Here is a 221461-nt window from a genome sequence, read left to right on the forward strand (position 1 = left end):
TGCGCTCGTTCGAAGCGCTCAACGTGCGGTGGGAGAAGGCCTGAGGCCGCGCCTCACGCCTCCGCGTCGCGCCAGCCGTAGATCCAGTCCAGACCGCCGAGCAGAGCGCCCGTCGGGGCGGCTGCGAGGGCGAGGTTGCGCGCCCGCGCCGCGAGGCCGCCCATGTGGTCGATCGCGATCTGGCGCCGCGAGGCTTCCGGCAGGCGCATCGCGCGCATGATCCGCGCCTTCTCGTAGGCCGCGAGCGGGTCCGGCCCGCCGGCCGCGATCAGGCGGGCGAGCACGACGGCGTCCTCGATGGCGAAGGCCGCGCCCTGTCCGAGCGAGGGCAGGGTGGCGTGGGCGGCGTCGCCGATCAGCGCGACGCGGCCCCGCCGCAGGCGCGGCGCGGGGGCGCGGTCGAACAGCGGCCAGTCGGTCCAGCGGTCCGCCGCCGCGACCAGCGCGCGGGCCGGCTCCGCCCAGCGCGCGACCCGCGCCTCCGGCGCCGCGTCGCCGACCGCGCCGATGAGCACCACGTTGGCCTCCCGCCCCCCGCGCACGGGATAGACCACCATATGCGCGCCCGGACCGAGCCAGACGCTGACATGGCTGACGGGAAAGGCCTCCGGCAGCGCCGCCGCGGGAACGATCGCGCGCGCGGCGACGAGGCCGGTCTCGCGCACGGCCCGTGGCAGCTTCACCGCGTCCCGGACGACCGACCGCAGCCCGTCCGCGCCGACGACGACGGCGCCCTCGCGCCGGTCGGGTCCGCCGTCCCGGTCGAGGACGAGCGCGGCCCCGTCGGCGGTCTCCTCCGCCGCGGTCACGGTCGCGCCGAGCGTCAGCGCTGCGGACGGTTCGGCGAGGACGGCGGCGAGCAGGACCGCCTGAAGGTCGGCGCGGTGGACGACGCGGTAGGGCGCGCCCCAGCGCCGTTCGGCGCGGAGGCCGAGCGGGATCTCCTTCAACCGGCGTCCGCGGGGCGCGTCGACGACGAACACGCCTTCGGGCCGCACGGCGACGGCGTCGAGCGAGGACCCAAGCCCGAGCGCGTCGAGCGCGCGGCTGGCGTTGGGGGCGAGCTGGACGCCGGCCCCGACCTCGTCGAGGACGGCGGCGCGCTCGAAGATTTCCGAAGAGACGCCGCGGCGGGCGAGCGCCAGCGCGAGCGTCAGGCCGCCTATTCCGGCGCCCGCGACGAGGACCGGGCGGGCCATCCGCCGCTCAGGCGGCGGCGGGCGCCCGCCAGAGGCACGCCGCCGGATCCGACTGGTCGGCGTGCAGGTCGGCGCGGAAGCGGTAGAGCGTCGAGCAGTACGGGCAGATGATCTCGACGTCCGAGCCCATGTCGAGGAACACGTGCGGGTGGTCGTAGGGCGGCGTCGCGCCGATGCACTGAAACTCTCGCGCGCCGATGTGGATGACGCTGACGCCGGCGTCGTTGGCGAAGTGCGGCGTTCCGTGGTCGGCCATGGGCGCGGGTCCTCGAGCGGGTCGTGCGGATGGCCCCGGCTTAGGCGGTTTGGCCGTTCGCGACAAGCGCCGCTGGCGTCTTTCGTCGCAGGCCGGCGGCGGATAGGGTCGCCGCCTTAAGACGAAAGACTCGCGACCGGAGCCCGCATGCCGACCTTCCTCTCCGACGGAATCGAACTCGCCTACCGCGACGAGGGCGAGGGCGACCCGATCCTGCTGATCCACGGCTTCGCCTCGAACATCGACGTGAACTGGGTCGGGCCGGGCTGGTTCGACGTGCTGAAAGCCGACGGCCGCCGCGTGATCGCGATCGACAACCGCGGCCACGGCGCGAGCGAGAAGCTCTACGACCCCGCCTTCTACGGCTCCGACCTTATGGCCGAGGACGCGCTCCGGCTGCTCGACCATCTCGACGTCCCCCGCGCCGACGTGATGGGCTACTCCATGGGCGGCCGCGTCACCGCGCTGCTCGCGATCAACGCAGCCCGGCGGCTGCGCAGCGCCATCATCGGCGGCATGGGCGAGGGCCTGCTGCGCGGCGCGCCTTCGGCGGAGGAAATCACGGAGGGCCTGCTCGCCGACAGCGTCGACGACATCGTCAACCCGACCGCCAAGATGTTCCGCCGCTTCGCCGAGGCGACCGGCGCCGACCGCCGCGCGCTCGCGGCCTGCATGCGCATGCAGCGCGCGCTGGTCGGGCCGAAGAAGCTCGGCACGATCACGGTCCCGACTCTGATTGCGGTCGGCACCGAGGACGACGTCGCCGGCGACCCGCACGCGCTGGCGAAGCTCATCCCGGGCTCGGAGGTGCTCGAAATCCCGCGCCGCGACCACAACCGCGCGGTGGGCGACAAGGTCTACAAGGCCGGCGTGCTGGAGTTCCTGTCGCAGCGGCCGTGAGCCAAGCTTCCCGTCGTCCTCCGGCTTGACCGGAGGACCCATCGGCGACGCGGAGCTCGACGTCGAGGATGGATGGTCCGGTCGAGCCGGACCATGACGCGGCGTTTTCGGCGCCCGCTGCAATCTGCGCCGCCCGCCCTACGGCTCCCGGTAGCTCCGCGGCGTATAGACCCACACCCGGCCGTCGGAGCGGGCGAAGGCGCGGGTGCGGGACGAGCCGACGACGATCAGCGTGCGCATGTCGATCATGTCCGGATCGAGCGCGCCGAGCGTCGTCACGGTGACGGCCTCGCCGTCGCGGCCGATGCTGCGGGCGAGCGCGACCACGGTTTCGGGGGCCTTCCGCGCGCGAAGAATCGCGATGGCGTCGACGATCTGCTCGCGGCGGGATTTCGACGCCGGATTGTAGAGCGCGAGCGCGAGGTCGGCCTCGGCCGCGGCGGCGAGCCTGCGGGCGATCGCGTCCCAGGGCTTCAGGTAATCCGACAGCGAGATCACCGCGAAATCGTGGCCGAGCGGGGCGCCGAGCCGCGCCGCCGCCGCCTGCATCGCCGAGATGCCTGGCGTCACCTCAACCGCAACCGAGGGCCAGCGCGCCGGCTCGCCGTCGAGCGCCTCCATCACCGCGGCCGCCATGCCGAACACGCCGGCGTCGCCGGAGGACAGCACCGCCACCTCGAGGCCCTGGGCGGCGAGCGTCAGCGCGGCCTGCGCGCGCTCAAGCTCCACGCGGTTGTCGGAGCCGTGCCGGCGCTGCCCCGGCCGCTCCGGCGCCATGTCGAGATAGGGCTCGTAGCCGACGAGGTCGGTGGCGCGGTCGAGCGCGGCCGCGGCCTCCGGCGACAGCCATCCGCGCGGGCCGGGGCCGAGGCCTATCACCGTGACGCGGCCGGCGGCGCGGCCGGTCTCGTCCGGCGACGCGGGCTCGGCGCGGCGGTGTATGCGGAAGCCCGGCTCGCCATGGACGACGTCATCGTCGGCGAGCCGCTGCTCGACGATGCGGAGCGGGACGCGGCGGCGGTTGAGCGCCTCGGCGAAGCCGTGGTGGATCGGCGCGCCCTCGGGGGCGGTGGCGAAGGCGAGCGCGTCGGGCGCGAGCCCGAGCGCGTCCAGCGCGCGGTCGAAAGCGTCCAGCATCTCGACGTCGGGCCGGTCGAACTCGGCGATCAGGGCGCGCGGGCGGAACAGCAGGCCGTCCGGCGGCGGCGGGCCGGCCTCGACCGAGGCGCGCAGGACCACCGCGCCGTCCGGGCCGAGCGGCAGGTCGGAGGCCGCGAGCCAGGGCGCCTCGCCCTCGAGCCGCGCGCTGTCGCCGGACAGCAGCGCCGAGGTCACGGACTTGGCGTCCTCCGGATTCGCCAGCGCCCAGCCGTCCGGCGGCGATTCCAGCACCACGCCGAAGCGGCGCGCTCCGGCGCCGGTGATCGCGGCGCGTCCGCCGAGCGCGCCCGCGATCGTCCGCGCCAGCACGTCCGCGCCGGCGAGCCCGCCGAGCAGCGGCACGACCGAGGATCCGTCGTCGGAGATGGCGAGCACTGGCGGCTCCGCGTGCTTGTCGCGCAGCAGCGGCGCGATCAGGCGGATCAGGATGCCGGCCGCGCAGACGCCGATCACCGGCCGTCCGGCGCGGAACGCCTCCGCGACCGCGGCCGCGGCGTCGTCGAAGGAGGCGTCGAGCCCGTCGACCCGCCCCGCGAGCCCGGAGGTCTCGCCGCCGATCGCGGCCGCCACCCGCGCCGCGGTTCCGGCGCCGGCGGCGTTGAAGGCGAAGACGACCGGCCGAGTCACGGGATTTCGAGGCCCGGCAGTACGATGATCGAGAAATAGGGCGCGGTGGCCGGGTCGACGTCCGCCGCGCGCAGCGTGCGCTCGCGGTCCTGGCTCGCGCGCTCGACGTACCAGGCGCGGTCAAGCACCCCGGCCGCCTCGAGCGCCGCGCGCACCTTGGCGAAGGTGCGGCCGAGCTTCATCACCACGGCGGCGTCGGCGCCCGCGAGCCGGCGCGTCAGCTCCTCCGCCGGCAGCGTGCCGGGGATGACCGTGACGGTGTCGCGGCGCAGCACCAGCGGCACGCCGAGCGCCGCGGGGCCGGCCATGATCGACGACACGCCCGGCGCCACCGTGGTCTCGTACCGGTCCTTCAGCCGCGCGTGCCAGTAAATGAACGAGCCGTAGAAGAACGGATCGCCCTCGCACAGCACGCAGACGTTGCGGCCGGCGTCGAGCTTCGCGGCGATCTCCTCCGCGGTGGCGTCGTAGAAGTCGCGCATCACCTGCGGGTAGGAGGGCAGGTCGGCCTCGGGGCTCGCGGTCACGGGATAGACCAGCGGCAGCAGCTCCTGATCGGCGCGCAGATGCGGCCGGGCGGCCGACAGCGCGACGCCGTTTCCGGCCCTGGCGGCAGGGTAGGCGACGACGTCCGCCTCCTGGATCAGCCTGAGCGCCTTCAGCGTCAGCAGCTCGGGATCGCCCGGCCCGACGCCGACGCCGGAGAGTTTGCCCACGGTCATTCCTTCGGGTCCGCGATCGCGTTCAGGGCCGCGACCGCCATGGCGCTGCCGCCACGGCGGCCGAGCAGCGTGAGGAAGGGGACGCCGCGCGGGTCGCGCGCAAGCTCGGCCTTCGATTCCGCAGCCCCGATGAAGCCGACGGGAAGCCCGATGATGGCGGCGGGCTTCGGCCAGCCGGCGTCGAGCCGCTCCAGCAGGTGGAACAGCGTGGTCGGCGCGTTGCCGACCGCGACCACCGCGCCCTCGATCCGGTCGCGCCACAGCTCGACCGCGGCGGCCGAGCGCGTGGTGCCGAGGTCGCGGGCGAGCGGCGCCGTGCGCGGGTCGTCGAGCAGGCAGAGCACGGCGTTGTCGGCGGGCAGGCGCGATCGGGTGACGCCGGACGCCACCATCTTGGCGTCGCACAGGATCGGCGCGCCGGCGGCGAGCGCGGCGCGGCCGGCCGCGACCACCGCGGGATCGAAACGGACGTCGGCGGGCAGGTCGGTCATGCCGCAGGCGTGGATCATCCGCACCACCGCTCCCGCGACGTCGTCCGGCAGGCCGGAAAGGTCGGCCTCCGCCCGGATCGTCGCGAACGAGCGGCGGTAGATCTCCGCGCCGTCCTTCTCGTAGTCCATCTGTCCCCCGTCGGCCTCAGCGACAGCCTTGTGACGGCGGGACCGGCGGCTGGCAAGGCGATCTTGGTCGCACGACGCCGGCGTCACCGGATTCCGTCGCGGAGCAGCGCCAGAAGCGCCTCCGGCTCCGCCCGTTCCAGCCGGCCGCGTTCTGGACCCGGCCGGCGCGGCGCGGCGTCGGCGTGGAGGCCGAATCCGGGGCGGTCGGCGGCGCCGAGCAGCAGCAGGTCGGAGGCGGCCGCGCCCGCGCAGCCCTTGGGGCAGGCGGAAATGTGCAGGCTGCGCCGCCGCGGCGGCAGGGCGTCCGGCCGCGCCGTCGCCGCCGCGACCAGCGCGAGCGCGAGCGCCTTCGCGGGCTCCCGCGCCCGGACGCAGGCGGGCGCTCCGGCGCAGGCGACGACCGCGAGCCGTTCCGCCACCGCGACCGGCGGCAGGCCCGCGGCTTCCGCCGCCGCAAACACTTTCGGCGCGTCTTCCTCGGCGACGCCCGGCACGACGACCGCCGACCAGGGCGCGAGCGCCAGCTCGCCGCGCCCGTAGCGCTCGGACAGGTCGGCCACCAGCGACAACGCGGCCGGGGCGAGCCGGCCGACCGCGACCGGAACGACGCAGGCTGCGCGGCCGTTGGCGCTCGCGACGACCCCGAAGACCGGATCGAGCGCGCGCGGCCAGTCCGGGGCAGGGGCGGGCGTCGCAAGGCCACGGCCGACAAGGGCGGCCGACAGCGCCGCGGCGTCGAGGTCGCGCGCCCGCGCGTCGGGGCCGATCGCGGCCGCGGCTTCCGCGATCGACAGCGCCGCCGCGACCGCCGAGCCCGCGGAGAGAGCCAGATCGAGCGGCCGCCCCGCGATGGCGACCGCGAGCGTGTCCGCCCCGAGCGCCAGCAGCGCGACGTCCGAGGCGACCGCCGCGACGCCGGCGCGGCCGCCGCCGTCGAGCGCGAACGCGAATTTCGGCGACAGGCCGCCGATCCAGGGCGCGGCGACGAGACCCTGGTCGAGCGCCTGCGCGAGGTTCGTGAGGTCGGCGCGCTCGGCGGGGTCGCAGCCCGAGAGCGGGTCGAGCAGCACGTTGCGACGGCGGTCGGCGGGGCCGTCGACGAACAGGCTCAGATCGGCGAGCGCCCGGCCGAGCTCCGCGCCCGCGCTCAAGGGCAGGCCGCGGATCTGCAGGTTGGCGCGGTTGGTGAGATCCATCACGCCAGAGCCCAGCCGCGACGCGAGGCGCGCGATCGCGCGGGCCTGCGCCGCGCTCAGCCGTCCGCCGGGCGCGCGCACCCGCGCCAGCCCGCCGTCCGCCATCTCCGCCAAGTGCAGGACGCCCGGACAATCCGCCATCGCGCTGTCGTCGCGCGCGCAGGGCGCGATTGCAAGTCGCGGCGACGGGGCGCGTCGCTCAGGTCGAGGCTTTGGACTAAGGTCGCGGCCTAATCGCATGACATCCGAGGAGCACCCCATGCCGCCGCCCATGCCTCCCACGCCCGAGACCGCGCAGGGCGCGGCGGCGCTCGGCGGACTGACCGTCGACCTCGACCGCGCCGCGCGGATCGCGCGCTCGGTCGGCGGCGTCACGGCGGCGGCGGGCGACTTCCAGGACGGCCTCGAACTCGACGACTCGGTGGTCGGCGCGGTTCTGATCCGGGCCTCCATCGCGGACGGCGCGCGATGAGCGATCCCGCCCTGCTCTCGCTCGGCGAGGCCGCCGCCGCGATCCGCGCCCGCACGCTGTCGTCGCGGGAGGCGACCGAGGCGCTGATCGCGCGCATCCGGCGCTGGCAGCCGATCGTGAACGCCTTCCTGCCGCTCGACGAGGAGCAGGCGCTCGCGCGCGCCGACGCCGCCGACGCCTCGGAGCCGGCCGGCCCGCTCCACGGCGTGCCGCTCGCCCACAAGGACATGTTCTACGAGGCGGGCAAGGTCTCGACCTGCGGCTCGGCGCTGCGCCGGGACTGGGTCGCGCCCGAGACCGCGACCGTGCTGGAGCGTCTGTCGGCCGCGGGCGCCTTCCGCCTCGGCGCGCTGCAGATGGTCGAGTTCGCCTATGGCGTCACCGGCCACAATTCGCATTACGGCCATTGCCGCAACCCGTGGAACCCGGAGCACGTCACCGGCGGCTCGTCGTCGGGCTCGGGCGTCGCGGTGGCGGCCGGGCTGACCTTCGCCGCGCTCGGCTCCGACACCGGCGGCTCGGTGCGGCTGCCGGCGCATTTCTGCGGCGTCACCGGGCTCAAGACCACCTTCGGCCTCGTCAGCCGCGCCGGCTGCATGCCGCTGTCGCACAGCCTCGACACGATCGGGCCGCTGGCGCGCTCGGCCGAGGACCTGCGCCTGCTCATGCCGATCCTCGCGGGCCCCGATCCGCGCGACCCGGAGACCGGAGGACGCTGGACGCCCGACCCGCGCGCCGCCTCCGAGATGACGATCGGCGTGCCGAAGGCGTTCTATGTGGACGGCCTCGAGCCGGACGTCGCCCGCGCGTTCGAGGCCGCGATCGCGGCCTTCCGGTCCGAAGGCGTGCGGATCGTCGAGGTGGACCTGCCGGACCAGGCGCGCATCGCCGGCGCCGCGCTGATCGTGCTGGCCTCCGAGGCCGCCGCGCTCCACCGCAACGGCCTGCGGCGAAGCCCCGAGCTCTACGGCACCCAGACGCGGGCGCGGCTCGAGAACGGTTTCGGCTATTCGGCGGTGCAGTATGTGGACGCGCTGCGCTTCCGCGGCCCCGCGCTCGCGGCGCAGCTCGCCGCCATGGGGGCCTGCGACGCGGTGATCACTCCGACCGCCCGCTTCGCGGCGCCGACGATCGCCGAGACCGACGTCGGCGACCGGGTCGACCCGATCATCGCGGCCGTCTCCACCTTCATGCGCGGCGTGAACTATCTCGGCCTGCCGTCGCTTGCGATCCCGGCCGGATTCTCGGACGCCGGGCTGCCGATCGGCGTCCAGCTCATCGGCCGGCCTTACGGCGACGACGCGCTGCTGACGCTCGGCGCGGCTTTCCAGAGCGGAACCGACCATCACCTGAAGCGGCCGCCGGAGCCAGCCTGACACGAAACTGCGCGATTCGCGGGAACCGGCGCCGCGCCGCAGCGTTGTACGGCGTGAAAGCGGGTTTTCCGCTCGTCGAAACAGTTTCAAGAGGTTTCAGGTCATGGCCGATCGCAGAGTGAGCAACCTCGCCGGGGACGCGGGCGACCAGCTCGCCGCGCTTCGCGACACCATCGCCGATCTCAGCGATCGCGTGTCGACGCTGGCTGCTGAGCGCGCCCGCACCGCCCGCAAGAGCGCCCGCGCGGCCGCCAAGTCGTTCGGGTCCGGTTCGCACACGATCTATGACGACGGCGTCGAGGCGCTGCAGGAGGCGGCCGACACCGCGGTCTACTACGGCCGTCGCGCCGGTCGCGCGGTGCAGAGCAATCCTGGCCTTTCGCTTGCGGGCCTCGCGCTCGGCGTCGGCATCGTGGCTGCCATCGTCTACGCGACCCAGCACGAGGAAGACCGCCGCTGGTACGAGCGCGGCGGCCGTCGCAGCTGGTTCTGATTGACGCCGCACCGCGCGTCTGAAGTGAAAAAGGCGGCGTCTCCGGGCGTCGCCTTTTTGCTTTGCGCGCAAGGGGGCTCGCCGCTCCCACCCGGCCCTTCGGGCCGACCTCTCCCCACCGGGGAGAGGTCGGAGGGCGTCAGCCCTCCGGGTGAGGGGGCTTGCAGTGTCCCGGTAGGCATGCCGGAGACGCCAAACAGTCCGAACCGAACAGCCGTGGGCTAAGCCGGACCGCAACGGCGTGTTCCGGCAGCGGCGGAGAACCTCGCTACCGCCCCTCGCGGCGCATCATGAAGGCGAGGCGTTCGAACAGCTGCACGTCCTGCTCGTTCTTCAGCAGGGCGCCGTGCAGCGGCGGCACGAGCTTGCGCGGGTTCTTCTCGCGCAGCGTCTCGGGCGCGATGTCCTCGACCAGCAGCAGCTTCAGCCAGTCCAGCAGCTCGCTGGTGGACGGCTTCTTGCGGATGCCCGGCGCCTCGCGCACCTCGTAGAACAGCGTCAGCGCCTCGCTCAGCAGCCGCTTCTTGAGGCCGGGGAAGTGGGTCTCGACGATCGCCGCCATGGTCTCTGGATCGGGGAAGCGGATGTAGTGGAAGAAGCAGCGGCGCAGGAACGCGTCCGGCAGCTCCTTCTCGTTGTTCGAGGTGATGATCACCACCGGCCGCTCGCGCGCCTTCACGGTCTCGCCGGTCTCGTGGACGTGGAACTCCATCCGGTCGAGCTCCTGCAGCAAGTCGTTCGGGAACTCGATGTCGGCCTTGTCGATCTCGTCGATCAGCAGCACCGGCCGCGCGTCGGCGGTGAAGGCCCGCCACAGCGGCCCCTTGCGGATGTAGTTCGCGATGTCGGAGACGCGCGGGTCGCCGAGCTGGCCGTCGCGCAGCCGCGCGACCGCGTCGTATTCGTAGAGGCCCTGAACCGCCTTGGTGGTCGATTTCACGTGCCATTCGAGCAGGGGAGCGCCGAGCGCGCGGGCGATTTCCTGCGCGAGCACGGTCTTGCCGGTGCCGGGCTCGCCCTTCACCAGCAGCGGGCGCTCGAGCGTCACCGCGGCGTTGACCGCGATCTTCAGGTCGTCGGTCGCGACATATCCGCTGGTGCCTTCGAAGGTCATCGCCGGACGGTTCTCCTTCAGGGGACGCGCGCTTGGGCGCCGGAGCGATCAGCCATAAGGCGTCCGGCGCGCCGACAGAAGGCCGCCGATCGCCGCGCATGCTTGCGGGCGGCAGGACGGCGCGATCAGATTAGATGAATTCTATATTTCGCACCGTCGCGCCAAATCTGCGCAGGCGGTCGCAAAGGACTTACCAGCGACGGGGCGATTGGTGTAGAGCGGCGCTCGCACGCACCGTCTCATCTCACGAAGAGCGTTCAGTCATGGTTCCGTTCCGCGCCGCCGTCCTTCTCGCCGCCGCCGTGGCCTTCGCCGGCGGCGCGCTCGCCCAGCAGCCGACGGCCGAGGAGATGAAGGCCGCGACCGACCGGCTGCGCCAGAACGACAAGCCGCGCCCGACCGCGCCCGCGGCGAACGGTCCGAGGGCCGAGACGCCGGCGCCCTCCGGCCCCGCCGCGAACCTGCCGAACGGCGCGGCCTCGATCAACGAGGTCTATGGCGACTGTACCGTTGACTGCCGGATTGCGGAGAACCGCAAGACCTGCCTGCTGTCGCAGGCGCAGGGCGACAGCCAGACCGGCCGCCGGACCTTCGCAATCGAGCTGCGCGCGCCGGCGAACGGCGCGTCCGAGGGCGCCGTGCTGATGCCGTTCGGCCTCCGGCTCGACAACGGCGCGGTGCTCACCCTCGACGACAAGGATTTCGGCGCCGGGCTGCGCTTCTCCACCTGCGTGCCCCAGGGCTGCATCCTGCCGGTGTCGTTCCCGACCGCCGCGACCGACGCGCTCAAGAAGGGCACGCGGCTCGTGGTGGCCTCGCTGAACCAGTCCGACGGTCGGGTGACGAGCTTCAACGTGTCGCTGAACGGCTTCGCCGCGGCGCTCGACCGCATGTCGCAGCTCGCGAACTGAACGCCTGACGCTCCGCTTCAGTCGCGAATCGGGATCTCGCGGTCGAGCGTGACGCCTTCGACGGTGACGACGCTCGTCCAGCAATGCGCTTCGACGCCGGCCGCGCGGGCGAGGTCGAAGGCCGCGCCGTAGGCCGGGTCGATGTCGCGTGCGATCGAGAAGGCCGACCCCGGCCCCTGCACGATGAACAGCATCGCCGCGCGGTCGCCGGCGCGGACCTGATCGGCGAGCTCCACGAGGTGCTTCGCGCCGCGGGCCGTCACCGCGTCCGGAAACTCGGCGCGGTCGCCGTCGCGCCAGAGGTGGACGTTCTTGATCTCCACGAACGCGCGCGGGCGGGACGCGTGCTCCAGCAGCAGGTCGATGCGGCTGTTGCGGCCGTACTTCACCTCGCGCCGCACGCTGGCGTAGCCTGCGAAGGCCGGCAGCAGCCCGGCCGCGACCGCTTCGAGCCCGAGCGCGTTCGGCACGCCGGTGTCGACGCCGACGAGCCGGGGGACGCCTGCGATCTCGACCTCGACGACCGCCCAGGACCAAGCGAGCAGCCCGCTGGTCTTCGGCCGCAGCCAGACCCGCGCGCCGGGCGTCGATAGCCCCAGCATGGAGCCGGAATTCGCCACATGCGCCACCACCTCGCGGCCGTCGTCCAGCACGACGTCGGCGAGGAAGCGCTTGTAGCGGCGCACCAGGCGGCCGGGCGTGAGCGGCGCGGAAAACCTCATGGGTCGAGCGTCTCCGGGATGAGGCCGCCGGGCCGGCTTGCCCAGGCGCAGCGGCTCTTCTAAATCGGGCGGAGCCCTGATGTCCCCATCCCTCGCGCTCCCTGGAGTTTCCGCCGTGCCGGAGTCCTCGCCCCCGTCCACCGCCGCCGTGCTCGTGATCGGCGACGAGGTGCTGTCGGGGCGCACCAAGGACACCAACAGCGGCTACATCGCCGACTACCTGACCGAGATCGGGATCGACCTGAAGGAGATCCGCGTCGTCGCCGACGACGGGGACGCGATCGTGAACGCGGTCAATGCGCTGCGCGCCTCCTGGACCTATGTCTTCACCACCGGCGGCATCGGCCCGACCCACGACGACATCACCGCAGACTCGATCGCGAAGGCGTTCGGCGTCGGGATCGACGTCGATCCGCGCGCGGTCGCCATGCTGCGCGAGCGGTTTCCGAACCCCGCGGACCTCAACGAGGGCCGGATGCGGATGACGCGCATCCCGTTCGGCGCCGACCTGATCGCGAACGTGGTCTCCAAAGCGCCCGGCTTCCGGCTCGGCAACGTGTTCGTCATGGCGGGCGTGCCCTCGATCATGCGCGCGATGATGGACGTGGTGGGGCCGCAGCTCGCGCCGGGCGTCCGCATGCTGAGCGAGAGCGTGCGCGCCGACGCCAAGGAAGGCGACATCGCGACGCCGCTCGCCGCCGTCCAGAAGGCGCATCCCGGCGTCGCGATCGGCAGCTACCCGTTCATGGACGACCAGGGCTTCAACACCAATGTGGTGCTGCGCTCGCGCGACGCGGAGGCGCTCGCCGCCGCGAAAGCCGCGGTCGACGAGATGCTCGCCGGCCTGCGCTGACCGCGGCCCGACCGCTTTTTTCCCCGGAGGTTCGAACGATGGCCGACGCCCGCGCCGACAAGGCGTTTCCCGTGTCGTGGGACCAGTTTCACCGCGACGCGCGGGCGCTCGCCTGGCGGCTCGCCGGCGAGGCGCGCGCGACCGGCGGCTTCGACGCCATCGTCGCGATCACCCGCGGCGGGCTGGTGCCGGCCGCGATCGTCGCCCGCGAGCTCGACATCCGCCTGATCGAGACGGTCTGCGTCGCGAGCTACCACGACTACAAGACGCAGGGCGGACTGCAGGTGCTGAAGGGCGTCGAGGAGCGCGTCGCGAAAATCCGCGGCGGAGAGGGCGCCGGCGTGCTGATCGTCGACGACCTGGTCGACACCGGCGGCACCGCCAGGGTCGTGCGCGCCATGCTGCCCAAGGCGCATTTCGCCACCGTCTACGCCAAGCCGATGGGGCGGCCGCTGGTCGACACCTTCGTTACCGAGGTGAGCCAGGACACCTGGATCTACTTCCCCTGGGACATGGGCCTGAGCTTCCAGCCGCCGATTCGCGAGGGCGCGCCGGGCTGAGATCGCGATGGGCGAGCATGTCCTTCAATTGTGAAGGACTGGTTTCGGAGTTATGCGAAAGTCGCATGGCTCCGGCGATCAGATCGCGCATTGTGCAGCGCGGCATCGGGTCTACATTCATCTCGTGAACCCAAGGGGTTCCAAACGAACTGGAGATGAACGTGGCTCGCAATCTGTCCGTCGCGATGGGCCGTCCCCTGCCGGCTCTTCGCTTCCGCAACATCGTCCGCGACGTGGTCGAGACCATCGGTCTCGTGGTCGCCGCCGGACGCGTCGCCTCCGCCATGGAGTCGCGCCGTACCCCGGAGCAGAACGATCTTGAGCGGCTCGGCCTTGGCGACGTCGCCGAAATGAAGTCGCCCTACCGGGCCTGACGACGCCGCAAGGCCTCGCCGACCTGAACGAGACGAGCGCGTCGCTTGTGCGGCGCGCTTTTTTCGTGCCATGCCTCCGGCGCCGCGTGCGGACGTGGCGAAACCGGTAGACGCACGAGACTTAAAATCTTGCGCCGCAAGGCATGCGGGTTCGAGTCCCGCCGTCCGCACCAGCCGTGTTCGATATTTTCAATTACTGTGTCGGGCGCTTGTCATGGGGCCTGGGCGGGCCCAGCCTCTTCCGGCGCCGGGGAGGGCGGACGAATGAGCAGGGATGTCTTGGCCGTCTATGCCCTTGTCGCCGTCATGGCGTTGGTGATCGGCTTCATCGGCTTCATGGCGGTTTCGATGATCCGGCAGTTTCTGGGCACGGGGTCGATGATGCGGGGTCCGATCACCGACCCGGGCGCCGGCGAGCGCGAGGATCCGATCGGAATGCGCGGCTATGACGCCGACGGCGAGGCAGGGCGCCACGACTGAACGGCGCGCACGACGTTCTGTGCGGAAAATCGGCTTCGCCTCCCTATTTTGCCCTCGAGACCGTCGATCACGCTGTCCCGGGCCCGTATGCCTAAATCCCTCATCGCCCTGATTTTCGGCCTTCTCGTCGCGCTGTCCGGCGGCGCCTCGGCGCAGGAGCTGCCGGGCGGCGTGGTGGAGCGCAACCAGACCGCGCCGAGCCCCGCGCTCGGGCGCGACCTCGTCTACAACCTCTACCGCCCGGCCTTTCCGCCCCAGCACGGCGACGCGTGGCCGACGCTCTACCTGCTTGAGGGCCGTCCGAGCGAGTCGGACTGGCTCGACGTGGGCGGGATCGCAGATCTGCTCGACCGCGCCATCGCCGAGGGGCGGATCCCGCCGATGCTCGTGGCGATGCCGGTCGCGCCCTACAGTTGGTACGTCGACAATCCCGACGCCGGCGGGCGGGGCCTGATGAAGACCGCGATCACGCGCGACCTGCGCGCGGCGCTGGAGGCGCGCTTCCCCGTGGCGGCCTGCCGCGAGGCGCGGGTGGTGGCCGGGCTCTCCATGGGCGGCTACGGCGCGCTGCTGTTCGGGCTCGACGAGCCGGACCTGTTCGCCTCCGCCATCAGCCTGTCTGGCGCCATAGCGCCGCCGATCGCCGAAACGGACCGGGCGCGCTTGGCGCGCGCGGACCAGTTCTACGACGGCGCCTTCGGCGCGCCGCTGAAACGCGAGCGCTTCAACGCGCTGAGCGCGTTCGGCCGGCTCGACGCCTTGAAGGACCGGCTCGGGCCGAAGCCCGCGGTCTATCTCGCCATCGGCGACCGCGACCGCGGCGGCCTGCTGCAGAGCACGACGCTGCTGCACAGCCAGCTCCTGCGCGCGGGCGTGGAGAGCACGCTCCGGATCGGCGCCGGCGCGCATGACTGGGAGACCTGGTCGCGCGACATGGACCAGGCGTTGGGGTGGCTCGGGCCCCGGCTCGACCCCAGTTGCGGCGCGGCCGTCGCGGCCCGCGAGGGCGTCTCGACGCGCTGACCGGCGGCGGTTCGCGCCAGCGCGACGCATGCCGGACCTGCGCGTCCGGGCCGCGCCCCGCGCACAGGTTTTGGGCGTGACGCGCAAGGCGGCGCGGGCCTAATCTTTCAGCCGAACGAAGGACGCCGCGCGCGGCGGCGTCGTCCCGGAGCGTCGCCATGGCGTCTTGGCGTGTCCTCTGCCTGCTTGCGGCCGCGGCCTTCGCCTCTCCCGCCGCCGCCTCTCCCGCCGTCGGCGTCGTCGAACGCGACCTGACGGCGCCGAGTCCCGCGCTCGGCAAGCCGATCCGCTACAGCCTCTATCGCCCCGCGACGCCGCCCCAGCGCGGCGAGCGCTGGCCTGTGCTGTATCTGCTCCATGGCGGCGGGCCGGGCGAAGCGGATTGGCTCGACGCCGGCGGGCTCGCGGCGACCATGGACCGCGCCATCGCCGAGGGGCGGATGCCGCCGACCGTGGTTGTGATGCCGTACGCCGGCAACAGCTGGTACGTCGACAATCCCGACGCGCAGGGCGAAGGCGCGATGGAGACCGCGCTGACGCGCGACCTCGTCGCCGCGGTCGACGCGCGGCTGCCGACCGCGAGCTGCCGTCAGGCGCGTGCGGTTGCGGGGCTCTCCATGGGCGGCTACGGCGCGCTGCTGTTCGCTTTCGACAAGCCGACCCGCTACGGCTTCGCCATCAGCCTGTCCGGCTCGATCGCGCAGCCGCTCGGGCCGCAGATGACGACGCGGCTGAAGCGGGCCAAGACTTTCTACGACGGCGCCTTCGGAACGCCGTTCAAGCGCGCGCGGTTCAACGCCTGGAACCTGTTCCCGAAGGCGCAGAAGCTTGCGCTGAGGCGCTACAAGCCCGCGGTCTATCTCAACGCCGGCGACAGAGACCCCGGCGGGATCGTGCAGGGGACGACCGAGATGCATCTTGCGCTGCTGCGCTCGCAGGTGTCGAGCAAGCTGACGATCGTGTCGGGCGAGCACGACTGGGCGCTGTGGCGGCGGGAGCTCGGGCCGGCGCTCGACTGGCTCGGGCCGCAGCTCGATCCGACCTGCGGCGCGGCGGTGGCCGGCGGCCCGTCCGCGCCCGCCCGCCACGCGGCCGTCGACGGCGCCACGGACGTTGGCGCGGATGCGCCTTCGCGCTGACCGCGCATCCCAATGAAAACGCCGGTGAAGCAGAGGCTTCACCGGCGTCGTTCATGCGGAGCATGATGATCGTCCCGCCGCAGCCCCGAAAGCCGCGAGCGGGAGCGAAGTCGGCTTAGCTGTCGAATCAGCCCTGGCGGCGTTCGCCGCCGGGGGCTCCGCCGCCGCGACGGCGGCGGTTCGGACGGCCGCCGGACGGCTTCATGAAGCCGACCGAGGCCATGTCGCCGCTGGAGCCGCTCCCTGAGCCCTGACGGGCGGCGTCCGCGCGGGCGCCGTGATGGCCCTGACCGTGGCCGTGGCTGCGGCGGCCCGGCTCGGAGCGGCCGGCGTCGCCATGGCCGCGGCCCGGCTGCTGGCGCTGGCCGGCGCCCTGCGCGGGACGCTGGCCCTGCGGACGGCCCTGGCGCGGCGGCCGCGCCTTCTGCGACGCGGCGCCGTCGCCCTCGGGCTCGGCCTTGCCGGCCTCGGAGCGACGGTCCTCGGACGGGATCGACTGCTTGATCAGCCGCTCGATGTCGCGCAGGTACATGCGCTCGTCGTTCGCGACCAGGGAGATCGCAAGGCCCGCCGCTCCGGCGCGCGCGGTGCGGCCGATGCGGTGGACGTAGGATTCCGGCACGTTCGGGATGTCGTGGTTCACCACATGCGTGACGCCGTCGACGTCGATGCCGCGGGCGGCGATGTCGGTCGCGATCAGCGTCTTGATGTGGCCGGTCTTGAACGAGCCGAGCGCGCGCTCGCGCTGGGCCTGGCTCTTGTTGCCGTGGATCGCCGCGGACGCGATGCCGGCTTCCTCGAGCTGGCGCACGACCTTGTCCGCGCCGTGCTTGGTGCGGGTGAACACCAGCGCGCGGCCGACGTCGGGGCTGCGCAGCACCTCGGCGAGGATCGCCTTCTTGCCGGCCTGCTCGACGAAGATGACCGTCTGCTCCACCCGGTCGGCGGTCTTGGCGACCGGCGTCACCTGAACCATGGCCGGATCGGTCAGCATGGCGTCGGCCAGATCCTTGATCGTCTTCGGCATGGTGGCCGAGAAGAACATCGTCTGCCGGCGATGCGGCAGCATCGGCAGGATGCGGCGGATCGAGTGGATGAAGCCGAGATCCAGCATCTGGTCGGCTTCGTCGAGCACGAAGAACTCGACCTGGTCGAGCCGCAGCATCTTGCCGTCGATGTGGTCGAGCAGGCGGCCGGGGGTCGCGACCAGAATGTCGACGCCGTTCGAAAGCTTGCGCACCTGCGGGCCGGCGGCGACGCCGCCGAAGACGACGGCGATCGAGAGCTTCAGGTTCTTGGCGTAGGAGCGGAACGAATCCGCGATCTGGCTGGCGAGCTCGCGGGTCGGCGACAGCACCAGCACGCGGCAGCCGCGGCGCGGCGCCATGCGCGGGTTCGCGATCAGCTTCTCGATGATCGGCAGCGCGAAGGCGGCGGTCTTGCCGGTGCCGGTCTGGGCGATGCCCATCAGGTCGCGGCCGGCGAGCAGAGCCGGAATCGCCTGCGCCTGGATGGGGGTGGGGGTGTCGTAGCCGTCGGCCGCGAGCGCCTTGAGGATGGGCTCCGAGAGGCCGAGGTCGGTGAATTTGGTCAAGTCTTTGATCTTCCGTGCAGCCGTGCGACCGCGCAGAGCCTGACGGCGCGCGGCGACGGCGGGTGCGTTTGAGACGCGCCCCGCGTGATCTGGGCTGTCGATGGTGTTCGTGGGCGTCCGGCAGGTTCGGGCGAGGGGCCCGACTCACGCGGCCTGGACGCGAGGGATCGCATCGTGTGCGATGCGCCTTATGTGCATGTGCGAAGAGCGGAAGTCAAGTTTCGAACGAAAGCGCAAGGGAAAGCCGGTCAGCTGCTCCAGTCACGAAGGGTTCATGTCGGTTCGAAAGAAGGCTTCGATGTCGCGATGTCCATGGAGGACGTTCACGACTTCAATCTCCGCGCGATGATAGCGGAAGAAGATGACGTAGCTTTTGAACGTGACGCTTCTCAGGCCAAGGCTGAGGTCATCGCGCGGCCGACCGAGCGTTCCCGGCAAGGACGAGAGTTCGAGACATCGGTCAGCGATGTCTTCCGCTAATCGAAGAGCCGCCGCCACGCTGCCGCTCTCGCGCGCCACGTATTCGATGATCTCGTCGATGTTGCGCAGCGCGGACGAGGTGTAGACGACGAATCGCACGTCAGCCGGCAGCTTTCGCCAACTCCCTGGCCTTGGCGGCTATAGCGGCTCGCACATCAGCGTCGGAATGTCTGCCGCCCTCGGCGATCGAGGCCTCGATCGTCGCTTTCAGATCGGCGAGCTTCGCCTCGCGCTCCTCGACCAGCCGCAGACCCTCGCGCACCACTTCGCTCGCGGAGCCGTAACGGCCCTGCGCCACGACCGAGGCGACGAACTCTTCCCAACGGGCGCCCACGGAGACGTTCATCGGCGATCTCCCACAATTGCAGCGGCAGGAAGAATAACATGAATTGCGCCATTCGTGTTATTCGCAGCCGTCCTCACCCCCGCAGCTTCTGCAGATGGGCCACCAGCCCGCGGGTCGAGGCGTCGAGGCTTTCGGCGCCGGCCTCGCCCTTGACGATCGGGATCAGCCGGTTCGCGAGCTCCTTGCCGAGCTCCACGCCCCACTGGTCGAACGAGTTGATCCCCCAGATCGCGCCTTGAGTGAACACCTTGTGCTCGTAAAGCGCGATCAGGCGTCCGAGCGTGCGCGGGTCGAGGGTGCGGTAGGCGAGCGTGCAGGTGGGACGCCCGCCCGGAAAGGTCTTGTGCGGGCTGAGCGCGGCGATCTCGTCCTCGCTCTTGCCCGCGCTCCGGAGGATGTCGGAGGCCTCCTCGGTGGTGCGGCCGGCCATGAAGGCCTCTCCCTGGGCGAGCCCGTTCGCGAGCAGCATGGCGTGCTGGTCGCCCACATGCTCGTGGGGCACGGCGCCGAGCAGGATGTCGGCCGGAACCACGTTCGTGCCCTGGTGCAGCAGCTGGTAGAAGGCGTGCTGGCCGTTGGTGCCGGGTTCGCCCCACACGATCGGTCCGGTCTTGCGCTTCACCGGCGCTCCGTCGAGCGTCACCGACTTGCCGTTCGACTCCATGTCGAGCTGCTGGAGATAGGCCGGGAAGCGGGCGAGCCGCTGGTCGTAGGGCAGCACGGCGTGGGTGTCGTAGCCGCAGACGTTGCGGTGCCAGATACCGATCAGGCCCATCAGCGCGGGGATGTTTTCCTCGAGCGGGGCGGTCCGGAAATGCTCGTCGATCTCGCGGGCGCCCTCGAGGAAGGCCTCGTAGTTCTTCGGGCCGATCAGGATCATCAGCGACAGGCCGATCGCCGACCAGATCGAGTAGCGGCCGCCGACCCAGTCCCAGAAGCGGAACATGCGCTCCGCGCTCATGCCGAAGGCCTCGACCGCCTGCACATTGGTGGAGATCGCGGCGAAATGGGCGCCTACGGCGGCTTCGCCCAGCCCGCCGACGAGCCAGCGCCGGGCCGCGCCGGCGTTCGCCATGGTCTCCTGGGTGGTGAAGGTCTTTGAGGCGACGAGGAACAGCGTGCGGGTGGGGTCGAGCCCGCGCAGCGTGTCGTTGATGTGCGCGCCGTCGACGTTCGAGACGAAGTGGCCGCGCAGGCCCTTCTGGACGTAGGGCGCGAGCGCGAGCGCCGCCATCGCCGGGCCGAGGTCGGAGCCGCCGATGCCGATGTTCACGACGTCGGTGAAGCGTTCGCCGGTCGCCCCCAGCAGCGCGCCGGAGCGGACGCCATCGGCGAAGCGGGCGGCCTTGGTGCGTTCCGCGCGCACGTCCGGCATCACGTCCTCGCCGTCGACCCGGATGACGGCGTCGGCGCCCGCCCGGAGCGCCGTGTGCAGCACGGCGCGGTCCTCGGTGACGTTGATCTTCTCCCCCGCGAACATGGCGTCGCGCCGGCTCTCGACGTCGGCCGCGCGCGCGAGCGCCGCCAGGAGCTCGATCGTCTCCGGCGTCACATGGGTCTTGGAGTAGTCGAACAGCAGGTCGTCGAGCGTGACGGAGAATCGGGCGAACCGCTGCTGGTCGTTCTCGAACAGCATCCTCAGAGACATGGCCTCGGTCTCGCGCCGGTGCTCGGCGAGGCGTTCGAACAGGACGTCGGTCGAGGTCATCAGGGAAAGATCTCCGGACGCTGCGCTCTGCGCGCAGGAACGCGGGCGGAAGATACCGTTCCGCGGCGGCTTGGCCATCGGGGAAACGCGTAAGCTCTGCGGATCAGATCGCGCTGGCGCCCTTCTCGGCGGGGCCGACCGCGGCGCGGAAGGCGGCGAACAGGTTGCGGCCCATGCCGAACTGGGGCTCGGTCTCCTCGAAGGCGGGCTCGCGGGCCTCGAACTCGGCGGCGTCCACCAGCACCTCGAGCCGGCCGCTCTCGGCGTCGAGCCTCATCAGGTCGCCGTCGCGGATCTTGCCGATCGCGCCGCCATGGGCGGCCTCCGGCGTGACGTGGATCGCCGCCGGGACCTTGCCGGAGGCGCCCGACATCCGCCCGTCGGTCACGAGCGCGACCTTGTGGCCGCGTTTCTGCAGCACGCCGAGCGCGGGCGTGAGCCGGTGCAGCTCCGGCATGCCGTTGGCCTTCGGTCCCTGGAAGCGGACGACCGCGATCACGTCGCGGTCGAGCTCGCCGGCGCGGAAGGCGGCTTCGAGGCCGTCCTGGGTGGAAAATACGCGCGCCGGCGCCTCGATGACCCAGCGATCGCGGTCGACCGCGGAGACCTTGATCACCGCGCGCCCGATGTTGCCGTCGAGCACCCGCAGCCCGCCGTCGGACTGGAACGGGGCGGCGACCGGGCGCAGCACCGAGGCGTCGCCGCTTTCGGCCTCGCCGTCTCGCCACACGATCTCGTCGCCGACGAGCGCCGGCTCCTTCTCATATTCGGAGAGGCCCGGGCCCATCACGGTCAGCACGTCGTCGTGCAGCAGGCCGGCGCGGCGGAGCTCGCGGATCAGGAAGCCCATGCCGCCGGCCGCGTGGAAGTGGTTCACGTCGGCCGAGCCGTTCGGGTAGATGCGGCAGAGCAGGGGGGTCGCGGCCGAGAGCCGGTCGAAATCGTCCCAGGTCAGCGTGATGCCCGCGGCCTTCGCCATCGCGACGAGGTGGATCGCGTGGTTGGTCGAGCCGCCGGTGGCGTTGAGGCCGACGATGCCGTTCACGAACGCCTTTTCGTCGAGGATCTGGCCGATCGGCGCGTAGCCGTTGCCCGAGCGCGTGATCGCGAGCGCTTGGGAGACCGCGGCGCGGGTGAGGGCGTCGCGCAGGGGCGTGTTCGGCTGCACGAAGCTCGCGCCCGGCAGGTGCAGGCCCATGATCTCCATGAGCATCTGGTTCGAGTTGGCGGTGCCGTAGAAGGTGCAGGTGCCGGGCGAGTGGTAGCTCGCGCTCTCGGCCTCCAGCAGCTCGGCGCGGCCGATCTTGCCTTCGGCGTAGAGCCCGCGGATGCGGCCCTTCTCGTCGTTGGTCATGCCGGAAGGCATCGGCCCGGAGGGCACGAACACCGCCGGCAGATGCCCGAACGACAGCGCGCCGATGACGAGGCCCGGCACGATCTTGTCGCAGATGCCGAGATAGAGCGCGGCGTCGAACATGTCGTGGCTGAGCGCGACCGCGGTCGAGAGCGCGATGACGTCGCGCGAGAACAGCGACAGCTCCATGCCGAGCCGGCCTTGGGTGACGCCGTCGCACATGGCCGGAACGCCGCCCGCGACCTGCGCCACCGCGCCGGCCTCGCGCGCCGCAGCGCGGAGAATGTCGGGGAAGCGCTCATAGGGCTGATGCGCCGAAAGCATGTCGTTGTAGGCCGTGACGATGCCGATGTTCGGGACCGTCTGACCCTTAAGCGCCGCCTTGTCGTGGCCACCGCAGCCGGCGAAGCCGTGGGCGAGGTTGCCGCAGGACAGCGCCGCCCGGTAGGGGCCGTCGGCGGCGGCCTTCGCGATGCCGTCGAGGTAGCGGGCGCGGGTCTCGCGCGACCGCTTGACGATCGCTTCGGTCACGTCTGCGATGCGGGCGTCGAGGGTCATGAGGACCTCCTGAAAGTGAGCGCCGCCGGTTTATCGAACCTCCGGGTCAGTCCCGGCTTGAGCCGGAACCCTGAGCCCATCGCGTCTTGATAAGCCGTCGCTATTGTCGAGAAACCCTGTGCGTTTCCGGGCCCCGGCTCAAGGCCCGAAAACGGCGTTCTCGTTCATTTCGCCCAAACGACCTCGAGCGGGCGCGGGCTGTGGGCGATTACGGCGCGGATCGGCATTTCCAGCGCGTCCTCGCCCCGCAGCGCCTTGTCGAGCACGCGCTTCTTGTCGTCGCCCTCGATGTGCAGCACCAGCATGCCCGCTGCGACCAGGGTCGGCAGCGTCAGCGTGATCCGCGGTTCGGGCGCAGCCGGCGCGCGCATTGGCACCACGAGCGCCTTGCCGGTCGGGTCGATCGCGTCCTCGAGCCGATCGCCCTCGGGAAAGAACGAGGCGGTGTGGCCGTCGCTGCCTAAGCCGATGATCGCGACGGTCAGCGGGCCCGAGAGGTCGGCGACCCGCTCCTGCACCTCCGGCAGCCCGCCCTCGGGCGATCCGGCGTCGGTCACCAGCGGCACGAAGGTCGCGGCCGCCGCGTTGTTCTGGAGCAGGTTCTGCTTCACCAGCCGGGCGTTGGAGCGCTCCTCGGTCTCCGGCACCCAGCGCTCGTCCACGAGCGTGATGGTGACGGACTCCCAGTCGAGCTCGGCCTTCGACAGCTCCTGGAAGAACAGCTTCGGCGTCGTGCCGCCGGAGACCGCGAGGGTGGCCGCGCCGCCGTCGGCGATCTCGGAGCGCAGGGCGTCGGCCGTGCGCGCCGCGAGGTCGGCGGCGAGCTCGGCCCGGCTCGGGAACTCCCGGAAGTCGATGTGCCGTTCCGTGGTCATGACGGGTCCTCGTGCCAGGTGCGGCCGTCGCGCTCGATCAGGGCGACCGCGGCGGAGGGGCCCCAGGTGCCCGCGGTGTAGGACGCCGGCGGCTGGCCGAGCCGCGACCACGCCTCGAGGATCGGATCGGCCCACATCCAGGCCGCCTCCACCTCGTCGCGCCGCATGAACAGCGCCTGGCTGCCGCGGATGACGTCCATCAGCAGGCGCTCATAGGCGTCCGGGTTGCGCACCTTGAAGGTGTCGGCGAAGGAGAGGTTCAGCGGCACCTCGCGGAACCTCAACCCGCCGGGGCCGGGGTCCTTGATCATGAGGTAGAGCTTCACGCCCTCGTCCGGCTGCAGGCGGATGACGAGGCGGTTCGGCGCCAGGAAGCCGCCGGCGGCCCCGAAGATCGACAGCGGCACCTCGCGGAACTGGATGACGATCTCGGAGACCTGGCTCGGAAGCCGCTTGCCGGTGCGGAGATAGAACGGCACGCCGGCCCAGCGCCAGGTCTGCACCTCCGCCTTCAGCGCCACGAAGGTCTCGGTGCTGCTCGCGGCGCCGTCGCCGAGCTCCTCGATGTAGCCGGGCACCGACTTGGCGTCGACGGCGCCGCTGCGGTATTGGCCGCGCACCGTCAGCGTCCGCACGCCTGCGTCGCCGATCGGCTTCAGCGCTCGCAGCACCTTCAGCTTCTCGTCGCGCAAGGAATCCGCGCCGAGCTCGCCGGGCGGCTCCATCGCGACGAGGCACAGAAGCTGCAGGATGTGGTTCTGCACCATGTCGCGCAGCGCGCCCGAGGTGTCGTAGTAGCCGCCGCGGGCGCCGACGCCGATCTTCTCCGCCACCGTGATCTGCACGTGGTCCACATGGGCGGAATCCCACACCGGCTCGAACAGAACGTTGGCGAAGCGCAGCGCCAGCAGGTTCTGGACCGTCTCTTTCCCGAGATAATGGTCGATGCGGTAGATCTGGCTCTCGTCCAGCACCTCGCCGACGGCGGCGTTGATCTCCCGGGCCGACTCCAGGTCCTTGCCGAGCGGCTTCTCCAGCACGACGCGGGTCTTCGGCGTGATCAGGCCGTGGTCGCGCAGATTGTGGACGATGGCGTCGAACAGGTCGGGCGAGGTCGCGAGGTAGAACGCCCGCACCCGGTCGAGGCCGTCGGCGAGCTTGCTCTTGAGGTCGCTCCAGCCCGCTTCGCCGGTGGCGTCGAGCGTCACGTAGTCGATCCGCGCGAGGAAGCGGGTCACCGCCGCCTTCTCGAGCTCGTCCGCCGACACGAACGTCTCCAGCGCCTGGCGGACCTCGGCCTTGAACGCCTTCTTGTCCATGTCCTTGCGCGACACGCCGATGATCCGGGTCGGCTCGGTCAGCTGGCCGTCATGGTCGCGACGGAACAGCGCCGGGAACAGCTTGCGGTGCGCGAGGTCGCCCGTCCCGCCGAACACGACGAGGTCGAAGGGATCGACGGCTACGATGCGGCTCGTCATCGGCGATGCGGCTCCTCGGGGCGGGGGCGGGACGCGTTTGTGCGGTTGCGAGATGATGGCGTGTCGGGGGGTGGTGTCAAATGCGCCGCCGTCATGCCGGCGGCGCGTAGGCCGCGAGGGTCGGGCCTCGAAGTCTCCTCACGGCCGCCAGGAGAACAGCGGCGCGCGCTTCTCGAGAAAGGCCGCGGCGCCCTCCTTGAGGTCTTCGCCCGAAAACCCGCCGCGCCACAAAAGGTCGAGCGCGTCGAGGTCGGGATCCGGCGCGGCGAGGGCGTCGATCGCGCGCTTCGCGGCGACGAGCGAATAGCGGGAGTTGGCGGCGAGCGGAGCCGCGAGCGCCGCGACCGATCCGTCAAGCTCCGCCGCGGGCACGACGCGGCCGACGAGGCCGATCGCCAGCGCCTCCTCCGCGCCGATCAGCTTGCCGGTGAAGATCAGCTCCTTGGCGCGCGCAGGCCCGACGGCGGCGACCAGCCGCCGGGTGCTCGCGACGGGGTAGACGATGCCGAGCTTCGCGGGCGTCACGCCGAAGCGCGCGCCTTCCGCCGCGATCCGTATGTCGCAAGCGAGCGCGAGCTGGCAGCCGCCGCCGACGCAGGGGCCCTCGATCGCGGCGATGGTCGGCTGCGGGATCGCCGCCAGCGCCTCCTCGCCGTCGCGCACGGCGTCGGCGTAGGCGCGCCGCCGCGCCTCGTCGGCCGAGGCCAGCGCGACGAACTCCGCGATGTCGGCTCCGGCCGAGAACACGCCGCCCGCGCCTCGCACCACGACGACCGCGACGTCGGGATCGGCGGCGAGCGCGGCCGCCGCGCGCGGCAGCGCGCGCCACGTCGCCTCGTCGATCGCGTTTTTCTTCGCCGGCCGGTTCACCGCGAGCGTCGCCACGGCGCCGGCTTTCGTCACGGTCACGGTCTCGGGCGGCGCGGCGGTCATCGGCGGGGCTCCTCGAAGGCGAGGCCGACGCTTAGCACCGACGCGCGGCGCGCGGGGACCCGGCCGATGGGCGCAGACGGGCGTTTTCGTGCAATCATGCAAGCGGACAGTCGCGCGGCGTGCGCTTGTGCGAACGGCGCGGCGGCCGCACCTTCTGCCGCGACGAACACGGGCGCCGGATGCGCCCCCAACGACAGGAGCGTTCGGTGACCAAGGTTCTCGTTCTCTATTATTCCACCTACGGCCATATCGAGACGATGGCGAACGCCGTCGCCGAGGGCGTGCGCGAGGCCGGCGCAGAGGCGGTGGTGAAGCGCGTGCCGGAGACCGTGCCGGAAGAGATCGCGAAGCAGAGCCACTTCAAGCTCGACCAGGCCGCGCCGGTCGCGACCGTGGACGAGCTTCCCGAGTACGACGCCATCGTCTTCGGCGCGCCAACCCGCTTCGGCACCGTCGCCTCGCAGATGCGCAGCTTCATCGACCAGACCGGCGGCCTGTGGTTCGCCGGCAAGCTGGTCGGCAAGGTCGGTTCGGTCTTCACCTCGTCCGCGACCCAGCACGGCGGGCAGGAGAGCACGATCCTCGGCTTCCTGCCGACGCTGCTCCACCAAGGCATGGTCGTCGTCGGGCTGCCCTACAGCTTCGCCGGCCAGATGAACATGGACGAGATCACCGGCGGATCGCCCTACGGCGCGACGACGCTCGCAAAGAGCGACGGTTCCCGCCAGCCGAGCGAGAACGAACTCGCCGGCGCGCGCTTCCAGGGCAAGCATGTCGCCGAGATCGCGGCCAAGCTCGCGAAATGACCGTTTTGCGCGCAGCGTGAAATTCACAACCTCATAGGTTGTGAATGATCCGGATTCATGCACCCTAGCGAGCATCGTGTCATGATGCGCGCTGGGGTTGCATGGCGTCGGACGGGGCCGTAGAGGCCTTCATCGAGCGGTGGCGGGACCGCGTGGGCGGGCAGGAGCGGGCGAACTACGCCATGTTCCTGAGCGAACTCGCCGACGCCCTCGGCGTGGCGCGGCCGGAGCCGGCCTCCGCCCACGCCGAGACCAACGACTACGTCTTCGAGCGGGTGGTTGAGGAGCGGGGCCGCGCGGGCGAGACCACCCGCCGCCGGATCGACCTCTATCGCCGCGGCTGTTTCGTGCTGGAGGCCAAGCAGTCGCGCTGGAGCGGCGGCGGCAAGGAGCTTTACGGGCGCGCCGACCTGCGCGGGCCGGAGCCTGCGGCGCGCGGCCGTCGCGGCGCCGAGCGCGCCTGGGACGTTCTGATGATGAACGCCCGCCGGCAGGCCGAGGACTACGTCCGGCTGCTGCCGGCGGGCCATGAGCCGCCGCCCTTCGTCATCGTCTGCGACGTCGGACATTGCCTCGAGCTCTACGCCAATTTCCGCGGCGACGGCAAAGCCTACCACCAGTTCCCGGACCGCGCCGGATTCCGCGTCTATCTCGAGGACATCCGCCGCCCCGAAACCCGCGATCTGCTGCGGGCGATCTGGGCCGACCCGCGCGCTCTGGACCCTGCGCGCAAGGCGGCCCGCGTCACCCGCCGGATCGCCGAACGGCTCGCCGCGGTCACGCGCGCCATGGAGCGGGCGGGGCGCGAGCCGGAGGAGGCCGCGCAGTTCCTGATGCGCCTGCTGCTCACCATGTTCGCGCAGAGCGTTGAGCTGCTCCCGCCGGGGTCGTTCAGCCGCCTGCTGGCGGAGTGCGAGAACGACCCCGCAAGCTTCCCGCCGCTCGTCGGGCAATTATGGGAGGTGATGGACACCGGCGGCTTCGCCTTCGGGCTCAAGGCCTCCGTCCGGCGCTTCAACGGCTCGTTCTTCAAGGACCGCAGCGTGTTCGCGCTCGGCCGCGAGGAGATCGGCGAACTGCGCGCCGCGGCCGCCCACGACTGGCGCGACGTCGAGCCTGCGATCTTCGGCGCGCTGCTGGAGCGGGCGCTTGATCCCGACGAGCGCCGCAGGCTCGGCGCGCATTACACCCCGCGCGGCTATGTGGAGCGGCTGGTGACGGCGACCGTGATGGAGCCGCTGCGCGCGGACTGGTCGGCGGCGCTCGCGACCGCCGAGCGCCAGCGCGCCGAGGGCCGGGCGAAGGACGCGCTGAAGACGGTGCGCGGCTTCCACGACCGGCTCTGCGCCGTCCGGGTGCTCGACCCCGCCTGCGGCACCGGCAACTTCCTCTACGTCACGCTCGAACTGATGAAGAGGCTGGAAGGCGACGTGCTTGAGGCGCTCGCCGATCTCGGCGGCCAGGAGGCGCTGTCCGGCCTCGAAGGCCACACGGTGGACCCGCGCCAGCTGATCGGGCTGGAGAAGAACCCGCGCGCGGCGGCGATCGCCGAGCTGGTGCTGTGGATCGGCTACCTGCAATGGCACGCGCGCACCCGCGGCGGCCCGCCGAGCGAGCCGATCCTGCGCGCCTTCCGCAACATCCAGGTGGCCGACGCCGTGTTCGCCGCGGAGACGTCGCTCGCCCGCGACGAGCACGGCCGGCCGCTGGCGGGGCCGGACGGCGGCGAGCGCCTGCGCTACGCCCTTCCGCGCCGGCCGGACTGGCCGGAGGCGGAGTTCATCGTCGGCAACCCGCCTTTCATCGGCGGAAAGGACCTGCGCGAGCGGCTTGGCTCGTCTTACGCCGAGGCGCTGTGGGCCGCGCATCCGCACATGAACGAAAGCGCCGACTTCGTCATGTACTGGTGGGACCACGCCGCGGAGCTGCTGACGCGGGCGGGCTCGCCGCTGCGCCGCTTCGGCCTCGTGACCACCAACTCGATCAGCCAGGTGTTCCAGCGCCGCGCGGTGGAGCGGCGGCTGGCGGGGCGCCCGCCGGTCTCGCTGGTGATGGCGATCCCCGACCATCCCTGGACCAAGGCCGCCCCCGACAGCGCCGCGGTGCGCATCGCCATGACGGTGGTCGAGGCCGGGATGAAGGACGGGCTGCTGCGCGAGGTCGTGCGGGAAGAGGGGCTCGACACCGACGCGCCCACGGTCGAGACGACCGAGCGGCGCGGCCGGATCAACGCCGACCTGACGATCGGAGCCGACGTCACGGCGGCGAAGGCGCTGCGCGCCAATGAGGGATTGGCGTCGCCGGGCATGAAGCTGCATGGCCGGGGGTTCGTCGTGACGCCGTCCGAAGCGGAGGCGCTGGGGCTTGGGCGACGCGAAAGCCTCGACCTTCATGTCCGGCCCTACCGCAACGGCCGCGATCTGACAGGCCGGCCGCGCGGCGTGATGGTGGTCGATCTGTTCGGCTTGGACGACGCCGCGGTCCGCGGACGTTACCCGGAGCTCTATCAGCATCTGCTGCGGACGGTGCGACCGGAGCGTCAGCGCAACAACCGCGAAAGCTATCGACGGAACTGGTGGACGTTCGGCGAACCCCGCGCCGATCTTCGCCCGGCGCTTGAAGGTCTCCCCCGCTACATCGCGACGGTCGAGACGTCGAAGCACCGGGTGTTCCAGTTCCTCGACGCCGACATCCTGCCCGACAACATGCTCGTCGCGATCGCGAGCGACGACGCGTTCCATCTCGGCGTGCTGTCGTCGCGCGTCCATCAGGTTTGGGCGCTGGCCGCCGGAGCGACGTTGGAGGACAGACCGCGCTACTCGAAATCCCGCTGCTTCGATCCGTTTCCCTTCCCCGAAGCGTCCCGCGCGCTTGTCGCCGAGATCGCAGCGGTCGCGGAGGAGCTCGACGTCCACCGCAAGCGGGTGCTGGCGGAGCGCCCGCGGCTGACGCTCACCGGGCTCTACAACGTGCTGGCGCACTTGAGGCAGGGCGTCCGCCCGGATGGACTGGCGCCGTCCGAGCGGCGGATCTTCGACGACGGGCTGGTGCTGATCCTGCAGGAGTTGCACGACCGGCTCGACGTCGCGGTCGCCGCCGCCTACCGCTTCGCGACCGATCTGCCCGCCGAGGAGGTCGTCGCCCGGCTCGCGGCCCTGAACGCCGCCCGCGCCGCGGAGGAGGCGAGGGGCGACGTGCGCTGGCTGCGGCCGGCCTATCAGGCCGCGCGCTTCAGCCGGGGGCCGGACCGGCGGCCGTCGTCTGCGCCCGGGCTGGGGCTCGGCGCCCCGCTCGCGGCGCGCGTCGCCAAGCCGTCCTTTCCCCGCGACGACGTCGCCCAGACGGCGACCGTCCTGCTCGCGCTGCTGGAGGCCCCGGGCCCGATCGACGCGGAGGGGCTCGCGCTTCGGTTCCGCGAGGGCCGCCGCGCCGCGCCGCGCATCGAGGCGACCCTCGCGGCGCTGGCGCGCCTCGGCGCGATCTCCGCTCCGGCGGAGGCAGGGGGCTTCGCGCTCCGCCGCGGCGCGTGAGGCGGGCCACCCGTCTCCGGGCGCCGTGGTAATCAAGTCGTGAACGCGCGCCCGCCTTCCGTCGGCAAATCCGGTCTCAGACGAGTCGCGTGCAGCGCAACACGTCATAAGACGTTTTTTGCGGGAACCTTCACTGGACACATCCGTTGTTGCGGCGAGGGGAATGATGGAGACACACCCGATGCGAAATCATCTCACTGCTCTTGCCGTCATCCTCGGCGCCGCCATGCCCGTCAGCGCCATGGCGCAGGAAGGCACGGTGACGGGCGCTGCCGGCGGCGCCGCGACCGGCGCCGTGATCGGCGGCCCGGTGGGAGCAGCCGTCGGAGGCGTCGCGGGCGCCGTCGTCGGCACCGCGGTCGCGCCTCCCCGTGAGGTTCGGTCTTATGTCGTGAAGGAGGAGCGCCCGTCCATCGCCTATGAGGGCGAGGTCGTGGTCGGCAAGCCTCTCCCGGACACTGTGGAAGTCTACAGCGTGCCGGACAGCGACTACAGCTACACCGTCGTCAACGAGAAGCGGTACATCGTCGACGGCAAGCGCCGCGTGGTCGAAGTGGTCGAGTGATCCTGGACGACGTCGGATAAAGAAGGCCCCGCGGCCAAGCCGCGGGGCTTTTCTTTTGCGCGACGCTCAGGAAACAAAAAAGTCGCCCGGCCGCTCCCCATGCGGCCGGGCGTCCTCGTGCGTGTCGGAGCGGAGAGGGGCGGGAATCCGTTCCGTCGCCGTTTCTCGCGGCGGGGGTCAGCGCCCGAGGGGGCCTGTATCGAGGGAGGACGGACGTTCGCCGCGCGGCCAGCCGCGGTCGACGGGGGCGGCTGTGGCCAGCACCGCCAGGGCGGCTGCGGCGCACAGCACGGCGATGGCGGCGACCATGGCCCGTCCGGCGGTGAAGCCCATCGTCGGTTCGGCGTTCATCACGTCCTCCTCGATGTTTCGAGGCGACCATGGCGCCGGCCGACTGAACGGACTCTGGACCGATCGTTCATCGGGCGTTCACGACCTGCCGCACTTGCGGGCCGGGCTGCGCGCGCGGTAGAGACGGCGGCCGAACGGTTCTGGAGCTCGTCGCCTCAGTCATGGGTGCAGACACCACGTCAAGCGCGAAGGCGCGCGCCGCCTTCTACGCAGGCTCGTTCGATCCCGTCACGAACGGTCATCTCGACGTCGTCCGCCGCGCCTGCGCGCTCGCGGACCGGCTGGTCGTCGGCGTCGGCGTCCATCCCGGCAAGACGCCGCTGTTCTCCGCCGAGGAGCGCATCGCGATGCTGGCCGAGACCTGCGCGCCGATCGCGCAGGCGCGCGGCGTCGCGTTCGAGGTCGTGACCTTCGACAGGCTCGTGGTGACGGCGGCGGCCGGGGCCGGCGCGACCATCCTCGTGCGAGGATTGCGCGACGCGACTGACTTCGACTACGAGATGCAGATGGCCGGCATGAACGGCGCGATGGCGCCCGAGATCGAGACCGTCTTCCTGCCGTCGAGCCCGGGCGTGCGCGCATTGACCGCCACGCTCGTCCGCCAGATCGCCGCCATGGGGGGCGACGTCTCGTCTTTCGTGCCCCCGGCGGTCGTCGAACGGCTCAAGCGCCGTTTCGGCAGCTGAGCCCGGGGCCGCAGCAGCCCAATCCCGTCGCCAAAGGTCGCCCCATGAAGCTCCTGCTCGCGCTCTCCCTCGCTCTCGGCCTCGTGGCGGCGCCCGCGCTCGCGCAGTCCCCCGCCAAGACGCCCGCCGCCGGGCCGACGCTCGCGATCGAGACCACCAAGGGACCGATCACCGTGCGCCTGCGGCCCGACCTCGCGCCGCGCCACGTGGAGCGCATCGTCCGGCTCGCGAACGAGAAGTTCTATGACGGCGTGCCGTTCCACCGCGTGATCGCGGGCTTCATGGCGCAGACCGGCGATCCGACCGGCACCGGAACCGGCGGCTCGAGCTATCCCGACGTCGCCGCCGAGTTCTCGAAAGAGAGCTTCAAGCGCGGCACGCTCGGCATGGCGCGCGCGGCCTCGCCCGACAGCGCCAACAGCCAGTTCTTCATCTGCTTTGGCGCCGCGCCCTGGCTCGACGGCAAATACACCATCGTCGGCGAAGTCACCTCCGGCATGGAGGTCGTCGACAAGCTGGAGAAGGGCGAGCCCGGCAGCGGTATGGTCGCGAGCCCCGACAAGGTCCGGACGGTCCGCGTGGTCGGCGCGAACTGAACGTCGCAATTCGGAAGACGCCCGCGACCGGCGGGCGCATAAGGGACTATCCCGAGGAGAGGAATACAATGAGCGATCCCGAGAACACGCTGGTGCTTGAGACGACCAAGGGGCGCGTCGTCGTCGAGCTGCGCCCGGACCTCGCGCCGGGCCACGTGGCCCGCGTGAAGGAGCTCGTGCGCCAGAAGTTCTACGACGGCGTCGTCTTCCACCGCGTGATCGACGGCTTCATGGCGCAGACGGGCGATCCCGAAGGCACCGGCCGCGGCGGCTCGGGCAAGAAGCTGAAGGCCGAGTTCTCGAAGGAGAAGCACGTCCGCGGAACCGTCTCCGCGGCGCGCGCCATGGATCCGGATTCGGCCGACAGCCAGTTCTTCATCGTGTTCGAGGACGCGCCGTGGCTCGACGGCCAGTACTCGGTGTGGGGCAAAGTCACCGAGGGCATGGAGAACGTCGACAAGATCAAGCGCGGCGAGCCGGTGATCGATCCCGACAAGATCGTCTCGATCAAGGTCGCCGCCGACGCCTGAGCGGCGAACTCCTGAACGTCGCGCCCGCGTCCGCGCGGGCGCGACCGCGAGGCCCCGCGCGGCCGGGCTTCGCGAACGAACGGACCTTTTCAGCCTTGGACGTCTCGCTGTTCGACTTCGACCTGCCGGAAGACCGGATCGCGCTCCGGCCGGCGGTCCCGCGGGACAGCGCGCGTCTGCTGGTCGTGCGGCCGGGCGGGACGCCGGAGCTTGAGGACCGGCTGGTCTCGGACCTGCCCGGGCTGCTCGCGCCCGGCGACGCCATGGTCGTCAACGCGACGCGGGTGATCCCCGCGCGGCTTAAAGGATATCGCCTGCGCGGCGACCAGGCCGCGAAGGTCGAACTGCTGCTGCACCAGCGTCTCGACGGCCGGCGCTGGAAGGCCTTCGCCCGGCCGGCGAAGAAGCTCGGGCTTGGCGAGCGCGTGCGCGTCGGGTCCGGCGGCGACGCAGGCCTCGAGGCGACCGTGGAGGCGCGCGGGGAGGGCGGCGAGGTCACGCTCGCCTTCGATCTCGCCGGTCCCGACCTCGACGCCGCGATCGCATCCGCCGGAGAGCTGCCGCTGCCGCCCTACATCGCGGCCAAGCGCCCGACCGACGCGCGCGACGCCGACGACTACCAGACCTTGTTCGCCCGCGAGCCGGGCGCGGTCGCCGCGCCCACCGCGGGCCTGCATTTCACGCCGGCGCTGCTCGACGCCATCGCCCGCCGCGGCGTCCCCCGCCACGAGACCGTGCTGCATGTGGGCGCCGGCACCTTTCTCCCGGTCAAGGTCGAGGACACCGACGACCATCGCATGCATTTCGAGAGCGGCGTCCTGACCGCGGAGACCGCCGAGGCGCTCAACGCCGCGCGGGCCGGGGGCGGCCGGCTGCTCGCCGTTGGCACCACCTCGGCGCGGCTGCTGGAGAGCGCCGTCGGCGCGGACGGGCGGCTTGGCGCGTTCTCGGGCGAGACTGACATCTTCATCACGCCGGGCTTCCGCTACCGCGCCGTCGACGCGCTGCTGACGAACTTCCATCTGCCGCGCTCGACGCTGATGATGCTGGTGTCGGCCTTCGCCGGCCTCGACGTCGTGCGCCGGGCCTACGCTCACGCCATCGCCGAACGCTACCGCTTCTACTCCTACGGCGACGCCTGCCTGTTCCTGCCGGACGCGAACCGATGAGCACGATCCCCTTCGACATCGCCGCGACGGACGGCGCGGCGCGGACAGGCGCGCTTGTCTTCCCGCGCGGCGAGGTGCGCACGCCGGCCTTCATGCCCGTCGGCACGGCGGCCACCGTCAAGGCGATGTATGCCTCCCAGGTCCGCGAAACCGGGGCGGACGTCGTGCTCGGCAACGTCTACCACCTGATGCTGCGCCCCGGCGCGGAGCGGGTGGCGGAGCTCGGCGGCCTGCATCGCTTCATGGGCTGGCCGCACCCGATCCTGACGGATTCCGGCGGCTTCCAGGTGATGTCGCTCGCGAGCCTCAGGAAGCTCGACAAGGACGGCGTGACCTTCCGCTCCCATGTGGACGGCTCGACCCACCGGCTCACCCCCGAACGCTCGGTCGAGATCCAGCGCCTGCTCGGCTCCGACGTCACCATGCAGCTCGACGAGTGCGTGCGGCTGCCGGCGGAGCGCGCGGAGGTGGAGCGCGCCATGCGGCTCTCGATCGACTGGGCGGAGCGCTGCAAGGTTGCGTTCGGGACGCCGGAGGGGCGGGCGCTGTTCGGCATCGTGCAGGGCGGCGATCAGGCCGATCTCCGACGCGCCTCCGCCCGGGGCCTCGTCGACATCGGATTCGACGGCTACGCCGTCGGCGGGCTCGCCGTCGGCGAGCCGCAGGACGTGATGCTCGCCATGCTGGAGGAGACCATCCCCGAGCTTCCCGCCGGCCGGCCGCGCTACCTCATGGGGGTCGGGTCGCCCGACGACCTGCTGAAGTCGATCGCCCGCGGCGTCGACATGTTCGACTGCGTGATGCCGACCCGCGCCGGCCGCCACGGTCAGGTCTTCACCCGCTTCGGCCGGCTGAACTTGAAGAACGCGCGCCACGCCGACGACCCGCGCCCGATCGACGAGGAGAGCGCGTGCCCCGCGGCTCGCGACTACTCCCGGGCCTACCTGCACCATCTCGTCAAGACCGGCGAGATCCTCGGCATGATGCTGCTGACCTGGGTCAATCTCGACTATTACCAGCGGCTGATGGAGGGCGCGCGCGCGGCGATCCGGGCGGGCACGTTCGAGGCCTACGCGGCCGAGACGACCGCCGGCTGGGCGCAAGGCGGCTGACGGCCGAAGCCCCAAGCCGCGTCGTGATTCTCACGTACTTGTAGAATGCGCTTCCCTGGTCCTATGAGCGTGTGATCAAGTCGCGCGTGGGCGTTGTCGCGCGCCGGGAGATCGGTCGGGGAATGGCGCAGCAGGGGACGTCGGGCGCTGGCGAGGTCGCGCTTGCGCGGGTGCGCAGGGAGATTCGCCCCGCCTTCTGGCTGCTTGCGGTGTTTTCGATCGCGATCAACCTGCTGCTGCTCGTCCCCTCGATCTACATGATGCAGGTCTATGACCGCGTGCTGCGCAGCGCGGTGATCGAGACGCTGGTCTACATCACGCTGATCGCCGCGGCCGCGATCGCGGTCTACGCCGCGCTGGAGGCGATCCGCCTGCGCGCGCTCGCCCGCATCGGCGAGTGGATCGAGGACACGCTGTTCGAGCCGGTGTTCGCCGCCGCCATGGGCGCGGAGCGGGGCCTCGTGCGCCAGAGCGGCGCAAACGAGGGCACGCCGTTCAACGATCTGCGCGCCGTCCGCAGCTTCCTGTCCGGGCCCACGCTGCCGGCGCTGTGCGACACGCCCTGGATGCCGCTGTTCCTGGTCTGCTGCGCGGTGATCCATCCCTATCTCGGCCTGCTCGGGCTGGTGTTCGCCGTGCTCATCGTCGCGCTCGCGCTCCTGAACGATCGGCTGACGCGGCCCGCCGCGGACAAGGTCGCCGTCGGGCATCAGGAGGCGCAGCGTGTGCTGGCGGAGGCCGCGCGCAACGTCGACACCGTCGCCGCCATGGGCCTTGGCCGGCCGCTCGCCGAACGCGCGAGCCGCGCCAATGCGGCGTCGACCGCGGTGCTGGGCGACGCGACCGACAAGGGCGCGGTCATGGTGGGCGCGGGCAAGTTCCTGCGCGTCGTGGCCCAGATTTGCACGCTGGCGCTCGGCGCCGCGCTCTCGCTCGAGGGCCACATCACGCCGGGCGGCATGATCGCGAGCTCCATCCTGCTGTCGCGCGCGCTCGCGCCGCTCGACCAGGCGATCGCGGCCTGGCGCGGCCTGCAGCAGACGCGCGCCTCCTGGCGGCGCATCACGACGCTGCTCGGCGCCTCGGGGGCGATGGTCGAGGACCCGATCGCGCTGCCGGCGCCGGAAGGCCGGATCGCGCTCGAGGGTGTCGTGCTGCTGGCGGCGGGCTCCGACAAGCCGATCCTCGCCGGCGTCTCGCTCGCCGTCGCGCCGGGCGAAAGCCTTGCGCTCATAGGCCCGTCCGGCTCCGGCAAGAGCACGCTCTGCCGGGTGATGGTCGGATCGCGCGCGCCGACCCGCGGCGTCGCCCGCCTTGACGGCGGCGATGTCATGCTGTGGCGGGACGACCAGCGCCGCCGCCATGTCGGCTACCTCGCGCAGGGGACCGAACTGTTCTCGGGCCGCGTGCGCGACGTGATCGCCCGCTTCGACAAACCGGACGACGCCAGGGTCGTCGAGGCGGCGAAGCTCGTGGGCTGCCACGAGATGGTGCTCGGCCTGCCGCAGGGCTACGACACCGAACTCTCGAACGCCGGCGGCTTCCTCTCCGGCGGCCAGCGCCAGCGCATCGCGCTCGCCCGCGCCGTCTATGGCGACGTGCGGGTGGTGGTGATGGACGAGCCCAACGCCAGCCTCGACGGCGAGGGCGAGCGCGCGCTCGTCGGCGCGCTCGCGGCGCTGAAGCGGAAGGGCGTCACGGTTGTGCTGGTGACCCACAAGCCGGCGCTGGCGCAGCTCTGCGACCGGATCGGCGTGATGGCGGCGGGCCAGCTCACCCGGCTCGGGCCCCCGACCGACATCCTGCGCGAGCTCGTCGCGCCGGTCGCCTCCGCCGACGTGCGGACCATGCCGGGAGCGGCCCGGTGACCGCGCCGCGGGACGCCTCGCTCGCGGTGCGGCTGCGCGGCGTCGCGCTGGCGGGCTTCGTGGTGATCTTCGGCTTCATGGGCGGTTTCGCGGTCTGGGCGATGACCGCGCCGCTGGCGGCGGGCGCCGTGGTGCGCGGCGCGGTCGGCCCCGAGGGCAGCCGCAAGCTGGCGCAGCACTTGGAAGGCGGCATCGTGCGCGAGATCTTCGTCAAGGACGGCGATCTTGTCACCCGCGGCCAGCCGCTGGTGACGCTGGAGCGCGCCCAGGCGCAGGCGGCTTACGGCCTTCAGCGCAACACCCTGTCGCGCCGGCTGGCCGAGGCGGCGCGCCTGTCGGCGCAGCTTTCCGGCGCCGAGACCGCCGATTTCGGCCCGGCCGCCGCTGTCGCCAAGGACGACCCGACCTTCCCGGACTTTGCTTCCGGCCAGCGCGCCCTGTTCGAGACCACGCGCCGCGACCAGGACGAGCGCAAGGAGCTGTTCGAGACGCAAATCCGCCGGCTCGGCGCGCAGATCGAGGCCGCGCGCGCCCGCATCGCCGGCTCCGAGGCCCAGCGCGCGCTGGTCGACATCCAGATCGACGACACCCGCGGCCTGATGGAGAAGGGGCTTGCGCGCAAGCCGCTGCTGCTCGACCTGCAGCGCCGCCGCTCGGAGCTCGACACCGACATCGCCGCGATGCAGGCCGACATCCGCCGGGCGGAGATCGAAAGCGTCGAGAAGCGCATCGCGCTGCGCAACGGCGTCACCAGCTACCTCAACGACACCTCCGCCGAGCTCGCGAAGGCCCGCTCGGAGATCGCGGGGCTGGAGGCACGGCTCTCCGCGAGCGAGGACGTGCTGACCCGCACCCAGGTGCTGGCGCCGGAAACCGGCTACGTGCTGAACCTGAAGACCAAGACCATCGGCGGCGTGGTGCGGCCGGGCGACGAGATCCTCGAGATCGTGCCGACCGAAGGCGACCTGATCATCGAGGGCCGTGTCGCCGCCCACGACATCCGCAACATCGCCGCCGGCCAGCGCGCGCGGGTGTCGTTCCTCACCTTCGCGCAGCGCGACATGCCGATGATCGAAGGCCGCGTCATCAACGTCGCCGCCGACATCGTCACCGACCCGCAGACCCGCGAGAGCTTCTACACCGTCAAGGTCGCGGTCGACCGCGCCGACTTCGCGACCTTCGCGACGCCGGCCGACATGAAGCCCGGCACGCCGGTCGAGGCCTATGTCGAGGCCCGCAAGCGCATGGCGATGGACTACCTGCTCGACCCGATCGTGCACTCCTTCCGCAAGAGTTTTCGCGAGGAGTGAGGGCACGCTGACAGCAGGCGCTTCGGAGCTCTGAAGCGGCGGCCGCCGGGCGCCCGCATTTCCGGGAACGATCGCGCGCGCCGAGCGGTTGGTCTGGCAGGACCACCAGCCCCAGGAGGCGCACCATGGCGACCGCCGGCCCGAACGTCCCGAACCCCCCGATGCCCGGCGAGCCGATCCGCCCCCCGGTTCCCGAGGAGGTTCCGGTGCAGGACCCCGACATCGTTCCGAACCCGGATCCGGAGATCGACCCGGCCATCATTGAGCCGGACCCGGTCCCGGACGGTCCGGTGATCGAACCGCCTATGTGATTTGGCGCAGCGCTGCGGCGTTCGCGCCGCGGCGGGCGGCTTGAAAGCGCGGACCGCCCCAACTAGTGTCCGCGCCGCGCCCGCTTCGGCGGCCGCGAGCGCGTAGCTCAGCTGGTAGAGCAACGGACTTTTAATCTGTAGGTCCTGGGTTCGAGTCCCAGCGCGCTCACCATCTTCCTCCCGATCAGTCCGGTCCGGCCGTCGCCACCACGCGCACGACCGCGCCGTCGCGCGTCAGCTCCAGCACGGCGCCGCCGGCCTCGCGCACGGCGTTCGGCAGGTCTAGGCCTGCGAGCGGATCGTCGGCGAGCACCTCGAGTCGGGCGCCGGCCGCGAGCGTCGCCAGCGTCTTGCGCGTCATGAGCGCGGGCAGGGGGCACTTGAGGCCCCGCAGGTCGAGCCGGCGCGACGCCCCGCTCATCGACGACGCGCCATTCGGATCACGAGCCCGCGAGGGCCTGCGCGCTTGCGCGCAGGCAAGCCGCTAACTGCCGGAATGCACGTGGTTTTCGGCGGCCGTTGCATATTGGTCCAGTTTGACATGGCGATGACCCAAATTCTAAGATCGGTCGATCGCATTCGACGATCATGTCGAGATGCGCGCGCGGGCCGGCGGGTCGGCGCGATGGAAGAGGGAGGATGCTTCCCCAATGATCGGCCAAGTTTCGCGGCGCCAGTTCCTTCGGACGGCGGGCGCGGGCGTTGCCGGGACGACGCTTGGAGCGATGGGGTTCGGCGGCGCCGAACAGGCCATGGCGCAAGCGGTGCGGCCGTACAAGCTGGCGCGCACGACCGAAACCCGCAACATCTGCACCTACTGCTCCGTCGCCTGCGGCGTCATCATGTACAGCCTCGGCGACCGCTCGAAGAACACACATTCGGCGCTGATCCACGTCGAGGGCGATCCGGATCATCCGACCAACCGCGGCACGCTGTGCCCGAAGGGCGCCGCGCTGCTGGACTTCGTCCATTCGCAGACGCGCCTCAAGCACCCGATGCACCGTAAGCCCGGCTCCGACAAGTTCGAGCGGGTAAGCTGGGATTTCGCGCTCGACCGCATCGCCCGGCTGATGAAGGACGAGCGCGACGCGAACTTCCAGACGACCAACAAGGACGGCGTGACCGTCAACCGCTGGACGTCGGTGGGCTTCCTCGCGGCCTCGGCCACGACCAACGAGACCGGCGCAATGACCTACAAGGTCATCCGGTCGATGGGACTGCTGCCCTTCGACAACCAGGCGCGCGTCTGACACGGACCGACGGTGGCCAGTCTGGCCCCAACATTCGGTCGCGGCGCCATGACGAACGCATGGGGCGACATCAAGCACACCGACCTCGTCGTCGTCATGGGCGGCAACGCGGCGGAGGCGCACCCCTGCGGCTTCAAATGGGTCACTGAGGCCAAGGCCAACCGCGGCGCGAAGCTGATCGTGGTCGATCCGCGCTTCACGCGCACGGCGTCCGTCGCCGACTTCTATTGCCCGATCCGGCCCGGCACCGACATCGCCTTCCTCGGCGGCGTGATCAACTACCTGCTCTCGAACGACAAGATCCAGCACGACTACGTCAAGGCCTTCACCAACGCGTCCTATCTCGTGAAGCCCGAGTTCGGCTGGTCCGAAGGGCTGTTCACCGGCTACAACGAGGAAAAGCGCGACTACGACAAGTCGTCCTGGGACTACCAGCTCGACGAGCAGGGCTACGCCAAGGTCGACGACACGCTGCAGGACCCGCGCTGCGTCTTCCAGTTGATGAAGCAGCATTTCGCGGTCTACACGCCCGAGATGGTGGAGAAGATCTGCGGCTCCCCGAAGGACAAGTTCCTGAAGGTCGCCCAGATGATCTCCGAGTGCTCGACGCCGACCAAAACCATGACGTCGATGTACGCGCTCGGCTGGACCCAGCATTCGAAGGGCGCGCAGAACATCCGCGGCATGGCGATGATCCAGCTGCTGCTGGGCAACATCGGCGTGCGCGGCGGCGGCATGAACGCGCTCCGCGGCCACTCCAACATCCAGGGCCTGACGGACCTCGGCCTGCTGTCGAACATGCTCCCCGGCTACATGAACCTGCCGGTGGAGAAGGAAGTCGACTTCAACGCCTATATGTCGACCCGCGGGTTCAAGCCGCTGCGGCCGGGGCAGACCAGCTTCTGGCAGAACTACAAGAAGTTCTTCGTCTCGTTCCAGAAGTCGATGTGGGGCGACAAGGCGACGGCCGAAAACAACTGGGCCTTCGACTGGCTGCCGAAGCTCGATGTCACCTACGACATCCTGCGCACGTTCGAGCTCATGAACCAGGGCAAGATCACGGGCTACTTCTGCCAGGGCTTCAACCCGCTGATGACCTTCCCCAACCGGGGCAAGATCACCTCGGGCCTGTCCAAGCTGAAGTTCCTCGTGACCATGGACCCGCTCGACACCGAGACGTCGCGGTTCTGGGAGAACCACGGCGAGTTCAACGACGTGAACTCGGCCGACATCCAAACCGAGGTGTTCCAGCTCCCGACGAGCTGCTTCGCCGAGGACGAGGGCTCGATCGTGAACTCGGGCCGCTGGCTGCAGTGGCACAACGCGGCGGTCTCGCCTCCGGGCGAGGCCAAGTCCGACGTCTGGATCATGGCCGGGCTCCATTTGCGCATTAAGGAGCTTTACCTCAAGGAAGGCGGCGCCTTCCCCGATCCGATCGTCAACCTGCGGTGGCCCTACGCCATCCCGGAAGAGCCGGCGGCGGAAGAGCTTGCGCGCGAGAACAACGGCCAGGCGCTCGCCGACGTCACGGATCCCACGGACCCGACCAAGGTGCTGGTGCAGAAGGGCAAGCTGCTCGACAGCTTCGCCCAGATGAAGGACGACGGCTCGACCGCGGGGTTCTGCTGGATCTACGCCGGCAGCTACACCGAGGCCGGCAACCAGATGGCGCGGCGCGACACCTGGGATCCGGGCGACACCGGGCTCGCGCCGAAATGGGCGTGGGCGTGGCCGGCGAACCGGCGCATCCTCTACAACCGCGCCTCGTCGGACAAGAACGGCAAGCCGTGGGACCCCTCCCGCAAGCTGGTCTACTGGACCGGCGAGCGCTGGGGCGGCTACGACGTGCCGGACTACGGCCCGACGGTGAAGCCCGAGCAGTCGGTCGGGCCCTTCATCATGAACCCCGAAGGGGTGGCGCGGCTGTTCACCCGCGGCATGATGCGCGACGGGCCGTTCCCGTCGCACTACGAGCCGTTCGAGGCGCCGGTGGCGAACGCCATCGCGCCGAAGATCAAGGGCAATCCGGCCGCGCGCATCTTCAAGGCCGACCTCGAGGCGCTGGGGAGCGCGGACAAGTTCCCCTACGTCGCGACCAGCTACCGCCTGACCGAGCACTTCCACCAGTGGACCAAGCACGTCTGGGTCAACGCGGCGCTGCAACCCGAATTCTTCGTCGAGATCTCCGAGGAGCTCGCGAAGGAGAAGGGCATCGTCAAGGGCGGCTGGGTGCGGGTGTGGTCGAACCGCGGCTCCATCAAGGCCAAGGCCGTCGTCACCAAGCGCATCAGGCCGCTGATGGTCGACGGCAAGCCCACCCACGTTGTCGGCATTCCGCAGCACTGGGGCTTCATGGGCCGCGCCAAGAAGGGCCACAACCCGAACTCGCTGACCCCCTTCGTGGGCGACGCGAACATCGAGACGCCGGAATACAAGGCGTTCCTGGTCAACATCGAGCCGACCTCCGGGCCGGCGACGTCTTGAGGGAGGACTGAAACATGGCTTCGTATCAGTCTCTCGACATCAAGCGTCGCTCGGCCTCCACTTCGACGCCGCCGGTCGTCCGGTCGACGGCGCTCGAGGTGGCCAAGCTCATCGACGTGTCGAAGTGCATCGGCTGCAAGGCCTGCCAGGCGGCCTGCCTCGAATGGAACAACCTGAAGGAGGAGATCGGGGTCAACACGGGCGTCTACGACAACCCGCACGACCTCACGCCGAACAGCTGGACGCTGATGCGGTTCACCGAGTGGGACAACCCGGACACCGGCGATTTCGAGTGGCTGATCCGCAAGGACGGCTGCATGCATTGCGCCGATCCGGGCTGCCTGAAGGCGTGCCCCGCGCCGGGCGCGATCGTGCAGTACACCAACGGCATCGTCGACTTCGTGTCGGAGAACTGCATCGGCTGCGCCTATTGCGTGAAGGGCTGCCCCTTCAACATCCCGCGCATCAGCCAGGTCGACCGCAAGGCCTACAAGTGCACGCTGTGCTCCGACCGCGTCGCGGTCGGGCAGGGGCCGGCCTGCGCCAAGGCCTGCCCGACGGCGGCCATCATGTTCGGCACCAAGGACGACATGAAGGAGCAGGCGGACCGCCGCATCACGGACCTCAAGTCCCGCGGCTTCTCCAACGCCGGCCTCTACGATCCGCAGGGCGTCGGCGGCACCCATGTGATGTACGTGCTGCACCACCTCGACAAGCCGGAGATCTACGCCGGCCTGCCGAAGGACCCGCAGATCAGCCCGCTGGTCTCGGCTTGGAAGGGCGGGGCGAAGCTGTTCGCGCTCGGCGCGATCGCCTTCGCGGCGGTGGGCGCGTTCTTCCACCACACCATCGTCGGCCCCAACAAGGTGTCGGAGACGGATGAGGAGAACGCGGCCGATCTGGCGGAGGAGGGCGCGCAGGCGGCTCCCACTCCGGAAACGAGGGCGCTCTGATGGCCGTCGAGATCGAACGCCGCCCATTGATCGTCGAGCGGACGGAGGTCCACCGTTATCCGGCCTCCGCCCGCGTCAATCACTGGATCACGGCCTTCAGCTTCATCCTTCTGACGCTGAGCGGGCTGGCGCTGTTCCATCCCAGCCTGTTCTTCCTGACCGACCTGTTCGGCGGCGGGGCGAACACGCGCGCCTTCCATCCCTGGATCGGGGTGGTGCTCGCGCTCAGCTTCTCGGTGCTGTTCGTCCGGTTCTGGAAACACAATCTCTGGAACCGGGACGACACCCAGTGGACCAAGCAGATCGGCGACGTCGTCGCCGGCCATGAGGAAAAGCTTCCGGAGCTCGGCAAATACAACGCCGGCCAGAAGATGGTGTTCTGGGGCACGGCGCTGCTGATCGTGGTGCTGTTCGCCTCGGGCCTCGTGATCTGGGACGAGTACTTCCACGGCCTCGTCAGCATCGGCACGAACCGGCTGGCCGCGCTGGTGCATTCGCTCGCCGCCATCGCCGCGATCTTGCTGATCATCGTCCACATCTACGCCGGCATCTGGGTCAAGGGCTCCGTGCGCGGCATGACGCAGGGCAACGTGACCGGCGGCTGGGCTTGGCGGCACCATCGCAAGTGGCTGCGGTCAGAAGTGAAGGGCGACGGCGACGGACACTGAACGTCCGTTGTCCTCGGCCGGACATGAAAGCGCCCGCGTCCGGTTTCATCCGGGCGCGGGCGCCGACGTCATGTCATGTCGGAAAACCGCGGCGCGTTGCCCACCGCGGGTTCCGAACGTCCGGATCAGAGACCGAACGGATAGTCCCGGTGCGCGTTGTAAAGCGCGCGGCCCTGCTCCTCGAAGAACGCCTCGAACTCCTGCGCGAAGCGGGCGAAAACGTCGGAGAGGCTGAAGCCGGAGACGGCATGAGCGAGAGCGGCCATAATGTGCACCTTTCGTCGTAATCTGCGGCCCGAAAGCCGCGTCGTTCGATGGATGGTATTTGGCATACCAGCAGCGCTTCTAGAACCTTCGTCTAAGCATGGCTGGCTTGAGTTCGCTGCAATGCAGCATGAAAAAGACGTTAATCGCCGCGACGCAGACGACGGCGGCGCGCTAGGGCGTTAGTCATGCCCGAGGTGACGCGGCGTCTTGGCCGGTTGGGATGGGCCAAGACGCAGCGCTCTCCGCGCGAACCGGGTCCGCCGCTCAAACCGGACGACGCCGAACGGGGTCGCGCCTTCAGATTGCGACGTCGCCGAGCCGCGGCGGTGGTGCGAGCGGTTGGCGTAGGCTTTCGCGCCCGCAAGAATCACACAGGCCGGCGCCCGACGCCCGGCGGAATGGAGCATACGCATGGCCGGCCCCGCCTCGATCGAGCCGACGCCCATCGACATCGGCGCCGTCGCCAAGCCGGACTTCGCCGTGCTTCCCGACGCCGGCCGGATGTTCGCGGACCGTGCGGCGCGCTTCGCCGAACTCGCTCCGGGCCATCCGCTCGAAGCCTATCTGCGCTTTCTCGCGGAGCTGTCCGAGGCGCAGCACGCGGTGCAGGACGACCTCCCGGCCCCGGAGCTCCCAAGCGCGGACGCTCTTGAGCGCGCCTTCGAGTTCGGCATGCCGCCGCTCGACCGCTCGCGCTTCGACATCGGAGAGGTGGCCCATCTCACCTTCGAGCGGCTGCTGGAGCGCGCGCGGGCCATCGCCATGCCGGAACCGGCCGCCGCCGCCCGCGACCGCCTGATCGCGGCCGGACGGGAAGGGCGCGAGACGCTGATGACCGACGCGCTCGAGACCTCGGCCGGGTTCGAGACGCTCGCCGAGCATGTCTTCGCCTCGGCCGCGCTTCAGGTGCATTTCGCGCGCCTCGCAGGCTCGCTCGACGCCTCGCGGCTCGCGAGCGTCGGCGTGGGCGCCTGCCCCTGCTGCGGCGGCCCGCCGGTGTCGAGCCTGGTGGTGAGCTGGTCCAAGGCGCACGGCTCGCGCTACGTCGCCTGCGGCCTGTGTGGGACGCTGTGGCACCACGTGCGGATCAAATGCGTCGCCTGCGATTCGACGGAGAAGATCGCCTATCAGGCGCTGTCCGCCGACGGCGAGACGCTGACCGGGGAGACGGCGCTGGAGGTGCGGCGCGACGAGGCGCCCATCAAGGCCGAAACCTGCGACGCCTGCGGGCTTTATGCGAAGATCCTGCATCAGCACCTTCAGCCGTCGCTCGATCCGGTGGCTGACGATGTCGCCTCGCTCGGGCTCGACCTCAAGGTACGGGAGGCCGGCTGGGCGCGCGCGGCTTTCAATCCCTATCTTCTGGGCTATTGATCCCGGCGACGGGCTTTGCTCCGCTCGGAGCGAGCCCGCGCGAGGAGCCCGGCCGCAAATGACCGACGACCAGCCAGCCCTTCCGCTTCCGTCCGTCGACCGGGTGCTCGCGGCCGACGCCGCGCGGCTGGCGGCCGAGCGCTTCGGGCGGCGGGCCGCGACGCTCAGCGTCCGCGCGCGGCTCGACGAACTGCGTGGGCCCTGGCGCGCCGGCGCGCCGGTCGACGTCTCGACCGACCGGATCGCCGCCGCGGCGCTCGCCGCGCTGGAGGCCGCCGACGTGCCGAGCCAGCGGCGGGTCATCAACCTCACCGGCACGGTGCTGCACACCAATCTCGGCCGCGCGCTGCTGGCGGAAGAGGCGGTCGCCGCCGTCGTCGCCGCCATGCGCAGCCCGACCGCGCTGGAGTTCAACGTCGGCGACGGCCGGCGCGGCGAGCGCGACGACCATGTCCGCGGCCTGCTGCGCGAGCTCACCGGCGCGGAGGACGCCGTCGCGGTCAACAACAACGCCGCCGCGGTGCTGCTGACGCTGAACTCGCTCGCCGAAGGCCGCGAGGCGGTGGTCTCGCGCGGCGAGCTGATCGAGATCGGCGGCGCGTTCCGCATGCCCGCCATCATGGCCCGCGCCGGCTGCCGGCTGGTCGAGGTCGGGACCACCAACCGCACCCATCTCGCGGATTACGCGGAGGCGATCGGCCCCGACACCGCGCTGCTGATGAAGGTGCATCCCTCGAACTACCGCATCGAGGGCTTCGTGAAGGAGGTTTCGGCGAAGGCGCTCGCGCCGCTCGCCCGCGAGCGCGGCGTGGCGCTGGTCGACGATCTCGGCTCCGGCGTGCTGGTCGATCTCTCGGCCTACGGGCTTCAGCGCGAACGCACGGTGCAGGAGGCGGTCTCCGACGGCGCCGACCTCGTCACCTTCTCCGGCGACAAGCTGCTCGGCGGCCCGCAGGCGGGGCTGGTCGTCGGCCGCGCCGAACTCGTGAAGCGGCTCGCCAAGAACCATCTCAAGCGCGCGCTCCGGCTCGATAAGCTGCGGCTCGCGGCGCTCGAAGCCACGCTGAAGCTCTACCGCGATCCCGACCGGCTCGCGGCGCGCCTGCCGACGCTGATGCTGCTGACGCGCCCGGCGCAAGCGCTGAAGGCGCAGGCCGCGCGGCTCCGGGACGCCGTCGCGCGCGCCGCCGGGCCGGACTATGTGGTCGAAGTGGTCGACGCGGCGAGCCAGATCGGCTCCGGCGCGCTGCCGCTCGCCACCATCCCGAGCGGCGGCCTCGGCGTCGCCGCCGTCGATCCGAAGCGCTCCGGCGCCGCGCTGACCGCGCTCGCCGCGATCCTGCGTCAGGCGCCGACGCCGATCATCGGGCGCATCGCCGACGATCGGCTCGTGCTCGACCTGCGGGGCCTCGACGACGAGGCCGAACTCGACGCGAGCCTCGCGGCGCTCGCCCAAACCCACGCGGAGGCCGCGGAATGACGAGCTGGTTCGAACGGCTGGTGTCGCGCTTCGGCCCTCCCGGCAGCCGGGAGCAGGCCGAGGACGACGACGTGGCCGCGCAGATGGAGGACGCCTACGACGCCGCCGAACTGGGCGACCACGCCACCGCGGTCGCGCTGTGGCGTCCGCTGGCGGAGGCCGGCGTCGCCCGCGCGCAGAGCAATCTCGGCGCCTGCTACGCGGAAGGGCTCGGTCTGGAGCGCGACCCAGAGCTCGCGGCCGAATGGCTGATCCGCGCCGCCGAGGCCGGCGACGCCGTCGGCCAGCGCAATCTCGCGGCGCTGCATTTCAAGGGCGAGGGGGTGCCGCAGGACGACGTGGCCGCGCTCGAGCTCTATTCCGCCGCCGCCGAACAGGGCGACGGCGCGGCGCAGGACATGCTGAGCTGGATGCTGCTGGAGGGGCAGGGCGCGCCCGCCGATCCCGTCGCCGCCCGACGCTGGGCGCTCGCCGCCGCCGAGGCCGACGTCGCGTCCAGCATGACCCGGCTCGGACTGATCGCGCACAACGCGCTCGGCATGGAGCGCGACCCGATCGAGGCCGCGCGCTGGTGGTTCGAGGCCGCCCGTCGGGGCGACGCCGACGGCCAGGCCATGCTGGGCGCCGCCCTCCATCTCGGCCAGGGCGTCGAGCATGACGACCGCGCGGCGCTGGTCTGGCTGCTGCGCGCCGACGCCGGCGGCAGCGCGCTGGCGGCGCCGTTCCTCGGCCCGGTGCGGGCCGAGCTCTCCGCCGAAGACGCGGCCCGCGCGGAGGAGGCGGCGGCGCGGCCGATCGCGCCCGAGCCCGCGGCGTGATCGTCGGAACCGCCGGCCACATCGACCACGGCAAGACCGCGCTCGTGCGCGCGCTCACCGGCGTCGAGACCGACCGGCTGAAGGAGGAGAAGGCGCGCGGGATTTCGATCGATCTCGGCTTCGCCTATTCGCCGCGCGCCGACGGCGCCGTGCTGGGCTTCGTCGACGTGCCCGGCCACGAGCGCTTCGTGCGCCACATGCTGGCCGGCGCGAGCGGGATCGACCTCGTGCTGCTGGTGATTGCGGCCGACGACGGCCCCATGCCCCAAACCCGCGAGCATCTGGCGATCGTCGATCTGCTGGGCGTCGCCCGCGGGATCGTGGCGCTGACCAAATGCGATCTCGTCGACGACGAGCGCCGCATGGCCGCGGAGATCGAGGTGGCGGCGCTTCTGTCCGGGACGGGGCTCGAGGGCGCGGAGATCGTGCCGGTGTCCTCGGTCACGGGCGAGGGCGTTGCGGAATTGTCGGCGAAGCTCGACGCGCTGCGCGCCGAAACGCCGGAACGCAAGTCCGAGGGGCGGTTCCGGCTCGCGGTGGATCGCTCCTTCACGCTTCAGGGCGCCGGCGTCGTGGTCACCGGCGCGGTGCGCGACGGGATCGTGCGCGTGGGCGACGCCGTGGTGGTCTCGCCGTCGGGCCTTGAGGCGCGGGTGCGCGCGATCCACGCCCAGAACCGTCCGGCGGAGGACGGCCGCCCCGGCGAACGCTGCGCGCTGAACCTGTCGGGCCCCGGCGTCAGCAAGGACGCCATCGCCCGGGGCGACGTGGTCGCGGCCGCCGAGCTGCACGCGCCGACCGACCGCATCGACGTCGAGCTCCGCTTGCTGCGCGACGAGCCGCGGCCGCTCGCCATGTGGACCCCGGCGAAGCTGCATCACGGCGCGGCCGAGGTCCCGGCTCGGGTGGTCCCGCTCGAAGGCGACGCGCTGGCGCCCGGCGCGACCGGCCTCGTCCAGCTCGTGCTGGAGCGCCCGATCGCGGCGGCCGCGCTCGACCGCTTCGTGCTGCGCGACACCAGCGGCGCCCGCACCATGGCGGGCGGCCGCATGCTCGACCTGCGCGCCCCCGCGCGCCGCCGCCGGTCGCCGGAACGGCTCGCGCAGCTTCGCGAGCTCGGCCGGGAGGACCATACGGAAGCGCTGCGCCGCCTGCTCGCCGCGCCGCCGCACGCGATCGACGCCGACGCCCTGCTGCGCGACCGCAACGTCGCGCCCGAAGAGGCAAGGCGCATCCTCGACGCGCTCGGCGTGACGCTGCTGCCCGCCGGCCGTTCCGGGACGATCGCCGTCGCGCCCGCCGTCTGGTCGGCCTTCGTCGCGGACGTCGAGGCGAAGCTCGGAGCCCACCACGCCGAAAATCCCGATCTGCAGGGCATGGGCGCCGAACGGCTGCGGCTGTCGGTCGAGCCGCGGCTGCCGGGGGCGGCCTTCCTCGCGGCGCTCCGCAACCTCCAGCGCGCCGGGGCGATCGTGGTCGAGGGCGCCTGGGCGCGGCTGCCGGGCCACGAGGCGCGGCTCGCGCCGGTCGACGAGGAGCTGTGGGAGGCGATCGCGCCCAAGCTCGGCGGCGAGGAGCGCTTCCGCCCGCCGCGGGTGCGCGATCTCGCGACCGAACTCGGCGAGGACGAAGCCGACGTGCGCCGGGTGCTGAAGCTGCTCGGGCGCTCAGGCCAGGTCGACGAGGTGGCCCACGATCACTTCTTCCTGCGCGAGACCGTGGCCGAGATCGTCGACGTCGCGGAATCCGTGGCGGCGGCGGAGCCGGCCGGCGTCGTCACCGCCGCGCGTCTGCGCGACAGGCTCGACAACGGCCGCAAGGTCGCCATACAGATCCTCGAGTTCCTCGACCGTCACGGCGTCACAATCCGCCGGGGCGACGAGCGGCGGATCAACAGCCGCCGCCGGGACCTGTTCCGCCGCGCGGCGCTGACGGAGCGGGTCGAGGCATGAACGGTCCAGCAGGACCGCGCGCGGAGGAGAAGCGTCCCCGGTGGGGCGGCCGGCCTTCAAAGCCGGAGGGGGCCGTTCGCCGGCCTTCGGTGGGTTCGACTCCCACTCTCTTCCACCAGCCTTCCCCCTTCGCCGCCGCGCATTCAAAGGACATGATCCGATGACCGGCCTCGCACGCCCCGCCGTCCTCGACGCGCTCCAGAACGCGGCGCTTGCGGCCGACGCCGAGGAGAAGCGGTTCCGCGCCGAGGTCGCCGCCGGGATCGAGGCGCGCGAGGCCGCGCGCCGCCACGCCTTCCGCCGCTACGCCTTCCTGAAGGCGCTGGTCGCGGCCGACGCCGCGGCGCCGGACCGCGAGGCGTCGCGCATGGCGCAAGCGACGGCGGCGGCGGGCGAGTTCGAATGGGAGGAGATCGACGGCGCGCGCCGCACGGTGATCGACGCGCTCCGGCCTCTCGCCGACGCGGTGCACGACGCCCGGCTCAGCGGTCACGGCGCCGAAGCCGGCGAGCGCGTGCTCGCGGCCTTCGCGGCTTTCGAGGCTTGGCACGAGGCCGAGCGCGGCCGGCCCTTCGCCGAGGTCTTCGACCGCTACGTCCAGGAGACGCCGCTTGTCGACTTTTGACGGTCTCGATTTCGACGACTGGGTGAAGGCCGCCTTCGCCGACACCGGCGGCTTCACCGCGCTGGTGGTGCTGGTGGAGATCACCGAACGCGACGCCTCGCCGGCCGCCTCGACCTTTTTCCACGTCATCGGCGACGAGGTCGAATGGAAAGCGGTGCGCCGCCTGTTCGCCTCGGCGCCGGGCTCTTGGGACGGCGCGGCCTTCTTCATCGCCACCTCCTCCGAAGGCGGGCCGATGGAAGAGCCGCTGGCGCGGATCGAGCTCAGGCGCGTCGAGCAGATGATCGACGACGACCGGCTGGCGCTGAACGAGGGCGCGTTCTTCGACCGGCGCGGACGGCGGCTCCGGATCGACGAGGACGAGGGCGCGGCATGAGCCGCGCAGGCGACGCCTTCGATCTCTGCGCGGAGCCCGGCCTCGCCGCGCTCGAGACCGCGCGCGCGACCGCGGCGGCGCTGGCGCCGAGCCCGGTCGGCGTCGAGGAGCTGCCGTTCGCCGCCTTGCGGGGGCGCGTCACGTCCTCCGCCGTCATCAGCCCCGCGCCGCTGCCGCCGTTCGATCATTCGGCCATGGACGGCTATGCGGTGGCCGATCCCGGCCGGCTGCGCCACCGCGTGCGCGGTCGGCTCACAGCGGGCGGGCGAGGCGCGCCCGAGCCGCTCGCCCCCGGCGACGCCGCGCGCATCTTCACCGGCGCGCCCCTGCCGCCGGGCGCCCGCGCCGTGGTGATGCAGGAGCGCGTCCTCCGCGAGGGCGACGACATCGTGCTCACCGCGGCGCTTGAGGACGGCGCCAATGTCCGCCGCCGCGGCGAGGACGTGGCGGCCGGCGACGCGCTGGTTCCCGAGGGCGTCACGCTCGACGCCCGCCACCTCGCGATCCTCGCGGCCTCCGGCGTCGAACGCGCCGTCGTGCGGCGCAAGGTGGTGGTGGGGTTGCTCTCCACCGGCGACGAGCTGCTGGAGCACGGACGTCCGCTCGCGCCCGGCCGGATCCACGACGCCAACCGGCCGATGCTCGCCGCGATCCTCGACCGGCCGGCCTACGAGGTCGTCGACCTCGGCATCGCTCCGGACGATCCCGCGGCGCTCGCCCGCCTGCTCGCGGAGGCCGGCGCGCGCTGCGACGCGCTGGTGACGAGCGGCGCGACCTCGGTCGGCGACGAGGACCATCTCGCCGCCGCGGTGGCCGCGGCCGGCGGATCGCTCGGCCTCGCCAAGGTCGCGCTCAAGCCCGGCAAGCCGATCGTCGTCGGGCGGGTGGGGCGCGCGGTGCTGGTCGGCCTGCCCGGCAATCCGTTCGCGGCGCTGGTCGGGCACATGCTGATCGGGCGCGTCGCGCTGGAGCGGCTCGCGGGGCTGGACGTAAAGCCGCTCGCGCCGCTGACGGCGGTCGCGGCCTTCGAGCAGCGCGGCCCCGGCGGCCGCACCGAGTTCGCGCCGGCCCGGCTCGCGGGCCGCAACCCGTCCGGGCTGCCGCTCGCGGAGAAGCTTGGCCGCGGCGGCTCGGCCCGGCTCGCGCCGCTGATCGCGGCCGACGGGCTCGCCGTGATCCCGGCCGGGCGCGAGGAGGTCCGGCGCGGCGACATCGTCGGCTTCCTGCCGTTCGAGGCCGCGCTCGAGGTGTGAGGCGGCGCCCTAGACCTCGGGCGCAAAAAAGAAACGCCGCCCGGGGCGCGGGCGGCGTTGCAGAGGGGGTTGAGATTGGAAAGTCGCCGTTCAGAGGGGTTTTGCGCCTTCAAAACGGCGTGCGGCCGGATCCGGTTCCTTCGCCGCGCAACTTTTTTCGCTTCAGGCGTCGGCGGTCGCCGTCTGCTGCGGCGCGGCCGGCAGTTTCGCCAGCATGGCCAGCAGCGCCCGGTCGTGCATCACGACGGTGCGCTCCTTGGCGGAGAGCCAGGCGCGGGCGTCGTCGAGCGTCTCGGCTTCCGACAGCTTGGCGGCGGCCATCACCCGGTCCGGCTCGATCTGGCCGCGCGGCCGTCGCTCGAACGCCGGCAGCATGCGCTCGTGCTCGCGCAGGAAGTTCGGGTCGTCGTGGAGCGCGACGAGGCCATCGACCTCGTCCGAGCCCGCCTCGGACAGCCGCCTGCCGTTGGCGCGCGCCGCGGTCGCGATCTCGGGGATGTTGGTCTCCTCCGGGATCAGCAGCAGCCCGAGCCGCTTGAGCGCGAGGCCCGAGCCGAGATGGCCCGAGGCCCAGGACAGCGGGATCGCCATCAGCAGGCCTGCAATCGTGGGCGACATCCAGCCGGCGAGCGAGGGCGCGATCAGCAGCGCGGTGACGAGCGTCACGACGCCGAGGACGGTGTGCCAGCGGTGGCGGCGCACGATGTCGGCGAAGGGGATCGAGCCGTCGTCGCGGCGCTGCGGGTTCCAGCCCGTGGCCTTGCCGGCGAGGATCTGGAACACCGAGCCGGACTGCACCAGCATCATCACCGGCGCGATCAGCGACGACATCACGATCTCGATCGCCGACGAGATCACGATGCGGAAGAAGCCTCCGCCCGCGCGCCGCGAGGGGCCGTGCAGCAGGTGCACGATCAGGCCGAAGATCTTCGGCGCGATCAGGATCGCCATCGTGGCGCCGAAGAGCTGGAGCGCGCGCTCGGCGTCGAACCGCGGCCAGGCCGGGAACAGCGAGAATTCGTCGGTGAAATATTCCGGACGGATGAAGTTCGCCTGCAGTGCCAGCGCGAGGCCGCAGAGAAGCATGAACATCCAGAACGGCGAGGCGAGGTAGGAGAAGATGCCGTTCAGGAAGTGGTGGCGGCTCAAGGGGTGAAGGCCCCTGGTTCCGAGCAGGGCGGCGTGCTGCAGGTTGCCCTGGCACCAGCGCCGGTCGCGCTGGCCGACGTCGATCAGCGAGGGCGGGCTCTCTTCGTAGGAGCCTTCGATCCGCGGCAGCATGTAGACCGCCCAGCCCTTCCGCCGGATCAGCGCCGCCTCGACGAAGTCGTGGCTGAGGATCAACCCGCCGAAGGGCGGCTTGCCCGGCAGGTCCGGCAGGCCGGCGCCTTCGGCGAAGGCCTCCATGCGGATGATGGCGTTGTGGCCCCAGTAGTTGCCGTCGCGGCCGTACCAGACCGCGATGCCAGCTGCGATCACCGGCCCGTAGACGCGGCTCGCGAACTGCTGCAGGCGGGCGAACAGGGTGTTGCGGTTTATGACGAGCGGCAGCGTCTGGATGATGCCGGCGTCCGGGTCGGCCTCCATCGCGGCGGCGAGCGCGATCACCGCATGGCCCGTCATCAGGCTGTCCGCGTCGAAGATCAGCATGTGCTCGTAGGCCCCGCCCCAGCGGGTCACGAAATCCTCGATGTTGCCGGCCTTGCGGCGATGGTTCTTGGCCCGGTGGCGGTAATAGATCCGCGCGTCCGGCCCCATCTGCTCGCGCAGCAGCAGGAACGCCTTCTCCTCGGCGATCCAGACGTCCGGATCGGTGGTGTCGGACAGCAGGAAGTAGTCGAAATGGGCGCTGAAGCCGAGGCGCTCGATGTCCTGGGCCACCGCCTGCACGGCCCCGAACACGCGGCTCGGCTGCTCGTTGTAGATCGGCATCACGACCGCGGTGCGGCTCGCGAGCGTCTCGGGCAGGTCGGGCGTCTGCAACGCGGGGCGGCCGACCAGCGCGACGAAGCCGATGATCGAGCTTGCGAAGGCGAGCGCGATCCAGGCGAAGTTGATCACGAACAGGCCGAGCAGCGCGCCTTTGAGCAGGGTGACGCCGCCGACCTCGACCACGCCGTACATCTGGATCGCGCCGGCCGTGGTCACGAAGACCGCGACCGCGAAGACGATCAGGCGGCTGAGATAGGGCGTGCGCCAGCCGTCGGGGTTCCGCAGCGGCCGGACGTCGGCTTTCGACCACGCCTTGAGCGGCTGGGTCGGCATCGCGATCGGGCTTTCCGGCGGCAGCGCCGCGGGCGTGTTCGCGGCGTTCGGGTCGAAGGCGGGCTCGCGCTCGCTCATGCGGTCCATCGGTAGAGCCAGGTTTCGGAAATCGGCTTGCCGTCGGCTTCGAGCACCATGCGCAGTTCGCACAGGTCCTCGTTGCCGGGGTCGAGGTCGAAGGTGACGCGGTAGCCCTTGATCTCCGGATTGGGGCGGCCGACGACGTCGCGGATCTGCCCGACCGACGTGGCGGTCATGGGGCGGATCGCGCCGGCGCGGTTCGGGTCCGCGACCGCGTCGCCTGCGAAATCAACGACGAAGCGCCGCCGCCGTCCGCCGGCCGAGCCGGTCACGGTCGAAACCGTGACCGCGCCGCTGGGCCGGTCCGGCGGGCTCCAGCACCAGTGCAGCCGGTAGGCGCGCGAGAACTGCTCGCCGGGCTTCAGCGGCGCCTTCGGCCGCCAGTAGGCGACGATGTTCTCGTTGACGTCGGCGTCGGTCGGGATCTCGAGCAGCTGGAACTGGCCCTCGTCCCAATCGCCGATCGGCTCCACCCAGACGCTCGGCATGCGGTCGTACCGGCGGTTGAGGTCGTTGTAGGAGGGGAAGGCGCGCTGGCGCTGCAGCAGGCCGAAGCCGCGCGGGTTGCGGTCGCCGAACACACTGATCTGAAGCTCCGACGGATTGGTCAGCGGACGCCAGACCCATTCGCCCCCGCCGTTCCAGATCTGCAGCCCGTCGGCGCGGTGCGTCTCGCCGCGCACGTCGTCGACGCCGACGCGGTCGTTCGGGCCGAAGAAGTACATCGACGTCATCGGCGCGACGCCGACGTGACGCAGCTCCTCGCGGGGGAACAGCGTGAACTCGACGTCGATCACGGTGATCTCGCCGGGACGCAGCGTGAACCGATAGGAGCCGGTGACCCGGCGGCTGTCGAGCAGCGCGTGGACCACGACGCTGCCGGCGCCGGGGTTCGGCCGCTCGACCCAAAGCGAGCGGAACAGCGGAAACTCCTCGCCGTCCGGCTCGCCGGTGTCGATCGCGAGCCCGCGGGCGGAGGTGCCGAGGATCTGGCCGCGCGCAAGCGCGCGGAAAATCGTGGCGCCCTGGAACAGCGCGAACTCGCGCAACTCCTCAGCGCGGTCGGTCGGCGCCTTGACGCTGACGCCCGAGAACGGGAACGGCTTGTCGGCGGGCGGGGTCGGCGCCCGTCCGAAATCGAACCAGGACGGATCGTTGGCGAGCGGGCGGACCTTGCCGTCCTCGACGAGGCTGACGCGCACGGGCTGGCGGTAGATGAAGCCGCCCGGCAGCAGGTCGAGCGCGAAGCCGCGGTTCTCGCCGCGCCAGAGCGTGCGGTCCTCGCGCATGCGGATCGAGCGGAACACGTCCTGCGGCAGCTCGGCGAAGCCGCTTGGCAAGATGTTGCCCGGCGCCTCGAAGCCGCGGGTCGCGAGCCGGCGCGCGGCGTCGTCCACGGCTTCGCGCGAAAACGGCGCGCCCTCGGCGTAAAGGTCGGGGGGCGGCGGCGGAGGCGCGTCCGGACGCGGCGCGTCCTGCGCGCGCGCGGCCGCTGAGATCAGGGGCGCGATCAGCGCGCCAGTGACGAAGCTGCGGCGGTTCATGAACGGTGCGCAAGGCGGGCGACGCGGCCCGCCGGATGTCCGGAAGTCACAATGTCGAGGGTGGTATAATGCGTCACTCGGATGCGATTTCCAATGCGGCGGGGCTGAATCTTCACGGCGCGTCCAAATCGCGCGGCCGTCACGAGCGGCCGATCGGGTCGCCCGCGTAAGCGGTTGTTTCGCACGGGACGCCGTCGGCCAGCAAATCGGCGCAGGCGCGGGCGGCGTCGGCCTCGCTCGCGAACGGCCCGGCGATCAGCTCGACCGCGCCGGACGAGGAGCCGCGCTTCACCGTGCGCGCGGCGAGCGCGGAGAGGGCGCGCGGGTAGCGGCCGGCCAGCGCGTTCCAGCGGCGCCGCGCGGCCTCGACGGTCGTCTCCGGGCCGAAGGCGATGGCGAAGGCCGCGGGTCGGCCGGACGCCTTCGCGGGCGTGGCCGCGCCGATCGAGCCGGTGGTCTCCGGCGCCGCCGCCATGACGATGCGCATCTCGCCGACGCCGCGCTCAAGCCGCGCCAGCCGCTGGGCGAGTTCGTCGCGCTCCGCGCCGATGCGCTTCACCTCGCGGCCGAGCGCGTCGACCGCCGCGCCGTCGAGCGTCGCGACCAGCCGGGTCTGCGATCCCGCCGGCGCGCGCCAGACCGTCACCGCCGCGCAGACGAGCGCCGCCGCCATGACGAAGCCCCACGCCGTCGCGGGCGCCACACGCCCGAGCGAACGGATGGAGATGTCCTGATCGTCGTAGAGGTCCTGGCGCACGTCGCATCCCGCAGCGGGCCGGCGAAACGGCCGGCTCACGGCGACGATAGCTGAGTCGCGCGGCGCGCCCTCCCGCAAAAGCCGCGGCGGTTGCAGGCTTTGCCGCTTGCGGCCATCGTGTCGCAGCGGTCCGGCGACTCGTCGCTTCGGCCCGCCGCGCATCCCGCCCCGGCGCGCGTCCGCCCGCGCCGCAGCTGACCGAGCCGAACCCATGACCGCTACGCCCGCGCCCCGCCGTTTGCTGACGATCGTGCTCGCGGCCGGCGAGGGCACGCGGATGCGCTCCGATCTGCCCAAGGTCCTGCACAAGGCCGCGGGGCGCTCGCTGGTCGGCCACGTGCTGGCGACGGCGCTCGTCGCCGGCTCCGACGCGCTCGCGGTCGTGGTCGGCCCCGGCCGCGAGGACGTCGCCGCCGAGGTCGCGGCGCTCGCGCCGGAGGCGCGGGTGTTCGTGCAGACCGAGCGTCTCGGCACCGCCCACGCCGTGCTCGCCGCTCGCGAGGCGCTGGCGGGGGGCTTCGACGACGTGCTCGTGGTCTATGGCGACACCCCGCTCGTGCGTCCCGATACGCTGTCCCGGCTGCGCGCGCCGCTCGCCCGCGGGGCGGGCGTCGTCGTGCTGGGCTTCGAGGCGGGCGACCCGACCGGCTACGGGCGGCTGATCTCGCAGGGGACGAGCCTTGTCGCGATCCGCGAGGAGAAGGATGCGAGCGACGAGGAGCGGGCGATCAAGCTCTCCAACGCCGGCCTGATGGCGATCTCCGGCGCCCACGCGATCGCGCTGCTGGAGGGCGTCGGCAACGCCAACGCCAAGGGCGAGTTCTACCTCACCGACGTGGTCGAGCGGGCCGTGCTCGCGGGCCTCGCGGTCGCGGCGGAGGCGGCGCCCGAGGCCGAGGTGCAGGGCGTCAACGACCGGGCGCAGCTCGCCGCCGTCGAGGTCGAGCTGCAGCGTCGGCTGAGGGCCGCGGCGCTGAAGGAGGGCGCGACCCTGATCGCGCCGGAGACGGTGTTCTTCTCCCACGACACGAAGCTCGGGCGCGACGTGACGGTGGAGCCGAACGTGGTGTTCGGTCCGGGCGTCGTGGTCGAGGACGGCGCGGTGATCCACGCCTTCAGCCATCTCGAAGGCGCGCATGTGGGCCGGGGCGTCTCGGTCGGCCCGTTCGCGCGGCTGAGGCCGGGCGCCAAGCTCGGCGCCAAGGCCCGGGTCGGCAACTTCGTCGAGGTGAAGAACGCCGCGGTCGGCGAGGGCGCCAAGCTCAACCACCTCACCTATGTCGGCGACGCCGAGGTCGGGCCGCGCGCCAATCTCGGCGCCGGCACGATCACCTGCAACTACGACGGCGTGTCCAAGTTCCGCACCGCGATCGGCGCCGACGCCTTCGTGGGCTCGAACTCGACGCTCGTCGCCCCCGTCACGATCGGCGAGGGCGCCTATGTCGGCGCCGGCAGCGTGATCGTTCAGGACGTGCCCGCCGACGCCCTCGCGATCGGCCGCGGCCTGCAGGTCACCAAGGAAGGTCGCGCAGCGAAGCTCAGGGCGATGCAGAAGGCGCTCAAAGACCGTCGCGGCTGAGGCGCAGGTCCACCTCACGCTCGACATAGGCCCATTCCGGCGTTCGCCTTAGCCGATCGACGAGACGCTCGAAATCACGCGCATGCTCGGGCGCGTATTCGAACCAGGTCAAGAAATCGAACGGTTCGGCGAGTTCGCGCGAGTGGTGCAGCCGGCGGGCGACGCCCGGCAGATAGTCGAGGCCGATGGCGGTGTGATGCGACTGCTCCTCGAAGATCGCGCGGCGTTCGTCCTGGGCAAGCGCCCACCAAGCCGCAGACTTCCGGATCGGGATCAGCGCCGCGCAGGTCGCTTGAGAGCGGTTGAGCCCTTCCTGACGCGCCCGCAGCGCTTCGACCTCGTCACGCGCCGCGTAGCGCGTGTTGCTCGTCACGCCGCGAAGCGTCCAGGCCTCGCCGATCATCGACGCGCCTTCGACGACCGCGAGCCGGTCAGCCCCGCCGAGCGTTTCGCCGATCACCTCTTCGATCCGGTCGATCCGCCACCTCCCGGACGACCCGGCGGCGAAGATCACCGACAGCGGAAGGCTCATCCTGGAATTCTCCGCAGCAGCCCTGGACCGAGCCTCGCCTATAGCGGCCTCCGCTGTCGCGCGGCGTTTCGCCGCCTGCCCGACACACCGCGAAACCAGCCGTGATTTCCGGATCGCTTCAGCCGTCGCTAACGACCGTCTGATAAGGATGGGGCAGCGGGACGGAACAGGAGCGACGCGCGATCCATGTGCGGCATCGTTGGAATTCTCGGCAGGGCGCCGGTCGCGCCGCAGCTCGTCGACAGCCTCAAGCGGCTCGAATACCGCGGCTACGACAGCGCGGGCGTCGCGACGCTGGACGGCGGGCGCATCGTCCGGCGCCGCGCCGAGGGCAAGCTGCGCAACCTCGAGGCCTCGCTCGACGCCTCTCCGCTCGACGGCGCGGTCGGCATCGGCCACACCCGCTGGGCGACCCACGGCGCGCCGACGGAGGCCAACGCCCATCCGCACGCGACCGACCGGGTGGCGGTGGTCCACAACGGCATCATCGAGAACTTTCGCGAGCTGCGCGCCGAGCTGGAGGCCGAAGGCGCGACGTTCCAGAGCCAGACCGACACCGAGGTCGTCGCCCATCTCGCCTCGCGCGAGCTCGCAGCCGGCGCCTCCCCGCGCGCGGCGGTGCAGGCCACGCTGAAGCGGCTGCGCGGCGCCTTCGCGCTCGCCTTCCTGTTCGCCGGCGAGGACGACCTGATCATCGGCGCCCGCCGTGGCAGCCCGCTCGCCATCGGCCATGGCCAGGGCGAAAACTATCTCGGCTCCGACGCCATCGCGCTCGCGCCCTTCACCGACAGCGTCACCTATCTCGAGGACGGCGACTGGGTCGCGCTGACCCGGAACGCCGTCGAGATCTTCGACGAGAGCGGCGCCACGGTCGTCCGCGCCGGCGTCCGCGCCTCGGCCGCGGCCATCGTGGTCGACAAGGGCAATTACCGGCACTTCATGGCGAAGGAGATCGCCGAGCAGCCGGAGGTGGTGGGCCACACGCTCGCGCGCTTCATCGACATGAGCGCCGGGCGCATCCGCCTGCCGGAGGGCGCCGACGTCGACTTCGCCAAGCTCGACCGGCTGGCGATCTCCGCCTGCGGCACCGCCTTCTACGCCGGCCTCGTGGCGCGCTACTGGTTCGAGAAGTTCGCGCGGCTGCCGGTCGACATCGACATCGCCTCAGAGTTCCGCTACCGCGAGCCGCCGCTGTCGCCGGGCGGGCTCGCGCTCCTCATCTCCCAGTCCGGCGAGACCGCCGACACGCTCGCGACGCTGCGCCATTGCCGGGCGCAGGGCATGCGCATCGGGGCCGTGGTGAACGTGCCGACCTCGACCATCGCGCGCGAGGCGGACCTCGTGTTCCCGACCGTGGCCGGCGTCGAGGTCGGCGTCGCCTCGACCAAGGCCTTCACCTGCCAGCTCGCGGTGCTGGCGGCGCTCGCGATCAAGGCGGGGCGCGACCGCGGCGTGCTGTCGGTCGAGGACGAGACCAAGCTCGTCTCCGCGCTGGTGGAGCTGCCGCGGCTGATGGCCGAGGCGCTGCGGCTGGAGCCGGAGATCGAGAAGCTCGCCACCACCTTCGCCAAGGCGCAGGACGTGCTCTATCTCGGGCGCGGAACCAGCTTCCCGATCGCGCTCGAGGGCGCGCTGAAGCTGAAGGAGATCTCCTACATCCACGCCGAGGGCTACGCCGCCGGCGAACTCAAGCACGGGCCGATCGCGCTGGTGGACGAGAGCGTGCCGGTGGTGGTTCTGGCGCCGTTCGATCCGCTGTTCGAGAAGACCGCGTCGAACATGCAGGAGGTCGCGGCCCGCGGCGGCAAGATCGTGCTGTTCACCGACGCCGAGGGGGCAGCCCACGCCGGCGACGCCTTCGCGGTGCTGACGCTGCCGACGGCCTACGCCTTCGTCAGCCCCATGCTCTACGCGCTGCCGATCCAGCTGCTCGCCTACCACACGGCGACCTTCATGGGCACCGACGTCGACCAGCCGCGCAATCTCGCGAAGTCCGTGACGGTGGAGTGAGGCCTCAGCGCTCGGTCTTCAGCCGCCGCCGCGCGGCCTCGCCGCTTTCGAGCCGCAGGAACGCCTCCTCCGCCGGCGCGGGTCGGCCGAAATAGTAGCCCTGCATCGCGGGGCAGCCGAGCGCCTTCAGCGTGGCGAAATCCTCCGCCCGCTCGATGCCCTCCGCGACGACCTCGAAGCCGAACGCCTCGCCGAGCCGCAGAATCGCCTGCACCAGCATGCGGTTCTCGCTCGACGCGGCGATGCCTTCGACGAAGCAGCGGTCGATCTTCACCCGGTCGACGCGCAGGCGGCGCAGCGCGCCGAGCGACGAGTAGCCGACGCCGAAATCGTCGATCGCGATCCGGACGCCGGCTTCCGAGAGCGCGGTGAGCTTGCCCTGCACCGCCTGGATGTCGAGCGCGGTCTCCTCGGTGATCTCGATCTCGAGCATCGCAGGCGGGGCGCCCCGCCGGCGCAGCTCCTTCAGCACGAGATCGTCGACCGCGATCTGGGACATCTCGCGCGGCGAGACGTTCATCGCCACCCGCACGCCGTCGTGCCCGGCCGACCGAAGCGCGCGGATCATCGCGCAGACCTCGCCGAGAATGAAGCGCATCAGCGGCTCGGCGAGGCCGGCGAGCGAGGCGGTCGCCACCAGTTCCTGCGGCGCGATCCAGCCGTGCTTCCGGTGGCGCCAGCGCACCAGCGCCTCGAAGCCGCCGAAGCGCGATCCGCCGTCCGCCATGACGGGCTGGAACCAGACCTCGACCTCCCTGTCCCCTAGTGCGCGGGCGAGGTCGCGCTCGACGTCGCGGCGCATCTCCAGACGGGCGCTGAGGTCGTCGTCGAACAGGTAGAAGCGGTTCCGCCCCGACAGCTTGGCGGCGTAGAGTGCGGCGTCGGCCGCGCTCAGCGTCGCGTCGATCGAGGGCGCATCGCTGACATGGACGCCGATGCTGACCCCGATGCGGCCGGAATCGAACGCGGCGAAGGGGATCGAGACGGCGGCGATCAGCTGCTGCGCCACGATCGCCGGCGGCGTTCCGATGACCTCCGTCTCGTAGAGCACGGCGAATTCGTCGCCGCCGAGCCGAGCCAGCGTGACGTCGGACGGCAGCGTCATCTGCAGCCGGCGGGCGACCTCGATCAGCACGTTGTCGCCGGCCTTGTGGCCGTAGGTGTCGTTGACGGCCTTGAAGCCGTCGAGGTCGAGCTGCATCAGGCACAGCGGCGACCGCGCGAGAGCCGCCCGACGCTCGGCCTCCTCCAGGAAGCCGCTTCGGTTCAGCAGCCCGGTCAGCCCGTCGTGCGAGGCCCTGCGGCGCATCTCGCCCGCGACGGTCGTGGCCTGGTCGCGCGCGATCTCGAGCGAGCGCGCGAGCGACGTCGCCTCGTTCTTGAGGCGGCTCGACTCCCGCACCTGCTGCTCGCTCTCGCGGCAGGCGCGGATCAGCGCCGCGAGATAGAGCACCACGGTCGCGGCGAGGCAGTTGCGGTCGAAGCCGCCGGCGGCCAGAAGGCAGCCGGCCGTCGAGAGCAGCGGCGGCGTGATGAAGCCGATCGGAATGCGCGCGTAGGCGAAGCCGTGGGTCACCGCGCCCGCGGTGATGCCGCAGACGATCGTGAGGTAGAACAGCGTCTGCGGCGAGGTGAAGCCGTCGCTGAGCGCTGGGATGCAGGCCCAGACGAGGCCCGAGCACAGCGCCAGGATCCAGTGAAGCCGCAGCCGCTGGTCGACGTCGGGCAGGCGCAGCAGCCGGGCGTCTCCGTCGCTTCGTTCCGGCAGGCGGCACAGCGTGATCCGCAGCGCGTTGACGACGCTCGATGCCGCGAACCAGATCAGACCCGCGCCCGCATGGCCGGAACGCCAGGCGACGAGGGCGGCTGTGCCGCCCAACGCGACGTTCACCGGAATCGAGATCAGGACGGTGCGCCGCACCGCGGCCAGCTGGTCGGCGCGGATGAGGCGCGGCATCGGCGGCTCGACGGCGGACGCGGACTCCTGAACGTTACGGTCCCACCGGGGCATGCAGTCGTTCCCACCACGCCGAAGCGCCGTCCACAGCCCGGCGGCGCTCCCGCCGACACAATCCCGACTTTAGGTTAACACCCGACAAATAGCACGCGTCGAGCCCGTAGGATTCCGGATTTCGCGGGTCAAAGATGGTCCCTCGATCACCGGCGCGGCGTCGACGGCCGCGTTCCGACGTAGAGCGCGCCCGCCGCGACCAGCGCCGCCGTCGAGGCGAGCGCGATCGGCGGCGCGCTCGACAAGGCGACGATCACGACCGACAGCGCCATGCCGGCGAAGGCGAGCATCTTGGCCCGGAGTGGGATCACGCCGTCGCGTCGCCAGGCGACGACGGTCGGCCCGAGCCGGGGATGCGTCAGAAGCCAGCGCTCAAGCCGAGGAGAGCCGCGCGCGAAACAGGCGGCCGCGGCGATCAGGAAGACCGTTCCGGGCATCACCGGCAGGACGAGGCCGACGATCCCGAGCCCGACCAGAACGAGGCCCGCCGCGATCCACGCGGCGCGGGCGACGCGGCCGGCGGCTGCGCGGCTTGCGCCCGGCGGCGTGGCTTCACCGTCCGCTCCCTCGTTTCGCCGCATCGCCGCTCCACATGCTATGAGCTGATTTGTGCGCCGCGGCACGGAACCGTTCAAGCCGCCCCGCCGCACGGCACGGAGCTCCGACGCGCATGACGGAACCGCTCGACAAGACGCTCGCCGCGCTGGGCGAGCAAGCGCCCGCGCCGAAGCCGAGCGGCGGGGCGCGCATCCGCACCTATTTCCTCACCGGCCTCGTGGTCGCGGGCCCGGTCGCGATCACGATCTGGATCACGCTCTGGCTCATCGGCCTGATCGACGGCTGGGTGAAGCCGCTGATCCCGCCGGCCTGGAATCCCGACAGCTACCTGCCGGTGGCGGTGCCCGGCTTCGGCGTGCTGGCGGCCTTCATCGGGCTGACCGTGCTGGGCTTCCTAGCCGCGAACCTCGTCGGCCGCACCGTCGTGCACTCCGGCGAGCAGGTGCTCGACCGCATGCCGATCGTGCGTTCGCTCTACAAGGGCGTGAAGCAGATCTTCGAGACGGTGTTCAAGCAGGACGGCACCAGCTTCCGCCGCGTCGGCCTGATCGAATGGCCGGGGCCGGGGCTGTGGTCGCTGTGCTTCATCACCGAGCCGGCGCGCGGCGCGCTCGCCGCGGGCCTGCCAGGCGAAGACCACGTCTGCGTGTTCGTGCCCTGCACGCCGAACCCGACCACCGGCTATCTCGTGATGATGGAGGCCTCGAAGGTGACGGAGATCGACGTCACCACCGACGACGCCTTCAAGCTGATCATGTCGATGGGCATCATCCAGCCTCAGCAGCCCGCGCCGCCTTTGGCCCCGCCGCCGGCGCCCAATCTCGCGGCCGACGCCAAGCCGGAGATCGTCGCGGCGCAGGGCTGACGCCGCGGCGTTGCAGGCGTTCGCGCGGCCGTGGTAGAGCCCGACGCGGTCCGGCGCTTGGGCGCCTGGGCCGCCGCACGTCCCGCTTGGATCAAGGCCGCAATGTCCGTCGACGAAAGCACTGTCCGCCGCGTGGCGAAGCTCGCCCGCATCGCGGTCGAGGATCACGAGGTCCCGAAGCTCAAGACCGAGCTCGACGCCATCCTCGCCTTCGTCGAGGAGCTGTCGGAGCTCGACGTCGACGGCGTCGAACCGATGACGAGCGTGACGCCGATGCGGCTCAGGCTGCGCGAGGATGTCGTCGACGACGGCGAGAACGCCGAACGGGTGCTGGCGAACGCGCCCGCCCGCGAGGGCGATTTCTTCGTTGTGCCGAAGGTCGTCGAGTGACGCCCGCTTCTCGTCCCGCGCCCCGACCCGCCGACTGACGGTTTTATCGATGTCCGATCTCCTCGATTTCACTTTCGCCCAGGCGCGCACGAAGCTGGCGGCCAAGGATTTTTCGGCCGTCGAGCTGACTCGCGCCTATCTCGATGCGATCGAGGCCGCCCGTCCGCTCAACGCCTATGTGCTGGAGACGCCGGAGATCGCGCTCGCCCGCGCGGCGGAGTCCGACGCCCGCATCGCGACGGGCGAAGCCGGCGCGCTCGAGGGCCTGCCGCTCGGCGTCAAGGACCTGTTCTGCACCGAGGGCGTCCGCACCACCGCGTGCTCCCGGATCCTCGGCGATTTCACGCCCCCTTATGAATCCTTCGTCACGCAAAAGATGCGCGACGCCGGCGCCGTGATGCTCGGCAAGCTCAACAACGACGAGTTCGCCATGGGCTCGTCGAACGAGACCTCGGCCTTCGGCGCGCCGGTCAACCCGTGGCGCCGGTCCGGATCGGACGCGCCGCTGGTCGCGGGCGGCTCGTCCGGCGGCTCGTCGGCCGCCGTCGCCGCGCGCATCGCGCTCGGCGCGACCGCGACCGACACCGGCGGCTCCATCCGCCAGCCGGCGGCCTTCACCGGCACGGTCGGGATCAAGCCGACCTACGGGCGCTGCTCCCGCTGGGGCATCGTCGCCTTCGCCTCCTCGCTCGACCAGGCCGGCCCGATCGCGCGCGACGTGCGCGACGCCGCGATCCTGCTCGGCGCCATGGCGGGGCACGACCCGCGCGACTCCACCTCGGCCGATCGCGAGGTGCCGGACTTCGAGGCCGCGGTCGGCCGCTCGGTGAAGGGCCTAAGGATCGGCCTGCCGAAGGAGTACCGCGTCGACGGCATGCCCGCCGAGATCGAGGCGCTGTGGGAGCAGGGCGCGGCCTGGCTGCGCGCGGCCGGAGCCGAGGTCGTCGAGGTGTCGCTGCAGCACACCAAGTACGCGCTGCCGGCCTATTACATCGTGGCGCCGGCGGAGGCCTCGTCGAACCTCGCGCGATACGACGGCGTCCGCTACGGCGCGCGGGTCCCGGGCCGCGACATCACCGAGATGTACGAGAACACCCGCGCGGCCGGCTTCGGCCCCGAGGTGCGGCGCCGGATCATGATCGGCTCCTATGTGCTGTCGGCCGGCTACTACGACGCCTATTACGTCCGGGCGCAGAAGGTCCGCACCCTGATCAAGCGCGACTTCGAGACCGTGTTCGCGGGCGGCGTCGACGCCATCCTGACGCCGGCGACGCCCTCGGCGGCCTTCGGCGTCGGCGAAATGGCGAACGCCTCGCCGGTGGAGATGTACCTCAACGACGTCTTCACGGTGACGGTGAACATGGCCGGCCTGCCGGGCGTCGCCGTGCCCGCGGGCAAGTCCGCCGACGGCCTGCCGCTCGCGCTGCAGCTCATTGGCCGCCCGTTCGACGAAGAGACGCTGTTCTCGACCGCGGCCGTAATCGAGGACGCCGCCGGAGGCGGCTTCACGCCCGAGCGCTGGTGGTAAGCGGCGGCTGACGCCGCCGCGGCTCAGGCGGCGTTCATCGCCTCCGCGACGCCCGCGACCGACAGCAGGCGCGCCGTGGTGGTGGAGCGGAGCGAGGCCTCGTCCGCCCGGATCGCGTCGACGAACCTGCGGCGGTCGACGATCGCGTCGATGACGTCGGACGCCGCCAGCAGGTCGATGACCTGTTCGCGGTTCTGCAGCAGGAAGCGCCGGCGATCCCAGCGGAACCCCTGTTTCTGTACGCGCCATTGCGTCGGCAGCCGGCGGAACGCGTCGAACGATTCGCGCAGCCGCACCTTGTTGAACGCGCCGGAGAACTTGCGGCGGTAGCCGTCCCCGAGGTACGCGGTCAGCCGCACGTCGAGCAGCGGGCTGCGGTTCTCGATCGACGACATCATGGCGTTGCGGTCGTTCTGCCAGAGCCATTCGCCGAGGCGTCCGCGCGAGGCGTCCGCCCGCAGCGCCGCGTCGAAGCCGAGTTTGTTCGACGACAGCGGGTTCGGCGACGGCAGCGCGTCGGCGTCGAAGCGCGCCACGGTCTTCAGGAACGGCCGCACCCGGTCGGTCGAGCGTCCGGCGATCGCCGCCGCCATCTCCTTCAGCCGTCCGGGCTCCGCGCGCGCGACGCCGAACAGCCAGCCGAGGTCGCGGCGCCGCCAGGCCTCGCGGACGGCGAAGGGGAAGTAGCGGTCCCAGTAGCCGCCGAAGACCTCGTCGCCGCCGGTGCCGTCCAGCACGACGGGGATGCCGCGCTCGGCGACCTTCTCGTACATCTCCGCCATCGCCATGGCGTTGCCGATCAGCGGGAACGGCTTCTCCTGATGCCGGCAGATCTTGAGGAACCGCGCGAAGCTCACGTCGCCATAGCCGAGGTCGAGCACCTCCGGCTTCACGCCGAGGGCCTTCGCCGCCTCGAACCCGTACTGGGCGTCTTCCGAGCGTCCGGTGTCGCCGATGAAGCACCGGAACTGGTCCGCGCGGCCGGTGGCGTGCGCGATCGACAGCAGGAGCGAGGAGTCGACGCCGCCCGACAGCAAGAGTCCGACGGGGCGATCGGACACCAGCCGGAGCCGCAGCGCGTCGGCGAGCGCGTCGGTCAGGGACATGGCGGGGTCGAAGCCGCTCGGGGCGTCGAAGGAAAAATGGCGCCGCTCGCTCATGCGCCACGCCGCGAGGTCGAGCGTGAGCGAGCCGGAGGGCGGCGTCTGGCGGATGTCGGCGTGCGCGGTCGTCTGCTCGCCGCCGGGATAGGCGACGCCGTGGACGACGAATGCAGCCAGCGCCGCCGGATCGTGGCGCACCGGACGGCCAAGGTAGCGGTCGATGACGCCGATGGTCGAAGCGGCGCAGAACGCGTCCTCGTCCATGCGCCAGAACAGGGGCTTCTTGCCGTACCGATCGCGCGACAGATGGACGGCGCCGCCGCGCCAGTCGGCGAAGGCCAGCGCCCACATGCCGTTGATGCGGGCGACGAAGTCCGGGCCTTGCCGCTTCAGGCCCTCGAACACCACCTCGGTGTCGCCGCTCGTGTCGAAACGGACGCCATGGAACGGCGCTTCGCCCTTCAGGCGCTCGTAGTCATAGGCTTCGCCGTTGTAAACCAGCAGCGCGCCGTCCCGCTCGAACGGCTGGTTCGAGCGGGGATCGAGATCGAGGATCGAGAGCCGGTGGTGGCCCGCCGCCCACCACAAGGCGCGCGGTCCGTCGGGCGTGTCGATCGTCGTTTCGCCGTAGCGGCACAGCGTGGCGTCGGGTCCGCGGTGAGCCATCGTCGCGAAGGCGCGTTCAAAGCGCTGCGGATCGACCGGCCCGTCCCGCCGCACCACGAAGAAAAGTCCGCACATCGCGTCGCGTCTCCTGTAGAGCGGATGCGCCGACCACTCCCCGTTGGAACGCCGCCAGCGTTGCGCCGCGCGCAACGTCGTGTATGCCTGCCGCCGAACCAAGCCGATTTCTGCAGTTCCGACATGACATCATCGTCAACCGCACGTCCGACCTACGCCTCCATGGACGAGGTCCGCGCGGCGATCGACGCGCTGGATGCGGAGCTGATGCCGCTGATGGCCGCGCGCGCGCACTGCATCGCCGAGGCTGCGCGCATCAAGAACGACCCGGAGGTCGCGCTGGTGCCGTGGCGGGTGGAGGAGGTCGCCCGGAACGCGCGCGCGCTCGGGGAGCGGCACGGGCTCGACCCGGACCTCGCCGAAAAGCTGTGGCGCGCGATGATGGCCGAGTTCATCGCGCACGAACGCACGCTGATGGAGCAGGCGGTCGCCGGAGGCGCAGCGACATGACGACCGATCGGCCGGGTTCGCCCGAGGATGTGGACAGGCTGCTCGCGACGCCCGCTCTCGCAGACGCGCTCGAGTCCGATCAATTCAAACAGTTTCTGGACCATGTCCCGGTCGCGATCCTCGTCGGCGAGGTCGGGGAGAAGGGCGAGCGCGTCGTCTACGTCAATCTTGAGGCCCTGGAGCGGCTGGGCGTCGGCGAGGACGAAGTCGTCCAGAAGCCCTGGGAGGCGCTGAACGCCCGATGGTGGAGCCAGGAGGGGCCCGCCTTCTCCGAAGCCGTGCGCGAAGAGCGCAAGTTCACAGGCTCCTTCGTCGAAGGCGTGGTCATGGAGCTCTACGCCGCGCTGATCGAGGACGACGCAGGCCGGCCGAAGTTTCGCATCGTCGCGCTGGTGGAGCTGTCTGGCGGCGACGTCGAGGCGAAGCTGCGCGAGAAGGACATGCTCCTCCGCGAGATCCAGCACCGCGTGAAGAACAATCTCCAGATGATCACGGCCTTGATCCGGATGGAGACACGCAAGGCGGGCGGGCGCGAGACAGACGCGCGCTTCGATCGGCTGGCCGGCCGCGTGGAGACCCTTGGGCTTCTGTATCAGCAGCTCGCCGAGGGTGAGGACCAGGTCGATCTCGGCTCCTATCTCAGCCAGATCGCGAGTTCGGCGATGAAGTCCCAGGCGGTCGAGGGCGTCCGGCTCAATCATCAGGTCGACGTCATTCCCGCCTCGATCAACATCGCGATGCCGCTCGGCCTGCTCGTGAATGAGCTCGTCACCAACGCCCTGAAATACGCCTTCGCCGGCCGCGACGAGGGCCAGGTGACGCTGCGCTGCGTGCGTGAGAGCGACGGGGACTGCGTCGTCTCCGTGGTCGACGACGGCGTGGGGATGGGCGACGCGGTGTGGCCGAAGCCCGGCAAGCTCGGCTACCTCATCGCCCGTTCGATCAAGGACAACGTCAAGGCCAGGATCCATGCGTCGTCCGAGCCGGGGAAGGGAGTCGCCACGACGGTGCGCTTCCGGCTGCCCGACGGCCGACGTTGAGTCGTTGTCTTCCCCGGCGACTAGGCGCTAGGAAGACCGCTGAAAAACTCCAACTGCGCCGGAAGGCGATCCTGCCGATGAACGCTCCCTCCCGCACGCCCGCGAGCTCGAAACTCATCACCGGCGCGACCGGCGACTGGGAGGTCATCGTCGGCCTCGAGATTCACGCGCAGGTGACGTCCGAGGCGAAGCTGTTCTCGGGCGCCTCGACCGGCTTCGGCGCGCCGCCCAACAGCCATGTCAGCCTGGTCGACGCCGCCATGCCGGGCATGCTGCCGACGCTCAACCGCGAATGCGTGCGGCAGGCGATCCGCTCGGGCCTCGCGATCGAGGCCGAGATCAACCTGACCTCGACCTTCGACCGCAAGAACTACTTCTACCCGGACCTGCCGCAGGGCTACCAGATCTCGCAGTACAAGAGCCCGATCGTGGGCGAGGGCGTGGTCAAGGTCGACATGGGCGACGGCGAGACGATCGCGGTCGGCGTCGAGCGCATCCATCTCGAGCAGGACGCCGGCAAGTCGATCCACGACCTCGATCCGCGCTCGTCCTTTGTCGACCTCAACCGCTCGGGCGTCGCGCTGATGGAGATCGTGTCGAAGCCCGATCTGCGCTCGTCGGAGGAGGCGAAGGCCTACGTCACCAAGCTGCGCACCATCCTGCGCTACATCGGCGCCTGCGACGGCGACATGGACAAGGGCAACCTGCGCGCCGACGTGAACGTCTCCGTCCGCAAGCCCGGCCAGCCCTTCGGCACGCGCTGCGAGATCAAGAACGTCAACTCGATCCGCTTCATCGGACAGGCGATCGAGATCGAGGCCCGCCGGCAGATCGAGATCCTCGAGGACGGCGGCGTCATCGATCAGGAGACGCGACTCTTCGACCCGAACAAGGGCGAGACGCGGTCGATGCGCTCGAAGGAAGAGGCGCACGACTATCGGTACTTCCCCGATCCGGACCTGCTGCCGCTCACCGTGGAGCAGGCGGAGGTCGACGAGTTGAGGGCCGCGCTTCCCGAACTGCCGGACGCCAAGAAGGCGCGCTTCATCGCCGACTACGGCGTGACGCCCTACGACGCCATGGTGCTGACGCTGGAGCGCGAGTCGGCCGACTTCTTCGAGGCGGTGGCGAAGGCCGGCGATCCCAAGCTCGCGGCGAACTGGACGATCAACGAGCTGTTTGGCCGCCTCAACAAGGAGGGCCTCGCGATCGAGGCGAGCCCGGTGTCCGCCGACCAGCTCGGCGGCCTGATAGGCCTGATCTCCGAGAACGTGATCTCGGGGAAGATCGCCAAGGACCTGTTCGAGATCCTCTGGACCGAGGGCGGCGATCCGCGCGAGCTGGTGGAGAGCCGCGGCCTGCGCCAAGTCACCGACACGGGCGCGATCGAGAAGGTCTGCGACGAGGTGATCGCGGCCAACCCCGACAAGGTCGAGCAGGCCAAGGCCAAGCCGACGCTGATCGGCTGGTTCGTCGGTCAGGTCATGAAGGCCTCCGGCGGCAAGGCCAATCCGCAGGCGGTGAACGAGATCCTCAAGCGCAAGCTCGGCATCTGACGGCCACGCTGATGCCGCGCGGCCTCGATCATCTGGTCCACCTCGTCCGCGACCTCGACGCCGCGGCCGCGGCGTGGGAGGCGCTCGGCTTCCGCGTCGGTCCCGAGAACCGCCATCCGTTCGGCACCAAGAACCGCATCGTCCAGCTTCCCGGCTTCTTCGTGGAGCTGCTGGCGGTCGCGGACCCCGCGCTCGTCCCCAGCCACGGCCCGCGGGTCTTCTCCTTCGCGGCGTTCCATCGCGACCGGCTGGCGCGGGCGGGCGAGGGGGCCTCGGGGCTGGCGCTGGAGAGCGTCGACGCCAAGGCCGACGCCGCGCTCTACACCCGGAAGGGCGTCGGCGATTTCGCGCCGTTCTTCTTCGAGCGGCGCGGCTTCCGCCCGGACGGCTCTCCGGTCGAGGTGGCGTTCGAGCTCGCCTTCGCCGTCGAGCCGGCGTCGCCGGACATCTCGTTCTTCGCATGCGAGCAGAAGCGGCCGGAAAACTTTTGGAGCGAGGCCGCGCAGGCGCATCCGAACGGCGCGCGCGCGGTCGCGGGCGTCGTGCTGACGGCGGAGAACCCGTCCGACCACCACGTCTTCCTGCGCGCCTTCACCGGCGTCGACGCCTTTCGCGCCACTTCGTCGGGGCTCGCCTTCGACACCCCGCGCGGGGAGATCGAGGTCATGACCGACGACGCCTACGCCCGCCGCACGGGGCTCGCCGCCGCAGCGGGGCCGGAGCTCCGGCTGTCGGCGCTGCGGCTCAAGGTTCCGGAGGCCGCGGCGACGATCGTGCCGGCCGAGCGGTTGTTCGGTCTGACGCTGGTTCTGGAAGCCTGAGCGCCGGGCTGGTAAGCCGACGTTGATCATATGCTCGCCGTCATGCCTGGGCCCGTCCCAGGCATCCACGATTTCGACGCCGAGCGCTACGTCCCAAGTCGTGGATGCCCGGCCGATCGCCGGGCATGACGGCGCGTCTCGCAAAGAACGGCCATGAACGCACCCGCTGAGCCTCGTCCCGCCGCCGTCGTCGAAGTAGGCTCCGTCCGCTTCGGGAACGATCTGCCGCTCGCGCTGATCGCGGGCCCCTGCCAGATGGAGAGCCGCGCCCACGCGCTCGAGGTCGCGTCCGCGCTGAAGGAGATCACGGAAAAGCTCAGGATCGGGCTGATCTACAAGACCTCGTTCGACAAGGCGAACCGCACCAGCGCCACCGCCCAACGCGGCATGGGGCTCGAGGCCTCGCTCCCCGTGTTCGCCGAGATCAAGGAGAGCCTCGGCCTGCCGACCCTGACCGACGTGCACGACGCCCACCAGTGCGCGGCCGTGGGCGAGGTGGTGGACGTGCTGCAGATCCCGGCCTTCCTGTCGCGCCAGACCGACCTGCTGCTGGCGGCCGCCGCCACCGGCCGGGTGGTCAACGTGAAGAAGGGCCAGTTCCTCGCGCCCTGGGACATGAAGAACGTGGTCGCGAAGCTCGTGGGCGCCGGCAACCCGAACGTGCTGCTGACCGAGCGCGGCGCGTCCTTCGGCTACAACACGCTGGTGTCCGACATGCGCGCGCTGCCGGAGATGGCCAAGACCGGCGCGCCGGTGATCTTCGACGCCACCCACTCCGTGCAGCAGCCGGGCGGGCAGGGAACGTCCTCGGGCGGCCAGCGCGAGTTCGTGCCGGTGCTGGCGCGGGCCGCGGTCGCGGTCGGCGTCGCCGGCGTGTTCATCGAGACCCACCCCGATCCCGACCACGCCCCCTCCGACGGCCCGAACATGGTGCCGCTGAAGGAGATGCCGGCGCTGCTGGAGCGCCTGATGGCGTTCGACCGGCTGGCGAAGGCCTGATCCGCCGTCAGCCATAAAACGCGCCGTCATGGTCCGGCTTGACCGGACCATCCATGTCCGGAGTCGAGCGCTACGTCGCCGCCGTCATCCCGGGCGAGCGCAGCGAGACCCGGGACCGTTTTCAGAGTAGAGCCCTATCCTGACGACGGTCCCAGCTCTGCGCGGCTTCGCCGCTTGGCCGGGATGACGCTCGCCCTCAATCCTGCGCCACGAGCTGGCCGTGCGCGCGGTCGTAGCGGATCAGCGCGGCCGGCGAGACGTGGACGCCGCCGACCCAGTGGTCGGCGCGGTTGAGCACGCGGTGGTCGAGCCGGCCCGACAGCACGCCGCGTCCGGCCGGCGTGAGCTTGAGCCGGGCGCGGGCGTAGTCGGCGTAGCCGAGCTTCGGGCCGGAGCCCAGGCCGCAATAGAGCGGAGAGGGCCCCGGCAGGCCTTCGATCAGCGGCTCGTCGGCGAAGGCCAGCCCGTCGAGCCGGCGGAAGAAGCTGGCGTCGCCGAGAAACTGCGCCTCGTCCTGCTCGGTGACGTGGCGGAACAGCTCGCCGGTGGTTGGCTCGTCGTCCACGAGCCCGGCCAGCGCGCGCTCCTCGGTCAGGGTCAGGCCGCGGATCGGGTCGGGCAGCTCCGCGAGCAGCCGCCGCAGCGCCGGGGCGAGATGCGGCAGGGCGTCCGCGCCGTCGTCCGCGAGCCGCGCCAGCGCATGGGGCGTCGGCGCGGTGAAGGCCTTCCAGGCGCGGCCGGCGAGCGCGAACTGCTCGGCCGTCACCGGCGCGGCGCGGCCGGCCAGGCGGCGCATCGCGTCCGGCCCCTGATGGCCGAGATAGTCGTCCGCCTGCACGAGGTAGAGCCCCTCGGTGCGATCCTCGGCGCGGAAGAAGTCGAGGATCTGGATCAGCTGCAGCTGGTCGTAGAGGTCGTGCTCGAGCCAGATTTCGACGCGGGCGAAACCGGCGTGGCCGCGGACCGCGGCGTCGCGGGAAGCGAACTCGGTCGCGATCTCGCCGGCCGGCAGGCCGAGATCGGCGGAGATGAACGCGGCGCGGATCTCCGAAAGCTGCTCGAGGCTGTCGGTCGCGGGCGCCGGGCCGTCGTGCAGCACGTCCCGCCACGGCAGGATGGCGCCGGCGATCTGCGCCTCCTCCAGACGGGCCACGGCGCTGTCACCGTTGGTGATGATCAGCACGTCGTCGGGACGGGCGGGCGCGTCGGGACTGGGCATGGGCGCGACCTCCGGGAGCTAAGGCTCAGGGCGTTTCGATTCGCCGGAGAAGGTGGGGGGCGCGTGAGGCGTTTCGGAGGCGCGTGACGGCGCGACTCGCAGGCGTTCAGGTTCTCGGCCCAAGCGTCGGGCTGCGACGGTTTCGTGACGAAGCCGCCGCCGCGCCGCGGCCATGATTGGAGCGGTTCGAGGTCAGCCGCGGCCGCGATAGGGCGCGACGCCCTGATCCGGTGCCCAGACGCCCGCGGGCAGCTCGCCGACCTGGAAGAACACGTCGATCGGGATGCCGCCGCGCGGGTACCAGTAGCCGCCGATGCGCAGCCAGCGCGGCTTCAGCTCCGCGACGAGCCGCTTGCCGATGGCGACGGTGCAGTCCTCGTGAAACGCGCCGTGGTTGCGGAACGAGCCGAGATAGAGCTTCAGCGCCTTCGACTCGACCAGCCACTGGTCGGGAACGTAGTCGATGACGAGGTGCGCGAAGTCCGGCTGGCCGGTGACGGGGCAGAGCGAGGTGAACTCGGGCGCGGTGAAGCGGGCGACGTAGTTCACGTCCGGGTGCGGGTTCGGCACGCGGTCGAGCGCCGCGTCCTCGGGGGAGGCGGGCAGGGCGGTCGGTTTTCCAAGCTGCAGGTCGGTCATGATCTCGGTGAACCGTGAGGGGGCGGGAGCGTAACGCTTGCGGACCAGCCTGTGCGGCCTCCGCGGGCGCTTGTCACGCCCGGCGGCGCGATTTCATATCCGCGTCCCGAAAATCGGAGGTCGCCATGCCGTTCCGCCTGCTGTTCGCCGCCGCCCTGCTGATATGCGCGCCCGCGTCGTTCGCGGCGGCGGAAGGCGGCCGGTACCTGCCCGACATCCTCGCCGGCGGGCCGCAGGCGGAGGCCATGAAGACGATGCTGGCGGGCGCTCCGGCGCATGTCGCCTGGGTCAAGGAGCTGAAAGGGCCGAGCGGCCCGAGCCGCATCGTGGAGGTCGCCGGCCAGCGGCGCGAGATCGGCTTCATCTGCAAGCAGAACGCCTGCATGAACAACCAGTTCAAGGTGCTGTTCTCGGCTGACGGCGCCTTCGCGGTCGGGCTGCTGATCACGGCGAGCGGGCCCGAGTTCTTCGGGTCGCCGACGCCTGCCGAGCGCAAGGCGCTGGTCGAGACCCAGCAGCCGTAAGGGCCCCCGCCGCGCATTCTTCGTCGCACGCGCGCCGCGACGGCTTTCCGCGTGGCGCGCCTTGGGCTAGAGGCTGTCAGGAATGTCTGTCCGTCGTCCCGACGGCCTTCCGAACCCGCCGCGCCGAAGCCGGAGCCCTCCTTCTATGACAGCCATCGTCGACATCCTCGCCCGCGAAATCCTGGACAGCCGCGGCAATCCGACCGTCGAGGTCGACGTCGTCCTCGAGGACGGCTCGCTCGGTCGGGCCGCGGTGCCCTCGGGCGCCTCGACCGGCGCCCATGAGGCGGTGGAGCTGCGCGACGGCGACAAGAGCCGCTATCTCGGCAAGGGCGTCACCAAGGCGGTCGACGCGGTCAACGGCGAGATCTTCGACGCGATCGGCGGCTTCGACGCCGAGGATCAGGTCAAGATCGACGAGGCGCTGATCGCGCTCGACGGCACGCCGAACAAGGCCCGCCTCGGCGCCAACGCCATCCTCGGCGTCTCGCTCGCCGTCGCCAAGGCCGCGGCCGAGGCGTCGGGAACGCCGCTTTACCGCTATGTCGGCGGGACCTCGGCCCGCGTGCTGCCGGTGCCGATGATGAACATCGTCAACGGCGGCGCCCACGCCGACAATCCGATCGACTTCCAGGAATTCATGATCATGCCGGTCGGCGCGGACAGCTTCTCGGAAGCGCTGCGCACCGGCGCCGAGATCTTCCACACGCTGAAGAAGCAGCTCAAGGACGCCGGCCACAACACCAACGTGGGCGACGAGGGCGGCTTCGCGCCGAACCTCGCCTCCGCGGAAGTCGCGCTCGACTTCGTCATGAAGGCGATCGACAAGGCCGGCTTCAAGCCGGGCAAGGACGTCTACATCGCGCTCGACTGCGCCGCGACCGAGTTCTTCAAGGACGGAAAATACGTCTACGAGGGCGAAGGCGAGACGCGCGATCCCGAGAAGCAGGCCAAGTACCTCGCCAAGCTCGTAAAAAACTACCCGATCGTCTCGATCGAGGACGGCATGGCCGAAGACGACTGGGAGGGCTGGAAGGCCGTGACCGATCTGGTCGGCGACAAATGCCAGCTCGTCGGCGACGATCTGTTCGTGACCAATGTCGAGCGCCTGTCGAAGGGCATCCGCAAGGGCGTCGCGAACTCGATCCTGGTGAAGGTAAACCAGATCGGCTCGCTCACCGAGACGCTCGCCGCCGTCGACATGGCCCACCGCGCCGGCTACACGGCCGTCATGTCCCACCGCTCCGGCGAGACCGAGGATTCCACGATCGCCGACCTCGCGGTCGCGACCAACTGCGGGCAGATCAAGACCGGCTCGCTCGCCCGTTCCGACCGGATCGCCAAGTACAACCAGCTCCTGCGCATCGAGCAGGAGCTCGGCACGGTCGCGCAGTACGCGGGCCGGGGCGCGCTCAAGGCGCTCGCCTGAGGCGTCCCGCCCTTCTGAGCTGATGTGAGAAACGGCGGCCGCGCGGCCGTCGTTTTGGTTCCCGCCGGGAAGGTGGGGACATGCGCTCGCAGCGCGACCCTCAGGCGTCGACGATCGGCGCGAAGCCGCCATGGATCAGGCGCTTGCCGTCGAACGGCAGCGGTCCGGCCTCCGGCCCCATCCTCGGGTCGGCCATCGCCTTGGCCCAGCCTTCGTCGCGCGCGGCCTTCGACGGCCACTCGATGAAGGAATAGGCGATCGCCTCGCCGTCCTCGGCCTTCACCGCGCCCTTGTAGTCGGTGACCTTGCCGTCCGGCACGTCGTCGCCCCAGGCGTCCATCACCCGGATCGCGCCGTGCTCGGCGAACATGGCGGCGTGCGTGCGGCACAGGGCGAGATAGTCGTCGCGCCGCGCCGCCGGCACCGGCGCGACCATGCCGTCCACATATCCGGTTTCGCCCTCCCGGCCCTCGTCCACGAGCGGGGCGAAGCCGCCGAAGATCATGCGCATGCCGTCGAAGGGCATTTCGGAGCCCATCTCCTTCATGCGTGGATCCTCCATGATCCTTTTCTGCGCGGCGTCGCGGACGGCCCGCGACGGGTACTCGATCCACGAGAACACCACGACCTCGTCGTCCTTGGCCTTCACCGCGCCCTTGAAGTCCGTGAGCTTGCCATCCGGCACGTCGTCGCCCCAGGCCTCCACCAGCCGGGTGGCGCCGAACTCCCGGAACAGCGGCGCGCAGCGCGCGGCGAGGGCGCGATAGGCCTCCTTGTTGGCGGCGGGCACGGCGACGACGAAACCTTCGAGATAGGACGACATGGCGATTTTCCTCGGAGTCGGTTGCGTTTCCTACGTTCCGGCGCGTCCTGCGCCCTTGACTTAATAAGTTGATATCAACATAATTGGCCCATGTCAAAGCGCGAAGACGTCACGTTTCAGACCACGCTGTTCGTCCGCGACCATTGCCTGTGCCTGGCGGCGAACCGGGCCGCGCGCGCGCTGGCGCGGCGGTTCGACGAGGCGCTGCGCCCCACGGGCCTGACGAACGGTCAGTTCTCGCTGCTGACCTCGCTCAACCGCGAGGCGCCGCCGTCGATCGGCTCCGTCGCCCGGCTGCTCGCCATGGATCGCACCACGCTGACGGCCAACCTCAAGCCGCTGGAGCGGCGTGGGCTGGTCGTGACGAGCGTCGATCCGGACGACCGCCGGGGCCGACGGCTGACGCTTACCGAGGCCGGGCGCGAGGCGCTGCGCGCCGCGACTCCGATCTGGCGGGAGCTGCACGCCGAGATCGACCGTTCGCTGGAGGCGTTCGATCCCGGCGCGCTGCGCGCAGGCCTTGGCGCGCTGGCGTGACGCCGGCGGACCGCCGGGCATGAAGAGCGATGTCGTAAGGGAGGTCAGGGCATGACCGGGACGCTGACGATCTGGACATATGACTGGGTTCCGCCGGGACCGCGCGGCTTCGTGCGCGACCTGCGCCTTCGCTGGGCGGCGGAGGAGGCGGGCTTGCCTTACGAGGTGCGCGCAGTACCGTTCGAGGAGCGCGCCACCAACCATCTCGATCGGCAGCCTTTCGGTCAGATCCCGTTCATCGCCGACGGCGACGTCAGGATTTTCGAGAGCGGAGCCTGCCTTCTGCATCTCGCGCGCAAGAACAGGAAACTGACGCCGGAGGACGGGCCGGGCGCCGCCGAAACCGTTCAATGGACGATTGCGGCGCTCAATTCGATCGAGATGGCCACGGTGCCCTGGTGGTTCCTGAAGATTTCCGGCCGGGAGGACGACGGGCTGACGCAGTGGATGGGCGCGCGGCTCGATCAGCTCGAGGCGGTGCTGAGGGCGCGAGAGTGGCTCGTCGCCGACCGCTTCACCGTGGCCGACCTCATCATGGCGGACGTCTTGCGTGTTCCACAGGTTCGGGCGCACGGCGAACGCCCCGCGACCGAAGCCTATGTCGCGCGCCTGACCAGCCGCGCGGCCTTCCAGAAGGCCCATGCCGACCAGATCGCGCATTTCGCGGCCGCGGACGGCGCGCGGCCGCGTGCGGGATGAAGGGCGGGACACGCGCCGCGCTGGCGTGACGCGTCAGTCGCGCTTCCACACCTGCGTCTTGCACACAAGGCCGCCGAGCGCGCAGCCCTGGACTTGTAGGTTCGCGCCCTGCTCTTTCATGTAGGCCTTGTAGGTGCGGCCGTCCTCGGGGTTGTAGATCTGGCCGAGCCACTGGTCGCCGTTCGGCTTCATGCCCGTCAGGATCGAGACGCCCACGATCGTCCGGCTTTGCTTGGCCTTGTCGGGGTTGTTGCGGTCGAGCTTCGGGCGGCCGGCCTCGTCGTTGGGCTCCTTTAGCGCAATCACGGTCGCGCAGAGCGCGCCGCCGCAGTCGCTGATCTTCACGCGCGCCTTTGGCGTGGTCCATTGCCCGGCAGGGTCGGCGCTCGCGGGCGCTGCGCCCGAGATCATGAGCGCGGCGAGAGCGGCGAAGCCGGTCCTCGCGGCGCGCAGGGTCGCGTCAGTCGTCATGGCGGTTCACTCCCGGTCTTGCCCCGCCGTTCGTTCGCGCCGGCGGTGGTCAGCGCGCCTGCGGCTGACGCCGGAGACGCAGCCGGATCATGCGCCGCCTTCGCGCCGTCAGGAAGCCGCCGTTCGGAGGGGCGGGGGAGAGAAGTTTTCGGCCAAGGCCGGGACTCAGTCGGCCCATTTCGGATCGCCGGTGAAGGCGATCGTCAGCCAGCGGTCGCGGCCGGCTCCGCCGATCGCCGCGCCGATCTCCTCGCGCACGGCGTCGAGCTCGACGATCGACCCAATCGCGCGCCCCGCCGGCACGAGCAGGTAGATCTCGATCACCTGCGAGCGGCCGACCTTCGCCACATAGGTGCGCGCGCCCTCGAAGCCGTGGCGCGCGACGGCGGCCTCCGCCGCGGCGCGCACGCGGGCGTCGAGCTCCTGCGGCGCGACGAGCAGCACCTCCTTCACCGCCGCGATCACGGTCGTGAACGGCACGGGGATCAGGCAGGCCGTCAGCACGGCGAGGATCGCGGGGTCGGCGTAGGGCGTCCAGTGCGCGAACCGCGTGCCGTCAAGCGCCCACGCCACCAGGAACGCCGCCAGCAGCGAGGCGCTGATCAGGCAGCTCATCAGCCAGCTCTTGACGTCGAGCGCGAGCAGCGCCGAGCCGATCCGGCGGTTCGCGCCCCGGACGAAGATCAGCATGCCGAGGCAGATCGCGACCGTGATGACGGCGTAGGCGAGCGCCCAGTCGAAGGCAAGGTCGTGGCCCCCGCCGAGCAGCGAGCCGACCGCGTTGACGAAGGCGTAGACGCAGAGCAGCGTCAGCAGCCCGCCGTTGATCGCGAGCACCAGCGGCTCGACGTGCCAGAAGCCCATCTGGAACCGCCGGCTCGCCGCGCCCGCGATCAGCCGCGACACCTGCAGAGCGAGCAGGGTCATCGCCGCGTCGAGGCCGCCGAACACGCCGTCGAACATGATCGACAGCGAGCCCGTCAGCACGCCGAAGGCGACGCCGATCAGCCCGATGCCGACCGTCGCCGCGATCGAGATCTTCAGGACGGTCTGCTCGGTCGGCTTCGGCATGCCCGCATATCCCCGTGGATCGACGGGCCATAGTAGGCGGGCCGCCGAAGCCGTGGCGCGGGCACAGCGTCGCGCTTTCAGGAACGTGACGCCGGCGCCGGTCTTAAGCCGAGAAGCTTTCGAGCACGATCTTGCCCTTGGCCTTCCCGCTCTCGATCAGGGCGTGCGCGCGGCGGAGGTTGTCCGCGGTGATCGCGCCGAAGGACTCCGCCGCCGTGGTGCGGAGCGTGCCTTCGTCCACCAGGCGCGCCGCCTCGTTCAGCAACTCGCCCTGGGCCGCGATGTCGGCGGTTCCGAACATCGAGCGCGTGAACATGAACTCCCAGTGGATCGAGACGCTCTTGCGCTTGAACGGCATGGCGTCGAGCGCCGCGGGGTCGTCGATCAGCGCGAAGCGGCCCTGCGGCGCGATCAGCTGCGCGATCTCCGCGAGATGGTCGCCGGTGTTGGTGGTCGAGAACACGAAGCCCGGCGCGCCGATCCCGAGCGCCGCAACTTCCGCCGCGAGCGGCTTGCTGTGGTCCACAACATGATGCGCGCCGAGGCCGCGAACCCAGTCCTGCGTCTCCGGGCGGGACGCGGTGGCGATCACGGTGAGGCCGGTCAGCGTCCGGGCGAGCTGCGTGGCGATCGAGCCCACGCCGCCCGCACCGCCGATGATGAGGATCGCCGGAGCCGCGCCGGGAACGGGCTTCGCCACGTCGAGCCGATCGAACATCGCCTCCCAGGCGGTGATGGTCGTCAGCGGCAGGGCCGCGGCCTCCGCGAAGGACAGCGACGCCGGCTTCCGGCCCACGATCCGTTCGTCGACCAGATGCCGCTCGGCGTTGGCGCCCTGGCGCTCCAGCGCGCCGGCGTAGAACACCTCGTCGCCCGGACGGAACAGGGTCGCGTCGGGCCCCGTCGCCACCACCACGCCGGCCGCGTCGTAGCCGAGCACGCGCCAGTCGCCGGCCGCGGGCGTGAAAGAGCGGCGGACTTTCGTGTCGACGGGATTGACCGAGATCGCCCGCACCTCGACCAGAAGGTCGCGGCCGGCGGGCGACGGCTCCGGAAGCTCGATGTCGACGAGCGCGGAAGGCTCGGCGATGGGGAGCGGCGACTGGAATCCAATGGCGCGCATGATGCGTTCTCCGGCGATGTGACGTTTGCGTGCCGAGCAGATGCCGCCTATGTGCGTCATACGCAAGAACGCACATGAATCGCCTATAGTGTCGAAAAGGATACCGTGATGGCGCGCGTCCGGCACGACCGCCTCGACTGCTCTCCGGGCTGCGCCGTGGAGGCGACGCTGCAGTTCATCGACGGCAAGTGGAAGGGCGTCATCCTCTATCACCTGCTTTCGAGCACGCTGCGCTTCAACGAGATCCGCCGCCGCCTTCCGAGCGTCACGCCGCGGATGCTCACGACCCAGCTTCGGGAGCTCGAGTCCGACGGCTTCGTCGCCCGAAAGGTGTTTCCCGAGGTGCCGCCGAAGGTGGAGTACAGCCTGACCGAGCGCGGGCGATCGCTGGAGCCGGTGGTCATGGCGCTCAAGGCCTGGGGCGACGCCCATGCCGGCGTCGCGGCGAAGGCCGCGTGACGCGGGGACCGGCCGGCGCCATCCTCCGCCCATGCAATGGACCGACGACGGCCTGATCCTCGGCGTCCGCCGCCACGGCGAGACATCGGTGGTGCTCGAACTCTTCACCCGCGCGCACGGCCGGCATCTCGGCCTGGTGCGGGGCGGGCGTTCGCGGCGGCTGAGGGCGACGCTCCAGCCCGGCAACAGCGTGCGGGCGACCTGGCGGGCCCGGCTCGACGACCATCTCGGCGCCTTCGCGGTCGAGCCGCTGGTGGGCCGCGCCGGCCGGCTGATGGAGCGCGCCGACGCGCTCCACGGCGTCGGCCATCTCGGCCATCTGCTCCGCCTCATGCCCGAACGCGATCCGCACGAGGCGCTCTACGAGATCGCCGAGGTGGTGGCCGACCATCTCGACGACCGGACCGCCGCGCCCGCGCTGATCGTGCGGCTGGAGCTCGCGGTGCTGGCCGAGCTCGGCTTCGGCCTCGACCTGTCGGCCTGCGCCGCGACCGGCGCGACCCACGACCTCGCCTATGTGTCGCCGAAGTCGGGCCGGGCGGTCGGGCGCGAGGCCGGCGCGCCATACGCCGACCGGCTGTTCGCGCTGCCGCCATTCCTCTACGCGACCGGCGCGAACGCCTCGCCGACGTTCGAGGACGTGGCGGCCGGCTTCGCGATCACCGGCCACTTTCTCGAGGAGCGCATATGGGCGCCGCGGGGCCTGAGGCCGCCGGACGCGCGGGCGGCGTATATGGCGGCGCTCAACAAGCGGACCGGGTGACGGCGCCGCGCCGGAACGGTGGGCGGAGCCCAAGCGCGTCTTGCCGCGAATCGGCTTAGCGCCTAACCCTCGGGCATGAGCGACATCGCGACCCCGCCCGAGGACGGCGTCCTCCCCGTCGAGCTGCGTTCGGCGCTCGAGGAGCGCTATCTCGCCTACGCGCTCTCGACCATCACCCAGCGCGCGCTGCCGGACGTGCGCGACGGATTGAAGCCGGTGCACCGGCGCGTGCTGTGGGCGATGCGCGAGCTCAAGCTCGATCCCGGCGCGGCGTTCAAGAAATGCGCCCGCGTCGTCGGCGACGTCATCGGCAAGTACCACCCCCACGGCGACCAGTCCGTCTACGACGCGCTGGTGCGGCTGGCGCAGGATTTCGCCCAGCGCTGGCCGCTGGTGGAGGGGCAGGGCAACTTCGGCAATGTCGACGGCGATAACGCCGCGGCCATGCGCTACACCGAGGCGCGCCTGACCGAGGTCGCACGGCTGCTGCTCGACGGGCTCGACGAGGACGCGGTCGACTACCGCGACACCTATGACGGCTCCGAGAAGGAGCCGGTGGTCCTGCCGGGCGCGTTCCCGAACCTGCTGGCCAACGGCAGCCAGGGCATCGCCGTCGGCATGGCGACCGCGATCCCGCCGCACAACGTCGCCGAGCTCGTGGACGCCGCGCGCGTGCTGCTGGCGAATCCGGAGGCGGGCGTCGAGGAGCTGCTCGCGCATGTGCAGGGCCCCGACTTTCCGACCGGCGGCGTGGTCGTCGACAGCCCCTCCGTCATCGCGGAGAGCTACCGCGCCGGCCGCGGCGCCTTCCGCACCCGCGCGCGCTGGAAGCTCGAGGACCTCGGCCGCGGGACCTGGGTCGTGGTCGTGACCGAGATTCCCTGGCTCGTCCCGAAGAGCCGGCTGGTGGAGCGCATCGCCGAGCTGATCAACGAGCGCAAGCTGCCGCTCGTGACCGACGTGCGCGACGAGTCGACCGAGGACATCCGCCTCGTGCTGGAGCCGCGGGCCCGCAACGTCGATCCCGTCGTGATGATGGAGTCGCTGTTCAAGCTCACCGAGCTCGAGACCCGCATCCCGCTCAACATGAACGTGCTCGTCCGCGGCCAGACCCCCATGGTGCTCGGCCTGAAGGACGCGCTGCGGCAGTGGCTCGACCACCGCCGCGAGGTCATCCAGCGCCGGTCCCAGCACCGCCTCGACGCGATCGTCCGCCGGCTGGAGGTGCTCGAAGGCTTCCTGATCGCCTTCCTTAACCTCGACGAGGTCATCCGGATCGTCCGCCAGGCCGACGATCCGAAGGCCGAGCTGATGGCGGCCTTCGACCTGACCGAGCTGCAGGCCGACGCCATCCTCAACATGCGGCTCCGCTCGCTCGCCAAGCTTGAGGAGATCGAGATCCGGCGCGAGCACGACAAGCTCACCAAGGAGGGCGAGGAGCTGCGGACGCTGCTCGGCTCCGAGGCGCGGCAGTGGAAGCGCGTGGGCAAGGAGCTGGACGGGCTCGCCAAGAGCTTCGGGCCGGACACGGCGCTGGGCAAACGCCGGACGACCTTTGAGGCGCCGCCTTCCGCCGCCGCGGCCGACGTCGCCGACGCCTTCGTCGAGCGCGAGCCGATCACCGTGGTCGTGTCGCAGAAGGGCTGGATCCGGGCGCTCAAGGGCCATGTGGCGGACGTCTCCGGCCTGACCTTCAAGGCCGACGACGCGCTGATGCTGTCGTTCCCGACCGAGACGACCGCGAAGCTGATCGTGGTCACGTCGAACGGCAAGACCTTCACGCTCGACGCCGCCAAGCTGCCGGGCGGACGCGGCGCCGGCGAGCCGATCCGGCTGATGGTGGACTTCGACGACGGGGCCGACATCGTCGACGTGTTCGCGCACAAGGCCGGCCGCAAGCGGCTAATCGTCACCACCGAGGCGCGCGGCTTCGTCACGAGCGAGGACCAGCTGCTGTCCTCAACCCGCAAGGGCCGGCAGGTGGTTAATCTGGACGCGGCGCGGGTGCTGCGTTTCGCCGAGGCCGAGGGCGACACGGTCGCGATCGTCGGCCAGAACCGCAAGCTGCTGCTGTTCCCGCTCAATCAGGTCGCCGAGATGGCGCGCGGCGCGGGCGTGCGCCTGCAGCGCTACAAGGACGGCGGCGTCTCCGACGCCAAGGTGTTCGCGCTCGCCGAGGGCCTGAGCTTCACCACCAACGGCGGCGTGGCGCGGCGCGTGGTGGGCGACGAGCTGCGCGACTGGCTCGGCAACCGCGCCGAGGCCGGCCGGCTGCCGCCGCACGGCTTCCCGAAGTCGAACAGGTTCGGGGGCTGACATGGGCTGTCCGCGAGCCCATTTTAATTTTTGGCAGCGTTGCATGCGTCATGGGAATTCCGCTGCATGACCGAAGATGTCTACGATAATCTTCCTGAAGACAACGAGCAGGCATTCGTTGTACTTGAGGCCCATTTCAGAGAAATTTTGACCCAAGAACTAAGTAACGAGGAAAGTAATTACTCCATTTGGATGCATCGTGCAGACTATGCGAACAGAATAATAGCGGCTGCGAGATCTTTAGATATTCTTTTTATAAAAGACTTCCGACCTCCTCCTTCATCGAATCGGGACGACTCGGACTATTTTATTGAATTGGATAGGGTTGTGAGCAACCTGCTAATTCAAATTAAAATTAATCATGCGAGGCGCAGAAAAACATTCAGTGTCCATCTCGATGCGCCCGAAAAAAAGAAAATACATTTTTACATAACTCAAATCCGAGATTGTGTAGCAAAATCGAATCTCGACAATCCGAAGAAAGAGGCGATATTCGGTAAGTTATCTTCCCTCCAAACGGAGGTCGACCGGGATCGCACTCGGTTTGAGATAATTGCCGACGCGACGCGACGCCTAGCGGGAATGGCCGGAGACTTTGAGAAGGAGGGGCTGCGTCCTTATCTGAAATATATTCTTCTACTCTTCGGCGAAGTAGACGCAGCTAAAGAGGCCGAACAGCGCCAGTTGCCTGCTCCGAATGAGCGAAAGCAGTTGGAGGCTCCGCGGGAGGCTGAGGAGACGAAATCGTCTCGGCACCGGAATGGGCCAGACGACGATATACCGTTCTAGTTCCGAGAATATTGGAGGCTGGTCGTCTAGCTGGCGAAGCCAGAACATACTCACCCGTCCTTCAGCTCCCAGCCCGCCGGGCCGAGATGCTCCTGCGGGCGGAAGCGGCGCTTGTAGTCCATCTTGGCGGAGCCTTCGACCCAGTAGCCGAGGTAGAGGTAGGGCAGGCCGAGCGCCCGCGCGCGCTGCACGTGGTCGAGGATGACGTGCGTGCCGAGGCCGCGGTCGCGGTGCTCGGGCTCGTAGAAGGAATAGACCAGCGACAGTCCGTCGGAGAGGTGGTCGACCAGCGCGACCGCGTAGAGCGGCCCCGCGCCGCGGCCGTTGACGGCGGTGTCGGGCCCGCGCCGGCGGTACTCCACCAGCCGGGTCCGCACATGGCTGTCCTCGACCATGGTGGCGTAGTCGAGCACGGTCATGTCGGCCATGCCGCCGTCGGAGTGCCGGCTGTCGAGATAGGCGCGGAACAGGCTGTACTGCTCCGAGTTCGGCGTCGCGTCGCGGTCGAGGCCGACGAGATCGGCGTTCAGCGCCCGGTTGCGCCGAAAGGCCTTGGTCCATTCGAAAGCGTCGACCCGCACCCGGACCGAGACGCAGGCCCGGCAAGTCTCGCAGGCCGGCCGATAGGCGATCGTCTGGCTGCGGCGGAAGCCGCCATGGGTCAGCAGGTCGTTGAGTTGGGCTGCGTCGTCGCCGACGAGATGGGTGAACACCTTCCGCTCGAACTGTCCCTTGAGGTAGGGGCAGGGCGACGGCGCGGTCAGGTAGAACTGCGGCGTATTGCGCGAGTGGGCGGTCAAGACGAGGTCCCGGAAGGCGGCGCTCGAGCCGCCTCCCGGTCAGGATAGCAAGGCGCTCGTGAACGACAAGCGGTTCAGACGCCGCGCCCCTCCAGCCGTCCCCGGTCGACGAACAGCGTGCTCAGGACGAGGTCGTGAAGCAGCTGCTTGCGCTGGGTGAACAGGCCGACCAGCAGCACGAAGGGCGTTAGGAAGGTGATGGAGACGTAGAGGAAGACCACATGCGCCGCGGCGATCATGAAGCCGGGACGCGTTCCGTCCTGCAGCCGGCAGGTGAGGCCGGTGAGCCGCATGCCCCAGGTCGCGGCGCGGTCGCCGCCGAGGGTCGCGCCGGAATAGAGGATCGCCATCGCCGGGAACACGCCGCCGTAGAGCAGCCAGGCGAGGCCGAGCGTGACGATGCCCAGGAAGAAGATCACCACGCTGGCGGCCGCCGTCAGCGTCAGCACCACGGCGAAGTCGACGCAGAACGCCAGAACGCGCCGGCTCAGCACGCCTTCGTACAGACGGGGGTCGGACAGCGGCTCATAGGCGACAGGGCGCGCGTCGGCTGTCTGAAGCGGAGCGGAAGTCGTCATCGTCGCGATCGGTCCTCGTCAGCGGCGGAAGCGCCGCAGACCAAGACGTGGTGCGGGAAAGGGGGCTCCGCAAGATCGCGCGGGGAGGTCCGCGCGCTCCGTCGGTTCAGCAGCTCGCCTTGCCGCATTTGCGGACGGCGTCGATCTTCGCCTTCAGCGCCGCCTCGCCGACGGCGCCCGGAACGATCGCGTCGCCGACGATGAACACCGGCGTCGACTCGACGCCGAACTGGCTCGCGAGCTCGTAGACCTCCTCTATCGCGGCCTTGGGTTCCGGCCGCTTCACCGCGTCCTGCAGGGCGGCCGCGTCGATCCCGACTTCGCCCGCGGCGCGCATGGCGGCGGCGCCGTCGACCTGTCCGCTCGACGACAGCAGCTTGTCGTGGAAGTCCTTGTACTTGTCCGGCGCGATCAGGTTGACGGCCGCCGACACCTGCGCCGCCTCGGCCGAGCCGCGGCTGAGGATCGGAAACTCCTTCAGCACCACGCGCAGGTTCGGGTCCTTCTCGATCAGCGCGTTGACGTCGCCGAGCGCCCGGCGGCAGTAGCCGCAGTTGTAGTCGAAGAACTCGACCAGCGTGACGTCGCCCTTCGGGTTGCCGAGCACGGCCTGGTGCTGCGAGTTCTCGAGCGTGTCGGGCTTGTCGGCGAGCTTTTCGCGCGCGGCCGCGGCGTCCTTCTCGGTCTGGCGGCGCTGCAGCTCCTTCTGCGCCTCGACCAGGATCTCCGGGTTGTTGACGATGTACTCGCGCACGAACCGGCCGAGCGACTCCCGGTCGGTCCCGACCGGGCCGTCGGCGTTCTGCGCGTAGACGGCGTAGCCGGCGACGGCTGCGACCAGGGCGCCGGCTACGGCGAGAACAGGCAGGCGGGACATGCGTTTCCTCGGGTTCGTTCTTGCGTGCTTACGCCGCCACGTCGCGCGTGGACCGTTCTGCGGCGCGTCCGTGGTGAAATGACGGCGGGTTGCGAGCCGTCCAGCGGGGCCCGGTGGCGGGCGCCGCGCCGGGGTGCGGCCTAGCGCAGCTTCACCGGCTTGTAGCTCGCGATGTCGTCGGCCTTCAGCCAGCCGGGCGTTCCCATCTTGAAGCCGTTCTTGGCGCGCTCGGCGATCTGGCGCGCGGTGCCGTAGTCGCCGGCGGCGAAGGCGGCCTGCGCGGAGGCGAGGTCCGCCTCGGGGATCTTGTTCTTGCGGGCGTAGGCGAGGGCGAGCTGGCGGAAGCCGTCGGCGTTTTTCGAATCGCGCGCGGTGGCGCGCACGAGCTCGGAGATGGCGGCGTCGGTGTCCCGCGGCGATCCGCTGGCGACCAGCGCCTGGCCGAGCATGGTGCGGATCAGCGTGGCGTTGGGCGCGAGCGCGAGCGCCCGGCGCAGCGGCGGGACCGCCTGGGCGGCGCGGCCGTTCTCCAGATAGGCCTGACCCTTCAGCTCCTGGAACCACGGGTTCTGGGGCTGGGAGGCGATCAGCCCGTCGATCTGGGCGATTGCGCCGTCGAGCGACGACGAGCGATAGGCCGAGATGGCGCGGGCGTAGCGCGCCGGCAGGCTCGTGTCGCTCATGGGATAGCGCCGGCCGACGCCCTGCGGGCCTTCGAGGAAGCCGACGAGCTTCGCCCGCATCAGGTCGTGGCGGGCCTGCAGCGCCGGGCTGTCGGTCTTGTTGAAATAGGGGCTCTTCTTCGCGAGGTCCTCGAGGTTCGCGATGCGCTCCTTCGGCATCGGGTGGCTCTGGACGTAAGGATCGATGAAGCGCTGCGAGAAGGCGATCTGGTCCGCGAAGCGCTGGAAGGTGGTCAGCATGCCCTTGGCGGACTGGCCGGTCTTGTTGAGGTAGCTGATCGCCATGCGGTCGGCGGCCTGCTCCTCGGCGCGCTGGTAGGACAGCAGCGACCGCATGATCATTTCCTGCGGCGCCATGGCCGCGCCCATGATCGCGCTGCCCGAATTGCCGCCGTCGAGCCCGCCGCCGGCCGCGGCCCCCGCGACGCCGGCCGCGCCGAGCAGCATGGCGACGATCGCCATGGTCTGCGCGCTGTCGAGCCGCTGGCGCAGCCGCGCCAGATGGCCGCCGGCGATGTGGCCGGTCTCGTGCGCCAAGACGCCGATCACCTCGTTCGGCGTCTTGGAGTCGAGCAGCGTGCCCACGTTGACGAAGATGCGCCGGCCGTCCGCCACGAAGGCGTTGAAGGCCTTCGAGTTGACCAGCACGATCTCGACCGCGCCCGCGTCGACGCCAGCCGCGCGGTAGATCGGCAGCATGTAGTCGCGCAGCAGGCCCTCGATCTCCGCGTCGCGGATCACGGGCGGCCCGCCGGCCTGCGCGGCGGCGGGCGCCGGCATGCCTGCGATCGCGACCGACGCGGCGCAGACCAAGGCCGCGGCGTTTCGGGCGAAGCGGCGGATACGGCCGGTCAGTGACATGCGGGGTTCCATGGCGCGCCGGGCGTTGGTAGCACGTGACCGTCGGGCGGTCGTTCGGCCGGAGACTACGGGCCGGGCCGGCGGCCGGTCAACGCGCCGACCGTCACCGTTCCGCGACGCCGCCCCTACGCACCCGGAAGCACGACCTCGATATGACGCAGCCAAGCCGGCGCTCCGCCGAAGCCCTCATCGCTCCCGACCGTTCCGCTTCCGCGCGTGCGCTCGGCGTGCCGCCCTTCCTCGCGCTCGACGTGATGGCGGAGGCGAAGGCGCGCCGCGCGGCCGGCGAGCAGGTATGTCATCTCGAGGTCGGGCAGCCGAGCGGGCCGGCGCCGCGCGCGGCCTGCGAGGCGACGGCGCGGCTGCTGGCGACGGGGGAGGTCGGCTACACCGAGGCGCTCGGCCGGCCGTCGCTGCGCGCCCGCATCGCGCGCCGCTACGCCGAGGTCTACGGCGTCGCGGTCCCGCCCGAGCGGATCGTCGTGACGACCGGCTCCTCCGGCGGCTTCACGCTCGCCTTCCTCGCGGCCTTCGCGCCTGGCGCGCGAGTGGCGATTCCCTCGCCGGGCTATCCGGCCTACCGCGCCATCCTGCTCGCGCTCGGGCTGGAGCCGGTCGAGCTTGCGACCGGGCCGTCCTCGCGCTGGACCATGACGGCGGAGATGGTGGCCGCGGCCCACGCCGAGACCCCGCTCGCCGGCGCGCTCGCCATGAGCCCGGCCAATCCGACCGGCGTAGTGACGGCGCCGGGCGATCTCGCCGACCTCGCGGCGACCTGCCGCCGGCTCGGGATCTGGCTGGTCTCGGACGAGATCTATCACGGCCTGACCTATGAGGCGCCGGCGGCGACAGCGCTCGCCTTCGACGACGACGCCATCATCGTCAACAGCTTCTCGAAGTATTTCGCCATGACCGGTTGGCGCATCGGCTGGCTGGTGGCGCCGGAGCGGCTCGTCCGGCCGATCGAGCGGCTGGCGCAGAACCTCGTCATCTCGTCCCCGACGCTGTCGCAGGCGGGCGCCGAAGCGGCGCTCGACGATCTGGAGACGCCGGAGGCCTACCGCGCAGCCTACGCCGCCAACCGCGCTCTGCTGCTGGAGGGGCTGCCGCGGCTCGGCTTCGACGAGATCCTGCCGGTCGACGGCGCGTTCTACGCCTACGCCAACGTGGCGCGCTTCACCAACGACAGCTCGGCCTTCGCAAAGGCGCTGCTGGCGGAGGCGGGCGTCGCGATCACGCCGGGAATCGACTTCGACCAGGCGCGCGGCCGCGCTTATGTCCGGCTGTCCTTCGCGGGAAGCGAGGCCGAGGTCGCGGAAGCGCTCGACCGCATGGCGCGCTGGCTTCCGAAGCGGTGACCGCCCCGCGGGGCACCCCCCGCGCGATTGACACCCGAGCCGGCCTTGCGCTTCAACGCGCGCGGGCCGGTTGCCCGCAGTTCTCTTACAAGCGCGTCCGAGGCCGTTCATGCTCGACAAGACCTATTCGCCGGCCGACATCGAACCGCGGATCGCGGCCCGCTGGGACGAGGTCGGGGCGTTCAAGGCGGGCGCGGGCGCGGCGCCGGGGGCCGAGCCCTACTGCATCGTCATCCCGCCGCCGAACGTCACCGGCTCGCTCCACATGGGGCACGCGCTGAACGACACGCTGCAGGACATCCTCGCGCGTTTCGAGCGCATGCGCGGCAAGGACGTGCTGTGGCAGCCCGGCATGGACCACGCCGGCATCGCCACGCAGATGGTCGTCGAGCGCCAGCTCGCCGAGCGCCAGCAGCCCGGCCGCCGCGCCATGGGGCGTGAAAAATTCGTCGAACGCGTCTGGGAGTGGAAGGCCGAGAGCGGCGGCATGATCCTGAAGCAGCTGCAGCGGCTCGGCGCCTCCGCCGACTGGTCGCGCGAGCGCTTCACCATGGACGAGGGCCTGTCGCGCGCCGTCGTCAAGCTGTTCGTCCGCCTGCACAAGGACGGGCTGATCTACCGCGACAAGCGGCTCGTGAACTGGGACCCGAAGCTGCTGACCGCGATCTCGGACATCGAGGTGCAGTCGGTCGAAGTGAAGGGCCATCTCTGGCATCTCCGCTATCCCGTCGAGGGATCGACTGAGTCGATCGTCGTCGCGACCACGCGGCCCGAGACCATGCTCGGCGACAGCGCGGTCGCGGTGCACCCCGACGACGAGCGATACCGGCATCTCGTCGGCAAGCACGTGATCCTGCCGCTGGTCGGCCGGCGCATTCCGATCGTCGCCGACAGCTATTCCGATCCCGAGAAGGGCACCGGCGCGGTCAAGATCACCCCGGCGCACGACTTCAACGATTTCGAGGTCGGCAAACGCCACGACCTGCCGCTGATCAACGTGCTGACGCCGGAGGGCAAGATGCTGCTCGCCGGCAACGAGGCGTTTTTGGCCGGCAGCCAGCCGGAGGCCGACGCCCTCGCGCTCCACGGGCTGGATCGGGCGGAGGCGCGCAAGCAGGTGGTCGCGCTGATGGAGGCGCGCGAGCTGCTGGTCGAGATCGAGCCCAACGTCCATCAGGTCCCGCACGGCGACCGCTCGGGCGTCGTGATCGAGCCCTATCTGACCGACCAGTGGTACGTGGACGCGAAGGCGCTCGCCGTCGACGCGATGGCGGCGGTGCGCGACGGCCGCACGCGGTTCGTGCCCGAGAACTGGTCCAAGACCTACTTCGACTGGATGGAGAACATCCAGCCCTGGTGCGTCTCGCGCCAGCTGTGGTGGGGCCACCAGATCCCGGCGTGGTTCGGGCCGGACGGCGCGATCTTCGTCGAGGAGACCGAGGCGGAGGCGCTTGCCGCTGCCGAGACGCACTACGGCGCGCCGACGCCGCTCACCCGCGACGAGGACGTGCTCGACACCTGGTTCTCCTCCGCGCTGTGGCCGTTCTCGACCATGGGCTGGCCGGACCAGACGCCGGAGCTGGAGAAGTACTACCCCAACGCCGTGCTGGTGACGGGCTTCGACATCATCTTCTTCTGGGTCGCCCGGATGATGATGATGGGCCTCTACGTCATGAAGGAGGCGCCGTTCCGCGACGTCTACATCCACGCCCTCGTCCGCGATGAGAAGGGGGCCAAGATGTCGAAGTCGAAGGGCAACGTCATCGATCCGATCGAGCTGGTCGACGCCTATGGCGCGGACGCGCTGCGCTTCACGCTGGCGGCGATGGCGGCGCAAGGCCGCGACATCAAGCTCGCCCGCGCCCGCGTCGAGGGCTACCGCAACTTCGCGACCAAGCTCTGGAACGCCTCGCGCTTCGCCGAGATGAACGGCTGCCGCCCGGTCGAAGGGTTCGACCCCTCCACCGTGAAGGAGACCGTCAACCGCTGGATCCTCGGCGAGGCCGCCAAGGCGGTCACTGAGACCACCGCGGCGCTCGAGGCCTACCGCTTCAATGAGGCGGCGGGCGCGGCCTACCGCTTCACCTGGAATGTCGTCTGCGACTGGTACCTCGAGCTTGTGAAGCCGGTGCTGCAGGGCGAAGGGCAGGGCGCGGAAGCCGAGGAGACCCGCGCCACCGTCGCCTTCGTGCTCGACGAGGTGGTGAAGCTGCTGCACCCGTTCATGCCCTTCGTCACCGAGGAGCTGTGGGACGCCCGCGCCGGCGACGTCGCCCGCCCGAACATGCTGGCGCTCACGCGCTGGCCGGCGCTCCAGGGCCTCGGCGACGCGGCGTCCGAGTCCGAGATCGGCTGGCTGGTCGAGGTGGTGACGGAGCTGCGCTCGGCGCGCGCCGAGATGGGCGTGCCGGCCTCCGCCACGCTGCCGCTGGTGGTGGTCGGCGGCGACGACGAGACGCGCGCCCGCGCCGAGCGCGCGGCGCCGACGCTCGCGCGGATCGCCCGCGTCTCCGGCGTGTCCTTCGCCGACGAGGCCCCGAAGGCGGCGATCCAGCTCATCGTCCGCGGCTGCGTGGTGGCGGTTCCGCTCGAAGGCGTCGTGGACATCGCCGCCGAGAAGGACCGGCTCGCCAAGGAGCGGGCCAAGACGCAAGGCGAGATCAAGCGCATCGACGGCAAGCTCGGCAACGAGAGCTTCGTCGCCCGCGCGCCGGAAGAGGTGGTCGAGGCCGAGCGCGAGAAGCGCGCGGACTACGTCGCCCGCCTCGGCAAGATCGAAGCGGCGCTCCGCCAGCTCGGCGGCTGACGGACGGCCGGACGTTCACGTGATCGCGGGGAACGTCCGGCCGTCCTTTCGCCATTCCCGGCCCGCCCTATTTTAGGCCGGGGCAGGTTTTGAAAAGGCCAGATCGATCGATGTTCACCCGACGCGACGCGGTCGCGCTGCTTGGCGCCGGCGCGGGAAGCGCCCTTGTGACGACGGCCGCTCAGGCGCAAGGCGCGCCGCCGCCGTCAGACGGACCGGCTAAGACCGTGCCGAGCTTCGACCATGGCCGCGTCATCGAGCGCGCGCGGCAGCTCGCCGGCTCGCCGTTCGAGCCGCCGCGGGCCGAGCTGCCCAAGGCCTTCACCGAGATGAGCTTCGACGCGTTCCGCGACGTGCGCTTCAAGCGCGACCGCGCGTTCTTCGCGAAGAGCCCGAGCGGGTTCGCCATGGAGCTGTTCCACCTCGGCTTCCTCTACAAGGAGCCGGTGGTGGTCAACCTCGTGCGGGAGGGCGTGCCGGCGCCGATCCCCTACGACGCCGGGCTGTTCGACTTCGGCCAGACCAAGCCTCCGGGGCGCCTGCCGATCGACTTCGGCTTCGCCGGCATCCGGCTGCTCTACCCGCTGAACAAGCCGACCGTGCGCGACGAGCTCGCGGTGTTCCTCGGCGCGAGCTATTTCCGCTTCCTGGGCGCAGGGCAGCACTACGGCATCTCGGCCCGAGGTCTCGCCGTCAATTCCGGCGAGCCCGAACCAGAGGAGTTCCCGACCTTCCGCGAGTTCTGGGTCGAGGAGCCGGCCGGCGACGCCGCCGAGATCGTCGTGCATGCGCTGCTCGACGGTCCGTCGGTCGCCGGCGCCTTCCGCATGGTGATCACGCCCGGCGAGGAGACCACCGTCGACGTCGGCTCGACGCTGTTTCCGCGCCAGCCCATCAAGAAGCTCGGCGTCGCGCCGCTGACGTCGATGTTCTACTACGGCGAGAACGATCGCCGCAGCTATCGCGGCTTCCGGCCGGAGGTGCACGATTCGGACGGCCTCTTGATCGAGGCGCCGGACGACGCCTGGACCTGGCGCCCGCTGCGCAACCCCACGCAGGTCGAAATCGCGCGCTTCCCGGCGCCTGCGGTCAAAGGCTTCGGCCTGCTGCAGCGCGACCGGCTGTTCGAGCATTATCAGGATCTCGAGGTTCGCTACGATCTCAGGCCGAGCTACTGGATCGAGCCCGCCGGCGACTGGGGGCCGGGCCGCGTGGAGCTCGTCGAAATCCCGACCGACAACGAGACCCATGACAACATCGTCGCGTTCTGGACGCCGGACAGGCCGGTCGAGCCCGGCGGCGAGCCGCTGCGTCACAGCTACCGCCTGAGCTCGCGCAAGCTGGCCGAGAACGTCACGCCGAAGGCGAGGGCGCTCCACACCTTCGTCACCGAAGCGCGGGCGTCGGGCGATCCGCAGGCCGGCCCGGACCACGTTCGCCGCTTCATCGTCGACTTCGCCGGCGGCGATCTCGGCTACTGGCTCGACGATCCCAAGAAGGTGGTGACCGAGACCAGCGCGAGCTCCGGCAAGATCAACGCCGCCTTCGTGGTGCCGAACCCCGAGATTTCGGGCTTCCGGCTGTTCCTCGACCACGAGATCGAGCAGCCCGGCGGCCGCGCCGAGCTGCGCGCCGTGCTGAGGGCCGGGCAGAAGGTGCTGACCGAGACCTGGGCGTTCCCCTGGGAGCGCCCCGCCGCGCCCGGCTGAACGCCGTTCATCCGCCGTTCATGTAACCTGAAAAGCACAGGGCCGGCTCCGCAGCCATGGCGGGGCCGGGTCGCGTCGTTTTCGCCGCCATTCAGCCACAAAGCGACGTCACGACAGCAACTAACCTGCTGATTAAGCTGCGAATATTGGTTAATGCCGGTCGGGGGGCCGGGGCGTTCCGCAGCAGGCGAGCATGTTCCGCGTTTCGCAGGCGTCGCAGTGGTCGACGTGGCTGGCGCCGAATCCGCTCAGGAACGCCGGCGTCACGCCTCAATGAGGCCGCGTCGCCAAGGCATAAGCGGGACTATGGACGCCAAGGTTTTCGACAAGACGAAGCTTCCGAGCCGGCACGTCACGGAAGGCCCGGCGCGTGCGCCCCATCGGTCGTATCTGTACGCCATGGGGCTCACCAAGGCGCAGATCCATCAGCCGCTGGTCGGCGTGGCGTCGTGCTGGAACGAGGCCGCGCCCTGCAACATCTCGCTGATGCGCCAGGCGCAGGCGGTGAAGAAGGGCGTCGCGGCCGCCAACGGCACCCCGCGCGAGTTCTGCACCATCACCGTCACCGACGGCATCGCCATGGGCCACGAGGGCATGAAGTCCTCGCTCGCCTCCCGCGAGGTGATCGCGGACTCGGTCGAGCTCACCATGCGCGGCCATTGCTACGACGCCCTCGTCGGGCTCGCGGGCTGCGACAAGTCGCTTCCGGGCATGATGATGGCGATGGTCCGCCTCAACGTGCCGTCGATCTTCATCTACGGCGGCTCGATCCTGCCGGGCTCCTTCCGCGGCCAGCCCATCACCATCCAGGACGTGTTCGAGGCGGTCGGCAAGCACTCGGTCAACGCGATGTCCGACGAGGACCTCGACGAGATCGAGCAGGCCGCGTGCCCCTCGGCCGGCGCCTGCGGCGCCCAGTTCACCGCCAACACCATGGCGACCGTTTCCGAGGCGATCGGCCTCGCGCTGCCCTATTCGGCCGGCGCGCCCGCGCCTTACGAGATCCGCGACCGGTTCTGCATGACGGCCGGCGAGATGATCATGGAGCTGGTCGCCCGCAACATTCGCCCGCGCGACATCGTCACCCGGCAGGCGCTCGAGAACGCGGCGACGGTGGTCGCGGCTTCCGGCGGCTCCACAAACGCGGCGTTGCATCTGCCCGCCATCGCCCATGAGGCGGGCATCGAGTTCGACCTGTTCGACGTCGCCGAGATCTTCAAGCGCACGCCTTACGTCGCGGACCTCAAGCCCGGCGGGCGCTACGTCGCCAAGGACCTGTTCGAGGTCGGCGGCGTGCCGCTGCTGATGAAGACGCTGCTCGACCACGGCTTCCTGCACGGCGACTGCCTCACCGTCACCGGCCGCACCATCGCCGAGAACATGGCGTCGGTCCGCTGGAACCCGGACCAGGACGTGATCCTGCCGGCCGACAGGCCGCTGACGAAGACCGGCGGCGTGGTCGGCCTCCGGGGCAACCTCGCCCCCGAAGGCGCGATCGTGAAGGTCGCGGGCATGGTCAACCAGCGCTTCTCCGGCCCCGCGCGCTGTTTCGACAGCGAGGAGGAGTGCTTCGCCGCCGTCTCCTCGAAGAATTTCGAGGAAGGCGAAGTCCTCGTCATCCGCTACGAGGGTCCGCGCGGCGGTCCCGGCATGCGCGAGATGCTGTCGACCACCGCCGCGCTCTACGGCCAGGGCATGGGCGACAAGGTCGCCCTCATCACCGACGGTCGCTTCTCCGGCGCCACCCGCGGCTTCTGCATCGGCCATGTGGGGCCTGAGGCCGCGGTCGGCGGCCCGATCGGCCTGATCCGCGACGGCGACGTCATCACGATCGACGCGGTCGCCGGCACGCTCGAGGTGGCGCTGAGCGACGAGGAGCTCGACGCGCGTCGCCAGGCCTGGACGCCGCGCGAGCACGGCTTCGGCTCCGGCGCGCTCTGGAAATACGCGCAAGGCGTCGGCCCCGCGCGGGGCGGCGCCGTCACCCATCCCGGGGCTAAGTTCGAGCGGCGCGCCTATGCGGACGTGTGAGCATCTCGTAGGCGCGACGCTCGCGGCGCTGGCGCTTGTCTGCGCCGCGCCCGCCGCTTGGGCGTTCGAAGGCGCCGGCTCGAAGAAGGAGCCGTCGCCGTTCGAGCAGTTCCAGACCGGCGCGCGCGCCTACATCGCCGGCGACAAGGCGAGCGCGCTGACCTCGCTGATCGACGCCGCCAAGCGCGGCCACGCCATGGCGCAGTGGAAGCTCGGGCGTATGTACGCCGAAGGCGACGGCGTCGAGCGCAACGACATCAAGGCCTTCGATTACTTCAGCCAGATCGCCAACGCCCACGCCGACGACGCGCCGGACACGGTTCAGGCCCGCTTCGTCGCGAACGCCTTCGTCGCGCTCGGCAACTACTATCTCGACGGCATCCCCGACAGCTCGATCGACGCCGACGCCAACCGCGCGCGGGAGATGTTCTCCTACGCCGCATCCTACTTCGGCGACCCGGACGCCCAGTACAATCTGGCGCGGATGTATCTCGACGGGCAGAGCGTGAAGAAGGACGTGCGGCAGGCGGCGCGCTGGCTCGGCCTCGCCGCCAACAAGGGCCAGCGCGAGGCGCAGGCCGTGCTCGGCCACCTCCTGTTCAACGGCGTCGAGGTGCCGCGCCAGGCCGCGCGCGGCCTGATGTGGCTGACGCTCGCCAAGGAGGCGTCGAGCGCCGCCGACCAGTGGATCGTCGACCTCTACGACCGCGCGATCGCGACGGCGACGCCGGAAGAGCGCGCCTCGGCCGCGAATTTCGTCGCGGCCTGGAGCAGCGACCGCGGCTGAGCGTCAGCCGAACGCGAACTCGGCGACCACCGGCACGTGGTCCGACGGCCGCTCCCACGCCCGCACATGCTTGTCGATGCGGGTGGAGACGAGCCTGTCGGCGGCCTGCGGCGACAGCAGCAGGTGGTCGATCCGGATGCCGTCGTTCTTCTGCCAGGCGCCGGCCTGATAGTCCCAGAAGCTGTAGAGCCCGCTTGAATCGTCGCAGGCGCGCACGGCCTCCGTCAGGCCGAGCGCGAGCAGGCGCCGCCATGCGGCGCGGGTGTCGGGCCGGAACAGCGCGTCCTCCACCCAGGCGTCAGGACGCTTGGCGTCCTGCGCGGCGGGAATGACGTTGTAGTCGCCGGCGATGACGAGCGGCTCCTCCAGCGCCAGCCGGTCGGCGGCGTAGGCCTGCAGGCGCTTCATCCAGGCGAGCTTGTAGTCGTATTTCGGTCCGGGCGCCGGATTGCCGTTCGGCAGGTAGATGCCGGCGACGCGCACCGAGCCCGAGGGCGTCGAGACCACCGCCTCGATGAAGCGGGCGTGGTCGTCGCCGTCGTCGCCCGGCAGCCGCGGCGTGGCGTCCTCGATCGGCGAACGGGAGAGGATCGCGACGCCGTTGTAGGTCTTCTGGCCATGCACGGCGACGTGGTAGCCGGCGTCCTCGATCGCGGCGCGCGGAAACGCCTCGTCGACGCACTTGATCTCCTGCAGGCAGACGACGTCGGGCTTCGCCTCGGCGAGCCAGCGCAGCACGAGATCGAGCCGCGACTTGATCGAGTTCACGTTCCAGGTGGCGATCTGCACGGTCGCGGGGTCCTCCGGCGCGCGGGATGTCTTCCGCGCCATCATGGACGGCGGCGCGCCATGAAAAAAGGGCCGCCTGCGGAGCAAGCGGCCCAAGTCTAGGGAGGAAACGCCCAAAGAGGGCACGGCGCGTGGCGGAGGAGCCCAGCGCCGGTAGCGTTCAAATGAAGCTTCCAGCGACGTTTGCCAAGGGCGAAACGAACGCGGGGGGTGCGCTATTGTTTCGCAGCGAAAACGTGGACCACGCGGCCGTGATCGCGTCCGCCCGCAAAACTCGCGTTTTCCGCGGACGGCGCCGAAGGATCGCCATTTTCATTTGGACGCGGCGCGGGATGCGCCGCGATCAGATTGCGAAGCTGGTGCCGCAGCCGCAGGAGGCGGTGGCGTTCGGGTTCCGGATCTGGAACGAGGCGCCGATCAGGTCGTCGACGAAGTCGATCTCGGAGCCGGCGAGGTAGGGCAGGGACACCGGGTCCACCAGCACGGTCGCGCCGTCGCGGCTGATCATGACGTCGTCTTCCGCGACACGGGTGTCGAAGCCGTAGTCGTAGGAGAAGCCGGAGCAGCCGCCGCCGAGCACGCTGACGCGCAGCATCGTCCCGGCCGGTTCGCCGGCGACGATTTCGAGGATGCGCGCCGCGGCCTTGGGCGTGAGGGAGACGGGCGAGGGGGCTTCAAGAACGTCGGTGGTCATGGGCGGGGCGCCTGGGTGAGTGCGCCAGGCCGGCGGCTGTTCGCCGGCCTGTTGCGCCATCTTCGCTTCAAGAGGTAAGGACGCCTCGCCCGACGGTCAACGCTTGCGCGACGGAGCCATTCCCCAATGCAGGTCGCGAGCTGGATCTTCCGACCGCGGGCGGACTACGCCGCGGATCCAGGCGCCTCGCGCGGACGCCTGATCCCGCAGCCGGCGAGCCCGACCCGCACCGAGTTCCAGCGCGACCGCGACCGGGTGCTGCACTCGACCGCGTTCCGGCGCCTCAAGCACAAGACTCAGGTGTTCGTCTATCACGAGGGCGACCATTACCGGACGCGGCTGACGCACACGCTGGAGGTGGCGCAGATCGCGCGCTCGATCGCCCGGGCGCTCGGCCTCGACGAGGACCTCGCGGAGACCGTCGCGCTGTCCCATGATCTCGGGCACCCGCCCTTCGGCCATGCCGGCGAGCGCGCGCTCGACGCCGCGATGGCCGGCTTCGGCGGCTTCGACCACAACGCCCAGTCGCTGCGTGTCCTGACCAAGCTCGAACGCCGCTATGCGGATTTCGACGGGCTGAACCTCACCTTCGAGTCGCTCGAAGGCGTGGTGAAGCACAACGGTCCGCTGCTCGGGCCCGACGGCGCCCCGACCGGCTCCTACGCCGGCCGCGCCCTGCCGGCGGCGATCCGCGAATACGCGGCGCGCCACGATCTCGGCCTCCACACCTACGCCAGCGCCGAGGCCCAGGCGGCGGCGATCGCCGACGACATCGCCTACGACGCCCACGACATCGACGACGGCCTGCGCGCCGGCCTGTTCAAGCTCGAAGACCTCGCGGAAGCGCCGCTGCTGGCCTCGATCCTCGACGAGGTGCGCGGCCGTCATCCGGGGCTCGACGACGACCGCGCGACCCACGAGGTGGTGCGGCGGGTGATCACGCGCCTCGTCGAGGACGCGATAGCCGAAAGCGGCCGGCGCATCGAGGCGCTTGCGCCCCCCGACGTCGACGCCGTCCGGTCCGCCGGCCGCAGCGCCGTGGGGTTCTCGCCCGCCATGGAGGCGGAGGAGCGGGCGGTGAAGCGGCTGCTGTTCGCGCGCATGTACCGGCACTCTTACGTCATGCGCGTCATGAACGACGCGCGGGACGTCGTGACGGACCTGTTCGCCCGCTATTTCGCCGACAACGGCGCCCTGCCGCCGGAGTGGGCGCGGGACGCCTCCGGGCTCGACGACGCCCGCCGCGCCCGTGCCGTCGCCGACTTCATCGCCGGCATGACCGACCGCTACGCCCTGATCGAGCATCGGCGCCTGTTTGACGCCACCCCCGATTTGCGTTAGCGGCCCGGGGCTCCTCGAAGGCCACGTCCATGAACATTTTCGCCGATTTCGCCGCGCGGCTCAGCGCGATCCTCGAAGCGCTCGCCGCCGAAGGCGCGATCGACCGGGTCCCCGACCTGACGCGCGTCGTCGTGGAGCCGCCGCGCGACCCGAGCCACGGCGACCTCGCGACCAACGCCGCGCTGGTGCTGTCGAAGGAACTCGGGCTGAAGCCGCGCGACCTGGCCGAGCGGATCGTCGCGAAGCTTGAGGCCGACGCCGACGTCGCCTCGGCGAGCGTCGCCGGTCCCGGCTTCGTCAACATCGCGCTGGCGGACGGCTACCTGCGCCAGGTCCTCGCGGCGGCGCTCGCGGGCGGGGCGTCGTTCGGCCGGCCCGACGTCACGGCGGGCGCGAGGGTCAACGTCGAATATGTCTCGGCCAACCCCACCGGGCCCATGCATGTGGGCCACTGCCGCGGCGCGGTGTTCGGGGATTCGCTCGCGAACCTGCTCGCCTACGCCGGCGAGGACGTGACCCGCGAGTACTACATCAACGACGCCGGCGCGCAGGTGGACGTGCTCGCGCGCTCCGCCTTCCTGCGCTACCGCGAGGCGCTCGGCGAGGACATCGGCGCGATTCCCGAGGGGCTCTATCCCGGCGACTATCTCAAGCCGGTCGGCGCCGAACTCGCCGCGCGCGTCGGCCCCGCGCTACGGGACCGGCCGGAAGGGGACTGGCTGCCGCTGGTCCGGGACGCCGCCATCGCCGCCATGATGGACATGATCCGCGACGACCTCGCGGCCCTCAACATCCGCCACGACGTGTTCTTCTCCGAACGCGCCCTGCACGGCGAGGGCGGGGCGATCGACGCGACCGTCGCGACGCTGGAGGAGAAGGGACTGGTCTACGAGGGCCGCCTGCCGCCGCCCAAGGGCGAACTGCCGGACGACTGGGAGGAGCGCGAGCAGACGCTGTTCCGCGCCACCGATTTCGGCGACGACGTCGACCGGCCGCTGAAGAAGTCCGACGGCTCCTACACCTACTTCGCGGCCGACGTCGCCTACTTCCGCTCCAAGTTCGAGCGCGGCTTCCGCGAGATGGTGTTCGTCCTCGGCGCCGACCACGGCGGCTACGTCAAGCGCCTGCAGGCGGTCGGCGACGCGCTCTCGGGCGGAACCGCGCGGGTGACGGTGGAGCTCTGCCAGCTCGTGCGCCTGTTCCGGGCGGGCGAGCCGGTGCGGATGTCGAAGCGGGCGGGCGACTTCGTCACGCTGCGCGACGTGGTCGACGAGGTCGGCCGCGACGCGGTGCGCTTCATGATGCTGTTCCGGTCGAACGACGCGGTGCTCGACTTCGATTTCGCCAAGGTGACGGAGCAGTCGCGCGACAACCCGGTGTTCTACGTCCAGTACGCCCACGCCCGCGCGCAGTCGATCCTGCGCAAGGGCGCCGAGGCGTTTCCGGATCTCGCGGCCGAGCCGGACCTGTCGCTGCTGGTCGACGAGGGCGAGCTCGGGCTGGTGAAGCGCATCGCGCAGTGGCCGCGGGTGGTCGCGCAGGCGGCGCAGGCGCGCCAGCCGCATCGCATCGCGTTCTACCTGCACGATCTCGCGAGCGACTTCCACGCGCACTGGAACCGCGGCTCGGCGCCTGATTTACGCTTCATTATGGAAAACAATCCATTGTTGTCGCATGCCCGTTTGGCGTTGGTCCGGGGGCTGGCCTTGGTGCTGGCGTCCGGCCTTGGTATTTTGGGCGTGGCGGCTCCTGACGAGATGCGCTGAACCCGTCAACCGACGGCGTGCGGCCGGCCCTCGCCGGGCCGCACGTTTGGCTCTCGGAGGCCGGTAAGATGCAAAACCAGGCAATGCGGCGCGGCGTTGCGTATGACGGCCGCGATAACGCCGGGTCGGACGATTACGAGCGCTACGCCAACGATCCGGACCTGTTCGAAGGCGCCGGACGTCAGGACCTCGGCTTGAGGGGCGGGCATCACTACGACGCCCATGGCCGCGCCGATCCGCGCTATGTCGAGATGGGCGAAGGCCAGGAGCCGGTCTACGACCCGCGCGCCTACGCGCCGAACCCGGACGAACCCTACGACTACGACGCCGACGGCAACCCGGTCTTCTACGAGCCGGAGCGCTCCCGCGGCGGCCGCACCGGGCTGATGCTTGTGGCGGCCGTGGTCGGCGTCGCGATGCTCGGCGCCGGCGGCGTGCTGGCCTATCGCTCGATGGGAGCAGGCGGCGCCTTCAGCGGCGAGCCCCCGCTGATCAAGGCCGAGACCGAGCCGGTCAAGACCGTGCCGGACAACCCGGGCGGGGCCGAGGTTCCGCACCAGAACAAGCAGATCTACGACCGCGTCGGCGGCGAGGAGCCCCAGAAGTCCAAGGTGGTCTCGCGCCAGGAGGAGCCGGTCGACCTGCCGGCTTCGAGCGCGCCGGCGCGCAATTCGGATATCGCGCGCGTGATCCTGCCGGGAGGGCCGGCCTCGGTCGAGCCGACGCCCCCCTCGACCATGGGCAGCGAGCCGCGCCGGGTGAAGACCGTCGAGATCACGCCGGACACGAGCTACGACACGCCGACGGCGACCGCGCCGGTCCGCGATCCGATCGCCGAGATGGCGCGGTCGGGCGAGCCGCCCGTGAGCGAGTTCGACAACGGCATCATGAGCGACGCCCCGGCTCGCGCCGAGACGCCCGCGCCGCGGCCGCAAGCGGCGGCTCCGACCCCGACCCCGCGTCCGGCGCCCGCTCCCGCGGCCCGACCGTCGGCGACGCCGGCCCCGGCGCTCGCCCCGCAGCAGCGCGCCGCCCAGCCGGCCCCTGCGCCGCAGGCGCCGCGCGAGCAGCAGGTGGCGGCGGCCGCAGCCCCCCGCGCGGCCACGCCGGCCGCGCCCGCGGCGACGACCGCCCGCGGCGGCTTCGTGGTGCAGGTGACGTCGCAGCGCTCCGACGCCGAGGCGCGCGCGGCCTACGCGGCGCTGCAGCGGAAGTATCCGCAGGTGCTCGGTTCGTATTCGGCCTCGATCCAGACGGCGACCGTCGGCGACCGCGGCACCTATTACCGCGTCCGCGTCGGCCCCTTCGCCGACGGCGCGCAGGCCTCCAGCGTCTGCAGCAACCTGCGCGCGGCGGGCGGCGACTGCGTCGTCTCCCGCAACTGACGCCGCACCTTCCGCGCCCGCCACGGAGCCGTAACGGCTCCGTGGCGGGCGCGCCCATGTCGAGGCGCCGTTCATGACCGCGCGTGCTTTCGTCTCCGGCTGCTCCGGCCTGACGCTCACCCCGGACGAGCGCGCGTTCTTCCGCGACGCCGACCCGTGGGGGCTGATCCTGTTCGGGCGCAACATCGCCTCGCACGATCAGATCGCGGCGCTGACCGCGGATTTCCGCGAGTCGGTGGGCCGCGCCGACGCCGCGGTCCTGATCGACCAGGAGGGCGGCCGGGTGCAGCGGCTGCGGCCGCCGCTCGCCCGCGCCCATCCGCCCGCGGCGCGCTACGGCGCGCTGCACGCGATCGACCCGCAGGCGGCGGTGGCCGCGGCGCGGGCCGGCGCGGAGCTGATCGCGGGCGAGCTCGCGGCGCTCGGCGTCACCGTGGACTGCCTGCCGGTGCTCGACCTGCCGACCGAGGGCATGACCCAGGCGATCGGCGACCGGGCCTACGCCGACACGCCCGAGGGGATAGCCGCGCTCGGCCGGGCGGTGATCGACGGCCTGCTCGCAGGCGGCGTCGCGCCCGTGATGAAGCATATGCCCGGACACGGCCGCGCCACCGTGGACAGCCACCACCACCTGCCGAAGGTGACGGCCGACCGCGCGACGCTGGAGGCGTCGGACTTCGAACCGTTCCGACGGCTGGCCGACTGCCCCATCGGCATGACCGGCCACATCGTGTTCGAGGCGATCGATCCCGACCGGCCGGCGACGCTGTCGCCGGTGGTGCTCGGCGAGATCGTGCGCGGCCACATCGGCTTCGACGGGCTGCTCCTGAGCGACGATCTGTCGATGAAAGCGCTGTCGGGCCCGGTCGGGGAGAGCGCCGCGCGCGCGCTCGCGGCCGGCTGCGACATCGCCTTGCATTGCAACGGCGAGATGGGCGAAATGCTTGAGGTCGCGGCGGCGGCGCCGCGGCTCGCCGGCCGTTCGGCGGCGCGCGCGTCAGACGCCCTCGCGGCGGCCTCGGGCCGTCGATCGGGCGATCTCGTCGCGCTCGCCGAGGAGCGCGACCGCCTGCTCGAACGCGCGAGCGCCTGACGCCGCCGGAGGCCGGGCCCCATGGCCGATCCCGCCATGGACGGACGCGAGACGGACGCCTTCGAGGCCGACGAGCGCTCAGGAACCGGCAGCGACGCCTTCGTCGTCGATCTCGACGGTTTCGAGGGCCCGCTCGACCTGCTGCTCGATCTCGCGCGGCGGCAGAAGGTCGACCTCGTCCGCATATCGATCCTCGAACTCGCCGAGCAGTATCTCGGCTTCGTCGAGCGAGCGCGCGCCGAGCGGCTCGACCTCGCCGCCGACTATCTCGTGATGGCGGCGTGGCTCGCCTATCTAAAATCGCGCCTGCTGGTTCCGAGCCCCCCGCAGGAGGAGGACGAGCCGCCCGCCGCCATGGTGGCCGCCGCGCTCGCGTTCCGGCTGCGCCGGCTCGAGGCGATGCGCGAGGCCGGACGCGCGTTGATGGCGCGGCCGCTGCTCGGGACCGACACGCTCGCGCGCGGCGCGCCCGAGACGCTGGGCGCCGCCGGAACCGAGGGCTGGACCGCGACGCTCTACGATCTTCTGTCGGCCTACGCCCGCCAGCGCGTCCGCGGCCTCAAGACCCAGGTGACGGTGGCGCGGCGGCCGACCTGGTCGCTCTCTGAGGCGCGGGCGGCGCTGGAGCGTCTGGTCGGTCGCTCGGCCGACTGGGCGCGGCTCGACGCGCTGCTGCTCGCCTTCATGACGCCGGAGATGCGCGCCTCCGTGGTGGCGTCGAGCCTCGGCGCGTCGCTGGAGCTCGCCCGCGAAGGCCGGATGGAGCTGCGCCAGGACCGCGCCTTCGGACCGCTGTTCGTGCGGTCCGCCGCCCCGCTTGCGCCGCGCAAGGCCCCGGCGTGAGCGACCGCCTCGCCCAGCCCCGCCTGCCGGTCGAAGGCCTGGACGGGCGGCCGACGCCGGACGAGGCGGCCCGCGTTCCGGCGCTCCACTTGCGCGTCGTCGAGGCGGCGCTGTTCGCCTCCGCGGAGCCGCTCGACGAGGCCGCGCTCGCGAGGCTGCTCCCCGTCGGGGCGGACCTGCCGACCATCCTGCGGCTTCTGGCGCACCACTATGCGGAGCGTGGGGTCAATCTGCGCCGGGTCGGCGACGCCTGGGCGTTCCGCACCGCGCCGGACATCGCGGCGGCGCTCGCCGATCACGCCCCGCCGCCGCGCAAGCTGTCGCGCGCCGCGATCGAGACGCTTGCGATCATCGCCTACCACCAGCCGACGACCCGCGCCGAGATCGAGGAGATCCGCGGCGTCGCCACCTCGCGCGGCACGCTCGAGACGTTGCTGGAGGCGGGCTTCATCCGCCTGCGCGGGCGCCGACGCTCACCGGGACGGCCGGTCACCTTCGGCACCACGCCGGGGTTCCTCGACCATTTCGGCCTGGAGCAGGTGTCGGACCTGCCGGGGCTTGACGAGATGAAGGCGGCGGGGCTTCTCGACGCGCGCCTGCCGCCGGGGCTCGACATGCCGACGCCTTCGGACGACGGGACGCTTGCCCCCGACGAGGAGCCGCTCGGCGACGACGATCCGTTCGCGCCCGGCGAGACCGACGACGCCGGAGACCGTGACGCGTGACCGCCCTCGACGTTTCGCCGCCCGAGCCCGCGCCGCAGCCCGCGTCCGTGCGGCCGATGGCGCTCGCCTTCGAAGGGGTGTCGCACTCCTACGGCCGCGGCTGGGCGGTCGAGGACGTCACCTTCTCCGTCACGCCAGGCTCCGTGGTGGCGCTGCTCGGGGAGAGCGGCTGCGGCAAGTCCACCCTGCTGCGGATCGCGGCGGGCGTCGAGCGGCCGGTCCGCGGCGTGGTCAGCCTAGGGGGGCGCGCGGTCTCCGGCGACGGCGCGTTCCTGCCGCCGGAGAAGCGCGGCGTCGGGCTCATGTTCCAGGACTACGCGCTGTTCCCCCACATGAGCCTGCTCGCGAACGTGACCTTCGGCCTGCGCGGCCGGCCGCGGGCCGACGCGCTCTCGACCGCGCGGGCGCGCCTCGCGCAGGTCGGGCTCTCGACCCACGAACGCAAGCATCCCGGCGAGCTCTCGGGCGGCGAGCAGCAGCGGGCCGCGCTCGCCCGCGCCGTCGCCCCGCAGCCCGGCCTGCTGCTGATGGACGAGCCGTTCTCCGGCCTCGACCGGCGGCTGCGCGACAGCGTGCGCGACGACACGCTCGCGGTGCTGCGCGAGAGCGGCGCGACCGCCGTGATCGTGACGCACGATCCCGAGGAGGCGATGCGCATGGCCGACCGCATCGTGCTGATGCGCCGCGGCCGCGTGGCGCAGCAGGGCGCGCCCGAGGAGCTCTACCGCGCGCCGGCCTCGCTGTTCGCGGCGCGGTTCTTCTCCGAGATCAACGAGATCCCTTGCGTGGTGAAGAACGGGCGCGCGACCTCGGCGCTGGGCGACGTTGCCGCGCCGGGCGTCGAGGACGGTCCCGCGATCCTCGCGATCCGGCCGCATGGGCTGAGGATCGGACCGCGCGGGCAGGGCGCCGCCGGTCGGATCGTCGAGCGTCGCTTCCTCGGCGAGACCGAGCAGGCGACCATCGTCGTCGACGGTCTCGACGCTCCGCTGCGCGCGCGGCGTCCGGCCGGAGAGGCTCCGGTTCCGGGCGCTGACGTCGGCGTTACTTTGTGCGGCGCGGAAACCCTTGTGTTCGCTGCGGACGGCGCCTAGGTTCGCGGTCCGAGGCGGTCGTTCGCGGCGCGCTTGGCACAAGCGCGCGCCGCCGTCGCCGTTCGAAAGGGAAGCGTCATGAGTCTCACGCACTGGTTGGTCGTCGCCGTGCTGGTCCTGCTGCTGTTCGGGCGCGGCAAGATTTCCGAGCTGATGGGCGACATGGCCAAAGGCATCAAGAGCTTCAAGAAGGGGCTCGCGGAGGACGACGACGTCGCCGAGGGCATGTCGCAGCAGCGTCCCGCCCAGCCGATCGAGCACCGCGCCGACGCGCAGGTGCGGCCCGGCGTCGGCAGCGTCGACGGCCACAAGTCCTGACGCCGCGCGCGTCCGCGGGCGCCGCCGTTCGGCGTCGCCCGGCCAGCCTCCGTTGATCGCCCCGCAGCGGGGCTGAGCCCATGTTCGACATCGCGTGGTCCGAGTTTCTGATCGTCGCCGTGGTGGCGCTCGTCGTCGTGGGCCCGCGCGACCTGCCGGCCCTGTTGCGCAACGTCGGCCGCATGGTCGCGACGGTGCGGCGCATGGCGGGCGAGTTCCAGACCCAGTTCAACGACGCGATGCGTGAGGCCGAGCTCGACGAACTGCGTCGCGAGGTCTCCGGCATCAAGGACGTGGCGCGCAAGGCGGCCGGCGGAGATCCGTTCTCCATCGCACGCGACGAGCTGAAGAAGGCGATCGACGGCGACGCCAAGCCGCCCGCGGCGCTTGCCGGCGATCCTCCCGCCCCGGCGCCCGCCGAGGCCGAGCCGGCGCCCTCCGCGCTTGCGCCCTCCGCGCCCGACGCCGCCGCGCCGGAGCAGCAGACCCCGAGCGAGCCGGCGACGCCGTCGCCTTCCGCCTCCAAGCCGGAAGCCTCCAAACCGGAAGCCCCCAAGCCGGAAGCCCTAAAGCCGGACGCCGCCTCGTGAGCCAGGAAGACATCGACGCCACCAAGGCGCCGCTGATCGAGCATCTGATCGAACTCAGATCGCGGCTGATCCGCTCGATCCTCGCCTTCATCGTGGCCTTTGCGATCTGCTTCTCGGTCGCGGGGCACATTTTCAACATCCTGCTCGTGCCCTACGAGCTCGCCGCCGGCTCGGCCGAGGCGATCCGGCTGCAGTACACCGCACCGCAGGAGTATTTCATCACCCAGATCAAGCTCGCCATGTTCGGCGCGGGCTTCATCTCGTTCCCGATCGTGGCGAGCCAGGTCTACATGTTCGTCGCGCCGGGCCTCTACAAGAACGAGCGCGGCGCGTTCCTGCCCTATCTGATCGCGACGCCGATCCTGTTCCTGCTGGGCGCGGCCTTCGTCTATTTCGCCGCGATGCCGCTCGCGATGCGCTTCTTCCTGTCGATGCAGCAGACGGGCGGCTCCGGCAGAGCCTCGATCGAGCTGATCGCGCGCACGAGCGAGTACCTTTCGCTCATCATGACGCTGATCTTCGCCTTCGGGATCTGCTTCCAGACGCCTGTGATCCTGACGCTTCTCGCCCGCGCCGGCTTCATCGACTCGAAGTGGCTCGCGGAGAAGCGGCGCTACGCCATCGTGATCGTGTTCGCGATCGCCGCCGTGCTGACGCCGCCGGACGTCATCAGCCAGGTCGCGCTTGCGGTGCCGACGATCCTTTTGTACGAGGCCTCGATCTTCGTGGTCCGGATGTTGGAGAAGCGGCGGGCCGCGGCGGAAGCCGTCGAGGACGCGCCGAAGTAGACCGCGACCTCTTTCACGGACGAGCCGTCATGCCCGTCTTCGGGCATCCACGGCTTGGACGGCGGGCGTGTTCCGAAGTCGTGGATGCCCGCGCGAAGGCGCGGGCATGACGGCGGGCGATCCGAGCCGAACTGCGTCGAACTCTAAGGTCGCCCTTCATGCACGACATTCGCCTCATCCGGGACGATCCCGAGAGCTTCGACCGGGGGCTCGAGCGCCGCGGCCTTGATCCGCAGAGCGCCCGGCTGATCGAACTCGACGAGCGCCGGCGCGAGGTGATCGGCCGACTGCAGGCGATCCAGGAGCGCCGGAACGCGGCGTCGAAGGAGGTCGGCCAGGCGAAGGCGCAGAAGGACGAGGCGCGCGCCGCGGCTCTGATCGCGGAGGTCGCCAGGCTCAAGCAGGACGCGCCGGCGGCGGAAGCTGAGCAGGCGCGACTGGAAGATGAGCTGAAGGCGGCGCTCGCCGAAATTCCGAACATCCCGCTCGACGAGGCGCCCGACGGGCCGGACGAGACCGCCAACGTCGAGCTGCACCGCGTCGGGACCCCGCGCGAGATCCACGACGCCAAGGCGCACTACGATCTCGGCGAGGCGCTCGGCCTGATCGACTTCGAGGCCGCGAGCCGCATGTCCGGCGCGCGCTTCGCGGTGCTGAAGGGGCAGGTCGCGCGGCTCGAACGCGCGCTGATGTCGTTCATGCTCGACCTGCACACCACCGAGCACGGCTACACCGAAGTGGCTCCGCCGCTGCTGGTGCGCGACGAGGCCATGTTCGGCACCGCGCAACTGCCGAAGTTCCGGGATGATCAGTTTTCCGCCGTTAGACAGCTTAGCGATAGTGAGATTTCGCAGGAAATTTTGGCGTTAAAGGCTGAGTTTTCTCAGGGCGGTCTGCCGAAGAGCGATCATCTTGACGATCAAAGCGCAGCTTCACTTTTAGCGTCGGATGTCGGTATCCGGACGCTAATGGAACGCCTGTGGCAACAACGGCTTTGGCTCATCCCGACCGCAGAAGTCTCGCTGACGAACCTCGTGCGAGAGCAGATTCTGGGCGAGGACGAACTGCCCCTCCGCGTCACCGCCGGTACGCCCTGCTTCCGTGCGGAAGCCGGCGCCGCGGGCCGCGACACGCGCGGGCTGATCCGCCAGCACCAGTTCACCAAGGTGGAGCTTGTCTCCGTCACCACGCCGGAGAAGAGCCTCGAGGAGCACGAGCGCATGCTCGCCTGCGCCGAAGAGGTGCTGAAGCGGCTGGATCTGCCGTTCCGCACCGTCACGCTCTGCACGGGCGACATGGGCTTTTCGTCCCGCAAGACCTACGACATCGAGGTCTGGCTGCCGGCGCAGAAGACCTATCGCGAGATCTCGTCCTGCTCGGTCTGCGGCGACTTCCAGGCGCGGCGCATGAACGCGCGCTACCGCCCGGCCGAGGGCAAGGGTCCGCGCTTCGTCCATACGCTGAACGGCTCCGGGGTCGCGGTCGGCCGCGCGCTGGTCGCGGTGCTGGAGAACTACCAGCAGGAAGACGGTTCGATCGCCATCCCCGCCGCGCTGCAGCCCTATATGGGCGGGCTGACGACGATCGGTCGGGCGTCGTGATGGGAGCGCGGTCTTGTCCCGGCCTTGAGCCGGGACCCAGAGCCTCAAGGCTTGCGGAAGAGGGCGCAGCGACCGTCACGGCTTTGTCTGACGCGCTGGCGCGTCTGGGTCCCGGCTCGAAGCCGGGACAAGAAATCGCGGCGCGCTGCGAAGGAGGAGCGAACCCATGAGAATCCTCCTGACCAACGACGACGGCATCCATGCCGAGGGGCTCGAGGCGCTGGAGCAGATCGCGCTGGAGCTGACCGATGACGTCTGGGTGGTGGCGCCCGAGACCGACCAGTCCGGCGCGTCGCATTCGATTTCGCTGAGCGACCCGTTGCGCCTGCGCCAGATCGGCGAGAAGCGCTACGCGGTGCGCGGCACGCCGAGCGACTGCGTGATCATGGGCGTACGCCACGTGCTCTACGACGCGCGGCCGGACCTGATCCTGTCCGGCGTCAACCGCGGCCAGAACGTCGCCGAGGACGTCACCTATTCCGGCACGATCGCCGGCGCCATTGAGGGCACGCTGCTTGGCGTGCCGTCGATCGCGCTGTCGCAGAACTACGACCGGACCCGCGACCTCGACGACATGTACGAATCGGCCCGCGCCCACGGCGCGGACGTCGTGCGCCGCATCATCAAGGCCGGGTTCGCGGCCGACCGTCTGGTCAACGTCAACTTCCCCGGCTGCCCCGCCGGCGAGGTGGAGGGCGTCGCGGTCACCAGCCAGGGCAAGCGCAATCAGGAGCTGCTCAGGGTGGAGCGGCGCGAGGACGGCCGTGGCAATCCCTATTTCTGGATCGCCTTCGGCCGCGCCCAGGTCGAGGCCGGGGAGGGCACCGACCTCGCCGCGATCCGCGACCGGCTGATCTCGGTGACGCCGCTCAAGATCGACCTGACCGACCGCGACACCTTCGACGGCCTGCGCGCCGCCTTCGCAGACGCCTGAGCGACGCCGCCATGACCGACCCGCGCGACGAGGCCGAACGCATTCGCCGCGCCGAGCTCGTGCTCAAGCTGCGCTCGCGCGGCGTGCGCGACATGCGCCTGCTGCGCGCGATCGAGACCATCCCGCGCTCGCTGTTCGTTCGGCGGGAGCATCTCGCCGTCGCCTACGCCGATCGCGCGCTGCCGATCGACTGCGGCCAGACGATCGAATCGCCGTCGCACATCGCGACCGTCACCGAGGCGCTCGGGGCCGAGGAGGGCCATGTCGTGCTGGAGGTCGGCTGCGGGGCCGGCTACCAGACCGCGCTGCTGTCGCGGCTCGCGGCCCGCGTGATCGCGCTCGACCGCTTCCGCGGCCTGCTGAAGGCCGCCGAAGCCCGGCTCCAGCGTCTCGGCGGCGCCGAAAACGTGACCTTCGTCCTCGCCGACGGCCTGCAGGGCCATGCGGCCGGCGCGCCGTTCGACCGCATCCTGATTTCGGGCGCGGTCGGCGCGCCGCCGTCGGCGCTGCTGAACCAGCTCAAGCCGGGCGGCGTGATGATCGCAGCCGTAGGGCAGGGGCGGTCGCGCCGGCTGACGCGCTTCGTGAAGGGCGCCGACGGCGCGCTCGACGAAACCATGCTCGGATTCGTCGCCGTCTCGCCGATGACCCCCGGCGTCGCCGCCGCGCTCTGACGGGTTAACCCCTCGCGCGACAACACTTGCGGCGTCTTCGTGGCTTTTTCGCCCCGAAGATAACCCTCCGTTTACCTCAACGGCTCATTACTACGGTCATGACGGTCGAGTTCGTTGCGAGTGTCCAACATGCGTAAAGTCGTTCCGTGCCTTCGCGCCAAGCTGCTTGCGCGGGCCGCTCTGGTCGCTCTCGCAGCCGGCGGGACCGCCGCCTGCAGCGGGGACTCCAGCCGCTTCGGCGAAAGCCCCTTCTCCAACCCGTTCTCGTCGGCCTCGTCCTCGGAGCCGACCTACCGCGCTCCGGCCGAGCCGCGCTACACCGGCACGGTCCGCGCCGCCCCGTCGAGCCGGGTCGAGCGCGCGCCGCTCGGCTCTCTGCCGCCCTCCCAGTCCGCGCCGATGCGCGGCTTCGACGGCCAGCAGCAGAGCTCCAACGAGCCGCGCTCCCGCTCCTACGATCCGCCGACCACGGGCTCGATCCCGTCGGCGAGCCGGACCGCCATCGCCCGCCCCGCGCCGTCGGTCGCGTCGGCCTCCTCCAACTGGTCGGCGGAGGGCGGCTCCACCGTCACGCTCGGCCAGGGCGACACCATCCACACCCTGTCGCAGCGCTACGGCGTGCCGGCGAGCGCGATCCTGCAGGCGAACGGCCTCCAGAGCGCGAGCAATGTCGGCCCCGGCTCGCAGGTCGTCATCCCCGTCTATACGGCCGGTCGCGGCCGCGCCGTCGCGGCCGCCGAGCCCCGCATGACCGCGCCTGCGCCTGTCGCCGCCGCGCCGGTTGCGACGCCCTCCCGCGTCGCTTCCTCGTCCGCCGGCCGCTCGCATGTGGTCGAGCCCGGTCAGACGCTCTCCGCCGTCTCGCGCCAGTATGGCGTCAGCCGGAACGCGATCGCGGACGCCAACGGCATCTCGCCCGACACCATGGTGCGGGTCGGCCAGAGGCTTCAGATCCCCGGCGGCGGGTCGGCGCAGGTCGCCCGCGTCGCCCCGGCTCCCACGCCCGCCGCCGGCGAGCCGCGCATGCAGTTCGTGCAGGGTCCGCAGGCGAAGGGCGCCGAGGCCGCCAAGATCGAGGCTGCGAAGCCGCTCCCGCAGAAGGTCGCCGCCGTCCAGCCAACGCTGAAGCCGAGCGTTTCGGGGTCGCCCGCCGCGCAGGCTCCCGCCTTCGCCGGAGCGCAATCCAAGGCCTCCGACGCGCCGGACCCGTCGGACAACGTGAAGACGGCCTCGGTGAAGGTCGACCCCGCTCCGGCGGCGGCCCCCTCGGGCCCGAACTTCCGCTGGCCGGTGCGCGGACGCGTCATCTCGGGCTACGGCTCGAAGGCGAACGGCACGACGAACGACGGCATCAATCTGGCGGTGCCCGAGGGCACCGAGGTCAAGGCGTCCGACGACGGCGTCGTGGCCTACGCCGGCAGCGAACTGAAGGGCTTCGGCAACCTGGTGCTGGTGCGCCACTCGAACGGCTGGGTCACGGCCTACGCCCACAACAGCGCGCTGAACGTGAAACGCGGCGACCCGGTGCGTCGCGGCCAGATCATCGCCAAGTCGGGCTCGACCGGCAACGTGAGCACGCCGCAGCTTCACTTCGAAGTCCGCAAGGGCGCGACCGCGGTCGACCCGATGGATCACCTCGCGGGCATCTGACCGCCCGAGCGCTGGATCGACGAGAAAGAACCCCGGCGCCGAAAGGTCGCCGGGGTTCTCTTGTTATGGGGCCGAAGCTTTGCGTTAGCCCACGCGCCCTGCGAGGTCCTGCACGAACTGCCAGGCGACGCGGCCGGAGCGCGAGCCGCGGGTCGTCGCCCATTCCAGCGCTTCGCGGCGGAGCTGGTCGGAGGCGACGTCCAGCCCGAGATCCGCGACGTAGCCGTTCACCATGGCGAGATACTCGTCCTGGCTGCAGCGGTGGAAGCCCAGCCACAGGCCAAAGCGGTCCGACAGCGAGACCTTCTCCTCCACGGCCTCGCCCGGATTGATCGCGGTCGAACGCTCGTTCTCGATCATCTCGCGGGCGAGCAGGTGCCGGCGGTTCGAGGTGGCGTAGAGCAGCACGTTGGCCGGCCGTCCCTCGACGCCGCCGTCGAGCACGGCCTTCAGCGACTTGTACGACGTGTCCTCCGCGTCGAACGAGAGGTCGTCGCAGAACAGCAGGAACGGGTTGGGCGCCGGGCGCAGCAGGCCCATCAGCACGGGCAGGCTCTCGATGTCCTCACGGTGGATCTCCACGAGCTTCAGCGGCGGCTTGCCCTCCGCGACGAGGGAGGCTGCGACCGTGGCGTGGGCGGCCTTCACCAGCGAGCTCTTGCCCATGCCGCGCGCGCCCCAGAGCAGGGCGTTGTTGGCGGGGCGGCCGCGGGCGAAGCGAAAGGTGTTGTCGAGCAACTGGTCGCGGACGCGGTCGATTCCCTTCAGCAGCGCCATGTCGACGCGCGACACCTCGGCGACGGGCGCGAGTCGCTTCTCCGCGGCGTTCCAGACGAAGGCCTCGGCGCTGGCGAAGTCCGGCGCTTCGGCGCGGGGCGGCGCCATTCGCTCCAGCGCGTCCGCGATGCGGGCGAGCAGCGCGTCACGGGTGTCCGTCGCTGGCATGGAATAGAACGGATCGGACATGGAAACGCCTCGAACGCCGGGGTGCGGGAGAGGCCGGACATGAGGCCGGCGACCGTCGTTAGCCCGCTCTGGGCGGGGCGTCCAGAACGCCGCCCGCATGCCCGGCGTCGGCGCGACGCCGGTTCGACGAAAGCCTGGGGGCCCGCTCATCCGAGCCGTGATTTGATTTCGCAAGGGCCGTGGATATAGTCCGCCGCGTTTTCGCCGGGGCGGACCGTCCCGGCTTTTCGCGTGATCGAGGCCGGGTCCTTCCCGATCGCGGCGCGACCCCGCCATCGGAGCCTTAGATGTTCGTCACGTCCGCTTTCGCCCAAGGCGCCGCCCCGGCCGCCGGCGGCGCCGACTTCCTGATCCAGCTTCTGCCGTTCCTGCTGATCTTCGTGATCATGTACTTCCTGATTCTACGGCCGCAGCAGCGTCGGGTGAAGGCGCATCAGGAGATGATCAAGAACGTGCGCCGCGGCGACACGGTCGTCACTTCCGGCGGCCTGATCGCGAAGGTGACGAAGGTCGTCGACGACGGCGAGGTCCAGATCGAGATCGCCGAGAACGTGCGGGTGCGCCTGTCGCGGGGCATGATCGCCGAGGTCCGCGCCAAGGGCGAGCCGGTAAAGACCGACGCCGCCTGAGGCGCGAGGCGCGCTGTGACGCGCGCCTGTCCATGCGAGGCCTTGAGGGCTCATGCTGCATTTCTCTCCCTGGAAGACCGCCGCGGTGCTCGCGCTCTGCGCGCTCGGCGTCCTGTTCGCGCTGCCGAACGTGCTGCCGAAGTCCGTGCTCGATTCCTATCCGAGCTGGTTTCCGCCGCGGACGATCGTTCTCGGCCTTGATCTGCAGGGCGGCTCGCAGCTCCTGCTGGAGGTCGACGGGGAGGCGCTCGCCCGCGCCCGCGGCGTGGCGCTGCAGGAGGACGCGCGCCGTCTGATGCGCGAAGCCCGGATCGGGACCAGCGAGATCAGGCTCGACGGCAAGACGGTGTCCGTCACGCTCAGGGACCCGAACGACCTCGCCAAGGCGCAGGAGCGCCTGCGCACCATCGCGCAGCCGATCACCAACACGGTGTTTGGCGCCACCGGCGAGGTGGACCTGCAGGTCGGGCAGCGCGGCTCCAACGTCGCGACCGCCACGCTCACGGATCAGGGCCTTCAGGCGCGCGTGCGTCAGGCGGTCGACCAGTCGTTGGAGGTGGTCCGCCGCCGCGTCGACCAGCTCGGCACTGTCGAGCCCTCGATCCAGCGGCAAGGCGCCGACCGCATCCTCGTCCAGGTGCCGGGTCTCGAGAACCCGCAACGCCTCAAGGATATCCTCGGTCAGACCGCGAAGCTCGAGTTCCGCCTCGTGGACCCGAACTTCCCCGTCGGGCAGCCGCCGAGCGGCGCGATCCCCTCGGGGTCGGAGCTGCTCTACGAGGAGGGCGGCGGCCAGAACATTCCCGTCGTGGTCGAGCGGCGCGTGATCGTCTCCGGCGAAGACCTGCAGGACGCGCAGCCGAGCTTCGAGCAGAACACCCGCGAGCCGGTCGTCTCGTTCCGCTTCAACAACCGCGGGGCGCAGGCCTTCGCCCAGGTGACGCGCGAGAACGTCGGTCGGCCCTTCGCCATCGTGCTCGACAACAAGGTGATCTCGGCGCCGGTGATCCGCGAGCCGATCACCGGCGGACAGGGGCAGATCTCCGGCAGCTTTACGGTCGAGAGCGCGAACGACCTGTCCGTGCTGCTGCGCGCCGGCGCTCTGCCCGCCCCGCTCAACGTGATCGAGGAGCGCACCGTCGGCCCCGGCCTCGGGCAGGACTCGATCGACGCCGGCACCCGCGCCACCTGGTACGCCGCCGCCTTCGTCGTGGTCTTCATGTTCGCGACCTACGGCGTGTTCGGCTTCTTCGCCAACATCGCGCTCGTCGTCCACGTCATCTTCATCTTCGCGCTCATGTCGCTGCTCGGCGCGACGCTGACCCTGCCCGGCATCGCCGGCATCGTGCTTACGATCGGCACGGCGGTGGATTCGAACGTCCTGATCTACGAGCGCATCCGCGAGGAGTTCAGGGCGGGCCGCAGCATGGTCTCCGCCATCGAAGCGGGCTTCAAGCACGCTTTCGCCGTCATCATCGACTCGAACTCGACGATGGCGATCGCGGCCCTCATCCTCTTCCTGCTCGGCTCCGGCCCGGTTCGCGGGTTCGCCGTCGTGTTCCTTCTCGGCATCCTGACGACCGTCATCACCGCCGTCACGATGACCCGCATGATGATCGCCTTGTGGTATCGGCGCACCCGCCCGACCACGATGCCGTTCTGACTCAAGGCCCGGCCGATGCGTCTGATTCGCCTCTTTCCCGATGACAGCAAGTTCCGGTTCGTGCGTTGGCGCGTGCTGAGCTTCCCGTTCTCGGCCGCCATTTCGGTCATCACGGTCGTCCTGTTCCTTACGATCGGTCTGAACTTCGGCATCGACTTCACCGGCGGCACGCTGATGGAGCTGCAGTCGAAATCCGGCGTGGCCGACGTCGGCAAGGTGCGCGAGACTGCGCACGGCTTCGAGGCGGGCGAAGTCGAGGTGCAGGAGTTCGGAAGCGACGGCCAGGTGTCGATCCGGTTTCGGACCCAGCCCGGCGGCGACGCCGCGCAGAGCGCGCTCGTCAGCAAGGCGCGCGCCGCCTTCGAGGGCGAGTACGAGGTCCGACGCGTCGAAACCGTCGGCCCCCGCGTCTCGGGGGAACTGGTGCAGGCCGGCACGCTCGGCGTCGTCCTGTCGATCGTCTCGGTGCTCATCTACCTGTGGTTCCGTTTCGAGCTGACGCTCGCGATCGGAGCCGTCATCGGCACCCTGCACGACATCGTTCTGACCGTGGGATTCTTCATCATCACGCGTGAAGAGTTCAACATGACGTCGATCGCCGCGATTCTGACGATCGTCGGCTACTCGCTCAACGAGACGGTGGTCGTGTTCGACCGGACGCGCGAGCTTCTCCGTCGCTACAAGAACATCCCGACGGAAGAACTGCTCGACCTGTCCATCAATCACACCATGTCGCGCACGGTGATGACGGCGACGACGACGGCGCTGTCGCTGCTCGCGCTGGTGCTGTTCGGCGGACAGGCGATCCAGGGCTTCGCGAACGTCATGCTGTTCGGCGTCGTGATCTGCACCTATTCCGCCATCTTCGTGTCGTCGCCGATGCTGATCTATCTCGGCCTCAAGACCGCCGCGCGCGCCGCGGCCGACGAGAAAGCCGAGGCGGACGCGAAGGCGGCGCAGGTCCGGGCCTGAGGGCGGCGTGGGGCCCGACGGCCGTCACCTGCCGGGCGCCCATCTGATCGACGCTTACGGCGGCGGCGGCTTTCGTTTCGCCGATTTGTCGCACCGCGGCTCGCTGCTGGCGCTGCCGTCCGGCATGTGGGCGTGGCCGTTCGCCCATCCGGCCGAGTTGAACGAAGCCGCCTTCCAGCGCGTTTTCGACGAGGCCGACGCGATCGACACCCTGCTCGTCGGTACGGGCGCGCAGCCTGCGGGTCTTCCGCCGGCGGTGCGCGCGGCGCTCAGAGACCGCGGCATCGTCGTCGAGACCATGGCGACCGGCGCCGCGGCGCGCACGTGGAACATTCTCACCGGCGAGAAGCGGCGGGTCGCCGCCGCCCTGCTCGCCATAGCCTGAAGCCGCGCCCGGGGGCGGAACCGCCGTGACCGACGACGCAGCGGGCGATCTCGTCGCCTCCCTCGTCCGCTCCACTGATTTCGACCGATACGCCGCGACTCTGTTCGCGCCCGCCGAGGCGCGGCCCCATCTGCTCGCGCTTTACGCCTTCGACGCCGAACTCGCCCGTGTCCGCGATCTCGTCAGCGAACCGATGCCGGGGGAGTTGCGGCTGCAGTGGTGGCGCGACGCCCTCGCGGACCCCGAGCGCGCGGACGCCGCTTCCCACCCGGTCATGCGGGCGCTCGAGGCCGCGATCCGGTACGGCGGCCTGCCGAGGCCGGCGCTCGAAGGCCTGATCGACGCCCACAACGACGGCCTCTACGACGATCCCGTCGCGTCCGTGGAGGAGATGGAGGCGCGGTTCGGGGCGACCCGGTCGGCGGTGCTGCGGCTGGCGTCGATCCTGCTGGCGAAGGGCCGGGAGCCGGGCGGCGCCGACGCGGCCGGTTATGGCGGGGTGGCGCTCGGGGTAGCGCGCCTGATCGCCGACATCCACCTGCGGCCGGAGCGGCTCCGGGGGCTGGTTCCGGCCGACCGTATGGCGGCCCGTGGCGTGTCGCTCGCCGATCTCGGCGAGCGGAGGGGCGGCGCGCGCGTCTCCGGGCTGGTCGCCGAACTCGCGGCGGTCGCAACGCGGCGGCTCACCGAGGCGAGGTCAGCCTTCGCCTCGGTCGACCCTGTGGCCGGCGCGGCCTTCCTGCCGCTGGCGCCGGTCGCTCGGGATCTCGCGCGCTACGCCAGACAGGCCCCGCCGGAGGGCGAAAGCCCGCGCTGGCTGCGCATGGCCCGCCTCTGGCGAGCGAGCCGTCGCTTCCCGCCGTTCTGAGGACGTCAGAGCTGCTGAAGCGCAGCTTCGTCGGGCGAGGGCTCGGTCTCGACCAGAACGCTCGCCGCCTCGTTGAGCAGAGGCAGGATGTCCTCGACCTTGTCGGCGACCACATAGGGAACCGTGAAGCCGGGCCGGATGAAGCCCTCGGTCGTCATGTGCTCCAGCAGCGTCAGCAACGGACTCCAGAAGCCGTCGAAATCGGCGATCAGGATCGGCTTGTCATGCCGGCCGAGCTGGGCCCAGGTCATCTGCTCGACAAGCTCCTCCAGCGTGCCGACGCCGCCCGGGAGCGCGACGAAGGCGTCGGAGCGCTCGAACATCAGGCGCTTGCGCTCGTGCATGTCGGCGGTGACCAGCAGTTCCTGAACGTCCGCAAGCATCACCTCGCGGTCGACCAGAAACTGGGGAATGATTCCGGTGACGTGGCCGCCGGCCTCAAGCGCCGCGCGCGCGACCGCGCCCATGAGCCCGATGTTGCCGCCGCCATAGACCAGCCCGACGCCAGCCCGTGCGAGAGCGCGGCCCAGGCTGGCCGCATGCTCCATGTGCTGCGGCCGGGCTCCCGTGCTCGAACCGCAGTAAACGCAGACGTTTCGGATTCGTGTCATGGCCTGAGTTGGCGCCGGGCGCGCGCGACGGTCAAGATGACTAGACGCGCACGATGAGGTTCGGGGCGGCGAAAGGCCAAGGCGATCATGCGTGCGCGGAGGCCGCCGCCGTTGTAGGAGGGGGGACATGACCGGCGGATGACGGCGCAGCGGCCGCATCGGTGGTCATGTCGGCGACAGGGTGGTTCGGCGAGATGGACGCGGCGGTCAAGCGCGGGTTTGCAATCGGGTTCGTCGTGGTGGCGGCGATCGCCGTCGGCTACGGTTGTGAGCCGCAGATTCGAGGCTACGTCGACGGGTTCCGGAGCGCGGAACGCCAGCCGGCCGCGCCGGAGCGTCCCCGGGCCGCCGTCCCGCCGGCGAACGGCGGCGCCCCGCAGGCGACGGCGCCCCAGGTCGAAAAGCCCGCGCCCGCTGCGCCATCGGGGCAGGCCGCAGCTCCTCAGGCGAATGCGCCCAGCCCTCCCTCCGCGGCGCCTGCCGGCGAACCAGCCGCGCCGCCCCCGGCAGCCGCGCAGCCGAACGCCGCCGGCCCCGCAATGGGCGATCCCGCCCAGGCCACGAAGCCGGAAGCGTCGAAGCCGGCGTTCGACGTGGTGCGGGTCGAACCGTCGGGCGACATGGTGGTGGCGGGGCGTTGCGTCGCCAACTGCTCCGCGGAGCTGCTTGCGAACGGCAAGCCGCACGCCGCGGCCAAAGCCGATGCCCAGGGCCAATGGGCGATGACGCCGGACCCTCTGCCGCCGGGCGACTACCAAATCGCGCTCCGGGCGCGCGACGCCCAAGGGCGCGAGCAGCTTTCCGAGCAAAGCCTGACGGTTGCGGTGCCGACGCCGCCTTCGAAGGACGTGATCGTCGTCCTGAACGAGCCCAACGCGCCGTCGCGTATTCTGCAGCAGCCGCAGGCGGCCGCCGCGCAGCCCCCTGCGACGCCGGCTCCGACCGAGCAGGCGCCGATGGCTCGGGCACCTGCGCCGTCCCAGGCGACGGCTCCCTCCGCGACGCGGCTTGCGATCGGCGCGGTGGAGGCTGAGAGCGGACGAGTTTACGCACAAGGCGCAGGACCTTCCGGCGAGCGGCTGCGGCTTTACCTCAACAACGCGCCGGTCGCGACCGCGATCATCGGCGGCGACGATCGTTGGTCGCTCAGGGTCGAGCGCGGATTGGCCCCGGGCGATTACGTGGTGCGGGCCGATCAGTTGAAGCGAGGCGGCGAGACTGTCGTGGCGCGGGCGGAGACCCGCTTCACGTACGCCGCTCCCGTCGCAGGGCAGGCCGGAGCCCCGGCCGCCGTAAGCCCCGGCGCGCCGTCTGCCGGCGGCCAGCCGTCCGCTTCGGATCCGTCGCCGCAGGCCGCGGCCGCGGGCGACGCAAACCCGGTCGTCGCGGCGATCGAGACGGCGACCGTGAAGCGCGGCGACAGCCTCTGGCGCATTTCGCGCTCGGCCTACGGTAAGGGCATGCGCTACACCGTCATCTACGAAGCGAACGATGGCCAAATTCGGAACCCGAATCTGATCTATCCCGGTCAGGTCCTGGTGGTGCCGGCCGGCGAGGGAAGCCAGGCCGGACGGCCGTAAAGAGCCTGGGCGTAGGAGCCCCTCTCGCATCCGCGCCGAGCAGGCATACGTAACCGTCTCGATGGCGCCTCCCCCCGACAGCAGCTTTTCCGCGTTCCGTCCCAAGCTCGACGGCGGCGGGATCGCGCTGTTCCGCATCCTGCGCGGCCTCCAGCCCTTCATGTGGCCGGCCGACCGGCCGGATCTGAAACGGCGCATGGCGCTTGCGGTCGTGCTGCTTGTGCTGACCAAGGTCATCACCGTGCTCGTGCCCTACGGCTTCAAGTGGGCGACCGACGCGCTGGCGGCGGCGAAGGGCGAAGGCGCGGCGGCGGCGGGCTCTTGGGAGGCCTACGCGCTCGGGGCGCCTGTGCTGATGGTGCTGGCTTACGGCGCCGGCCGCGTTCTGATGGTGGCCTTCGCGCAGGCGCGCGACGGCGTGACGGCGCCGGTGGTCACCAACGCCGTCAGGCGGCTGTCGCTGGAGGTGTTCCGCCACATCCATCGGCTGAGCCTGCGGTTTCACCTCGGCCGCCGCACCGGCGCGATCAGCCGCGTCGTCGACCGCGGCCGCAACGCCATCGAGACGCTGACGCGCACGGCGATGCTCACCGTCGTGCCGACGATGCTCGAACTGGCGCTGGTGCTCGGCGCGCTGGCCTACCAGTTCGACTGGGTCTATTCCGCCGTGGTCGCCGGCATGGTGGCGGTCTATCTCGCCTTCACCTACGCCGCGACCGAGTGGCGGCTCGGCATCCGGCGCGTGCTGAACGAGACCGATACGGACGCGAGCTCCAAGGCGATCGACAGCCTGCTCAACTACGAGACCGTCAAGTACTTCGGCAATGAGGGTCGCGAGACCGCCCGCTACGACCGCGCCATGGGGCGGTACGAGGGCGCCTCGATCCGCGCCTACACCTCGCTCGCCTGGCTCAACGGCGGGCAGGCGCTGATCTTCTCCGCTGGCCTGACGATCTGCATGATCATGGCGGTCTCGGACATCCGCGCCGGGACCAACACCATCGGCGATTTCGTGCTGATCAACGCGATGATGATCCAGCTTTACGTCCCGCTGAACTTCATGGGTTTCATCTACCGCGAGATCAAACAGTCGGTAACCGATCTCGAGGCCATGTTCCGGCTGCTCGGCGAGGATCCCGAGATCGAGGACGCGCCCGGCGCGCCGCCGCTTGCGGTGCGCGGCGGGACGATCCGGTTCGAGAACGTCGACTTCGCCTACGAGCCCGAGCGCCCGATCCTGAAGAACGTCAGCTTCGAGGCGCCGGCGGGCAAGACCGTCGCGATCGTCGGACCGTCGGGGGCGGGCAAGTCCACGATCTCGCGGCTGATGTTCCGCTTCTACGACGTTGGCGCTGGGCGCATCACCGTGGATGGACAGGACATCCGGGAGGTGACGCAGAGCTCCCTGCGTGAGGCGGTCGGCATGGTCCCGCAGGACACGGTGCTGTTCAACGACACCATCCGCTACAACATCCGCTACGGCCGCTGGGACGCGACCGACGCGGAGGTGGAGGAGGCGGCTTCGCTCGCGCAGATCGACGGGTTCATCCGCGACCTGCCGCGCGGCTACGACACCGAGGTCGGGGAGCGCGGGCTGAAGCTTTCCGGCGGCGAAAAGCAGCGGGTCGCGATCGCGCGCACCATCCTCAAGGGGCCGCCGATCCTGATTCTGGACGAGGCGACCTCGGCGCTCGACAGCGCGACCGAGAAAGAGATTCAGGACGCTCTGGAGCGCGTGTCGCGAGGGCGCACCACGCTCGTGATCGCGCACCGGCTTTCGACCATCGTCGCCGCCGATGACATTCTCGTGCTCGAGGCGGGCCGCATCGTCGAACGCGGTCGGCACGCCGAACTGCTGGCGGCCGGAGGCCTCTACGCCAGCCTCTGGAGCCGACAGCGCGAGGCGGATGAGGCTCGCGAGACGCTCGCCCGCATGGATGACGACGAAAGCCGCGACGATCGGGACGACGCGGAGCTTCGCGCCCGCCGGGACATCGCGGAAGCGGGCGCGGCCGAGTGAGCGCGCTTGGTTCGCGCGCTGGCATGGCTTAAGACCGCCCGACCATGATCGACGACGTCACCGCATCCATCCGCAAGGCCGTTCCGCGAATCCATCGCGAAGGCCGTCCGTTCATCGCGATCTTCGCGGTCATCGCCTTCGTGCTGTTCCTGATCTGGCAGCCGCTGGGCTGGATCGGGGTCGGCGCGACGATCTGGTGCGCGCTGTTCTTCCGCGATCCCGATCGCGTGACGCCGGAAGCCGACGGGCTTGTCGTCAGCGGCGCCGATGGCGTCGTGTGCGACGTGAGCGCGGCGGTTCCTCCGCCGGAACTGGGCCTCGGCGCCGCGCCGCTGCCGCGGGTGGCGGTGTTCATGAACGTGTTCGACGTCCATGTGAACCGCGCGCCGATCGGCGGGACCGTGACCCGGATCGCCTACACGGCCGGCAAATTCCTGAACGCCGATCTCGACAAGGCGAGCGAAGACAATGAGCGCAACGGGCTTGTGATCGAAGGGTCCTATGGTTCGCTCGGCGTGGTCCAGATCGCCGGGCTGGTCGCGCGCCGCATCGTCTGTTTCGTGCGCGAGGGCGACGCGACCGGTCCCGGCGAGCGCTTCGGCCTGATCCGGTTCGGCAGCCGTGTCGATCACTATCTGCCGGCCGGCGCGACGACGCTGGTCGGCGTCGGCCAGCGGACCGTCGCCGGCGAGACGGTGATCGCCGACCTCACAGGCGAGGCCGCGCCCCGCTCGTTCCGGTCGAGCTGAACAGAGCGGAGGGACGAGGAACATGGACAGCGCGCCGTCTGGACAGCCCGCCCCTCGGCGCGCCCGACTCCGGTTCGTCCCGCTTCGGCTGCTGCTGCCGAACCTCGTCACCCTGCTGGCGCTCTGCGCCGGGTTGACGGGCGTCAGGATGGCGATCGAAGGCCGGCTGGAGCTCGCGGTCTACCTCGTGGTGCTCGCCGGCGCGCTCGACGGCGTGGACGGGCGGCTCGCCCGGCTGCTGAAGGGCACCTCCCGCTTCGGCGCGGAACTCGACAGCCTCGCCGACTTCGTCAGCTTCGGCGTGGCGCCGGCCCTCATTCTCTACGTATGGGGCCTGAACGGCCTGGGCCATGTCGGCTGGATGGGCGCGCTCGTGTTCGCGATCGCGGGCTCGCTTCGGCTGGCGCGCTTCAACGTGGCGCTGGACGATCCCAACAAGCCGGCCTGGTCCGGACAGTTCTTCGTCGGCGTGCCGGCACCGGCCGGCGCGATCGCCGCGCTGCTGCCCATCTATCTGGAATTTCTCGGCTTTCCGCGTGTGCCCGTGGCGCTTCCGGTCGTGCTGCTCTACGTGCTCGCGATCGCGCTGCTGATGGTGAGCCCGCTGCCGACCTGGTCGGGCAAGCAGTTCGGACGGCGCGTCCACCTCGCCTATGTGGCGCCGCTGCTGATCGGCGCCGCGCTGATCGTGACCCTGCTGATCAGCTACCCCTGGGCGATGCTGGCGCTGGCGACGCTCGGCTATCTCGGGACGCTGCCCTTCGCCTATCTGCACCGCCGACGGCTCGTGGCGATGGATGCGGCGACGAAGGAAACGCCCGCGCCCTTAGAGGGTTGACGTCGTTTCTTCAGCTCTCGCAGGCGGCGACGCGCAGGCGGAGCGGAGCGGCGGGGTAGGCGTCGCGCAGCATCCGGAGCGCTTCGGCGGTCGTCGCGGGGCGACGGCGGCGGACGTAGTCGCGCATTTCCTCAAGGCTCAGACCTGCGGTCGCGAAGATCGGCGCGGTCGATGCGAGCGGAGCGACGTAAACGGATGGCATATCGGCATCCTCGGCAGAACGGTATGACGATACGGCCAACATTGTTAACGCCCGGTTAATTTCTGGTTAACGCCCAAGTTAATCCGAGGAAATTCACCCGGACTTGCGGACATCCGAACGCGCGTCGCATCTTTTTGTTCCGTCAAGGTGGAGAAAAAGCCGATTCCGGTCGAGGCGACGAAGGTCCGGGACGACGGACGACAACGCGCCAAGGGCGCGGCGCGGGTCGCGTTCGCGCGTCGGGGGCCGGCGACGCGGCTCGCGGATCTGGAGCAGGCCGGCGCGCTCCGGGTGCTGTTCCCGCGCCCGGAGCCGGGGACGCCGCCCTGCGCGGTTCTCGCGAACATCGGCGGCGGGGTTACCGGCGGCGATCGGCTGGACGTCGAGATCGTTTGGGGAGAGGGCGCCGAGGCCTCCGTCACCACCCAGGCCGCGGAGAAGACCTACCGCGCGGTGTCCGACCCGGCGGTCATCGCGAACCGGCTGACGGTCGCGGCGGGAGCGGTGGCCCACTGGCTGCCCCAGGAGACCATCCTGTTCGACGGGGCCCGGCTGGAGCGCAGCTTCGACGCCGAGCTTGCGGACGACGCCGAACTGCTCGCCTGCGACAGCTTCGTGTTCGGCCGCTCCGCCCGCGGCGAGCGGGTGGAGCGGGGCCGCGTCTTCGACCGCTGGCGGGTGCGGCGCGGCGGGCGGCTCGTGTTCGCCGACGCGCTGGAGCTCGACGGCGCAGTCGCGGATCGGCTCGACCGGCCGGCGGTCGCGGCCGGGGGCCTTGCGACCGCGACGCTGCTGCTCGTCTCGCAGGCCGCCGAAGCCCGACTTTCAGGCTTGCGCGAGGCCTTCGCCTCGGGCTCCTCTGAGGCGGGCGCGAGCGTGTTCGACGGCTGCCTGGTCGCTCGGTTGGTCGCGCGCGACGCCGCCGCCCTGCGGCGGGACGTGGCGGCCGCGATCGGCGTCCTGTCCGGCCGGCCTCCGCCGCGCGTCTTCGCGTTCTGAACGTTCGGGAGCATCGATGAACCTCACCCCCCGCGAGAAGGACAAGCTGCTGATCAGCATGGCCGCGGTCGTCGCCCGCCGCCGGCTCGAGCGCGGCGTGAAGCTGAACCATCCGGAGGCGGTGGCGCTGATCGCCGACTTCGTGGTGGAGGGCGCCCGCGACGGCCGCACGGTCGCCGAGCTGATGGCCGCCGGCGCCAAAGTGCTCACGCGCGAGCAGGTGATGGAGGGCGTGCCCGAGATGATCCACGACGTGCAGGTGGAGGCGACGTTCCCGGACGGGACCAAGCTCGTCACCGTCCACGAACCGATCCGGTGAGCAGGCACATGATCCCCGGTGAAATATTCCCCGCCTCCGGCGACATCGAGCTGAACGCCGGCGCCCCCACCGTGACGCTCGACGTCGCGAACACCGGCGACCGGCCGGTCCAGGTCGGCAGCCACTATCATTTCGCCGAAACCAACGCCGGCCTGTCCTTCGACCGTGCCAAGGCTCGCGGCATGCGGCTCGACATCGCCGCAGGGACCGCGGTGCGGTTCGAGCCGGGCCAGACCCGCAGTGTGACGCTGGTCCCCTTCGGCGGCGACCGGAAGGTGTTCGGCTTCCGGCAGGACGTCATGGGACCGTTGTGAGTGTAGGGCGTCAGGCGTAAAGTAAGGAAGGATTGCTCGTGTAAGGATTCTTACGATGGGTAGGTTTGACGCGAAGACATCTCTGAAGGGGCAGGCCACCATTCCCGTTGAGGTGCGCCGCGCGCTTGGACTGGAGCCCGGCGGGTCGGTGCAGTTCGTCGTCGGCGCCGATGGAGACGTGCGCGTGATCGCAAAGACGAAGACGATGCGGCATCTCAAGGGGATCTTCGGTCCGACAGCCCAGCCGTTCGACGTCGACGAGGCGATCTACGACACCGTTCGGCGTCGGACTGCGAAAGACCGGACGGAGCCTGATTTGTGATCGGCGTCGATACCAATGTCCTCATGCGGTATTTTCTCGATGACGACCCAGTTTGGAGTCCGGTTGCGGATCGGTTCTTTGAAGAGGATCTGACCGCGGAACGTCCCGGCTATGTGAGCCCGCTTACGCTCGCCGAACTCGTGTGGTCCTTGCGGAAGCATCCCGATTACCAAAGGCCGGGGATGGTCCGGCTGCTCGAAGGCATACTCGCCTTTGAGCATCTCGTGGTTGGGGAGGCCCCCGCCGTGGTTCGGGCGCTTGCCGCTTATAAGGTCGGCGGCGCCGGCTTCGCCGACTACCTCATCGCCGAACTCAATCGCGACGCCGGAGCCGAATTTACGGTCACGATCGACCACAAGGCTGGCGGCCGCGAACCCTTCAAACCGCTCGCCTGATCGCGGAGATCCCGCCCATGCCCGCCAAGATCTCCCGCTCCGCCTACGCCGACATGTTCGGCCCGACCGTCGGCGACCGGGTGCGGCTTGCCGACACCGAGCTGATCGTCGAGGTGGAGAAGGACTTCACCACCTATGGCGAAGAGGTGAAGTTCGGCGGCGGCAAGGTGATCCGCGACGGCATGGGCCAGAGCCAGGCGAGCCGGGCGCAGGGGGCGGTCGACACCGTCATCACCAATGCGCTGATCATCGATCACTCCGGGATTATCAAGGCGGACGTCGGCCTCAGGGACGGCCGCATCGCGGCCATCGGCAAGGCGGGCAATCCGGACGTGCAGCCGGGCGTGACCATCGTCGTCGGGCCGGGCACCGAGGTGATCGCGGGCGAGGGCAAGATCCTGACTGCGGGGCTGATCGACGCCCACATCCACTTCATCTGCCCGCAGCAGGTGGACGACGCGATCGCCTCCGGCGTCACCACCATGATCGGCGGCGGCACCGGCCCTGCGACCGGCACGACCGCCACCACTTGCACGCCCGGCCCCTGGCATCTGGCGCGGATGATCGAGTCCGCCGAAGCGTTTCCGATGAACCTGCTGTTCTCCGGCAAGGGCAACGCCTCGCTCCCCGCCGCGCTCGAGGAGCAGATCCGAGGCGGGGCGGCGGCGCTGAAGCTTCACGAGGACTGGGGCACCACGCCCGCGGCGATCGACTGCTGCCTGACCGTCTGCGACGCCTTCGACGTGCAGGCCATGCTGCATTCCGACACGCTGAACGAGAGCGGCTTCGTTGAGGACACGATCGCGGCCTTCAAGGGCCGCACGATCCACGCCTTCCACACCGAAGGCGCCGGCGGCGGCCACGCGCCCGACATCATCAAGGTCGCGGGCCTTCCGAACGTCATCCCGTCCTCGACCAACCCGACGCGGCCCTACACGGTGAACACGCTCGACGAGCATCTCGACATGCTCATGGTGTGCCATCACCTCGATCCCTCGATCTCCGAGGACGTGGCCTTCGCCGAGAGCCGCATCCGCAAGGAGACGATCGCCGCCGAGGACATCCTCCACGACATGGGGGCGCTCTCCGTCATCTCGTCCGACAGCCAGGCCATGGGCCGGGTGGGCGAGGTCGGAATCCGCACCTTCCAGACCGCCCACAAGATGAAGGTCCAGCGCGGGCGCCTGAAGGACGAGACCGGCGACAACGACAATGTCCGCGTCCGGCGCTATGTCGCCAAGATCACGATCAACCCGGCGATCGCGCATGGCATCTCGGGCCATGTCGGCTCGGTCGAGGTCGGCAAGCTCGCGGACCTCGTGCTGTGGTCGCCGGCCTTCTTCGGCGTGAAGCCCGACCTCGTGCTGAAGATGGGCATGATCGCCGCGGCCCCGATGGGCGACCCCAACGCCTCGATCCCGACGCCGCAGCCGATGCACTATCGCCCGATGTTCGGCTCGTTCGGGCGCGCGATGCAGAAGTCCTCGGTGATCTTCACCTCGAAGGCGGCGATTGAGGACGGCCTCAGCCAGCGGCTCGGCCTCACGCGCGAACTCGTGGCTGTGACGAACGTGCGCGGCGGGATATCCAAGGCCAGCATGATTCTGAACGACGCCACGCCGGTCATCGAGGTGGACCCCGAGACCTACGACGTGCGCGCCGACGGGGAGCTTCTGACGTGCGAGCCGGCCGAAGTCCTGCCCATGGCGCAGCGGTATTTCCTGTTCTGAGGAAGGTTCTCGGCGTCATGGCGCGCCGCAGCCCTTGTCCCGGCCTCGAGCCGGGACCCAGACGCGCCTTCGCTTTCAGAGACGCCGCGACGTTACCGCGCTCGCTTTGGCGGAACCTGTGTTTCTGGGTCCCGGCTCGAGGCCGGGACAAGAAGCGTGCGGCGGTTTTGCTTGCGTTCCTCGCCTTCGCCGCGCCCGCCCACGCCGAAACCCTTCCCGAGGCGCAGCGGCCGAAGGTCGAGGCCCAGTTCCAGAGCTGGCTCGCCTCCACCGTCCGTCCCGCCGCGCTGAAGGCGGGCGTGGGCGCCAAGACGATCGACGCGGCGTTCTCCGGCGTCGCGCTGGACTGGTCGCTGCCCGACCTCGCGCCGCCGGGCGCTCCGCCGCCGCGCGTCCAGCGCCAGCCGGAGTTCTCCGACCCCGCCCGCTACGTCGCCGAGCCCAACATCGCCGGTCTGCTCCCCGAGGGCCGCAAGCGGCTGTCCGAGAACGCCCGCGTCCTGGCGGAGGTGGAGCGGCGCTACGGCGTTCCGGCCGAGATCGTGGTGGCGATCTGGGCGCGCGAGTCGCGCTACGGCGGCGCCCCGGTGCGGAACGACGCGCTGAGAGCGCTCGCGACCCTGAGCTTCATGGGCGCGCGCAAGCAGCAGTTCCTGCCCGAACTGATCGCCGCGCTGAAGATCCTCGACGGCGATCACCTCACGCGCGAGGAGATGCGGAGCTCCTGGGCCGGCGCCATGGGTCAGCCGCAGTTCCTGCCGTCGAAGTTCCTCGAGAACGCCGTCGACATGGACGGCGACGGCAAGCGCGACATCTGGCGCTCGACCCCCGACGTCCTGGGCTCGATCGGCCGCTACCTCCAGCTTCACGGCTGGATCGCGGGCCGCCCTTGGGGCGTCGAGATCGACCTGCCGGCCGGCGTCTCCTGCGCCTTCGAGGGGCCGGACCAGGGCAAGACGGTCGCGGAGTGGGTGACGCTCGGCGTGAAGCCGAAGCCGGGCGGGGCGCTGCCGAAGGACCCCGGTCGCCGGGTGTTCCTGCTCATGCCCGCGGGCCGGGCGGGTCCCGCCTTCCTCGTGTCCGAGAACTTCTACGCGATCAAGAAGTACAACGAGAGCGACCTCTACGCCCTGTTCGTCGGCCATCTCGCGGACCGCTACGGGCAGGGCCGCCCGATCGCCGGGCGCTGGACCGCGCCGAAGGGCTTCGACCGCGAGGACGTCGCCGCCATGCAGCGGCGGTTGGAGGCGCTCGGCCACGACGTCGGCACCGCGGACGGGCTCGTCGGCTTCCGCACCCGCGTCGCGATCGGGCGCTGGCAGCAGTCGAAGGGCCTGCCGCCGACCTGCTTCCCCGACGCGACGCTGGTGAAGTCCGCGGGACGCTGACCGCGATTTCCGGCGTCGCCGACGCTGTCGTGATCGCGGCCGCCATCGCCAAGCCGCGAACCTGTCGACCGCGGCGCGACGGCATGCCACAGTCCGGCGGCCCGGAACTGGCGACGGCCGCGACGGCCGCAGAAGAAACGAACAAGGGAACGTCGATGTCGAACGATCTTTTCAACCTTACGCGTCGCAGCTTCGGAGGGCTGCTGGGCGGAGCGGCTGGCGCCGCGGCGCTCGGAACGCTCGCCCGGCCGGCGCTCGCGCAGAGCTTCCCGAGCCGCCCCGTCACCCTGATCGTGCCGTTCGCGCCGGGCGGCTCGACCGACCTCGTCGCGCGCCTCGTGGCGGCGAAGATGGGCGACGCGCTCGGCCAGCAGGTGATCGTCGACAACCGCGGCGGCGCGGGCGGCAACCTCGGCGCGGGCACGGTCGCGAAGGCCGCCCCGGACGGCTACACCATCCTCATGGGCACGGTCGCGACCCACGCGCTGAACCCGGCGCTCTACAAGAAGATCTCCTACAACGCCGAGACCGACTTCGCCCCGATCTCGCTGCTCGTGAACGTGCCGAACGTCCTCACCGTCAATCCGAACTTCGAAGCGAAGACGGTGAAGGAGCTGATCGACCTCGCGAAGGCCAATCCCGGCAAGTACTCCTACGCCTCGTCCGGCAACGGCTCGCCGCTGCATCTCTCGGGAGAGCTGTTCAAGAAGCTCGCCGGCGTCGACCTGGTCCACATCCCCTACAAGGGCTCGGGGCCGGCGCTTGTCGACGTGATCGCGGGCCAGGTGCCGATCCAGTTCGACAACATGCCGTCCTCGACCGAGCACATCAAAGCGGGGCGCCTGCGCGCGCTCGGCGTGACGACCGCGAAGCGGGTGCCGACCTTCCCCGACCTGCCGGCGATCGCCGAGACGCTGCCGGGCTACGACACCTATTCGTGGAACGCGCTGTTCGCGCCGGCCGGCACGCCGAAGGAGGCGATCGACCGGCTGCACGACGCGGCGGTGAAGGCGGTGGCCGACGAGGCGGTGAAGGCGAAGCTGTCGGACTTCAGCGCCGTCGTCGTCGGCTCCGGTCCGGACGAGCTCGCGACGCTCGTGAAGACCGAACTCGCGAAATGGGCGCCGATCGTCAAGGATTCCGGCGCACAGATCGACTGACGCGCGGCGCGCCTGCGACCGAGCGGCCCGGTCCGGCCTCCGCCGGATCGGGCCGTCCGCGCGAGCGCGTGGCGGATATGAGCGACGCGCGGGGCTTCACAGCCGGCCCGCCGCGCCCATCTGTGGTACGATGATAAGACAAGGGCCTTCGGGCCACGGGAGTTGAGACGATCATGGCGAAGCTGGCCCGCGCCGAAAGCCATAACCTGCTGACGCTCGATCCGATCTGGGCGCGTATCCGCGCCGAGGCCGAGGACGCGGTGCGGCGGGAGCCGGAGGTCGCGGCCCTGCTGTTCGCGACCGTGCTCAACCACGAGACGCTGGAGCAGGCTGTCGGCCATCGCCTCGGCGCGCGGCTCGACCGCGACGAGGTGTCGGGCGACCTGATCCGGCAGACGTTCGGGGAGGCTGTAGCCGCGGACGGCGAGATCGGCGCCGCGATCCGTGCGGACGTCGCCGCCGTGGTCGACCGCGACCCCGCCTGCACCCGCGCGATCGAGCCGCTGCTCTACTTCAAGGGCTTCCACGCCATCCAGACCCACCGTCTGGCGCATTGGCTGTGGACCGAGGGGCGTCGCGACTTCGCGCTCTACCTGCAGAGCCTGTCGTCGTCGACGTTCCAGGTCGACATCCACCCCGCGACCCGCATCGGCCGCGGCCTGTTCTTCGATCACGCCACCGGCGTCGTGATCGGCGAGACCGCGGTGATCGAGGACAACGTCTCGATCCTGCACGGCGTCACCCTCGGCGGCACCGGCAAAAGCAACGAGGACCGGCACCCGAAGATCCGCCATGGCGTGCTGATCGGGGCCGGGGCCAAGATCCTCGGCAACATCGAGGTCGGCCACTGCTCGCGCGTCGCCGCGGGCTCGGTGGTGCTGCACGAGGTCGCGCCCAACGTGACGGTCGCCGGCGTGCCGGCGCGGGTCGTCGGCGCATCGCCCTGCGCCGAGCCGTCCCGCAGCATGGACCAGATCTTCTACGACGCCGGTCTCTGATCCCGCCCGGCCGTCCCGCCTGCGCCTTGCCTCCGGCGGCGCGGCGTGGCAAGTCGGCGGCCCAGCAGAGACGGTCGCGTCCGCGCCGCGCTCCCTATTCCGACCCATGCCCGGAGGCGATCTTGGACAAGCGCGAACTCGAGCGCGTGCAGACCTACATGCGCAAACTGTTCCAGAATCAGACGGTCCGCGTCGTCGCGCGCCCGCGCAAGGACGACAGCGCCGAGGTCTACCTCGGCGACGAGTTCGTCGGCGTGCTGTTCCGCGACGACGAGGACGGCGACCTCTCCTACAACTTCCAGATGGCGATCCTCGAGACCGATCTCGACTGAACCGTCCCGCTGCGGGACGGCATGGCGCTTGCTCGACGGAGGCTTAAGCCCTGACGTCGCGCGAAGGAGCCGAGATGCCGCCCTTTCTGACCGGATGCCTGACGCTCGCGCTCGGCTTCGCGCTGTCCGGGCTCACGGCGTCCGCCTTCGAGGCGGCCACGGCGCGGCGGGCGAGCTTCCGGCTGCTGCGCGCGCCGGACCTGCTGGCGGTGGTGGCGGTGCCGCTCGTGACCATCGCCGCGCCCTACATGCTGGCGCGCAACCTGGCTGCGCCGCGCAACCGCGGCCGCTCGGCCGTCGGCGTGTTCGTCGGCACGGTGCTGGCCGGATTGTGGAGCCTTGCGCTAGGGTCGGCGGCGCTGACCGCGATCGGCGTCTGACCTGCGCCTGGACGGTCGCGCCCCGGACCAAGATCAACAAACGGAGCCCGAGCCATGGCGCTTTACGAACTCGACGGCGTGAAGCCGCAGACGCCCGCGAGCGGCCGCTACTTCGTGGCCGAAAACGCGATCGTGGTCGGGGACGTGGCTCTGGGAGAGGACGCCAGCGTCTGGTTCTCGGCCGTGCTGCGCGGGGACAACGAGCGCATCACCATCGGTGCCCGTTCCAACGTCCAGGACGGCTGCATCCTCCACACCGATCCGGGCTTCCCGCTCGACATCGGGCCGGACTGCACGCTCGGCCACGGCGCCGTCGTCCACGGCTGCACGATCGGCGCGGGCAGCCTCGTCGGCATGGGCGCGACCATCCTGAACGGCGCGAAGATCGGAAAGTCCTGCCTCGTCGGCGCCAACGCGCTGGTGACGGAGGGCAAGGAGTTTCCGGACTTCTCCCTCATCGTCGGCTCGCCGGCGAAGGCCGTGAAGACGCTTGGCGGCGAGTGGGAGATCAAGCTGCTCGGCACCTCCGGCCGCTACGTCGCCAACTCCCGCCGCTTCGCCGCCGGCATGAAGCGGGTGGACTGAGGCGGTCGGAGACGGTCGCTCTTGCTTGTCCCGGCCTTGAGCCGGGACCCAGACCCATGACCGCGATAGAAAAGCCGCGACGATGTCGTCGCTTAGTCTTGAGGTGTCGGCGTTTATGGGTCCCGGCTCAAGGCCGGGACAAGGACGCGCGGCGTTTCCCATGCGCACTTCCCGTCATGCCCGGCGAAGCCGGGTATCCACGACTTGGACGTGGAAACGCTGCATGAAGTCGTGGATGCCCGCGAAGGCGCGGGCATGACGGCGCGGCCAAACTTAGACGGCGGCGATCGTTCTCAAAGCGCTCCCGCCGGCCGCCAGGGCGGTGCGATGATCTCCAGGCCGGCGGTGTCGGCCTCGGCGGTCGCCTTGGCGATCGAGGCGCCGTCGAGCACGAGGTCGGGGCGGATCTCCGCCAGCGGCGCCAGCACGAAGGCGCGGTTGAACATCTCCTTGTGTGGCACGATCAGCCGCGCCGAGGCGACCCGGGCGTCGCCGAGATAGAGGATGTCGACGTCGATCTCGCGCGGGCCCCAGCGGAAGGTCTTGTGGCGGCCGACCTCCTCCTCGACGCTCTGGGTGAAGGCGAGCGCCTCCTCCGGCGAAAGCTCGGTCTCGCCGACCGCGCAGGCGTTGGCGAACCAGTCCTGCTCCACATAGCCCCATGGCGCGCTGCGCCAGAACGACGACGCCGCGAGGAAGCGGATGTGGCGGCCGTCGAACACGCGCTCCATCGCGCGGCTGAGATTCGCGACCTTGTCGCCGACATTGCTGCCGAAGCCGAGCCCGATCTCCGTCTTCGCCACGCTCACGCCTCGCCGCGGCGGCGGATGATCTCGACGCCGACGTCGGAGAACACGCCGGCGATCGGGGCGGCCGGCTTGTGCACCTCGACGCGCACCGCGTTCACCGCGGCGTAGCGCTCCAGGATGACGCCGGCGATGCGCTCCGCCAGAGCCTCGATCAGATCGAAGCGCTCGGTCGTGGCGATCTCGACCACCGTGTTGAACACGTCGTTGTAGGACACCGCGCCGCTGAAATCGTCGTCGCGGGCGTAAGGTTTGGCGTCGAGCCAGTAGTCCACGTCGAACACGAAGCGCTGGCCGAGCTTCTGCTCTTCCGGAAACAGGCCGTGATAGGCGTGCACCTGTACGCCGCGGAGGAAAATGCGATCGCTCATCTCAGTCGAACTCGTCAGGGCGGCGTGAGGTTGCGGACCCCGACGCGAAAAGGCGGGCGACGGCGACGGCCGGCGCGCAGTCCGCGGCGGGAGCCTGCAGCGCGGGATCGTCGGCGAACGCCTCGCCGATGTCGCGATAGCCGAGCCCGAGCCTGCCCGCCAGACGTTTCGCGAGAAAACGACCGACGCCGGCGCCGACGACCGTCCGCGCCGCGGCGTCCGGGCGGCTCAGCAGGCCGATCGCCGCGTCGTGCAGCCGGCGGAGCTGCGCCTCCGCGAGGTAGCGCGCCAGCGTCTCGGCCTGGGCCCATGTCGTCGCGTCGAGATCGGCGCCGACCATGCGGAGCAGCCGCCGGGCGCTGGCCTCGCGCGTCTTGGGGCCGTCGTCGGCCGCCGGGTGCAGGTCCGCGCCCTCGGTCAGGTCGCCGGTCAGGCGGTGGACGTCGGCACTGGTCGCGAAATGCTCGGCCATCGGCGTGACCCAGGCGCCGGCGAAGGGCAGGCGCGGCGCCATCGCCATCACCGGCGTACGGGCGACGCCGAGATAGACCAGTTCGTCGAGCGCCATGCGCTCCGCGTCGGTCGCGCCGCGCGCGGCGACGCGGCCGTCCGTGAAGGGCACGAGGTCGGAGGTCGTCGAGCCGATATCGACCATCAGGCCGGCGTCGCCTTCCGCGGCGAGCGCCTCGGCGGTGGCGCGCCAGTTCGCGGAGGCGATGGCCTCCGCGCGCTCGCCGGCGTGGTCCGCCGGGAGGAAGCCTTCGGCGCCGGCGTAGAGCGCGAGCCGGCCCGCGCCGAAGCGGCGGGCGAGGGCGCCGGCGATGGCGGCGACGCCCGTGGCCCGGTCCGGCCAGAGGTCGACCAGTTCCCCGGTCATGGTGGCGGCGACGGGCGCGTCGTGCGGGATATCGCCCGCGAGATCGTCGAGCGCCGCGTCGAGCCGGTCGAGCCCGCGCCACAGCGCGCAAGGGACGATGCGCACCGCCGCGAGCCGGTCGCCGGCTGCGAGGCGCGCGAGCTTCAGATGCGCGCCGCCGACGTCGAGCCCGACGATTTCCGTCACAGCCTGAGCTCCACCGGCCGGGTCGCTAGGCGCGTGGGCGGGGCGGCGTCGGCGAAGGGCGCGACGAGCCGCAGCGGGTTCAGCCGGAGCGACGCCCGCAGGCCGGCATAGGCGGTGGTCGGGCGCGGATTGACCTCGATCACGACGGGACCGTAGGCGCCGAGGACGAGGTCGATTCCGAACAGGCCGTCGAGGCCGGGGAGGGCGGCCTTGACCGCATGCGCGACGGCGACGAGGTCGGGACGCTCGCGGTCGAGCGCGCCGACGTCGAGGCCTCGAAAGCGGAACGCGCCGTCCTCGACAGGGACAAGCTGACGGTTTGCGGAGAGGATCACAACGCCGCCGTCGCCGCCGCGGGCGACGAGCAGGCTCGCCGCGTCGCCCTCGATAAAGGGCTGTACGACGTGGTTTACTGAGACGGCGCCCGTAGGCGGCCGGTCCAGCCAGAACCGCGTGTCCTCGCAGCCGGCGCCGTCGTCGGGCTTGGTCACGAACGGGCCGCAGGCTTTGTCCGGCGTCGCGTCCGGCGCCCAGGCCGGCGGCGTTGCGATCCCGGCGGCCCGGAGCCGCGCCGCGGTCGCGCGCTTCGAGGTCGTGATGCGGATCGTCTCGTCGTCCGACCCGAACACGCTGGCGCCGGCCGCCCGGCAGGTCGCGACGAGGCGGGCGAGCAGCCCGCCGGTCTCGGGCGCTAAGGCCACGACGAGATCGGCCTCCGTGGCGAGGTCGGCCCAGAGCCGCCACGGATCGTCGCCCTCGCTGAGCGTCGCTGCGTGGCCTCCGGGCGGCGCGGGCAGGCGCGGGTCGGCGGTGGTCGTCAGCGCGACGCCGGATAGCTCCACGAGGTCGCGGGCGAGCGCGTCGCGCATCAGCAGGCCCTCGCGCGCCAGCGACGCCGGCAGGGGATTGCCATGCATGCCGCCGCCGGTCACGAATTCGCAGAGAAGCAGGCGCACGGGGATTCGTTCCGAAACCGCCGGCGACGCTTCACCGGCAACCGACCGGGCCGGACCATAGGCGCGCGCGGCCGCGGACGAAACCGTCGACCGCCGGGGAGTGCTTGGATTTTGGACGTCATCCCCGTGATCGACCTGATGGGCGGAAGGGTCGTGCATGCGCGGCGCGGCGAGCGCGACGCCTACCAGCCGATCGAATCGCGGCTGGTCCGGGGCTCCGCGCCGCTCGCGATCGTCGCCGCGCTGCTGGCGCTCGCGCCGTTCCGCCGGCTCTACGTCGCCGACCTCGACGCCATCCGGGGCAGGGGCTCTCACGACGTCGAGATCGCCGCCATCGCCGCCACGTTTCGCGACCTCGAGATCTGGGTCGACCGCGGCGAGACCGACGTGATGGCGTTGCGCCGCCGCGCCGTCGCGGGGCCGGGGATCTCCATCCTCGGCACGGAATCCTTCGCCGACGTGTTCGCGCTGAAGCGCGCGCTCGGCGCCGGCGAGGCGGTGCTGTCGCTCGATCACGACGCCCGCGGCCGGCTGGGGCCGGTCGAGGCGCACGAGGACGTGCGGCTGTGGCCGCGGCGGGTGATCGTCATGACGCTCGCCCGCGTCGGCGCCGGGCTTGGGCCGGACCTCGAACGCGTGGGCGACGCGGCGGCGCGCGCGGGCGCGCGGCGGCAGGTGTTCGCCGCCGGCGGCGTGCGCGGCATCGACGATCTGCGGGCGCTGAGGGCCGCCGGCGCGGCCGGCGCGCTGGTCGCGAGCGCGCTGCACGACGGGCGGCTCGACCACGCCGCGCTCAGCGGTTTCGCTGCAGAAGCGCGGTGAACACCGCGGCCACCGTCAGGTCGGCGGTGGTGCCGGGGTTTAGGCCGCGCGCTTTGAGGTGCAGGTCGAAGGCGTCGAGCGCGCGGTCGCGGTCTGGCTCGGCGTCGAGGGAAGCCGCGAAGGCCGCCGCCTCCCGCCGCAGCGTCTCCGCGGTCTCGGCGCCGAACTTCCGGGCGACATGGCTGTCGGGGAACAGGCTGAGCAGGCCGAGATAGACGTCCTCGACCGCCGCCCGGCCGGGAGGCCTCGCGTCATAGGCGGCCGCGGAGGCGAAGACGTCCTCGAAGTCGGTGACGTATTGCAGCGCGATCCGGTCTCGGTGCGCGGCCTGGGACATGGCGGCGCGCAGCGTGACGGTCGGCGCGTCCGCGACGTCCTGGTCCGGCGCCGAGCCGAGCCCGCCGGGATTGGCGGCGGCGATCGCGCGGTAGGCGGCCTCCGCGTCGGCGACGGTCAGGCGCGACAGCGTCCGCGCCAGCGCGGGCCGCAGCTCCTCGTCCGGTCCGAGCGACAGCGCGGCCTCCGCGAGTGGCGCGCACAGCAGGATGATGCCGAGATTGGCGTTGCAGCCGACGGCCGCGAGCGAGGCCTTGACCGCGCCCTCGATCCGCTCGCCGACGCTGCGGCCGGCGACCAGCCGGACCGCCGCGACTTCCGCGGCCTTCTCGAAGGTCGCGACCGTCATGCCGTGCCCGCCGCGGAAGACGTGGACGTTGCCGGGCTTGAAGGCGCCGAGCTCGGCCTGGCACGCCGCGCGGAACAGCGCGGCGACCTCGGCGAGGCCGAAGCCCTCAGGCGGCATCGGCGCGGGCCAGCCGGCGGGCGACGTCGCGCGCGAGCTCTGCGGCGATGTCGAGCCCGGTCGCGGCGTTGAGGCCCTTCCAGGCCGGCATGGAGTTGACCTCCAGCACCAGGAAGCGGCCGTCCTCGTCCTCGATCAGGTCGACGCCGGCGTAATCCGCGCCGACGGCCGCCGCCGCGCGCACGGCGAGCGCCGCCGCCTCGCCGTCGACGGGCGCCGGCTCGCCGGTCGCGCCCTGGAAGATGTTGGTGATCCAGCCCTTTTCGGCGTGCCGGATCATGGCGCCGACCGCGCGGTCGCGGATCGTGAACACGCGCCAGTCGTGGGCCCGGCCGCTCGCGCGCGAGCCGCGCGCCTCCACGAAGGCTTGCAGGTAGAAGACGCCGCCCACCGGCTCCGGCAGCGGCTCGCCGGGCCGGACCAGCGCGACGCCCTTGCCCTGCGCGCCGAACAGCGGCTTCAGCACCATCGGCGCGCCGTGGGCGTCGAGCGCGGCCTGCGCGTCGGCGCGGCGCTCGCGCACGATGGTGAGCGGCGTCGGCAGCCCGGCCTGCGCCAGCACGAAGGTGGTCATGGCCTTGTCGACGCAGACCTCGATCGCGCGGGCGTCGTTGACGACGGGCACGCCCATGGACCGCGCCGCGTGCAGCAGGCCGAGCCGGGAGGTGATCTGCTCGGTGTCGCCGGCCGGGATCAGCCGCACGAATATGGCCTCGGGCAGGCCCTCGACGCCCGGGATGTGCAGGCCCGGCGCGCCGCTCGCAAGCGTGAACCCGCACTCCGTCATCGACCGGATCAACGGCCGCAGGCCTTCCCGCTCCAGCGCGCGGGCGAGCCCGTGGCTGTGCCAGTCAGCCTTTTCGGTGAAGATGACGACGGCGGGATCGGGCATGGCGGCGTGGTGCTGGGAGACGTCGGACGCCGTCACGCCCGGCGTTCGCCGGGCGTGACGGGAAAGCGGATCAGCCGCGGAACGACTTCTCCACCAGCTCCGGCACGAAGGCGCCGGCGCTGAAGCTCTTGCCCGTGGAGAGCGCGGTCACCGTCACGACAGCCGGCGAGAACAGGCCGGCGTCGCAGGCGTAGAAGTCGAAATTGTAGCCCGCGAAGATCTCGCCGAACGGACGGCCGTGGTCGCGCGAGGTCGAGGAGGGCAGGCCGTTCGCGAGCTGCTCGGCCTCGTCCTCGGGGCCTTCCACATAGAGCGTGATCTCGCCGCCGTAGAGCACGGCGTCGTTGGTGCGGCCCATGCCGCCGAGGAAGTCGGCGGCCGGCGGCGCGACCGGCGCCACGCCGACGCCGTCGACGATGCGGTCCAGCGGGAAGTGGATGGCGTGCGCCTTGTGCAGCGCGACCTCGAGCACGCGGCCGACCACCTGCACCGAGCCCGCGAGGCTGGTGGTGGGGGTAAGGATCAGCGTGAGCTTGTCCTCCGCCACGCCGGTCTCCTTCGCGATGAAGGCGATCAGCGAGTCCGGCGGGCGTTTGTCGGTCTCCAGGACAAGCGCGGCGCTGCCGCCCGCGTCCTTGTAGCCGAGCTCGCCGAACAGCTCCTCCTTGGCCCACAGCGCGCGCGCCGGGCCGGAGCCGAGCGCGAAGAAGTCGCCTTCCGACAGGCTCCAGCCGGCGTACTGGCTGCCGAGGCAGGCGATGACTGGGTCGGCGGTGGTGATCTGGATCGCCGTCTGCCAGCGCGGGAAGCGGAGGTCGGGGACGAAGCGCGCGGTTCCGAGGCCGCCGAGGCAGATCTCGGTGATGCGGCGGCCGGCTTCCAGCCCGCCGCGCACGTTGATGCCGGCGTCGACGATGGTCGCGCCGGTCGCGGTGCGCTCGATCCCAAGCCGCAGGATCTGCGCGTCGGCGATCAGGGACTCGACGAGAGGAGCCGAGAGCGCGCTCACGCTCGGGCGGGACTGGGTCATGCGGGCACCGTGGGTTCGAGATCCTGGAATGCGGAATTTTGGAGTTTGGAATCTTGGAGTTCGGGATCGGCGGCCGCCTTGCGGCGGAGGGAGCGCAGCGCGGCGAGCAGGGCGAGGCGCCGGCGTTCGACGAGCGCCCGGGCGGCTTCGGGCGTCGCCGCCGCCGCGAGCGCGGTGCAGACCGGCGCGCCGCGCGGAATGAGGGCCTGCGAAGCGGGCCAGTCCGCCGTCCACGCCGGCCGGGACAGGCCGGCCGTCGTGGTCGCATGCGGCGCATAGACGACGGCGGCGGCGCGCGCGTCAACGGGACGAGGCGCCGCGTCCGGAAGCCGTCCGTCGCAGGCGTCGAGATGGGCGGCGAGCAGCGAGGGCTGCGGCGCATGGTCGAACAGGTCGAGCGTGGCGCCCGGCCGCGGGTTGATCTCGATCAGCGCGAAATCCGCCCCGTCCGCGCCGGTCGCGATCATGTCGGCGCTCGCGAGGCCGACAAGGCCGGAGGCCGCCACGAGCCGGTCGAGCATGGCCGCGACCGCCCGTTCGCGCTCGGCCGGAAGCGCGATCGGGCCGACGGCGCCGCCGTAGCGGAACGGGGCGGCGGGCGTCGGATCGGCCCACTGCGCGGAGAACGCGACGAGGCGCGCGCGGGCGCCGTCGGCGAGGAAAAGCGCCGAGAACGGCGATCCCGCCACACGGGCCTGCGCGTAGCGCTCCCGGACGGCGCGGCCGCCGACGCTACGGATGTGCGCGCCGCCCGATCCGCCGACGCGCTTCGAGAGCCAGCCTGGGGAGAGGTTGCTAAGGTCGCGGATGTCGGCGACCTCGGGATGCGCGACGTCGAGGCTCCGGAGCAGCGCGGCGAAGGCGAACGGGTCCTTGAGCCGGCGCACCGTCTCGGGCGCCGCGCCGCGGATGGGATGGCGGCGGCCGATCGCGACCATCAGCTCGGTCGCGTTCTCGAAGCCGGCGCCGAACACCACCGGCAGGCCCGCCGGGGCATGGGCCTCAAGCGCGGCGAGCAGCGCGGCCGGATCGAGGCCGACCCCGCGCCGGCGGGGGCGGACGCGGACGGCGCCGGCCGCGTGCTCGCGCGTGTCGGCGTCCGCGAACAGGTCGAGCGCGAGCGCCGCGAGGCCGGCCCGCCGGGCGGAGCGCGCGAGCGCGCGCGTCGACAGCCCGATCAGGGCGACGTCGAACGGCTTACGCGGCGATCTTGCGGGCGAGCTCATAGGCCTCGAGGAAGCCGATCCTGAGCGCCGTGTCGGAGGCGCGGATCCGCTTCAGGATCTGGTGCTGCACCTGATACTTCACCTGTCCGATCACGAGCGCGCCGACGCCGACGCCGTGGGGCAGGGGGACGCCGTCGTCATTGGCGCCGACGCCCGCGATGCCGGTCGGCGGCACGGCGTTGATGTCGGCCGCCACCAGCAGGCTCGTCGCGGCCTTCAGCACCTCGGTCGAGATCACCTCGACGCCGGCCGAGGCCGCGGTCAGGATCACCTCGGCGTCGGGCACGAGCGCCTTCTTCTCCTCGTCGTTGGTCGCGACGGCGCAGTTCAGGATGACGCCGAAGCGCTTCTTGAAGTCGATCGCCTTGACCTCGACGTCCTCGATCACGCGGTGGCTGACGATGGTGACCTCGGCGCCGGCCTGCGCCGCGATCACCGCGGCGATGCCGCCGACGATGCCGGTCGCGCCGTAGACCTGCACCTTCGCGCCCTTCAGCCCTTCGGGCCGAGTGGCGGCGAGCTTCTTCTCCACCAGCGCGATCATGGCGGCGGCGGTGGTGAACGAGCCCGCGGGGTCGGCGAAGATCGAGATCTCGAACGGCGCGAACAGCGCGGCGCCCGCCGCCTTCATCTGGTCGAGCGCGAGGCTCGCGTCCTTGCCGCCGATGAACAGCACGGTGCGCTTGGCGGCGTCGGGCGAGCGCGAGAACATCGCGTCCTGCGTCAGCGGCGCGACGTCCTGCAGGCCCACCTCGACATTCGCGGAGATGATGTGGAAGCCGGCGTCCACGGCCATGTTCACGTCGAACGGGCTCGTATGCTTCAGCGGCGTGATCATGTGGAGGATCGGTTCAGCGTCGGACATTTGCGTCTCCGGTAAGTGCGAGCCCGTCCGGCGCGGCGGCGGAGCGGAGGGCGATGTCGGCGCCGCGGCTCGCGCCGCGGACGATCTCGAAGGCGAGGTTCGGGCGATCGGCGAAGCGGCGGCGCATGGCGGCGGCGAGCTCGGCGGCTTCGTCGGCGTCGCCGAGGATGGCGAAGCCGGTCGGCCCCCAGGAGCTCTGTCCGACGCCGGGCACGCCCGTCTGTTCGATCGCGGCGAGCGCGTCGGCGACGTCGGGGCTCGTGAAGCGGCCGCCCTGCGCGCGGGCGAAATGGTCGCCGAGCAGGCGCTGCATCTCGCCGACCGCGTGGCCGAAGACATGCGCATCGCCCTCCGCCGCGGCCGGCAGCGCGCCGAGCGTGGCGAGCCGGCACAGCCGGTCGGCGAGGCTTTCGGGGAAGGGCGGCAGCGACGCCATCGCGGTCGTCTCGCGCGAGCCGCTGAGGCCGGCGAGGCCGCGGTCGTAGATCAGCAGGATGCGCCAGCCGGCGGGGATCGGGATGCGCGAGATGATCGGCGGCGGCGCGTCGAGCGCGCCCCGGCCGCCGTCGAGGATGACGCCGCCGCTCTCGAAGGCGCCGAGGCCGATCGACGAGCGCTGCCCGCGGCCGAGCGCCTCGGCGACCTGCCGGGGCGTCAGGTCGACGCCGCGCAGGCGCGCGAGCCCGACGCCGACGGCGAGGCCGAGCTGGGTGCCGGAGCCGAGGCCGGAATGGGCAGGCAGGGCCTCGCTCACGGTCACGGCGACTTGGTCGTCGAGCCCGAAGGCCTCCGCGACGACGCCAAGCGCCGCCTCGGCGCGATGCGCGTCGGGCCCCTTGGCCGAGCGCCGCTTCGCGGCTTCGAGCGTCACCACCGTCGCCGGCGAATCGAGCGAGACGCCGAGCCCGCCGAAGCGTCGCCCGAGCGCGCCGCCGAGGTCGAGGAAGCCCACATGCAGCCGGCCTGGCGCGCGCACGGTGACCGCGTGCGGCGCCTCGGCGCCGGTGCGCGGCGGCTGGCTTTGGGGATCGTGTTCGGTCATGGCGTTCCGCGCGCACCATAGGGGTCGGAAAAGCCGCACGCCATCCTCGGGGAATGCGCCAAAAGCCTAGCCGGACGAAACGTCGCGCCGCGTTGCGCGGGGTCAGCCGCCCATGTAACGGTCCCGGTCAAATCAAAACCCCGAGGAGCGCGCCGTGGCCGATCCGAAAGCGATCATCCCGGAAGACGAGGTGGTGACACGCCTCGCCGCCGAGCTGCCGAAATGGCGGCTCGAGGACGGCTGGATACGCCGCACCTACAAGACCAACAGCTGGAAAGGCACGCTGATGGTGATCAACACCGTCGGTCATCTTGCCGAAGCGGCCTGGCACCATCCGGACATCACCGCCTCCTACGCCTGGGTCGAGGTGCGGCTGATGTCGCACGACGCCAAGGGCATCACCGCCCGCGACTTCGAGCTCGCCTCGAAGATCGAGAGCGTGGTGCAGTGGCGGCCGTCCGAGGACGACGCGCTCGAAGGCACGCCCCAGTCCGACATGCGCTTCTCCTACGTGAAGTATGACTGACGCCGCCCCGGCTGCGACGACGAGCCGGAACGTCGTCTGCCCGTTCTGCGGCCTCGGCTGCGACGACGTCGCGCTCGAGGTCGAGGGCGCCAAGGTCACGCCGGTGGGCGGCTCCTGCGGAAAGGGCGCCGCGCTGTTCGCCCGCTCCGGCGCGCCCGCTCCGGACCCGCGCGTCAACGGCCGCGAGGCGAGCCTCGACGAGGCGATCGCGGCGGCGGCCGAGCTGCTGGCCGAGGCGCGCTCGCCCGTCCACGCGGGCCTCGCGACCGACGTCGACGGCGTCCGCGCGGTGCTGAAGCTCGCGGCGCGGATAGGCGGCAGCGTCGATCACCACGCCTCCGAAGGCCTCGTCCGGAACCTCGCGAGCTCGCAGCGCAAGGGCTGGATCGCGACCACCTTCGCCGAGGTGCGCAACCGCTGCGACGTGCTGGTGGTGGTCGGTCCCGACCCCGAGAAGGCGTTCCACCGCTTCTACGCCCGGGTCGCGCCGAAGACCGGCCGGTTCTTCGAAGGCCCGCGCCGCGTGATCTTCCTCGGCGGCGCGCCGGCCGAGGGCTCGCTGGCGCAGCTCGAAGGCTCGACGGTGGAGACCGTCGCCGTGCCGGAGGGCGGCCTCGTCGACGCGCTGTCCCGGCTCGCCGTGCTGGCCGCCGGCGGTGCGCCGCTGAAGGGCGAGCCGGACCTCGCCCCGCTCGCGGACACGCTGAAGGCCGCGAAATACGCGGTGCTGGCCTGGAGCGCCTCGTCGCTCGACGACGACGCCGACCTCGTGATCGAGCGCGCGGTCGCTGTGGTCGACGCGCTCAACGTCGAGGGCCGCGCCGCCTGCCTGCCGCTGTCGGGCAAGGACAACCTCACCGGCGCCTACCACGCCACGCTGTGGAACGTCGGCTTCCCGCTCCGGGTCGGCTTCCGCGGCGGCGTCGCCGACCACGACCAGCGCGCCTACGCCACCGAGACGGCGGTCAAGACCGCGGACGTGGTGGTCTGGACGCAGGCCTTCCGCCCCGATGCGCCGCCGGAGAGCGAGGCGCGCCTGATCGCGCTCGCCCATCCCGACACCGAGTTCGAGCGGGAGCCGGACGTGTTCATCCCCGTGGGCCAGCCGGGCCTCGACCATGCGGGCCTCGCCTTCCGCGCGGATTCGGTCGTCGGCCTGCCGCTCGGGAAACACCGCGACGCCGGCCTGCCGAGCGTCGCCGACGTCCTCGCGCGCATTCTGGAGCGCCTTCCATGAGCGCGGTGCGCATCGCCAACGGCAAGGTCGTCGATCCCGCGAACGCCGAGACCGGCGTCGTCCGCGACGTCGTCATCCGTGACGGCCGGGTGGTCGACGCCGCGGCGTCCGAGGGCGTGAGCGAGACGATCGACGCAAAGGGCGGCGTCGTCATGGCCGGCGCGATCGACATTCACAGCCACATCGCCGGCGGCAAGTCGAACCTCGCCCGCCTGCTGATGGTCGAGGAACAGCGCGCGATCCGCGAGCCGGAAGGTCCGTTCTGCGGCTGCGGCGGCGGCCTCGGCACCATGACCGCGCACGCCATCGGCTGCCGTTACGTCGAGATGGGCTACACCGCCGTGTTCGAGCCGGCGGTGGTGGCCGCGAACGCGCGTCACATGCACGCCGAGATGAAGGACATTCCGTTCCTCGACACCGGCGGCTATCTGGTGCTCGGCAACGACGACTTCCTGCTCGACCTGATCGCGAGCGGGGCGGGGCAGTCGGCGGTCAACGACTACGTCGCCTGGATGCTGGCGGCGACGAAGACCTTCGCCATCAAGATCGTCAATCCGGGCGGCATCAACGCGTTCAAGTTCAACGCGCGCAAGCTCGACCTCGACGAGAAGAACCCGCATTACGAGCTGACGCCGCGCAAGATCCTGACGACGCTGATCGACGCCGTCACCCAGCTCGGCTTGTCGCATCCGATCCACCTGCACGGTTGCAACCTCGGCGTCCCCGGCAATGAGGACACCACGCTCGCGACCATCGCGGCGGCGGAGGGGCGGCCGCTGCACCTGACGCATGTGCAGTTCCACAGCTACGGGACCGAGGGCGACCGCAGGTTCTCCTCCGGCGCGGCCAAGATCGCCGAGGCGGTCAACAAGAACCCCAACATCACGGTCGACGTCGGCCAGGTGATGTTCGGGCAGACGGTCACCGCCTCCGCCGACTTCATGTCCCAGTACCGCAACCGCGGCATCGCCAGTCCGAAGCGCTGGATCGGCATGGACATGGAGATGGACGCGGCCTGCGGCGTGGTGCCGTTCGCCTACAAGGACAAGTCCTTCGTCAACGCGCTGCAGTGGGCGATCGGGCTGGAGCTGTTCCTCCTGATCGAGGACCCGTGGCGCGTGTTCCTGACTACGGACCACCCGAACGGCGCGCCCTTCACCACCTATCCGCACCTGATCCGGCTGCTGATGGACAAGGCGTTCCGCGATGAGCAGTTCGCGAAGCTGCCGAAGGCGGTGCGCAAGCACTCGATCGTCGGCGAGCTCGCCCGTGAGTACACGCTCGAGGAGATGGCGATCGTGACCCGCGCGGCGCCGGCCAAGATCCTCGGCTTCAAGGACCGCGGCCACCTCGGCGCCGGCGCGGTCGGCGACGCGGTGATCTACGCCGAGGCGAGCGACTACGAGGCGATGTTCGCGACCCCCGCCTATGTGCTGAAGAACGGCGAGGTGATCGTGAAGGACGGCGAGATCGTGGGCCTCGCCTACGGCCAGACCCACCAGGTGGCGCCGGACTACGACAAGGGCATCGAGACGAAGCTCGACCGCTGGTTCGACGAGGCGGTCGGCTACAAGGCCTCGACCTTCAAGCTGTCCGACTCCGAGATCCGCGACGGGCAGGGCGCCGTGGCGCACGCGACGATGAGGGCGTCATGATCCTGAACGGCGTCGAGATCCGCGACAGCTTCGCGGAAGCCTTCCCGATGGTCGGCACCCGGCTGATCATCACCGCGGACACGGCGAAGTGGGCCATGATCGCGGCGAAGACCATGACCGGCTTCGCCACCTCGGTGATCGGCTGCGGCTGCGAGGCGGGCGTCGAGCGCGAGATTCCGGCCGAGGAGACCCCGGACGGGCGTCCGGGCGTGGCCGTGCTGATCTTCGCGATGGACATCAAGGGCCTGAAGTCGGTCGTTCCCAACCGCATCGGCCAATGCGTGCTGACCTCGCCGACCTCCGCCTGCTACGCCGGCATGGAAGGCGGCGAGTCGATCTCGATCGGCAAGGCGCTGAAGTATTTCGGCGACGGCTGGCAGATCGCGAAGAAGGTCGGGGACAAGCGCATCTGGCGCGTGCCGGTGATGGAGGGCGAGTTCGTCTGCGACCACGAGACCGGCTCGGTCTCCGGCGTCGGCGGCGGCAACGTCCTGATCCTCGGCGCCTCGCGCCGCGAGGCGCTGGAGGCGGCGGAGGCCGCGGTCGAGGCCATGAGCAAGGTGCCGGGCAACATCCTGCCCTTCCCCGGCGGCGTGGTGCGCTCTGGCTCAAAGGTCGGCTCGAAGTACAAGGGCATGTTCGCCTCGACCAACAATTTCTACTGCCCGACGCTCCGGGCCCAGACCGAGACCAAGCTGCCGCCGGAGGTCGCCTCGGTGCAGGAGATCGTGATCGACGGCGTCAGCTTCGACGCGGTCTCGGCCTGCACCCGCGCCGGGATCGAGGCGGTGGTGAAGCTCGGCCGCGACAAGGGGATCATCGCGATCGACGCCGGCAACTACGGCGGCAATCTGGGGCCGTTCCACTTCAAGCTGCGGGAGATCATGGCGTGAGCGGGATCGTCCTCACCCCCCGCGGGGCCTTCGAGGCGCGGGTCGACCTGACCGGCGCGCTGCCGGGCGCCGATCTCGCGAGCCTGAAGATCGGCTATGGCGGCCGGCGCGTCGCGCTGGCCGAGCTGTTCGAGATCTCGGGCGCGGCCGACGGCCGGCTCACCGTCGCCGGCGGCGGCGTCGAGCTCGACAACGTGGCGGCGGGCCTCACGGATGGCGAAGTCGTCGTCGAGGGCGACGTCGGCGCGAGGCTCGCCCAGGGCGCGACCGGCGGCGCGGTCCTCGTCAAGGGATCGGCCGGCGACTACGCCGCGAGCGAGCTCGCCGGCGGCAAGGTCACGGTCGAGGGCGACGTCGGCGAACGGCTCGGCGCCGCGAGCGCCGGCGCGCGCCGCGGCATGAGCGGCGGCGTCGTGACGGTCGGCGGCTCCGCCGGCGTCCGCGCGGCCGAGCGCCAGCGCGGCGGCGTCATCGTCGTCAAGGGCGATACGGCCGAGGGCGCCGCGACCGACATGATCGCCGGCACGCTCGCCGTCGGCGGCGCGCTGGGAGCAAAGGCCGGCCGCGGCATGAAGCGCGGCACGCTGCTGCTGCATTCGCCGGAGGGCCTCGCCGCGGGCTTCGCGGACGCCGGCGAGCACGACCTCGTCATGCTGCGCGTGCTGGTCCGCCGCTCCGCCGAACTCGCCGCCTTCCTCGGCGCCGACGCGACCCGGGCGCGGCGTTTCGCCGGCGACCTGAACGCGGCCGGGCAGGGCGAGGCGCTGGTCTTCAGCCGCTGACGGCGGACGGCGCGCGGCTGAGGCGGGCGAAGATCAGGCCTCCGGCCGCGCCCGCGGCGCAGATGAGCGCGAGGCCGACCGCGCCGCGCGCGGCGGCGACCAGCGTCGGCATCGGCGTGAAGTATCCCATTACGGCGAAGGCGACCCACAGCCCGGCGACGCCGGCGGCCGCGCAGATGATCAGGCGGGCGCCCGGTGCGAACTTCGCCACGACCCAGGCTGCGGCGAAGGCCGGCAGCAGGGCCGCCGCGGCGATCGCCGCCATCACCGGGCCGAAGCGCACGAGATCCTCCGCGGTGGTCAGCGCGCGGAGCGCCGGCGTCAGCGGCGCCCCGAGCGCCGACAGGGCGGCGAGGTTGAGCTGCGTCTGCGCCACGCTCGCGAGCGCGGCGGTGACGCAGGTCGCGGCGAGAAAGGCGAGCGCCGGGCGGAGAATCGCGGTCATGCGTCGGGGTCTCGCGTTCGTGTGGCGCGCGGGAGCTTGCCGCCGGGCGCGGCGGCCCGATGCTTTGTAGCGCCCAATCGTTTCGGAGCGACCCGTGTCACGGCTTTTCCTCGTCGGCGCCGCCATCCTCCTGCTCTGCGCCGTTCCGGCGCGCGCGGTCGAAAAGGTCGATCCCGCCCGCAACGTCGTCGAGACGGTCGCGGGCGGCCTCGACCGGCCATGGGCGGTCGCGCTGCTGCCGGACGGCCGAAAACTGCTGACGGAGGCGCCCGGCCGGCTGAAGATCGTCGACGCGGCGGGCGGCGTCACGTCCGTGTCGGTCGAGGGCTTGCCGCCGATCCATACGGGCGGGCAGGGCGGGCTGATGGACGTGGCGGTCGATCCCGACTTCGCGACCTCCTCCCTCGTCTTTCTGACCATGATCTACGGCACCGACGACGCGAACAACGCCCGGCTCGTCCGGGCGCGGCTCGCGGGCGACCGGCTGGAGGACGTCCGCGTGCTGTTCGACGCCACGCCCAAGGCGGGGAACTCGAACAATGGCGCCCGGATCGCCTTCCTGCCCGACCGCACGCTGATCCTGACGCTCGGCGACGGCTTCGACCGGCGCGAGGACGCGCAGGACCTTTCGAACCACCTGGGAAAGCTCGTGCGGCTCGACCGGGACGGGAACGCGCCGGCCGACAACCCCTTCGCCGGGCGTCCGGGCGCCGCCCCCGAGATCTACAGCCTCGGCCACCGCAACGTGCAGGGCGTCGTGGTCGATCCGGACGACGGCGCGATCCTCGTGTCCGAGCACGGACCGCGCGGCGGCGACGAGATCAACCGCGTCCGCGCCGGCGGCAATCACGGCTGGCCGATCGTCACCGGCGGGCTCGATTACACCTTTGCGCGGGTGACGCCGTTCCGGGAGCTGCCGGGCTACGAGCGCCCGCTGCTGGAGTGGACGCCGTCGATCGCGCCGGCGAGCCTCGCGCTCTATGACGGCGCGCTGTTCCCGGAATGGCGGGGGGCGCTGCTGGTGCCGGCCCTGAAGGAGCGGGCGGTGCGCGTCGTGCGCCGCGCGAACGGCCGCATCGTCGGCGAAGAGCTTCTGCTCGCCGAGCGCGGCGAGCGCATGCGCGACGTGGCGGTCGCGCCGGACGGTGCGATTCTCGTGCTGACCGACGGCGAGGGCGCCGCCCTGCTCCGGGTGGCGCCGCGCTGACGCTACGCCGCGTCCTCGGGACGGGCTGGGAACGCGACGTCCTCGTAGACCTCCGCGAGCGGAAGCGAGAGGCCGACGGCCGTGAGCTCGGCCGAAACCTCGAGGCCGCGCAGTTCGGTCTGCTCCCAGCCGTCGGCGCCGCGCGTCCAGACCGCCGCCTGCGGGTCGTTGGGGTCGATCAGCACGACATGGTCGATGCTGCCGACGGCGCGGTACTCGTCGAGCTTCTGGAACATGTCGAAGTCGCGCGTCGAGGGCGACAGCACCTCCACCACCACCTTCGGCTCGCTCGCCATCGTGGAGCGGTCGACGCGCGGCCCGCAATCGACGCCGGAGTCGGGACGGCGGATTCGCCGCGCGCTGGTGCGCACCGACATGTCCGGCGAAAACGCGCGGCATTCGCGGCCGCGCAGGCGGGTGCCGAGAGCGATGATGACATTGACCACGATCTGGTCGTGGCGCTGGCTGGCGCCGGACATCATCGTCCATTCGTCGCCGAAGCGGATCCATTCGCCCCGCAGCACGGGAACGCCGTCGACGAGCTCGTGGCTCTCCTCCTGGGTTTCCTCCCAGGCGAAGAACTCCTCGACCGTCATGCGCTTGACCGCAGGCTCCGCCATCGCGACCTCACCCGAACCGGCGGAGCCTAGCACGGCTCAGGCCGCGGCGCGCGGGGACCTGAGCGCCGCGCGGACCGTCGCGACGCGGGCCGCCGCGAGCGTGCCGGTCCGGCCGCCGTCGCAGAGCGCGCCGCGGAAGCCGAGGTAGTCCGGCTCGAAGCGCGCGAGCGGCGCGATGTCGTCGGCCGAAAGCGAACCGGCGAGGCCGGTCAAGAGCCCGCGGGCGCGGGCCGTGCGGACGAAGGCGTCGATGGCGTCGTCCTCCATGCGCTGGCGAAGTCCCCCGGCGCCCTTGTCGGCGGTGTCGACCATGACGCCGTGGAAGCCGGCGTCGGCCGCCGCGGGGATCAGCTCGAACGCCACGCCGAGATCGGCGAAGAACACGGCGATCAGGCGCGTCCGCCGGGCGAGGGGCCTGAGCGCCGCGAGGCAGGCGGCCGCGTCGCCGTCCGCGAACAGGCCGAGCTTGACCAGCGGAACGCCGGTCGCGGCGACGGACTCGGCGGCGCGCAGCACGGTCTCCGGGTCCATCGGCTGGTCGCCGATTGTGGCGCTGAGCTGCGGCGCGCCGACGCCCCAGCTCCGCCAGCGCGCGACGGCGGCGCGGAGCCCGTCCGGCTCCCAAGCGCCCAGCGCGCCGCGCGCCGGGTCCTTCAGGTCCACGATGTCGGCCCCGCCGGCGCGGACGATCTCCATCTCGCCGAGGGTCGCGACGCTCGCGAGTAGGCCGGTCATGGCCGGGCCTCGCCGCGGCGATGGTCGCGCACCGCGTCCAGCAGCCATCCCCAGGCCTCGCGCTCGTCCGCGCCTGCGGTCTTGTCGATGGCGATCTGGAGATAAGCCAGCTCACGATCGATCTTGTCGGTCGGCAGCATCGACAGGCGGCTGACCAGGACGGCGCCTTCGAGCACGGCGGCGATCGCCCGGTTCAGGCCGGGGAACGGCTTGTAAGCCGTCTCGCGGACGACGCGGCAATGGAGCTTAGGGCGCTGACCGTCGTCCTCGATGCGGTCCACCTTGATCTCATGGGTGGCGAGCGCGACCGCGAGCCGGACGGAGGCGACCTGCTCCGCGGGGACCGTCGGCCAGTCGCGCCGGCGCTTGGTGACGCAGCCCGCGAACACCCGCGCGTCGTCGGTGAAGTTCACGACGCCGCAGCGGGTTGCGAGAAAATTCTCGAGCGTCGTGGAAGGCCGGAACGGCTGCAGTAGCCAGCCGCCTTCGATCGGCGTCGCGCCCATCGGCGCGATGTGCGGAACGCCGTCGGGCGACAGGGTGGTGACGATCGTCTCGCGGATCACGTGTCGCTGTCCTGGCCGGCGTCGGAGGCCGCCGGCTCGGCGTCGGCGCGCCTGGCGCGCTCCGCCCGCTTGTCCTTGAGCGTCGCGCCGGCGTTCTTGAAGCTCAGCTTGTGCGCCTCTTCAAGGCTTTCGGCGGTCTCGCCGGCGACGCCGAACTTCAGCGCCTCGTCCTGCGCGTAACGCTTGCCGAGGCGGTAGGCGATCTCCGCGCGCGCCGTCTCGACGCCGAGATAGAACGCGTGGCCCGCGTCGCCCTCGACCGCGAGATGCGGGAAATGGTCGAACGGGTCCACGCCGATATGATGGCCGTCGCGGTTGTAGACGTGGACGCCGTCGTCGCTGACCTCGATGCGGTAGTTGCGGTCGCGGACCTCGCTTGCGAGCGTCGCGACGTCGGCCGGGCTCGACGCCACCGGCCGGCGGTCGCGAAGCGCCATCAGCCCGCCGCCGAAGCCCTGGGGCAGCGAGCCGGCCTCGCGCGCGGCGAAGAACTCGCGGCGCGCGCGGTCGAACTCGCGCACGGCCGTGCGGCAATGCGGGCTGACCTGCACCGCGAGCACCGCCGCGATCCGCAGTTCGGAGATCATCCCCATCAAGATAGCGTTGATCCCGGTCGTGTCGGCGTCGGTGAGCTCGGTGACGTTGCCGATGCCCATCAGGATCGGCGCGTCCGGCCGCAGCCGGCGCAGCTCGGCGTAGCGCACCACCGAGGCGGTGAAGCCGAAATGGATGGGATCGAGGATCGGGTCGGCGAGGTAGCGCCGCCCCTTGGCCTCCAGCGCGTCCATGGCGCGCAGCAGCGAATCCATGTCGGCGGGCGCGGCCGGCACGAGAATCGGAACGGCGTCGCCCTCGTCGGCGATGGCGAGAGTGGCCTCGCTGAGGCTGAGCAGGTAATGCGCGCCGGCGCGGTTGGCGCGGGCGAGCTCCTCCGGGTTCGCCGAATCGACGCTGACCTTCGCGCCGTCGGCGATGAGGGCGGCGATGCAGTCCTCGAGATTGGGGAACGGCGTGTCCGGCAGGCAGCCGAGGTCGATCACGTCGGCGCCGTCGGCCCGCAGCGCGCGGGACTTCGCCAGCAGCTCGTCCGGCGACAGCATGGTGGCGTCGACGATCTCGGCGAAGATCGTGCAGTCGTGGCGCGACAGGTCCGGCTCCACGCCGCCGCGGCCGAAGAAGCCGGGGAGGTCGACGAGCTCCTCCGGCCCGCGCTCGAAAGGCACGCCGAAATGCCGGCTGAGCCGATCGAGGTCGCCGCGGAACCGGCCGGGCAGCACCGCGCGCGTGGCGTTCTCGGGCAGCTTCAGCCGGCGCTCGAGGATCTCGGCCGTCATCAGCGCCGCCACCTTGACGCCGACATTGACGACCTGCGGCTGCAGCGTCTCACTGCGCAGCTCGTCCGCGAGCCGCGCGAGCCGGGCTTCCGCGAGCGACCCGGTGACGAGCGCGACCGTCTCCGCGGTCACGCCGCGCGCCTTTCGAGGCCGTCGAGCGCCTGGTCGAGCGCCGTCGGCGAGGCGTCGCCGATGAGCGCCACGCGGCCCTCGTACCGGGCCGCGAGGAGGGGCAAATAAGGATCGACGAGGCCGGATTCGGCCCACGTTTTCGGGTCCTCGGCGGCGGGGGCGGGCGCCGCCTTCACGAACACCGCTTGGGCCGCGCCGAGCGTGATCGCGAGCCATAGCGCGAGGCTGTCGGAGGTCACGTCCCAGCTCGCCGGCAGGTCGGCCTCGAGCGCCATGCGCGCGGGCAGCCAGATCGCGCCACGGCCGCGGGCGGCGGCGAAGGCCTCGGGGGTGGCGCAGGGGCGCAGGTCCGGCCGGCGCGCCGCCAGCATCAGCGCGCTCTGTTCCATGGCGAGGATCGCCATGCGGTGCGCCGTGGCGTCATCGAATCCGCGCCGCTTCTGCGCCGCGCGCACCGCGTCGGCGAACGGCCCGCCGCCGGCGACGACGACCGCGCCGCGCCAGGCCGAGGCGTCGAGCAGCGCGTCGAGCGCGTCGGCCTCGAACAGGCTGCCGCCGAGCTTGACGACGGAAAGGAGCGGGCGGCGTTTCATGCGGGCGGCGTCGAGTCCCAAGGGTCAACCGGACGCAGAGGCGTACCGCCCCCGCGCCCGTATTCCAAGCGGCGCGCCGCCGCAGCGCGTTCCGGGCGATGGGATCGCGTCGGCCCGACGCCACTTGTCACGCGCCTGTCACTGGCGGCAGTCTGAAACCATTCTAGTTTCGCATGGACTGGCCGCGTCACGGCGCCAGGACGATCAGGAGCATTCCCATGAAACCGCATGTCGCCGCCGCCGCCGCAGCTCTCGCCCTGGCTTCGTTCGCCGCGCCCGCGGCCGCTCAGGACGCCGCGGCCGGCGAAAAGGTGTTCAAGCGCTGCGCCGCCTGCCACGCCGTCGGCGAAGGCGCCGCCAACAAGGCCGGTCCTGAGCTGAACGGGCTCATCGGCCGCAAGGTCGCCGGCCTAGACGGATACGCCTACAGCGCCGCGCTGAAGACCTATGGCGAAGGCAAGACCTGGGACGAGGCGACGCTCGACCAGTTCCTCGCCGATCCGCGCGGCGCGGCGCCGGGGAACAAGATGGCCTTCGCCGGCCTGAAGAAGGACGACGAGCGCAAGGGCGTCATCGCCTACCTCGCCCAGTTCGACGCAGGCGGCGCGAAGAAGTAAACCCGCCGGGGCGGCGGCCCTCGCCGCCCGTGGCGAGGAGCCTTTCCATGCGCGCAAGGTCGTGTCTCCGGGGCCTTCGCTCCGCCGCCGCCGTCCTGGGCCTCGGGCTCGGCCTTTGCGGCCTGGCCCGTGCGGCCGAGCCGCTGCCGACCACGGAGATCGCGCCGGGCGTGTTCGTCTACCAGGCGCCCTACGAGCTCCTGGCCCCGGGGAACGGCGGCGCGATCGCCAATGTCGGCTTCGTGGTCGGGCGCGACGCCGTGGCGGTGATCGACACCGGCAACACGCTGCAGGCGGGCGAGCGGCTGCTCGCCGCCGTGCGGGCGCGCACGACGCTGCCGATCCGCTACGTCATCAACACCCACATGCATCCGGATCACGCGCTCGGAAACGCAGCGTTCCGGGGGGAGGGCGCGCGCTTCGTGGCGCACGCCAAGTATCCGCGGGCGTTGCAGGCCCGCGCCCAGTCCTACATCGAGGCCGGCCGGCGGGCGATCGGCGACGGATTCGCGCCCGATTCGGTGGTGATGCCCGACACGACCGTCGCCGACCGGCTCACGCTCGATCTTGGCGGCCGTTCGCTTGAGCTGCAGGCGGAGCCGACCGCGCACACCGACAACGACCTCACCGTCTTCGATCCGAGCACCGGCGCCTGGTTCCTCGGCGACCTGCTGTTCATGGGGCACCTGCCGAGCGTCGACGGCTCGCTCGAAGGCTGGCTCCGGGTGATGTCGCGGGTGAAGACGCGGCCGGTCGCGCGGGTCGTGCCCGGGCATGGACCGGCCTCCGCGCCGTGGCCGCAGGCGCTGGAGCCGCAGCAGCGCTACTTCGACCGCCTGCGCGCGGACGTAAAGGCGCTGCTCGACGCCGGCGCCAGCCTGCGCGAGGCGTCGGAAAAGGCGGGTCTTTCCGAGCGGGACGCCTGGGCGCTGTTCGACGAGTTCAACGCCCGCAACGCCATCGCCGCCTACCGCGAGCTCGAATGGCGATAATGCGGCGCAATATAATAAGTGTGCATTCGCAGCAAAATCATAATAACGCTCTTATATCTTAAAGTCCTGTTGCGTGGTCCGGCGAAGCGATCTAGGGTCCGGTCGTCTTCAGCTGCAACGCCTGCATGCCCTTGGGGTTGCAGTCGGTTCGTAGGTCTAGCCGGGCGCCGCCCGGCAAAGGGTCGAGCAACAAGTCCCGACTGGCCGTGACACGAGCGGAAGACGCAGGTCCAATAATAAAGATCATGCCTTTGCGGCTCGCCGCGATGGCCGCCTAAAGGACTGCGTTTTAGAGGGAGAATACAATGCGCAAAGTCGCACTCGCGGCGGGCCTGCTCGGCGCCGCCGCCATGGTTTGGCCGGCGATGGCCAATGACAGCGTCACGACGATCCTGAAAGACCCCAAACAGTGGGGCATCCAGACCGGCGACTACGCCAACACCCGTTACTCCAAGCTCGACCAGATCACGGCGAAGAACGTCGACAAGCTCCAGGTCGCCTGGACGTTTTCGACGGGCGTTCTGCGCGGCCATGAGGGCGGCCCCCTCGTCATCGGCGACGTGATGTACGTTCACACGCCGTTCCCGAACAACGTGTTCGCGCTCGACCTGAACCAGGACGGCCGCATCATCTGGAAGTACGAGCCGAAGCAGGACCCGAGCGTCATCCCGGTCATGTGCTGCGACACGGTTCATCGCGGTCTGGCTTACGCCGACGGCCTGATCCTGCTGCACCAGGCCGACACCACGCTCGTCGCGCTCGACGCCAAGACCGGCCAGAAGAAGTGGTCGGTGGTGAACGGCGACCCGAAGAAGGGCGAGACCAACACCGCGACCGTTCTGCCGGTCAAGGACAAGGTCATCGTCGGCATCTCGGGCGGCGAATTCGGCGTGCGCGGCTCCGTGACCGCCTACAACCTCAAGGACGGCTCCAAGGCGTGGCGCGCCTACTCCATGGGTCCGGACGAGGAGATGCTGATCGATCCGGCGAAGACCACCGAGCATGGCAAGCCGGTCGGCAAGGACTCTTCGCTGAAGAGCTGGGAAGGCGACCAGTGGAAGATCGGCGGCGGCTCCACCTGGGGCTGGTACTCGTACGATCCGAAGCTGAACCTGATGTACTACGGCTCGGGCAACCCCTCGACCTGGAACCCGAAGCAGCGCCCGGGCGACAACAAGTGGTCGATGACCATCTTCGCGCGTGACGTCGACACCGGCGTGGCGAAGTGGGTCTACCAGATGACGCCCCACGACGAGTGGGACTTCGACGGCATCAACGAGATGATCCTCACGGATCAGAAGATCGACGGCAAGGACACTCCGCTCCTCACGCACTTCGACCGTAACGGCTTCGCCTACACGGTGAACCGCGATACGGGCGAAGTCCTGGTCGCCGAGAAGTACGACCCGGTCGTGAACTGGGCCACCAAGGTCGATCTCGACAAGTCGTCCAAGACCTACGGCCGTCCGCTCGTCGTCGCCAAGTATTCGACCGAGCAGAACGGCGAAGACGTGAACAGCCAGGGCATCTGCCCGGCGGCTCTCGGCACCAAGGACCAGCAGCCGGCGGCCTACTCGCCGGAGACCGAGCTGTTCTACGTGCCGACCAACCACGTCTGCATGGACTACGAGCCGTTCCGCGTCTCGTACACCGCCGGCCAGCCTTACGTCGGCGCGACCCTCTCGATGTACCCGGCCCCCAACTCGCATGGCGGCATGGGCAACTTCATCGCCTGGGACAACAAGAAGGGTAAGATCGTCTGGTCGAACAAGGAGCAGTTCTCCGTGTGGTCGGGCGCTCTCGCGACCGCCGGCGGCGTGGTGTTCTACGGCACGCTGGAAGGCTACCTGAAGGCGGTCGACGCCAAGTCGGGCAAGGAACTCTACAAGTTCAAGACCCCGTCCGGCATCATCGGCAACGTCACGACCTATGAGCACAAGGGCACGCAGTACATCGCCATCCTGTCGGGCGTCGGCGGTTGGGCGGGCATCGGCCTCGCGGCCGGTCTGACCAACGCCACGGACGGCCTCGGCGCGGTCGGCGGCTACGCGGCTCTGTCGAGCTACACCGCCCTCGGCGGTCAGCTGACCGTGTTCAAGCTGCCGAAGTCGTAAATCCGGCACGGCGCCTCCGGGCGCCGCGCCTTTTCTCTGGGGGCCCGGCCATCGGCATCGTCCGACGGTCGGGCCTTTCCGCGTCCGGGGGAGACCCCAGAATCTCATGAAAGCGCGCGGCCTCGCCAGCGCGTTCAGGAGGACTGACACGATGATTTCCGCATTCGGGCGCTCCGTCGCAGCCGGCGTTTTGGCTGCAGGCGCGCTGATCGCCGCAGGCGCCTCCACCGCGCACGCGCAAACCTCCGACCTCGTCAACCGCGCGACGCTGCGCGTCTGCGCCGACCCCGCCGACATGCCGCTCTCCAACGAGAAGGGCGAAGGGTTCGAGAACAAGATCGCGGAGCTGCTGGGCAAGGAGCTCGGGATCCCGGTCGACTACACCTGGTTCCCGCAGGCGACCGGCTTCTACCGCATGACGCTCGGCAGCAAGCGCTGCGACGTGGTGATGGGCTATGTCGCCGCCGGCGATCCGGTGCTGAACACCAACCCCTACTTCAAATCGGCCTGGGTGCTGGTCACCAAGAAGGGCGGCGCGCTCGACGGCGTCGACACGCTCAGCGACGAGCGTCTGAAGTCGGGCCGGATCGGCGTGATCGCCGGCACCGCGCCGGCGAACCATCTCGCGCGCTACGGCCTGCTCGGCCGCTCGCGGCCCTATTCGCTGATGGTCGACCGCCGCTATGAGTCTCCGGCCGAGGAGATGCTCAAGGACATCGATTCCGGCGCGATCGACGCCGGCATCCTGTGGGGGCCGATCGGCGGCTACTACGCCGCGCAGTTCGGCAAGGACACCCACAGCGTGGTCCCGCTCGTGAAGGATCAGGGCTTCCCGCCGCTGACCTATCGCATCACAATGGGCATCCGGCCGAACGAGCTGAACTGGAAACACCGCCTGAACGATTTCATCGCGAAGAACCAGAACGAGATCAACAAGATCCTGCTCAGCTTCAACATTCCGCTGCTCGATGAACAGAACAGGCCGATCGTCGCGCCGGCGGACTGAGGCGATCGCGGCCGCTCACCTCGCGGCCGCCTGCCTCGCGGCCGTTCTGGCCGCGGGGGGCGCCGGGGCGGCGGAGGACCCGGTCGACGGGCCGACGCCGCCCGAGCCTGCCGGCTACCGCATGGACGGCTACCGCACGCCGACGCCCGCGACGCTGGCGGGCGCCGTCGTGCTCGACACCGCGGCCGCCGAGCGGCTGTGGCGCGACGGTCGGGCGGTCTTCGTCGACGTCATGCCGCGACCGGAGAAGCCGGCGAAACTTCCGGCCGGCACCATCTGGCGCGACGCGCCGCGCGATCATCTGCCGCGCAGCGCCTGGCTGATCAATGTGGGCTACGGCGCGCTCGCGCCCCGCATGGAAGAGTTCTTCCGCGGGAGCCTTCGGGAGCTCACCGGCGGAGACGCGGCGAAGCCGCTGGCGTTCTACTGCCGCCGGGCGTGCTGGATGTCGTGGAACGCCGCGAAGCGCGCGATCGAGTGGGGCTACTCCGCCGTGTACTGGTACCCCGACGGCTCCGACGGCTGGGCCGAGGCCGGGCTGCCGCTGGAGGCGGCCAAGCCATATCGGGTCGGCGCAAAGGAGTAGCTGCGGCCGCGGACGACGATCGGGACGGCCGCGGCGCAGCGCTCAGTTGTCGAGCTTCGCCTGGATGTCGCGGCCGCGCTCGAAGGCGAGCTGCTCCAGGATCACCGGGCTCTCGCAGACATAGGTGAGGGCCTGGGCGCGCTCGTCGTAGATGCGCGTGTCCCAGTTCAGCGCCTCTTCCTTCTTCTGGAACTCCGGCGACATCTGCGTGGCCATGTCCTTGCGCTCGGCGGCGAGCTTGAGGCTCGCCTCCTTGATCCGTTCGGAGAGCGCGCGCTGCTTGCGGGCGTAGCGCTCGATGCCGGTGATGACGGCCGAGCGCGCGGCGTTGATCTCGCTGAACACCCCGGCGAACAGCAGCGTGAGCTGCGCGTTCTTCTCCGGGCCCGCCGCGGCCGTGAAGCGGTCGATCGCGGCCTGCGCCTCGTCCCGCTTGGTGCGCCGCGCGACCAGCAGCGGCACGAGGTCCGCCACATGCGGATCGTCGCGCCATTTGGCGATGGCCTCGTCGAGCGGCGGGCCGGCCCACATCTGCCCGTAGCTGAGCGCGCCGACCTTCGGCTGGATGCATGGCCAGTCGCTGTCCGGCCCGGGCTTGCCCTGCGCGGCGCGGCCCTGTCCGGGCTGCTCGGCGCGCGGCGTGGGGGCGGGCAGGGGCGTCTTCGGCCCGCCGCCGGCGCCGGCCTGCGCCAGCGTGGCCGGTCCGGCGGCCGTCTGGTCCTGCGCCGCGGCGCCGCCCGCGGCGACCGCCGCGATCAGGGCGCCCGCGGCGAGCCGCGCCGTCGCGGCGCGGCGGGCGCGTTGCGTGATGGTCATGAGCATCGTCTCCCGAGGAGTTCTCGCGGCCGTGCGGTCGGGTCTGGCCGCCGGTCGTCCTGTTCGTTCAGGCGTCACGTCGCGCCGCCGTCATTTGGCCGCGTCCGGCCCGCCGCGCCGCGCCGTCAATCCGGCCGAAGGATCGTAGGCGAATACGGCGGCCACGAGGAAGACCGTCGCGCAGCCCGCGACCACGGCGAGCGAGGTCCACTCGACCTGACCGTAGAGCGCGAAGCGGATCAGTTCGACCGCATGGGTGAAGGGGTTGTAGCTGCAGATGTACCAGAGCGGAACGCTCGCCTGCTGGATCCGCCACAGCGGATAGAGCGCGGAGGAGGCGAAGAACATCGGGAAGATGACGAAGTTCATCACGCTCGCGAAGTTCTCGAGCTGCTTGAACACCGACGACATCACGAGGCCCATGGCCCCGAGCATCAGCCCGGTGAGGATCAGCGCCGGCAGCACGGTGAGATAGCCCCAGGGGCTGTCGGGCTGCACGTCCCAGAAGTAGGCGACGAGCAGGAAAGCGTACACCTGCAGCAGCGAGACGAAAATGCCGGCGACCAGCTTCGACAGCAGCAGGTGCCAGCGCGGATAGGGGCTGACCAGCAGGATGCGCATCGCCCCGACCTCGCGGTCGTAGACCATGGAGAGCGAGGACTGCAGCCCGTTGAAGAGCTGGATCATCGCGATCAGGCCCGGCGCGATGTAGACCTCGTAGAGGACATAGGTCTCGTAGGGCGGGATGATCGACACGCCGAGCACCGCGCGGAAGCCGGCGGCGAAGATGAACAGCCAGACCAGCGGGCGCACCAGCGCCGACAGGAAGCGGCCGCGCTGGTGCACGAAGCGCAGGCCCTCGCGCCAGACGATGCCGTAGAGCGCGATCATGTAGCCGCCGAAGGTCAGGCGGCGGTCGTCTGGCGGGGCGGCGGGGCTCGGCGAGAGCGGTTCGGTCGCGCTCATGCCGCGCTCGCCCCCGGCGCGGCCGCGTCGGCCTCCGTGACGACCGCCATGAAGGCCGCCCCGACGTCGTCGGTTCCCGCGCGGTCCCTCAGCGCGGCGACGTCGCCCGAAAACAGCATCCGGCCCTTGTGCAGCACCGCCACGCGGTCGGCGGCCTCGATCTCGTCCACGAGATGCGTCGCCCACAGCACGCCGATGCCTTCGTCCGCGATCAGCCGGCGGACCTCGGCGATCAGCGCCCGCCGGGAGCCGATGTCGAGGCCGACGGTGGGCTCGTCGAGCAGCAGCAGGCTCGGCCGGTGGAGCAGGGCGCGCGCGATCTCGACGCGGCGCATCTGTCCGCCGGACAGCGCCCGCACCCGCTCCTTCGCGCGGGCCTCGAGCCCGACGCGCTCGAGCAGCGCCAGTCCGCGCCGCTTGGCCTCCGCGGGGCCGAGGCCGTGCAGGGCGGCGTGGTAGAGCAGGTTCTGCAGCACGGTGAGCTCGAGATCGAGCGTGCGCGCCTGGAACACGACGCCGAGGCGCGACAGCGCGCCAGCGGGGTCACGGCGCACGTCGTGGCCGAGCACGGCGATCGAGCCGCTGCGGTTCTGGTAGAGCCGCGTGATCAGCGAATAGAGCGTGGTCTTGCCGGCGCCGTTCAGGCCGAGCAAAGCCGTGAAGGCCCCGGACGGGGCCTCCAGGCTGACGCCGTCGAGCGCCTTGCGCGATCCGAAGCTGTGGCTGACGTCGCGCACGCTGAGCGCGGGCGCGGCGCCCGCCCCGTGCGTCGCCGCGGTCATGCCGCCACCTTGGAGGCAAGGCTCACGGCACGGCCACCGCGCCCCAGGGAGACCGGCCGGTGGTGATCGACTTCAGCACCTTCTCGCTCGCGATGTCGATGATCGAGATGTCGTTCGAGTTGCCGTTGGTGGTGTAGAGCCGCTTCTGGTCCGGCGAGAAGGCGAGCTGCCACACGCGCTGGCCGACAAGCAGGTACTTCTTGATCTCGAAGGTCTCGGTGTCGATCACCGCGACGCGGTTCGCCGGCCCGAGCGCGACGAAGGCGGTCGAGTTGTCGCTCGTGATGCGCACGCCGACCGGCTGGATCGCCTCGGGCGTGACGCCGGGGATCTCGAAGGTGATGCGCTTCACGATCTGATGCGTCTTCGGGTCGATCACCGACACCGTGCCGCCGACCTCCGCCGACACCCAGACATGCTTGCCGTCGGGGCGGAACTCGGCGATGCGCGGGCGGCTGTCCACCAGCACGTTCTCCACGATCTCGTTCGTGTCCGTGCTGATGAAATGGGCCATGTTCGTCGTTTCCGACGTGTTGACGAGCACCTTGCCGTCCGGGCTGATGCCCATGCCCTCCGGCTCCACGCCGACCGGCACCTCGGTGATCTTCTGGCCCGTCGCGGTGTCGACGATCGTGACCATGTTGTCGTCTTCGTTGGCGATGTAGAGCGGATTGCCCGAGGGGTGCAGCACGAACAGCTCCGGGTCGGGGCCGGAGGGCAGCGTGCGCAGCATCTTGTAGGTCGCAGCGTCGTAAACCTCGACACGGTTGTCGTCGCTGGCGCAGATGTAGATCAGCTTGCCGTCGGGGCTCGCCGTGATCCCGCGCGGCCGGCGGCCGGTCTTCACCGTTTCGATCACCTTCAGCGTCTCGCCGTCGATCACCGTCATGGTGTGGTCGCGCTCGTTCGAGACGAAGATCCGTTCGGCGGCGGCCGGAGCGGCGGAGCCGAGCAGCGCGGCGGCGGCCACGCCGGCCAGCCACAGTCGCGCCCTCGGCGCGGACGGGCGGCGGTCAGCAGAAGCGGTCATCCAGAGATTCTCCCAACCGGCGCGGCTCGGGAGGCCGCGCATCTTATTGTCAGATATCGGGCGGGGGTCGTCCCCGCCGCCCGTCGTCACTGCAGTTTGCACTTCGTCTCGGGCCGGTCGAAGCCCATCGTGTCGAGCAGGTTCGTCTGGTGCAGAAAACCTTCCTGCGGCGACACCGTCACGACCGCCGCCGGCTGCGCCAGCACGATCGGCTGCCGGAGCTGGTTGTCCCAGGGGCGGTAAGTGAAGGATTGCCCCTTGAAGCCCGCCAGCTCGAAGTCCGGGCCAAAGATGTAGCCGCGCAGCGCCTTCACGTCGTTCGACTTCGTTCGCGTCCCGGCCTCGCCGATCGTCCGCATGGCGAGCCACATCTGGAAATCGAGCGGACGCATGACGCGCTTCGATTGCCGGTAGAAGCGGTTCTGGAGCTGCGCGGCGCCCCAGTTCTCGAGCGTCGAATGCCAGGTCGTGGGCGTCAGTCCCGCCGTTCCCGCCGTCGGTCGCGGGTCCCAGGTGCGCCAGCCGATCAGGTCGCCGAACTCGCCTAGCTCGTCGGCGATGACCGCGATGTCGTAGGAGACGTTCTGGGTGAAGACCGGCACCTCGTTCTGCGCGGTGGCGCGGGCGTCCGGCCCGAAGTTCCACACCCGCTCCTCGACGATCTTCGCGCCGAACTTCTTCGCCGAGCGCTTCACGTCGTCGGCGTATTTGCGGTCTTCGGGCGTGCGGCCGGTGAGCAGCAGCCAGTTCGACCACCGCCGGGTGACGAGGTACTGCGCCAGCGCGTCCGTCAGCATCGCGCGGTTCGGCGCGGTGTGCAGCACGTTCGCGCGGCAATCCTGCTGCCGCAGCTCGTCGTCCGGAGCGCCGGCGTTGAACAGGATGACGTCCTTGCCCTTCGCCGCGTCCGCCATCTTCAGCAGCTGGTCGGCCGGCACCGCGAGCACGATGAACTTCGCGCCGCCCTCGATCAGCCGGTTGAACGCCGGAAGGGGGTCCTCTCCGAAGGGGACCAGCTCCTCTGCGAGCTGGAAGTCCTGCTTCATGAACCGGCCGGTGGTGTTGTTGTCGGCTATGCCAAGCCGCGCGCCGGCGATGCCGTCGTCCTGCGGCGGCAACGTCGCGATCGTGTTCCACCATGGCGGGGGCGGCGGGAACTGGCGCAGAACGCCGAACTTGAACGGCAAAGCGGCGGGCTTCGCCGCCGCCGGCGTCTCGGCCGGCGCCTGCTGGGCCGCGGCCGGGCCTGCGAGCGCAAGCGACGCGGCCAGCAGCGCGATCGACGTCAAGCGCGCAGCGATCACGCGGCGTCCTCGGAACGAAGGCGGGCGGCGAGGTGCATCAGACGTCTCCCGGGCGGCGGTTCGGTCCGCCGCTTCCTTTAGTTGGCGCACAGTTAGTTGGCGCACAGTCGCCGTTTTGGCGATAGCGGCGGTTCCACCGACGTGGTATCGCCGTTCGGGAACAATTCCACCCCTCCGTTGGCATCATTGCAATATATAAGAACATAATAAGTGCTGACGATTGCTTGAAGCGGAGGGAGCGCGAGCCTGTCGCGCAAAGATTTAGACGACGCAAACGCCGGTCGCATGGGCGGATATCGTTCCGTCCTTAGATGAATGCCGGCGATGCAGGGCGGGAAGTCATGACGAGGCCGGGAGACATCATGCGCGATAGGGTCTGCGGGATCGAGCGGCGCGGCTTTCTGGCGGGGGCGGCGGCGCTCGGCGCGGCGGCCGCGCTTGGCCCCACTCCGGCGCGGGCGTCGCGGGCGATCAGCGTCACGACGCTGAAGTTCGGAACGGTCAACTGGCTGCTCGACACCGTCGAGGCCGAAGGCTTCGCGGCGCGCGAGGGCGTCGATCTGCGGCGGCAGACGCTGGCGTCGCCACAGGCGCTGACGGTCTCGCTGCAGGCCGGACAGGCGGATCTGATCGTCAGCGACTGGGCCTGGGCCATGCGCCGGCGCGTGGACGGCGAGCCGCTTCAGTTCGCGCCCTATTCGACCGCGCTCGGCGCGATCATGGTGGGCAAGGACAGCAAAATCGCCAGCCTGAAGGATCTCAGGGGCAAGAAGCTCGGCGTCGCGGGCGGGCCGATCGACAAGAGCTGGCTGCTGTTCCGGGCGCGGGCGCAGAGCGAGGTGGGCGGCGACATCGCCACCATGCTGGAGCCGGTGTTCGGCGCGCCGCCGCTTCTGTCGGAGCAGTTGCGGCTCGGCCGCGTCGACGCGGTGCTGACCTACTGGCACTTCGCCGCCCGCCTCGACGCGGAAGGCTTCCCTAAACTCGTCGACGTGACCGACATCCTGCGCGATCTCGGCGTCTCGCCGCCGCCGCCGCTCGTCGGCTTCGTGTGGCGCGAGGCGCTGTCGCGCGACGCGGGTCGGGGGCTGGCGGGCTTCTTCCGCGCGGTCGCGGCGGGGAACGAGACCCTGAAGACCTCGGACGCCGCCTGGGAGCGGCTGCGGCCCTCGATGCAGGTCAAGACCGACGCCGAGTTCACGCGGCTGCGCGACTATTTCCGCGCCGGCGTGCCCGGTCCGTGGAGCCAGGCGGACGTGACCGCCTCCGAGAAACTGCACAAGCTGCTCGCGGATTTCGGGGGCGCCGATTTCGTGGGACCCGATCCGCGCTTCGACCCTGCGCTGTTCTGGTCGCCGAAGGCCTGAAGCGCGTGGCGACGCTCAATCGGATCGGCTGGTCCGCCGTCTCGCTCGGCGCGTTCATAGCGGTGTGGTGGCTCGCGGCCGCGCTGATCGACAGCGCGCTGCTGCCCGATCCGCCGAAGGTGCTGGAGGCGCTGTTCGCCGCCGCCCGCTCCGGCGAACTTGCGACGAACCTGCTCGCCACGCTCGCGCGCGTGATCGCGAGCTTCACCATCGCGATGGTTCTGGGCTCCGCGCTCGGCATCATGCTCGGTCTCTGGCCGGCCGCAGACCGGCTGCTCGGCCCCTGGGTGGTGTTGTTCCTCAACCTGCCGGCGCTCGTGATCATCATCCTGGCCTACGTCTGGTTCGGCCTGAACGAATGGGCGGCGATCATCGCGGTCGCGATCAACAAGATCCCGAACGTCGCGGTGACGCTGCGCGAGGGCGCGGTCGCGCTCAGCCGGGACCTCGCCGAAATGGCCGCGATCTACCGCTTCGGCCGCTGGAAGACGCTGCGCCACGTCATCCTGCCCCAGCTCGCCCCGTTCTTCGCTGCGGCGGCCCGCTCGGGCCTCGCGCTGGTCTGGAAGATCGTGCTGGTGGTGGAGCTGCTCGGCCGGCCGAACGGCGTCGGCTTCGAGCTCCAGACCTCGTTCCAGCTGTTCGACGTGGCGACCATCCTCGCCTACGCGCTCGCCTTCGGCCTGATCGTCCAGGCGATCGAGCTCGGGGTGGTGCAGCCGTGGGAACGGGCCGCCAACAGGTGGCGCCGATGAGCGCGGTCAGCGTCGAGATCGTCTCGAAGACGTTTCCGGCCGCCGGCGGCGCGCCCGAGCGCGCGCTCTACCGCGACTTCCGGCTCGACGTGGCGGACCGGTCCTTCGTGGCGCTGCTCGGGCCCTCGGGCCTCGGCAAGACCACGCTGCTCAACATGATCGCGGGCGTCGACCGCGACTTCGTCGGCCGCGTCGGCTTCGGCGCCGGCGGGTCGCCGCGGATCGGCTACGCCTTCCAGACGCCGCGGCTGCTGCCGTGGCGCACCGTGCTCCAGAACGTGACGCTGCCGCTGCCGGCGGGCGAAGGCGCGCGCGAGCGGGCCTTGCGCGTGCTGTCGGAAATGGGCCTCGCCGACGCCTCCGACGTCTACCCCGAGCGGCTGTCGCTCGGCATGCAGCGCCGGGTCGCGCTCGCCCGCGCCTTCGCGCTGGAGCCGGACCTGCTGCTGATGGACGAGCCCTTCGTCTCGCTCGACGAGGCCAACGCCGACCGTCTGCGCGACCTGCTGACCGAGCTGATCGCGCGGCGGCCGACCACGGTGCTGTTCGTCACCCACGACAGCCGAGAGGCGTTCCGGCTCGCCGACCGGGTCGTCGCGCTCGACGGGCCGCCGGTGCGGATCACCGACGACGTCGCGGTGACGCTGACGCCCGAGCAGCGCCGCATGCCGAGCGAGATCGAACGCCTGCGCGCCGCCCTGCTTGGGCTGAAGCGCGGCGCGGTGGCGTAACGGCGGAAGCGCTCCTGCGGCGCTCGCGCGGCTTCACGCCACCGCGACGTCGAGCCCGAGATCGAGCGTAGGGGCCGAATGGGTGATGCGGCCGATCGAGATCAGGTCGACGCCGGTCTCGGCGACCGCGGCCACCGTCTCCAGGCTGACATTGCCGGAGGCTTCCGTCGCCATGCGGCCGCCGACGCGGGCGACCGCCTCGCGCAACAGGTCCGGGCCCATGTTGTCGAGCAGCACGACGTCCGCGCCGCCGTGGGCGATGACGCGGTCGAGCTGGTCCAGGGTGTCGACCTCGATCTCGATCTTCACGAGATGCCCGATATAGGCCTTGGCGCCGTCGAGCGCGGCCTCGATCGAGCCGGCGACGGCGATGTGGTTGTCCTTGATCAGGATGGCGTCGTCGAGCCCGAAGCGGTGGTTCGCGCCGCCGCCGCAGCGCACCGCGTATTTCTCGAACACCCTGAGGCCCGGCGTCGTCTTCCGCGTGCAGCAGATCTTCGCCTTGGTGTGGGAGACGCGGTCGGCGTAGGCCGCGGTCGCGGTCGCGACGCCCGACAGCCGGCCGAGGAAGTTGAGCGCCGTCCGTTCGGCGGAAAGCGCGGGCCGGGCCGGGCCCTCGATGCGGGCGATCACCGCGCCGGGCGCAAGCTTCGCTCCGTCGACGAGCTCGGCGGCGAAGACGATCGACGGGTCCAGCGCCGCGAAGGCGGCTTGGGCCAGCTGCAGCCCCGCGAGCCGGCCGGGCTGGCGCGCGGCGATGACGAGTCGGGCGGTCGCGGAGGCCGGGATCGTCGCGGCGGTGGTGATGTCGCCGGCGCGGCCGAGGTCTTCAGTGAGCGTCGCCTCGACGGCGCGGCGCACCGCGATCGGGTCGAGGCCTCCAAGCGGGCCTGACACGGTCACGAGGCGGCCCTGGCGAGCGGCGTCTCGGCGCGCTCCAGCGCCTGATCGAGCGTCAGCAGGGAGCGATGGGCGAGCGCGGGGACCGCGTCGGGCGCGTCGGAGCGGAAATGGCCGCCGCGGCTCTCGCGCCGCCGCTCGGCCGCGATCGCGATCATGAGGGCGGTGGTCGCCATGTTGCGGGTGTCGGCGTCCTGCGCGGCGCGCCGGATGCGGGCGAAGGTCTCGACCGCGCGTCCGAGGCCGACGGCGTTCCGCACGACGCCGACATGGTCGGCCATGGTCCGGCGCAGCTCGACGATCGCGGCGCCGTCCGGCGGGGTCGCTGCGGGCGCGCTGCGGGAGGGCGCGGCGCGGGCCGAGAGCGGCGGCGCGGGCATGAGGCCCAGAATGTCCTCGGCGATCCGCGCGCCGAAGACGACCGCCTCCAGCAGCGAGTTCGAGGCGAGCCGGTTCGCGCCGTGTGCGCCGGTCGAGGCGGTCTCGCCGCAGACCCAAAGGCCGTCGAGCGAGGAGCGCCCGTTGGCGTCCACCAGCACGCCGCCCATGTGGTAATGCGCGGCGGGCGCGACCGGGATCGGTTGCGTCACCGGATCGACGCCCGCCGCCACGCAGGCGGCGTAGACGGTCGGGAACCGCGCGGGGAAGCGTTCGCCCACCTTGTCGCGGGCGTCGAGGAAAGCGCCGCCGCGACGGTCCGCCTCGAAGACGGCGCGGGCAACGATGTCGCGCGGGGCGAGGTCGAGGTCGGGATGGACGCCGTCCATGATGCGGCGGCCGTGCGCGTCGACCAGCACGGCGCCTTCGCCGCGCAGCGCCTCGGTCGCGAGCGGGGCGGGATCGCGGCCAACCGCGATCGCGGTCGGATGGAACTGCACGAATTCGAGGTCGGCCAGCGTCGCGCCGGCCTCCGCCGCCATGGCGAGGCCTGCGCCGCGCGCCTCGATTGGATTGGTGGTCACGGCGTAGAGATGGCCGACGCCGCCGGCCGCCAGCACCACGGCGCGGCCGATGACGCGGACCGGCTTCGCAGAGCCAGCCGGACGCGCCGAGACGCCGACCACGAAGCGGCCCTCAGTGACGAGCTCTTCCGCGACGAGGCCTTCGAGCACGCGGATCGACGGCGTGCGTCGCACCGCGGCGACGAGCGCGCCCATGATCGCGCGGCCGGCGAGGTCGCCGTTCACGCGCACGATGCGGCGCTCCGAATGGGCGGCCTCGCGGGAGAGCTGGAGCTTGCCTTCGAGATCGCGGTCGAACGGCACGCCATAGGCGAGCAGGTCCGCGATGCGGGCGGGCGCCTCGCTAGTCATCAGCCGGGCGACCGCCTCGTCGACGATGCCCGCGCCGGCCGCGACCGTGTCCGCGGCGTGCGACTCGGCGCTGTCGCCGAGGCCGACGGCGGCCGCGATCCCGCCTTGCGCCCAGGCCGATGACGCGCCGTCGCCGAGCGGGGCGGCGGTGACGATGGTGACGGGCCGGGGACTGAGCTTAAGCGCGGTGAACAGGCCCGCGAGCCCGCCGCCGACGATGACGACGTCGTCCACGCCCGCCCATGACAGCGGGGCGAGATCGTCGGGGTCGAGAGCGTCGGGGGCGTCGGTCATGGCGTTTCACCCGTCATCCCGGCCAAGCGGCGGCGCCGCGAAGAGCCGGGACCGTTCCAAATGAAAGCGCGTCATGGTCCGGCTTGACCGGACCATCCATGCCGGACGTCGGGCTCGACGTCCGAGATGGGTCCTCCGGAAACTCGAATGCAATCGAGTTTCCTTCTCAAAGTGGTTCAGATCGGCAAAAGCCTATCTGAATGCAGCCGGAGGACGACGGCGCGGGGTCTCGAGGGCTGCGACCCTCAGATCTTCAGGTTGACCATGCGCTCGACGCTCATGCGGGCGCGCTCGGCGATCACCGGGTCGACCACGATCTCCTCGCGCATGTGCACGAGGCTTTCGAGGATCTTCGGCAGCGTGATGCGCTTCATGTGCGGGCAGAGGTTGCACGGCTTCACGAACTCGGTGTTCGGCGCCGAGGTCATGATGTTGTCCGCCATCGAGCATTCGGTGATCAGCACCACCTTCTTCGGCGACTTGAACTTCACGTAGTCGGCGAGCTTGGCGGTCGAGCCGGTGAAGTCCGCCTCGGCCAGCACGTCCGGCGGGCACTCGGGGTGCGCGAGGATCGTCACGTCCGGGTCGGCCTCGCGATAGGCGCGCAGCTCCTCGGCCGTGAAGCGCTCGTGCACCTCGCAGGCGCCGTTCCAGGTGATGATCTTCACCTTGGTCTGGGTCGCGATCCAGGCGGCGAGGTACTGGTCCGGCAGCACCATGACTTCCGGAACGCCGAGCGATTCGACCACGGCGACGGCGTTGCCGGAGGTCAGGCAGATGTCGGCCTCGGCCTTCACTTCGGCCGTTGTGTTGACATACACGGCGACCGGCACGCCGGGGTGCTTGCGGCGCAGTTCGCGCACGTCCGCCGCGGTGATCGAGGTCGCGAGCGAACAGCCGGCGCGCGCGTCCGGGATCAGCACGGTCTTGTCCGGGTTCAGGATCTTCGACGTCTCGGCCATGAAGTGCACGCCGCACTGGACGATGACCTGGGCGTCGGTCTTGGTCGCCTCGCGCGCGAGCTGGAAGCTGTCGCCGACCACGTCGGCCACGCAGTTGTAGATCTCCGGCGTCTGGTAGTTGTGCGCCAGGATGACCGCGTTGCGGACTTTCTTGAGCTCGTTGATCGCCTTGACGTAAGGCGCGAAGAACGGCCACTCGACCGGCGGGATGACGGCCTTCACCCGGTCGTAGAGATGCGCGGTCGCGGCCTCGACCTCGGGCGTCCATTCCAGCGACGGCATGGCGACGGGAGAGAACCGGCGCGGCTCCGCGATCGTGCGGAGGGGGGAGGCGGAGGCGAGGGCGGCGAGCGGGGACATGGCGTCCTCCCAGGATCGAACCGTTCCAATATGCTCATTTCGAGCATAACTATGATAATGCGTCGCAGGCCGGATTAAAAGGGCCGCGGACATGAAAACGTCATCTGGCATGCCAGTGACGTTAGAGCGCTTGGAGCGCAAGGCCTGGACAGTGCAGTGGAGGCTTTCGATCGATTCCGGCGATGCGCGGGATCATGGAGTTTCATGAGATGCGGCCGCGGCGCGCCGCTACACTGCGGCGACGACACGCCCTTCAGGAAGCCCCGCATGTCCGCCGTCGCCCGCGCCGCCCGCTCGCCGCTCGTGATCATCCTGTGCGGCTGCGCCATCGCCGCGCTCACCTTCGGCCCGCGCTCGGCGGCCGGCCTGCTGCTTGCGCCGATCTCCGACAGCCACGGCTGGGGCCGCGACGTGTTCGCGATGTCGTTCGCGATCCAGAACCTGCTCTGGGGCGTCGGCCAGCCCTTCGCGGGCGCGGTCGCCGATCGTTTCGGGGCGGTGCAGGTGCTGATGGTCGGCGGCCTGCTCTACGCCGCGGGCCTCGCGCTGATGCCGTTCTCGAGCGATCCGCTCGCCATGCATTTCTCCGCCGGCGTGCTGATCGGCTTCGGCCTGTCGGGCGCCTCGTTCTCGCTGGTGATCGGCGCCTTCGGCAAGCTGCTGCCGGACGAGTGGCGCAGCATCGGCTTCGGCTTCGGCACGGCGGCCGGGTCGTTCGGCCAGTTCGTGTTCACCCCGTTCGCCTCGGCGCTCGTGGCGAACTACGGCTGGCAGTCGACCGTGCTGGTGTTCGCCGCGCTGATGCTGCTGGTCGTGCCGCTCGCGCTGGCGCTCGCCGCCCCGAAGGCCTCGGGAGCGTCCGGGCCGAAGGCCGCGGACCAGACCATCCGGGAGGCGCTGAAGGAGGCCTTCGCGACGCCGAGCTACTGGCTGCTCGTGATCGGCTTCTTCACCTGCGGCTTCCACCTCGCCTTCGTGACGGCCCACCTGCCGCCGTACCTCATCGACAAGGGAATCGCGCCCGCGATCGGCGGCTGGACGCTGGCGCTGATCGGGCTGTTCAACATCGCCGGCTCGCTCGGCTCCGGCGTGCTCGCGGGCCGCATGCCGAAGCGGGTGCTGCTGTCGGCGATCTATTTCGCGCGCGGCGCGCTGATCGCGGCCTTCATCCTGCTGCCGACGACGCCCGCGACCTCGCTCGCCTTCGGCGCCGGCATCGGCCTGCTGTGGCTCTCCACGATCCCGCCGACCTCCGGCATCGTCGCGACGCTGTTCGGCACCCGCTACCTGACGATGCTCTACGGCTTCGTGTTCTTCTCCCACCAGGTCGGCTCGTTCTTCGGCGTCTGGCTGGGCGGCCTGCTCTACGAGCGCACCGGCTCCTACGATCTGGTGTGGTGGATCGCGATCGGCCTCAGCATCATGTCCGGGCTCGTGAACCTGCCGATCCGCGAGCGCCCGGTCGCGCGGCTCGCGCCGGCCACCTGAACCGCGGCGTCGCGCCGGCCGGGATGACGGACGGCCTCGTCTTCCCTATCTAGCGCCCGACGACCCCATTCACCGATCCCGGAGCCTCGCGCCCCATGTCCACATTCCGCGCCCTGCGCATCGACAAAGGCGACGCCGGCCAGACGCTGGCGACGGTCGACTTCCCCGAGGCCGAGCTGATGGACGGCGACGTCGTCGTCCGCGTCTCGCATTCGACCGTGAATTACAAGGACGGGCTCGCGATCACCGGCAAGTCGCCGGTGGTGCGGCGCTTCCCCATGATCCCGGGCATCGATTTCGCCGGCAAGGTGACGGCGACCGAGAACCCCGAGTTCAGGGTCGGCGACGAGGTCGTGCTGAACGGCTGGGGGGTGGGCGAGACCCATCTCGGCGGCTACGCCGAGATCGCCCGCGTGCCGGGCGCCTGGCTGGTGCCGCTGCCGGAGGGCCTAAGCGCCGCCGAGGCGATGGCGATCGGTACCGCCGGCTACACCTCGATGCTGTCCGTGATGGCGCTCGAGCGGCACGGCGTGACGCCCGACCGCGGCCCGGTGCTGGTGACCGGCGCCGCCGGCGGCGTCGGCTCGGTCGCGGTCGCGCTGCTGGCGAAGCTGGGCTACGAGGTCGTGGCCTCCACCGGCCGCGAGAGCGAGGCCGGCTATCTCCGCGAGCTCGGCGCCGCGCGCATCCTGCCGCGCGAGGAGCTGGCCGCGCCCGGCAAGCCGCTGCAGAAGGAGATCTGGGGCGGCGTGATCGATTCCGTCGGGTCGGTACCGCTCGCCAACGCGCTCGCCCAGACCAAATCGGGCGGGGCGGTGGCCGCCTGCGGCCTCGCCGCCGGCATGGACCTGCCGACCTCGGTCGCGCCGTTCATCCTGCGTGGCGTGTCGCTGCTCGGCATCAACAGCGTGACCGTGCCGAAGCCAATCCGCATCGAGGCCTGGGGCCGGCTCGCGAAGGATCTCGACCGCGCGAAGCTCGCCGCCATGACCAGGACCGTCGGCTTCGACGACATCGTCCCCACGGCCACGGCGATCGTCGAGGGCAAGGTCCGCGGCCGGGTGGTGGTGGAAATCTGAGGAGGCCAGGGCCGTCATCCCGGACGGCCGCAGGCCGAGCCGGGATCGTCATTCGCGCAAGGCGAGGGTCTGCTATAGCGCCTCCTTCGTGCGACGGTCCCGGCTCTCCGCTCGCGCGGCGGCCGGGATGACGACTTCAACGTAAGGCTTGAGACAATGACCGCCCCCCTGAACGTCGCGATCCTTGGCGCCTCCGGCTACACCGGCTCCGAGCTGGTGCGTCTGCTCGCGCGCCATCCGCGCGCGGCGATCCGGGCGCTGACCGCCGACCGCAAGGCGGGGCAGGCGATGGCGGACGTCTTCCCGCAGTTCGCGGGTCTCGACCTGCCGAGGCTCGTCACCATCGCGGAGCTCGACCTCGCGGGCGTCGACCTCGTGTTCTGCGCGCTGCCCCACGGCACGACCCAGACCGTGATCAAGGACCTGTTCGCGAAGAAGCCCGAATTGAAGGTGGTCGATCTCTCGGCCGATTTCCGGCTGACCGATCCGGAGGCCTACGCCACGTGGTACGGCCACGCGCATCAGGCGCTGGAGCTTCAGGCCGAGGCGGCTTTCGGGCTCGTGGAGCTGAACCGCGAGGCGATCCGGGGCGCCCGGCTCGTCGCCAATCCCGGCTGCCACTCCACGACCTCGATCCTGCCTGTGGTCCCGCTGCTCAGGGCGGGACTGATCGATCCGGCGAACATCGTGATCGTCTCCTCCACCGGCATGTCCGGCGCGGGGCGGGCGGCGAAGGAGGAGATGCTGTTCTCGGAAGTGTCCGAGGGCGTCCACGCCTATGGCGTCGGCAAGCACCGGCACACCTCGGAACTCGACCAGGAGTTCGGCAAGGCGGCGGGCCGGCCGTCGCTCGCCACCTTCACGCCGCAGCTCATCCCGATGAACCGCGGCATCTACGCCAACATCACCGTGACGCTCGCGGCCGGCGCGACCGCGGAGCGGCTGCATGAGGCGCTCGCCACGACCTACGCTGGGGAGCCGTTCGTGCAGGTGCTGCCGTTCGGCAAGGTTCCGCAGTCGCGGCACGTGCGCGGGTCCAACAACGTCCAGCTCGGCGTGATCGCCGACCGCGGTCCGGACCGGGCGATCGTGATCTCGACGCTCGACAACCTGGTGAAGGGCGCCTCGGGCCAGGCGGTGCAGAACATGAACCTGATCTCCGGCTTCCCGGAGACCGAGGGCCTGAACCAGCTCGCGATTTTCCCGTGAGGGTTTCTCAAGGGCGCCGTCTTTTTCCGGCTTGACCGGAGGACCCATCTCGGCTGTCGAACTCGGCCGGAGATGGATGGTCCGGTCAAGCCGGACCATGACGAGGCATGTGGGGCAAGCGCTTCGCCGCTCACGCCTCGGCGTCGTCCTCGTCGCCGAGCGCGCGGTCGATGGCCTCGACCAGCACCTCCGGCGGATGGGCGCCCATCACCACGAGCTTCTCCGCGAAGATGAAGCAGGGCACGCCGTCGATGCCGATCGAGCGGGCGCGGGCCATCTCGTCGCCGACGTCCTCTGCGTCCTCGTCGCCCTCGAGGCGCGTCATCAACGTGTCGGCGTCGAGCCCCGCCTCGTCGGCGGCGCGCGCGATCACGGCGTGGTCGGAAATGTCCTCACCCTCGGTGAAATAGAGCTCGAACAGCCGCTCCACGAAGGCGCTCTGCGCGGTCGGGCCTTCCTCCTCCGCGAAGCGGATCGCCCGATGGCAGTCGAGCGTGTTGGGAAAGCGCTCGATCTCGCCGAACAGGAAGGCGATGCCCTCGTCGCGGCCGATGGCGACGAGCTGCTCCTGGGTGGCGCGCACGCGGGCGGGGTCGCCGAACTTGGTCTCGAGATACTCGGCCCGGTCCACGCCTTCCGGCGGCACCGCGGGATCGAGCTGGAACGGCCGCCAGCGAACGGTCGCGTCCACGTCCGGTCGCGCGGCGAGCGCGGTGTCGAGCCGGCGCTTGCCCAGCCAGCACCACGGGCAGACCGGGTCCGCGTAAACGTCGATGGTGAGCTTTTCCATGGGGCGCGCCGTTTCGTTCGCTGCGGAGTCGTCGCCCGCATATAGGCGGCGCCGGCGGCGCGGTTAAGTCAGGCCGTGCGCCGGGCCGGTTCCGCGACGACGGCGCGCGGGAACAGCGCGGGCCCGAAGCCGGCTTCCTCGAGAGCCAGCGCGGCGGCGTCCGCCGACAGCGCGTCGGCGCCGGGCTTCAGCGTCAGGCGGAGGCGGGCGCCCAGCACGGGATCGTCCTGCAGGTCGACCGAGCCGTCGATTCCGGCGGCCGCGAAGGCGCGTTCGGCCTCGACCTGCGTCACCGACACGCCGCCCACCTGCAGCGCGCCGCGCCGCCGCCCGCCGAGCATGACGCGGCCGGCGGCGCGGTCCGCAACGCCGACGAAGCCGGTCTCCACGAAGCCCTCGGCGTCGATCGCGACGGCCGCGCCTTCGGGCGAGGCGAACACGTTGGCCGGGCAGACCGGCCCGCGCGCATAAAGCCGTCCGTCCGGACCGACGCGCGTCTCGATCAGCGGCGCGAGGCCCTCCGGCGCGAAGGGGCCGAGCGGAACCGCCGCGAACCGCGCCGGCCCTGCGCGCGAGGAGGCGACGAGGGCGATCTCGCCGAGCGCGATCACGTCGACCATCTCGGTGCCGGGAACCGCGACCGGCGCCGACAGCCGCGGCTCGGGCGCGCGCCAAGCGGCGAACACGGCCTTGGGACTGAGACCTTCGAATGCGCCATCGGCGACGAGCCGCTCCATGATTCGGCCCGGCAACGCCACATGGGTCGCGTCGCGCGCGGCCTCGATCAGGGCTTCGAGCGTGGAGGGCTGGTGGAAGGTCGCGGTCGCCCGCGTGACCAGCCAGGGCGCGAGGCCGGTGGCGAGGCCGGGCAGGCCGGCGAGGTCGAGCGTCGACAGCAGCCGGTCGCCGCCGCCGAGCCGGCCGGCCAGCAGCGGGGCGAGGCCGAGCGCCACGAGCTCGTTGTGGCTCCGCGCGATCGGCGTCGCGGCGGGGTCGAAGGTGATGACGGCGACATGGTCGGCGGCGTCGTCCGGCCGGTCGGGCCGCTCGCCCGCAGACGGCGCGGCCGAATCGAGCAGATGGTCGAGCGGCGTGGCGCCGTCCGGCGCGTCCGGCCCGAAGGTCGCGACGAAACGCAGCCGGTCGAGCTCGAAGGCGGCCTCGCAGGCGCTTTCGCCGGGCCGGCCGCCGGCCGCCTCGGTGCGCGCGACCACCGCCTGCGCACCGACGGCCGCGAGCGCCGCCGTCATCTCGCGCCGCCGCCACGGCAGCGGCAGCAGCGCGGCGATCAGCCCGGCGCGCCAGAGCGCGAGACAGGTCAGCGCCGCCTCCGGCCCCGAACCGAGCTGCACGCCGACGACCGCGTCGGGCCCGAGCCGCCAGCCCGCGAAGGTCTCCGCCAGGGCCGAGACGGCCCGGTTGGTCTCGCGCCACGTGCCGCGGAACGGCAGCGTGGCATTCGAGAGCGCGCGCCCGTCGGGATCGCGGAAGGCGTTGTGCGAGAGCACCTCGTCCAGGGTCGCGATCCCCGCGACCGGGTTCGGCATCGGATCGGGCGAAGCCGCGTGGAGGCGCATGATCCGGGTTTCCTTCGTCAGCGCGGCGTTGCGGGCGGGGCGCGCCACCATGTCTCCGGCAGCGCGCCATAAAGAGGCACCTTCTCTGGGCGCTCGATTCGGGTCCAGCGCGCAAGCCATTGCCGCTCGACATGCAGCAACGGCACGACGTAGAAGCCCGAGAGCAACACCCGGTCGAGCGCGCGCACGGCGGAGACGAAGTCCCGCCGCTCCTCGGCCGCGAGCAGCGCGGCGATCATCGCGTCCACGGCCGGCTCCTTCACGCCCATGTAGTTGCGCTCCCCCGGCGTGTCGGCGGCGACGGAACCCCAGTACTTGCGCTGCTCGGCGCCCGGCGACAGCGTCGAGACCCAGTTGTACTGGATCATGTCGAAATCGTAGGTCTGCTGGCGGCGGAACGCCTGAACGCTGTCGACCAGACGCACGGTCGCGCGTACGCCGGCGCGTTCGAGCGCGCGGGCGTAGGCGAGAGCCAACCGCTCTTGGTCTCTGGTGCTGACGAGGACTTCAAACCGGAACGGCGCGTCGTCGCTCTCCCGCCGCAGCTCGCCGCCCTTCACGCGCCACCCCGCCGCGGCGAGCAGATCGAGCGCCTGCCGCAGCAGGTCGCGGTCGCGGCCCGAGCCGTCGGAGGAGGGCGGAGCCCAGCGTCCCTCCATGACATCCTCGCGAACGACGCCTGGAAACGGCGCCAGCAACTCGCGCTCGCGGGCGTCGGCGGGGCGGCCGGAGGATGACAGCTCCGAGCCTTCGAAATAGCTCGAGGTTCGCGTCATGGCGCTGCCGAACAGGTTGCGGTCGACCCATTCGAAGTCGAACAGCAGCCCGAGCGCTTCCCGCACCCGAACGTCCCGGAACAGCGGCTTGCGGGTGTTGAAGACGAAGGCGTTCATGCCCCACGGCAGGCCGGGCGTGAAGCTCTCGAGCGCGACCTCCCCGCGCCGCGCCGCGGGGAAGTCGTAGCCGGTGGTCCAGCGGATCGGATCGCTTTCGGGACGGACGTCGATCAGACCCTTGCGGAAGGCCTCGAACATCGTGTTGCCGTCGCGGTAGTAGTCGTAGCGGATCTCGTCGAAATTGTTCAGGCCACGGTTCACCGGCAGCGCCGCGCCCCAGTAGTTCGGGTCGCGGCGGAACGTGATCGAGCGGCCCGGCTCGACGTTGCTGATGATGTAGGGCCCGGTGCCGACGAGCGGCTTCAGGCCGGTCTCCTCGAACGTCTCAGGGTCGGTCGCATGCGCCGGCAGCACCGGCATCAGCCCGAGAATCAGCGGCAGCTCGCGGTCGTCCGTGTCGGCGAGCTCGAACCGGACGGTGTGGTCGTCAGGCGCCGAAACCGTCCGCACCCGCCGGTAATTGGCGCGGAACGAGGGATGGCCGTGGTCGCGCAGCAGGCCGAAGGTGAAGGTCACGTCCTCCGCCGTCACCGGCTCGCCGTCGGAGAAGCGCGCCTTCGGGTTGAGGTGGAACGTGATCGACGAGCGGTCCTTCGGCATGGTCACGCTGTCGGCGATCAGGCCGTAGAGCGAGAACGGCTCGTCGTAGTTGCGCGCGAGCAGGCTCTCATAGACGGGGCCGCGCAGCCCCTGCGGGCGCTGGCCGCGGAAGCCGTAGGGGTTGAGCGTGTCGAAGCCGCCGAGCCAGCCGAGCGTCAGGCGGCCGCCTTTGGGCGCGTCCGGGCGCGCATAAGGCAGATGGTCGAAGTCGGGCGGCAGCGCCGGCTCGCCGTGCATCGCCAGTCCGTGCCGCGGTTCGCCGGCGTCCGGCGCGGCGCGGGCGGGGCCGGCCACGCCCGACGCCGCCCAGCCGAGGACGGCGATCATCGCCGCGCGCCGAAGCCGGCGCATCCGCTGAAGAGGAAACATCGGCCTGCGCGTCCGCCGAAGGTCCAAGGTCGACCCTGATTCGCCGCTCACCTCGCGAAGATACCACGGCGTCTGGTTTTCCCCGGTCAGGACACGGTGAAAACTCCGTCACTCTCCTGCCGTATTTGCTCGACAGACAGCCGTTTCGCCGAGTAACGAAGCGCTCGGCTCCGCGCTTGCGCGCGACGCGCGTTTGGATGTTTCAGCGCGGCGGCCGCGGCGAAGCCGGTCGTCCAACGACAGGAAGGAAATGCTGCATGACCTTGGGTAGGTACTCGCGCCTCGCCGCCGCCGTGGCGGCCGTCTCCCTCGGCGCGGCTCTGCCCGCCGCGGCGCAGCAGAACAACGCTCCGGCGCCGGCCGCCCCGAAGGCTCCCGCAGCTGCGGCTCCGGCCGGTCCGGGCCCGATGTCGGCCACGCCGCCGGCCGCGCCCCAGCCGAACTGGGTCAAGATCTGCAACACCGATCCGCAGGCGAAGAAGGAGGTCTGCCTGACCTCCCGCGACGTCAAGGCCGACACCGGCCAGACCATCGCCTCCGTGGCCGTGCGCCAGATCACCGGCGAGCCGAAGAAGTTCTTCCTCGCCGCGGTCCCGCCCGGCCTGCTGATCCAGCCCGGCGTGCGCATCGCGGTCGACCAGAACGCGCCGGCCAACGGCAAGTATTCGATCTGCTTCCCGAACGCCTGCTACGCCGAGATCGACATCAACGACGCCTTCTTCAACAACCTGAAGAAGGGCACCAACCTCGTGCTTCAGGCCATGAACCAGCAGGCCAAGACGGTGAACTTCCCCGTCAGCCTCGCGGGCTTCACCAAGGCTAACGAAGGCCCGGCGCTCGACCCGAAGCTCGTCGAGGCCGAGCGCGAGAAGGCCAACGAGGAGCTGAACAAGAAGGCGCAGGAGATGCGCGACAAGCTGCAGATGCAGGGCGGCGCGCAGGCCCCGGCGGTTCCGGCGAACCCGGCGCAGTGATCCTCGCCGGGCGCGTTCGCCCGGCGTCTCAGCTTTTGAAGAACGCGGGCTCCGCTTGGGGCCCGCGTTTTTTTGCGCCCGCGAACGGGCGGGGGCGTCGGAGCGATCGACGCCTGCCTCGGTCACGCGGGTTCGAGCGTAAAGATCGGCGCGAAGTCATGGACGCGCGCGCGGGGCGCCGCCCGCGCCGTGTGCGTCAGTGGCGGACGTCCCGGCGCACCCGGTAGGAGCCGTCCACCGTCCGTTCGAACATGGCCTCGACCTGCGGATGGCGCACCGGATCGCCGGAGGTGTCGGGCAGCAGATTCTGCTCGGAGACATAGGCCACGTACTCGGTCTCCGAGTTCTCGGCGAGCAAGTGGTAGAACGGCTGATCGCGCTCGGGGCGCACGTCCTCGGGGATCGACAGCCACCACTCCTCGGTGTTCGAGAAGGTGGGATCGACGTCGTAGATCACGCCCCGGAACGGATAGACCCGGTGCCGGACGACTTCTCCGATCTTGAATTTCGCGTTCCGCGAGCGCGTCTGGCCGGCCATGATGACGATACTGTCCCGTTTCGGGCGCGGAACGGAGGGCGCCGCCGCGTCCAAGTCAATGGGATGCGACGGATTTGCGACGCGATCATGGCCTGAAGGCGTCCGGCGCGATCGACGCCGGCCTCGTCAGAGCCCGTAGGCGGCGGCGAGCTCGGGCTCGCGCTCGGCGATCTGCTTGGCGAGGTCGACGATGACCTTGGCCTGCTTCCAGGTGGCGTCGTCCTGCATCTTGCCGTCGAGCATCACCGCTCCGGTGCCGTCGGGCATGGCGTCGACGATGCGTTTGGCGAACTTCACCTCCTCCACATCCGGCGAGAACACGCGCTTGGCGATCTCCACCTGGCTCGGATGCAGCGTCCAGGCGCCGACGCAGCCCAGCAGGAAGGAGTTGCGGAACTGGGCCTCGCAGGCGTCCGAATCCGAGAAGTCGCCGAACGGGCCGTAGAACGGCTTGATGTCGTTGGCGGCGCAGGCGTCCACCATCTTCGCGATGGTGTAGTGCCAAAGGTCCTGCTGGTAGAAGGCGCGGGCCTCGTCGCCCTGCTTGTCGGTCAGCACGCCGTAGCCGGGATGGCCGCCGCCGACGCGTGTGGTCTTCATGCGACGCGACGCGGCGAGGTCGGCGGGACCGAGGCTCATGCCGTGCATGCGCGGGGAGGAGCGGGCGATCTCCTCCACGTTCATCACGCCCTGCGCGGTCTCGAGGATCGCGTGGATCTGGATCGGCCGGGTCAGCGCGTGGCGCGCCTCGAGCTGGGCGAGCAGGCGGTCGAGATAGTGGACGTCCCAGGAGCCCTCGACCTTCGGCAGCATGATCACGTCGAGCTTGTCGCCGACCGCGCCGACGATCTCTATCACGTCGTCCAGCGCCCACGGGCTGTCGAGCGCGTTCATGCGGATCCAGAGGCCGGTCTGGCCGAACTCGTTGGCCTTCGCCATCTCGATGAAGCCGGCGCGCGCGGCCTCCTTGGCGTCCGCCGGGACGGCGTCCTCCAGATTGCCGAGCACCACGTCGACCTCGGACGCGAGCTTGCCGGCGCGGGCGCGGATCTTCTCCACATGCGGCGGCACGAAGTGGATCATGCGCTCCACCTTGACCGGCCGCTCCCGGAGAGGGGCGGGGGCGCCCAGCGCGAGGGGACGGTAGAACGCGCTGGGAACGATCATCTGGCAACGCCTTTTGCGGGGAGGAAGCGGGATCGCCGGCACCTTCCCCGCGCGCGTGCTGCAGCGCAACGCTGCTTTCGTCGGAACGGGATCGGCGGGCTCAGCGCCAGCGGCGCATGCCCCAGAACCATTGCTCCGGCGTCTCGCGGATCCAGCGTTCGAAGGTCGCCTGAAGGGCGGCCGTCGCCGCCAGCACGTCGGCGTCGCGGTCGGCCGTGCGCGGCGTCTCCACGAGCTCGCTCGACACGATAAAACGGGCGCCGCGCGTACGCGTGACGCGGCCCGCGACCAGCGGCACGTCGAGCAGGCGCGCCACGAGCGCCGGGAAGGTGGTCGAGCGCGCCGGTTGGCCGAAGAACGGAACGTCGACGCCGCGGGCCTCGCGCAGGTCGGCGAGGATGGCGAGCGCATGGCCCGAACGCACCCAGGAGATGATCCGGCGCGGCGTTTCGGCGGACGGCGTGTAGAGGCCGCCGGGGTAGAGGAAGGCGCGTCGCCGCGTGATCATCCGCTCGACGATCGGATTGCGCATCGCCTTGTAGACGCCGGCCGGCTCGAAGCCGGCGGCCGCGGTCGAATGGATGCCGATCTCCCAGTTGCCGAAATGGGCGGAGACCACGACGATGCCCTTGCCGGCGAGGCGCTGGGCCTCGAACCGGGCGGTGGCGTCGTCCGCGACGCGCGCGGGGTCGCCGACGATCCGGTCCATCAGGAAGCCTTCGGCCATGGTGCGGCCGAGATTCTCCCAGCTCGCGCGCGCGATCCGCTCGCGCTCCGCGGGGCTCATGTCGGGAAAGGCGACCGCGAGGTTCTCCAGCGCCCGTTGGTGACGATGGTTCCAAGGCGCGAGCGTGCGCCACAGCCAGCCGAACGCCGTGGACGCGGCGTCGACCCCGAGCAGGCGGCAGAGGCCGATGACGGCGGCGACGCCCATTGCCTCCATCCGGTTCTGCAGCCACATTCGAAAGCCGCGCCGCGGCGGGCGGCGGCGCGCGACCCGTCGGCGGAACCGGCGAAGTCCGCGTGGGGCGTCGGGCGCGTCTGGGGTTCTGTCAGGCATGCGTTCCGTGGGCGTTGACCCCTCTTGGCAACTCCGTTAGCCGCACGTCAAGCGGTCCGATCCTCGCAGTCCGGGGCCGTCGTCGGGCGGCGCGGGAGAGATTGGCAGACATGGCGGACGTCGCTTCCCTCGCCATGCCGTTCTTCGGGCTAATCCTGCTCGGCTTCCTGTGCGGGCGGTTCGCCACCGCGGCCGAGGGCGGGCTCGACTGGTTCAACGTCTACATCGTCTATGTCGCGGTGCCGGCGCTGTATTTCACGCTGATCTCCCGCACGCCGTTCGAGGAGCTCGCGAACGTCGATTTCATCGCGATCACCACCGGCTCCACGCTGACGGCCTTTCTGATCGCGCTCGGCATCGGCTTGCTGGCGTCGCGTGGAAAACTCCCCGAGGCGACGATCCAGGCGACCGCGGGCAGCTACTCCAACGTCGGCTACATGGGGCCGGGGCTGACGCTCGCGGCGCTGGGTCCGGCTGCCTCGGCGCCGACCGCGCTGATCTTCGTGTTCGACTGCATGCTGCTGTTCACGCTGGTGCCGTTCCTGATGTCGGTGGCGAGCGACCGGCGCGAGAGCCTGTGGGCGACGGCGGCTCTGGTGGTCCGGCGCATCGCGCTGCACCCGTTCAACATCGCGACGCTGATCGGCGGACTGGCGGCCTACTTCCACTATGTCCCGCCAAAGCCGGTGGAGCAGATCGTGACCCTGCTCAGCGGCTCGGCCGCCCCGTGCGCGCTGTTCGTGCTGGGCGTGACCGTCGCGCTGCGGCCGGTCCGCCGCGTGCCGGTCGAGCTGCCGGCGCTGCTCTTCGTCAAGCTCATCGCGCATCCGCTGATCGTCTACGGCGCGCTGACCCTCGTCGGCGGCTTCGACCGCGTCTGGGTCGCGACCGCGGTGCTGATGGCCTCGCTGCCGCCGGCGCTCAACGTGTTCGTCATGGCGAGCCAGTACCGGATTTATGTGGAGCGCGCCTCCAGCACGATCCTGATCGGCACCGTGCTCTCCGTCGTCACGGTGACCGGCGTGCTCTGGCTCGTGGTCTCCGGCGCGCTCTGATCAGCGCCCGAGCCCCTGCCGCATGACGAACCGCCGCAGCGGGCCGATGGCGGCGAGCGCGCGGACGCCGGCGCCGCGGGCGGCGTGCGCCGCGGGCCATCCGCTCATCAGCGAACGGTTGAGCGCGTCGGTCGCGACGGTGCGGCTCCAGACGTCGGACGCGCGGTCGCGGGAATAGGCGCTGAGGGTGGCGAAGCCCCCGACGTCGCGACGTTCGGCGATCGCGGCGGCGATGGCGCGGGCGGCGGCCGCGGCGTCGCGCACGCCGAGGTTCAGCCCCTGCGCGCCGATCGGCGGCAGCACATGCGCCGCTTCGCCGACGAGCAGCGTGCGGCGCGCCGCCATCCGCGTCGCGGCGCCGACCTCGATCGGGAAAGCGCCGATCGGGCCGTCCGGCCGCATCGCGCCCAAGAGCCGCCCCGCGCGGCGGGTCAGCGCCTCGCCGAAGGCGTCCGGCCCGAGCGCGCGCAGCTCCTCGGCGCGCTCGGGCGTCACGACCCACACGACGCTCGACCTCAGTCCCGGCATCGGCACCAGCGTGAACGGACCTTCCTCGCAGTGGAACTCGGTCGACACCCCGTCATGGTCGCGTTCGTGAGCGGCGCAGAAGGCGAGCGCGGTCTGCGGCTGGCGGCGCAGCGCGAGCTCGATCCCGGCGGCCTCGCGCATCAGCGAGCGGCGGCCATCGGCGGCGATCACGAGCCGAGCGGAGAGGGCCAAACCGCCCTCCAGCTCGATCGCGACCTGGTCCTCGTCGGGCCGGCTGGCGACGGCGGAGCCGGCGATCACGCGGGCGCCGGGCTCGGCCGCAAGCGCTTCGCCGAGAACGGCGGTCAGCGCCGCGTTGGGCACGTTCCAGCCGAAGGCGTCGAGCCCGACCTCGGCCGAATCGAAGGTGATTTCGGGCGCGCGAAACAGCCGCCGGCCGCCGTCGACCAGTCGGAGACGCCGGAGCGGCGCGGCGCCGCCTTCGAGACGCGACCACAGCCCGGCGTCGCGCAGAATCGCGACGGAACCGTCGAGCAGGGCGGTGGTGCGGGTGTCGGCGCGCAAGGGAGCCGCGACCAGCGCCACCTTCGCCCCGGCGCGGGCGGCGAGCAGGGCGGCGAGCAGGCCCGCCGGCCCGCCTCCGATCACCGCGACGTCGATCATGTGCGCCTCCCTACGGGCGGTGTCCTTGCGCCGGGATTCGCGTCCGGCTTGTCCTAAACATGGGGCGCCCGCAGCGTCCTGTCGCCGTCCGGCGCGACTTGAGGCGTGGGCGAGACCGGCTATTTCATCGACCGGTCCGCGAGGCGCCGATCGCACGCCAGCGGGAGGCGGTGGGGGACCGAGAGGATTGATGGCCATGGGTCCGCAACGCGGCGCGACGGGCGTCCTTATCGTCACCGGCGGCAGCCGGGGGATCGGCGCGGCGACCTGCCGCCTTGCAGCAGCGCGCGGCTGGGACGTGGCGATCAACTACGCGCAGGACGAGCCCGCCGCCGAGAGGGTCGCCGCGGAGGTGGAGGCGGCGGGACGCCGCGCCGCCGTCATTCGCGGCGACATGGCGGTCGCGGGCGACGTCCTCAGCCTGTTCCAGGCGGCCGCGCGGCTCGGGCCGGTGACGGGCGTGGTCAACAACGCCGGCGTCATCGGCGCGGCCGGGCCGCTGGCCGAGGCGCCGGCGGACATGATCGCGGGCGTGGTCGCCGTCAACGTCACCGGCGCGATCCTGGTGGCGCGCGAGGCGGCCCGCGTCATGGCGCGCAGCCGCGGAGGCCGTGGCGGCGCGCTCGTGAACCTGTCCTCGATCGCCGCCACGCTTGGCGCGCCGGGCGAATATGTCTGGTACGCGGCCAGCAAGGGCGCAATCGACAGCCTCACCATCGGGCTGTCGAAGGAGCTCGGACCGGAGGGCGTTCGGGTGAACGCCGTGTCGCCGGGCCTGATCGAGACCGACATCCATGCCGCCGGCGGCCAGCCGGACCGGCTGGCGCGGCTCGCAGTGGGCACGCCGATGGGACGGGCAGGCGGCCCCGACGAGGTCGCCGAAGCGATTGTCTGGCTCTTGTCGGAGGCCGCGTCCTATGTCACCGGAGCCAACCTGCGCGTCGGCGGCGGGCGCTGAGAAGCTGGAGCGGTTTAGCGAACATGTCCATGATCACACTGTCCCGGCTCGCGCTTGCGGGCGTCGTAGCGGCAGCCCTCGCGGGCTCCGCCCACGCCGCCTCCGACGAGACGCGCGCCCGGGTCGACAATCTCAGCCATCCCACCAAGTGCGCCGAGTTCGACAACGTCTACTTCACGCTGACCAATCCGAAGGTGCGCGCCTTCCGCATCGAGGTCACGCCGCCGGTCTATCTGCCGGACCTCAAGGTCGACGACACCGCGCCGAACTTCGATCATTGCGAGGCGATGAAGGACGACCCGAAGTTCAAGTTCCAGCCGAAGAACCTGACGCTCTACGAGGACGACCGCATCCGCATCCTCGGCTTCACCCATGAGGTGTCCTGGCGGGCGAGGGGGGCCGAGGTGGTCATCGGAGACGTCGACGAGACCGACATCCACCTGATCCAGCTTCAGGAGAAGATCGACGGCAAGTGGACCGAGTATCTCGTGTTCTATCCGTTCGACGGATATTGGCGCGCCAAGCCCATCCCGCCGGAGCGCTTCCCTGAGGCGGCCTACGGCTCGTCGTTCCTGATCGGCCCGATCGAGGAGCAGCACCGGCCGATCGTCGACGTGACGCGGCTCGAGATCGACGGCAAGGCGCGGGTCTTCCGCATGACCTTCGCGCGCGGCGGAACCGGCGAGCTGAAGGTCGAGAACGTCTCCCGCGAGGGCGCGACGCTGTCGGTGAAGCTCGACGGCCTGCCGGAGGACGGCGACAAGACCGCCCCCTTCGCCGGCATCCGCTCCATGTTCGTGACGCCGGACAACGCCGACACGGCGCGGGTGGTCTGGCGCATGGACGGCGGGCTGTTCACCGAGAACGTCATGGATTTCAAGACTTCCGTGACCGACGACGTCCGCTTCGATCGCGTCGAACTGTCGAAGCACAACACCAGCGCCCCGGACGTGAGCTTCCGCGGCTTTGCGGGCGCCGCGAAGCCCTGAGAGGCCGTCCAGCGCCGAAGGCGATCGTGACGTCGGCCGGCCGCCGACCCCATAGCGAGACAGGAACATCCCCATGCCCAAAGCGATCCGCGTCCACCAGACGGGCGGCCCCGAGGTTCTGACCTTCGAGGATGTCGAGCTGCCGGCGCTGAAGAAGGGCGAGGCCCATATCCGCCACACCGCGATCGGCCTGAACTTCATCGACGTCTATCACCGCACTGGGCTCTACCCGCAGCAGACGCCGTTCACGCTCGGCTCGGAAGGCGCGGGCGAGGTGGTCGCGGTCGGCGAAGGCGTCACGGACGTGAAGCCCGGCGATCGCGTGGCCTACGCCGGCGGCCCGCTCGGCTCTTACGCGACCGAGCGCGTGATCCCGGCCGATAGGCTGGTGAAGATCCCGCCGAGCGTCGCCGACGAAACCGCCGCGGCGGCGATGCTGAAAGGCATGACCGCGCAGTACCTCATCCGCCGCACGTTCCGCGTGGGCCCGGAGCACGTGATCCTGTGGCACGCCGCGGCCGGCGGCGTCGGCCAGATCGCCAGCCAGTGGGCGGCTCATCTCGGCGCGACCGTCATCGGCACCGCCGGCGGCCCGGAGAAGGTGGCGCTCGCCAAGACCAGGGGCTGCGCCCACGTCATCGACTACCGGTCCGAGGACTTCGTCGAGCGGGTGCGCGAGATCACCGGCGGCAAGGGCGTGGACGCGGTCTACGACTCGGTCGGCAAGGACACGTTCCCGGCCTCGCTCGATTGCCTGAGGCCGCGCGGGATCTGGGTCAGCTTCGGCCAGTCCTCGGGTCCGGTCGAGCCGTTCAGCATCGGGCTGCTCGCGCAGAAGGGCTCCCTGTTCGCCACCCGCGCCACCCTCAACCACTACACCGCCACCCGGGCCGAGCTGCTGGAGACGGCGGAGGACCTGTTCGGCGTCATCGCCTCCGGGGCCGTGCGCATCGACATCGGCGCGCGCTTCCCGCTGGCGGACGCGGCCGAAGCCCACCGCGCGCTCGAGGGCCGCGACACCACCGGCTCGACAGTGCTCATTCCGTAGGCCTAAGGCGCGGGATCGGCGCGGCCCCGCGACAAGCGCGCCGATCCCGCCTATATCGGAGCGACCACGCCCACGAGACTACGATCGCGCATGCCGAGCTTCCGCACCACGCGCCGCGTGCGCCACTCCGCCGAGGAGATGTTCGACCTCGTCGCCGACGTGGAGAAGTATCCGCTGTTCCTGCCGCTGTGCGAGGGTCTTCGGGTGCGCTCGCGTGAGGAGCGCGACCGGTTGCCGGTGCTGATCGCCGACATGACGGTGGCCTACAAGATCTTCCGCGAGACCTTCACGAGCAGGGTCACGCTCGACCGCGACGAGCGGAAGATCCAGGTCGCCTATCTCGACGGCCCGTTCAGTCATCTCGAGAACCGCTGGACCTTCGCGCCGCTGCCGAACGGCGGCTGCGAGGTCGGCTTCTACATCGAGTGGGAGCTGCGCAGCCGCACGCTTTCGATGCTGGTCGGCGCGGCGTTCGAGCGGGTGTTCCGGCGCTACGCCGAGGCGTTCGAGCAGCGCGCCGACCGAGTCTATGGCTCAAGGCCGGCGCTCGCGTGAGCGGCGGCCGGGCGCGCCCCGACGAGGCCGGACTGATCGCGCGGTTCTTCCGGCCGCTCGCGACCTCGCCGGGCGCGGCCGAACTGCTCGACGACGCCGCGACCGTGCCCCACGCCTTCGGCAAGGAGCTGGTGGTGACGACCGACGCGATCGTCGCGGGGGTGCACTTCTTCGCCGACGATCCGGCCGACGCGGTCGCCCGCAAGGCGCTCAGGGTCAATCTGTCGGACCTCGCCGCCAAGGGCGCCCGCCCGTTCGGCTATCTGCTGACGCTCGCGCTGCCCGGCCGCTGGGACGAGGACTGGCTCGAAGGCTTCGCCGAAGGCCTCGCCGCGGACCAGGAGGAGTTCGGCGTCTCGCTGCTCGGCGGCGACACCGTGCTGTCGCCCGCTGGCCTGTTCGTCTCCGTCACGGCCTTCGGCCATGCCGGCGAAGGGCAGGTGCCGCGGCGGACGGGAGCGGCGCCCGGCCAGCGGCTCTACGTCACCGGCGCGATCGGCGACGCCGCGCTCGGACTGATGCTGCGGCGCGACGACCGGCTCGCCGCCCACTGGGACCTGCGGCGCGCCGACCGGGAGGCGCTGCTGGACCGCTATCTGCTCCCCGAGCCGCGGGTCGCGCTCGCGGGCGTGGTCGGCTCCTACGCCACCGCCGCGATGGACGTGTCGGACGGGCTCGTCGGCGACGCGGGCAAGCTCGCCGACGCCTCGCGCGTGGGCGCGGTGATCGACGCAGCGCGAATCCCGCTGTCGCCGGCGGCGGCGCGGGCGACGCGCGCGGATCCTGCGGCGCTCACGACCGCGCTCACCGGCGGCGACGACTACGAGATTCTGCTCGCGATCGATCCCGACGACGCCGACGCCTTCGAGGCCGAGGCGGCGGGCGCCGGGGTGCGGGTCACCGACATCGGCGCGCTGGTCGAGGAGAGCGGCGTGCGGATCGAGCGGCAGGGCGAGGCGCTGAGCTTCGGCGCAGGCTCCTACAGCCACTTCTGACGCGGACGTGTTGCCGGCAGGGCACGACGTGCGCCGAAGCGCCGCCCGCCATGATTGAATCGGTAACCATGGACCATCAAAATGCCGCGGTCGCCGACGCTCTGTCGGCGACGCTTCCGCTGCGGCGGATCGACGGCGGCGCGGCTTGCGCTCAGCGGGCCGGCGTCGCTTGAAGCGACATAACAACAGCGAAAGAGCCGGCGGAGCCCCCATGACGTCAACTCCCAAACGATTTGTCGCCGCCCTGTTCGGGCTGGGCGTCGCCCTGTCTGCGAGCGCGGCTTCGGCTGCGCCGTGCGGCGGCAACAACGGCGAAGGGTTCGACGCCTGGGTCCAGAACTTCCAGGCCGAGGCGATCTCGCGCGGCATCTCTCCGCGCGTCGCCAGCGCGGCGCTATCGGGCGTGTCCTACGACCGCCGCCTGATCGGCTACGACCGCACCCAGCGGCCGTTCAAGCTCACCTTCGAGCAGTTCGTGGCCAAGCGCGCGCCGGCGTCGCTCATCAGCCAGGCCCGCTCGCGCATCCAGCGCAACAAGGCGCTGTTCGACCGCGTCGAAGCCAAGTACGGCGTGCCGGCGCCGATCATCGCCACGATCTGGGGCATGGAGACCGCCTTCGGCGCGATTCAGGGCAACAAGAACGTCTTCAACGGCCTCGCGACGCTCGCCTATGACTGCCGCCGGACCGAGATGTTCCAGGGCGAGCTGATCGCGGCCATGCAGCTCGTCGACCGCGGCGACCTCACCATGTCCGAAATGCGCGGCGCCGAGCACGGCGAGATCGGGCAGGCCCAGTTCCTGCCGTCGTCCTATCTGAAATACGCCGTCGACGGCGACGGCGACGGCCGCGCCGACATGGTGCGCTCGTCGGCCGACACCATCGCCTCGATCGCCAACTATCTCCGCGCCAAGGGCTGGCGCGCCGGCGGCGGCTGGGAGGAAGGCTCCGCCAACTTCGGCGTGCTGGCCGAATGGAACAAGGCGCGGGTCTACCAGCGCGCGATCGCCTACGCCGCGACCCAGATCGACCAGGGCGGCTCGCGCGCGCAGCGCTGAGCCGCGTCCGACCGCAATAGAAAGAGCCGCGGCCCTCGGGTCCGCGGCTCTTTTCGTTTCATCATGGTGGAGCGGGCCGGGCGCTCCCTGCGTGTCCGGCCGAAGCCGGCCGGCCGTTACTTCGCGCCTTCGGCCCGCGGCGCCTGGGCGTAGCGCTGGAGCAGGGGCGCCTGGGCCATGGCGAAGACCATGGTGATCGGCATCACGCCCCAGACCTTGAAGGCCACCCAGAAGTCGGTGGTCTGGGTCCGCCACACCGCTTCGTTCAGCGCGGCGAGGAACACGAAGAAGAACGCCCAGCGCCAGGTCAGCTTCATCCAGCCTTCGCGGGTGAGCTGGAACGCCTCGTCGAACACGATCGCGAGCAGCGCCTTGCCGAAGGCGAGGCCGCCGAACAGCGCGCCCGCGAACAGCAGGTTCACGATCGTCGGCTTGAGCTTGATGAACAGCTCGTCCTGAAGCGCGAGCGTGAGGCCGCCGAACACCAGCACCACGACGCCCGACACCAGCGGCATCACCGGCACGCGCCGGACGAGCGCCCAGGACGCAGTCAGCGACACCAGCGTCGCCACCATGAAGGCGGCGGTCGCGGTGAACAGGTCGGCGCGGTTGTTGGCGATGAAGAAGACGACGAGCGGCCCGAGTTCGAGCGCGAGCTTGAGCACGGGATTGGCGGCGCGCGCCGACGCTTTCTCTGAGGTCATGGAATCAGGTCTGCTCCCGCGAGACGGCGCGATCAAGGCGAAACTGGCGATGTCGACTCATGGCCTAGCGACTCATGGCGTAGCGAGCCCGCGCACGCGCGCCGCCGCGTCGATGAAGCCGCGCGTCGTCGCCATCAGCTCGGGAACGTCGAGCAGGAAGGCGTCGTGGCCCTTGTCGGTCGCGATCTCCACGAAGCTGACATTGGCGGCCGCGGCGTTCAGCGCGTGGACGATCTGGCGGGAATCCTCGGTCGGGAACAGCCAGTCGGAGGTGAAGGACACCACGCAGAACCGCGTCTTCGTGCCCTGGAACGCCTTGGCCAGCACGCCGCCGTGGTCGGCCGCGAGGTCGAAATAGTCCATGGCGCGGGTGACGTAAAGATACGAGTTGGCGTCGAAGCGCTCGACGAAGCTCGCGCCCTGGTGGCGCAGATAGCTCTCGATCTGGAAGTCCGCGTCGAAGCCGAAGGTGCGCGCCTCGCGGTCCTGGAGGTTGCGGCCAAACTTGGTCTGAAGCGCCGGCTCCGAGAGATAGGTGATGTGCGCCGCCATGCGCGCGACCGCGAGCCCTTTGCGCGGGATCGCGCCCTCGAGCAGGTAGCGCCCGCCGCGCCAGTCCGGATCTGCGGTGACCGCCTGACGGCCGACCTCGTGGAACGCGATGTTCTGCGCGGAGTGTTTCGCGGCGGTCGCGATCGGCAGGGCCGCGAACACGCGGTCGCCATAGCTCGCCGCCCATTCCAGCACTTGCATGCCGCCCATGGAGCCGCCCACGACCGCGAACAGGTCGGGGATGCCGAGATGGTCGATCAGCATCGCCTGCGCCGCGACCATGTCGCGGATGGTCACTAGCGGCAGGTCGAGGGCGTAGGGCTCGCCGGTCGCAGGGTTGTTCGAGGCGGGGCCGGTCGTGCCCATGCAGCCGCCGAGCACGTTCGAACAGATCACGAAGAAGCGATCCGTGTCGATCGGTCGGCCGGGGCCGATCATGGTCGACCACCAGCCGGGCTTGCCGGTGACGGGATGGACGCTCGCCACATGCTGGTCGCCGGTGAGCGCGTGGCAGACCAGCACGGCGTTGGAGCGGTCGGCGTTCAGGACGCCGTAGGTCTGGTAGGCGATCCGGAGCGGGCTGAGCTCGCGGCCCGATTCGAGCGTCAGCGGCGGCGCGATTCGGGCGACGAGGCTGTGAGGCGCGTCGGCTTCGCGCCGCGCGGCCTCGTTCACCGTCAGCTCGATCGTCGCTTCGTTCACGTAACGCCGCCTCTTCGCTGGCGGATGGTGAAGCGCTGTCGCGGCTGGGAGTCAAGGCGAAGCAGCCGGTCCGCGGCCCGTGGCGCCCGCTCTCAGGCGCGCCGGAGCGCCCTCGCGCGGCTTGACACTCTCAGTAATTTAATTCTATCGATTATATGTATTGATAAGGAGCAAGCGATGTCCGTCACGCTTCAGGATCCTCGCGTCGACTGTAGGCGCTCCGCATGACCGCGCCGCGCATCGTCGCCATCAGCGGCAGTCCTTCTCCGCATTCCCGCACGCGGGTGCTGCTCGAGGACATCGTCGAAGCGGTGGTGCGGATCGCGGGAGGGCAGGTCCGGCTGATCGACATCGGCGAGATCGCGGCGGAGCTCGGCCCGGTCCGCTCCCGCGCGGAGGCGCCGGCCCTCATCGAGCAGCTGGTCGCCGAGGTCGAGCGCGCCGATCTGATCCTTGCCGCGACGCCGATCTACAAGGGCTCGTATTCCGGCCAGTTCAAGCACTTCATCGACCTGATCGACCACCGAGCGCTCGCAGGCGTGCCGGTCGGCCTGATCGCGACCGGCGGCGGCGACCGGCACGCGCTCGCCGTCGAGCACCAGCTCCGGCCCCTGTTCGGCTTCTTCGGCGCGCGCACGCTGCCGACGGGGCTCTACGTCTCCGAGACGCAGCACCAGCAGGGCCGCATCATCGACCCGCTGGTGCGCATCCGCGCCGATCTGCTGATCGGCGAGGCCGCCGACGCGCTCGGCCGGGCCCCCGTGCCCGCCCGCGCGGCGCAGCTCTTCCCGAACCGCTGACGCAAGCAACGCGACAAAGGAGGCCGCCATGGCCGACGCACGCACGACGCATCACGGCTCCGAGCCGATCAAGTTCGCCTATTGGGTCCCGAACGTCTCAGGCGGGCTGGTGATCTCGGACATCGAGCAGCGCACCGGCTGGGACATCGGCTACAACCGCAAGCTCGCGCAGATCGCCGAGGCCGCGGGCTTCGAATACGCGCTGACCCAGATCCGCTTCACCGCCGGGTACGGCGCGGAGAACCAGCATGAATCGGTCGCCTTCAGCCACGCGCTGCTGGCCGCGACGGAGCGCCTGAAGGTCATCGCGGCGATCCTGCCCGGGCCGTGGAACCCGACGCTCGCCGCCAAGCAGATCGCGACCATCAACAACCTCACCGAAGGCCGGGTCGCCATCAACCTCGTGTCCGGCTGGTTCTCCGGCGAGTTCCGCGCCATCGGCGAGCCCTGGCTCGACCACGACGAGCGCTACCGCCGCTCGGAGGAGTTCATCCGCGCGCTGCGGGGGATCTGGAGCGAAGACAGCTTCACCTTCGCCGGCGACTTCTACCGCTACCGGGACTACGCGCTGAAGCCGAAGCCGATCGACCCGCAGCCGGAGATCTTCCAGGGCGGGTCGTCGCGCGCCGCGCGCGACATGGCCGCCCGGGTGTCAGATTGGTATTTCACGAACGGCAATACGCCTGAAAACGTCGCGAAACAGGTCGACGACGTGCAGGGCAAGGCCGCCGCCGAAGGACGTCGCGTGAAGATCGGCGTCAACGCCTTCGCGGTGGCGCGGCCGACTGAGGCGGAGGCGCGCGCGGTGGTCGACGAGATCATCGCCAAGGCCAATCCGGAGGCGGTCAACGCCTTCGGGCACGAGGTGAAGAACGCCGGCAAGGCTTCGCCGGAGGGCGAGGGCAACTGGGCGAAATCCAGCTTTGAGGACCTCGTCCAGTACAATGACGGCTTCAAGACCAACCTGATCGGCACGCCGCGCCAGATCGCCGAACGCATTCTCGACCTGAAGGACGCGGGCGTCGACCTCGTGCTGCTCGGCTTCCTGCACTTCCAGGAGGAGGTCGAGTTCTTCGGCCGCGAGGTCATCCCGCTGGTGCGCGCGCTCGAGGCCGAGGGCGGGCGGTCGCGCGCGGCCGCCTGACGGGCCTCGGACAGCGAGACGCCCCCGCTCCTCCGCTCAGGGGTCGGGCGGGGCGCGCAAGGGTCGGCCGGAGGGGCGCTCCGGCCGACCCTCAGCGCCTTCCGGGGTCAGAGGCGCGCGGCCGCACGCTCGCCGGAGAAGTCGGCCTCGATCTCCTCGAGCGTCCGGCCCTTGGTCTCCGGCACCAGCGCCAGCGTGAACAGCAGCGCGCCGACGCTCATCACCGCGAACAGGCCGAAGGTCGCGGCCGAGCCCAGGCCCGCGATCAGCATCAGGAAGATCTGGCTCACGATCAGGTTCGCTCCCCAGTTCGCGACCGTCGCGACGCCCATGGCGCGCCCGCGCACCGCGAGCGGGAAGATCTCCGAGATCAGCAGCCAGAACACCGGGCCGAGGCCGATCGCGAAGAAGCCCACATAGGCCGCGACCGACAGCGTCGCGATCCAGGCGAGCGGTCCTTCCGTGCCCACGGCGAAGCCCGCGGTGAGGATGGCGAGCATCGCCGTCATGCCGGCGAGGCCGACGATCAGCAGCTTCCGCCGGCCGGCGGTGTCGAGCAGCTTCAGCGCCACGTAGGTCATGATCACGTTGACCACGCCGACGCCGGCGGTGGCGAGGATCGCCGCCGAGGTCGAACCCATGCCGGCCTGCTCGAAGATGATCGGCGCATAATAGATCACGGTGTTGATGCCGGTGACCTGCTGGAACACCGCGAGGCCCACGCCCACGATCAGCGGCAGCCGCACGCGCGGCTCGAGCAGCGCGGACCAGGGAACGAGCGCGCCGTTCTCCCGCGTCAGGTCCGTGCGGAGCTGGTTCAGCTCGGCGGTCACGTCCTGTCCGCCGCGCAACGTGCGCAGCGCCGCCGCCGCCTCGTCGAGACGGCCCTGGCCCGCGAGCCAGCGCGGGCTGTCCGGCAGGCCCAGCATGCCGAGGCCGAGCACGACGCCCGGCAGGCAGCCGATCGCCAGCATCCAGCGCCAGCCGCCGTCGACCTCCGACAGCAGGTAGGCGACGATGTAGGACAGCAGGATGCCGACCGTGATGCACATCTGGTTCAGCGAAACGACCCCGCCGCGCTTGTCGGCGGGGGCCATCTCCGCGAGGTAGAGCGGCGTCAGCATGGAGGCGACGCCGATCGCGACGCCGAGCGTTAGGCGGCCGAGCAGCAGCACCGGCACGTTGGCGGCGACGGCGCAGAGCAGGGCGCCCACGACGAACAGCGCCGCGACCACGAGAATGACGCGTCGCCGGCCGTAGGCGTCCGCAAGCTGGCCCGCGACGCCCGCGCCCGCCGCCGCGCCCGCCAGCGCGATCGAGACGAAGAAGCCCTGCATCGCCTCCGACAGCTGGAACACCTCGCGCACGAAGGGCAGGGCGCCCGAAACCACGCCGGTGTCGTAGCCGAACAGCAGCCCGCCGAGCGACGCGGTCGCCGCCACCACCTTGAAGTTCATGTCCGAAACCCCTTCGACGCGCGGGAGAAGCCCCCGCCTGGCCCGGCTGCGATCATAGCGCAGCGTCGCGCGGCGAAACCCTCGGCATATCGGCGGGCGCCGCGGTTTCCGCGGGCGCGTTGCGCAGGGTGCGACGTTCTGGCAGCCTCACCTGCGACCAACAGGTCGCGCGGGCGGAGTCGAACTCCAGACAAGCAAGAAGCAAGAGGGCGCGGCGTGAGCCGGCAAGCCCTTATCCGTTCCGCGCACGAGGAAACGCAATCCAGGGATCCCAGTCTATGGCGCTGACGTTGATCATCATCTTGGGGCTGCTGTCGATCGTCTACGGCGTATGGGCGGTCCGCTCCGTCGTCGCGGCGGACGCCGGCACCGCCCGCATGCAGGAGATCGCCGGGGCGATCGCCGAAGGCGCGCAGGCCTACCTGCGCCGGCAGTACACCACGATCGGCGTGGTCGGCGCCGTCATCTTCGTCCTTGTCGCCATCTTCCTGTCCGTGCCGGTCGCGATCGGCTTCCTGATCGGGGCGGTGCTGTCGGCGGTCGCGGGCTTCATCGGCATGAACGTGTCGGTCCGCGCCAACGTGCGCACGGCGCAGGCGGCGTCCCGCTCGCTCGGGGCGGGCCTCGAGATCGCGTTCAAGTCGGGCGCGGTCACCGGCATGCTGGTGGCCGGGCTCGCGCTGCTCGGGGTCGCGGTCTACTACGCGGTGCTGACCGTGGTCCTGGGCTACTCGATCGGCGACCGCGTGGTTGTCGACGCGCTGGTGGCGCTCGGCTTCGGCGCCTCGCTGATCTCCATCTTCGCGCGCCTCGGCGGCGGCATCTTCACCAAGGGCGCGGACGTCGGCGGCGACCTCGTCGGCAAGGTCGAGGCCGGCATCCCCGAGGACGACCCGCGAAACCCGGCCACGATCGCCGACAACGTCGGCGACAATGTCGGCGACTGCGCCGGCATGGCCGCGGACCTGTTCGAGACCTACGCCGTGACCGTGGTCGCGACCATGGTGCTCGCCGCGATCTTCTTCGCCGGAAACGCGGCGCTCGGCAGCCTGATCCTCTATCCGCTCGCGATCTGCGCCATCTGCATCGTCACCTCGATCGCGGGCACCTTCTTCGTGAAGCTGCCGGCGAACAATTCCATCATGGGCGCGCTCTACCGCGGCTTCGGCGTCTCGGCGGCGCTGTCGCTCGTGGGCATCGCGCTCGTGACCGCGACCCTGATCGGGTTCGGCACGGAGTACTCCACGGTCGGCGGTCTGACCTTCACCGGCTTCGACCTGTACCTGTGCGCGGTGGTCGGCCTCGTCATCACCGGCCTGATCGTGGTGATCACCGAGTACTACACCGGCACCGGCTACCGGCCGGTCCGCTCGATCGCGGCCGCCTCCGTCACCGGCCACGGCACCAACGTGATCCAGGGCCTCGCCGTGTCGCTGGAGGCGACCGCGCTGCCGGCGCTGGTCATCATCGCCGGCATCATCGTGACCCACTCGCTCGCCGGCCTGTTCGGCATCGCCATCGCCGTCACCGCCATGCTGGCTCTGGCGGGCTTCGTCGTCGCCCTCGACGCCTTCGGTCCGGTGACGGACAACGCCGGCGGCATCGCCGAGATGGCCGGCCTGCCCCCCGAGGTGCGCGCTTCGACCGACGCGCTCGACGCTGTCGGCAACACCACGAAGGCGGTCACCAAGGGCTACGCGATCGGCTCCGCCGGTCTGGGCGCGCTGGTGCTGTTCGCGGCCTACACGTCCGACCTCAACCACTTTATCCAGAACTCGGCGCAATACCCTTACTTCGAGGGCGTAAAGCTCGATTTCTCGTTGGCGAACCCCTACGTCGTCGTGGGCCTGCTGTTCGGCGGCATGCTGCCCTTCCTGTTCGGCGCGATGGGCATGACGGCCGTCGGCCGCTGCGCCGGCGCGATCGTCGAGGAGGTCCGCCGCCAGTTCCGCGAGAAGCCGGGCATCATGGAAGGCCGCGACCGTCCGGACTATGGCCGCGCGGTCGACATCCTGACCAAGGCCGCGATCAAGGAGATGATCGTGCCGTCGCTGCTGCCGGTGCTGTCGCCGATCTTCGCCTATTTCGTCGTGCTCGCCGTCGCGGGCAAGAGCGAGGCGTTCTCGGCGGTCGGCGCGATGCTGCTCGGCGTGATCGTCACCGGCCTGTTCGTGGCGCTGTCGATGACGTCCGGCGGAGGCGCCTGGGACAACGCCAAGAAGTACATCGAGGACGGCCACCACGGCGGGAAGGGCTCCGACGCCCACAAGGCGGCGGTGACCGGCGATACGGTCGGCGATCCCTACAAGGACACCGCCGGACCCGCGGTGAATCCGATGATCAAGATCACCAACATCGTCGCGCTGCTGCTGCTCGCCGTGCTCGCGCACTGAGCGCTCGCGAAGGGCGCGCCGCGGAGCCCGCGGCGCGCCCCATTCTCAGAAGCGGCGGTAGCCGCGTCCCTGCGATACGTCCTCGACCTTAACCTTCACGTCGAAGGTCTCCGCCGCCCCGCCATAGCGTACGCCGCGGATCGGCGCCGCGCCGAGCGAGTCGAGCCCTATGGCGACCCGCGCATGCGCCTCGGTGGCGCAGAGCTTGTGGGCGGGGTCGAACCCGACCCAGCCGAGACCCGGCACATGGCCCTCGACCCAGGCGTGTCCGGCCTCGTGCTCCGGCATGTCGCCGCTCGCCAGCAGATAGCCGCTGACGTAACGCGCGGGCACGCCGATCGCGCGGGCGGCAACGATGAACACATGGGCGAGGTCCTGGCACAGGCCGCGCTTGAGCCGGAACGCCTCCGCCGCCGTGGTCGCGCTCTCCGCCGGCTTCGGGTCGAAGGTCATCTCGCGGTGGAGCGCCGCGAGCAGCGCATGGAGCTGCGAGAGCGCGTCGACGCCCGCGCCTTCGCGCACGTCCTTCGCGAAGGCGGCGATGTCGAGATCGAAGCCGGTCAACTCGGTCTCGCGCAGGTAGAGCGCCGGCGGGAAGCGCTCGACCGCGCCGGCCACCACGCCCGATGTGTCCTGCGTGTCGATCTCGCCCTCGACCAGCACCGTCATGTCGTCCACCGGCCCTTCGACGGAGAACACGTGGGTCTGGTTGCCGAAGGCGTCTTCGGCCGCGCGCAGGCGGCAGTTGCGGTCGATGTCCACGCGCCAGCGGATGACGTGCTGACCGTCGTGGTTGCGCGGCGTGACGCGCAGCGTCTGCGTCACCGCGGCGGCGGGCGTCTCGAAACGATAGACCGTCTCATGACGGATCTTCAGGCGCATGTCGTCGCGTGCTCCGCCATCGCCTCAGGCGAGGTACTGCTCGTGGATGGCCGCGCCGAGGCGGTTGTTCTCGCCGATGAAGCCGGTGATGAACTCGTGCAGGCCGTTCTGGAAGACCTCTTCGATGCCGGCGTTCTCGAGCTTGGCCCGCGTGGCGCGGGCGATGCGCTGGCTCGGGCCCTGCCGGCCGTAGCCGCGCGACAGATCGTCGAGATGGCGCACCATGTCGCCATAGCAGGCGGCGAGCGAGCGCGGCATCTGGTCGTTGAGGATCAGCAGGTCCGCGATCAGCCATGGCTTGAGGCTCTGGCGGTAGACCCAGTGATAGCTCGTCTGCGCGGAGACGGCCCGCAGGATCGCCGACCACTGATAGTAGTCGAGGCCGCCGCCGACCTTCGTCTCCTCGGGCAGCAGCAGATGATACTTCACGTCGAGGATGCGGGCGGTGTTGTCGGCGCGCTCCAGCAGCATGCCGAGCCGCGAGAAACTGTAGATGTCGTTGCGCAGCATGGTGCGCGAGGCCGAGCCGTCGAACCTCAGCCCGATCTCCTTGACCCAGCCGAGGAAGCGCGTGAACTCCTCGCCCACGAGCTGCCGCTCCGGCCGGCGGCGCAGCTCCAGCCATGCGCCGTTGATCGTCTCCCACATCTCGACGGTCAGCGCCGTGCGGACGGCGCGGGCGTTGTGGCGGGCGACCTCGAAGCAGTTGACGATCGAGGACGGGTTGTCCTTCTCGAACACGAGATAGTCGACCACCGTTTCGGCGGTCGCCTCCTCGTGCTTGGCGTAGAACGCAGAGGAGCAGCCCGCGCTGTTGACCGCGCTCTCCCACTCGTTGGTGGAGCCGGCATAGGCCACGGGCAGGGAGGCCAGCCGCTGCGTCGCCTCGAGGATGCGCGCGAGCGCCTCCGCGCGTTCGACGTAGCGGGACAGCCAGAACAGATTGTCGGCGGTGCGGCTCAGCATGGGCTGGCGTCCTCGTTCCGGAATGCGCCGCTCATTCGTCCAGCACCCATGTGTCCTTCGTCCCGCCGCCCTGGCTGGAATTCACCACCAGCGAGCCTTCCTTCATCGCGACGCGCGTGAGCCCGCCCGGCACGATCCGCACCCCGTCCGAGCCCGTCAGCACGAACGGCCTCAGGTCGACGTGCCGGGGCGCCACTCCGGAGTTGACGTAGGTCGGGCAGGTCGAGAGCGCGAGCGTCGGCTGGGCGATGAAGCCGCCCGGCGAGGCCTTCAGCTTGGCACGGAACAGCTCCACCTGCTCCTTCGAGGCGTGCGGTCCGACCAGCATGCCGTAGCCGCCGGAGCCGTGCACCTCCTTCACGACCAGCTCCTCGAGATGGTCGAGCACATAGGCCAGCGCCTCGGGCTCGCGGCAGCGGTGGGTCGGCACGTTCTTCAGGATCGGTTCTTCGCCCAGATAGAATTTGATGATCTCCGGCATGTAGCTGTAGATCGCCTTGTCGTCCGCGACGCCGGTGCCGATGGCGTTGGTCAGCGTGACGTTCTGGGCGTGATAGGCGGAGATCAGACCGGGCACGCCGAGCGCGCTGTCGGGCCGGAACACGAGCGGATCGAGGAACTCGTCGTCGAGGCGGCGGTAGATCACGTCGACCCGCTGCGGGCCTTCGGTCGTGCGCATGTAGACGACGTCGTCGCGCACGAACAGGTCGCGGCCCTCGACCAGCTCGATGCCGAGCTTGTCGGCGAGGAACGAGTGCTCGTAATAGGCCGAGTTGTAGATGCCTGGCGTCAGCAGCACGACGTTGGGATCAGCCGGCGCGGAGCGCGGCGCGAGCGAGCGCAGCGTGGCGAGCAACTCGTCGGCGTAGCGCTCGACCGGGGCGACGCGGTGCTGCGCGAACAGCTCCGGGAACAGCCGGATCATCACCTCGCGGTTCTCGAGCATGTAGGAGACGCCCGACGGCGTGCGGGCGTTGTCCTCCAGCACATAGAACGTCTCGGCGTCGACGCGCACGATGTCGATGCCGGCGATATGGACCCACAGGTCGTGCGGCACCGACTTGCCGGCCATCTCGGGCCGGAACGCGGCGTTCTGGAACACGAGGTCGTTCGGGATGATGCCGGCCTTGAGGATCTCGCGGCGGCCGTAGACGTCCGCGATGTAGCGGTTGAGCGCGTCGACCCGCTGCTCCAGCCCCTTCGAGAGCCGGGTCCACTCGTCGTTGGTGATGATGCGGGGGATGATGTCGAACGGGATCAGGCGTTCCTGCGCCTGCTGGTCGCCATAGACCGCGAAGGTGATGCCGATCCGGCGGAACAGCAGCTCCGCCTCCTCGACCCGGTAGTTCAGAAGATCTGCGGGCGCCTCCTTAAGCCACCGCGCGAGCTTGGCGTACGCCGTCCGGACCGACCCGTCGGCCAGCGACATCTCGTCGAATAAGGCGGTGCTCAAACGGTGGCCCTTCGGTTGTTATCCCGAGTGATGCTAATCCCGAACGCCGTCGGGAAAAGGGGGCGTCTGAGCATTTTTACGGCAACCGTCGCGATTATTTTGTAATCAGAAGAGCTTCAGCGCCCGGAAACTGGCGTGTCCGTCGCGGCCGACGACGACATGATCGTGAACGGCGATTCCGAGCGGCTTGGCGATGTCGACGATGGTGCGCGTCATTTCAATGTCGGCCCGGCTCGGCGTCGGGTCGCCGGAGGGGTGATTGTGCACGAGAATCAGCGCGGTGGCGCGCAACTCCAGCGCGCGCCGGACGACCTCGCGCGGGTACACCGGCGTGTGGTCCACGGTTCCGGTCTGCTGCACCTCGTCGGCGATCAGCGCGTTCTTCTTGTCGAGGAACAGGATGCGGAAGCGCTCGCGGTCGTCGAAGGCCATCGCCGTGCGGCAGTAGTCGAGCACGGACGACCACGAGGACAGCACCGGCCGCTTGCCGATCGCGCCCTTCGCGAAGCGGCGCGCGGCGGCCTCCACGACCTTGAAGTCGGTCGCCGTCGCCTCCTTGACGCCCTTGATCTCGACCAGCCGTTCGACCGGCGCGGCGAGCGCCTCCGCGAACGAGCCGAAGGTCGCGATCAGCGCCTTGGCGAGCGGCTTGACGTCCGCGCGGGGGATCGTGCGGAACAGCACCAGCTCCAGCAGCTCGTAGTCCGGCAGGCTTTCCGGCCCGCCGTCCAGAAAGCGGGAGCGGAGCCGTTCGCGGTGCCCGGCGTAGTGCGGCGGCGCCGCATTCTGAGGCGCCGATTTCGACGCTGATCCGCCGGCCCGGGCCGACGCGCGGGGCGGCGCGTCGCTCAGGCCGGGCAGGAACGGCCCGTCGGAACCGTCCGAACCATCGCCCTGCGCCATGCGTCGTCCTCCTTGGCCGAGGCCATGGTGGCAGGCGGAAGCGACGAATCGCAAGACGCGATGCGGAGGAGGGCGGTCAGGCGGTCGCGAACACCGGCGCGTGGAGGCCCTTCGGCGAGAGCGTGAAGATCTCGCAGCCGTCTTCGGTCACGCCGACCATGTGCTCGAACTGCGCCGACAGGGACCTGTCGCGCGTGACGGCCGTCCAGCCGTCGGCGAGCACCTTCACGTGCGGCCGGCCGAGATTGATCATCGGCTCGACCGTGAAGAACATGCCGGGCTTCAGCGGCGCGCCTTCGCCGGGGCGGCCGTAATGCAGGATGTTCGGCTCGTCGTGGAACAGGCGCCCGATGCCGTGGCCGCAGAAGTCGCGCACCACCGACATGCGTTCGCCCTCGGCGAAGGTCTGGATCGCCGCCCCGATGTCGCCGGTCGTCGCGCCCGGCCGGATCACGGCGAGGCCGCGCATCAGCGATTCGTGCGTCACCTCGATCAGGCGCTCCGCGCGCCGCGGGATCGCCCCGACCGCGTACATCCGGCTCGAATCCCCGTGCCAGCCGTCGAGCACGAAGGTGACGTCGATGTTGAGGATGTCGCCCTCGCGCAGCGGCTTGTCGTTCGGGATGCCGTGGCAGACGACGTGGTTGAGCGAGGTGCAGACGGTCTTGGTGTAGCCGCGGTAGAACAGGCAGGCCGGCAGCGCGCCATGGTCCATCCCGAACTCGAGCGCGAGCCGGTCGAGCGCCTCGGTCGTGACGCCCGGCGCGACGTGCTCGTTCATCAGGTCGAGCGCCTCCGCCACGAGCCGGCCGGCGCGGCGCATGCCTTCGAAGGCCTCCGGCCCATGAATCTTGATCGCGCCGTTCTTCCGGAGCGGCGCGTTCTCGGCTTCGACGAAGGTCATTCGGTTCTCGAGGTTCAAAGGACGCCGCAATCTAGTGGCGCGGCCCGCCCGCGCCAAGAGGGCGAGACTGTAGCGCATTACCCTGCGGCTTCGAAGTCCGCGACGCGGGGGCTCCCCGCGTGGTATCCTTCGACCAAATGCCGAAGGTCGCTCCCCTGCGCCGCGCGTTCGACGCGGCCGTCGACGCCGTCGTCGCGCCGGCGCTCGGACGGCGTCACTTCATCGTTTTTCGCGACTATCCCATCGCCTATGGCCGGGTGCCGAAGGTCGCGAACACGTCGATCAAGGACGCGCTGACGCGCCTTTTGCCGGACGGCGAGGCGCTACGGCGCAAGGCGTCGCACGATCGCGTCTGGGCGTACGAGACCTGCGGGCGCACGCGCATGGTCCGCACGGCTTCCGCCGCTCGGCTCGATGGCGTGTTCGCCTTCGCCTTCGTGCGCGATCCGTTCGAGCGGGTTGCGTCCTACTACGACAACAAGGTCATCGGCCGGCCGATCTTGCCGGACATCGCGCGGCGCGACGGCGTCCGCAAGGGCATGGGGTTCGGCGCGTTCCTCGAACGGCTCGCCGTTATGAAGGACGGCGACATGGACGACCACCTTGCGCCGCAGGCGGAGATCCTGGTCCATCGCGGCCGCCTGGTGCCGTCCTTCGTGGGGCGCTACGAGCGGATCGAGGACGATTGGGCCGCGCTTCAGGCCCGGCTGGAAGCGATCGGCGTACCGGCGCTCGGGCCCTTGCCGACCCGGAACCGCCGGGCCCCGGACGGCCATCCCATGGAGGCCTACTTCGCCGATCCCGCCCATGTGCGCATGGTGCGGGAGCGCTACGCCCAAGATTTCGAGCTGTTCTACCCCGACGCCGAGCCCTGCCGCCCCGCGTGAGCCTTCAGGCGCTTCTGAGCTCCAGATACCGCAGGCGCTTCGCTTCGCGGCGCGCTTCCGAGACGCTCTCGACGATCACGCCGCAGACGAGGCTCAGCGTCGCGAGCTGCATGACGGAGGCCGCGAGCACGGCGGTCGGCAGCCGAGGCACCAGCCCGGTTTCGAGGAAGGTCGCCACCACCGGCGCGCCGAGCACGACGGCGATCGCCGCGAAGCCGGCCGCGATCGCGCTGAAGAAGCGGAACGGCTTCACCGCCCGGTACATCATCGCGATGGTCCAGAGGATGCGGAAGCCGTCGCGGTAGGTGGAGAGCTTGCTTTCCGAGTCGGCCGGCCGCCGCCCGTAGCGCACCGGGATCTCCTCGACCGCGAGCCTGAGGTCGAGCGCATGGATCGCGAGCTCGGTCTCGATCTCGAACCCGCCGGAGGCCGCCGGGAACGACTTCGCGAACCGCCGCGACACCACGCGGTAGCCGGACAGGATGTCGGTGAAGCCGTCGCCGAACAAGCGGCCGACCATCGTGTTGAACATGCGGTTGCCGGCCTGGTGCCCGCGCCGCGACAGCAGGCCTTCGCCCTCGCGGGTCGCGACCACCATGTCGAGCTGGCCGGTCACGAGGCGGTCGATCAGCAGCGGCGCCGCGAGCGGGTCGTAGGTGAGGTCGCCGTCCGCCATCAGGTAGATGTCGGCCTCGACGTCGGCGAGCATCCGGCGCACGACGTTGCCCTTGCCCTGCCGGCGCTCGCGCCGAACGATCGCCCCGGCCTCGCTCGCCCGCTCGACGGTGCGGTCCTTGGAGTTGTTGTCGTAGACGTAGATGTCGGCCGCCGGCAGCGCCGCGCGGAAGCCGCGCACCACGTCGCCGATCGCCGCCTCCTCGTTGTAGCAGGGCAGCAGCACCGCGACCTTCAGCGGCGCGGGGGCGCTGTCGCGGGCGACGCCGAAGGAGGTGTCGCGCAGGCGCTCAATGTTGGACATAGGAGAGCTTCCGTTGGGACGCGGCGAGGCGGAGACCGCCCGCGCAGGCTAGCGTGAACACGGCGAGAGTGGCCAGAAAGCCGAAGGGGACAAGGGTGGCCGCCGCGGCGGCGCGCGCGAAGGCCGGCGCGGCGTAGGCGAATAGCAGCAGCGCCGCCGCTCTCGGGGCCCAGCCGCGCAGCAGCGCGTCGCGCACGAGGAAGGCGATCGCCGGGCCGAGCAGCATCATGTCGTAGTCGAGCGCGTAGGGCGTCACCAGCAGCGAACCGGCGAGCAGGGCTGCGGCCTTCCGCTCGAAGGCGGCGTCGCCGCGCCACAGCCGGACGCAGGCGGCGATGGCGCCGAGCGTCACGACCGCCTGGACCGCGTAGCCGGTCGCGACCGAGCCGCCGAGCGCGCGCGCGGCGGAGAAGGCGCTGACGATCTTGGCCCAGCCCGTGTTGCCCTCCTCCAGAACCACGCCGCGCGTGAACGCGGCGCTGGCCCGGAACGCGTCCCAGGTCTCGGGCCCGAAGGCCGCGAGCGAGAGCGCGCAGAGCCCGACGACGGAGCCCGCGGCGCCCGCGACCGCGCGCCAGCGGCCGGTCGCGACCAGCACGAACGGGAGGAGCAGCCCGAACTGCGGCTTGTAGCAGAGCAGGCCGAGGACCGCGCCGGCGAGGACCGGCCGGCGGTCGAGCAGCAGCAGCCCGATCCCGAACAGGCCCGCCGTCAGGAAGCCGTTGTGGCCGTGGGTGAGGTTGACGAACACCGCCGGGAAGGCGAGCGCCGCGAGCAGGACCTCGCGCCGGTTCCGGCCGACGATCGCGACGACCGCGCCGAGATAGAGCGGCAGGGTCGCAGCCTGCCAGACCACGAGGGCGCCGAGATAGGGCAGCGTGGCGAGCGCCGCCGCGAGGCCGAGGAACATCGGCGGGTAGTGCCAGCCGTAGAATGGGGCCTCCGCGCCGAAACGGGCCTGCTGCACGCCGTAGTGCCGGACGAGGTCGTAGGCCGCCTCGGGCGCGCCTTCCAGCGTCAGTCGGCCCGCGGCCCAGACATTGGCGAAGTCGGTGCCGAGCGGGCGCGCCATGGCGTCCACGCCGTCGTAGGACGTCGCCCACATCGCCGCGAGCGCGATCGCATAGCCGGCGACCAGCATCAGCGACACCGGGACGATCCGTTCGGCGATGGCGGCGGGCAGGCGGTCGGACGGCGACATCGGCCCCGCGCTCCTTGGAAGATACCAGGAGCGGGACGCTGGCACGGGCGCGTTTAAAGGCGGATTAAGCCTTCACGGCCGTTGGAGCACGACGCCGCGGTCGGTCACGACGACCCACTGACGGTCGCGGCGCTCGATCGAGCGGATGCGGCCGAGGCCGGGCGCGCGGGCGCCGCGCATCACCTCGATCACGCCGTCGCGGCCGTCGAGCAGAGCGACGCCGTCATAGACCTCGCGCACGGTCCAGTTGCGCACGACCCGCCCGCCGGCGTCGGGCGTCGCGGCGATGCTGCCGGTGGTCTCGGGATCGGCCGGAGCGGGCTTCGCCGCCGCAAGCGCGGGAGCGGGCTTGTCCGCGGCCTTTTCGATGCGGTCGAGACGGGCCTGAAGCTCGGCGAGCTTGCCGGCGTCCTCCTTTGGCTGCTCGACCCTGGTCGCGAGCGCCTCGATCTTCGCGGCGGAGGCCGCGCGCGTCTCGTCCAGCGTCTTCTGCAGCCCGGCGATCTCGGTCTTCAGCGCCTTCACGTCGGCGTCGCCGGCGGCGGTCTTCGCAAGCGCCGCCTGGCTCGCGCGGGAGCGCTCGAGCGCGCGCTGGAGGCGGGCGATCTCGGCCTTCATGGTCGTGACGTCGCGGCCGACGGCCGCCTGGCGCGCGGCGGCGCCCGAAGCGTCGAGGCTGCGGGCGAAGCCCATGTCGCGGGCGTCGAGCGCGCTGACCTCGTCGACGCCGTCGGTCATGGACGGGGCCGTCGCGAAGGTCGCGGCGCCGGCGCCGACGACGAGCGCGAGCGTCAGCACGGCGGCGTAGGGCGCATAGCGCTTCAGGCGGTAGAAGAGGTCGCGCTCGGGCGTCAGGTCGATGGTCGGGCGAGGCCGCTGCGTCGACCAGACCGCGACGGTCCGTCCGGGGCGGGGCGAAACCAGAGGGCTCGGTTCGGCGGTCATGGGCGGCTCGGGAACGGCGCAGGCGCGAAACAATGCGCGACGCCTCCGACTGTCGGCCCGGGATGGTTACCGAAACGTTATCATCCGGCCGCCGATGGCTCCGACAGGGCGGCGAGCGCTTCCGCCCCCGACACCCTCCGGTCCTTCGGCCAGGCGAAAAAGTCCGCCTCCGGGACGAGCGCGTCGTCCAGCAGGCGGTGGTAGTCGCGCCTGGGCGTCTCGACCGCTCCGAAGCGCCGCAGATGGTCGGTCACGAACTGGGTGTCGAGCAGCCGGAAGTCGCCCCGGCGCAGCCGCGCCACGAGATGCACGAGCGCCACCTTCGAGGCGTCTCGCTCCGTATGGAACATGCTTTCGCCGAAGAACGCCGAGCCGAGACGGACGCCGTAGAGCCCGCCGACCAGCCGGTCGTCGCGCCAGACCTCGACGCTGTGGCAGTGGCCGATCTCGTGCAGGCCGCCGTAGAGGCTGCGGATGCGGTCGTTGATCCAGGTCTTCATCCGGCCGGGCGCGGGCGCCGCGCAGCCGTCGAGCACCGCGTCGAAGGCGGTGTCGATCCGGACCTCGAAGACGTCCGCGCGCACCGTGCGGGCCAGGCGCTCCGGAACCACGAAGCCATCGAGCGGAATGACGCCGCGCACCTCGGGCTCGATCCAGAACAGGCCGGGATCGTCCGCGCTCTCCGCCATCGGGAAGATGCCGCAGGCGTAGGCCTTCAGCAGGACCTCGGGGGTGAGCTCGACCAGGACGTCGTTGATCCGCGTCATAGGTGCGATGCTAATGCGCATGCGCGCCGGCGGGAAGCAGGACGGTGCAACCGCTTTCCCTTGTCCCGGCCTCGACCGCGACAAGGACGAGCGAGCGTCGCATCGTCTCAGACCTCGCCGGCCGCGGCCTCCGCCAGCATCGTCTCAAGCCAGTGGATGTCGTAGTCGCCGTCCTGGATGGACGGGTTGCGCACCAGCCGGCGGAACAGCGGCAGGGTGGTGTCGACGCCATCGACCACGAACTCGTCCAGCGCGCGCCGGAGCCGCATCAGGCATTCGGTGCGGTTGCGGCCGTGGACGATCAGCTTGCCGATCATGCTGTCGTAGTTGGGCGGGATCGAATAGCCCTGATAGGCCGCTGAATCGACGCGCACGCCGAGCCCGCCGGGCACGTGGTAGTAGGCGATCCGGCCGGGCGAGGGGCGGAAGGTTTCGGCGTTCTCGGCGTTCACCCGGCACTCGATCGCGTGCCCGCGGAACACCACGTCCTCCTGCGCGATCGCGAGCCGCGCGCCGCTCGCGATGCGGATCTGCTCGTTGATCAAGTCGATGCCGGTGATCATCTCGGTCACCGGATGCTCCACCTGGATGCGGGTGTTCATCTCGATGAAGTAAAACTCGCCGTTCTCGTACAGGAACTCGATCGTGCCGACGCCGCGGTACTTCAGCTCGCGCATGGCGCTGGCGACGGTCTCGCCGATCCGCTCGCGCTCGTCGGCGTTGAGCGCGGGCGAGGGCGCTTCCTCCCACACCTTCTGATGCCGGCGCTGCAGCGAGCAGTCGCGCTCGCCGAGATGGATCGCGGCGCCTTCGCCGTCGCCCAGCACCTGCACCTCGATGTGGCGCGGGTGGATGAGGTATTTCTCGAGATAGACGGCGTCGTCGCCGAACGCGGCCTTCGCCTCGGAGCGCGCGGTCTGCAGCGCCTCGACGATGTCGTCCTCGGTCATCGCGACCTTCATGCCGCGGCCGCCGCCGCCCGAGGCGGCCTTGACCAGCACGGGATAGCCGATCTCGAGCGCGACCCGCTTGGCCTCGTCGTCGTCGGTGATCCCGCCGTCGGAGCCGGGCACGACGGGGATTCCGAGGCGCTTCGCGGTCTGCTTGGCGGCGATCTTGTCGCCCATGATGCGGATGTGCTCGGGCTTCGGCCCGATGAAGGTCAGCCCGTGCTCCTCGAGGATCTCGGCGAAGCGGGCGTTCTCCGACAGGAAGCCGTAGCCGGGATGCACCGCGTCCGCGCCGGTGATCTCGGCGGCGGCGAGCAGGGACGGGATGTTCAGGTAGCTGTCGCGGGCGGCGGGCGGCCCGATGCACACGCTCTCGTCGGCGAGGCGCACATGCATGGCGTCGGCGTCGGCGGTGGAGTGCACCGCCACCGTCGCGATGCCGAGCTCCTTGCACGCCCGCAGGATGCGCAGCGCGATCTCGCCGCGGTTGGCGATCAGAACCTTGTCGATTGTCGACATCGCCGGGTCAGTCCACGATCAGCAGCGGCTCGCCGAATTCGACCGGCTGGCCGTCGGCGACCAGAATCTCGCGCACCGTGCCGGACTTCGGCGCCGGGATCGCGTTCATGGTCTTCATCGCCTCGACGATCAGCAGCGTCTGGCCCTGCCGCACGGTCGAGCCGACCTCGACATAGGCTCGAGCGCCAGGCTCCGGCGCGAGATAGGCGGTGCCGACCATCGGCGACAGCACGACGCCGGGATGCTTGGCGGGGTCGGCGACGACCTCCGCCGCGACCGGGGCCGCCGCGGGCGGCGGGGCGACGACGGTGGCGTGGGTCGGCGCGAGATGGCGCGCGACGCGGACGCGCAGATCGTCGTTCTCGATCTCGATCTCGCTGAGGTCGTTCTCCGACAGCAGCTTTGCGAGCTCGCGGATCATGTCCTGGTCGATGGAGGCGCGGGTCGGGGGCTTGCTCATAGGGTCTCGATCTCCGAAGGCGCGAAGGCTCACGCCGTGATCGGTTCGGATGAAGGGTCGCGCGGCAGAAGTCGGCGGGCGAGCGCCTGAAGCGCGAAGTCGTAGCCGTCCGCGCCGAGGCCGACGATCACGCCGGCGGCGACGGGCGAAAGGTACGAGTGGTGACGAAAGCTTTCGCGCGCGTGAACGTTCGAAAGGTGCACCTCGATCGTCGGCAGCCCGACGGCGCGCACGGCGTCGTGGATCGCGACGGAGGTGTGGGTGAGGGCGCCGGCGTTGATCACCAGCCCGAGCGCCTTGGTCCGCGCCTCCTGAATCCAGTCGACGAGGTCGCCCTCGTGGTTCGACTGCCGGAAGTCGACGGCGAGGCCGAGGCGTTCGCCCGCCCGGCGCGCGATCTGCTCCAGGTCGGCGAGCGTCGCCGAGCCATAGATCGCCGGTTCCCGCAGGCCGAGCAGATTGAGGTTCGGGCCGTTGAGGACGAAGACGACGGGGGTCAAGGCTTGGCCGTTGCGCGGGCAGCGTCGGAACGCGCCCCTCCGGCGGGGGGAGGGACGCAGCGTGCGGCCCTTATAGGCAAGGCCGGCGCGGAACCCAAGCGATTCCGCCCGACCAAGGTCGACCCTCGTTCAGCCGGCCGCGCCGCCGTCGAGCCGCCGGCAGGGCATGCCGCTCTCGTTGAAGGCCGCGAGGATGGCTTCGGCATGGGCCTGGTCGCGGGTCTCGACCGTGACGTCGAGGGTCGCGCCCTTGGCGGGCACGTCGAGGAACTGCCGCTGGTGGTGGACCTCGATGATGTTGGCGCCGAGCTCGCCGAGCTTGCCCGCGATGATCCCGAGCATGCCCGGCCGGTCGGCGATCGTCATGCGGAAGGCCATTATCTTCTGCTCGCGCTCCAGCTCCCGGGTCATGATCGAGGCGAGGATGCGCGGGTCGATGTTGCCGCCGCACAGCACGAGGCCGACGCGCCGGCCCGCGAACTTGTCCGGCCGCGCGAACAGCGCTGCGAGGCCCGCCGCGCCCGCGCCCTCGGCGAGGGTCTTCTGGTGCATGAGGTAGGCGTTGACCGCGCGTTCGAGCTCGGTCTCGCTCACCAGCACGATGTCGTCGACGAGGCTTTCGACGATCGGCCGGGTGAGGGCGCCGACGTTCTTCACCGCGATGCCTTCGGCGAGCGTCGGGCCGCCGACCGGCAGCTCCGCGCCCCGGAGAGCGTTCCACATCGAGGGGTAGAGCGCGGCCTCGACGCCGACGATCTCGATTGACGGCTTGAGCGCCTTGGCGGCGACCGCGACGCCGGAGATCAGGCCGCCGCCGCCGATCGGGACCACGATCGCGTCGAGGTCGGGCGCCTGCTCCAGCATCTCGAGCGCGATGGTGCCCTGGCCGGCGATGATGTCCGGATCGTCATAGGGGTGCACGAAGGTGAGGCCGCGCTCCAGCGCGATCGCGCTCGCCCGGATCTGGCTTTCGGCCACCGTCTCGCCGTCCAGCACCACTTCGGCGCCGAAGCCTCGGGTCGCGGCCACCTTCACGTGCGGAGTCGTCTCCGGCATCACGATGGTGGAGGGAATGCCGAGCCGGGTGGCGTGGTAGGCGACGGCCTGGGCGTGGTTGCCCGCCGACATGGCGATGACGCCGCGCGCCCGCGCCTCCGCCGGCAGGCGCGACAGCTTCACCACCGCGCCGCGCTCCTTGAACGCGTTGGTGACGTGCAGGTTCTCGTATTTCACCAGCACGTGCGCGCCGGTGAGCGCCGAGAGCTTGGGGGCCGCCAGCATTGGCGACGGCGTCACCGCGCCTTCGAGCGCCGCGCGCGCGGCCGTCACATCGGCGAGCGTCACCGTCATGTCCGTCTCGTCCCATCAGCCGACAAGGCGGCGCCAGCACGCGCCGCGAAGCGCGGGACCATAGGCGACCCGCCCGCGCGCCGCATCCCCGTTCTGCGCGCCGCGGAGCAGTCACGATCGATTGCGTCCAGCTGCATGGCTTGACCTGACGGCGGGACGGGGCCCATCGTCGCGGGAACGGAACAGGAGGTCTGCCGCGTGACGGCGATCCGACACTTTCGACGCTCCGCGCTCGCTGCGGCGATCGCACTGCCGGTCTTGAGCGGCGCGGCAGGAGCGACGCCTGAATACGCGGCGTTCGAGCCGCTCGAAGCCGTTCCCACCGCAAGCTCCGCGCGCGCGCTCGACGGCGAGACGGTCACGCTCGGCCCCGCCGCGGACCGGCCGGTTCTAGTGCACTTCTTCGCCACATGGTGCGCGCCCTGCGAGGAGGAGCTGCCGGAGCTGGCGCGGTTCGCCGCCGCGCGCGGGGAGACGGTCCGCGTGGTCGGGGTCGACGTGGCGGAGCCCGCCTCGCGCGTCGCGGCCTTCGTCGCGCCGCTCGGTCTCGGGTTTCCGGTGACGCTCGACGAGGACCGGGCCATCGCGCGGGCGTTCGGCGTGCGCGCGCTGCCGAGCACGGTGCTGATCGCGTCGGGCGGCGGGTCCGCAATGCGCGCCGCCGGCCCGGTCGACTGGAGCGCGCCCGCGATCGAGAATCTGGTCGAACATCAGCGCATAAGAAATTGATCTAAGGATAAGAACAGAGGGAAGAGACTGTCATGATCGATCGCAGAACCGCCCTGAAGGGGGCCGCGGCGACCGCGGTCGCCGCGCTCGCCTGTCCGTCGCTGGCGAGGGCGACGCCTGCCGCCTTCGCGCCGAAGCCGGGCGACTGGCGCACCTTCGAGATCCGCACCAGGATCACGCTGCCGTCGTCGAAGGGCGTGGCGCGCGTCTGGGTCCCGACGCCGAGCTTCGCCGCGGACGACTGGACGCGACCGGAGCCTTCGACCTTCAGCGGCGACGCCGCCAAGGCGGACCTGATCGAAGGGCCGATCGGCATGGTCGTCGCCGAGTGGCGCGAAGGCGCCGCGGCCCCGACGCTGGAGGTCGTGAGCCGCTTCTCGACGCGGGACCGCGCCGTCGACCTCTCGGCGAGCGGGGCGACGCTTTCGGCCGCGGACCGGGCGCTCTATCTGGCGCCGACCGAACTGATCCCGACCGACGGCATCGTCGCCGAGACGGCGAAGAAGGCGGTCGGCGACGCCTCGACGGACCGCGCCAAGGCCGAGGCGATCTACCAGTGGGTGGTGGCGAACACCTTCCGCGACGCCAAGGTGCGCGGCTGCGGGCTCGGCGACGTCGCGACCATGCTCGAAAGCGGAAATCTCGGCGGCAAGTGCGCCGATCTCAACGCGCTGTTCGTGGGCCTCGCCCGCGCGGCCGGGCTGCCGGCGCGCGACGTCTACGGCATCCGCGTCGCGCCTTCGCGCTTCGGCTATAAGAGCCTCGGAGCGAATTCCGAGACCATCACGAAGGCCCAGCACTGCCGCGCCGAGGTGTGGCTCGACGGTCCGGGCTGGACGCCGGTCGACCCGGCCGACGTCCGCAAGGTCGCGCTCGAGGAGCCGCCGGCCAATCTGCCGCTCGACGATCCCAAGGTCGCGGCCGCGCGGAAGACGCTGTTCGGGGCGTGGGAGGGCAACTGGCTCGCCTTCAACGACGCCCACGACGTGGCGCTGCCGGGATCGGCGGGCCCGAAGCTCGGCTTCCTGATGTATCCGCAGGCCGAGACCGTCGCCGGCCGGCTCGATTGCCTGGACGCCGACAGCTTCAGATACGCCATCACCACGCGCGAGATCGTAGCTTGATCCATGTCCTTCGCCGTCATTCCCGGCTCTGCGGGGGTGACGGCGAATGCGATCATGATCGCGCCTAGGCCTGCCGCTGTAAGGAACTGCGTTTCGTAAAACTACGAATTGCGGCGGGTGCGCCGCGCAATCAGTGTCGCAGTCTCTGGAAGGGGGCGGCGGTGAACGGAAAATTTTTCGGTGTGGTGGCGGTGACCATTGCGCTGTTCGCCTCGGGCGCGCCGGCGAGCGCAGGCTCGTCGGACATCGACCGCGTGTTCGGCGCCATGGCCCCGCTGATCCGTGAGACCTTTCGCCCCCGCGATGCGCCCTCTCGCTACGAGCAGCGATATGCGCGCCAACGGTCCGACCGGGGCCGTGTGTCGCAGCGCGGGGCACAGTCCCGCAAGAGCGCGCCGGTTAAGTCGCGCAACGCCTTTACTCGGAGGGCGGCTCCCGTAAGGTCTGCGCGCCAGCCTGCGCCGCAGTACTATACGCGCGGCCAATTCGACGGCGGCTACTACAAGTGCGGCATGGTCTGCCCCGCCAACGTCAGCGCGGACTACTGAGCGCAATCCTGCGTGAAGCGCCAGACCCGCTCTTGAGCCGCCAAGGGCCTGAACCAGCCTTCCGCGGTCACAGCCCGCGCTGAAAGAAGGCGAGGTCGAGCGCCGGCCCGGCGTCCGGCCCGCCGAACTGCGTCAGCAGAGCATGCGCCTGCCCGCGGTGGTGGGTCTGGTGATTGAACAGGTGCGCCAGCGCGAACTCCAGCGGCTGGCGAATCTCCTCCGGGGACGTTTGGCGGCGGTAGACGATGGTGCGTTCGGCGTCCTTCTCATCCAGCCCGCCGACGAAGGCCCGCAGACGCTCGTCCTCGGCCTCGCGGGCGGCCGTCAGGTCGCCGAGGTCGTCGTGGAGGATCTGGTCGAGCTTGAGGTCGGAAGCGGGCTCGCCCTCGAACCGGCCGAGCCAGATGCGGTCGGCGACGAGGATGTGGTTCAGCGTGCCGCGCAGGCTGCGGAAGAACGCGCCGCCGTCGCGGCCGAAGTCGGTCGGGGGCAGGGCCGCGACCGCCGCATAGAGCCGCCGGTTCGCCCACGTGTTGTAGTCCCCGAACATGATCCAGCGTTTCATCATCACCTCGCCTTGATGGCATCTGGCATGCCAGTGTGCGTCGTCAGACCAAGAAACGTGGAAGGAACGCCATGACCGCCCATCTCTACGATCTCGTCCTCGCGGACGGCCGCCGGCTGTCGCCTTATTGCTGGGCCGCCAAGCTGGCGCTGGCCCATAAGGGCGTGACGCTTGAGACCACGCCGACGCGCTTCGTCGACATCTCGACCGTCGCAGGCGGCGGTTTCAAGACCGTGCCGGTGACGGAGATCGACGGAGCGACCATTGGCGATTCGTTCGCGCTCGCGCTCCATCTGGAAAAGACCCGGCCCGACGCGCCGGCGCTGTTCGGAGGCGAGAGCGCTGTCGCGCTCACCCGCGGCGTCGCCGCCCAGGGCGCGTACCTCCTCGGCAAGATGTCCCGCCCGATGGTCCTCGCGATCCACGACGCGCTCGACGCGGAGACGCAGGGCTACTTCCGCGCCTCGCGCGAGAAGATGTTCCGGCACACGCTCGAGGAGGTCGCGGCGAACCCGGACGCCAGCGTCGCGGCCGCGAAGGACGCCATGACGCCGTTGCGCATCCTGCTGCGCGGCCAGCCGTTCCTGGGCGGCGACGCGCCGCTGTTCGCGGACTTCCTGATCGCAGGCCTGTTCCAGTGGGCGAGGGTGGTCGGCGCCGTCGACTATCTCGCCGGCGAGGAGCGGATCGGCCCCTGGTTCGGTCGGCTCGAGGAGCGCTACGGCGAAACGCTCGCCGCGACGAGGGGATAGGCCGGCTTGTCTCGGAACAGGGACCTTCCGCGCCGCTAGCCCCCACGCTATAAGCCGCGCGCTTTCCTCATCCGGCGTGCGCGGCCGGCGGCATCGAGCCTGCGGCGCGCATCCTTCCAGACGACAAGGTTGTCCCATGGCTCTCGAGCGCACCTTCTCCATCATTAAGCCCGACGCGACCCGCCGCAACATCACCGGCAAGGTGCTGACCTACATCGAGGCGGCCGGCCTGCGCGTCGTGGCGCAGAAGCGCCTGCAGCTCACCAAGGAGCAGGCCGAGGGCTTCTACGCGGTCCACAAGGAGCGTCCGTTCTTCAACGACCTCGTCGGCTTCATGATCTCGGGCCCGGTCGTCGTTCAGGTGCTCGAGGGCGAGAACGCCGTCGCCAAGTACCGCGAGGTCATGGGCGCGACCAACCCGGCGAACGCGGCCGAGGGCACCATCCGCAAGGACCTCGCCGAGTCGATCGAGGCCAACTCCGTGCATGGCTCGGACGCCCCGGAGACCGCGAAGGAAGAGATCGCGTACTTCTTCAAGGACGACGAAATCGTCGGCTGAGGCTGCCGAAACTTAAAAAATCCGGCATGCCAAGACTGGCGGCCCCGCGACCGGCGTGCGACAAAACGCGCCGGTCGTTTTTTTGTGAGGCGAGGGTGATGGGCCTCGGATCGGTGGACTGGCTGGCCTTCGGCGAGATCGTCTGGATCAACGCCCTGCTTTCGGGCGACAACGCCGTTCTGATCGCGATGGCCTGCCGCGCCCTTCCGGCCCGGCAGCGGCGCATGGGGATGATCCTCGGCGCCGGGGTTGCGATCGCGCTGCGCATCCTGTTCACGCTCGTCATCGTCGCGCTGCTGGGCGTTCCCTACCTGAAGGTCGTGGGCGCGCTGGCGCTGCTCTACATCGCGGTCGACCTGCTCGCGCCGGGCGACGAGGCGGAGGGCGAGGTCAAAAGCTCCGAGAGCCTCTTGCGCGCCGTCGGCACCATCGCTGTCGCAGACGTGGTCATGAGTCTCGACAATGTGATCGCCATCGCGGGCGTCGCCGGCGATCACTTCGGGCTTCTCGTCGCCGGGCTTGTTATCTCGGTGCCGATGATCGTCGCAGGCAGCGCGGTCATCCTCGCCGTGATGGATCGGTTTCCGCTCATCGTGTGGGCGGGCGCCGCGTTGCTTGGCTTCGTGGCCGGCGAGATGCTGATCTCCGACGTCGCCTTGGCCGACCGGCTCGGCGCCGCCGTCGTCCACGACTGGGAGACGACGACGGCGGTGACGCTCGCGGCGCTGGTCGTCGCGGCGGGATGGATGATGCGGCGCCTGAAGCGTCGCGACGCGCCGTCCTGAGGGAACAGGACGGAGTTGGCGGGCCGCCCGCAGCGATCCGAATGGCTTTCCTGTAACGAAGATCGTGCGCCGCGAGAGCGCGACACAAGGGGACACGAATGGAATTCAGCTTCGCCTTCGACCAGCCGACGTTCTGGATTTCGCTGCTTCAGATCATCTGGATCGATCTGCTGCTGTCAGGCGACAACGCCGTGGTCATCGCGCTGGCGTGCCGGAAGCTGCCGCCGAAGCAGCGCAAGATGGGCATCCTGCTCGGCGCCGGCGCCGCGGTCGGCCTGCGCATCATCTTCGCCTTCTTCATCACCTTCCTGCTCGGCGTGCCCTTCCTCAAGATCGCCGGCGGCGTGCTGCTGTTCTGGATCGCGGTGAAGCTTGCGACCGACGAGCACGAGGACCACGCCGACGTCGCCGCGAGCGAGAACCTTTGGGGCGCGGTGCGCACCATCGCCATCGCCGACGCCGTGATGAGCCTCGACAACGTCGTCGCCATCGCCGCCGCTGCGAAGGGGCATCCGGAGCTCTTCATCTTCGGCCTGCTGCTCACCATCCCGCTGATCATCGCGGGCTCCACGCTGCTGTCCGCGGTCCTGCAGAAGTATCCGTTCCTGGTCTGGCTCGGCGCGGCGCTGCTCGGCTGGATCGCCGGCGAGATGATCCTCGGCGACGTCGTGATCCTGAACTGGCTGAACGGGTTGGACGCGGGCTACGTCATCCCCGATCCGGAGAACCCGGGCGGTCTCACCGCGGTGAAGTGGCTGCATTACGCGGCGGCCGCTGCGGGCACCGTGTTGGTGCTGGCGATCAGCTACGGCCTGAAGCGCCGCCGCCACGCCACGGCGGAAGGCACGATCAAGGACGCGAGCTGACGTCCTTCGGCGGGCCCGGTTCCTCCGGGCCCGCCGGGCCGCAGCTTCCGGACACAAAAAGGGCGCGGCCTCGACCGCGCCCTTTTTTGCATTTGGAACCCGTGAAAACCGGCGCTCAGGGCCAGATGTAGGGGCCGGGCGCCGGCTCCGCGCTTTCCGTGACGACGCGGCCGTCGACCAGCCGCGACGCGCCCGTCGCCCACAGCCGCAGCGCGCGGGGATAGAGCCGGTGCTCGGCGGCGAGCACCCGGTCGGCGAGGGCGCCTTCGTCGTCGCCATCGAGCACCGGCACCGCCGCCTGCGCGATGATCGGGCCGGAATCCATCTCCGGCGTCACCACATGCACGGTGCAGCCGTGGAGCTTCACCCCGGCCGCGAGCGCGCGGGCATGGGTGTCGAGCCCCTTGAAGCTCGGCAGCAGCGCGGGGTGGATGTTGATCATCCGGCCGGCCCATCCCGCGATGAAGCCGTCGGTCAGCATGCGCATGAAGCCGGCGAGGCAGACGATGTCCGGCGCAAAGCGGCGCAGCGCCCGGTCGAGCTCGGCGTCGAACGCCTCGCGGCTCGGAAACGCCTTGTGGTCCACCACCGCCGTCGCGATGCCGGCCCGCTGCGCGATCGCGAGCGCCCCCGCTGTCGGCCGGTTCGAGATCACCGCGACGATCTCGGCCGGAAAATCCGGCTCCGCGGCGGCGTCGATCAGAGCCGCCATGTTGGAGCCGCGCCCCGAGACGAGGATCGCGACGCGGGCGCGGCTCATGCCGCCGGCGCGGCGAGGTCGAGCGCGCCCTCGAAATGGACGGGATCGTCGGCGCGGGCGATCTCTCGTATCTCGCCGATCCGCACGGGCGTCTCGCCCTCGGCTTTCAGCGCGGCCTCGACGGCCTCCGCCTGTTCGGCGGCGACCACGACCACCATGCCGACGCCGCAGTTGAACGTCCGCAGCATCTCCGACTGCGATACGCCGCCCGCCGCGGCCAGCCAGCCGAAAACCGGCGGCACGGGGATAACGGAGAGATCGATCCAGGCCCCGAAGCCGTCGGGCAGCACGCGGGGCAGGTTGTCGGGCAGGCCGCCGCCGGTGATGTGGGCGAGCGCCTTGACGCCGTCGGTGGCCTTCAGGGCTGCGATCAGCGGGCGCACGTAGAGCTTCGTCGGCGTCAGCAGCGCGCGGCCGAGCGTCTTCTGCGGCTCGAACGGGGCGGGCGCCTCCAGCGACAGGCCGGAACGCGCCACGATGCGGCGGACCAGCGAATAGCCGTTGGAATGGACGCCGGAGGAGGGAAGGCCGAGCAGCACGTCGCCGGCCTTGACGTCGCGGCGCGGCAGCAGGCGGCCGCGCTCGGCGGCGCCGACCGCAAAGCCCGCAAGGTCGTAGTCGCCGTCGGCGTACATGCCCGGCATCTCGGCGGTCTCGCCGCCGATCAGCGCGCAGCCGGCCTCGATGCAGCCGGTGGCGATGCCTTTGACGACCTCGTAGGCGGTGTCGCCCGCCAGCTTGCCGCAGGCGAAGTAGTCGAGAAAGAACAACGGCTCGGCGCCCTGCACCACGACGTCGTTGACCGACATGGCGACGAGATCGATGCCGATCGTGTCGTGGTGTCCGGTCTCGATCGCGATCTTGAGCTTGGTGCCGACGCCGTCGTTGGCCGCGACGAGGATCGGGTCCACGAAACCGGCGGCCTTCAGGTCGAACAGTCCGCCGAAGCCGCCGATCTCGGCGTCGGCCCCGCTGCGGCGGGTGGCGCGCACGAGCGCCTTCAGGCGCTCGACCAGCGCGTTGCCGGCGTCGATGTCCACGCCCGCGTCCGCATAGGTCAGGCCGCCGCTTGTCTTCGTCGTGTCGGCCATGCTCTCCCGGCTCCGCGTCGCGTCGCCGACCCCTTAGACCGCGTCCGTTCGAGGCGCAACACGCAGCGGGCGTTCTCCCCGCCCGGGCATCGCCGAAGGACGAAGTGGCCCAGCGCTCGTCGCGTGCTTATCTCGCGGCTGGAGGCGGCGCCAGCGCCTCCGGAGCGCCCATGGTGAACCTGCCCAACCTGCTGACCATCGGCCGGCTGTTCGCGACCCCGCTGGTGATCTGGCTGATCGCGACCGGCGAGCATCTGGCGGCGTTCTGGGTGTTCGCGCTCGCCGGGGCGACGGACGCGGTCGACGGCGCGCTGGCGCGTGCGCTCGACCAGCGCACGAAGCTCGGCGCCTATCTCGACGCCGTCGCGGACAAGGCGCTGCTCGTCTCGATCTACGTGACGCTGGCGCTCGCCGGCGAGATACCGGCCGCTCTCGCAGCGGCCGTGGTGGCGCGCGACGCCCTGATCGTGGGCGCCGTCGGCC

At 70.8% G+C, this 221461-nt stretch carries 219 protein-coding genes, 3 tRNA genes and 2 pseudogenes (2 of these 224 cut by a window edge); 133 read left to right on the forward strand and 91 right to left on the reverse strand.

Translation table 11 applies throughout. The features are described from left to right. A protein-coding gene (locus tag PKE78_RS11460; RefSeq protein ID WP_271201038.1) for a glycosyl transferase family 90 crosses the window boundary here: on the forward strand, positions 1–44 show its end. Its footprint begins 1012 nt before the window's first position; only the last 44 of its 1056 coding nucleotides appear in the window; its start codon lies off the left edge, out of view; the stop codon is at positions 42–44. Positions 45–53: 9 nt separating this feature from the next. On the opposite strand, the gene PKE78_RS11465 is transcribed toward PKE78_RS11460, so the two are convergent. Further along, positions 54–1199, reverse strand: a complete 1146-nt coding sequence (locus PKE78_RS11465; protein ID WP_271201039.1) for an FAD-dependent monooxygenase — start codon at positions 1197–1199, stop codon at positions 54–56. A 7-nt stretch (positions 1200–1206) separates the two neighbouring features. Continuing rightward, positions 1207–1455 (reverse strand): zinc-finger domain-containing protein, encoded by a 249-nt coding sequence (locus PKE78_RS11470; protein WP_271201040.1) that lies wholly within the window; start codon positions 1453–1455, stop codon positions 1207–1209. 147 nt (positions 1456–1602) lie between these two features. Between PKE78_RS11470 and PKE78_RS11475 the strand changes: the two genes are divergently transcribed. Continuing rightward, on the forward strand, positions 1603–2355 hold the full coding sequence (locus tag PKE78_RS11475; protein ID WP_271201041.1) for an alpha/beta fold hydrolase: 753 nt from the start codon (positions 1603–1605) through the stop codon (positions 2353–2355). Between the two features lie 138 nt (positions 2356–2493). Here the strand turns inward: PKE78_RS11475 and cobJ are convergent, their stop codons facing one another. The 4 genes from cobJ to cobG all read right to left on the reverse strand — a co-directional run bounded on the left by cobJ (position 2494) and on the right by cobG (position 6822). Then, the gene (cobJ, locus tag PKE78_RS11480) at positions 2494–4143 is read right to left on the reverse strand and encodes a precorrin-3B C(17)-methyltransferase (RefSeq protein ID WP_271201042.1); all 1650 of its coding nucleotides are present in this window, start codon (positions 4141–4143) and stop codon (positions 2494–2496) included. Beyond that, positions 4140–4865 carry a precorrin-2 C(20)-methyltransferase gene (locus PKE78_RS11485; RefSeq protein WP_271201043.1) on the reverse strand — a complete coding sequence of 242 codons (726 nt, stop codon included), beginning with the start codon at positions 4863–4865 and terminating at the stop codon, positions 4140–4142. Before PKE78_RS11485 ends, cobJ begins: the two co-directional genes overlap by 4 nt. Continuing rightward, positions 4862–5485, reverse strand: coding sequence for a precorrin-8X methylmutase (locus PKE78_RS11490; RefSeq protein WP_271201044.1), 624 nt, complete (start codon positions 5483–5485; stop codon positions 4862–4864). The genes PKE78_RS11485 and PKE78_RS11490 overlap by 4 nt, the downstream gene beginning before the upstream one ends. A gap of 83 nt (positions 5486–5568) precedes the next feature. Beyond that, positions 5569–6822 (reverse strand): precorrin-3B synthase, encoded by a 1254-nt coding sequence (gene cobG / locus PKE78_RS11495; RefSeq protein WP_271201045.1) that lies wholly within the window; start codon positions 6820–6822, stop codon positions 5569–5571. Between the two features lie 118 nt (positions 6823–6940). On the opposite strand from cobG, the gene PKE78_RS11500 reads away from it, so the two are divergent. The 3 genes from PKE78_RS11500 to PKE78_RS11510 all read left to right on the forward strand — a co-directional run bounded on the left by PKE78_RS11500 (position 6941) and on the right by PKE78_RS11510 (position 9022). Further along, complete coding sequence (locus PKE78_RS11500; protein ID WP_271201046.1) at positions 6941–7153, forward strand: hypothetical protein; 213 nt, start codon at positions 6941–6943, stop codon at positions 7151–7153. Continuing rightward, positions 7150–8529 (forward strand): amidase, encoded by a 1380-nt coding sequence (locus PKE78_RS11505; protein ID WP_271201047.1) that lies wholly within the window; start codon positions 7150–7152, stop codon positions 8527–8529. Before PKE78_RS11500 ends, PKE78_RS11505 begins: the two co-directional genes overlap by 4 nt. 103 nt (positions 8530–8632) lie before the next feature. After that, a complete protein-coding gene (locus PKE78_RS11510; RefSeq protein ID WP_271201048.1) occupies positions 8633–9022 on the forward strand; it encodes a hypothetical protein in 390 nt (129 codons plus the stop codon). Between the two features lie 268 nt (positions 9023–9290). On the opposite strand, the gene PKE78_RS11515 is transcribed toward PKE78_RS11510, so the two are convergent. Further along, positions 9291–10136 (reverse strand): AAA family ATPase, encoded by an 846-nt coding sequence (locus PKE78_RS11515; RefSeq protein WP_271201049.1) that lies wholly within the window; start codon positions 10134–10136, stop codon positions 9291–9293. Positions 10137–10399: 263 nt separating this feature from the next. Between PKE78_RS11515 and PKE78_RS11520 the strand changes: the two genes are divergently transcribed. Further along, on the forward strand, positions 10400–11047 hold the full coding sequence (locus PKE78_RS11520; protein WP_271201050.1) for an invasion associated locus B family protein: 648 nt from the start codon (positions 10400–10402) through the stop codon (positions 11045–11047). Between the two features lie 17 nt (positions 11048–11064). Here PKE78_RS11520 and sfsA read toward each other — a convergent pair whose 3' ends face one another. Then, positions 11065–11769 (reverse strand): DNA/RNA nuclease SfsA, encoded by a 705-nt coding sequence (gene sfsA / locus PKE78_RS11525; protein WP_271201051.1) that lies wholly within the window; start codon positions 11767–11769, stop codon positions 11065–11067. A gap of 79 nt (positions 11770–11848) precedes the next feature. Between sfsA and PKE78_RS11530 the strand changes: the two genes are divergently transcribed. The 7 genes from PKE78_RS11530 (at position 11849) to PKE78_RS11560 (ending at position 16198) form a co-directional block, all read left to right on the forward strand. Next, positions 11849–12622 carry a competence/damage-inducible protein A gene (locus PKE78_RS11530; RefSeq protein WP_428981264.1) on the forward strand — a complete coding sequence of 258 codons (774 nt, stop codon included), beginning with the start codon at positions 11849–11851 and terminating at the stop codon, positions 12620–12622. 38 nt (positions 12623–12660) lie between these two features. Then, positions 12661–13182, forward strand: coding sequence for a xanthine phosphoribosyltransferase (gene gpt / locus PKE78_RS11535; protein ID WP_271201053.1), 522 nt, complete (start codon positions 12661–12663; stop codon positions 13180–13182). A gap of 161 nt (positions 13183–13343) precedes the next feature. Beyond that, positions 13344–13556 carry a hypothetical protein gene (locus tag PKE78_RS11540; protein ID WP_271201054.1) on the forward strand — a complete coding sequence of 71 codons (213 nt, stop codon included), beginning with the start codon at positions 13344–13346 and terminating at the stop codon, positions 13554–13556. An 88-nt stretch (positions 13557–13644) separates the two neighbouring features. Then, a tRNA-Leu gene (locus PKE78_RS11545) sits at positions 13645–13729 on the forward strand. A gap of 133 nt (positions 13730–13862) precedes the next feature. Further along, the gene (locus PKE78_RS11550; RefSeq protein WP_271201055.1) at positions 13863–14036 is read left to right on the forward strand and encodes a hypothetical protein; all 174 of its coding nucleotides are present in this window, start codon (positions 13863–13865) and stop codon (positions 14034–14036) included. 87 nt (positions 14037–14123) lie between these two features. Then, positions 14124–15059, forward strand: a complete 936-nt coding sequence (locus PKE78_RS11555; protein ID WP_271201056.1) for an alpha/beta hydrolase — start codon at positions 14124–14126, stop codon at positions 15057–15059. Positions 15060–15217: 158 nt separating this feature from the next. Continuing rightward, positions 15218–16198, forward strand: coding sequence for an alpha/beta hydrolase (locus tag PKE78_RS11560; protein ID WP_271201057.1), 981 nt, complete (start codon positions 15218–15220; stop codon positions 16196–16198). A 127-nt stretch (positions 16199–16325) separates the two neighbouring features. On the opposite strand, the gene PKE78_RS11565 is transcribed toward PKE78_RS11560, so the two are convergent. From PKE78_RS11565 to PKE78_RS11600, 8 genes are all read right to left on the reverse strand, one after another. Further along, positions 16326–17792, reverse strand: a complete 1467-nt coding sequence (locus PKE78_RS11565; protein WP_271201058.1) for a DEAD/DEAH box helicase — start codon at positions 17790–17792, stop codon at positions 16326–16328. A 261-nt stretch (positions 17793–18053) separates the two neighbouring features. After that, positions 18054–18371: a type II toxin-antitoxin system RelE/ParE family toxin gene (locus tag PKE78_RS11570; RefSeq protein ID WP_271201059.1), complete on the reverse strand. Its 318-nt coding sequence runs from the start codon at positions 18369–18371 to the stop codon at positions 18054–18056. A 1-nt stretch (position 18372) separates the two neighbouring features. Further along, the gene (locus tag PKE78_RS11575) at positions 18373–18618 is read right to left on the reverse strand and encodes a type II toxin-antitoxin system ParD family antitoxin (protein ID WP_271201060.1); all 246 of its coding nucleotides are present in this window, start codon (positions 18616–18618) and stop codon (positions 18373–18375) included. 73 nt (positions 18619–18691) lie between these two features. Further along, complete coding sequence (gene pgi, locus PKE78_RS11580) at positions 18692–20326, reverse strand: glucose-6-phosphate isomerase (protein WP_271201061.1); 1635 nt, start codon at positions 20324–20326, stop codon at positions 18692–18694. 103 nt (positions 20327–20429) lie between these two features. Beyond that, positions 20430–22238 (reverse strand): phosphogluconate dehydratase, encoded by a 1809-nt coding sequence (edd, locus tag PKE78_RS11585; RefSeq protein ID WP_271201062.1) that lies wholly within the window; start codon positions 22236–22238, stop codon positions 20430–20432. A 164-nt stretch (positions 22239–22402) separates the two neighbouring features. Next, entirely contained in the window at positions 22403–23113 is a 711-nt protein-coding gene (gene pgl, locus PKE78_RS11590) for a 6-phosphogluconolactonase (RefSeq protein WP_271201063.1), read from the reverse strand. Continuing rightward, a complete protein-coding gene (gene zwf / locus PKE78_RS11595; protein WP_271201064.1) occupies positions 23110–24591 on the reverse strand; it encodes a glucose-6-phosphate dehydrogenase in 1482 nt (493 codons plus the stop codon). The genes pgl and zwf overlap by 4 nt, the downstream gene beginning before the upstream one ends. A gap of 138 nt (positions 24592–24729) precedes the next feature. After that, positions 24730–25524 (reverse strand): enoyl-CoA hydratase/isomerase family protein, encoded by a 795-nt coding sequence (locus PKE78_RS11600; protein ID WP_271201065.1) that lies wholly within the window; start codon positions 25522–25524, stop codon positions 24730–24732. A 206-nt stretch (positions 25525–25730) separates the two neighbouring features. Between PKE78_RS11600 and wrbA the strand changes: the two genes are divergently transcribed. The 3 genes from wrbA to PKE78_RS11615 all read left to right on the forward strand — a co-directional run bounded on the left by wrbA (position 25731) and on the right by PKE78_RS11615 (position 30425). Beyond that, positions 25731–26330 carry an NAD(P)H:quinone oxidoreductase gene (gene wrbA / locus PKE78_RS11605; RefSeq protein WP_271201066.1) on the forward strand — a complete coding sequence of 200 codons (600 nt, stop codon included), beginning with the start codon at positions 25731–25733 and terminating at the stop codon, positions 26328–26330. Between the two features lie 101 nt (positions 26331–26431). Continuing rightward, positions 26432–29860 (forward strand): class I SAM-dependent DNA methyltransferase, encoded by a 3429-nt coding sequence (locus PKE78_RS11610; RefSeq protein WP_271201067.1) that lies wholly within the window; start codon positions 26432–26434, stop codon positions 29858–29860. Positions 29861–30041: 181 nt separating this feature from the next. Next, a complete protein-coding gene (locus PKE78_RS11615) occupies positions 30042–30425 on the forward strand; it encodes a DUF1236 domain-containing protein (protein ID WP_271201068.1) in 384 nt (127 codons plus the stop codon). Between the two features lie 177 nt (positions 30426–30602). On the opposite strand, the gene PKE78_RS11620 is transcribed toward PKE78_RS11615, so the two are convergent. Next, positions 30603–30776 carry a hypothetical protein gene (locus tag PKE78_RS11620; RefSeq protein WP_271201069.1) on the reverse strand — a complete coding sequence of 58 codons (174 nt, stop codon included), beginning with the start codon at positions 30774–30776 and terminating at the stop codon, positions 30603–30605. A 161-nt stretch (positions 30777–30937) separates the two neighbouring features. On the opposite strand from PKE78_RS11620, the gene coaD reads away from it, so the two are divergent. The 9 genes from coaD to PKE78_RS11665 all read left to right on the forward strand — a co-directional run bounded on the left by coaD (position 30938) and on the right by PKE78_RS11665 (position 38530). Continuing rightward, a complete protein-coding gene (gene coaD, locus PKE78_RS11625) occupies positions 30938–31462 on the forward strand; it encodes a pantetheine-phosphate adenylyltransferase (RefSeq protein WP_271201070.1) in 525 nt (174 codons plus the stop codon). A gap of 44 nt (positions 31463–31506) precedes the next feature. Next, a complete protein-coding gene (locus tag PKE78_RS11630) occupies positions 31507–32058 on the forward strand; it encodes a peptidylprolyl isomerase (RefSeq protein ID WP_271201071.1) in 552 nt (183 codons plus the stop codon). A gap of 68 nt (positions 32059–32126) precedes the next feature. After that, a complete protein-coding gene (locus PKE78_RS11635) occupies positions 32127–32588 on the forward strand; it encodes a peptidylprolyl isomerase (RefSeq protein ID WP_271201072.1) in 462 nt (153 codons plus the stop codon). A gap of 95 nt (positions 32589–32683) precedes the next feature. Next, complete coding sequence (gene queA, locus PKE78_RS11640) at positions 32684–33757, forward strand: tRNA preQ1(34) S-adenosylmethionine ribosyltransferase-isomerase QueA (RefSeq protein WP_271201073.1); 1074 nt, start codon at positions 32684–32686, stop codon at positions 33755–33757. Next, on the forward strand, positions 33754–34869 hold the full coding sequence (gene tgt, locus PKE78_RS11645) for a tRNA guanosine(34) transglycosylase Tgt (protein WP_271201074.1): 1116 nt from the start codon (positions 33754–33756) through the stop codon (positions 34867–34869). The genes queA and tgt overlap by 4 nt, the downstream gene beginning before the upstream one ends. A gap of 122 nt (positions 34870–34991) precedes the next feature. Next, entirely contained in the window at positions 34992–36737 is a 1746-nt protein-coding gene (locus PKE78_RS11650; protein WP_271201075.1) for a type I secretion system permease/ATPase, read from the forward strand. Next, positions 36734–38047: an HlyD family type I secretion periplasmic adaptor subunit gene (locus PKE78_RS11655; protein ID WP_271201076.1), complete on the forward strand. Its 1314-nt coding sequence runs from the start codon at positions 36734–36736 to the stop codon at positions 38045–38047. The genes PKE78_RS11650 and PKE78_RS11655 overlap by 4 nt, the downstream gene beginning before the upstream one ends. 125 nt (positions 38048–38172) lie before the next feature. Continuing rightward, on the forward strand, positions 38173–38358 hold the full coding sequence (locus PKE78_RS11660) for a hypothetical protein (protein WP_271201077.1): 186 nt from the start codon (positions 38173–38175) through the stop codon (positions 38356–38358). Between the two features lie 96 nt (positions 38359–38454). Beyond that, positions 38455–38530: transfer RNA gene (locus PKE78_RS11665), tRNA-Lys, on the forward strand. 12 nt (positions 38531–38542) lie between these two features. Here PKE78_RS11665 and PKE78_RS11670 read toward each other — a convergent pair. Next, a complete protein-coding gene (locus tag PKE78_RS11670) occupies positions 38543–38779 on the reverse strand; it encodes a sulfurtransferase TusA family protein (protein WP_271201078.1) in 237 nt (78 codons plus the stop codon). A gap of 229 nt (positions 38780–39008) precedes the next feature. Between PKE78_RS11670 and fdnG the strand changes: the two genes are divergently transcribed. The 3 genes from fdnG to PKE78_RS11685 are packed head-to-tail and all read left to right on the forward strand — an operon-like array spanning position 39009 to position 43713. Continuing rightward, positions 39009–42092 (forward strand): formate dehydrogenase-N subunit alpha, encoded by a 3084-nt coding sequence (gene fdnG / locus PKE78_RS11675; RefSeq protein ID WP_271201079.1) that lies wholly within the window; start codon positions 39009–39011, stop codon positions 42090–42092. 14 nt (positions 42093–42106) lie between these two features. Next, positions 42107–43045, forward strand: a complete 939-nt coding sequence (gene fdxH / locus PKE78_RS11680; RefSeq protein WP_271201080.1) for a formate dehydrogenase subunit beta — start codon at positions 42107–42109, stop codon at positions 43043–43045. Next, positions 43045–43713 carry a formate dehydrogenase subunit gamma gene (locus tag PKE78_RS11685; protein WP_271201081.1) on the forward strand — a complete coding sequence of 223 codons (669 nt, stop codon included), beginning with the start codon at positions 43045–43047 and terminating at the stop codon, positions 43711–43713. Before fdxH ends, PKE78_RS11685 begins: the two co-directional genes overlap by 1 nt. Before the next feature lie 125 nt (positions 43714–43838). On the opposite strand, the gene PKE78_RS11690 is transcribed toward PKE78_RS11685, so the two are convergent. Continuing rightward, the gene (locus PKE78_RS11690; protein WP_271201082.1) at positions 43839–43979 is read right to left on the reverse strand and encodes a hypothetical protein; all 141 of its coding nucleotides are present in this window, start codon (positions 43977–43979) and stop codon (positions 43839–43841) included. A 412-nt stretch (positions 43980–44391) separates the two neighbouring features. Between PKE78_RS11690 and fdhE the strand changes: the two genes are divergently transcribed. The 8 genes from fdhE to PKE78_RS11730 all read left to right on the forward strand — a co-directional run bounded on the left by fdhE (position 44392) and on the right by PKE78_RS11730 (position 51858). Beyond that, positions 44392–45354 carry a formate dehydrogenase accessory protein FdhE gene (gene fdhE / locus PKE78_RS11695; RefSeq protein WP_271201083.1) on the forward strand — a complete coding sequence of 321 codons (963 nt, stop codon included), beginning with the start codon at positions 44392–44394 and terminating at the stop codon, positions 45352–45354. Positions 45355–45412: 58 nt separating this feature from the next. Next, complete coding sequence (gene selA / locus PKE78_RS11700) at positions 45413–46834, forward strand: L-seryl-tRNA(Sec) selenium transferase (protein WP_271201084.1); 1422 nt, start codon at positions 45413–45415, stop codon at positions 46832–46834. Next, positions 46831–47652: a tetratricopeptide repeat protein gene (locus tag PKE78_RS11705; protein WP_428981265.1), complete on the forward strand. Its 822-nt coding sequence runs from the start codon at positions 46831–46833 to the stop codon at positions 47650–47652. Before selA ends, PKE78_RS11705 begins: the two co-directional genes overlap by 4 nt. Further along, positions 47649–49604 (forward strand): selenocysteine-specific translation elongation factor, encoded by a 1956-nt coding sequence (selB, locus tag PKE78_RS11710; RefSeq protein WP_271201085.1) that lies wholly within the window; start codon positions 47649–47651, stop codon positions 49602–49604. Before PKE78_RS11705 ends, selB begins: the two co-directional genes overlap by 4 nt. A gap of 22 nt (positions 49605–49626) precedes the next feature. Beyond that, positions 49627–49722: transfer RNA gene (locus PKE78_RS11715), tRNA-Sec, on the forward strand. A 42-nt stretch (positions 49723–49764) separates the two neighbouring features. Beyond that, positions 49765–50229 carry a hypothetical protein gene (locus tag PKE78_RS11720; RefSeq protein ID WP_271201086.1) on the forward strand — a complete coding sequence of 155 codons (465 nt, stop codon included), beginning with the start codon at positions 49765–49767 and terminating at the stop codon, positions 50227–50229. Then, the gene (locus PKE78_RS11725) at positions 50216–50605 is read left to right on the forward strand and encodes a hypothetical protein (protein WP_271201087.1); all 390 of its coding nucleotides are present in this window, start codon (positions 50216–50218) and stop codon (positions 50603–50605) included. Before PKE78_RS11720 ends, PKE78_RS11725 begins: the two co-directional genes overlap by 14 nt. After that, on the forward strand, positions 50602–51858 hold the full coding sequence (locus tag PKE78_RS11730; protein WP_271201088.1) for a molybdopterin molybdotransferase MoeA: 1257 nt from the start codon (positions 50602–50604) through the stop codon (positions 51856–51858). The genes PKE78_RS11725 and PKE78_RS11730 overlap by 4 nt, the downstream gene beginning before the upstream one ends. 162 nt (positions 51859–52020) lie before the next feature. Here PKE78_RS11730 and mdoH read toward each other — a convergent pair whose 3' ends face one another. The 3 genes from mdoH to PKE78_RS11745 all read right to left on the reverse strand — a co-directional run bounded on the left by mdoH (position 52021) and on the right by PKE78_RS11745 (position 56505). Further along, the gene (gene mdoH / locus PKE78_RS11735) at positions 52021–54210 is read right to left on the reverse strand and encodes a glucans biosynthesis glucosyltransferase MdoH (RefSeq protein ID WP_271201089.1); all 2190 of its coding nucleotides are present in this window, start codon (positions 54208–54210) and stop codon (positions 52021–52023) included. Then, a complete protein-coding gene (locus tag PKE78_RS11740; protein WP_271201090.1) occupies positions 54198–55748 on the reverse strand; it encodes an OpgD/OpgG family glucan biosynthesis protein in 1551 nt (516 codons plus the stop codon). Before PKE78_RS11740 ends, mdoH begins: the two co-directional genes overlap by 13 nt. Positions 55749–55887: 139 nt before the next feature. Beyond that, a complete protein-coding gene (locus PKE78_RS11745; RefSeq protein ID WP_271201091.1) occupies positions 55888–56505 on the reverse strand; it encodes an SPOR domain-containing protein in 618 nt (205 codons plus the stop codon). Positions 56506–56716: 211 nt separating this feature from the next. On the opposite strand from PKE78_RS11745, the gene glmU reads away from it, so the two are divergent. Beyond that, entirely contained in the window at positions 56717–58084 is a 1368-nt protein-coding gene (gene glmU, locus PKE78_RS11750; protein WP_271201092.1) for a bifunctional UDP-N-acetylglucosamine diphosphorylase/glucosamine-1-phosphate N-acetyltransferase GlmU, read from the forward strand. Here glmU and PKE78_RS11755 read toward each other — a convergent pair. After that, on the reverse strand, positions 58065–58616 hold the full coding sequence (locus tag PKE78_RS11755; protein ID WP_271201093.1) for a chlorite dismutase family protein: 552 nt from the start codon (positions 58614–58616) through the stop codon (positions 58065–58067). The genes glmU and PKE78_RS11755 overlap by 20 nt on opposite strands. A gap of 186 nt (positions 58617–58802) precedes the next feature. Here PKE78_RS11755 and glmS point away from each other — a divergent pair, with 186 nt between their 5' ends. Then, the gene (gene glmS / locus PKE78_RS11760) at positions 58803–60626 is read left to right on the forward strand and encodes a glutamine--fructose-6-phosphate transaminase (isomerizing) (protein WP_271201094.1); all 1824 of its coding nucleotides are present in this window, start codon (positions 58803–58805) and stop codon (positions 60624–60626) included. 4 nt (positions 60627–60630) lie between these two features. Here the strand turns inward: glmS and PKE78_RS11765 are convergent, their stop codons facing one another. Together PKE78_RS11765 and PKE78_RS11770 are read right to left on the reverse strand one after the other, a co-directional pair. Further along, complete coding sequence (locus tag PKE78_RS11765) at positions 60631–62583, reverse strand: putative bifunctional diguanylate cyclase/phosphodiesterase (protein ID WP_271201095.1); 1953 nt, start codon at positions 62581–62583, stop codon at positions 60631–60633. Positions 62584–62783: 200 nt separating this feature from the next. After that, positions 62784–63218, reverse strand: a complete 435-nt coding sequence (locus PKE78_RS11770; protein WP_271201096.1) for a YbaN family protein — start codon at positions 63216–63218, stop codon at positions 62784–62786. Positions 63219–63307: 89 nt separating this feature from the next. Between PKE78_RS11770 and PKE78_RS11775 the strand changes: the two genes are divergently transcribed. The 3 genes from PKE78_RS11775 to gatA all read left to right on the forward strand — a co-directional run bounded on the left by PKE78_RS11775 (position 63308) and on the right by gatA (position 65978). Then, positions 63308–64060 carry a DUF502 domain-containing protein gene (locus PKE78_RS11775; protein ID WP_271201097.1) on the forward strand — a complete coding sequence of 251 codons (753 nt, stop codon included), beginning with the start codon at positions 63308–63310 and terminating at the stop codon, positions 64058–64060. A gap of 102 nt (positions 64061–64162) precedes the next feature. Further along, on the forward strand, positions 64163–64450 hold the full coding sequence (gene gatC / locus PKE78_RS11780; protein ID WP_271201098.1) for an Asp-tRNA(Asn)/Glu-tRNA(Gln) amidotransferase subunit GatC: 288 nt from the start codon (positions 64163–64165) through the stop codon (positions 64448–64450). A gap of 49 nt (positions 64451–64499) precedes the next feature. Continuing rightward, on the forward strand, positions 64500–65978 hold the full coding sequence (gene gatA, locus PKE78_RS11785) for an Asp-tRNA(Asn)/Glu-tRNA(Gln) amidotransferase subunit GatA (protein ID WP_271201099.1): 1479 nt from the start codon (positions 64500–64502) through the stop codon (positions 65976–65978). Positions 65979–66001: 23 nt separating this feature from the next. Here the strand turns inward: gatA and PKE78_RS11790 are convergent, their stop codons facing one another. Next, the gene (locus tag PKE78_RS11790; protein ID WP_271201100.1) at positions 66002–67822 is read right to left on the reverse strand and encodes an asparagine synthetase B family protein; all 1821 of its coding nucleotides are present in this window, start codon (positions 67820–67822) and stop codon (positions 66002–66004) included. 123 nt (positions 67823–67945) lie between these two features. On the opposite strand from PKE78_RS11790, the gene PKE78_RS11795 reads away from it, so the two are divergent. The 5 genes from PKE78_RS11795 (at position 67946) to kdsA (ending at position 72688) form a co-directional block, all read left to right on the forward strand. Beyond that, positions 67946–68272 (forward strand): chorismate mutase, encoded by a 327-nt coding sequence (locus tag PKE78_RS11795; protein WP_271201101.1) that lies wholly within the window; start codon positions 67946–67948, stop codon positions 68270–68272. Beyond that, positions 68269–69312, forward strand: coding sequence for a histidine kinase dimerization/phosphoacceptor domain -containing protein (locus tag PKE78_RS11800; RefSeq protein WP_271201102.1), 1044 nt, complete (start codon positions 68269–68271; stop codon positions 69310–69312). The genes PKE78_RS11795 and PKE78_RS11800 overlap by 4 nt, the downstream gene beginning before the upstream one ends. 77 nt (positions 69313–69389) lie before the next feature. Further along, positions 69390–70868: an Asp-tRNA(Asn)/Glu-tRNA(Gln) amidotransferase subunit GatB gene (gene gatB / locus PKE78_RS11805; RefSeq protein WP_271201103.1), complete on the forward strand. Its 1479-nt coding sequence runs from the start codon at positions 69390–69392 to the stop codon at positions 70866–70868. An 11-nt stretch (positions 70869–70879) separates the two neighbouring features. After that, positions 70880–71689 (forward strand): VOC family protein, encoded by an 810-nt coding sequence (locus PKE78_RS11810; RefSeq protein WP_271201104.1) that lies wholly within the window; start codon positions 70880–70882, stop codon positions 71687–71689. Between the two features lie 153 nt (positions 71690–71842). Then, positions 71843–72688: a 3-deoxy-8-phosphooctulonate synthase gene (gene kdsA / locus PKE78_RS11815; protein WP_271201105.1), complete on the forward strand. Its 846-nt coding sequence runs from the start codon at positions 71843–71845 to the stop codon at positions 72686–72688. A 196-nt stretch (positions 72689–72884) separates the two neighbouring features. Here the strand turns inward: kdsA and PKE78_RS11820 are convergent, their stop codons facing one another. Further along, complete coding sequence (locus PKE78_RS11820; RefSeq protein ID WP_271201106.1) at positions 72885–73907, reverse strand: hypothetical protein; 1023 nt, start codon at positions 73905–73907, stop codon at positions 72885–72887. 192 nt (positions 73908–74099) lie between these two features. Next, positions 74100–74546, reverse strand: a complete 447-nt coding sequence (gene queF, locus PKE78_RS11825; RefSeq protein WP_271201107.1) for a preQ(1) synthase — start codon at positions 74544–74546, stop codon at positions 74100–74102. Between the two features lie 125 nt (positions 74547–74671). On the opposite strand from queF, the gene PKE78_RS11830 reads away from it, so the two are divergent. Both PKE78_RS11830 and eno read left to right on the forward strand, forming a co-directional pair. Further along, positions 74672–75070, forward strand: a complete 399-nt coding sequence (locus PKE78_RS11830) for an Ivy family c-type lysozyme inhibitor (RefSeq protein ID WP_271201108.1) — start codon at positions 74672–74674, stop codon at positions 75068–75070. 145 nt (positions 75071–75215) lie between these two features. Further along, positions 75216–76499, forward strand: coding sequence for a phosphopyruvate hydratase (eno, locus tag PKE78_RS11835; protein WP_271201109.1), 1284 nt, complete (start codon positions 75216–75218; stop codon positions 76497–76499). A 100-nt stretch (positions 76500–76599) separates the two neighbouring features. Here the strand turns inward: eno and PKE78_RS11840 are convergent, their stop codons facing one another. Then, complete coding sequence (locus PKE78_RS11840; protein ID WP_271201110.1) at positions 76600–77322, reverse strand: DUF1428 domain-containing protein; 723 nt, start codon at positions 77320–77322, stop codon at positions 76600–76602. A gap of 90 nt (positions 77323–77412) precedes the next feature. Here PKE78_RS11840 and PKE78_RS11845 point away from each other — a divergent pair, with 90 nt between their 5' ends. Beyond that, the gene (locus PKE78_RS11845; protein WP_271201111.1) at positions 77413–77859 is read left to right on the forward strand and encodes a MarR family winged helix-turn-helix transcriptional regulator; all 447 of its coding nucleotides are present in this window, start codon (positions 77413–77415) and stop codon (positions 77857–77859) included. A gap of 51 nt (positions 77860–77910) precedes the next feature. After that, complete coding sequence (locus PKE78_RS11850) at positions 77911–78558, forward strand: glutathione S-transferase family protein (RefSeq protein ID WP_271201112.1); 648 nt, start codon at positions 77911–77913, stop codon at positions 78556–78558. A gap of 33 nt (positions 78559–78591) precedes the next feature. Here PKE78_RS11850 and PKE78_RS11855 read toward each other — a convergent pair whose 3' ends face one another. The 3 genes from PKE78_RS11855 to PKE78_RS11865 form a co-directional block, all read right to left on the reverse strand. Then, positions 78592–79029: a DUF2147 domain-containing protein gene (locus PKE78_RS11855; RefSeq protein WP_271201113.1), complete on the reverse strand. Its 438-nt coding sequence runs from the start codon at positions 79027–79029 to the stop codon at positions 78592–78594. Between the two features lie 165 nt (positions 79030–79194). Next, positions 79195–80100, reverse strand: a complete 906-nt coding sequence (locus tag PKE78_RS11860) for a cation diffusion facilitator family transporter (protein ID WP_271201114.1) — start codon at positions 80098–80100, stop codon at positions 79195–79197. Positions 80101–80203: 103 nt separating this feature from the next. Further along, positions 80204–81223 carry a zinc-binding alcohol dehydrogenase family protein gene (locus PKE78_RS11865; RefSeq protein ID WP_271201115.1) on the reverse strand — a complete coding sequence of 340 codons (1020 nt, stop codon included), beginning with the start codon at positions 81221–81223 and terminating at the stop codon, positions 80204–80206. Between the two features lie 108 nt (positions 81224–81331). On the opposite strand from PKE78_RS11865, the gene PKE78_RS11870 reads away from it, so the two are divergent. From PKE78_RS11870 to PKE78_RS11885, 4 genes are all read left to right on the forward strand, one after another. Beyond that, entirely contained in the window at positions 81332–81682 is a 351-nt protein-coding gene (locus PKE78_RS11870) for a winged helix-turn-helix transcriptional regulator (protein WP_271201116.1), read from the forward strand. Positions 81683–81713: 31 nt separating this feature from the next. Next, positions 81714–82445, forward strand: a complete 732-nt coding sequence (gene recO / locus PKE78_RS11875; protein WP_271201117.1) for a DNA repair protein RecO — start codon at positions 81714–81716, stop codon at positions 82443–82445. A 75-nt stretch (positions 82446–82520) separates the two neighbouring features. Further along, positions 82521–84761 (forward strand): DNA topoisomerase IV subunit A, encoded by a 2241-nt coding sequence (gene parC, locus PKE78_RS11880; protein ID WP_271201118.1) that lies wholly within the window; start codon positions 82521–82523, stop codon positions 84759–84761. Positions 84762–84827: 66 nt separating this feature from the next. After that, entirely contained in the window at positions 84828–85550 is a 723-nt protein-coding gene (locus PKE78_RS11885) for a hypothetical protein (protein WP_271201119.1), read from the forward strand. 50 nt (positions 85551–85600) lie between these two features. On the opposite strand, the gene PKE78_RS11890 is transcribed toward PKE78_RS11885, so the two are convergent. The 4 genes from PKE78_RS11890 to PKE78_RS11905 all read right to left on the reverse strand — a co-directional run bounded on the left by PKE78_RS11890 (position 85601) and on the right by PKE78_RS11905 (position 89349). Further along, a complete protein-coding gene (locus PKE78_RS11890) occupies positions 85601–86350 on the reverse strand; it encodes an arginyltransferase (RefSeq protein WP_271201120.1) in 750 nt (249 codons plus the stop codon). Between the two features lie 74 nt (positions 86351–86424). Next, positions 86425–86928, reverse strand: a complete 504-nt coding sequence (locus PKE78_RS11895; RefSeq protein ID WP_271201121.1) for an RDD family protein — start codon at positions 86926–86928, stop codon at positions 86425–86427. Positions 86929–87034: 106 nt separating this feature from the next. Next, a complete protein-coding gene (locus PKE78_RS11900; RefSeq protein WP_271201122.1) occupies positions 87035–87805 on the reverse strand; it encodes a DsbA family protein in 771 nt (256 codons plus the stop codon). Between the two features lie 140 nt (positions 87806–87945). Next, on the reverse strand, positions 87946–89349 hold the full coding sequence (locus PKE78_RS11905; RefSeq protein ID WP_271201123.1) for a M48 family metalloprotease: 1404 nt from the start codon (positions 89347–89349) through the stop codon (positions 87946–87948). 152 nt (positions 89350–89501) lie between these two features. On the opposite strand from PKE78_RS11905, the gene PKE78_RS11910 reads away from it, so the two are divergent. From PKE78_RS11910 to PKE78_RS11930, 5 genes are all read left to right on the forward strand, one after another. Next, complete coding sequence (locus tag PKE78_RS11910) at positions 89502–90707, forward strand: pyridoxal phosphate-dependent aminotransferase (protein WP_271201124.1); 1206 nt, start codon at positions 89502–89504, stop codon at positions 90705–90707. Between the two features lie 109 nt (positions 90708–90816). Beyond that, positions 90817–93513 (forward strand): valine--tRNA ligase, encoded by a 2697-nt coding sequence (locus tag PKE78_RS11915; RefSeq protein WP_271201125.1) that lies wholly within the window; start codon positions 90817–90819, stop codon positions 93511–93513. A gap of 110 nt (positions 93514–93623) precedes the next feature. Next, positions 93624–95222, forward strand: coding sequence for an OpgD/OpgG family glucan biosynthesis protein (locus PKE78_RS11920; RefSeq protein ID WP_271201126.1), 1599 nt, complete (start codon positions 93624–93626; stop codon positions 95220–95222). A 306-nt stretch (positions 95223–95528) separates the two neighbouring features. Next, a complete protein-coding gene (gene ilvD / locus PKE78_RS11925) occupies positions 95529–97253 on the forward strand; it encodes a dihydroxy-acid dehydratase (RefSeq protein WP_271201127.1) in 1725 nt (574 codons plus the stop codon). Beyond that, entirely contained in the window at positions 97240–98040 is an 801-nt protein-coding gene (locus PKE78_RS11930; RefSeq protein WP_271201128.1) for a tetratricopeptide repeat protein, read from the forward strand. Before ilvD ends, PKE78_RS11930 begins: the two co-directional genes overlap by 14 nt. Before the next feature lie 3 nt (positions 98041–98043). Here the strand turns inward: PKE78_RS11930 and xth are convergent, their stop codons facing one another. Both xth and erpA read right to left on the reverse strand, forming a co-directional pair. Beyond that, positions 98044–98829: an exodeoxyribonuclease III gene (gene xth, locus PKE78_RS11935; protein WP_271201129.1), complete on the reverse strand. Its 786-nt coding sequence runs from the start codon at positions 98827–98829 to the stop codon at positions 98044–98046. A 343-nt stretch (positions 98830–99172) separates the two neighbouring features. Beyond that, the gene (gene erpA, locus PKE78_RS11940; protein ID WP_271201130.1) at positions 99173–99523 is read right to left on the reverse strand and encodes an iron-sulfur cluster insertion protein ErpA; all 351 of its coding nucleotides are present in this window, start codon (positions 99521–99523) and stop codon (positions 99173–99175) included. A 126-nt stretch (positions 99524–99649) separates the two neighbouring features. Between erpA and PKE78_RS11945 the strand changes: the two genes are divergently transcribed. From PKE78_RS11945 to PKE78_RS12010, 15 genes and pseudogenes are all read left to right on the forward strand, one after another. Further along, the gene (locus PKE78_RS11945) at positions 99650–100864 is read left to right on the forward strand and encodes a deoxyguanosinetriphosphate triphosphohydrolase (protein ID WP_271201131.1); all 1215 of its coding nucleotides are present in this window, start codon (positions 99650–99652) and stop codon (positions 100862–100864) included. Between the two features lie 29 nt (positions 100865–100893). Further along, the gene (gene argS, locus PKE78_RS11950) at positions 100894–102630 is read left to right on the forward strand and encodes an arginine--tRNA ligase (protein WP_271201132.1); all 1737 of its coding nucleotides are present in this window, start codon (positions 100894–100896) and stop codon (positions 102628–102630) included. Between the two features lie 68 nt (positions 102631–102698). Continuing rightward, positions 102699–104015, forward strand: a complete 1317-nt coding sequence (locus tag PKE78_RS11955; protein WP_271201133.1) for an SPOR domain-containing protein — start codon at positions 102699–102701, stop codon at positions 104013–104015. Positions 104016–104088: 73 nt separating this feature from the next. Continuing rightward, positions 104089–105108: a beta-N-acetylhexosaminidase gene (nagZ, locus tag PKE78_RS11960; protein WP_271201134.1), complete on the forward strand. Its 1020-nt coding sequence runs from the start codon at positions 104089–104091 to the stop codon at positions 105106–105108. A gap of 21 nt (positions 105109–105129) precedes the next feature. Further along, positions 105130–105951 carry a segregation and condensation protein A gene (locus tag PKE78_RS11965; protein ID WP_271201135.1) on the forward strand — a complete coding sequence of 274 codons (822 nt, stop codon included), beginning with the start codon at positions 105130–105132 and terminating at the stop codon, positions 105949–105951. Then, complete coding sequence (gene scpB / locus PKE78_RS11970) at positions 105948–106676, forward strand: SMC-Scp complex subunit ScpB (RefSeq protein WP_428981266.1); 729 nt, start codon at positions 105948–105950, stop codon at positions 106674–106676. The genes PKE78_RS11965 and scpB overlap by 4 nt, the downstream gene beginning before the upstream one ends. After that, positions 106673–107770 carry an ABC transporter ATP-binding protein gene (locus tag PKE78_RS11975; protein WP_271201136.1) on the forward strand — a complete coding sequence of 366 codons (1098 nt, stop codon included), beginning with the start codon at positions 106673–106675 and terminating at the stop codon, positions 107768–107770. The genes scpB and PKE78_RS11975 overlap by 4 nt, the downstream gene beginning before the upstream one ends. A 78-nt stretch (positions 107771–107848) precedes the next feature. Then, complete coding sequence (locus PKE78_RS11980) at positions 107849–108088, forward strand: twin-arginine translocase TatA/TatE family subunit (protein WP_271201137.1); 240 nt, start codon at positions 107849–107851, stop codon at positions 108086–108088. Between the two features lie 80 nt (positions 108089–108168). Further along, on the forward strand, positions 108169–108678 hold the full coding sequence (gene tatB, locus PKE78_RS11985; RefSeq protein WP_271201138.1) for a Sec-independent protein translocase protein TatB: 510 nt from the start codon (positions 108169–108171) through the stop codon (positions 108676–108678). Beyond that, entirely contained in the window at positions 108675–109466 is a 792-nt protein-coding gene (gene tatC / locus PKE78_RS11990) for a twin-arginine translocase subunit TatC (protein WP_271201139.1), read from the forward strand. Before tatB ends, tatC begins: the two co-directional genes overlap by 4 nt. Positions 109467–109624: 158 nt before the next feature. After that, positions 109625–110287, forward strand: a pseudogene (locus PKE78_RS18535) (serine--tRNA ligase); the annotation flags it as partial. 162 nt (positions 110288–110449) lie between these two features. Next, positions 110450–111067 (forward strand): annotated as a pseudogene (gene serS, locus PKE78_RS18540) (serine--tRNA ligase); the annotation flags it as partial. Between the two features lie 166 nt (positions 111068–111233). After that, positions 111234–112001 carry a 5'/3'-nucleotidase SurE gene (gene surE / locus PKE78_RS12000; protein ID WP_271201141.1) on the forward strand — a complete coding sequence of 256 codons (768 nt, stop codon included), beginning with the start codon at positions 111234–111236 and terminating at the stop codon, positions 111999–112001. An 11-nt stretch (positions 112002–112012) separates the two neighbouring features. Beyond that, a complete protein-coding gene (locus tag PKE78_RS12005; protein ID WP_271201142.1) occupies positions 112013–112675 on the forward strand; it encodes a protein-L-isoaspartate(D-aspartate) O-methyltransferase in 663 nt (220 codons plus the stop codon). 129 nt (positions 112676–112804) lie between these two features. Further along, entirely contained in the window at positions 112805–114325 is a 1521-nt protein-coding gene (locus tag PKE78_RS12010; RefSeq protein ID WP_271201143.1) for a peptidoglycan DD-metalloendopeptidase family protein, read from the forward strand. An 84-nt stretch (positions 114326–114409) separates the two neighbouring features. Here PKE78_RS12010 and PKE78_RS12015 read toward each other — a convergent pair whose 3' ends face one another. Continuing rightward, a complete protein-coding gene (locus tag PKE78_RS12015; protein ID WP_271201144.1) occupies positions 114410–115291 on the reverse strand; it encodes an ATP-binding protein in 882 nt (293 codons plus the stop codon). A 287-nt stretch (positions 115292–115578) separates the two neighbouring features. Here PKE78_RS12015 and yajC point away from each other — a divergent pair, with 287 nt between their 5' ends. Genes yajC through PKE78_RS12040 form a run of 5 tightly spaced genes read left to right on the forward strand, consistent with a single transcriptional unit; the run spans position 115579 to position 119808 of the window. Continuing rightward, the gene (gene yajC / locus PKE78_RS12020) at positions 115579–115920 is read left to right on the forward strand and encodes a preprotein translocase subunit YajC (RefSeq protein ID WP_271201145.1); all 342 of its coding nucleotides are present in this window, start codon (positions 115579–115581) and stop codon (positions 115918–115920) included. A 52-nt stretch (positions 115921–115972) separates the two neighbouring features. Beyond that, positions 115973–117583 (forward strand): protein translocase subunit SecD, encoded by a 1611-nt coding sequence (gene secD / locus PKE78_RS12025; RefSeq protein WP_271201146.1) that lies wholly within the window; start codon positions 115973–115975, stop codon positions 117581–117583. 15 nt (positions 117584–117598) lie between these two features. Continuing rightward, positions 117599–118555 (forward strand): protein translocase subunit SecF, encoded by a 957-nt coding sequence (secF, locus tag PKE78_RS12030; protein ID WP_271201147.1) that lies wholly within the window; start codon positions 117599–117601, stop codon positions 118553–118555. Positions 118556–118562: 7 nt separating this feature from the next. Continuing rightward, positions 118563–118940: an Mth938-like domain-containing protein gene (locus PKE78_RS12035; protein WP_271201148.1), complete on the forward strand. Its 378-nt coding sequence runs from the start codon at positions 118563–118565 to the stop codon at positions 118938–118940. Positions 118941–118965: 25 nt separating this feature from the next. Then, positions 118966–119808, forward strand: a complete 843-nt coding sequence (locus tag PKE78_RS12040) for a phytoene/squalene synthase family protein (RefSeq protein WP_271201149.1) — start codon at positions 118966–118968, stop codon at positions 119806–119808. Positions 119809–119813: 5 nt separating this feature from the next. Here the strand turns inward: PKE78_RS12040 and PKE78_RS12045 are convergent, their stop codons facing one another. Next, entirely contained in the window at positions 119814–120419 is a 606-nt protein-coding gene (locus PKE78_RS12045; RefSeq protein ID WP_271201150.1) for an LOG family protein, read from the reverse strand. Between the two features lie 167 nt (positions 120420–120586). On the opposite strand from PKE78_RS12045, the gene PKE78_RS12050 reads away from it, so the two are divergent. From PKE78_RS12050 to PKE78_RS12065, 4 genes are all read left to right on the forward strand, one after another. Continuing rightward, positions 120587–121999, forward strand: a complete 1413-nt coding sequence (locus PKE78_RS12050) for a LysM peptidoglycan-binding domain-containing protein (RefSeq protein WP_271201151.1) — start codon at positions 120587–120589, stop codon at positions 121997–121999. 61 nt (positions 122000–122060) lie between these two features. After that, positions 122061–124019, forward strand: a complete 1959-nt coding sequence (locus tag PKE78_RS12055) for an ABCB family ABC transporter ATP-binding protein/permease (protein ID WP_428981267.1) — start codon at positions 122061–122063, stop codon at positions 124017–124019. Between the two features lie 44 nt (positions 124020–124063). Beyond that, positions 124064–124768 (forward strand): phosphatidylserine decarboxylase, encoded by a 705-nt coding sequence (locus tag PKE78_RS12060; RefSeq protein ID WP_271201152.1) that lies wholly within the window; start codon positions 124064–124066, stop codon positions 124766–124768. 22 nt (positions 124769–124790) lie between these two features. Then, positions 124791–125606: a CDP-alcohol phosphatidyltransferase family protein gene (locus PKE78_RS12065; RefSeq protein ID WP_271201153.1), complete on the forward strand. Its 816-nt coding sequence runs from the start codon at positions 124791–124793 to the stop codon at positions 125604–125606. 10 nt (positions 125607–125616) lie between these two features. On the opposite strand, the gene PKE78_RS12070 is transcribed toward PKE78_RS12065, so the two are convergent. Next, complete coding sequence (locus PKE78_RS12070; protein WP_271201154.1) at positions 125617–125808, reverse strand: hypothetical protein; 192 nt, start codon at positions 125806–125808, stop codon at positions 125617–125619. A gap of 147 nt (positions 125809–125955) precedes the next feature. Here PKE78_RS12070 and PKE78_RS12075 point away from each other — a divergent pair, with 147 nt between their 5' ends. The 12 genes from PKE78_RS12075 (at position 125956) to PKE78_RS12130 (ending at position 134730) form a co-directional block, all read left to right on the forward strand. After that, entirely contained in the window at positions 125956–126807 is an 852-nt protein-coding gene (locus PKE78_RS12075) for an urease accessory protein UreD (RefSeq protein WP_271201155.1), read from the forward strand. A gap of 16 nt (positions 126808–126823) precedes the next feature. Continuing rightward, a complete protein-coding gene (locus PKE78_RS12080; protein ID WP_271201156.1) occupies positions 126824–127126 on the forward strand; it encodes an urease subunit gamma in 303 nt (100 codons plus the stop codon). An 8-nt stretch (positions 127127–127134) separates the two neighbouring features. Then, positions 127135–127440, forward strand: coding sequence for an urease subunit beta (locus tag PKE78_RS12085; protein WP_271201157.1), 306 nt, complete (start codon positions 127135–127137; stop codon positions 127438–127440). A 55-nt stretch (positions 127441–127495) separates the two neighbouring features. Continuing rightward, the gene (locus PKE78_RS12090) at positions 127496–127762 is read left to right on the forward strand and encodes an AbrB/MazE/SpoVT family DNA-binding domain-containing protein (protein ID WP_271201158.1); all 267 of its coding nucleotides are present in this window, start codon (positions 127496–127498) and stop codon (positions 127760–127762) included. Beyond that, positions 127759–128157, forward strand: a complete 399-nt coding sequence (locus PKE78_RS12095) for a type II toxin-antitoxin system VapC family toxin (protein ID WP_271201159.1) — start codon at positions 127759–127761, stop codon at positions 128155–128157. The genes PKE78_RS12090 and PKE78_RS12095 overlap by 4 nt, the downstream gene beginning before the upstream one ends. A gap of 17 nt (positions 128158–128174) precedes the next feature. Next, positions 128175–129887 (forward strand): urease subunit alpha, encoded by a 1713-nt coding sequence (ureC, locus tag PKE78_RS12100; RefSeq protein WP_271201160.1) that lies wholly within the window; start codon positions 128175–128177, stop codon positions 129885–129887. A gap of 167 nt (positions 129888–130054) precedes the next feature. Continuing rightward, complete coding sequence (locus PKE78_RS12105; RefSeq protein ID WP_271201161.1) at positions 130055–131275, forward strand: lytic murein transglycosylase; 1221 nt, start codon at positions 130055–130057, stop codon at positions 131273–131275. 155 nt (positions 131276–131430) lie between these two features. Continuing rightward, on the forward strand, positions 131431–132435 hold the full coding sequence (locus PKE78_RS12110) for a Bug family tripartite tricarboxylate transporter substrate binding protein (protein WP_271201162.1): 1005 nt from the start codon (positions 131431–131433) through the stop codon (positions 132433–132435). Positions 132436–132608: 173 nt separating this feature from the next. Further along, positions 132609–133433, forward strand: coding sequence for a serine O-acetyltransferase (gene cysE / locus PKE78_RS12115; RefSeq protein WP_271201163.1), 825 nt, complete (start codon positions 132609–132611; stop codon positions 133431–133433). A 122-nt stretch (positions 133434–133555) separates the two neighbouring features. Continuing rightward, positions 133556–133765 (forward strand): DUF3126 family protein, encoded by a 210-nt coding sequence (locus PKE78_RS12120; protein WP_271201164.1) that lies wholly within the window; start codon positions 133556–133558, stop codon positions 133763–133765. A gap of 74 nt (positions 133766–133839) precedes the next feature. Next, positions 133840–134145 carry a DUF6949 family protein gene (locus PKE78_RS12125; protein WP_271201165.1) on the forward strand — a complete coding sequence of 102 codons (306 nt, stop codon included), beginning with the start codon at positions 133840–133842 and terminating at the stop codon, positions 134143–134145. A 54-nt stretch (positions 134146–134199) separates the two neighbouring features. Then, entirely contained in the window at positions 134200–134730 is a 531-nt protein-coding gene (locus PKE78_RS12130; protein ID WP_271201166.1) for a gamma carbonic anhydrase family protein, read from the forward strand. 293 nt (positions 134731–135023) lie between these two features. Here PKE78_RS12130 and folK read toward each other — a convergent pair whose 3' ends face one another. The 4 genes from folK to PKE78_RS12150 are packed head-to-tail and all read right to left on the reverse strand — an operon-like array spanning position 135024 to position 137926. Then, positions 135024–135533 (reverse strand): 2-amino-4-hydroxy-6-hydroxymethyldihydropteridine diphosphokinase, encoded by a 510-nt coding sequence (gene folK, locus PKE78_RS12135; protein WP_309299103.1) that lies wholly within the window; start codon positions 135531–135533, stop codon positions 135024–135026. Between the two features lie 2 nt (positions 135534–135535). Beyond that, the gene (gene folB, locus PKE78_RS12140) at positions 135536–135907 is read right to left on the reverse strand and encodes a dihydroneopterin aldolase (protein WP_271201168.1); all 372 of its coding nucleotides are present in this window, start codon (positions 135905–135907) and stop codon (positions 135536–135538) included. Position 135908: 1 nt separating this feature from the next. Then, a complete protein-coding gene (locus PKE78_RS12145) occupies positions 135909–136970 on the reverse strand; it encodes a hydantoinase/oxoprolinase family protein (protein WP_271201169.1) in 1062 nt (353 codons plus the stop codon). Then, positions 136967–137926, reverse strand: coding sequence for an ATP-grasp domain-containing protein (locus PKE78_RS12150; RefSeq protein WP_271201170.1), 960 nt, complete (start codon positions 137924–137926; stop codon positions 136967–136969). Before PKE78_RS12150 ends, PKE78_RS12145 begins: the two co-directional genes overlap by 4 nt. A gap of 111 nt (positions 137927–138037) precedes the next feature. Between PKE78_RS12150 and PKE78_RS12155 the strand changes: the two genes are divergently transcribed. Continuing rightward, entirely contained in the window at positions 138038–138748 is a 711-nt protein-coding gene (locus tag PKE78_RS12155; RefSeq protein ID WP_271201171.1) for a HisA/HisF-related TIM barrel protein, read from the forward strand. Here the strand turns inward: PKE78_RS12155 and PKE78_RS12160 are convergent. The 6 genes from PKE78_RS12160 to PKE78_RS12185 are packed head-to-tail and all read right to left on the reverse strand — an operon-like array spanning position 138720 to position 144605. After that, positions 138720–139550, reverse strand: coding sequence for a triphosphoribosyl-dephospho-CoA synthase (locus PKE78_RS12160; RefSeq protein ID WP_271201172.1), 831 nt, complete (start codon positions 139548–139550; stop codon positions 138720–138722). The genes PKE78_RS12155 and PKE78_RS12160 overlap by 29 nt on opposite strands. Beyond that, complete coding sequence (locus PKE78_RS12165) at positions 139540–140478, reverse strand: ATP-grasp domain-containing protein (RefSeq protein WP_309299104.1); 939 nt, start codon at positions 140476–140478, stop codon at positions 139540–139542. The genes PKE78_RS12160 and PKE78_RS12165 overlap by 11 nt, the downstream gene beginning before the upstream one ends. Positions 140479–140512: 34 nt before the next feature. Beyond that, positions 140513–141472: a methenyltetrahydromethanopterin cyclohydrolase gene (mch, locus tag PKE78_RS12170; protein ID WP_271201173.1), complete on the reverse strand. Its 960-nt coding sequence runs from the start codon at positions 141470–141472 to the stop codon at positions 140513–140515. Further along, positions 141469–142698 carry an ATP-grasp domain-containing protein gene (locus tag PKE78_RS12175; RefSeq protein ID WP_271201174.1) on the reverse strand — a complete coding sequence of 410 codons (1230 nt, stop codon included), beginning with the start codon at positions 142696–142698 and terminating at the stop codon, positions 141469–141471. The genes mch and PKE78_RS12175 overlap by 4 nt, the downstream gene beginning before the upstream one ends. Continuing rightward, entirely contained in the window at positions 142670–143563 is an 894-nt protein-coding gene (locus PKE78_RS12180; protein WP_271201175.1) for a methylene-tetrahydromethanopterin dehydrogenase N-terminal domain-containing protein, read from the reverse strand. Before PKE78_RS12180 ends, PKE78_RS12175 begins: the two co-directional genes overlap by 29 nt. Then, on the reverse strand, positions 143550–144605 hold the full coding sequence (locus PKE78_RS12185; RefSeq protein WP_271201176.1) for a beta-ribofuranosylaminobenzene 5'-phosphate synthase family protein: 1056 nt from the start codon (positions 144603–144605) through the stop codon (positions 143550–143552). The genes PKE78_RS12180 and PKE78_RS12185 overlap by 14 nt, the downstream gene beginning before the upstream one ends. Before the next feature lie 154 nt (positions 144606–144759). Between PKE78_RS12185 and PKE78_RS12190 the strand changes: the two genes are divergently transcribed. From PKE78_RS12190 to PKE78_RS12210, 5 genes are read left to right on the forward strand one after another with little or no spacing between them, the layout of a single operon-like run. Then, complete coding sequence (locus PKE78_RS12190; protein ID WP_271201177.1) at positions 144760–145131, forward strand: 4a-hydroxytetrahydrobiopterin dehydratase; 372 nt, start codon at positions 144760–144762, stop codon at positions 145129–145131. Further along, a complete protein-coding gene (locus PKE78_RS12195) occupies positions 145124–146368 on the forward strand; it encodes a molybdopterin-binding domain-containing protein (RefSeq protein ID WP_271201178.1) in 1245 nt (414 codons plus the stop codon). Before PKE78_RS12190 ends, PKE78_RS12195 begins: the two co-directional genes overlap by 8 nt. After that, entirely contained in the window at positions 146365–148023 is a 1659-nt protein-coding gene (locus PKE78_RS12200; protein ID WP_271201179.1) for a formylmethanofuran dehydrogenase subunit A, read from the forward strand. The genes PKE78_RS12195 and PKE78_RS12200 overlap by 4 nt, the downstream gene beginning before the upstream one ends. Further along, the gene (fhcD, locus tag PKE78_RS12205) at positions 148020–148916 is read left to right on the forward strand and encodes a formylmethanofuran--tetrahydromethanopterin N-formyltransferase (RefSeq protein ID WP_271201180.1); all 897 of its coding nucleotides are present in this window, start codon (positions 148020–148022) and stop codon (positions 148914–148916) included. Before PKE78_RS12200 ends, fhcD begins: the two co-directional genes overlap by 4 nt. Beyond that, the gene (locus tag PKE78_RS12210) at positions 148913–149698 is read left to right on the forward strand and encodes a formylmethanofuran dehydrogenase subunit C (RefSeq protein WP_271201181.1); all 786 of its coding nucleotides are present in this window, start codon (positions 148913–148915) and stop codon (positions 149696–149698) included. The genes fhcD and PKE78_RS12210 overlap by 4 nt, the downstream gene beginning before the upstream one ends. Here PKE78_RS12210 and PKE78_RS12215 read toward each other — a convergent pair. Beyond that, positions 149688–150143 carry a hypothetical protein gene (locus PKE78_RS12215; protein WP_271201182.1) on the reverse strand — a complete coding sequence of 152 codons (456 nt, stop codon included), beginning with the start codon at positions 150141–150143 and terminating at the stop codon, positions 149688–149690. The genes PKE78_RS12210 and PKE78_RS12215 overlap by 11 nt on opposite strands. Positions 150144–150237: 94 nt before the next feature. Between PKE78_RS12215 and PKE78_RS12220 the strand changes: the two genes are divergently transcribed. Then, positions 150238–151350 (forward strand): PQQ-dependent sugar dehydrogenase, encoded by a 1113-nt coding sequence (locus PKE78_RS12220; protein ID WP_271201183.1) that lies wholly within the window; start codon positions 150238–150240, stop codon positions 151348–151350. A 2-nt stretch (positions 151351–151352) separates the two neighbouring features. Here PKE78_RS12220 and PKE78_RS12225 read toward each other — a convergent pair whose 3' ends face one another. The 5 genes from PKE78_RS12225 to PKE78_RS12245 are packed head-to-tail and all read right to left on the reverse strand — an operon-like array spanning position 151353 to position 155330. After that, positions 151353–151970 (reverse strand): Uma2 family endonuclease, encoded by a 618-nt coding sequence (locus tag PKE78_RS12225; RefSeq protein ID WP_271201184.1) that lies wholly within the window; start codon positions 151968–151970, stop codon positions 151353–151355. Positions 151971–152006: 36 nt separating this feature from the next. Further along, positions 152007–152705, reverse strand: coding sequence for a (5-formylfuran-3-yl)methyl phosphate synthase (locus tag PKE78_RS12230; protein WP_271201185.1), 699 nt, complete (start codon positions 152703–152705; stop codon positions 152007–152009). Next, positions 152702–153271, reverse strand: a complete 570-nt coding sequence (locus PKE78_RS12235) for a DUF447 domain-containing protein (RefSeq protein ID WP_271201186.1) — start codon at positions 153269–153271, stop codon at positions 152702–152704. Before PKE78_RS12235 ends, PKE78_RS12230 begins: the two co-directional genes overlap by 4 nt. After that, the gene (locus PKE78_RS12240; protein ID WP_271201187.1) at positions 153268–154737 is read right to left on the reverse strand and encodes a DUF6513 domain-containing protein; all 1470 of its coding nucleotides are present in this window, start codon (positions 154735–154737) and stop codon (positions 153268–153270) included. The genes PKE78_RS12235 and PKE78_RS12240 overlap by 4 nt, the downstream gene beginning before the upstream one ends. After that, positions 154734–155330, reverse strand: a complete 597-nt coding sequence (locus tag PKE78_RS12245) for an amino acid kinase family protein (protein WP_271201188.1) — start codon at positions 155328–155330, stop codon at positions 154734–154736. The genes PKE78_RS12240 and PKE78_RS12245 overlap by 4 nt, the downstream gene beginning before the upstream one ends. 218 nt (positions 155331–155548) lie before the next feature. Here PKE78_RS12245 and PKE78_RS12250 point away from each other — a divergent pair, with 218 nt between their 5' ends. From PKE78_RS12250 to PKE78_RS12270, 5 genes are all read left to right on the forward strand, one after another. Beyond that, positions 155549–155947, forward strand: coding sequence for a c-type cytochrome (locus PKE78_RS12250; RefSeq protein ID WP_271201189.1), 399 nt, complete (start codon positions 155549–155551; stop codon positions 155945–155947). Between the two features lie 47 nt (positions 155948–155994). After that, on the forward strand, positions 155995–156939 hold the full coding sequence (locus tag PKE78_RS12255; protein WP_271201190.1) for a quinoprotein relay system zinc metallohydrolase 2: 945 nt from the start codon (positions 155995–155997) through the stop codon (positions 156937–156939). Positions 156940–157244: 305 nt separating this feature from the next. Beyond that, entirely contained in the window at positions 157245–159053 is a 1809-nt protein-coding gene (gene xoxF5 / locus PKE78_RS12260) for a lanthanide-dependent methanol dehydrogenase XoxF5 (protein WP_428981268.1), read from the forward strand. A gap of 151 nt (positions 159054–159204) precedes the next feature. Continuing rightward, positions 159205–160059 carry a substrate-binding domain-containing protein gene (locus PKE78_RS12265; protein ID WP_271201191.1) on the forward strand — a complete coding sequence of 285 codons (855 nt, stop codon included), beginning with the start codon at positions 159205–159207 and terminating at the stop codon, positions 160057–160059. Next, positions 160022–160645 carry a PQQ-dependent catabolism-associated CXXCW motif protein gene (locus tag PKE78_RS12270; protein ID WP_271201192.1) on the forward strand — a complete coding sequence of 208 codons (624 nt, stop codon included), beginning with the start codon at positions 160022–160024 and terminating at the stop codon, positions 160643–160645. Before PKE78_RS12265 ends, PKE78_RS12270 begins: the two co-directional genes overlap by 38 nt. Before the next feature lie 42 nt (positions 160646–160687). On the opposite strand, the gene PKE78_RS12275 is transcribed toward PKE78_RS12270, so the two are convergent. The 5 genes from PKE78_RS12275 to PKE78_RS12295 all read right to left on the reverse strand — a co-directional run bounded on the left by PKE78_RS12275 (position 160688) and on the right by PKE78_RS12295 (position 165543). After that, positions 160688–161461 carry a hypothetical protein gene (locus tag PKE78_RS12275; protein ID WP_271201193.1) on the reverse strand — a complete coding sequence of 258 codons (774 nt, stop codon included), beginning with the start codon at positions 161459–161461 and terminating at the stop codon, positions 160688–160690. A 90-nt stretch (positions 161462–161551) separates the two neighbouring features. Next, positions 161552–162427, reverse strand: coding sequence for an ABC transporter permease (locus tag PKE78_RS12280; protein ID WP_271201194.1), 876 nt, complete (start codon positions 162425–162427; stop codon positions 161552–161554). Continuing rightward, complete coding sequence (locus PKE78_RS12285) at positions 162424–163209, reverse strand: ATP-binding cassette domain-containing protein (protein WP_271201195.1); 786 nt, start codon at positions 163207–163209, stop codon at positions 162424–162426. The genes PKE78_RS12280 and PKE78_RS12285 overlap by 4 nt, the downstream gene beginning before the upstream one ends. 22 nt (positions 163210–163231) lie before the next feature. Then, positions 163232–164239 (reverse strand): YVTN family beta-propeller repeat protein, encoded by a 1008-nt coding sequence (locus PKE78_RS12290; RefSeq protein ID WP_271201196.1) that lies wholly within the window; start codon positions 164237–164239, stop codon positions 163232–163234. 86 nt (positions 164240–164325) lie between these two features. Further along, positions 164326–165543: an ABC transporter substrate-binding protein gene (locus PKE78_RS12295; RefSeq protein ID WP_271201197.1), complete on the reverse strand. Its 1218-nt coding sequence runs from the start codon at positions 165541–165543 to the stop codon at positions 164326–164328. Positions 165544–165905: 362 nt separating this feature from the next. Between PKE78_RS12295 and PKE78_RS12300 the strand changes: the two genes are divergently transcribed. Genes PKE78_RS12300 through PKE78_RS12310 form a run of 3 tightly spaced genes read left to right on the forward strand, consistent with a single transcriptional unit; the run spans position 165906 to position 168396 of the window. Beyond that, positions 165906–166910, forward strand: coding sequence for an ABC transporter substrate-binding protein (locus PKE78_RS12300; protein ID WP_271201198.1), 1005 nt, complete (start codon positions 165906–165908; stop codon positions 166908–166910). A 5-nt stretch (positions 166911–166915) separates the two neighbouring features. After that, a complete protein-coding gene (locus PKE78_RS12305; RefSeq protein ID WP_271201199.1) occupies positions 166916–167665 on the forward strand; it encodes an ABC transporter permease in 750 nt (249 codons plus the stop codon). After that, a complete protein-coding gene (locus PKE78_RS12310) occupies positions 167653–168396 on the forward strand; it encodes an ABC transporter ATP-binding protein (RefSeq protein WP_428981269.1) in 744 nt (247 codons plus the stop codon). The genes PKE78_RS12305 and PKE78_RS12310 overlap by 13 nt, the downstream gene beginning before the upstream one ends. Before the next feature lie 33 nt (positions 168397–168429). Here the strand turns inward: PKE78_RS12310 and nadC are convergent, their stop codons facing one another. The 3 genes from nadC to nadA form a co-directional block, all read right to left on the reverse strand. Continuing rightward, positions 168430–169293, reverse strand: coding sequence for a carboxylating nicotinate-nucleotide diphosphorylase (nadC, locus tag PKE78_RS12315; RefSeq protein ID WP_428981281.1), 864 nt, complete (start codon positions 169291–169293; stop codon positions 168430–168432). 2 nt (positions 169294–169295) lie between these two features. Then, positions 169296–170903, reverse strand: a complete 1608-nt coding sequence (locus tag PKE78_RS12320; RefSeq protein ID WP_271201202.1) for an L-aspartate oxidase — start codon at positions 170901–170903, stop codon at positions 169296–169298. A gap of 245 nt (positions 170904–171148) precedes the next feature. Continuing rightward, positions 171149–172225 carry a quinolinate synthase NadA gene (gene nadA / locus PKE78_RS12325; protein WP_271201203.1) on the reverse strand — a complete coding sequence of 359 codons (1077 nt, stop codon included), beginning with the start codon at positions 172223–172225 and terminating at the stop codon, positions 171149–171151. Between the two features lie 267 nt (positions 172226–172492). Here nadA and PKE78_RS12330 point away from each other — a divergent pair, with 267 nt between their 5' ends. The 3 genes from PKE78_RS12330 (at position 172493) to argC (ending at position 176001) form a co-directional block, all read left to right on the forward strand. Next, complete coding sequence (locus tag PKE78_RS12330; RefSeq protein WP_271201204.1) at positions 172493–173713, forward strand: MFS transporter; 1221 nt, start codon at positions 172493–172495, stop codon at positions 173711–173713. A 95-nt stretch (positions 173714–173808) separates the two neighbouring features. Then, positions 173809–174792, forward strand: a complete 984-nt coding sequence (gene acuI, locus PKE78_RS12335) for an acrylyl-CoA reductase (NADPH) (protein ID WP_271201205.1) — start codon at positions 173809–173811, stop codon at positions 174790–174792. Between the two features lie 156 nt (positions 174793–174948). Beyond that, on the forward strand, positions 174949–176001 hold the full coding sequence (argC, locus tag PKE78_RS12340) for an N-acetyl-gamma-glutamyl-phosphate reductase (protein ID WP_271201206.1): 1053 nt from the start codon (positions 174949–174951) through the stop codon (positions 175999–176001). A gap of 130 nt (positions 176002–176131) precedes the next feature. Here the strand turns inward: argC and PKE78_RS12345 are convergent, their stop codons facing one another. From PKE78_RS12345 to PKE78_RS12355, 3 genes are all read right to left on the reverse strand, one after another. Further along, positions 176132–176791: a DsbA family oxidoreductase gene (locus PKE78_RS12345; protein WP_271201207.1), complete on the reverse strand. Its 660-nt coding sequence runs from the start codon at positions 176789–176791 to the stop codon at positions 176132–176134. Positions 176792–176859: 68 nt separating this feature from the next. Continuing rightward, positions 176860–178368, reverse strand: a complete 1509-nt coding sequence (locus tag PKE78_RS12350) for an AMP-binding protein (protein WP_271201208.1) — start codon at positions 178366–178368, stop codon at positions 176860–176862. Positions 178369–178385: 17 nt separating this feature from the next. Next, positions 178386–180191: an extracellular solute-binding protein gene (locus tag PKE78_RS12355; RefSeq protein WP_271201209.1), complete on the reverse strand. Its 1806-nt coding sequence runs from the start codon at positions 180189–180191 to the stop codon at positions 178386–178388. A gap of 299 nt (positions 180192–180490) precedes the next feature. On the opposite strand from PKE78_RS12355, the gene PKE78_RS12360 reads away from it, so the two are divergent. After that, positions 180491–181207: an invasion associated locus B family protein gene (locus tag PKE78_RS12360; protein WP_271201210.1), complete on the forward strand. Its 717-nt coding sequence runs from the start codon at positions 180491–180493 to the stop codon at positions 181205–181207. A 196-nt stretch (positions 181208–181403) separates the two neighbouring features. Here PKE78_RS12360 and hspQ read toward each other — a convergent pair whose 3' ends face one another. The 3 genes from hspQ to PKE78_RS12375 form a co-directional block, all read right to left on the reverse strand. Further along, positions 181404–181745, reverse strand: a complete 342-nt coding sequence (hspQ, locus tag PKE78_RS12365; protein ID WP_271201211.1) for a heat shock protein HspQ — start codon at positions 181743–181745, stop codon at positions 181404–181406. Positions 181746–181871: 126 nt separating this feature from the next. Then, positions 181872–182912 (reverse strand): HpcH/HpaI aldolase/citrate lyase family protein, encoded by a 1041-nt coding sequence (locus PKE78_RS12370; RefSeq protein WP_271201212.1) that lies wholly within the window; start codon positions 182910–182912, stop codon positions 181872–181874. 100 nt (positions 182913–183012) lie between these two features. After that, the gene (locus PKE78_RS12375; RefSeq protein WP_271201213.1) at positions 183013–183846 is read right to left on the reverse strand and encodes a lysophospholipid acyltransferase family protein; all 834 of its coding nucleotides are present in this window, start codon (positions 183844–183846) and stop codon (positions 183013–183015) included. A 236-nt stretch (positions 183847–184082) separates the two neighbouring features. Here PKE78_RS12375 and PKE78_RS12380 point away from each other — a divergent pair, with 236 nt between their 5' ends. Then, entirely contained in the window at positions 184083–185027 is a 945-nt protein-coding gene (locus PKE78_RS12380; protein WP_271201214.1) for an AEC family transporter, read from the forward strand. Here the strand turns inward: PKE78_RS12380 and PKE78_RS12385 are convergent, their stop codons facing one another. Continuing rightward, a complete protein-coding gene (locus tag PKE78_RS12385; RefSeq protein WP_271201215.1) occupies positions 185028–186179 on the reverse strand; it encodes an FAD-dependent monooxygenase in 1152 nt (383 codons plus the stop codon). Positions 186180–186375: 196 nt separating this feature from the next. On the opposite strand from PKE78_RS12385, the gene PKE78_RS12390 reads away from it, so the two are divergent. From PKE78_RS12390 to PKE78_RS12415, 6 genes are all read left to right on the forward strand, one after another. Next, positions 186376–187137 carry an SDR family oxidoreductase gene (locus PKE78_RS12390; RefSeq protein WP_271201216.1) on the forward strand — a complete coding sequence of 254 codons (762 nt, stop codon included), beginning with the start codon at positions 186376–186378 and terminating at the stop codon, positions 187135–187137. A 29-nt stretch (positions 187138–187166) separates the two neighbouring features. Then, positions 187167–188126 (forward strand): hypothetical protein, encoded by a 960-nt coding sequence (locus tag PKE78_RS12395; RefSeq protein ID WP_271201217.1) that lies wholly within the window; start codon positions 187167–187169, stop codon positions 188124–188126. Positions 188127–188199: 73 nt separating this feature from the next. Next, positions 188200–189174, forward strand: a complete 975-nt coding sequence (locus tag PKE78_RS12400) for a quinone oxidoreductase family protein (RefSeq protein ID WP_271201218.1) — start codon at positions 188200–188202, stop codon at positions 189172–189174. Between the two features lie 90 nt (positions 189175–189264). Next, entirely contained in the window at positions 189265–189729 is a 465-nt protein-coding gene (locus tag PKE78_RS12405) for a type II toxin-antitoxin system RatA family toxin (protein WP_271201219.1), read from the forward strand. Next, a complete protein-coding gene (gene thiL, locus PKE78_RS12410) occupies positions 189726–190724 on the forward strand; it encodes a thiamine-phosphate kinase (RefSeq protein ID WP_271201220.1) in 999 nt (332 codons plus the stop codon). The genes PKE78_RS12405 and thiL overlap by 4 nt, the downstream gene beginning before the upstream one ends. Positions 190725–190935: 211 nt before the next feature. Next, a complete protein-coding gene (locus tag PKE78_RS12415) occupies positions 190936–191781 on the forward strand; it encodes a lytic murein transglycosylase (protein WP_271201221.1) in 846 nt (281 codons plus the stop codon). 116 nt (positions 191782–191897) lie between these two features. On the opposite strand, the gene PKE78_RS12420 is transcribed toward PKE78_RS12415, so the two are convergent. Both PKE78_RS12420 and metX read right to left on the reverse strand, forming a co-directional pair. Further along, positions 191898–192485, reverse strand: coding sequence for a septation protein A (locus PKE78_RS12420; RefSeq protein ID WP_271201222.1), 588 nt, complete (start codon positions 192483–192485; stop codon positions 191898–191900). 72 nt (positions 192486–192557) lie between these two features. After that, positions 192558–193739, reverse strand: coding sequence for a homoserine O-acetyltransferase MetX (gene metX / locus PKE78_RS12425; RefSeq protein ID WP_271201223.1), 1182 nt, complete (start codon positions 193737–193739; stop codon positions 192558–192560). Positions 193740–193963: 224 nt separating this feature from the next. Between metX and PKE78_RS12430 the strand changes: the two genes are divergently transcribed. Continuing rightward, a complete protein-coding gene (locus tag PKE78_RS12430; RefSeq protein WP_271201224.1) occupies positions 193964–194539 on the forward strand; it encodes an NAD(P)H-dependent oxidoreductase in 576 nt (191 codons plus the stop codon). A gap of 28 nt (positions 194540–194567) precedes the next feature. Continuing rightward, complete coding sequence (gene sfnG / locus PKE78_RS12435) at positions 194568–195683, forward strand: dimethylsulfone monooxygenase SfnG (protein WP_271201225.1); 1116 nt, start codon at positions 194568–194570, stop codon at positions 195681–195683. Between the two features lie 107 nt (positions 195684–195790). Here the strand turns inward: sfnG and PKE78_RS12440 are convergent, their stop codons facing one another. Further along, positions 195791–197230 carry a sugar porter family MFS transporter gene (locus tag PKE78_RS12440; RefSeq protein ID WP_309299115.1) on the reverse strand — a complete coding sequence of 480 codons (1440 nt, stop codon included), beginning with the start codon at positions 197228–197230 and terminating at the stop codon, positions 195791–195793. A gap of 188 nt (positions 197231–197418) precedes the next feature. On the opposite strand from PKE78_RS12440, the gene PKE78_RS12445 reads away from it, so the two are divergent. Continuing rightward, positions 197419–199533 carry a sodium-translocating pyrophosphatase gene (locus PKE78_RS12445; protein ID WP_271201226.1) on the forward strand — a complete coding sequence of 705 codons (2115 nt, stop codon included), beginning with the start codon at positions 197419–197421 and terminating at the stop codon, positions 199531–199533. A gap of 45 nt (positions 199534–199578) precedes the next feature. Here the strand turns inward: PKE78_RS12445 and PKE78_RS12450 are convergent, their stop codons facing one another. The 5 genes from PKE78_RS12450 to map all read right to left on the reverse strand — a co-directional run bounded on the left by PKE78_RS12450 (position 199579) and on the right by map (position 204641). After that, complete coding sequence (locus tag PKE78_RS12450; protein WP_271201227.1) at positions 199579–200415, reverse strand: transglutaminase family protein; 837 nt, start codon at positions 200413–200415, stop codon at positions 199579–199581. 24 nt (positions 200416–200439) lie between these two features. Beyond that, complete coding sequence (locus PKE78_RS12455) at positions 200440–201381, reverse strand: alpha-E domain-containing protein (RefSeq protein ID WP_271201228.1); 942 nt, start codon at positions 201379–201381, stop codon at positions 200440–200442. A 31-nt stretch (positions 201382–201412) separates the two neighbouring features. After that, positions 201413–202810: a circularly permuted type 2 ATP-grasp protein gene (locus tag PKE78_RS12460; RefSeq protein ID WP_271201983.1), complete on the reverse strand. Its 1398-nt coding sequence runs from the start codon at positions 202808–202810 to the stop codon at positions 201413–201415. A 129-nt stretch (positions 202811–202939) separates the two neighbouring features. Then, a complete protein-coding gene (gene radC / locus PKE78_RS12465; RefSeq protein WP_271201229.1) occupies positions 202940–203737 on the reverse strand; it encodes a RadC family protein in 798 nt (265 codons plus the stop codon). A gap of 76 nt (positions 203738–203813) precedes the next feature. Then, entirely contained in the window at positions 203814–204641 is an 828-nt protein-coding gene (gene map, locus PKE78_RS12470; protein ID WP_271201230.1) for a type I methionyl aminopeptidase, read from the reverse strand. A gap of 119 nt (positions 204642–204760) precedes the next feature. Here map and PKE78_RS12475 point away from each other — a divergent pair, with 119 nt between their 5' ends. Next, positions 204761–205528, forward strand: coding sequence for a sulfotransferase family protein (locus tag PKE78_RS12475; RefSeq protein ID WP_271201231.1), 768 nt, complete (start codon positions 204761–204763; stop codon positions 205526–205528). A 4-nt stretch (positions 205529–205532) separates the two neighbouring features. Here the strand turns inward: PKE78_RS12475 and PKE78_RS12480 are convergent, their stop codons facing one another. The 8 genes from PKE78_RS12480 to PKE78_RS12515 all read right to left on the reverse strand — a co-directional run bounded on the left by PKE78_RS12480 (position 205533) and on the right by PKE78_RS12515 (position 213199). Continuing rightward, positions 205533–206507, reverse strand: coding sequence for a glycosyltransferase family 2 protein (locus PKE78_RS12480; RefSeq protein WP_271201232.1), 975 nt, complete (start codon positions 206505–206507; stop codon positions 205533–205535). Further along, positions 206494–207708: a glycosyltransferase family 87 protein gene (locus PKE78_RS12485; RefSeq protein ID WP_271201233.1), complete on the reverse strand. Its 1215-nt coding sequence runs from the start codon at positions 207706–207708 to the stop codon at positions 206494–206496. Before PKE78_RS12485 ends, PKE78_RS12480 begins: the two co-directional genes overlap by 14 nt. 72 nt (positions 207709–207780) lie before the next feature. Continuing rightward, entirely contained in the window at positions 207781–208653 is an 873-nt protein-coding gene (locus PKE78_RS12490) for a hypothetical protein (RefSeq protein ID WP_271201234.1), read from the reverse strand. Positions 208654–208733: 80 nt separating this feature from the next. Further along, positions 208734–209420, reverse strand: coding sequence for a leucyl/phenylalanyl-tRNA--protein transferase (aat, locus tag PKE78_RS12495; RefSeq protein ID WP_271201984.1), 687 nt, complete (start codon positions 209418–209420; stop codon positions 208734–208736). A 107-nt stretch (positions 209421–209527) separates the two neighbouring features. Continuing rightward, the gene (accC, locus tag PKE78_RS12500; protein ID WP_271201235.1) at positions 209528–210889 is read right to left on the reverse strand and encodes an acetyl-CoA carboxylase biotin carboxylase subunit; all 1362 of its coding nucleotides are present in this window, start codon (positions 210887–210889) and stop codon (positions 209528–209530) included. Between the two features lie 7 nt (positions 210890–210896). Then, positions 210897–211349: an acetyl-CoA carboxylase biotin carboxyl carrier protein gene (gene accB / locus PKE78_RS12505; protein ID WP_271201236.1), complete on the reverse strand. Its 453-nt coding sequence runs from the start codon at positions 211347–211349 to the stop codon at positions 210897–210899. A 29-nt stretch (positions 211350–211378) separates the two neighbouring features. Further along, positions 211379–211849: a type II 3-dehydroquinate dehydratase gene (aroQ, locus tag PKE78_RS12510; protein ID WP_271201237.1), complete on the reverse strand. Its 471-nt coding sequence runs from the start codon at positions 211847–211849 to the stop codon at positions 211379–211381. 129 nt (positions 211850–211978) lie between these two features. After that, a complete protein-coding gene (locus tag PKE78_RS12515; protein ID WP_271201238.1) occupies positions 211979–213199 on the reverse strand; it encodes a threonine ammonia-lyase in 1221 nt (406 codons plus the stop codon). A 198-nt stretch (positions 213200–213397) separates the two neighbouring features. Here PKE78_RS12515 and PKE78_RS12520 point away from each other — a divergent pair, with 198 nt between their 5' ends. The 3 genes from PKE78_RS12520 (at position 213398) to PKE78_RS12530 (ending at position 215600) form a co-directional block, all read left to right on the forward strand. Continuing rightward, entirely contained in the window at positions 213398–213928 is a 531-nt protein-coding gene (locus tag PKE78_RS12520; RefSeq protein ID WP_271201239.1) for a TlpA family protein disulfide reductase, read from the forward strand. Positions 213929–213960: 32 nt separating this feature from the next. Beyond that, a complete protein-coding gene (locus PKE78_RS12525; RefSeq protein ID WP_271201240.1) occupies positions 213961–215052 on the forward strand; it encodes a transglutaminase-like domain-containing protein in 1092 nt (363 codons plus the stop codon). A 185-nt stretch (positions 215053–215237) separates the two neighbouring features. Further along, positions 215238–215600: a hypothetical protein gene (locus PKE78_RS12530; protein WP_271201241.1), complete on the forward strand. Its 363-nt coding sequence runs from the start codon at positions 215238–215240 to the stop codon at positions 215598–215600. A 67-nt stretch (positions 215601–215667) separates the two neighbouring features. On the opposite strand, the gene PKE78_RS12535 is transcribed toward PKE78_RS12530, so the two are convergent. Next, entirely contained in the window at positions 215668–216168 is a 501-nt protein-coding gene (locus tag PKE78_RS12535; RefSeq protein WP_271201242.1) for a DinB family protein, read from the reverse strand. Positions 216169–216236: 68 nt separating this feature from the next. On the opposite strand from PKE78_RS12535, the gene PKE78_RS12540 reads away from it, so the two are divergent. The 4 genes from PKE78_RS12540 (at position 216237) to PKE78_RS12555 (ending at position 219127) form a co-directional block, all read left to right on the forward strand. Then, positions 216237–216917: a glutathione S-transferase N-terminal domain-containing protein gene (locus PKE78_RS12540; RefSeq protein ID WP_271201243.1), complete on the forward strand. Its 681-nt coding sequence runs from the start codon at positions 216237–216239 to the stop codon at positions 216915–216917. Between the two features lie 136 nt (positions 216918–217053). Next, positions 217054–217476 carry a nucleoside-diphosphate kinase gene (gene ndk, locus PKE78_RS12545; RefSeq protein WP_271201244.1) on the forward strand — a complete coding sequence of 141 codons (423 nt, stop codon included), beginning with the start codon at positions 217054–217056 and terminating at the stop codon, positions 217474–217476. A 98-nt stretch (positions 217477–217574) separates the two neighbouring features. Continuing rightward, entirely contained in the window at positions 217575–218261 is a 687-nt protein-coding gene (locus PKE78_RS12550) for a TerC family protein (RefSeq protein WP_271201245.1), read from the forward strand. 98 nt (positions 218262–218359) lie between these two features. Next, a complete protein-coding gene (locus PKE78_RS12555) occupies positions 218360–219127 on the forward strand; it encodes a TerC family protein (RefSeq protein ID WP_271201246.1) in 768 nt (255 codons plus the stop codon). Between the two features lie 115 nt (positions 219128–219242). Here PKE78_RS12555 and purN read toward each other — a convergent pair whose 3' ends face one another. Continuing rightward, positions 219243–219887, reverse strand: a complete 645-nt coding sequence (purN, locus tag PKE78_RS12560) for a phosphoribosylglycinamide formyltransferase (protein ID WP_271201247.1) — start codon at positions 219885–219887, stop codon at positions 219243–219245. Next, entirely contained in the window at positions 219884–220978 is a 1095-nt protein-coding gene (gene purM, locus PKE78_RS12565; RefSeq protein ID WP_271201248.1) for a phosphoribosylformylglycinamidine cyclo-ligase, read from the reverse strand. The genes purN and purM overlap by 4 nt, the downstream gene beginning before the upstream one ends. Before the next feature lie 170 nt (positions 220979–221148). Here purM and PKE78_RS12570 point away from each other — a divergent pair, with 170 nt between their 5' ends. Continuing rightward, on the forward strand, positions 221149–221461 hold the 5' portion of the coding sequence (locus PKE78_RS12570; RefSeq protein WP_271201249.1) for a CDP-alcohol phosphatidyltransferase family protein. Its footprint extends 245 nt past the window's final position; 313 of the gene's 558 nt are visible here — the first part of the coding sequence; it begins with the start codon at positions 221149–221151; its stop codon lies off the right edge, out of view.

Origin of the sequence: Methylopila turkensis, from assembly GCF_027922325.1 — a bacterium.
Taxonomy (GTDB): Bacteria; Pseudomonadota; Alphaproteobacteria; order Rhizobiales; family Methylopilaceae; genus Methylopila; species Methylopila turkensis.

Bases quoted from the DNA above. Each gene is read 5' to 3' on its own strand.
- PKE78_RS11465 (WP_271201039.1), bottom strand. From the start codon at position 1,199: ATGGCCCGCCCGGTCCTCGTCGCGGGCGCCGGAATAGGCGGCCTGACG.
- PKE78_RS11470 (WP_271201040.1), bottom strand. From the start codon at position 1,455: ATGGCCGACCACGGAACGCCGCACTTCGCCAACGACGCCGGCGTCAGC.
- PKE78_RS11475 (WP_271201041.1), top strand. From the start codon at position 1,603: ATGCCGACCTTCCTCTCCGACGGAATCGAACTCGCCTACCGCGACGAG.
- PKE78_RS11485 (WP_271201043.1), bottom strand. From the start codon at position 4,865: ATGACCGTGGGCAAACTCTCCGGCGTCGGCGTCGGGCCGGGCGATCCC.
- PKE78_RS11490 (WP_271201044.1), bottom strand. From the start codon at position 5,485: ATGGACTACGAGAAGGACGGCGCGGAGATCTACCGCCGCTCGTTCGCG.
- cobG (WP_271201045.1), bottom strand. From the start codon at position 6,822: ATGGCGGATTGTCCGGGCGTCCTGCACTTGGCGGAGATGGCGGACGGC.
- PKE78_RS11500 (WP_271201046.1), top strand. From the start codon at position 6,941: ATGCCGCCGCCCATGCCTCCCACGCCCGAGACCGCGCAGGGCGCGGCG.
- PKE78_RS11505 (WP_271201047.1), top strand. From the start codon at position 7,150: ATGAGCGATCCCGCCCTGCTCTCGCTCGGCGAGGCCGCCGCCGCGATC.
- PKE78_RS11510 (WP_271201048.1), top strand. From the start codon at position 8,633: ATGGCCGATCGCAGAGTGAGCAACCTCGCCGGGGACGCGGGCGACCAG.
- PKE78_RS11515 (WP_271201049.1), bottom strand. From the start codon at position 10,136: ATGACCTTCGAAGGCACCAGCGGATATGTCGCGACCGACGACCTGAAG.
- PKE78_RS11520 (WP_271201050.1), top strand. From the start codon at position 10,400: ATGGTTCCGTTCCGCGCCGCCGTCCTTCTCGCCGCCGCCGTGGCCTTC.
- sfsA (WP_271201051.1), bottom strand. From the start codon at position 11,769: ATGAGGTTTTCCGCGCCGCTCACGCCCGGCCGCCTGGTGCGCCGCTAC.
- PKE78_RS11530 (WP_428981264.1), top strand. From the start codon at position 11,849: ATGTCCCCATCCCTCGCGCTCCCTGGAGTTTCCGCCGTGCCGGAGTCC.
- gpt (WP_271201053.1), top strand. From the start codon at position 12,661: ATGGCCGACGCCCGCGCCGACAAGGCGTTTCCCGTGTCGTGGGACCAG.
- PKE78_RS11550 (WP_271201055.1), top strand. From the start codon at position 13,863: ATGGCGTTGGTGATCGGCTTCATCGGCTTCATGGCGGTTTCGATGATC.
- PKE78_RS11555 (WP_271201056.1), top strand. From the start codon at position 14,124: ATGCCTAAATCCCTCATCGCCCTGATTTTCGGCCTTCTCGTCGCGCTG.
- PKE78_RS11560 (WP_271201057.1), top strand. From the start codon at position 15,218: ATGGCGTCTTGGCGTGTCCTCTGCCTGCTTGCGGCCGCGGCCTTCGCC.
- PKE78_RS11575 (WP_271201060.1), bottom strand. From the start codon at position 18,618: ATGAACGTCTCCGTGGGCGCCCGTTGGGAAGAGTTCGTCGCCTCGGTC.
- pgi (WP_271201061.1), bottom strand. From the start codon at position 20,326: ATGACCTCGACCGACGTCCTGTTCGAACGCCTCGCCGAGCACCGGCGC.
- edd (WP_271201062.1), bottom strand. From the start codon at position 22,238: ATGACCCTCGACGCCCGCATCGCAGACGTGACCGAAGCGATCGTCAAG.
- pgl (WP_271201063.1), bottom strand. From the start codon at position 23,113: ATGACCACGGAACGGCACATCGACTTCCGGGAGTTCCCGAGCCGGGCC.
- zwf (WP_271201064.1), bottom strand. From the start codon at position 24,591: ATGACGAGCCGCATCGTAGCCGTCGATCCCTTCGACCTCGTCGTGTTC.
- PKE78_RS11600 (WP_271201065.1), bottom strand. From the start codon at position 25,524: ATGACCGCCGCGCCGCCCGAGACCGTGACCGTGACGAAAGCCGGCGCC.
- PKE78_RS11610 (WP_271201067.1), top strand. From the start codon at position 26,432: ATGGCGTCGGACGGGGCCGTAGAGGCCTTCATCGAGCGGTGGCGGGAC.
- PKE78_RS11615 (WP_271201068.1), top strand. From the start codon at position 30,042: ATGCGAAATCATCTCACTGCTCTTGCCGTCATCCTCGGCGCCGCCATG.
- PKE78_RS11620 (WP_271201069.1), bottom strand. From the start codon at position 30,776: ATGAACGCCGAACCGACGATGGGCTTCACCGCCGGACGGGCCATGGTC.
- coaD (WP_271201070.1), top strand. From the start codon at position 30,938: ATGGGTGCAGACACCACGTCAAGCGCGAAGGCGCGCGCCGCCTTCTAC.
- PKE78_RS11630 (WP_271201071.1), top strand. From the start codon at position 31,507: ATGAAGCTCCTGCTCGCGCTCTCCCTCGCTCTCGGCCTCGTGGCGGCG.
- PKE78_RS11635 (WP_271201072.1), top strand. From the start codon at position 32,127: ATGAGCGATCCCGAGAACACGCTGGTGCTTGAGACGACCAAGGGGCGC.
- tgt (WP_271201074.1), top strand. From the start codon at position 33,754: ATGAGCACGATCCCCTTCGACATCGCCGCGACGGACGGCGCGGCGCGG.
- PKE78_RS11650 (WP_271201075.1), top strand. From the start codon at position 34,992: ATGGCGCAGCAGGGGACGTCGGGCGCTGGCGAGGTCGCGCTTGCGCGG.
- PKE78_RS11660 (WP_271201077.1), top strand. From the start codon at position 38,173: ATGGCGACCGCCGGCCCGAACGTCCCGAACCCCCCGATGCCCGGCGAG.
- PKE78_RS11670 (WP_271201078.1), bottom strand. From the start codon at position 38,779: ATGAGCGGGGCGTCGCGCCGGCTCGACCTGCGGGGCCTCAAGTGCCCC.
- fdxH (WP_271201080.1), top strand. From the start codon at position 42,107: ATGGCTTCGTATCAGTCTCTCGACATCAAGCGTCGCTCGGCCTCCACT.
- PKE78_RS11685 (WP_271201081.1), top strand. From the start codon at position 43,045: ATGGCCGTCGAGATCGAACGCCGCCCATTGATCGTCGAGCGGACGGAG.
- PKE78_RS11690 (WP_271201082.1), bottom strand. From the start codon at position 43,979: ATGGCCGCTCTCGCTCATGCCGTCTCCGGCTTCAGCCTCTCCGACGTT.
- fdhE (WP_271201083.1), top strand. From the start codon at position 44,392: ATGGCCGGCCCCGCCTCGATCGAGCCGACGCCCATCGACATCGGCGCC.
- selA (WP_271201084.1), top strand. From the start codon at position 45,413: ATGACCGACGACCAGCCAGCCCTTCCGCTTCCGTCCGTCGACCGGGTG.
- PKE78_RS11705 (WP_428981265.1), top strand. From the start codon at position 46,831: ATGACGAGCTGGTTCGAACGGCTGGTGTCGCGCTTCGGCCCTCCCGGC.
- PKE78_RS11720 (WP_271201086.1), top strand. From the start codon at position 49,765: ATGACCGGCCTCGCACGCCCCGCCGTCCTCGACGCGCTCCAGAACGCG.
- PKE78_RS11730 (WP_271201088.1), top strand. From the start codon at position 50,602: ATGAGCCGCGCAGGCGACGCCTTCGATCTCTGCGCGGAGCCCGGCCTC.
- mdoH (WP_271201089.1), bottom strand. From the start codon at position 54,210: ATGGACCGCATGAGCGAGCGCGAGCCCGCCTTCGACCCGAACGCCGCG.
- PKE78_RS11740 (WP_271201090.1), bottom strand. From the start codon at position 55,748: ATGAACCGCCGCAGCTTCGTCACTGGCGCGCTGATCGCGCCCCTGATC.
- glmU (WP_271201092.1), top strand. From the start codon at position 56,717: ATGACCGCTACGCCCGCGCCCCGCCGTTTGCTGACGATCGTGCTCGCG.
- PKE78_RS11755 (WP_271201093.1), bottom strand. From the start codon at position 58,616: ATGAGCCTTCCGCTGTCGGTGATCTTCGCCGCCGGGTCGTCCGGGAGG.
- glmS (WP_271201094.1), top strand. From the start codon at position 58,803: ATGTGCGGCATCGTTGGAATTCTCGGCAGGGCGCCGGTCGCGCCGCAG.
- PKE78_RS11765 (WP_271201095.1), bottom strand. From the start codon at position 62,583: ATGCCGCGCCTCATCCGCGCCGACCAGCTGGCCGCGGTGCGGCGCACC.
- PKE78_RS11770 (WP_271201096.1), bottom strand. From the start codon at position 63,218: ATGCGGCGAAACGAGGGAGCGGACGGTGAAGCCACGCCGCCGGGCGCA.
- PKE78_RS11775 (WP_271201097.1), top strand. From the start codon at position 63,308: ATGACGGAACCGCTCGACAAGACGCTCGCCGCGCTGGGCGAGCAAGCG.
- gatC (WP_271201098.1), top strand. From the start codon at position 64,163: ATGTCCGTCGACGAAAGCACTGTCCGCCGCGTGGCGAAGCTCGCCCGC.
- gatA (WP_271201099.1), top strand. From the start codon at position 64,500: ATGTCCGATCTCCTCGATTTCACTTTCGCCCAGGCGCGCACGAAGCTG.
- PKE78_RS11790 (WP_271201100.1), bottom strand. From the start codon at position 67,822: ATGTGCGGACTTTTCTTCGTGGTGCGGCGGGACGGGCCGGTCGATCCG.
- PKE78_RS11795 (WP_271201101.1), top strand. From the start codon at position 67,946: ATGACATCATCGTCAACCGCACGTCCGACCTACGCCTCCATGGACGAG.
- PKE78_RS11800 (WP_271201102.1), top strand. From the start codon at position 68,269: ATGACGACCGATCGGCCGGGTTCGCCCGAGGATGTGGACAGGCTGCTC.
- gatB (WP_271201103.1), top strand. From the start codon at position 69,390: ATGAACGCTCCCTCCCGCACGCCCGCGAGCTCGAAACTCATCACCGGC.
- PKE78_RS11810 (WP_271201104.1), top strand. From the start codon at position 70,880: ATGCCGCGCGGCCTCGATCATCTGGTCCACCTCGTCCGCGACCTCGAC.
- kdsA (WP_271201105.1), top strand. From the start codon at position 71,843: ATGAACGCACCCGCTGAGCCTCGTCCCGCCGCCGTCGTCGAAGTAGGC.
- PKE78_RS11820 (WP_271201106.1), bottom strand. From the start codon at position 73,907: ATGCCCAGTCCCGACGCGCCCGCCCGTCCCGACGACGTGCTGATCATC.
- queF (WP_271201107.1), bottom strand. From the start codon at position 74,546: ATGACCGACCTGCAGCTTGGAAAACCGACCGCCCTGCCCGCCTCCCCC.
- PKE78_RS11830 (WP_271201108.1), top strand. From the start codon at position 74,672: ATGCCGTTCCGCCTGCTGTTCGCCGCCGCCCTGCTGATATGCGCGCCC.
- eno (WP_271201109.1), top strand. From the start codon at position 75,216: ATGACAGCCATCGTCGACATCCTCGCCCGCGAAATCCTGGACAGCCGC.
- PKE78_RS11840 (WP_271201110.1), bottom strand. From the start codon at position 77,322: ATGTCGTCCTATCTCGAAGGTTTCGTCGTCGCCGTGCCCGCCGCCAAC.
- PKE78_RS11845 (WP_271201111.1), top strand. From the start codon at position 77,413: ATGTCAAAGCGCGAAGACGTCACGTTTCAGACCACGCTGTTCGTCCGC.
- PKE78_RS11850 (WP_271201112.1), top strand. From the start codon at position 77,911: ATGACCGGGACGCTGACGATCTGGACATATGACTGGGTTCCGCCGGGA.
- PKE78_RS11855 (WP_271201113.1), bottom strand. From the start codon at position 79,029: ATGACGACTGACGCGACCCTGCGCGCCGCGAGGACCGGCTTCGCCGCT.
- PKE78_RS11860 (WP_271201114.1), bottom strand. From the start codon at position 80,100: ATGCCGAAGCCGACCGAGCAGACCGTCCTGAAGATCTCGATCGCGGCG.
- PKE78_RS11865 (WP_271201115.1), bottom strand. From the start codon at position 81,223: ATGCGCGCCATTGGATTCCAGTCGCCGCTCCCCATCGCCGAGCCTTCC.
- PKE78_RS11870 (WP_271201116.1), top strand. From the start codon at position 81,332: ATGGCGCGCGTCCGGCACGACCGCCTCGACTGCTCTCCGGGCTGCGCC.
- recO (WP_271201117.1), top strand. From the start codon at position 81,714: ATGCAATGGACCGACGACGGCCTGATCCTCGGCGTCCGCCGCCACGGC.
- parC (WP_271201118.1), top strand. From the start codon at position 82,521: ATGAGCGACATCGCGACCCCGCCCGAGGACGGCGTCCTCCCCGTCGAG.
- PKE78_RS11885 (WP_271201119.1), top strand. From the start codon at position 84,828: ATGACCGAAGATGTCTACGATAATCTTCCTGAAGACAACGAGCAGGCA.
- PKE78_RS11895 (WP_271201121.1), bottom strand. From the start codon at position 86,928: ATGACGACTTCCGCTCCGCTTCAGACAGCCGACGCGCGCCCTGTCGCC.
- PKE78_RS11900 (WP_271201122.1), bottom strand. From the start codon at position 87,805: ATGTCCCGCCTGCCTGTTCTCGCCGTAGCCGGCGCCCTGGTCGCAGCC.
- PKE78_RS11905 (WP_271201123.1), bottom strand. From the start codon at position 89,349: ATGTCACTGACCGGCCGTATCCGCCGCTTCGCCCGAAACGCCGCGGCC.
- PKE78_RS11910 (WP_271201124.1), top strand. From the start codon at position 89,502: ATGACGCAGCCAAGCCGGCGCTCCGCCGAAGCCCTCATCGCTCCCGAC.
- PKE78_RS11915 (WP_271201125.1), top strand. From the start codon at position 90,817: ATGCTCGACAAGACCTATTCGCCGGCCGACATCGAACCGCGGATCGCG.
- PKE78_RS11920 (WP_271201126.1), top strand. From the start codon at position 93,624: ATGTTCACCCGACGCGACGCGGTCGCGCTGCTTGGCGCCGGCGCGGGA.
- ilvD (WP_271201127.1), top strand. From the start codon at position 95,529: ATGGACGCCAAGGTTTTCGACAAGACGAAGCTTCCGAGCCGGCACGTC.
- PKE78_RS11930 (WP_271201128.1), top strand. From the start codon at position 97,240: ATGCGGACGTGTGAGCATCTCGTAGGCGCGACGCTCGCGGCGCTGGCG.
- erpA (WP_271201130.1), bottom strand. From the start codon at position 99,523: ATGACCACCGACGTTCTTGAAGCCCCCTCGCCCGTCTCCCTCACGCCC.
- PKE78_RS11945 (WP_271201131.1), top strand. From the start codon at position 99,650: ATGCAGGTCGCGAGCTGGATCTTCCGACCGCGGGCGGACTACGCCGCG.
- argS (WP_271201132.1), top strand. From the start codon at position 100,894: ATGAACATTTTCGCCGATTTCGCCGCGCGGCTCAGCGCGATCCTCGAA.
- PKE78_RS11955 (WP_271201133.1), top strand. From the start codon at position 102,699: ATGCAAAACCAGGCAATGCGGCGCGGCGTTGCGTATGACGGCCGCGAT.
- nagZ (WP_271201134.1), top strand. From the start codon at position 104,089: ATGACCGCGCGTGCTTTCGTCTCCGGCTGCTCCGGCCTGACGCTCACC.
- PKE78_RS11965 (WP_271201135.1), top strand. From the start codon at position 105,130: ATGGCCGATCCCGCCATGGACGGACGCGAGACGGACGCCTTCGAGGCC.
- PKE78_RS11980 (WP_271201137.1), top strand. From the start codon at position 107,849: ATGAGTCTCACGCACTGGTTGGTCGTCGCCGTGCTGGTCCTGCTGCTG.
- tatB (WP_271201138.1), top strand. From the start codon at position 108,169: ATGTTCGACATCGCGTGGTCCGAGTTTCTGATCGTCGCCGTGGTGGCG.
- surE (WP_271201141.1), top strand. From the start codon at position 111,234: ATGAGAATCCTCCTGACCAACGACGACGGCATCCATGCCGAGGGGCTC.
- PKE78_RS12005 (WP_271201142.1), top strand. From the start codon at position 112,013: ATGACCGACCCGCGCGACGAGGCCGAACGCATTCGCCGCGCCGAGCTC.
- PKE78_RS12010 (WP_271201143.1), top strand. From the start codon at position 112,805: ATGCGTAAAGTCGTTCCGTGCCTTCGCGCCAAGCTGCTTGCGCGGGCC.
- PKE78_RS12015 (WP_271201144.1), bottom strand. From the start codon at position 115,291: ATGTCCGATCCGTTCTATTCCATGCCAGCGACGGACACCCGTGACGCG.
- yajC (WP_271201145.1), top strand. From the start codon at position 115,579: ATGTTCGTCACGTCCGCTTTCGCCCAAGGCGCCGCCCCGGCCGCCGGC.
- secD (WP_271201146.1), top strand. From the start codon at position 115,973: ATGCTGCATTTCTCTCCCTGGAAGACCGCCGCGGTGCTCGCGCTCTGC.
- secF (WP_271201147.1), top strand. From the start codon at position 117,599: ATGCGTCTGATTCGCCTCTTTCCCGATGACAGCAAGTTCCGGTTCGTG.
- PKE78_RS12045 (WP_271201150.1), bottom strand. From the start codon at position 120,419: ATGACACGAATCCGAAACGTCTGCGTTTACTGCGGTTCGAGCACGGGA.
- PKE78_RS12050 (WP_271201151.1), top strand. From the start codon at position 120,587: ATGTCGGCGACAGGGTGGTTCGGCGAGATGGACGCGGCGGTCAAGCGC.
- PKE78_RS12055 (WP_428981267.1), top strand. From the start codon at position 122,061: ATGGCGCCTCCCCCCGACAGCAGCTTTTCCGCGTTCCGTCCCAAGCTC.
- PKE78_RS12060 (WP_271201152.1), top strand. From the start codon at position 124,064: ATGATCGACGACGTCACCGCATCCATCCGCAAGGCCGTTCCGCGAATC.
- PKE78_RS12065 (WP_271201153.1), top strand. From the start codon at position 124,791: ATGGACAGCGCGCCGTCTGGACAGCCCGCCCCTCGGCGCGCCCGACTC.
- PKE78_RS12070 (WP_271201154.1), bottom strand. From the start codon at position 125,808: ATGCCATCCGTTTACGTCGCTCCGCTCGCATCGACCGCGCCGATCTTC.
- PKE78_RS12080 (WP_271201156.1), top strand. From the start codon at position 126,824: ATGAACCTCACCCCCCGCGAGAAGGACAAGCTGCTGATCAGCATGGCC.
- PKE78_RS12085 (WP_271201157.1), top strand. From the start codon at position 127,135: ATGATCCCCGGTGAAATATTCCCCGCCTCCGGCGACATCGAGCTGAAC.
- PKE78_RS12090 (WP_271201158.1), top strand. From the start codon at position 127,496: ATGGGTAGGTTTGACGCGAAGACATCTCTGAAGGGGCAGGCCACCATT.
- ureC (WP_271201160.1), top strand. From the start codon at position 128,175: ATGCCCGCCAAGATCTCCCGCTCCGCCTACGCCGACATGTTCGGCCCG.
- PKE78_RS12110 (WP_271201162.1), top strand. From the start codon at position 131,431: ATGTCGAACGATCTTTTCAACCTTACGCGTCGCAGCTTCGGAGGGCTG.
- cysE (WP_271201163.1), top strand. From the start codon at position 132,609: ATGGCGAAGCTGGCCCGCGCCGAAAGCCATAACCTGCTGACGCTCGAT.
- PKE78_RS12125 (WP_271201165.1), top strand. From the start codon at position 133,840: ATGCCGCCCTTTCTGACCGGATGCCTGACGCTCGCGCTCGGCTTCGCG.
- PKE78_RS12130 (WP_271201166.1), top strand. From the start codon at position 134,200: ATGGCGCTTTACGAACTCGACGGCGTGAAGCCGCAGACGCCCGCGAGC.
- folB (WP_271201168.1), bottom strand. From the start codon at position 135,907: ATGAGCGATCGCATTTTCCTCCGCGGCGTACAGGTGCACGCCTATCAC.
- PKE78_RS12160 (WP_271201172.1), bottom strand. From the start codon at position 139,550: ATGCCGCCTGAGGGCTTCGGCCTCGCCGAGGTCGCCGCGCTGTTCCGC.
- mch (WP_271201173.1), bottom strand. From the start codon at position 141,472: ATGACCCAGTCCCGCCCGAGCGTGAGCGCGCTCTCGGCTCCTCTCGTC.
- PKE78_RS12175 (WP_271201174.1), bottom strand. From the start codon at position 142,698: ATGAGCTCGCCCGCAAGATCGCCGCGTAAGCCGTTCGACGTCGCCCTG.
- PKE78_RS12180 (WP_271201175.1), bottom strand. From the start codon at position 143,563: ATGTCCGACGCTGAACCGATCCTCCACATGATCACGCCGCTGAAGCAT.
- PKE78_RS12185 (WP_271201176.1), bottom strand. From the start codon at position 144,605: ATGACCGAACACGATCCCCAAAGCCAGCCGCCGCGCACCGGCGCCGAG.
- PKE78_RS12195 (WP_271201178.1), top strand. From the start codon at position 145,124: ATGACTGACGCCGCCCCGGCTGCGACGACGAGCCGGAACGTCGTCTGC.
- PKE78_RS12200 (WP_271201179.1), top strand. From the start codon at position 146,365: ATGAGCGCGGTGCGCATCGCCAACGGCAAGGTCGTCGATCCCGCGAAC.
- fhcD (WP_271201180.1), top strand. From the start codon at position 148,020: ATGATCCTGAACGGCGTCGAGATCCGCGACAGCTTCGCGGAAGCCTTC.
- PKE78_RS12215 (WP_271201182.1), bottom strand. From the start codon at position 150,143: ATGACCGCGATTCTCCGCCCGGCGCTCGCCTTTCTCGCCGCGACCTGC.
- PKE78_RS12225 (WP_271201184.1), bottom strand. From the start codon at position 151,970: ATGGCGGAGCCTGCGGTCAAGCGCATGACGGTCGAGGAGTTCTTCGCC.
- PKE78_RS12230 (WP_271201185.1), bottom strand. From the start codon at position 152,705: ATGACCGGCCTACTCGCGAGCGTCGCGACCCTCGGCGAGATGGAGATC.
- PKE78_RS12245 (WP_271201188.1), bottom strand. From the start codon at position 155,330: ATGAAACGCCGCCCGCTCCTTTCCGTCGTCAAGCTCGGCGGCAGCCTG.
- PKE78_RS12250 (WP_271201189.1), top strand. From the start codon at position 155,549: ATGAAACCGCATGTCGCCGCCGCCGCCGCAGCTCTCGCCCTGGCTTCG.
- PKE78_RS12255 (WP_271201190.1), top strand. From the start codon at position 155,995: ATGCGCGCAAGGTCGTGTCTCCGGGGCCTTCGCTCCGCCGCCGCCGTC.
- xoxF5 (WP_428981268.1), top strand. From the start codon at position 157,245: ATGCGCAAAGTCGCACTCGCGGCGGGCCTGCTCGGCGCCGCCGCCATG.
- PKE78_RS12265 (WP_271201191.1), top strand. From the start codon at position 159,205: ATGATTTCCGCATTCGGGCGCTCCGTCGCAGCCGGCGTTTTGGCTGCA.
- PKE78_RS12270 (WP_271201192.1), top strand. From the start codon at position 160,022: ATGAACAGAACAGGCCGATCGTCGCGCCGGCGGACTGAGGCGATCGCG.
- PKE78_RS12275 (WP_271201193.1), bottom strand. From the start codon at position 161,461: ATGACCATCACGCAACGCGCCCGCCGCGCCGCGACGGCGCGGCTCGCC.
- PKE78_RS12280 (WP_271201194.1), bottom strand. From the start codon at position 162,427: ATGAGCGCGACCGAACCGCTCTCGCCGAGCCCCGCCGCCCCGCCAGAC.
- PKE78_RS12285 (WP_271201195.1), bottom strand. From the start codon at position 163,209: ATGACCGCGGCGACGCACGGGGCGGGCGCCGCGCCCGCGCTCAGCGTG.
- PKE78_RS12290 (WP_271201196.1), bottom strand. From the start codon at position 164,239: ATGACCGCTTCTGCTGACCGCCGCCCGTCCGCGCCGAGGGCGCGACTG.
- PKE78_RS12300 (WP_271201198.1), top strand. From the start codon at position 165,906: ATGCGCGATAGGGTCTGCGGGATCGAGCGGCGCGGCTTTCTGGCGGGG.
- PKE78_RS12320 (WP_271201202.1), bottom strand. From the start codon at position 170,903: ATGACCGACGCCCCCGACGCTCTCGACCCCGACGATCTCGCCCCGCTG.
- nadA (WP_271201203.1), bottom strand. From the start codon at position 172,225: ATGTCCCCGCTCGCCGCCCTCGCCTCCGCCTCCCCCCTCCGCACGATC.
- PKE78_RS12330 (WP_271201204.1), top strand. From the start codon at position 172,493: ATGTCCGCCGTCGCCCGCGCCGCCCGCTCGCCGCTCGTGATCATCCTG.
- acuI (WP_271201205.1), top strand. From the start codon at position 173,809: ATGTCCACATTCCGCGCCCTGCGCATCGACAAAGGCGACGCCGGCCAG.
- argC (WP_271201206.1), top strand. From the start codon at position 174,949: ATGACCGCCCCCCTGAACGTCGCGATCCTTGGCGCCTCCGGCTACACC.
- PKE78_RS12345 (WP_271201207.1), bottom strand. From the start codon at position 176,791: ATGGAAAAGCTCACCATCGACGTTTACGCGGACCCGGTCTGCCCGTGG.
- PKE78_RS12350 (WP_271201208.1), bottom strand. From the start codon at position 178,368: ATGCGCCTCCACGCGGCTTCGCCCGATCCGATGCCGAACCCGGTCGCG.
- PKE78_RS12355 (WP_271201209.1), bottom strand. From the start codon at position 180,191: ATGATCGCCGTCCTCGGCTGGGCGGCGTCGGGCGTGGCCGGCCCCGCC.
- PKE78_RS12360 (WP_271201210.1), top strand. From the start codon at position 180,491: ATGACCTTGGGTAGGTACTCGCGCCTCGCCGCCGCCGTGGCGGCCGTC.
- hspQ (WP_271201211.1), bottom strand. From the start codon at position 181,745: ATGGCCGGCCAGACGCGCTCGCGGAACGCGAAATTCAAGATCGGAGAA.
- PKE78_RS12370 (WP_271201212.1), bottom strand. From the start codon at position 182,912: ATGATCGTTCCCAGCGCGTTCTACCGTCCCCTCGCGCTGGGCGCCCCC.
- PKE78_RS12375 (WP_271201213.1), bottom strand. From the start codon at position 183,846: ATGGGCGTCGCCGCCGTCATCGGCCTCTGCCGCCTGCTCGGGGTCGAC.
- PKE78_RS12380 (WP_271201214.1), top strand. From the start codon at position 184,083: ATGGCGGACGTCGCTTCCCTCGCCATGCCGTTCTTCGGGCTAATCCTG.
- PKE78_RS12385 (WP_271201215.1), bottom strand. From the start codon at position 186,179: ATGATCGACGTCGCGGTGATCGGAGGCGGGCCGGCGGGCCTGCTCGCC.
- PKE78_RS12390 (WP_271201216.1), top strand. From the start codon at position 186,376: ATGGGTCCGCAACGCGGCGCGACGGGCGTCCTTATCGTCACCGGCGGC.
- PKE78_RS12395 (WP_271201217.1), top strand. From the start codon at position 187,167: ATGATCACACTGTCCCGGCTCGCGCTTGCGGGCGTCGTAGCGGCAGCC.
- PKE78_RS12400 (WP_271201218.1), top strand. From the start codon at position 188,200: ATGCCCAAAGCGATCCGCGTCCACCAGACGGGCGGCCCCGAGGTTCTG.
- PKE78_RS12405 (WP_271201219.1), top strand. From the start codon at position 189,265: ATGCCGAGCTTCCGCACCACGCGCCGCGTGCGCCACTCCGCCGAGGAG.
- PKE78_RS12415 (WP_271201221.1), top strand. From the start codon at position 190,936: ATGACGTCAACTCCCAAACGATTTGTCGCCGCCCTGTTCGGGCTGGGC.
- PKE78_RS12420 (WP_271201222.1), bottom strand. From the start codon at position 192,485: ATGACCTCAGAGAAAGCGTCGGCGCGCGCCGCCAATCCCGTGCTCAAG.
- PKE78_RS12430 (WP_271201224.1), top strand. From the start codon at position 193,964: ATGACCGCGCCGCGCATCGTCGCCATCAGCGGCAGTCCTTCTCCGCAT.
- sfnG (WP_271201225.1), top strand. From the start codon at position 194,568: ATGGCCGACGCACGCACGACGCATCACGGCTCCGAGCCGATCAAGTTC.
- PKE78_RS12445 (WP_271201226.1), top strand. From the start codon at position 197,419: ATGGCGCTGACGTTGATCATCATCTTGGGGCTGCTGTCGATCGTCTAC.
- PKE78_RS12450 (WP_271201227.1), bottom strand. From the start codon at position 200,415: ATGCGCCTGAAGATCCGTCATGAGACGGTCTATCGTTTCGAGACGCCC.
- PKE78_RS12455 (WP_271201228.1), bottom strand. From the start codon at position 201,381: ATGCTGAGCCGCACCGCCGACAATCTGTTCTGGCTGTCCCGCTACGTC.
- PKE78_RS12460 (WP_271201983.1), bottom strand. From the start codon at position 202,810: ATGTCGCTGGCCGACGGGTCGGTCCGGACGGCGTACGCCAAGCTCGCG.
- radC (WP_271201229.1), bottom strand. From the start codon at position 203,737: ATGGCGCAGGGCGATGGTTCGGACGGTTCCGACGGGCCGTTCCTGCCC.
- map (WP_271201230.1), bottom strand. From the start codon at position 204,641: ATGACCTTCGTCGAAGCCGAGAACGCGCCGCTCCGGAAGAACGGCGCG.
- PKE78_RS12480 (WP_271201232.1), bottom strand. From the start codon at position 206,507: ATGTCCAACATTGAGCGCCTGCGCGACACCTCCTTCGGCGTCGCCCGC.
- PKE78_RS12485 (WP_271201233.1), bottom strand. From the start codon at position 207,708: ATGTCGCCGTCCGACCGCCTGCCCGCCGCCATCGCCGAACGGATCGTC.
- PKE78_RS12490 (WP_271201234.1), bottom strand. From the start codon at position 208,653: ATGACCGCCGAACCGAGCCCTCTGGTTTCGCCCCGCCCCGGACGGACC.
- aat (WP_271201984.1), bottom strand. From the start codon at position 209,420: ATGACGCGGATCAACGACGTCCTGGTCGAGCTCACCCCCGAGGTCCTG.
- accC (WP_271201235.1), bottom strand. From the start codon at position 210,889: ATGTCGACAATCGACAAGGTTCTGATCGCCAACCGCGGCGAGATCGCG.
- accB (WP_271201236.1), bottom strand. From the start codon at position 211,349: ATGAGCAAGCCCCCGACCCGCGCCTCCATCGACCAGGACATGATCCGC.
- PKE78_RS12515 (WP_271201238.1), bottom strand. From the start codon at position 213,199: ATGACGGTGACGCTCGCCGATGTGACGGCCGCGCGCGCGGCGCTCGAA.
- PKE78_RS12525 (WP_271201240.1), top strand. From the start codon at position 213,961: ATGATCGATCGCAGAACCGCCCTGAAGGGGGCCGCGGCGACCGCGGTC.
- PKE78_RS12535 (WP_271201242.1), bottom strand. From the start codon at position 216,168: ATGATGAAACGCTGGATCATGTTCGGGGACTACAACACGTGGGCGAAC.
- PKE78_RS12540 (WP_271201243.1), top strand. From the start codon at position 216,237: ATGACCGCCCATCTCTACGATCTCGTCCTCGCGGACGGCCGCCGGCTG.
- ndk (WP_271201244.1), top strand. From the start codon at position 217,054: ATGGCTCTCGAGCGCACCTTCTCCATCATTAAGCCCGACGCGACCCGC.
- PKE78_RS12550 (WP_271201245.1), top strand. From the start codon at position 217,575: ATGGGCCTCGGATCGGTGGACTGGCTGGCCTTCGGCGAGATCGTCTGG.
- PKE78_RS12555 (WP_271201246.1), top strand. From the start codon at position 218,360: ATGGAATTCAGCTTCGCCTTCGACCAGCCGACGTTCTGGATTTCGCTG.
- purN (WP_271201247.1), bottom strand. From the start codon at position 219,887: ATGAGCCGCGCCCGCGTCGCGATCCTCGTCTCGGGGCGCGGCTCCAAC.
- purM (WP_271201248.1), bottom strand. From the start codon at position 220,978: ATGGCCGACACGACGAAGACAAGCGGCGGCCTGACCTATGCGGACGCG.